Source organism: Salipiger bermudensis, from assembly GCF_020171625.1.
Taxonomy (GTDB): domain Bacteria; phylum Pseudomonadota; class Alphaproteobacteria; order Rhodobacterales; family Rhodobacteraceae; genus Salipiger; species Salipiger bermudensis_B.
This window is the reverse complement of record NZ_JAIUZY010000005.1, coordinates 221,184-448,234: the sequence shown is the minus strand read 5'-3', so window position 1 is coordinate 448,234 and position 227,051 is coordinate 221,184. Positions and strand designations below refer to the sequence as shown.

Genomic DNA, 227,051 nt, shown 5'->3' with positions numbered 1-227,051 from the left:
TTGCGGGTCACGACCGCCCGGATCGGATGCCCCGTCGCCAGAAGCTTCTCGCTGCACTGCACGAGAAGGGATTCATTGCCGATCACCACGCTGGAAAACTGCGCCATACTGCCTACTCCGACTGTGCCCCGAGCACCGCCCCCGGCGCCGGGCCGGGTTTGGTTTCACGTGTGACCGGCAAAGGCCGGGCCATCGCACCGAGGTCATGAAACACGAGATCGCGCAGGAAGTGGTCGGGATCGGCCTGCGGCTTGCGCTGCAGCACCCGCCGCAGCCGCCAGAGCAGCCCGCCCGCCAGATGCGCGAGCGTTGCCACGGCCGCATAGGCGCGCCCGTGGCTCTTGGTGAAATAGTGCCAGCGGCTGTCGAGCCAGAAGCCCGGCACCCGCGCCCACGTCTTCATCCCCGTCGACACCGAGCCGATATGGGTCACCTCGCTGTCGCGGACGTAGTGGGTCTCGTACCCGGCCCGCGCAGCGCGCAGGCAGAGGTCGGTTTCCTCGAAATAAAGGAAGAAGGTCTCGTCGAAGAGGCCGATCTCGTCCAGAACGCTCTGCCGCATCATCAGCGAGGCCCCGGCCAGCCAGTCGACCCGCTGCGTCTGCCATGGCAACTCGAGCGGTACGCGCCGGCGATGCAGCAGGCGCGAGATCGGGCCGAACCGCGCCGCGCCCTCGAGCTCCGAGGCGATCGAGGGAAAGCGGAAGGCGGTGATATGTGGCTCGCCCTCCTCCCCGTGGATGTAGCTGCCGGCGAAGCCCGCCTCCGGGTGCGTCTCGAGATGGTCGAGCAGCGCCCGCAGGCTGCCGGGGTCCGGGAAGGCATCGGAGTTCAGCGCGTAGACGTAATCCGGCGCGCTGCCGTCGGACCAGCCGGCGCGGATGCCGACGTTGTTGCCCGCGCCGAAGCCGCCGTTATGGCCCGACTGGATCAGCCGGATCGGCGCGCCCTGCGCCCAGTCCTCGGACCCGAGCGCCGCCTGCATCGTCTCGAACGAGCCGTCGCCGCTGTCATTGTCGACGATCACCAGCTCGGCGTTGAGCCCCGCCATCTCGCGCAGGGCCGCCCGCACCGAGCGCAGCGTCATCTCCGGCGTGCGGTAGTTCAGCGAGACGATCAGAAGCTTCGGACCCATGCGCCTACTCCGCCGCCCGATAGCCGGAGCGGGCCGGGAACTCGACCACCTCCGAGCCGCCGCCGATCTCCGCCTCGGCGCTGGTGATGGCCTCGCGCATCAGGGCCGCCAGCACCCGCACATTGGGCTCGAGCACCATGCTGTCGTGATCGCCCGGCACCTCGTGGACCTCGACATGCGGCACGTACTGGCGCCAGTCGTTGTCCGGCATCACGTAGGCGCGCTCGGAGTTCACCATGCGCCCCTGCGAGACCTGCCACTTGCCCACCAGCGGCGGGCGGTAGAGCACCAGCCGGCCCTGCCACGGCGTGACCTCGTAGCGGGCCACGGCCTCGAGGAAGGCGGCCTCGATCTCGGCGTTGTGGAAGCTGTGCTGTTCGGCGGTGTCCTCTTTCGCCTGACGCTTGGCAATCTCCCAGCGGACGCGGTTGCGCGCCCAGATCACCGGGTAGAACGGCCCCTTGGCCTTCAGCTCCTGCATCTGGATCAGCATCCGGTCCTTCGGCTCGAGCGGCCGGCGCGTGGGCAGCGGCGTGTCGAGCAGCACGCAGAGCGCCACCTCCTCGCCCGCCGCCTCGAGCTGGCGGGCGATCTCGAAGGCGGTGATGCCACCGCCGGAGAAGCCGCCGACCATGTATGGCCCCTCGGGCTGCACCTGCCGCATCTCGGCGATGTAGTCGCGCGCCGCCTCCTCGATGCTGCCATGCGGCGCCTCGCCGCCGTAAAGCCCGCGCGCCTGCAGGCCATAGAACGGCCGGTCGGCGCCCAGAAGGTTGGCGAGGTGGCGCAGGTTCAGTACGTTGCCGAACATGCCCGCCACGAGGAAGAACGGCCGGCGCGGCCCGCCCTCGCCGTCATGCATCGGCACGAGATGCGTGAAGCGGCGCTCGGGCGCTTTCGGCGCGGGCTCGGAGCCGTCCTCGCTGGCGGTGATCCCGGCCTGTTCGGCGATCATCGCGGCGCATTTGCGGATCGTCGGCGCCTCGAACAGCACCGAGATCGGGAACTCGACGCGGTAGGTCTTCTTGACCATCGAGAACAGCCGCACCGCGATGAGGCTGTGCCCCCCGAGGTCGAAGAAGCTGTCCTCGACGCCGACATTCTGGACCCCGAGCAACTCTTCCCAGAAGCCCGCCAGCGTGCGCTCGATATCGGTCTCGGGCGCGACGTAGTCGCCGTCGAGCTGCGGGCGGTCGAACTTCTGCACTTCGCCGGCCTCGGCGGTGGAAGCGGCGGTCTGGCGGGTGAGCTGGTCGAGATCCATCGACGAGATCACCACCTGCGGCAGCCCCAGCGCCAGCGCGCGGGAGAAGGCGCTGACGCCCTCGTCGGGCAGGATGCCCTGACTCAGGTTGTGGGCCAGCCGCTCCTCGGCAGCCGAAAGCGGCTGCGCCGTGCCCTGCGCGCCCTCGACCTCGAGCTCGGCGGCGGTGAGGCGCGGCGCGGCGTGCAGGATGTCGGGCTGGGCGAGCTTGTGGATGGTGAAGCCCGAGATCTCGACCAGCACGGTGCCGTCGGGGGCTGCGAGCGTGATGTCGAAGCTCGCCGTCTCGGCATCGGCGCGGTTCTCGGCGGCGTTGCGCACCCAGCTGACGATGCACTCGGTCAGCGGCGCGTGCACGCGCGCCCGGGCATAACTCACCGGCACCCAGAGATGGGTCGGCTGGTAGCCTTCGATCAGCTCCATCGCCCAGCCGGTGGCGATGTCCAAGAGCGCCGGATGCAGCAGGCAGCCGTCGCCCCGCGCGGCCTCGGCCAGCGACAGCTCGGCGATGCCCTCGCCTTGGCCAAGCGCGCGCCGGTCGAGCACGCGCCAGCGCGGGCCGAAGGCGAGCTGCACCTCCTGCGCGGTGGCGAGCTTGCCACCATCGGCCGCCACCATCGGCTTGCCGCAGCGGGCGCGGATCGCGTCGAGGTCGAGCGGGTCGGGGCGGCGCATCGGCATCAGCGCCAGCGTGCCCTGCGCGGTCAGCGCGTGGCCGCGCTTGCCGGCCAGTGTGGCATCGGCCAGCACCTCGAAACCGTAGCCTTCGTCACGGCGCGAGAGCCGCAGGCGCACATCGCGCGCGCCGCCCTCGGTCACCCGCAGCGGGCGCAGGAAGGTCAGGTCGCGGATCTCGAACGCGCCGGGTTCGTGCTGCGCGCGCAGCGCCTCGGCGGCAAGCGCGAGATAACCGGTGCCCGGCAGCAGCGCATCGCCCGCGCGGGTGCGGTGCTCGTCGATGAACCAGTCGTCGGTCGAGTAGCGCGCGGTGAACAGCCGGTTGCCCTGCGCGTCGAAGGTCTTGTCGTCGAGCATCGCAACGCCCGCCGGCTCGACCGGAGCGGGCGGCACCTCGCCGCGGCGCGCGGCGACCGCCTCGGCGGCCATGCCGACCTCGTTCCAGATGCCCCAGTTGATCGCAAGGACCTTGGTGCGACCGCCCGCGCGGGCCTGCGCGAAGGCGTTGAGAAACTCGTTGGCGGCGACATAATCGACCTGCCCCGCCGGCGCGGTCACGGTCGAGGAGGACGAGAACAGCACCATCCAGTCGACGCTGCCGTCGGGGAACACCTCGCCCAGCACCTGCGTGCCGTGGATCTTGGGCGTGAACACGTCCTCGACGCTGGCAGGCGACTTGGCAAGCAGCGGCGCGTCATCGATGACACCGGCGCCGTGGATCACGCCGGTGATCCGCCCGAAGCGGGCCTCGGCCTCTTCGCGGACCTGACGCATCTGGCCCGGGTTGCAGACATCGGCGGCGGCGATCATCACCTGCGCCCCGGCCTCCTCCAGAGCCTGCACGGCCCGGATGCGTCGAGCCAGCCCGTCCTGCGGCGCGTGGCGGGCGAGGTAGTCGGGCCATGTCTCTCGCTCGGGCAGCGCCCGGCGGGCGATCAGCACGAGGTTGGCGCCGCGCGCGGCGAAGTCCTGCGCCAGGGTCAGGCCGATGCCGCCAAACCCGCCCGTGAGCAGGTAGGTGCCGCCGTCGCGGGCCACCGGGGCGGGTGCGGGCAGATCGACCGGCTTCATGGCGCATTCGAAGCGCTTGGCCCCGCGCAGCGCGGCGATGGCGTTGGCGGGCTCTGAAAGCAGCTCCTCGAGCACCTGAAGGCCCAGCGACTCAAGCGCCTGATCCCGCTGCGCCTCGGCCTTGGCGCGCCCGAAGAGCCCGGCCTCGGGCTGCGGCGGCAGGGCGAGGTCGAGGGTCGAGACCGTCACGCCCGGCAACTCGCGCGGGATCACCCGGGCAGGGCCGGCGATGGTGGTCTTGGCGGGATAAGGCAGCGCCTCGTCTCGGACCCGCGCGGCACCGCTGGTCACCACGGTCAGGTGCAGCGGGCGCGGGAGGTTTTCCTCGGCGATCGCCTGCGCGAGGAAGAGCAGCGCGTAGAAGCCCTGCTCCTGCAGGCGGTGAAAGAAGCTCGAGCCGGGACGATGGCTCTCGCCCTCGGTCACCAACCAAAAAAACGCGATCCGGGTGGGCACGTGGCCGCGCAGGGCGAGATCCTGCAACAGCAGGTCATAGCCTTCGCGGCCCCGCTCGGGCGGCAGGAGATAGGCACTGTCGGAGACGCGGGTGAAGCTGTCGCCGGGGCGGATCTCGATCACCGTGTGACCGGCGGCACGCAGCTTTGCCACCGCGCGGGCGGCGAGCCCGGCCTCGTCCATGAAGACCAGCCAGCTCTGCGGCTCGGCCTCCGCGAGGCCGGCCTCGACATCGACCTCGACGGCGGCAGCGCGCGGGCGCCAGACTGGTTTCCAGCCCCAGCTCGCGACGTCGTCGCTGCGCATCAGGAACTGCGGCGCGGTGTCGGACTGCGCCTTGCCCGGCGCGATGAAATAGGGCGCGCGCTGGAAGGCGTAAGAGGGCAGCACCACGCGGTTGCGCCGCGCCGCGCCCCAGACCTGCGCCCAGTCGAACGCGGCACCCAGCGCCCAGAACCGGCCCAGCACCTCGAACATGTGCTTGTCATCGGCGATGGCATCGTCGCGGTGGCGCAGCGACGACAGCACCGCCTGCCCCTGCACGTCGGGGTGCTGGCGCGCCAGCGTCGAGAGCGCCTTGCCCGGCCCGACCTCGAGATAGATGCGCTCGGGCCGCGCCAGCGTGCCGATGCAATCGGCGAAATGCACGGTGCCGCGCAGATGCGCGACCCAGTAGTCGGGCGAGGTCGCCTGTTCGTCGGTCATCAGCGCGCCGCTGCGGTTCGAGGTCAGCGGGATCTGCGGCGCGAAGAGATCGATGGAGCGCAGGTAGGCGCCGAAATCCGCAAGGATCGGCTCGAGCATGTGGCTGTGCGCGGCGATGTCGATGGGAATGCGCTGGCAGTCGATGTCCTCGGCGCGCAGCCGCGCCTCGAGCGCGTCGAGCGCCGCCTGCGGGCCGGAGGCGACGGTCAGCTCGGGGGCGTTGACCGCGCCGAGGTCGAGATCCTCGCCCAGCAGCGGCTGCAGCGCCTCGGCGGAGAGATTGACCGACAGCATACCCCCCGCCGGCACGGTGTCGAACAGGCGCCCGCGCAGGTGCACGAGACCAATGCAATCCTCGAAGCTCATCACGCCGGCCAGGCAGGCGGCGGTATTCTCACCCATCGAGTGGCCGGCCAGCGCCACCGGCTGAATGCCCCAGCTCATCCAGAGCTGCGCCAGCGCGTACTCGGTAATCATGATCAGCGGCAGTTGCAGCGAGGGCCGGGTCAGCGCCTCGTCGGCCCGCTGCCGGTCGGCCTCGTCGGGCAGCCAGAGCGCCCGGATGTCGGCATCGGTGATCTCGGCCAGCGCGTCGAGGCCGCGATCCATCCATTCCGCAAAGACCGGCTCGGTCTCGTAGAGATCGCGGGCCATGCCGGCATATTGTGCCCCGCCGCCGGGGAACATGAACACGGTCTCGGGCCGGTCGAGCGCGCTGTGCGAATGCACCCGGCGCGGCGCCTCCTCCTCGAGCAGGCGCGCGGCCTCCTCGTGGCTCTCGGCCACCACGATGCGGCGCTTGTCGAAGGCGCGGCGGCCCTGCTGCAGCGTCCAAGCGACATCGGCGAGCGACTGCTCGGGATGGGTGCGCAGATGCGCCGCGAGGCGCTTTGCGCCCTCGTCGAGCGCGGCCTTGCTGCGGGCCGACAGCGTCAGGATCTGGAACGGCCAGTCGCTCTCGTCCGACGCGGCCCGCGCGGGCGCCTCTTCGAGCACCGCGTGGGCGTTGGTGCCGCCCACGCCCAGCGAGTTGACCCCGGCGCGGCGCGGATGGCCGGTCTGCGGCCACGGCGTCAGCGTATCGTTGACCACGAAGGGCGAACTGTCGAAATCGATCGCCGGGTTCGGGGCTTCGAAGCCCAGCGAGGGCGGCATCTCGCCCTCGTGCAGCGCCAGTGAGGCCTTGATCAGGCTCGCCACCCCGGCGGCGGTGTCGAGATGGCCGATATTGGTCTTCACCGAGCCGATGCGGCAATGCCCGACCGCGTCCGAGCTCTCGCGGAAGGCCTGCGTCATGGCGGCGACTTCGATTGGGTCGCCCAGATAGGTGCCGGTGCCGTGGCACTCGACATAATCGACCGTGTCCGAGGTGATGCCCGCCATGGCCTGCGCCTCGGCCACTGCCTGCGCCTGCCCGTCGACGGAGGGCGCAAGATAGCCGGCCTTCTGCGCGCCGTCATTGTTGACGGCGGTGCCCTTGATCACGGCCCAGATGTGGTCGCCATCGGCGATGGCGTCAGACAGCCGGCGCAGCACCACCACGCCCGCGCCCGAGCCAAAGACCGTGCCCTGCGCGCGGTGGTCGAAGGCATGGCAGGCGCCGTCGGGCGAGAGGATCTCGTTTTCCTTGTAGAGATAGCCGCGGTTCTGCGGCAGCTCGATGGTCACGCCGCCGGCCAGCGCCATGTCGCATTCGCCGTTCAGCAGCGCCTGCGCGGCGTAATGCGTGGCGACGAGCGAGGTGGAGCACGCGGTCTGGAGGTTGATCGACGGCCCGTGCAGGTCAAGCACGTGGCTCAGACGGGTGGTCATGAAGTCCTTGTCGTTGCCGGTATGGCGCAACAGGAACATGCCGGTATTCTCGACGAGGTCCGGGTTCGAGCAGACGTTGAAATAGAAATACGAGCCCATGCCGCAGCCGGCAAAGACCCCGACCTGCCCGTCGAAGCTGTCGGGCACGTGCCCGGCATTCTCGAGCGCCTCCCACGCGGTCTCGAGGAACTGGCGGTGCTGCGGGTCCATGATCGCCGCCTCCTTCGGGGAGAACCCGAAGAACTCGGCATCGAACATCTCGAAATCATCGAGCGGCGCGGCGAAGGGAACGTAATCCTTGTGCCGCATCAGGCCGGGATCCTCTCCGGCGGCGCGCAGCTCGTCCTCGGTCAGGCGGCGGATCGAGGAGCGTCCGGCGCGCAGGTTGTCCCAGTAGGCGAGGATGCTGTCGGCCCCGGGCAGGTGGGCTGCCATCCCGACGATGGCAATGTCGTTCTCACGCCCGTTCAGCGGCAATGCTGTGCTCATAAACCAGTACCTCGCAACCCACGACGGGCCGCCGTCGTAAACCAAGAGTTAAGAGAAAATGGGGCGAGTCGCCGATATGCGCAACGATAACCCCGGTTTCCCGTGAAATTGGCCATTATTGTCGCCATATCGCGGACAATGATCGCCCTTGTAATATTTGTCTCGAAGTCAGCAGGGTCAGGATATCAACCCAGCCGCGCGAGCGCCACGATTGCCTCCCAGTTGAGTGCCGCCGCCATCGCCGCAAGCGCCAGCGCCACCAGCGTGAACAGCGCGTCGTGCAGCGGATCCCACGCCCCCATGCGCCGCGCGAGCCAGACCACCACCGGATAAGCCAGCACATAGGCCGCCCCGATTCCAAGCAGCGCCCCCAGCAGCCCGGCAAGCTCGAGCCCGACGAGGATGCAGGTCACCATCAGCACCGCCCGCGCCAGCGCGAGCACGAAGAAGGTGCGGCTGTCGCCTGCGGCCAGCGCCGCCTGATCATAGGTCTGTACGATGATCTGGGGCATCTGCACGCACGCGACGATCACCGTCACCGCCCCGGCGGCGAGGTAGCGCTCGTCATAGAGCAGGTCGACCATCCAGTCGCCAAAAGCTGCGAAGACGCCGACCATCGCGATCAGCGCCGCGGTCACCACGAAGCGCATCTTACGAAGATGCAGGAAGTTCTCGCGGCTCTCGGTCGGCGGACTCTCGCGGTAGATCGGGATCAGGATGCGCCGCGTCACCATGCCGCCCAGCAGCATCGGGAACGCGGCGAGGAAATAGCCGATATTGTAGATCCCGAGCAGATCGAGGCTCAGGTACTTGCCCATCAGGATCTTGTCGCTCTGGCTGAAGAAGAAGCCGCAGACCGTCGACAGGAAGATCCACTTGCCGAAATTGATCAGCTCGTTGGCGGCGGGCGCCTCCCAGCGGAAGCGGTTGCCGGCGCCGGGCAGGAAGATCCAGTTGATGACGACTTCCACGGCCACCGCGATCAGCCCGCTGAACACCAGCGCCCAGACCGAGCCGGTGAGCCATGCCAGAAGGATTGCGGCCACCACGCCGGTGGTCTGCGTGACGAAGTCGAGCGCCGTCACCAGACCAAGACTCAGGTGCCGGTTTGCGCTGTCCATGCGGGTCGGCTTGAAGCCCGCGATCAGCAGCGCGAAGCTCGCCGCCGGCAGGATCGTGAGCAACTGCGGCTCGTCGTAGAAATACGCCGCCGGCCACGCAAGGCCGCACCCCACGAGGAACAGCCCCGCGCCGCGCAGCACCTGAATGGTCCACGCGGTGTCGAGGAAATCGCGTTCGTCGCCGCGCTTGCTCTGCAGGATCGCCGGGCTGACTCCGACATCGGAGAATTGCTGCAGCCCCATCATGAACACCGAGACCAGCGCCATCAGGCCAAAGGCCTCGGGAAAGAGCAGCCGCGTCAGGATCAGGTTCGAGGCCAGCCGCAGGCCCTGGCTGAACGCGAAGCCGCCGACGGTCAGCGCCGAGGAGCGCATCACCCGGGCGGTCAGCGAGGCGCCGCGGAAGCGCGAGAGCAGCGCGACGCTCATCGGCCGCGGCTCCAGTCGGCCGAGGCCGGGCGCAGGCGCACGCTCAGCGCGACGCCGGTATAGACGGCAAAGCCCAGCGGATCGCGCAGCGCCATCGCCAGCTTGTCCGAGGCCGGAAAGGCGGGCTTGTCGTCATTGGCGACAAGGGCGGGATAGCGCGTCTCGATCTCGGCCACGCCGGCATCCTGCCGCCGGCGCACCCGCACCAGCCGGTCGAACCCCTCGGCAATCGGCCAATCGTAGCGCGCCGCCACGCCGACACGCTCCTCGGGGGTGAAGTTCAGCCGCACGAATGTGTCGTCCGAGATGATGTCGGGAAAGCGCCCCCAGCGCCCGCGCCCGGCGGCGTTGACCGCGAAGACGCCGCAGCCCGGCACGCAGCGCGCCATGAACGGCACCTGCCGCCAGATCCGTGCATAGGCGCGCGACACGGCGCTGCGGGCGGTGATGTTGACGGTGCCGCTGGCGTAACGCGGCTCGGGGCAGGACAGCGCCTCGTGCAGCTCTCCAAGCAGCTCCGGCGCCACGGTCACGTCGGCATCGAGATAGACCCGCGTGGCGCCGCGCGCAGCGGCATCCCCGGCATCGAGCGCCGCGAGCTTGCCGCCGTCCTGCCGCTCGATCACGCGCAGCGACCAGCCGCGCTGCGCGAAGGCGGGAATCTTGGCACGGGCACGCTCTGCGGTGTCGTCGCAGCATCCGTTCGCGATGACGATGCCCTCGACAGGCGCCCCGGACTGCCAATGTGAGGCGCACAACGCCTCAAGGCAGCCGCCGATCAGCGCTGCCTCGTTGCTTGCCGGCACGATCACCGAAACGGCTGGCGTCCCGGGAGCCTCAAATGATCCCGTCATAAAAAATTACCAAACAGATACCCACACGTGTAACACGCGCCTTTCGGCGCCCACATGCCACTAAATTGTGTTTAATGTAAGAAGCGCCGAGACGCTATAATCAATTTGATAACGGCTGCCTGATGCGCCGCGAACACGGTGCTGCGGCTTCTTCCGAAATCGGCAGGGCATGATGGAAACCGCAGCCGATCCCGGTCACATTGGTATGGACGAGCTGACAGCGGGGGATGCGTGTCGCAGAGATTGCGGATCGGATACCTGGTACCCCAGTTTCCGGGCCAGACCCACATATTCTTCTGGCGCGAAGTCCAGGCGCTGGAGGAAATGGGCCACGTGGTGGACCTTCTTTCGACGCGGATGCCGCCGTCGGGACTGATCGCGCATGACTGGTCGGACGACGCCATCGCGCGCACCACCTATCTCGGTCAGATCAAACCGCTGAGCGCGCTGCGCGCCCTGAGCGGGCTGCTGCCGCGCGGGATGATGCGCACGATGCTCAAGGAGGGGCCCGACTTCGCCCGCGACGTGGCGGTCACGCTGTCGGCGGCGCAGGAGCTGAAGTCCCACGCGGCGAAGGCCGGTCTCGATCATGTCCACGTGCATTCCTGCGCGCGCGCGGCGCTGATCGCGGCGCTGTCGCGTCAGCTCGGCGGGCCGAGCTACTCGCTGACCCTGCATGGCCCGCTGTCGGATTACGGCTCGGGCCAGCGCTTCAAGTGGCGCAATGCGGCGTTCGCCACCATCATCACCCACAAGCTGCTGCACGAGATGCAGGCGGCGCTGCCCGAGGATCTTCCCGAGCGCCTGACCGTGCGTGCGATGGGGGTGGATACCGAGGTGCTGAAGCGCCAGACCCCCTACCAGCCGCCCGAAAAGGGCCGACCGATCCGGCTGTTTTCCTGCGGCCGGCTCAACGTGGTGAAGGGGCATCAGGACCTGATGTCGGCCATGCGCCAGCTGCTCGATCAGGGCGTCGACGTGCGGCTCGAGATCGCCGGCGAGGATGATGCCGGCGGCGAGGGGTTCCGCAAGGATCTCGAGGCGCATCTGCGCAAGCTGCGGCTGCAGGATCACGTCAAGCTGCTGGGCGCGATCGATGCCGACGCGGTGAAGGCGAAGCTGCTCGAGGCGCACGCCTTCGTGCTGGCCTCGTGGCACGAGCCGCTGGGCGTGGCCTACATGGAGGCGATGGCCTGCGGGGTGCCGGCGATCGGCACCGATGCGGGCGGCGTGCGCGAGTTGATCGACGATGGCAGCACCGGCAAGCTGGTGCCGCCGAAAGACCCCACCGCACTGGCCCGCGCGATCCGCGAACTGGCCCAGAACCCCGACAGCGCGCTGCATTTCAGTGCCGCAGGCCGGGCCCATGTGGAAACCCATTTCCGCGCCAGCCTCGGTGCGGAGACGCTGGTCTCGGAAATCCTCGCGACCCGGCAGGAGCCGTAGACAGAGCCCGCCCGACGCGCCTCAGAGGCCCGCGGTCGGGACCTCGGTGTCGGGCGCCTGCGCGAACCGCAGCGCCTCGACCTGCACCATCCGCACGGTGCCCTGCGGCCCATCGGCCACGAGCCGGCCCTCCTCGCGCGAGAAGCTGTAATCCGCCTGCGCGCCGGGCAGCACCGCGACGTCGCGCCCCTCGCCGCCGTGCAGGATGTCGTCGCCGCCCACGCCGATCAGCGTGTCGTCGCCGCCCGCGCCCAGAAGGATGTCGGGCTTGGGGCTGCCCTCGAGCGTCTCGCCACCGCCATCCCCCTCGAGCAGCAGCCCGTCGTCGAAGCTGCCGGGCGCGCGCGCCTCCCAGTCCGAGGGCGCGGTGGCGTTGTAGTTCATCAGCATGGACCAACGCGGATTGTCATCGCCCAGATGCCGCAGCGCCCCCCAGCTGCCCCATTGCGAGGCCGGGGCCACGTCGACGAAGGCGTTGAACAGCGTGCCGCCGCTCGCCACCCAGCCGGTCAGCAGCTCTTCGTAGAGCTTCGCCATCTCGGGAGTGTAGTTGAAATACTGGAAGAACTCGGCCAGCGCCTCGTCCTGGACCCGCACCATCTGGGCCGAGACATGGGTGCCGCCCTCGTACATCACCATCTCGAGCCCGGCGGCCTCGGCGACGCTGGCGTGATAGGGAAAGATCTCTTCGATCAGCTCCTTGAGCGAGCCCTCGAGCAGCGCCAGCGCCACCGGCGCCACCGCCGCGTCAAAGCGGTGCTCGCGGACGTATTCGCGCAGCGCCACGCGGCGCAGCCCCTCGGCCTCGCCCGCGGCCACCGCCGCCGCCTCAGAGCGCGCCAGCCAGTCGTCGACCTGCGGCGCCATCTCCTCGCCGCCCATCTCGTAGCCGAAATACCCCGCCACCGCGTAGGCATCGAACAGGTCCTGCGGCGGGTGGCCAAGCTGCAGATACGCCAGCGGCGCCATCAGCACGCTCTCCTCCAGCCCCGGCCAGCCGGTATGGGTCGAGACCACCCGCACCAGCCGGTCCTCAACCTCGTCGCCGTAGACATCGGTCCAGATCTGCATGACCTGCGCCGCGCGCAGGCCGTAATACTGCATCCAGCCGGCCTCGGACCGGCCCCAGAGCGCATCGGCCTGCGCCTCGGCCCAGCGCGCCTGTTCGAAGATGTGGTTCCACACCTCGTTGGAGTATTCCACATAGGCCTTGAGGTTCGGGTCGAGCCGGGCCTTCACCAGTTCGGCGAACCGGCGCACGTACTCGTCGTCGGCCATGTGGGGGATGTTGAACCACGGGTCGGCGCCCACCCGGTTGGCCAGACGCAGCATCACTTCCGCCGGCACGCCCCGTGCGGTCCAGCTGTAATCGCTCATCCGCGGGCGGTCGTCCCAACTCTGCACCGGGGAGCCGTTGGTGTTCATCCAGTCCATGAACCGCAGGCTGCGCAGGTCGCGGATGCGCTCGATCCAGAGCGGGTTGAACAGGGCGCCGGCCTCGAAGAGCGCAAGCTGGTCCTCACGCACGATGCGGATGTTGCGGATCGGATCGTCGGGATCGGTGGCGCTGATCGCGACCCCGACCGCGCCCTCGCCCGGGGTGTACCAGAACTGGCCCTCCCCCTCGACAAGCCGCACCCGGCTCGCGCGACCGGTGATGTCGAGTTTGCCCTTGCCCTCCCAGAACACGTGGTAGGTGCCGATCAGGTAGGCCGCTTCTGACGAGATATCGGTGAGCAGCAGCGCCTCCAGCCGCTCCACCCGCTCGGGGATACGGACCGGCCAGCCGGCCTCGTCGAGCACGCCTTCGGCGCGCAGCTCCTCGGCCTCGACGCCGCCCCATTGACCGGGCAGGTGGCCGACCCATTGCCGGGCGGTCTTCATATGGTCGAGGAAGGGCGTCTGCGTCGACCAGTCGGCGATGCCGTTCAGCCCCATCGCCAGCGCCGGCGCGCCCTCGGGGCGCGCGCCCGGCTCGGGCAACACCACCTCCCCGCGCGCCGGCATCGGCTCGGTCGCGGGCGCGGCCTCCGGCTCGGGCGTGGCTTCGGCGCTGCGCGTGATGGCGGGGGTCTGCCGGGGAAGCCCGGCGCTTTCGAACACGCCCGAGGCCGAGACCTCGTCCCAGACCAGCGCGGCAAGCTCGGGATAGTTGGCGACGATCTCGGGATGCAGCGTCTCGGGCGGGGTGAAGTCGGCGGGCGGCGGCGCCTCGAAGGTCGCGGCATAGGTGATCATCGCGGCGAGGAAATAGAGGCTCGGCGTGCCGTGCGGATCGAGGTCCACGTAAAGCGCCTCGGCGGGGACGTCCTCGAGCGGGCCACCCTCGCCCAGCAGCACCGACAGGATCCGCGCCACCGGGATCAGCCGGATATCGGCTTCGGGCCGCTCGGAGCGCAGATCGTCGCGCAGGGTCTCATACCAGTCGTGGTAATCGCCCTGGTTCATCTCGTGGTAGCGCCGCGAGGCGCGGGCCGAGGGCGGGTAGCTGCGCGAGACCGAGTTCATCTCGGACCAGCCCTCGTAGAGATAGATCGGGGTGTCGGGCATCCGGCTGTGCATCCAGTCGACGACCCTCAGGATCGCGCCCATCGGGCTCTCGTTCGCGGCGTTGTCGTAATCATAGGGCGCGTCGGGCGCCTGATACTGGATGAAGTTCGCCGGGGTGATCCAGAGCGCGTCGAACCCGGCATCGCCGAACGCGCCGCGCCCGGCATCCCAGTTCCCGGTCACCTCGGGGATCGACCAGTTCGGCCGCGGCGGCAGACTGGCGGCGAAATCGCGCAGGAAGCCCCACTGGCCATCCAGCGCGAGCGACCGCCCGTCGGCGCGGGCCAGCACGCCCATCCAGTAGGGCACGTTGGCAGTGCCCTCCTCGTTCAAATGGTGCACGAGGCTGTTGCCGAAGACATAGACCTTGGCGGCGTCCCGCTCCTGCGCCAGCGCGGCGAGCGGCGCGAGCAACACGAGGCAGGCGGCGTGGATGATACGTCGGATCACATGATCTCTCCCGGATGGTCGGCCCTGACCTCCAGTATGGCGGGCGCGACGCCACGCTCAAGGCCTGTCTCGCCCCCTGCTCCACTGTCTCCCACGGACCCGGCACTCACGTCAATTTTGCGGGTTTTCATTCGGTCGATTGCGCGTATAGTCCGGCGCATGATGACCACCGGCCATATCGCTGCAACCTCCCGTGCCCTCGGCGCGTCGCTTGCGCTTGGCCTGCGTCTTCTCCTAATCCGCCTCTGAGCGCGCAGTCCCCCGGCGCGACCGCTCAGAGGAGGCATCGTTTCGCGCCGGCGAGACACCAGGACGAAGACCAACAAGAGATTCAGTGACATGACCGACCAGACCAAAGACCGCGTGTACATTTTCGACACGACGCTCCGCGACGGCGAGCAATCGCCCGGCGCCACCATGACCCATGCCGAAAAGCTCGAGATCGCCGAGCTGCTCGAGGATATGGGCGTCGACATCATCGAGGCCGGCTTCCCGATCGCCTCGGAGGGCGACTTCAAGGCCGTCGCCGAGATCGCCGAGCGCAGCAAGGAAACGGTGATCTGTGGCCTCGCCCGCGCCCAGCTTCCGGATATCGACCGCTGCTGGGAGGCCGTGAAGCGCGCGCCGCGCCCGCGCATCCACACCTTCATCGGCACCTCGCCGCTGCACCGCGCCATCCCCAACCTCAGCATGGACGAGATGGCGGACCGCATCCACGACACCGTGACCCACGCCCGCAATCTCTGCGACAACGTGCAGTGGTCGCCGATGGACGCGACGCGGACGGAATGGGATTATCTCTGCCGCACCATCGAGATCGCCATCAAGGCTGGTGCCACCACGATCAACATCCCCGACACCGTGGGCTACACCGCGCCGCGCGAATCGGCGGACCTCATCCGCCGCCTGATCGAGACCGTGCCCGGCGCCGACGAGGTGATCTTCGCGACCCACTGCCACAACGACCTCGGCATGGCGACGGCGAACTCGCTGGCCGCGGTCGAGGCGGGCGCGCGTCAGGTCGAGTGCACCATCAACGGCCTCGGCGAGCGCGCCGGCAACACCGCGCTCGAAGAGGTGGTGATGGCGCTGCGCACCCGCGGCGACATCATGCCCTTCGACACCGAGATCGACACCCGCAAGATCATGCACATCTCGCGCCGCGTCGCGACGGTGTCGGGCTTCCCGGTGCAGTTCAACAAGGCCATCGTCGGCAAGAACGCCTTCGCGCACGAGAGCGGCATCCACCAGGACGGGATGCTCAAGAACGCCGAAACCTTCGAGATCATGCGCCCCGAGGACGTGGGCCTCGCCGGCACCTCGCTGCCGCTTGGCAAGCACTCGGGCCGCGCCGCGCTCCGCGCCAAGCTCAAGGAGCTCGGGGCCGAGGTCGGTGACAACCAACTCAAGGACATCTTCGTGCGGTTCAAGGATCTCGCCGACCGCAAGAAAGAGGTCTACGACGAGGACATCCTCGCGCTCGTGACCGCGGCCATGACCGACGGCGCCGATCACCTCGAGATCGTCTCGCTCAAGGTGACCTGCGGCACCGGCGGCCCGGCGGAAGCGACGCTCGAGATGGAGGTCGGCGGCGAAGAGGCGTCGGCGACCGAGCAAGGCGACGGCCCGGTCGACGCCACCTTCAAGGCAGTGCGTGCGCTCTACCCGAACAAGGCCCGGCTGCAGCTTTACCAGGTGCACGCGGTGACCGAGGGCACCGACGCACAGGCCACGGTGTCTGTCCGGCTCGAGGAAGACGGCAAGATCGCCACCGGTCAGTCGGCCGATACCGACACGGTCTATGCCTCGGCCAAGGCCTATGTGAACGCGCTCAACCGCCTTCACGTGCGCCGCAACAAGACCGGCACCGACCAGAAGGAAATCAGCTACAAGGACATCGGCTGATCCTCGCAACACAGCAGCGCCCGTCCCCGTAAGGGCGGGCGCTTTTCCTTTCTGGGCGGGATCGCGTTCTAGGCGAGGTCGGTGGGCTCCTGGGAATGAGCCAGCGCAGGCTCAACCAGCGCGGTACCGAAGCCGCCCCCTTCGACAAGCTCGAACCCTTCGTGCTCGTCGTGGATCTCGCGCATCACCTCTTGCATCAGGATTTCCACCATCGCCTCGTCTTGCGGCGGATCGACGTCGGCGGGCGCAGTGTGGGACAGCTCCTGCGGCGCGTAGAAATCGAAGCTCTCGGGATCGCCACGCGTGAAAAACAGCGCGATCTCGGCCAGTTCCGGTGCCGCGGTCGGGCCGACGACCAGATTGCTGGCCGCGACCGTGGTGAAGAACAGGGGCGTGGGAGAGGCCGCCTCGGTGATCGAAAACACCGCCTCAGGCAGATCGCCCGCGGCGTGCTCCGCATCCAGAGTCGATGCCGGTGCGCCGGACTTGCGCAGCGCCGGCTCCGTCGCGGCCTGTCGCCGGGCCTCGGCACCGCCATTGCGCAGACCCGAGGCGGCCCAGGACAGGATCGGCGCCGCGGGGTCCGCCTCATCGCCCTCGAGCGTCGTGGTCAACGCATCGCAGGCCAGACCGCGCTTCTCGCTGTCCATGTCCACCTGCCCCATCCAGCCCGGGACCTGCGGCGCCATCTCGTCGGAGGTCGCGACCTCTTCGAGCGGCACCACGAAGCCGAGGCTCACGGTGGCATTGCGCAGACCGCGCACGCTGCCGTCGCCCTCGAATTTCAGTGTCGAAAGACCGGCCATGCGGCGCCCGTGGAAAAGCTCCTCGCCATAGGATGCGTTGGCCTCGGCCTCGAGGCTCTCGTCGCGCTCTCCGGAAGGTGGCCCCTCGACCTCTTCCGAAGGTTCGGCCCCGTCCTCCGATGCGACGGCCGCGCCGCCCACCGAGAGCGGTTTGATAAGACGTTCGAAGATATACCCTAGCACTGTTCTCACTCACTGTTCAGCCCTTGATACGCTCACAAGGGGCACAGTTATCCGGGGCAAGGGCGCCGACCGGCGTGAAAAAACGGCAATAGCGGGGCGCTTGCCCACAAGGCTTTTCGAAAGCTTAAGCCATTGTAAACGATGAGCCGAAAGGGCCGGCGCAGGGACCGGCCCGCACGCTCAGTGCATGGAGGGGACCACCTGATCCGGTGGCCGGTGGCCATCGGCGAAGGTCTTGACGTTGAGCAACACCTTCTCGCCCATCTCGATCCGGCCCTCGATGGTGGCCGAGCCCATGTGCGGCAGCATCACCACGTTGGGCATGTTGACGAGCTCGGGATTGCCCTTGATGCCGTGCTGGTAGACGTCGAGCCCGGCGCCCGCCAGATCGCCTGCCTTGAGCATCCGGGTCAGCGCACTGTCGTCGATGACCTCGCCGCGCGAGGTGTTCACCAGCACCGCCGAGGGCTTCATCAGCTTCAGCCGGCGCGCGTTGAGCAGGTGGAAGGTCGAGGGCGTGTGCGGGCAGTTGACCGAGATCACGTCCATCCGCGCCACCATCTGGTCGAGGCTTTCCCAGTAGGTCGCCTCGAAGGCCTCCTCGGTCTCGGCCCGCAGGCGGCGCCGGTTGTGATAGTGGATCTGCATCCCGAAGGCCTGCGCGCGCTTGGCCACCGCCTGCCCGATCCGACCCATGCCGAGGATGCCCAGCCGCTTGCCGCCCAGCCGCGTCCCGAGGAACGCGTTGGGCGCCCAGCCGTCCCAGCTGCCGGCCTGCATCACCGCAAGCCCTTCCTGCACGCGGCGGGTCACCGCGAGCATCAGGCCCATGACCATGTCGGCGGTGTCGTCGGTCATCACGCCGGGCGTGTTCGAGACGAGGATGCCGCGGCGGCGGGCGGTCTCGACGTCGATATGATCGACCCCGGCGCCGTAATTCGCGATCAGCTTGAGCCGCTCGCCAGCCTGACCGATCAGCCCGGCATCGATCTGGTCGGTGATGGTCGGCACCAGCACGTCGCAATCGGCCATGGCCTCGGCCAGCTCGGCACGCGACATCGGCGCGTCGCTGTCACGCAGGGTCACGTTGAACAGCTCGCTCAGACGGGTCTCGACCGCTTCGGGCAAGCGTCGCGTCACGACAACACTCAGGCGTTTCTGAGGCATGGCGCGCCTCCCCTCCCTTTCCACTGCTCGTCTCCGATGGCACAGTGTCCCATGAGCGTGCGGGGCACAAGAACCCCGCCTGAAAAACTCGGGCAGGACAGTGAAATGCGCATGGCCGCTTTGATCTTGGGGCTGATGGCCGCCCTGTTGACCGGTACCGTCTCCGCCGCCACCGACGAGCGTGGCCCGGTCACCAATCTGCCCTTGCCGCGCTATGTCTCGATGAAGGCGGCCGAGGGCAACGTGCGCCGCGGCCCGTCGCTCACCCACCGCATCGACTGGATCTATACACGGCGCGACATGCCGCTCGAGATCACCGCCGAGTACGGCCACTGGCGCCGCGTGCGCGATTCCGACGGCGCGGGCGGCTGGGTGCATTACTCGCTGCTGTCGGGCGTTCGCACGGTGCTGGTGCAGCAGGACATGCTCGAACTGCACGGCCGCCCGGACGAAGACGCCCCGGTCACCGCCAAGCTGGCGCTCGGCGTGGTGGCGCGGCTCGGCAAATGCGACACCGCGTGGTGCGAGCTTTCGGCCGGCGGCTACGACGGCTGGGCGCCGAAAACGGCGCTCTGGGGCGTCGCCCCGGACGAGATCCGCGACTGATCCGGACCTGACGCCACGTGGCACCGCCCGCTCGGGCGACCGCCCGTCTCGCCATGGCGCCCTCCCGCTCCGGCAGGCGACGCCTGCGCAACGCCGCCGTGGCTCTGCGGGACAGGACCGATCCCCGACCTCCGCGCCGGAAGCCACAATTGGACAGCGCCCGCTTTGCAGGGTAACAGGCGACAAGACTCATTGACGGTAGATCCATGTCCCAGACCTCTTCCGAAATCGCCCGCACGGTGCTTGCGACCGAGGCTCAGGCGCTGACACGTCTGGCAGAGGAGTTGCCCGCTGCCTTCGACGACATCATCGCGCTGCTGCTGCATATCAACGGGCGCATCATCGTGTCGGGCATGGGTAAGTCCGGCCATGTCGCCGGCAAGATCGCAGCCACGCTCGCCTCGACCGGCGCCCCCGCGCAGGTGGTGCATCCCGGCGAGGCCAGCCACGGCGATCTCGGCATGATCACGCCCGATGACGTGGTGATCCTGATCTCCAACTCCGGCGAGACCCGCGAGCTTGCGGACATGATCGCCCATTGCAGCCGCTTCTCGATCCCAATGATCGCCATGACCCGCCGCGCCGACAGCACGCTGGCGCGTTCGGCCACGCATGTGCTGCTGATGCCCGACGCGCCCGAGGCCTGCGCCATCGGCATGGCGCCCACCACGTCGACGACCATGGCCATGGCGCTCGGCGATGCGCTGGCGGTGGCGCTGATGCAGTTGCGCGGCTTCGACCGCGAGAACTTCCTCGCCTTCCACCCGGGCGGCTCGCTGGGCGCGCAGCTGCTGCGGGTCTCGGCGGTGATGCATCGCGGCGACGAGCTGCCGGTGGTCGAGGCCGACACCCCGATGGGCGAGGCGCTGGTGATCATGTCGCAGAAGGGCTTCGGCGTGGCCGCGCTGGTCGAGGACGGCAAGCTCGAAGGCGTCATCACCGATGGCGACCTTCGCCGCAATCTCGAGGGATTGATGGAGCGCAAAGCCGGCGATGTCGCCACCCGCAACCCGCGCGCCATCGCTCCCGACGCGCTGCTGACAGAGGCTCTTGGCATGATGAACGCCCGCAAGATCTCGGCGTTGTTCGCCGTCGAGGAGGACCGCACGCTGGTCGGCCTCGTGCATATTCACGACGCGCTCCGCGCAGGTGTCGCATGAGCGCCGTCATCTTCATCCCCGCCCGCTACGCCTCGACCCGCTACCCGGGCAAGCCGTTGGTCGAACTGACCGGCGCCACCGGCGAGAAGAAATCCCTGATCCGCCGCGCTTGGGACTGCGCGCAAAGCGTGACGGGGGCCGACGCGGTCTATGTGCTCACCGATGACGAGCGCATCGCCGAGGCGGCGCGCGGCTTTGGCGCCGATGTGCTGATGACCTCATCCGAGGCGCGCAACGGCACCGAGCGCTGCGCCGAGGCGGTGGCGCAGCTGCCCTCCGAGCCCGACGCGGTGATCAACCTGCAGGGCGACGCGCCGCTGACCCCGCCTTGGTTCGTTGAGGCGCTGATCGAGCGGATGCAGGACCCGGCGGTCGAGATGGCCACCCCGGTGCTGAAGACCGATCACGAAACGCTGGTGCATTTCGTCACCGACCGCCAGAACGGTCGCGTCGGCGGCACCACCGCGGTGATGCGGCCCGACGGCGCGGCGCTCTACTTCTCCAAGGAAGTGCTGCCCTACGTGGGCAATCTCGAAACCCCGCCCGAGGTCTGGCACCATGTCGGCGTGTACGGCTACCGCCCCGCCGCGCTGCGCCGCTACGCGGGCTGGGCCGAGGGGCCGCTCGAAAAGGCCGAAGGGCTTGAACAGCTGCGCTTTCTCGAGAACGGCGTGCCGGTGACCTGCGTCGAGGTCGACGCGCGCGGCCGGGTGTTCTGGGAGCTCAACAACCCCGTCGACGTGGCCCGCATCGAGGGCGTTCTGAAGAAGGAAGGGATCGCATGAAGACCGTCACCATCGGCGAGATGTCCGTCTCGAACACCGCGCCCTTCGCGCTGATCGCCGGCCCCTGCCAGCTCGAAAGCCTTGATCATGCGCGGATGCTGGCCGAGCAGATCGCCGCCGCGGCCGAGGCCGCGCGCACGCCGTGGATCTTCAAGGGCAGCTACGACAAGGCCAACCGCTCGTCGCTCTCGGGCAAGCGCGGCATCGGGATGGAGGCGGGGCTGTCGATCCTGTCGACCATCGGCCGCGAGTTCGGCGTGCCGGTGCTGACCGACGTGCACGGCCCCGAGCAATGCGCCACCGTGGCCGAGGCGGTCGACGTGCTGCAGATCCCGGCCTTCCTGTCGCGCCAGACCGACCTGCTGCTCGCAGCGGGCGAAACCGGCGCCGCGATCAACGTCAAGAAGGGCCAGTTCCTCGCACCGTGGGACATGGCTAACGTCGCCGACAAGATCGCCAGCACCGGCAACGAGCGCATCATGCTCTGCGAGCGCGGCGCGAGTTTCGGCTACAACATGCTGGTGTCGGACATGCGGTCGCTGCCGATCATGGCCGAGACCGGCTACCCGGTGGTGTTCGACGCCACCCATTCGGTGCAGCTTCCCGGCGGTCAGGGCGCAAGCTCGGGCGGCCAGCGCCAGTTCGTCGAGCCACTGGCCCGCGCGGCGCTGGCGGTTGGGGCCGGCGCGGTCTTCATCGAGACCCACGAAGATCCCGACAACGCGCCGTCGGACGGCCCCAACATGGTGCCGATCTCGGATCTCGGACGGCTGCTCAAGGGCCTCCGGGCGATCGACGACCTGACCAAGGCGGGCTAGGTCAGGCCGCGACGGGCTCGGCCTCCGGCGCTTGCCGTGCCTCGGCCCGCGCATCCGCGACCTCGCGGGCGTGCAGGCCGAGCACCACGAGCGCCGGCCAGAGCAGGTAGGCCTCGATCTCGATGTTCTCACCGAACGAGAGCAGCACCAGCACCATGCAGATGCCGAGCGGCAGCCGCCCGCGCGGCCCCAGCGCGGCATCCTTGAGCGCGATCCAGATCTGCCAGACCAGCGGCACGGCAAAGGCCAGAAGCCCCGTCAGGCCCTTCACGAACAGCAGCCCGAACCACGTGTGATGGCTGCCGATGGGCATGTATTCGACGATATGCGGCCCCGGATGCACGGTGCCGTGGCCGAACCACACCGCCTCTTCCTGCCAGCGCTCATGCGCGATGCGCTGCAGCGTCTCGCGCACCCGCGTGCTGTCGGCGCGCGCGCCCTTGAAGGCCGACACGCCGCTGTCGATGGCGCGGAGCAGCCCCGGACCGACGATGGCCATCGAGGCGGTCAGCCCGGCAAAGGCGCCCCAGGCCCAGCCCTTGAGGATCAGCGGCATCATCCGCGGCCCGATGGTGCAGGCCACCAGCCCCACCAGCCCCATGCGCGACTTCGAGGCAAGGATCATCAGCACGCCCGCCGCCACGCCCGCGGCGCGCCACTTGTTTTCTTTCTCCTCCAGCGCGAAGAGCACGGTGGTCACGCCGAGAAGCGCCGCAAAGGGCGACCACGGCGCGAAGAACTGCCAGCGCGGCGTCCACGAGGCCGGATCGAAGGTGAAGAGGTAGACCGAGAAATACTCCGGCCCCGGCCCGCCGATGGCCTTGAGCGGCGAGGTGAAGATGCGCTCGGGCAGGCCCAGCGTCGGGGCGATCAGCAGGACCGGCGCGATGCAGAGCGTGTAGAACCCGAGCTTGCACTGCGCCCGGACGAGAATCTCGCGCCGGATCGGCAGCACCGCGCCGGCGAGCGGGAACAGCGCCAGCAGCGCCCAGCCCTTGGCCCAGCCGATCGAGGACTTGATGGTCTGCTTCAGCCCCAGCCCCCAGTCGAGATGACCGGCCCAGAGCGCCACAAGCATCACCGCCATGCCGATGATCCAGCCCCAGACCACCGGCGGCACCGGCCCGGTGGCGCGCAGGTCGCTGCGGATCACCGGGCCGAGATAGAGCGCCAGCACCGCCAGCATCGCGAGCAGCCAGGCCAGCACCGGCCCGACCACGTAGAGCGCGCCGATGCCGTAGAGCGGCCAGGTCCAGACGATGGTCTTCCAGACCATGCCCTCGGCGGGGTTCTGCGGCGCGATCATGTGCGTTCGGCCTTGGTGAAGAGCAGCCGCCGGATCAGCGCCAGCCGGAGCCATGCGAGGCTCAGCGAGAACAGCAGCAGGACCGTGGCCCCCGCCCCGGCCACGACGGCCAGCTTGCGCTTGGGCGAGGACGGCCCATCGGGCAGCGACGGATCCTCGAGCACCTGCACCAGAGGGTACGAGGCGTAGATGTCGGTCTTGCTCGACTGGGTGCGGGCGATGGCCGAGGCAAAGACCGCCTCGGCGACGCTGAAATCGCGCTGCAGATCCTCGAGCCGCGCGGCGAGCGGGGCCAGAGCCGCCAGTCGCGCGCTCTCGGCTTCGATATGCGCGGTCAGCCCCGCGACCTGCGCCGCGACGCCGGTGCGCTCGGCCTCCTGCCGCACCAGTTCGGTAAGCAGCGTGGCGCGGCCGCCGTCGATGGCGCGCTCGAGCTGGCCGGTCCCGCCGGTCAGCGCCCGCGCGCGGGCCTGCGCCTCCGAGCTTGCGGCCTCGTAGGCGGTGGCGGCCTTCACCACCTCCGGGTGCTGCCGTCCATAGCGGGCGCTGGCGCTGGCCAGCTCGGTCGAGGCTTCTGACATGGTCTCGAGCAGGGCGAGGTAATCGGAATCGCCGTTCAGACGCAGGATGATCGCCGCCTGCGCCGCATCGGTGCCAAGCTGGGCCTCGAGCTGCGCCACGGCGGCAAGCTTGTTGCGGTGCTCGGCGCTCAGGGTTTCAAGCTGCATCCGCAGGTTGTCGAGCTCGTCGAGCTGGCGGCGGTATTGCTCGGACGAGTGCAGCCCGCTCTCCGCCTGCAGGCGGGCAATGTCGTTGCGGGTGGCGGCGACCGAGCCCTGGTATTCCTCGATCGCGGCCAGACCGCCGGTCTGGCGGCTGTCCTGCTCGTCGCCCCGCAGGCGGTCGATCTCGTCGAAGAAGGCGGCCAGCAGCGCGCCGTTGCGGGCGCGTGCTGCCTCGGCGCTGGGGCCCACCATCTCGACATGGATGAACGCGGTCTGGTCCACCAGCCGCACCCGCGGTTCTCCGAACCCGGCCTTGTCGGTGCCCAGCCGGTCGGCGGCATCGCGCAGCACGCGGTCGGCGGCAAGCAGGCGCTTGTATGTCTCCGTCGGGCTGACCGAGTTGCTCGAGAAGGCCGAGTTGGAATAGCTCGACGCCTGCCCGATATCGGCGAGGTTGACCGAGGCCGACGCCCCGGAGCCCGGCAGGATCAGCGACATGTGGCTGGCGTATTTCAGCGGCGCGGTCTTGAGATAGCCGGTGATCGGCGCCCAGATCGCCGCCGCGCCCAGCGCGAAGATCCACAGGTAGCGCGGCAGGCGGCTGAGATCGAGCGTCGAGCCCCCCATCAGCAGCCGGCGCAGGCTGATCTTGCGCGGCCACAGCCGGAACCGGCGGCGGGCGGGAGCTGCACCGGACGGGTCGGTCACGGTCTGGTCGGCGAGGGTCTGGTCGGCAAGGGTCATGGGCAATCCTCCGTTGCCCGTGACATTAACCTTAAGCGTGTATGAATACCGCTGCGCGGGCGGAGGGCCGAGGGTCTCGGATGCGCCCGCCCCCTATCCCTTCGGAGAGGCCCTGGCCTGTCCGGATCAGAAGATCCCCGCGTCGCGCGCCACGATGGCGGCCTGCGTGCGGTTGTTCACGTCGAGCTTGCGATACAGCGTCTTCACGTGAAGCTTGATCGTCGGCTCGGTGATCTCGAGATCGCGGGCGATCTCCTTGTTGGACTTGCCCTCGGTCAGCCCCTTGAGCACTTCCATCTCGCGCTTGGTGAGGCTCTTGGCCAGCGGGTGCTCCTCGACCTCCTCGGCGGCGGTCATGAAGGCGATGGGGGCGTACTGCTCGCCCATCGCCATGAAGCGCACTGCGTTGACAAGGGACTTGGCCGGCAGCGTCTTGGGCACGAAGCCCGCGGCGCCAAGCTCGAGCGCCTCTTCGGCGATCTCGCGCGTGGCCTCGCCCGAGATCAGCGCCACGTGGCGGGCGCCCTCGGTGGCCAGCGCCTGCTTCAGCCCCTGAAGCCCGTTCATGCCCGGCATCTTGTAGTCGAGCAGAACAAGATCATAGACCGCATCGGTCTTCATGCGCTGCAGCGCCTCGTCGAAGCTCGACGCGCTGCCGGTCTCGATTCCGTCTTCGTCATCGAGGAAGGCGATCAGCGTGTCGCGAAGCAGGTCGTGGTCGTCTGCGATGAGTACGCGCATATCGGGGCACCGTAAGATCTTACTTTCAGATCTACACGCTACACGAGTGCCCGTACCCCGTTAAGGCAATTCTGCGCGCCCTTACGTCAAAGCGGAATAGGCCGACTATCCACAGGTATAGGCGGCTTTCGCAAACGCCCGAGTAGGGCGCCTATCCCGCCGGATAGGCGGCTGGGATGAACGCGCCGGTGACGCTGCGTCCGGCGAGGAGGCGCGCCGTCCGCGCCACCCACCTCACCGGCTGGGAAATTGAGGTTAACGCTGTCTTCAAGCGATGCAGGAGGGGCCACTCACCCAGGAGGAGACCTACCATGAAGATGACGCCCGCCGCCGCTTTCGACCGTTCGCTTTCCGCCACCCCCGCCCTGCCCACCAAGCGCGTGCTTGGCCTGCCGGTGGTCGATGCCACGACCTCCGACTGCGTCGACGCCCTGCTCGGCGGCGCCGCGCGTACGGTCTTCTTCCTGAATGCCCATTGCGCCAACATCCGCGCCCGTGATCCGCACTATGCCGCGGCGCTGGCCCGCGCCGGGGCGGTGCTGCCCGACGGCATCGGCGTCGAGCTCGCCGCCCGCATGACCGGCACCGAACTGACCGAGAACCTCAACGGCACCGATTTCACCCCGGCGCTGCTGCACGCCGCCGCCCGGCGCGGTCTCTCGGTCTTCCTGTTCGGCGCCACCCCCGGCACCGCCGAGACCGCGGCCCGCAAGCTGGCCATCAAGATCCCCGGCCTGCGCATCGCCGGCACCCGCGACGGCTATGCCGGCGCCGCCGACAGCGCCGATGCGATCCGCGAGATCAACGCCTCGGGCGCCGACATCCTGCTCGTCGCCATGGGCGTGCCGCAGCAGGAGCTGTGGATCGACCGCCACCTCGCAGCCCTCGCGCCCGGTCTGGTGCTTGGCGTCGGGGCGCTGTTCGACTTCCTTGCCGAGAACGTGCAACGCGCGCCGGCACCGGTGCGCAAGGCGCGGATGGAGTGGGCCTGGCGGCTGGCGATGGAGCCGCGCCGCATGGCTGGACGCTACCTTCTCGGCAACGCGACCTTCATGGCCCGCGCCGCGCGCCACGCGCTTCGCCTCGCCGGCGCGCAGGGCATCGCCAAGCGGGTTGTGGATTTCGCGGGCAGCCTCGCGCTCACCCTCATGCTGGCGCCGCTGCTTCTGCTGGTGGCCGCGCTGATCCGCGCCGACAGCCGCGGGCCGGTGCTGTTCCGCCAGACCCGCGTCGGGCGCAACGGCAAGCCGTTCACCATCTTCAAGTTCCGCACCATGCATACCGACGCGGCCGAACGCCTGGCCGAACTGCGCGCCAGTTCCGACCGCGAGGGCATCTGCTTCAAGTCGCGCAGCGATCCCCGGGTGACCCGCGTCGGCCGCGTTCTGCGCCGCTACTCGATCGACGAGCTGCCGCAGATCTTCAACGTGCTCTTCGGGCACATGTCACTGGTCGGCCCGCGCCCGGCCCTGCCCTCCGAGGTCGCCGCCTACCCGGCGCACGCGCTGGAGCGGCTCGAGGCGCGCCCCGGCATCACCGGTCTCTGGCAGGTCTCGGGCCGCGCCGATATCGGCTTCGACAAGATGGTCGACATGGACATCGCCTATGTCCGCTCGCGCAGCCTTCTGCTCGACCTCGTCCTGCTCGGCCTGACGGCACAGGCGGTGTTCTCGGGACGGGGTGCATACTGAGCGAAATGTCATTGGGATCGGGAACATACATGCCGGCCCTATCCTTTCGGATAGGGCCACTGTCCCGATCCCCGCATGAAAAAAAACCTGTATACTGGCAGTATTTACAGGATTCGAATTGAAAGCTGGTCGCATGTATAAACTCATAGAACGATTTGCCGGCGCGGCAGGTCTGCTTCTCATCTTCGGTGCCACCTCCGTCGCCGCAGGCACGCTCGAGGAGCCCACCGGGCCCGTCCTCCTGACCATCAGTGGCGAGATCGAGAACACCAATGGCGAGGGCACCGCAGCGTTCGACCTCGAGATGCTGCGCGCGCTCGGTGCCACCGAAGTCACCACCGATACGATCTGGACCCCGGGCACCATCACCTTCACCGGCGTGGAGCTGAAGACCCTGCTCGAACATGTCGGCGCCACCGGGACAGAGATCGATGCGACCGCGATCAACAACTACACCGTGGTGGTTCCGGTCGAGGATGCCGTCGAAGACGGCCCCATCCTCGCTTATGAAATGGACGGGCGGCTGATGTCGCGCCGCGACAAGGGTCCGCTTTGGCTGATCTACCCCTACGCGTCGAATGCCGCGTACCGGACCGAGGTGATCTACTCACGGAGTATCTGGCAACTCGACCGTATGGCGATAGACTAGCAGCGCACTCAACCATTGCCCGTGGAGGCAGAATGACGCTAGCAAACGGTTTCCGGCGCGCCGGGCGGGACGTCCTCTTGGCTCTCGCCTTCCTTTGTTTGGTGGCCATCGCCGTGCTGGTGAAAGATGTCGTCAAGGAGCTGAGGTTTCTCAGCTCGGCCGACTCCGACAACGTTCACTGGACGCTGTCGCAAGCCGAGGTCGAATTCCTCGAATTCCGCAACGCGGTGAACTGGGCCCGCACCGTGCCCGAGACCCCGCTGAGCACCGTCATCGTCGAGTTCGACGTGTTCTACAGCCGGACCTCGACGCTGGCCAACGGCTCTCAGTATTCGCCGTTGCGCGAAGACCCGGCCTTCGATGCCCCCCTGGTCGAGGTGCGCGACCGGCTCAACGGGATGATCCCGCTGATCGACGGCCCGCGCGAGGACCTGCGCGCGGGGCTCGACGATCTCGCGGCGCAGATCGAGGATATGCGCGCCCTCGTGCGCAGCATCGCCACCACCGGCCTGCAGCATTTCGCGCTCGAATCCGACGAACTGCGCACCTCGCTCGCGACGACGCTGCTTCGGCTTGCGGTGTTCACGGGGCTGTTGCTGCTCGCATTGGCGGCGTTGCTGATGCACGCGTACCGCACCGCCCAGCAGACCGACAAGCGTGGCAAGGAACTTGCTATCGCCTATGCCCGCCTGAACACCATCCTCAACACCTCGCTCGACGCCGTCGTGGTGACCGACACCGAGGGCCGGGTGCAGAACTTTAACCCGGCGGCGGAGCGGATCTTCGGCCGCCGCCTGAAGGATGTGCGCAACAAGCACATCGGCGACATCATCGTGCCCGAGCATTTGCGCGAGGCTCACGATCGGGGCATGGCCCGCTTTGCCGCCGATGGCGAACGCCGGGTGATCGGGCAGGGCCGCGTGAAGCTCGAGGGGATGCGCGCCAACGGCGAGGTGTTCCCGGTCGAGCTTGCGATCGAGACCGCCCATGCCGGCGAGGAGCAGCTTCTGGTGGCCTTCCTGCGCGACATCTCGCATCGCGTGGCGTCCGAGAACGAGCTGGTCCAAGCCCGTGACAAGGCGCTCGCCGGGGAGCAGGCGAAGGCCGAGTTCCTGGCCATGATGACGCACGAGATCCGCACCCCGCTCAACGGCATCCTCGGCAACCTGTCGCTGATGGAGGACACCAAGCTCAGCAGCGATCAGGCGCGCTACATGCGCAACATGAAGATCTCGGGCGAGCTCTTGATGCGGCACGTGGATGCGGTGCTCGACGTGGCGCGCTTCGAATCCGGGGCCGACACGGCGCAGGAGGATGTCACCCATCTGGGCCATCTGATGCAGGACCTCGTCGATTCTCAGACCAGCGCCGCCCACGCCCATGGCAATGCCCTGCAATGGGGCTGGGTCGGCACGCCCGAGGAATGGGTCGAGGTCGACAGCTCGCGCCTGCAGCAGATCCTTCTCAACCTCGTGGGCAACGCCATCAAGTTCACCCGCGAAGGGCGCATCAGCATCGAGGCCGAGATGATCGAACCGGGCGAGCCCGCCCAGATCGAGATCCGTGTCAGCGACACGGGCAGCGGCATCGCCGAGGGCGATCTGGCGCGCATCTTCGAGGATTTCCAGACCGTCTCGCATCAGGTCAGCGACAGCGTCGGCGGCACCGGCCTCGGCCTCGGCATCGTGCGCCGCTTCGTGCAGGCCATGGGCGGCGAGATCGGCGTCGAGAGCACGCTGGGCGAGGGCAGCACCTTCTGGCTGCGCATCCCGGTGATGCCCGCCGAGGAGCCGTCCGAAGACAAAGGCGCCCTCCCCGAGAGCGAAGCGCCCAGCGATCTCGAGATCCTGCTGGTCGAGGACAACGACATCAACATGCAGCTCGCCTACGAGGTGCTTGTCGGCATGGGGCACCACGTCACCGAGGCCCGCGACGGGCAGGAGGCGGTGGACGTCGCGAACAAGCGCCCGTTCGACCTTGTTCTCATGGACATCCGGATGCCGGTGATGGACGGCCTCACCGCGACCAAGATGATCCGCGAGGGCGACGGGCCGAACTGGGATGCGCCGATCGTGGCCTTCTCGGCCAACGTCCTGCCCGAGGCGCGGGATCGCTTCGCCGCCGCCGGCATGTCGGATTTCCTCGGCAAGCCGCTGCAACGCAGCGAGCTTGCCCAGATCATCGTCCGTTTCTGCGCCGGCCGCGAACGCCGGGTGACGCTGGACGGCACCACCCCGCTGCTTGTGAAGAAGAAGGAGAGCCCGATGGAAAAGCTGCGCGCGCGCTACATCTCCGAGACCAGTGCGCTCTTCGAATGGCTGGCCGGCCTGCCCGAGGACACCCAGGCCATCGCCAACCGTGCCCACCAGATCGCAGGCAGCGCCGCCGCCTTCGGGCAGCCCGGCGTGCGCGAGGCACTGTTGCTGGTCGAGCAGGTGGCCGAGTCCGGCGACCGCGAGGATCTCGTGATCGCCATCAACGAGGCGCAGGCGGCGTGGAAGGCCGCCCCCGAGCCCAGCCTCATCAGCTAGGCGCGGGGCTGCGCGCGCCTCAGGGCAGCACCGTCTTGGCGACACCCACCGCCAGCAGCGCCTGCGTCAGGTTGGTGACGCTGCTGTCGTAGCAGGCGATGCCATCGCCCGGCAGCAGGAACGGGTCGTAATCGTCGCGATCCGGGCGGCGCAGCTGGTTCTCGATGCTGCGCTCGATCACCGTCGAGACCTGCGTGACCGGGTCGCGGGTGACGAGAATCGCCGAGCGGTGCGCGCTGGTGGTGCGGGTGCCGCCCACGCAGTTGGTATCGATCACCGCCTGCATCATACGCGTGCCATAGGGCACCTCGCGCACTTCCCGGCCAATCGCCGAGGGCGCGTTGCCGGTGGCGGGCACAGTGAGGTTCGACAGGAACATCGACACGCCCGGCGGCGAGATCGGGCTGGGGCGCATCAGGTCTTCCTGGAAGCACTGGCGCGACGGCACCACGACCTCGTCGCCGGTGATGAGCATCACGTCCACCGCGTTGCGCCCCTCGAACACGCCGCGCATGTCGAGCACATAGCGCTGACCGCCACGGTACAGCTCGACGGCCGAAATATCCGCGTCGGGACGGACGCCGCCGGCGGCGCGGATCGCGGCCGACAGGTTCCGGCCCTCGGTCGAGGCGCCAAGCGCGGTCTGCCGCGCGATGTCCAGATCGTCGCCCGAGACACGACCGATCTCGGTCGCGCGTGGCTCGAACACCGCGCCCGAGACCGCCACCGACACGCCGGCGAAATCCGCCACCCGCACCGAGACGCGCGGCGCCTCGTCGTAGAACTCGTCCTTGAGCAAGGCGGAGATCAGGTCGGCCTCGATCTGCCCGGTGGTGCGCCCCTCGGCGCGGATCGGCGGCAGGAAGGGCAGCTTCAGCGTGCCATCGCGCGAGACCACGTAATTGCCGACGAAGGTGACGTCGTCGGCGACCCGGATGTCGACCAGATCGTTGCGCGACAGTCGCTCGCCGCGCAGCGCGTGATGCGCCAGCCCGCCGGCCTTGCCATCGCCGCCCCCGGCGCCGCCCGCGAAGGGCTTGCAGCGCGCGGCGTTCAGCCGCTCGGACTGCAGCATCGGGGTCTCGGCGAAATTCAGCGGCGGATCGCGATACTGCGCCTGGTATCCGCCGCCGGCATCGATCGGCCCGAGGTTCCTGGGCGACGGTGCCGGGCCGCAGCCAGCCACCACGACCAGCCCCAGACATAGGCTCAAGGTTTTGCGGCTTGCGCTCGACATGCAACCCTCACGTGCTTCGCTTTTCTTGTTATCTGTCGTCAGCATGACAGAAAATTCGCAGATGTGCAGTGCCAACCTATCCTGAAGGATAGGAATACTCTCTCATGAGTTGCTTGGCTCCCCCCTCGGGCACGCGACAGTCCCGACCCCGCGATTTATGGTTACTCCAACCTGAAGGAGAACCTGATCGTGCCTCGCCCCGCAACCCCACTGATGAGCCACCTGCTCGCTTACGGCGCCTCCGAAGTCGCCACCAAGCTGTCGCGGCTGGGTGTCGTCATTGCGGTTGCCCGCACCCTCGACGCCACCGAGATCGGTGTCGCGGCGGCGGCGCTGGCCACCGGGGACCTGCTGAAATCACTCACGGAGAACGGTGTCGGGCAACGTATTATCGCAGCGTCCGACACCGACCTTTCCGCGACCTGCAACCGCGCCCACGGCCTCAACTGGGCGTGGTGCCTCGGTCTCTTCACCGTTCAGAGCGCCATCGCCGCTTGCGTCTGGGCCCTGACCGGCAACGTGCCGCTGGCGCTGATGATCCTCGTGCTCGCCGGCGAATACCTCTTCATGCCGGGCGGTCTGGTGCAGACCGGCCTCGCGCTGCGCGCCGGCAAGCTCAAGCAGACCGCGGCGATTGCCGGTGGTCAGGCGGTGATGGCGAACCTGCTCTCGGTGCTGCTGGCACTGGTCTGGCCGAGCCCGCTGGCGCTGGTGCTGCCGCGCCTGCTGACCGCGCCGTTCTGGCTCGTCGCCATGCGCGCCCTGCACCCGTGGAAAGCCGACAAGGCCGCCGGGAAGGCGCCGATCCGTCCCTTCCTGTCCTTCGGCTGGGCGGTGCTCGGGGTCGAGATCGTCAAGGCCGCGCGGATGCAGGCCGACAAGCTGATCGTCGGTGCCCTGCTCGGCCCGGCCGCGCTCGGCATGTACTTCATGGCCTTCAACGCCGGCCTCAGCCTCGCCACCTCGTTCTCGACCGCCTTCGCCGCCGTGCTCTTCCCGCACCTGTGCAGCAGCAGCGACCGCAAAGCGGCGCTGCGCCAGGGGCTCGGCGTCTCGCTCGGCCTCGTGGGCCCCGCGGTGGTGCTTCAGGCGCTGCTGGCGCCCTGGTACGTGCCGCTGCTGCTGGGGGATGACTGGGCCGATCTCAGCGGCGTGGTCTCGATCCTCTGCCTCGCCGCGATCCCCACGATGCTCTGGACCGCCGCCGCCGGCTGGATGCGCGCCGAGGGCCGGCCGCAGCAGGAACTGCTCGCCACCGTGCTCCTCACCGCTGCGCTGATGGCCAACATCGCCCTCACCGCCCCCCACGGCCTCGAGACCATCGCCTGGGGTTACCTCGCCACCGCCACCCTCACCATGGTCGCGGTCTCCCTGCCCGCCCTTCGTTTCGCCTTCGGTCCGGTCTTCGCCAAGACCCTCGTGAAAGTGTAAGCCCATGTCCCTGATCACCATCGTCATCCCGGCCTACAACGCAGCCAAGACCCTCCCCGCAACGGTTCAGAGCCTGACCCGTCAGAGCTGGGTCGACTGGCAGGCCATCATCGTCGAGGACGGCTCGCAGGACGACACCTTCGACATGGCCCAGAGACTCGCCGCCGATGAGCCGCGCCTGATCGTGGTGCGCAACCCGGGCAAGGGCCCCAGCGATGCCCGCAATCACGGCGCCCTCGACCTCGCACGGGGCTCGGTCATCGCCTTCTGCGATGCCGACGACATCTGGCTGCCGGGCAAACTCTCCTCGGTCGCAAGCGCGCTGCTGCTTGGCGAGGCCGACGCGGTGTTCGGCCGCATCGGCTTCTTCGAAAGCGACCCGGCGCAGGTCGGCGCCCGCTCGACCGTGCCCGAGGGCCAGGTCACCGTGCCGATGCTGATGGGCGAGAACCCGGTCTGCACCATGTCGAACCTCAGCGTCCGCGCCGACGTGTTCCGCAAACTCGGCGGCTTCCGCGCAGACATGGTCCACAACGAGGATCTCGAATGGCTGATCCGCCTCGTGGGCAGCGGCTACGAGCTCTGCGGCCAGCACGAGGACCAGATCCGCTACCGCACTAGCGCCGGCGGCCTGTCTTCCGACCTGACTGCCATGCTCCGGGGCCGCGAGCAGGCGATGGAAACCGCCCGCCGCTTCGGCTTTGCCCCGGACGGACGCGCCGAGGCCATCCACCTGCGCTACCTCGCCCGCCGCGCGCTGCGCGTCGGCTGCGAGCCGCGCCTCGCCCTGCGCCTCGCGCTCTCGGGTCTGCGCCGCGACGCGCGTGCCTTCCTGTTCCCGCTGCACCGCGGCGCCGCGACCGCGCTGGCCGCGATGCTCGCCCCGGTGCTTCCCGCGCCGCTGCGCCACAGCCTGTTCTCGAAGTAAGGAACCTCAAGATGTCTTACGCCTCCATCGTCGTTCCCGCGTTCAACGCCGCCGCCACCCTGCCCGAGACGCTGGACTCGCTCTCGGCTCAGACCTTCGGCGACTTCGAGATCATCGTCGTCGACGACGGCTCCACCGACGCCACCGCCGCGATTGCCGAAGCCCATGCCAAGACCGACCGCCGCGTCCGCCTTGTGCAGCAGAACAACCGCGGCCTCGCCGGCGCGCGCAACACCGGCATCGCCCGCGCCCGCGGCGCGCTGATCGGGTTCTGCGACTCCGACGACCGCTGGATGCCCGAGAAGCTCGACACCCACGTGCTGCACCTCGCCACCGCGCCGCATGTCGGCCTGAGCTATGCCGGCTCGGCCTTCATCGACGAAACCGGTCGCCGCACCGGCCACGCGATGCGTCCGCGCCTGAGCAATGTCAGCACCGCGCATGTGTTCAAGCGCAACCCGGTGGGCAACGGCTCGACGCCGGTGTTCCGGCGCGAGGCGCTCGAAGCGATCTCGTGGCGCCCCGAGAGCGAGACCAAGCGCGACTGGGTGTTCGACGAGACCTTCCGCCAGTCCGAGGACATCGAGTGCTGGATGCGCTTTGCGCTCACCACCGATTGGAGCATGGAGGGCGTGCCCGGCCTGCTCACCGAGTACCGCATCAACGCCACCGGTCTCTCGGCCCGCACCGATGCGCAACTCGCCGCGTGGGAGCGCATGGTGACCAAGCTGCGCCCCACCGACCCGGCCTTCTTCGCGCGCCATGAGCCCGCCGCGCGCGCCTACCAGCTGCGCTACCTCGCCCGCCGCGCGGTGAGCAGCAACGATGGCGACACCGCCTGCGACCTGGTCGCGCGCGCCTTCGCCGAATCCCGCGCGCCGCTCTACGAAGAGCCGGTTCGCAGCCTCACCACCCTCGCCGCCGCCCGGCTCTGCGCCCGCTACGGCGACGCCCCGATGCGGCTTGCCCGCAATGTGCTGACCGCCGGCCGGTCCTGAGTGTTCGATTGCCGAAGGAGAGTTTCGTGATGACCAAGCTTCCCCACATCGTTCACCTTGTCGACGACACCACGCCCGGCGGAGTCATGCGCGTGCTGGATCACATCTACGCCTCGCCGCTGATGGCTCAGGCCGGCCGTCACGAAATCCGCGCCGTGCCACGCAACAAGGGCATCCCCGCGGTTCAGGCCGACATGATCGTCTCGCATCTCTCGGTGAGCTGGCGGCGGCTGCCGGCGCTGGTCTCCCTGCGCGCCCGCCATGCCCACCTGCCGCTGGTGCATGTGGAGCACAGCTACACCGAGGCCTTCACGGCGCTGAACGTGCCATTCAAGATGCGGTTCTTCACCCTGCTGCGCAACGCCTACGCGCTGTTCGACACCGTGGTGGCGGTCAGCCACGCACAGGGTGACTGGCTCACCGCGCGCCGGCTGGTGCAGCCGCAGGCGCTGCGGGTGATCCCCTCGGCGGTCGATCTGAGCAGCTTCCGCGCCCTGCCCGCGCCGCGCCCGGAGGGGTGCACCATCGGCGCCATCGGGCGGCTCGATCGGCAAAAGGGCTTCGACGTGCTGATCCGCGCCGTCCGCGAGATCCGCGACCCCGCGCTGCGGCTCGAGATTTTCGGCACCGGCGCCGAGGAAATGTCGCTGCGCGCCCTCGCCGAGGGAGATTCCCGCATCACCTTCCACGGCCACGCGCGATCGCCCGAGGCGGCGATGCGGGCCGTCGATCTGGTGGCCATGCCCTCGCGCTGGGAGGCCTTCGGGCTGGTGGCGCTCGAGGCGCGGGCCGCGGGCCGCAAGCTGGTGGTGGCCGATGTCGACGGGCTGCGCGACAGCGCCGGACCCGATGCCCGCTTCGTGCCCGGACACGGCATCGCAAGCTGGAGCAACGCGCTCTCGCTCGCCCTGCGCTCCGGCGCCGAGGCGACCGACAAGAGCCGGGCCACGGGCGCCGCAACGGAATTCGCTGCGGCGTGGAACAACCTGATCGCAGAGCGGTTGGGCGGGTCGGTGGAAAACCGGCGCGCGGCGGGCTGAGGCCCGCTCAACGAGATGTGCGGCGCCCCAATGTGTGTTCGGGGCCCGCCAAGGAGGTTCGGTACGAGTGTTTCGGGATGTTTGTTAACGAGTGTTCTTTTCCGTGCGGTCACGAGTGTGTCGGGGAGTGCGGTAGCGAGTGACCTGGACAGGACAGGTTGGCCCTGTGTGTTTGGGGCAAGGTTCTGTCCGGGAAGGGTGTACGAGTGTCTGTTCGCGTAACGAGTGGGTAAATGGTCACGGCCATGTTGGCCGTCGGGTGCCAGTTTTGACGGTACGAGTGTTGTCGATGTGACGAGTTTCGGTCTGTACGACCGGTCCGTCTTTCTGCTTGAGCCGGACGTGGCGGGGGTCTTCCGTGGGCCCCCGCCGCCGGCTCGCAGGACGTGCGGTCACGAGGGAAACCTCCATGTGCCGGAAAGGCCATGCAAAAATTTCAATGCTGCCTTGCAGAAAGAGGTCTTGTTCCGCATCGCGGCAGACCCTAAATGCTCCTCAACGACGCCGACACGGTGTCTAGAAGTTTCCTGGGGTTCTCTCCTCCTCCCTGAACCCCGGAAATCAGCGGCGGCCCTCTCTCCTCCTCCCTGAGGGTCGCCGCGCTCCTCCCCCCCTTAGACTGCCATACCCACACCGCGACACGTCAAGTCGCGCATCGCCCTGTCATGGCGTTGCGTCGGTCCGTGCTGCGAATGTGGAGTGAAGGTGTCTGGCCGTAGCCCTAGACGGGACCGTGGGCGACCCATCGCCGCCCGCGGTCGGTGTTTGCGTGTGTACGGGTCAGAGCGCGCTGGAACGCTCGCGGCGTTCGCGCTGGGTCGAGACTGCCTCGAGCAGCAGTTCGGGGTCTTCGTTGTCGGCGCAGACGCTGCGCGCGATGTCGAAGTCGGACATGCCGCGCTTGAGCAGCGTATCGACGGCGGCGGATTGTTCGCGATTGAAAAATGTCATGTGATCCTCTCCCTAAGGATTGCTGAACAGGCAGGAAGACGTGGACAGACGCGCTGTCCAGTGAGTGGGCCTTCCTGTGTGGCAACCCGTCCGAGCAGTGACGGGTCTTCTTTTTAGCACGAAACGGTAGCGCAACCAAGACTTCGATACCCCTGGACGGGTTTCGAAGAGGTTTACACGACTAGGACGTGATCTCGTTCGCTGTGCGCGCGGCGCGCTTTTGGCGGGATCTGCGCTGAAAAGATGTGCAGCAGATATGCCAATTGGTCGCAGGTGGCGGGTTTGCGGCAACGACAGAGTTGCGATTCAGGACAGAGCGATTAGGTCGGTAGAAGACGCCCGGCCGCCCCAAAACCTCCCCAGGGGCGACCGGTACTCGACAGGATGGCCCTCTCCCTTTTCAGCGCCATCCGTCTGACGGTCGGCCCGCCTCCTCCCGGCGGGTCGACCTTGTATCCTGTGAAGCGCACGACACATCACGACGCGCTCAAAGTCCAGAAAATTTTCCGCTGCGCTGCGGCATACGGGCGTATACCGCGAAATCCGGTATTTAGCTACCGTTAGGAAATACCTGAGATTGCAGCTTCGCCGCGTCGCAGACGGCAAAACGCGGCCCCCGCGCTCAAAGCGGCGAATCACTGTGACATTTTGCGGGGGTGGACCGTGGTGCCGGTGATAGGACTCGAACCTACGACCCCATCATTACGAATGACGTGCTCTACCAGCTGAGCTACACCGGCACTGGTGGGCGGCCTCTTAGCACCGGGGCCGCCCGGGGGGAAGGGCTATTTTGCGCCTTCCTTTTCAGGGGCGTCGGAGACTTCCTCGGCATCCTCGACCGCCTCGTCGGATGCGACCTTGCCATCCTCGGTCGGAGGGTTGGGCGTAAGGATCTCGGGCGCCTCTTCGGCCTCCGCCCTGGTGCTGTCGCGCGGCTCCGCGGCATCCACACCGCCCACGATCAGGGGCAGCATCGCGGCCCCCGGCACGGCGGCATCGGAATGCGGCGGCGTGGTCCAGCTCAGCGTGTCGAAGCCCCCGCAATTCTCGCAGACGGGCTCCCATTCGGAATGCACGTGACCGCAGGCGTCGCAGACCCATTGCGGCCCGCGCGGTGCGACCAGCGCCTTGGCCAGCCAGCCACGCACCTCGGATTCGGGCGCGCCCTCGCCGCGGGCAATCGCTGCCATCACCGTGAGGGTGCGGGCATCCGGTTCCTTGTCGACCAGATCCCCCATGGCGCGACGCGCCTCGGGGAAGTCCTCGGCGGCGAGCGCAAGCTCGGCGCGCAGCAGACGGGTCTCGCGGTGATCGGGGCGCACCGAGGTGAGCGTGCGGAAGCGCTTCATGCGCTCTGCCGGGGTCTCGTCGGGTGCGATCTCGGCGAAGGCGGCGGCGAGATCGGGATGCGGCTGCACGCTCCAGGTCTTCTTGAGGATGCGCACGGCCTTCTTCTGCTCGCCGCGCGCGATGTAGGCGCGGGCGGCCATGCAGGCCCCGGGGATCAGGTCGGGCGAGCCCTTGGCCGAGGCAATCGCCGCCTCGCGCGCCTCGATCGGCTTGTCCTCGGCAAAGATGTCCTTGGCCTCGGACAGCGCCAGCACAGCGTCGCGGCGGCGATAGACGTCGCGCGGCATGGAGCCGTGCTTGAGCTTGGCCGAGAGGGTCTGGCGCGCCCCGCGCCAGTCGTGCTGCTGGGCCTGAAGCTGCAGCAGCGTGTCCTGGATCTCGGGGTGCTTGGGCTTGAGCGCAAAGGCGCGCTCGGCCAGCTTCAGCGCCGTTTCCGTGTCCCCCTTGGCGAGCTTCAGCTTCATCATACCACGGATGCCGACAAAGCGGGTCTCGTCATGGGTGATGAGCTTCTTGTAGACCTCTTCCGCCTTGCGCGTGTCGCCGGTCATCTCGGCGGCCTGCGCGGTCAGCAGGTTGGTCAGGCCCGGGCGATGCAGGTAGCGGTCGGCCTTCTGGGCCTTGGCCATCGCGAGCTTGCCCTCGCCGGAGCTCAGCGCCAGCATCCCTTCCGAGAGCGCCTGGTAACCCTTGCGCTCGCGGTTGCGGTCGAAATAGCGCGACAGCGCCGTGTCGTCGCCGTTGATGAACCTGAGCAGTGCGATGAGCAGCGAGACCAGCTTGAACACCACGTAGAGCGCGATAACCAGCAGGATGACGGCGATCACCGACTGCAGCGGCCCGAGGTTGAACTCGTACCCGCCGGCGGTGATCTGGAGGCCGCCTTGGCTTTCCATCACGTAGCCCGCGCCAAGGGTCAGGGCCGCCACGACGGCGACGAAGAGAATGATCTTCAGAAGTGACCAAATCATTGTGCGACCCTTATTCCTTGTTCAGTTCCTGAGCCAGACCGTCGGCGGCAGACACCGCCGCGACCCGGGTGCGCGCCCGGTCCATCCAGTCCGACAGCGGTGCCTTGGCCTCGTCCGGCAGGGCCTCGAGCTCGGTCAGCGCCTGTTGCAGATCGCCGTCCCGCAGCGCCGCCTCGGCCCGCGACAGGATCGCATCCGGGGCATCGCCCGCGCGGGGCGTCACCGACCGGGCGCCGACCTGGTCGGCGAGGAAGGTGGCAAAGCGCCGGGTGCCGCTGGCCTCGTCGTTCTCGAGCCTGCGTGCCTGCGACAGCGCCTCGCGCGCCGCCGGGGGGTAATCCTCGGTGAGCGCGGAGAGCGTCGGAACGCCGTCGCCGGCCGGTCCGGACAGCTCGGCGGGCACCGAGACGCCATTGGCTTCGATGGTGTTGACCTCTTCGGCATAGGGCGCGCCGGCGCTCAGCGCGGCGTAGACCTCGGAGAGGGCGGCGCGGGCCTTCGACAGCGCCGCCTGCTGCTCGGCGTTTGATTCGGCATCGAGCGCCTGCTGGGTCATTTCCTCGACCTCCTGACGCTGCTGGGCGATGGCGTCGCGCAGCAGGTTCAGCTCGTTCTCGTAGGCGGCCATCGCTTCGGGAGAGACCGATTCCTCGATCGGGCGCCGCTCGATGGCGTCGATGCGCCCTGCGAGTGCGTCATACGACCCGGACGCGGCATCAAGATCGGCGCGCAGCCCCTCGACCGCGCTCTCGAGTTCCGAAAGGTCGATGCCGTTGGCGGTGTCCGTCGCGCTCTGCACGTCGGCGGCCAGCACGTCGAGGCGCGCGCCCTGCTCGTCCAGCGCGGCGGTGGTGTCTTCGCGGAAGCTGTCGGGCTCGGACGCGGTCTCGAAGGGCCACGTGCCGGACTGGTAGGACGACGCGCCGAACCCCAGCGCGGCCGCGATCACGCCACCCAGCAGCATCGGGACGAACCCGCCTCTGCGCTCGACCACGGTCTCATGCGACGTGCGCTCCGCGGTTGTCGCGCCAGTGGTGGCGGAGGCCGCCGATGCTGCGCGGGAACTGGCGAGCCGTTCGTGCACCGAGGCCGGGTCTGAGGCGCGCGCTTCGCTCTCCGAGCTGTGCGTGTCGGCGGCGAGCATCTCGGCCTCGCCGGCGGAATGGATCTGCGCGTCGTCGGAAAGCGTGTCCCGGCCCTCGGCGTCCAGGCCGTCGCTGTCGGACAGGTCGCTGTCGGACACGGTGTCGTGGCCGGTGTCGGCCACGCTGTCCTCGCCATCTGCGAAGACCGTCTCGGTCAGCTCTGCGTCGTCGCGCACCTTGGCATCGCCGGGAGCGGCGTCGTCAGCGGCGTCGAGGGTGTCTTCGTCGGAGCGGGCCGCGTCCGGGGTGGCCGGCGTCTCGCGGTCCTCTGCGTCAGAGACGATCGCGGCGTCGTCCTCTTCGGTCACAACCGCGTCCGAGGTTGTCTCCGGGGTCAGTTCCGTTTCGGGCGACTTCGCCTCGTCCGCCTGTTCCTCGGTGCCGTCCACTGGCTTTTTTTCGTCGGCCACGCTCCACCCTTTCAAAATCTTGCTTCGGCACGGTAATCGCGCCTGTCTAACCTTTCACAGACCCGCGAGGTTTCACAAGCGCCCCGAGGTCCCTCAGAAAATCAATCACCACCCGCCGCATCTCCTTGGCATCGGGCCGTGCCAGAATCTCCAGTCGAGTCACATATAGCGCCTCAAGCGCCGCGGCCACATCTCTGCTCATCGCAACGACGAGCAAAGGCGCGTCCCCATGGGCGCCCCCGGCAAACTGGGCCGCGCTGCGCGGAGAGAAAAGCGGAACGATCACAGGGGCATCGCCCTGAAGCGCCGCTTTCGCCGCGGCGCTCAATTCCTGTGCAGGCTGATCGTAGATCACCGCCTCTCCGGCGCGGAGCCCTCCGGCCCTCAGACGCTCGGCCACCGCCCCCCGGGCGTGCGTCCCCCTCAGATGCAGGAGCGGCACCTCTGGCGCCTCCGCGAGGATCAATGCCACCAGCGACGCGGCGTCCCCGGCCGCGATCTTTGGCGCGAATCCCGCGTTCCGGGCGGCGTCTGCGGTGGCGTCCCCCACCGTGTAGCACAGCGGCAGCACCGGCCCGCCAAGCGCTTCATAGGCGCGCACGCCGTTGGCGGAAGTGAAAATCACCCCGCCGACGCCCTGCAGATCGGGCAGCGGGCCGGTCACCTCGATGCCGATCAGCGGGCTGATGATGCTGCGAAATCCGCTCCCCCCGCCCGCCTCCACCGCCGTCAGGAACTGCCGCGAGGCCGCCTCGGGGCGGGTCAGCAGCAGGATGGGCTCGGGCGGGGGCATGGGCGCTCCGGCATTGTGGGGCGGATGAGCAGGTGGTAGCTGCAAGGGGACGACAATGCAACGGACCCGCCGATGCCCGATCCGATCATCCTTGGACTGGAAAGCAGTTGCGATGACACCGCCGCCGCCGTGCTGCGCGGACGCGAGATCCTGTCCTCGGTGGTGATGGGCCAGACCGAGCTGCACGCGGCCTTTGGCGGCGTGGTGCCCGAGATCGCCGCCCGCGCCCATGCGGAAAAGCTCGATCTTGCCGTCGAGCAGGCGCTGGCCGAGGCCGATCTGCCGCTGTCCGGCATCGACGCCATCGCGGTGACCGCCGGGCCGGGGCTGATCGGCGGCGTGCTGTCGGGCGTGATGCTGGCCAAGGGGCTGGCGGCGGGGCTCGGCAAGCCGCTCGTCGGCGTGAACCACCTTGCCGGGCACGCGCTGACGCCGAGGCTGACCGACGGGCTGGCCTATCCCTACCTGATGCTGCTGGTCTCCGGCGGGCACTGCCAGTTCCTGATCGTGCGCGGCGCGCAGGACTTCACCCGCCTCGGCGGCACCATCGACGACGCCCCGGGCGAGGCGTTCGACAAGACCGCCCGCCTGCTCGGGCTGCCGCAACCCGGCGGCCCTTCGGTCGAGAGCGCCGCAAAAGGAGCCGACGAAAGCCGCTTCCGCTTCCCCCGCCCGCTGCTCGACCGCGAGGGCTGTGACCTGAGCTTCTCCGGCCTCAAGACCGCGCTGCTGCGGATGCGCGACAAGCTGGTCGCGGCGCAGGGCGGCCTGCACGAGGCCGACCGCGCCGATCTCTGCGCCGGGTTCCAGGCCGCGGTGCGCGACGTTCTGGCGGAAAAGACCCGCCGGGCGCTGGCGCTCTATCTGGACGAGGCCCCCGCCGTCCCGGCCTTCGCCATCGCCGGGGGCGTCGCCGCCAACGGAGCCATTCGCGGCGCGCTCGAGACGCTCTGCGCCGAGCGCGGCGTGACCTTCACCGCCCCGCCGCTCAGGCTCTGCACCGACAACGCCGCGATGATCGCCTATGCCGGGGGCGAGCTTCTGGCCGAGGGCGAGACCTCCGACATGGCGCTCTCGGCACGCCCTCGCTGGCCGCTCGACCGGGCCGCCGCGCCGCTTCTGGGCTCCGGCAAGAAGGGGGCCAAGGCATGAGCATCGCGGTCCTCGGCGCCGGCGCCTTCGGCACCGCCCTCGCCCTCAGCCTCGCGCGGGAGGGCCACGAGATCACCATCTGGGCCCGCGACCCCGCCACCGTCGACGCGATCAACACCGAGCGCCGCGCGCCTCGCCTGCCCGCCATCCCGCTGCCCGAGGCGATCTCTGCCAGCACCGAGATCGAGACCGTCGCCCAAGCCGGGACACTGCTGCTCGCCGTCCCGATGCAGTCGCTCCATGCGGTGCTGACCCGCATCGAAAGCCCGCTTGCCGGACAGCGTCTGGTGGCCTGCTGCAAGGGCCTCGACCTGCGCGAGCTGACCGGCCCCACAGGTGTCATCGCCCATGCCAAGCCGCAGGCGATCCCGGCGATCCTCACCGGACCGAGCTTCGCCGACGACATCGCCCGCAACCTGCCCACCGCGCTGACGCTGGCCTGCCGCGACGAGGCGACCGGGGCCGCGCTGCAGCAGCAGCTCTCCACCGGCGCGCTGCGGCTCTATCGCACCACCGATACCAGCGGTGCCGAGCTTGGCGGGGCGCTGAAGAACGTCATCGCCATCGCCTGCGGCGCCTGCATCGGCGCGGGGCTGGGCGACAGCGCCCGCGCCGCGCTGATGACCCGTGGCTTCTCCGAGATGACCCGCCTTGCCGCCAAGCTGGGCGCAAAGCCCGAAACCCTTGCCGGCCTGTCCGGTCTTGGCGATCTGGCGCTGACCTGCACCTCCGAGCTGTCGCGCAATTACCGGTTCGGCCTCTCCCTCGGAAAGCGCGAGCGCTTCGACCCAAGCCTCACCGTCGAGGGTGTGAAGACCGCCGAGGCGGTGACGCGGCTGGCCGAGAGCCTCGGGATCGAGCTGCCGATCTGCGCCATGGTGCAAGAGGTTGGCGCCGGCGGCACCAGCGTGTCCGAGGCCATCACCTACCTGCTCAACCGACCACTGAAGGAAGAATGACATGCTGATCGCCCTCATCGCCAAGGACAAGACGAACGCGCTGCAGACCCGCAAGGACAACCGCGATGCCCATCTCGCCTATATCGACTCGACCGGTGTCGTGGCGCAGGCCGGGCCGCTGCTCGACGAGGCGGGCGAGATGGCGGGCAGCCTGGTGATCCTCGACGTGACCGACATGACCGCGGCGCAGGACTGGGCGGCCAACGACCCCTACGCCAAGGCGGGCCTCTTCGAGCGCGTCGAGCTGGTGGCGTGGAACAAGGTGATCGGATGAACTACTGGCTGTTCAAGTCCGAGCCGTCGACCTGGTCCTGGCAGGATCAGGTCGCCAAGGGCGATGCGGGCGAGGAATGGGACGGCGTGCGCAACTACCAGGCCCGCAACTTCATGCGCCAGATGGCGGTGGGCGACCGGGGCTTCTTCTACCACTCCCAGAAAGAAAAGGCCGTGGTGGGCACCGTCGAGGTGATCTCCGAGGCCCACCCCGACAGCAGCACCGATGATCCCCGCTGGGAGTGCGTCGACATCAAGGCGGTGCAGGCTGCCAAGACGCCGGTCACGCTGGACCGGATCAAGCAGGAGCCAGCGCTCTCGGAGATGGCGCTGGTGAAAAGCGCCCGCCTGTCGGTGCAGCCGGTGACCGAGGCCGAATGGCGGCTGGTCTGCGAGATGGCCGGGCTCGCGCCGTAGGCGGACCGCCCGGCTTCGGCTTCTGCCTTGGTGGCGAGGCCATTTCGCGGAAGAAGCGCGCTTCGACGTGTCTAACTGATGCGGTTCGGCCGTGGCGATGCGGCAGTCGGTTGCGAGAGGTTCGGTGCAGGCTGGTGCTGTTCCGAGGCGATCGCGCAGGTCGCTGGACAGAGGTAGTTCCGCTCAGGCCAGCCGAACGCGGCGCAGGACGACCCAGCGCATTCTGTTCCGGCCTCACGATACGAGTAGGGTCTCGCGACAAAGGCACGGTCTCGCGACACGGCTAAAGCCTCGCCGTCACAAGCACCGCCTCGCGCCACAGACACCGTCTCATGACACGGGGCCCGGGCTGGCCGGGCCCCGCTCTCACCCCTTGGCTGCTCCCACGCAGCGCACGGTTCGGTGCGGATCCGGCCATTCTGGCCCTGTCCCTTTGTACCTGACCGCGGCCGCTGCGACAAAGCCGATCTTCGTAAAATGCCAGACATCGGGGCTGGTGCCCTAGCCTCCGTCTGCACCAGCACAGCGCAAGACGGGCCAACCGTCTGGGACACCCGGCCCCGCCCCGCGCGTCGGTCAGGCGTAGACCGCTTCCTTGCCGAAATGCTTGGTCAGCATGTAGTAGACCACGGCGCGGTACTTGTTGCGCTCCGAGCGGCCATAGGTCTCGACCACCGCGTTGATCGCGTCCATCAGCTCCGGGCCGTCCGACAGGCCAAGCTTCTTGACGAGGAAGTTGTCCTTCACGGTCTCGAGCTCGCCCGGCTGGCTCGATGCCACGGTCGAGGAATCGTCGTTGTAGATCGCCGGACCGCAGCCGATGGTCACCTTGGTCAGCAGCGCCATGTCAGGCTCCATGCCGCACTTGCTGCGCAGATCCTCGGCGTATTTCTCGATCAGCTCGTCTCTCTTGCCCATGGTCGGTCTCCAAGTTTGCGCGGTCAGTGCCGCCTCCATTTCCCGCAGCGCTCAACGCTGCGACCCCGGTCAGCTTAGCCCTATCGCTCCTGATAAAAAGGTGTTTTTCGCGCTCCGGTCTTGGATGTCCCCGCATCCGATGCGCGACAGAATGACAATTCTAGGTTGATCAGAAAAAAATTCTTGGCTTTTTGGAGGATTGTCGTCGAGCATTAACTCCTGCACGGCGCCACCAAGCGCGCCGCGCCAAACACAACAACAACACGACAACAACGGGGATGGTTGAAATGAGTTCAGAGACGTTCGTCGTCGCCTTCGAGGGCGATCCCGACGATCCGGCGGTGCTCGATTACGCGATGATCCGGGCCAAGGCCGAGGGCGCGAAGCTGCTGCTGGTGCATGTTCTGGAATGGTCCGCCTATTCCTTCCTGACGCCGCAGGAGGTCGAGGAGCGGCATGGTCGCCGCAAGCAGGAGCTGTCGCGCGCCAACGAGGTGGTGATGGCCCCGGCATTGCAGAAATGCGAGGCGGCGGGCGTCGTCGCCGATGGCGTGATCCGCTACGGGCAGGTCGTCGAGCTGATCCTCGAGGAAACCCGCAAGGCCAGCGCCACGGTGATCTATGTCGGGCGCTCCGGCTCCCAGTCGATGGCCGCGCGGGTCTTCGGCTCGGTGACGCTGGGGCTTGCCCAGCTTGCACCGGTTCCCACCGTCATCGTTCCCTGAGCCCGAGGAGACAGTCCCTTGTTCAATCGTATTGCTTCGCTCGTCGCGCTCGTTGCCGTGCTCCTGCCCGTTCAGGCCGCGGCGCAGGGCATCGACGAAACCATCAACACGATCTTCGCCGACTATACCGGCTGGTACGTGGCGCTCATCTTCGCGGATCTGCCCGGCACCAACTTCTCGTGGATTGCGCTCTGGCTCGTGGTCGCCGCGCTGGTCTTCACGATCTATTTCGGCGCCATCCAGCTGCGCGGCTTCGCGCATTCGATCTCGCTGGTGAAAGGCGACTACTCCGACCCGGATGACGCCGGCGAGGTCAGCCATTTCCAAGCGCTCGCCACGGCGCTTTCGGGCACCGTCGGTCTCGGCAATATCGCCGGGGTCGCGGTCGCGGTCGGCATCGGCGGACCGGGCGCCACCTTCTGGATGGTCATGGCGGGCCTGTTCGGGATGGCGACCAAGTTCACCGAATGCACCCTCGGCGTGAAATACCGCAACGAGTATCCCGACGGGCGCGTCTCGGGCGGCCCGATGTACTACATGGTCAAGGGCTTCAAGGAACGCGGCCTGCCGGGCGGCAAGGTCTTCGCGATCCTGTTCTGCATCTTCACCATTCTCGGCGCCCTCGGCGGCGGCAACATGTTCCAGGCCAATCAGGCGCACGCGCAGCTCTCGGGCGTGCTGGGCGACTATCCGGGCTGGATCACCGGCCTGATCCTCGCCGTGGTGACCTTCCTCGTCATCGTGGGCGGCATCAAGTCGATCGCCCAGGTGACCGAGAAGGTGGTGCCGTTCATGGGCATCTTCTATGTCGGCGTCTCTCTGATCATTCTGTTGATGAATTTCGACCAGATCGGCTGGGCCTTCGGACGCATCTTCGAGGGTGCCTTCACCGGCCTCGGCGTGCTGGGCGGCTTCACCGGGGCGCTGATCCAGGGCTTCCGTCGCGCCGCCTTTTCCAACGAGGCGGGCATCGGCTCGGCCGCCATCGCCCACTCGGCGGTGCGCACCAAGGAGCCGGTGACGGAAGGCTATGTCGCCCTGCTCGAGCCGTTCATCGACACGGTGGTGATCTGCACCATGACCGCGCTGGTGATCGTCATCACCGGGGTGCTCAACGTCGATCCCGAGACCGGGCTCTATGTCTGGAATGCCGAAGCCGGGCGGATCTCGACCGCCGGAGAGGTCGCGGGCGTCGAGCTGACCTCGGCGGCCTATGCGCAGGCCTTCTCGTGGTTCCCGGCGCTGCTGGCCATCGCGGTGGTGCTCTTCGCCTTCTCGACGATGATCTCGTGGAGCTATTACGGGCTGAAGGCGTGGACCTACATGTTCGGCGAGGGTGCGGCCAAGGAGACCATCTTCAAGCTGATCTTCTGCCTGTTCATCGTGATCGGCGCCTCGGCCAATCTTGGCCCGGTGATCGACTTCTCCGACGCCATGCTGTTCTCGATGGCGGTGGTCAACGTGATCGCGCTCTACCTGCTGATGCCGATCGTGAAGCGCGAGCTGGCGAGCTATGTCGGCCGGCTCAAATCCGGTGAGATCAAGCGCTTCAAGGGCTGACCCGCCCACCCGTGCAACGACAAGAGGGGCGCCTTGCGGCGCCCCTCTTCGGTTTCGTGCCTGTTGCCTGCAAGCCCGCACCGGCCCCGAGGGAAAAGGGGGGTGAGAGGCTGCCTCGGTGCGCTCCCGCCGTGCCGTGCGGGAGGCGCTTCCGTCTTCTCTTGGAAAGATCAGAAGGTCAGTTCGAGCCCCACGTAGTAGGTCCGGCCTGGGCCGTTCCCCGTCGACGCCCAAGGCTCGTATTCCTCGTCGGTCAGGTTCGCGACCTTGGCCGAGACGAAGAGGTTGTCCATCGCCTGATAGCTCGCGAACACGTCCCAGAGCCCGTAGTCGTCGCTCTCCGACTGGCTGTCGAGCGAGTCCGCCGAAGCGGTGTAGCTGTAGGTCGCCCCGGTCGTCAGATCGCCGTTCAGGAAGTGCCGCGCCAGCGTGGCCGAGAAGGTCTCGGGCGGTTGCAGCTCGTAGTCATCATAGCCCGAGGGCGGGGTCGAGTCGGAGTTCGTGTAGGACAGCGCCGCCGCCCACAGTTCGCTGTCATAGGCGGCCTCGATCTCGAGGCCCTGCGTGACCGTGGTGCCGGGGATATTGTCGTAATAGGACAGAATGGTCGGCCCGACCGAGGTGAAGCCCCCCTCCTGCACATAGGCCACGTAGTTGTCGACGTTCATCTTGTAGTAGGCGACGCGCGCAGTGAGGCTGTCGCCGGCGGTGAACAGGTCCTGCCTGGCGATGTTCACACCGATCTCGCCGCCTTCCGAGGTCTCGGTCTCGAGATCCGGATTCGGCCCGAGATAGAGGTTGACGGTTCCGTAACCGTGGAAGCTTTCCTGCAGAGTTTCCTGCAGCGACGGCGCCCGGGTGCTGCGCGAGAACGCGACATAGGGCTGCAGCCAGTCATTGACCTGATAGGCGACGCTGATCTTGGGGTCGATCGAGCTGTCGTCGATATCCACGTCGCCCGACTGCAGCTCGTTGTCGAGCCGGCCGTGCAGCCTGTAATCGCTGTAGCGCAGCCCGGCCATGATCTCCCACGGGCCGTTGCTGAACACGTTCTCGGTGAAGACGCCGAGCCTTTTCGCATCGCCATAAGTCGGGTTGGCCCCGCCCTCGGCGCCGCCGAGCACGTCCTCGATATACTCGACCCCGTTGGTCGAGGTCACGCTCCAGCCGCCGAGCATGAAGTCGCTGACATTGGTGACGTCGATGCCGGTGGTGATGGTCTCCATCTGGCGCCCGACATAGGAGCCGGTGCCGGTGATCGAGCCGGTGTACTCGTTATCGGTCACCGAGCGGTAGAGATTGGCGCTCAGATTGATCGCCGGGCTGTGGTCGAGATGGTAGCTCAGCTTGTAGATGTCCGAGGTCATCTCCTGGAAATAGGAGTTCGACGCGTAATCGGCGTTCATCCGCGTCGCCAGGAACTCGAGGCTCTGGGTCTCGGTCAACTGGTAGCCGCCGCGCAGCAGGTAGCTGTCGAGATCGCGGCCGGTGTTGTCGACAGTGTGGCCGGCGCCGTCCTCGAACGCATCGGCGGTGGTGCGGGCATAGGCGCCAAGCAGCGAGACGCGCTCATCGACGTAGCCCGCCGCCGCCATGCGGCCGAAATTGTCGCCGTTGTCGCCATAGCTGAGCCTGACCCGGCCGCCCGCGCCATAGCCGTCGACGACGTCCTCGGCGTCGATCAGCCGGAAATCCACCGCGCCCGCCGAGCCGCTGCCGCCGGCGGTCAGCACCGCGCCACGGGTGATGTCGATGCCCTGCAGGAAGAGCGGGTCGAAATTGGCGTAGCCTTCCGAGGCGTGGCCGTTGAAGCGGAAGTTCTGCGGCACGCCCTCGACGGTCATCGCCACGCGGCCCTGCCCCTGCAGACCGCGGATCGAGACCGCGACGCCGGGCTGGCCGGGGTTGAGGCGGGTCTGCGCGCCAGGCACCTGGCGCACCACGTCGTCGATGGTGGCGGTGCCGCCCTGCGCCGTGACCGCGGTGCCTTCGAGCCGCGAGACGTTCTCACCGGCGTAGACCGGGGTGCCGTCCCGAGACGTGTCCAGCACGATGCGGCCAAGATAGAGGGTGTCGTCTGCGGCGGTATCCTGTGCCGCCGCGCCTGTCGTCATCGCCGCGAGCGCCAGCGCGATGGCGGTGGCATTCCGGTAGACTGCTCGAGGGTTCATTGCGTCCGTCCTTGTCCCTGCCCCGGACCGGCGCAGCTGCCTGTGCAGTCGAACCGGCCGGACGGCCCCACGCCAAACACCCGCCTGAAGCGGTTGGCAGCGCGGCTGACCGAAGTGATTTTCAATGTAGAAAAACTGGCTGGCGAAACGGCGGACAGAGGGAGGTCCGTTTGGTTTCAGCTGGCGCCTGCGCTTGGCCTAGCCGCACGGCGGGGGAATTGTCAAGTGTTTTACTTGGGTATTAGGCTCTACCGGTCTTTCGGGGAGGCGCGTGTCAGGATCCCGGGCAGAGCCGGGCGCCTGACGGTCGGAAGGAGGTGAGGATGTCAGCAGGCCGACCGACCGTTACGGCCGGCCGCCAAAGCGCCTCCCGATCAGACGCCCCGCCCGGTGCTCAGCCCGAAAACACCTGCTCCATCTCGTCTTCCGACATCTCGCCCGCGCCCTTGCCGGCGGCGATCATGCGCGCGGCGAGCGCGGTCATCCGGGCGTTCAGCGGCGCATCCTGCCCGTGCAGGCGTGCGATCAGCGCGACCTCGCCGTTGAGGTAGTCGGTCTCGACGCTGCCAGCCCCGCGCGCGATGCTCTGACGGGTCGAGTTGCCGGTGCGGGGCGTGCCCTCGATCTCGGTGATCTGCATGAATTCCTTGCGGCGCGGATCGTCGAGGCCGGTGTCGCGCCACGCGATCCCCGCCGCCTCGAACACCGCCCTCGCCTCGTCCTTCAGCCGGTCGGTGAAGCGCGGCTTGTCGGCCTCGAGCGGCAGCATGGCGTCGACGATGTTGCCGAGGTTCAGCAGCAGCTTGCCGTATTTCGCCTCCATCACCGCCTCGGAGACGAAGGTCTTGATGTTGGCCGTGTCGAGCACCTCCTTCAGCGCTTCATCGTCCGCGTCGGAGCCCTGCGGGCAGCGGCCGATCTCGAACAGGCCGTAGCAGGGCGCGCCGTGGGTGATGACCTCGCCGGGCTCGAGATAGGTCGCCGGCATCATCACCGTGACGCCGTGCACGTTGGGGAAATAGCGCAGCGCCGTGCGTTCGTTCGCGGTGCCGTTCTGCAGGCAGAACAGCGGCTGGTCGGTCATGCCGGCGGCGCGCAGATCGAGGAGCGCCGCCTCGCTGTCCTGCCCCTTCACGCAGAGCAGGACGACATCGTCGGGGCGGAACGTGATCTCCGAGGGGGATGTGACGCAGGGCAGATCCACCGTCACCCGGCCCTTGGGCGAGATCATCGTCAGTCCGCGCGCGCGGATCGCCTCGAGCATCCGCCCCCGCGCGATGCCCAGCACCTCGTAGCCTGCTTCGACCAGCGCCGCGCCGACGACGCCCCCGATGGCGCCCACGCCGTGAATGATGATCCGCATGATGCCCGTCCTTTCCGTCTCTGCGCCTGCCGCGATGCGGCACGCCCCTGATCTATCACGCAAAGACGGAGGGGCCAGAACAGAAGACGCCCCGCACGGGGGCGGGGCGTCTGTGTCTTACGGGCCGGGCAAACCTGCCCGCGAGATCATCAGTACCGGTAGTGTTCCGGCTTGAACGGACCTTCCGGCGTGACGCCGATATAGGCGGCCTGCTCGTTCGAGAGGGTGGTCAGCTTCACGCCGATGCGGTCGAGATGCAGACGCGCGACCTTCTCGTCGAGGTGCTTGGGCAGGATGTAGACCTTGTTCTCGTACTGGTCGCCGTTCTTGAACAGCTCGATCTGCGCCAGCACCTGGTTGGTGAACGAGGCCGACATCACGAAGCTCGGGTGGCCGGTGGCGTTGCCGAGGTTCAGCAGACGGCCTTCGGAGAGCAGGATGATCCGGGCGCCCGAAGGCATCTCGATCATGTCCACTTGGTCCTTGATGTTGGTCCACTTGTGGTTCTTGAGCGAGGCGACCTGGATCTCGTTGTCGAAGTGGCCGATGTTGCCGACGATGGCCATGTCCTTCATCTCGCGCATGTGCTCGATGCGGATCACGTCCTTGTTGCCGGTGGTGGTGATGAAGATGTCGGCGCTCGAGACCACGTCTTCCAGTAGCACCACCTCGAACCCGTCCATCGCCGCCTGAAGCGCGCAGATCGGGTCGGCCTCGGTCACCTTGACGCGCGCGCCTGCGCCGCGCAGCGACGCCGCCGAGCCCTTGCCCACGTCGCCATAGCCGCAGACCACGGCGACCTTGCCGGCCATCATGGTGTCGGTGGCGCGGCGGATGCCGTCGACGAGCGATTCCTTGCAGCCGTACTTGTTGTCGAACTTGGACTTGGTGACGCTGTCGTTCACGTTGATCGCGGGGAACGGCAGCAGGCCCTTCTTCTGCAGGTCGTAAAGACGGTGCACGCCGGTGGTGGTCTCTTCCGAGACGCCCATGATCGCCTCGCGGGTCTTGGTGAACCAGCCGGGGCTCTGCTCCATGCGCGTCTTGATCTGCGCGTGGATCACCTCTTCCTCTTCCGAGGTCGGCACGCCCAGATCCTCGCCCGCCTCGGCGCGCGCGCCCAGCAGGATGTAGAGCGTGGCGTCGCCGCCATCGTCGAGGATCATGTTGGCGCCCTCGGGGAACTGGAACGACCGGTCGAGGTAATCCCAGTGCTCCGTCAGGGTCTGGCCCTTGATGGCGAAGACCGGCGTGCCGCCCGCGGCGATCGCGGCGGCGGCGTGGTCCTGCGTCGAGAAGATGTTGCACGATGCCCAGCGCACATCGGCGCCCAGCGCCACGAGGGTCTCGATCAGCACCGCGGTCTGAATCGTCATGTGCAGCGAGCCGACGATGCGGGCGCCCTTGAGCGGCTGCGCTTCGCCGAATTCGGCGCGGCAGGCCATCAGGCCCGGCATCTCGGTCTCGGCGATATCAAGTTCCTTGCGGCCGAACTCGGCCAGCGCGATGTCCTTGACGATATAGTCTTCAGCCATGTTCCGGCGCTCCAATCCTGCAAAACGGGTTTGATGGGGAGGTAGCATCCCTTGAAATGCCCGGCAACGTGGATCAGAAATCGGCACCAACAGAACGATAACGATGCCGCGACGAAAACGGCAGCAGGCGGAGCGCAGCACATGGACGAGGCCGGCGCGGTCTATCCCGCGAACGAGGACGGACGCTTTTGCGTGCCGCACGGGGTCGAGGCCCGGCCTACCGCCCCCGCGATGGTCGCCGGGCGCGCCGATGCGCCCGACACGCTCCGCGTTCTGCGCCGGCACGCAGGTGAGTGCGACATCCTCCGCGCCGGACCCTTGTCCGGGGATGTCCTTCCCGCGCTGTCGCCGGATCAAACCGAAGGCCCAGAGCCGCACGCGCTGCGCGGGGCCTGCCACGTCGTGCATCAATCGATGCCGATCCTCGTGCCGGCCCATGCCCGTCGCGGCAGGCTGCCCGGCACTCACGTCTATAGCTGCGACCCTCTGGAGGTCTGATTGATGGCAAAACAGAGCCGCGCATGGCAACGGATGCTCTCGGGCCGCAGGCTCGACCTGCTCGACCCGACGCCGGTGGATATCGAGATCGAGGACATCGCCCACGGGCTCGCCTTCGTGGCGCGCTGGAACGGCCAGACCGAGGGCGACTTTCCCTATTCCGTGGCCGAGCACTCGCTGCTGGTCGAGGCGCTGTTCTCGCGCATGTATCCCAATGCCACGCCCGCCCAGCAGCTCACCGCGCTGCTGCACGACGCGCCGGAATACGTCATCGGCGACATGATCTCGCCGGTGAAGGCGGCGGTGGGGCCGGAATACAAGGAGCTCGACAAGCGGCTCGAGGCGGCCATCCACATCCGCTTCGGCCTGCCGGCGCTCTGCCCGGTGACGCTCAAGAAGCGCATCAAGAAGGCCGACATGGTCTCGGCCTTCATGGAAGCGACGCAGATCGCGGGCTTCACCGAGGCCGAGGCGAAGAAGTTCTTCGGACGGCCCGATGATGCGCTGATGCAGGGGCTCGACATTCACCTGCGTCCGCCGGTCGAGGCCCGCCACGCCTTCACCGCCCGCCACGCCGAACTGCTGGAGCAAATGCCATGACCATCACCACCCGCCGCGCCGCCCCGCTGGATGCCCGCCAGATGGCCGAGATGCTCAACGAGATCATCGAGGCCGGCGGCACCACTGCGATCACCGACCCGGTGAGCCGCGAGGACCTGCTGCGCCGGATGGAGGCCGCTCCGCGCTCGATCTGGCACGTGGCCGAGGATGCGGCGGGCGCCTTGATGGGGTTTCAGTGGATCGAGCCGCATCCCGAGCATGGCGAGACCGTCGGCCAGATCGCCACCTTCGCGCGCATCGGCAAGACCGGGCTCGGCATCGGCTCTAAACTGTTCGAGGCCACCACGCGGGCGGCACGGGCGGCAGGCTATACGTGGATCAACGCCGAGATCCGCGCCGACAACGAGGGCGGGCTGATCTACTACCAGAGCCGCGGTTTCGAGGAGTACGGCGCCATTCGCGGCTACGTCATGGCCAACGGTCAGGTCGTGGACAAGGTGCTCAAGCGCTACGACCTCTGAGCGCGGCACCGGCCGCGCCCCGATTGCAGCGCAGGCCGCTCGCTCAGCGCGGCGAGCGCTTGGCGAGGATGCGCTGCAGGGTGCGGCGGTGCATGTTGAGACGTCGCGCGGTTTCCGAGACGTTGCGGTCGCAAAGCTCGTAGACCCGCTGGATGTGCTCCCAGCGCACCCGGTCGGCGCTCATCGGGTTTTCCGGCGGCGGCGGCAGGTCTTCGCCCTTGGAGAGCAGCGCATTGGTGATGTCGGTGGCGTCGGCGGGCTTGGACAGGTAGTCGGTGGCGCCGATCTTGACCGCGGCGACCGCGGTGGCGATGGCGCCGTAGCCGGTCAGCACGACGATGCGGCTGTCGGGGCGGCGTTCTCGCAGCACCTCGACCACGTCGAGCCCGTTGCCATCCCCGAGACGCAGGTCGACCACCGCGTAGGCCGGCGGGCGGGCGGTGGCGATGGCGCGGCCACCGGCGACGGACTCGGAGGTCTCGACCTCGAAGCCGCGTTTTTCCATCGCCTTGGCGAGGCGTTTCAGGAACGGCTCGTCGTCATCGACAAGTAGAAGCGAGCGATCGTCGCCGAGGTCTTCGATCCTGTGTTCCGACACGTCCGTACCCTCACCCCATCTTATCCCGTTGATTCAAATAGCCCGCGGGGCGCCGAGGGTAAACCGCGATATCGAACTTGTTACATCCGGTCGATGAAGCAGGCCGCGGCGGTGGCCACCTCTTCCGGCGACTTGTCGCGGCGGAAGTACTCGACGAAGCCGTGTTCGGGCAGCACGAGATAGGTGAAGGTCGAGTGATCCACGAGGTAGAACTCGTCCTCGGCATCCTGCTTCTTGTAGTAGGTCCGGTAGGCCTTGCTCGCGGCCTGGATCTGCTCGGGCGAGCCGGTCAGGCCGATCATACGCTCGTGCATGTTGAAGGCAAAGTCGCCCACCGCCTCGGGGGTGTCGCGCTCCGGGTCGATGGTGATGAAGACCGGCGTCACCATCTTGCCCTGCGCCTCGAGCAGGTCCACCGCCTCGGCGTTGCGCGCGGTGTCGAGCGGGCAGACATCGGGGCAGAAGGTATAGCCGAAATAGAGCAGCGACGGCTCGGTGATCACGTCCTTGTCGGTCACCGTCTCGCCCTGCGCGTTGACCAGCTCGAACGGCCCGCCGATCTCGCCCGCTCCCCCGGCGATGGCCCCGGTACGGCAGGGCTCGAAGGGGTCGGCCGCGGCGCTCTGGCGCGTGTAGAGCCACGTTCCCCCGATCAGCAGGACGAGGACGAGGGCGGCGGCAACGGCGGCGATCCAGCGCATGAGACGATTCCGGAGTTGTTTGCGTATCTGCGGGGGCAGATCTAACAATTGCCGCGACGGGATCAAAGAGACGAAAGCGCGCAGATGAGCGAAGAGGATCTGGGACTTCTGGACGAGGACCAGCGCGGCAACTTCATTCGCCTGCGCACCATGATCGTCCTGCGCTGGGTCGCCATCGGCGGCCAGCTCATCGCCATCTCGGTGGCGCGGCAGCTCTATGGGCTGCAGCTCGAGCTGGGCTTGTGCTATCTCGCCGTGGGCGTGTCGGTGGCCGGCAACCTCGTGGCGATGTTCGTCTTTCCCGAGAACAAGCGCCTGTCCGAGGCCGAGAACACGCTGATGGTCATGTTCGACCTGTTGCAGCTCTCGTTCCTGCTGTTCCTCACCGGCGGGCTGAACAACCCGTTCTCGATGCTGGTGCTGGCCCCGGTGACGGTCTCGGCCACGGTGCTGTCGCTGCGCTCGACCATCCTGCTCAATGCCACCGCCTTCGTGCTGGTGACGATCATGACCTTCTGGCACATCCCGCTGCGCCCGGTCGATGGGCCGGTGCTGGAGCTGCCGCAGGTCTTCATCTTCGGCGAGTGGGTGGCGATCACCATCGCGCTGGTGTTCATCTCGGTCTATGCCCGCCGCGTCACCACCGAGATGAACGCCATGTCGGACGCCCTCATCGCCACCCAGATGGCGCTCGGGCGAGCACAGAAGCTCAACGATCTGGGCGGCGTGGTGGCGGCCGCAGCGCATGAGCTTGGCACGCCCTTGGCCACCATCAAGCTCACCTCCGCCGAGCTGATCGAGGATCTCGACGACCGCCCCGACAGCCAGGAGGACGCGCGCCTGATCCGCGATCAGGCCGACCGCTGCCGCGACATCCTGCGCAGCATGGGCCGCGCCGGGAAGGACGACCTGCACATGCGGCAGGCCCCGCTAACCGAGGTGATCCGGGAGGCGGCGGAGCCGCACGAGGATCGCGGCAAGACCATCGGCATCGAGACCCGGCCCGACCCCGACGACCCCGCGGTGCCGCAGATCCTGCGCCGGCCCGAGATCATCCACGGGCTACGCAACCTGATCCAGAACGCGGTGGACTTCGCCAGCCGCGAGGTCTGGGTCGAGGCGCACTGGAGCGGCGACACCGTCACCGTGCGCATCCTGGACGACGGGGCGGGCTATCCCTCGCACCTGATCGGACGGCTGGGCGATCCGCTGATGCGCCGCCGCCGCAGCGAGGCCGACCGCCGTGCCCGACCGGAATACGAGGGCATGGGGCTGGGCCTGTTCATCGCCAAGACGCTGCTCGAGCGCAGCGGCGCGGAGGTCAGTTTCGCCAACGGGGCCGCCTCCGTGACCGAGGGCCGCGGCAGCGCGCGCACCGGCGCCATCGTCGAGGTCGTCTGGCCCCGCGACAGCATCGTGCCGCCCGCCGCTCCGATCGGGACCGGCATCGGCGAGAACCGCCGCTTCGACGCCTGACACAACCTTCGATAGCGCCGTTTAACCCCGGATTAACCCTTCCTGCCGTACCCAATGGGAGGGACATATTTCGGGATCTGCGCCTTGGTCGAACCAACGCTCGCTCTTTTCACCGGCCTGATCGCCGGCGGCGCCGCCTTCCTCGCGGGATGGCTGGTCAACCGCTCCACCCGGCGGATCCCCAAGGCAGAGCTTGCCAAGGCGCCGGAGCCGCCGATCACGCTGCTGCTGCGCGACGGCGTGGTGATCGACAGCTCCTCGCAGGCCGACCGGCTGTTTGGCCACACCACCGTGGCCCCGCTCGGCTGGGCCGAGATCGTCGCGACCCTGCAGCCGCTCTTCGGCCCCCTGCCCGACGCGCCGCCGCAATCACCGGGCCACTACACCGCGGTGCAGGATACGCAGACCCGGCTGACCCTCACGCCGGAGGGCGACAGCCTCCGCCTCGAGATCGCGGCCCCGCCCCTGCCCAGCGGAGAGGCGCTGAGACTGCGCCTCAACGAACCAGAGGCGATGCGCCTCCACCGTGTCGTGGGCCGCGCGCCGCTGGCCATCTGGATGACGGACAGCGCCCACGCCGTGACCTGGAGCAACACGTTCTTCGACGATCTGCACGCGCAGGCGGGCGCGGCGCCCGGCAGCGCGCCGTTCTCCTTGCCGCCCGATCCGGCGCAGCCGCGGCGGGTCACCCGCACGAGACTTGGCGGAGAGGGCGACGGCCCCGCCGCGTGGTACGAGGTCCAGTCGTGCCGCGTGTCGGACGGCTGGCTGCACTATGCCCAGAACATCGACGCGGTGATCGCCGCCGAGACCACCCAGCGCAACTTCATGCAAACGCTGAGCCGGATCTTCGCGCATCTGCCGATCGCGCTCGCGGTGTTCGACAGGGAGCGTCGGCTGGCGCTGTTCAACCCGGCCCTGCTCGACCTGACCCGCCTGCCGGCGGATTTCCTGACCGGCCGCCCCAACCTGCTCAGCTTCTTTGACATGCTGCGCGACCGGCAGGTCCTGCCCGAGCCGCGCGACTACCGCAGCTGGCGCGACAAGCTGGGGAGGTCATCGCCGCCGCCAGCAGCGACCACTATGTCGAGACGTGGTCGCTGCCGTCGGGGGCAACCTACCGGATGACCGGCCGGCCCAATCCCGATGGCGGCATCGCCTTCCTGTTCGAGGATATCAGCGCCGAGGTCTCTCTCACCCGGCATTTCCGGCAGGAGCTCGAAACCTCTCAATCGGTGATCGACAGCCTCGACGAGGCCATCGCCGTGTTCTCCCGCACCGGAAAGCTCGCCTTCTGCAACGCCCCCTACCGCGAGATGTGGGGGGCCGACCCAGAAGAAAGCGTCGCCGACCACTGCATCGGAGAGGCCACGCAGCACTGGCGCGCCGCGTTTCGGCCCAGCCCGATCTGGGGCGACCTGCGCGAGTTCGTGACGCTAGAGCGTGATCGCGCCCCGTGGGATGCCGAGCTGCACGACCACGATGGCCGCCCCCTGTGCTGCCACGCCGCCCCCCTGCCCGGCGGCGCCACGATGGTGCGCTTCAGCCGGCTGCCCATGCGGCAGCCGGAACCGCTCGCCCAGCTCTGAGCGGCTGTCTCGGGAACCCGCTTGCGCCGGCGCGGCGGGCGGGTATCTTCGCGGCCATGACCTCGCCGCGCGCCGCTCTCACCCTGACCTCGCCCGAGGCGACCTGTGCCCTCGCCCGCCGACTGGCGACGCGGCTCTCGCCCGGCGACGTGCTGCTGCTCTCGGGCGGTATCGGGGCCGGAAAGACCCATTTCGCCCGCTGCCTGATCCACGCCCTGCAGGACCCGCCCGAGGATGTGCCCTCGCCGACCTTCACGCTGGTGCAGGTCTACGACACCGTGGCCGGCGAGCTCTGGCACGCCGATCTCTACCGCCTCTCCGACCCGGACCAATGCGAGGAGCTTGGCCTCGCCGACGCCTTCGAGACCGCGATCTGCCTCGTCGAATGGCCCGACCGGCTCGAGGATCTGGCCCCCGCCGACGCGCTCTCGCTGAGTTTCGACGCAGGCGCAGCCGAGGACAGCCGCGCGCTGACGATCGACTGGAGCGATGCGCGCTGGGACACCATCGTGCCGGAGCTGACGACATGACCGACCGCTTCCTCGCCGAGGCCGGCTGGGCCGAGGCCACCGCCACGCCGATCGCCGGCGATGCCTCGGCCCGGCGCTACACGCGGTTGGCCAAGGGGGCCGCGCGGGCGATCCTGATGGACGACCCCGAGGGCGACACCGCGCTCTTCGCCCGGCTCTCGCGGCATCTGCTGTCGCTTGGCCTGAGCGCGCCGCAGATCCTTGCCGAAGCCCCGGGCAAGCTGCTGCTCGAGGATCTGGGCGACGGGCTCATCGCCCGGCTCGCCACCGATCCCGAGACCGAAAAGCGGCTCTATCTCGCAGCGACCGACGCCCTCATCGCGCTGCATCGCCACGCACCGCCGCCCGATCTGCCAAGGGCCGATCCGCAGAATCTCGCGACGATGACCGATCTCGCCTTCACCTGCTACGCCACCAACGCGGGCCTTGCCCCGCCGCCCGGCACCCTAGAGGCCTGCGCGCAGGCCTTCGAGCGTGCGCTCGCAGCCCACACCCCCGAGACCGACGTGATGATCCTGCGCGACTATCACGCCGAGAACATCCTCTGGCTGCCGGAGCGCGAAGGCCCCGCCCGCGCCGGGCTGCTCGATTTCCAGGACGCGCTGCAGGGCCACCGCGCCTATGATCTCGTCTCGCTGATCGAGGATGCCCGCCGCGACGTGGCGCCCGAGACCGCCGAGGCCGCGATCCGTCACTATCTCGCGCAGACCCGCCTGCCCGAGACGCCCTTCCGCACCGCCCTGGCGGTGCTGGGCGCCCAGCGCAACCTGCGCATCCTCGGGGTCTTTGCCCGGCTCTCGGCGACCCGGGGCAAGCCCGGCTATATCGACCTGATCCCGCGGGTCTGGGGCCACCTGCAGGCCGACCTGCGCCACCCGGCCCTTGCAGAGATCGCCGCGATCCTGCATCCGGCGCTTCCCGCGCCATCGCCCGAGATCCTGCAAAGGCTGAAATCCCCATGCCCGACGCCCTGATGCTCTTTGCCGCCGGTTTCGGCACCCGCATGGGCGCCCTCACCGCCGACCGCCCCAAGCCGCTGATCGAGGTCGCAGGCCGGCCACTGATCGACCACGCGCTGGCGCTGGCCGAGGGCTTCGGCCCGCTGCGCCGGGTTGCCAATGCGCATTATCGCGCGGACCAGCTCGAGGCGCATCTCGCCCCCCGCGACGTCACCGTCTCGCGCGAGGAACCCGAGATCCTCGACACCGGCGGCGGGCTGCGACACGCGCTGCCGCTGCTGGGCGCGGACCCGGTCTTCACGCTCAACACCGACGCGGTCTGGTCCGGCCCCAACCCTCTGCGCCTGCTGGCCGAGGCGTGGGACCCGGCGCGCATGGACGCGCTGCTGCTTTGCGTGCCGCTTGCAAACGCCGTGGGCCGCAAGGGCGGCGGCGATTTCGACATCTTGGGCGATGGCCGGCTCAGCCGTGGCGGAGATCTCGTCTATAGCGGTGCGCAGATCGTCAAAACCGAGGCGCTTCGCGCCGTGACAGAGCCGGTTTTCTCGCTGAACGTGGTCTGGAACCAGATGGCCGAGCAAGGCCGGCTCTGCGGGCTGCCCTATCCGGGCCATTGGTGCGACGTGGGCCACCCCGACGGCATCCGTCTCGCAGAAGACATGCTGGCCGCCGATGTTTGAGCCCTCCGCCGCCCCGCGCGTCTTTGCCGTGGCCCCCGGCATCGACTTCCCCGAGGCGCTGGTCGCGGGGCTGCGTGCGCGCATGGACGGCCAGCCGCCCGAGGCCATGGCGCGGGTCGAGCTGATCGTGAACACCACCCGCATGGCGCGGCGAATCCGGCAGATCTTTGACCGCGGGCCGGCGACCTTGCTGCCGCGCATCCGCCTCCTGAGCAATGTCGCCGACCCGATCGCGCTGAGCCATCTGCCGGCGCCGGTCTCGCCCCTGCGGCGGCGGCTGGAGCTGACCGGGCTGGTCTCGGGCCTGCTCGACTCGCAACCCGACCTTGCCCCGCGCACCGCGCTTTTCGACCTCGCCGACAGCCTCGCCACGCTGATGGACCAGATGCAGGACGAGGGCGTCTCGCCCGAGGATATCGCGGCGCTCGATGTCAGCGACGAGTCCGGCCACTGGCAGCGCGCGCTGAGCTTTCTCAACATCGTGCAGCGCTATTTCGACAGCGCCGAGGATGCGCCCGACACTACCGCGTTCCGCCGGCTGGCGCTGCAACAGAGGCTGTCCGACTGGGAGGTCAACCCGCCGGCCCATCCGGTGATCCTTGCCGGTTCGACCGGCTCTCGCGGGGGCACGAACGAACTGATGCGCGCGGTGGCGCGGCTGCCGCAGGGCGCTTTGGTGCTGCCGGGCTTCGATTTCGATACGCCCGAAAGCGTCTGGCACGGGCTGACCGATGCGCTGGCCAGCGAGGACCACCCGCAGTTCCGCTTTGCCAAGCTGGTCAACGACCTCGGGATGCAGGCCGGCGAGGTGCTGCGCTGGTCCGAGGCCGAGCCGCCGAGCGCGGCGCGCAACCGGCTGATTTCGCTGGCGCTGCGCCCTGCCCCCGTCACCGACCAGTGGCGCGACGAGGGGCCGAGGCTGCCCGACCTGATTGCCGCCACCGACGATCTGACGCTGGTCGAGGCCGCCTCGCAGCGCGACGAGGCCACCGCCATCGCGCTGCGACTGCGGCAGGCCACCGAGGAGGGCGTCACGGCGGCGCTGATCACCCCCGACCGGATGCTGACGCGGCAGGTCACGGCGGCGCTCGACCGCTGGAACATCCTGCCCGACGATTCCGCCGGCACGCCGCTGCAGCTGTCACCACCGGGGCGCTTCCTGCGCCACGTGGCGACCCTGTTCCAGCACGATCTGACCGCCGAAGCCCTGCTGACCCTGCTCAAGCACCCGCTTTGCCATTCCGGCCATGACCGCGGCGAGCACCTGCGCGCCACCCGCGAGCTCGAGCTGCATATCCGCAACAAGTCCTGGCCCTACCCGCGCCCCGAGCTGATCCGCGCCTGGGGCGTGGCGGAGGAGATGGAGAGCTGGGCGAACTGGGTTGCCGACAGCTTCTGCCAACCGCCCCGGCGCGGCAAACGCGCGCTGTCGGACTGGCTGGAGGATCATGTCGCCCGCGCCGAGGCCATCGCCGCCGGGCCGCAGGGTGAAGATTCCGAGCTCTGGAAAGAGGCCGCCGGGCGCAAAGCGCGGGCGGTGGTCGAGGGTCTGCGCGACGAGGCGGGCTTTGGCACCGATCTCGACGCGCGCGATTACGGCGATCTCTTCGCGGCGATCCTGCAGCAGCACGAGCTGCGCGACCGCGACGCGCCGCACCCGCGCATCCTGATCTGGGGCACGCTCGAGGCCCGCGTGATGGGGGCCGACCTGCTGATCCTCGGCGGGCTCAACGAAGGCTCGTGGCCGGAACTCCCCGGCGCCGATCCGTGGCTGAACCGCCGGATGCGCCACAAGGCGGGCCTTCTGGTGCCCGAGCGGCGCATCGGCCTCGCCGCGCATGACTTCCAGCAGGCGGTGGCCGCGCCGCAGGTCTGGCTGACCCGTGCGCTCAAGTCCGACGATGCCGAGACGGTGCCCTCGCGCTGGCTCAACCGCCTGATGAACCTGATGAACGGCCTGCCCGACCGCAGCGGGCCGCAGGCGCTTAGCGCAATGAAAGCGCGGGGCCGTCACTGGCTGGCGCTGGCCCGCGCGCTGGAAAAGCCGCAACCAAGCCCGCCGGCGACCCGGCCCTCGCCGGCGCCGCCGGTCGAAGCGCGCCCCCGCAGCCTGTCGGTCACCGAGATCAAGCACCTGATCCGCGACCCGTTCCACATCTACGCCAAGCGGGTGCTGCGGCTCGCGCCGCTCAATCCGCTGCAACGCGCCCCCGATGCGCTGCTGCGCGGCATCCTGATCCACGAGGTGCTCGAGGAGTTCGTGAAGGAGAGCCTCGCGGATCCGTCGCAGCTCAGCACCGAGGCGCTGCTGCGCCGCACCTCCGCGCTGATCGGTGACCCGGAGCGCGTGCCCTACCCCACGACCCGGCATCTCTGGCAGGCGCGGCTCGGGCGCGTGGCGGAGTGGTTCGCAGAGACCGAGCGCGACCGGCAGGCCATCGCCCGCCCGGCGCATTTCGAGATCATGGGCCATGCCGAGATCCCGGCGCTGGGGTTCACCCTGCGGGGCAAGGCCGACCGGATCGACATCGACGATCGCGGCGGCGCGCATCTCTACGACTACAAGACCGGCGCCGCCCCGACCGAGAGCCAGCAGCGCCATTTCGACAAGCAGCTTCTTCTCGAGGCGGCGATGGTCGAGCGCGGCGCGTTCAAGGACCTGCAGCCACGGCACACGGAACAGGCCGTGTTCGTCTCGGTCGCGAACACGCCGCGCGAGGTGCCGGCGCCCCTCGAAGAGATGCCGGCGCAGCAGGTCTGGGCCGAGTTCGAGACCCTGATGACCCGCTGGTTCGAGCCCGATCGCGGCTATACCGCCCGCGCCGCGCTGGTACGGGAGAAGGACCTGTCCGAGTATGACCACCTGTCGCGCTTCGGCGAATGGGACGTGGTCGACGAAGCCGACCGCGAGGTGCTGGAATGAAGCGCGACGAGGCAACCGAGGCGCAGGTCCGCGCCGCGCGACCGGACCTGTCGACATGGCTCTCGGCCAATGCCGGATCGGGCAAGACCCGCGTGCTCACCGACCGGGTGGCGCGGCTGCTGCTCGACGGGGTGCTGCCCGAGCACATCCTGTGCCTGACCTACACCAAGGCCGCCGCCACCGAGATGCAGAACCGCCTGTTCCGCCGTCTCGGCGCCTGGGCGATGCTGGATGACGAGGCGCTCCGGGCCGAGCTGCGCCAGCTTGGCCTCGACGGACCGCTGCCGCCCGACCGACTGGCCGGCGCGCGTACGCTCTTTGCCCGCGCCATCGAGACACCGGGCGGTCTGCGCATCCAGACCATCCACTCGTTCTGCGCCTCGCTCCTGCGGCGCTTCCCGCTCGAGGCCGGTGTCTCTCCGCAGTTCCACGAGATGGAGGACCGCGCGGCGCAGCTTTTGCGCGCCGAGGTACTCGACCGGCTCTCGGAAGGCCCGCAACAGGCTCTGGTGGCCGAGCTTGCGCGTTACCTGACCGACGATCCCGACAAGCTGCTGGCCGAGATCTGCCGCACCAAGGAGGCGTTCCTGCCGGCCCGCGCGCGGGAAGACATCCTTGCCATGTACGGCCTTTCGCCCGACGACAGCGACGAGACGCTGCTGGCGTCGGTCTTCCTCGGCGGCGAGATCGAGCTGCTGCGCGAGTTGGCGGCGGCGCTGGCCGGATCGGGCAAGAACGACCAGAAGGCGGGCCTGCAACTGTCCCGCATCACCGCCCCCGATCTCGACGCGCTGCAGATTCTCGAGGGCGTGCTGCTCACCGGCAAGGCCGCGAAGGAGCCGTTCACCGCCAAGATCGGCAGCTTCCCCACCAAGGGGCTGCGCACCGGCGCGCTCGAGCCGCTGATGACCCGGCTCGAAGACCTCATGCGAAGGGTCGAACAGGCGCGCGAGACCCGGCTGGCGCTTGGTGCCGTGGGGCGCGAGCTGGCGCTGCACCGCTTCGCGCAGGCGTTCCTGCCCGCCTACGAGACCGAGAAGCAGCGCCGCGGCTGGCTCGATTTCGACGATCTGGTGACCCGCGCGCGCGATCTGCTCTCGCACGAGCGGGTGGCGGAATGGGTGCTCTACCGGCTCGATGGCGGCATCGACCACATCCTCGTGGACGAGGCCCAGGACACCTCGCCGGTGCAGTGGCAGGTCATCGAGCGGCTGGCGCACGAGTTCACCTCCGGCGAGGGCGCGCGCGCCGACGTGCGGCGCACGATCTTCGTGGTGGGTGACAAGAAACAATCGATCTACTCGTTCCAGGGCGCCGACCCGCGCGAGTTCGACCGCATGTGCGACGAATTTGCCGAACGCCTGCAGCGCACCGAGGCCCCGCTCAGCCGGATGATGCTGGAATACAGCTTCCGCTCGGCCGAGCCGATCCTGCGGCTGGTGGACAACACCTTCGACGGGCGAGAGGCGGCGGGGTTCTCGCAGGATCAGACCCACCGCGCCTTCAAGTCCGAGATGCCCGGCCGGGTCGATCTCTGGCCGCACGTGGAATCCACCAAGGACGACGAGGAAGAGGCCGACTGGTACGAGCCGGTCGACCGCATCGGCCAGCGCCATCATGCGGTGATCCTCGCCAACCGCATCGCGGGCTTCATCGACCGCACCATCGGCACGCCGCTGCCTGAAGAGATCGGCCATAGCGGCAGCTACAAGACGCGCCCAGCCCATGCCGGCGATTTCCTGATCCTCGTGCGCGGGCGCGGCACGCTGTTCTCCGAGATCATCCGCGCCTGCAAGCAGCACAACCTGCCGATTGCCGGGGCCGACCGGCTCAAGGTGATGTCGGAGCTGGCGGTGAAGGACATCGGCGCGCTGCTGGCGTTCCTCGCCACGCCCGAGGATGACCTCTCGCTCGCCACCGCGCTGCGCTCGCCACTCTTTGGCCTGTCGCAGCAACAGCTCTTCACGCTGGCGCAGGGTCGCAAGGGCTATCTCTGGGCAGAGTTGCGCAGGAACCGAGAAGCCTTGCCGCGCGTGATGGCGGTGCTCGACGACCTGCGCAGCGAGACCGACTTCCTGCGCCCCTACGACCTGATCGAACGCATCCTGACGCGCCATGACGGGCGCAAGCGGCTGCTCGGGCGGCTGGGCGAAGAGGCCGAGGACGGCATCAACGCGCTGCTCGCGCAGGCGCTGGCCTACGAGCAGACCGAGGTGCCCTCGCTGACCGGCTTCCTCGAATGGATGCAGACCGACGATCTCGAGATCAAGCGCGCCCCCGACAGCGCCGGCAGCCGCATCCGGGTGATGACGGTGCACGGGGCGAAGGGCCTCGAGGCGCCGATCGTGATCCTGCCCGACTGCGCCGAGCCCAACAGCCAGATCCGCGACAGCCTGCTCGAGGGCGAGACCGGCACGGTCTGGAAGGCCAGCGCCGACGGCCAGCCGCAGGTGCAGGCGCAGGCCCTGGCCGAGGCCAAGGAGGCCGACCAGCGCGAGCGGGACCGGCTGCTCTACGTGGCTCTGACCCGGGCCGAGAAGTGGCTGGTGGTCGCCGCCGCCGGCAAGCTCGGCAGTCAGGGCAACGCCTGGTACGATCAGGTGCGGATCGGCATGGAGCGCTCGGGCGCGGAGCCTGTCGAGTTCGGCTTCGGCAGCTGGGGCAGCGGCGAGGGGCTGACGCTGGGCCGCGTCGACTGGAGCGACCTGCCGCACGAGACAGTCGAGGAGACGCCCCGCATCGAGGTGGATCTGCCGGAGGTGTTCCGCCATCCGGCAGCGGCGCCCGACCCGGCGGCGGAGGCGGTTTCCCCATCCGGGCTTGGTGGCGCCAAGGTCATCGGCTCTGAGCCGCGTGACGGCGAGCTCGCGGACGACGAGGAGGAGGCCAAGCGCCGCGGCACGGCGCTGCACTTCCTGCTCGAGCATCTCTCCGAGCTGCCCGAAGACCAGCGGCTCGCAAAATCCGAGCATGTGCTGGCCATTCTCGAGGATTGCCCGGAAGAGACAAACAGCCTCGTCAGGGATGCCATGCGGGTCCTGTCGGCCAGCAACCTCGCGCCGTTCTTCGCGCCCGGCAGCCTTGCCGAGGTGCCGATTTCCGCCAGCATCGCGCCGGTCGGACGGATCCACGGCGTCATCGACCGGCTTCTGGTCACCCCCGACAAGGTCATCGCGGTGGACTTCAAGTCGAACCGCACCGTGCCCGCGACGCCGGCAGAGGTGCCCGAGGGCCTGCTGCGCCAGATGGGGGCCTATGCGGCGGCACTGGCGCAGATCTGGCCCGGGCGCGAGGTGGAAACGGGGCTGATCTGGACGGCGACGCAAAGCTACATGGCGCTGCCGCACGATCTTGTGTCTGCCGCGCTGGCCCGGGCCACGACGGCTTGACCTCTCAGCGGGCGATACCTACCTTCACGCCTCAAGTCACCGGCTGCCTCACCCGTTCCACACCCGTTAAGGAGAAAACCATGGCCACCGTTCCCGTCACCGACGCGACCTTCGACGAGGAAGTGAAGAACTCCGACATCCCCGTCGTGGTCGATTTCTGGGCCGAATGGTGCGGCCCGTGCAAACAGATCGGCCCGGCGCTCGAAGAGCTGTCCGAGCAGTACGAAGGCAAGGTCAAGGTCGCCAAGATCAACGTCGACCACGATCAGGCCGTTGCCGCCCAGCTCGGCGTGCGCGGCATCCCCGCCCTGTTCCTGTTCAAGGATGGCGAGGTCGTCTCGAACCGCACCGGCGCGGCGCCCAAGGCCTCGATCGAGAGCTGGATCAAGGAAGCGATGTAAGCGCGACCCGATCGTCAGACACGGAAAAATGCGCCTCCCCGCGGGGCGCATTTTTCGTTTCCGGCCTGTGTCGCAACGCGCACGGCGTCAGCCGAACACCCTCTCTGCCAGCGCCGTCAGCCGTGCGAAGCGGCGCACCTGCGCCCGGCTGCGCTCGGCCTCTCGCGACGGCAGGCCCCACCACTCCGCCAGCACCCGGTTGCGCAGCAAAAGCTGCACCGACGGATCGTCGGGGCCGACCAGCCCGTAGCCCTCGATAAAGCCGGCAAGCGCCTCGGGCGGCAGGACATGCCCCGCCGGGATCGCCTCTTTCGGCGCGTGGAGGATGGCGTAGTCGGTCAGCAGCCGCGCGATGTCATGCCCGACCGGCACCACCCGGCCGCCGGCGAAATCCACGCCCCAGCAGCGCGTCTCGTCGAGCACGAGGTTGCGCTGGTGCAGATCGCCGTGGGTCTGCGCGGTCACCGTCTCCTGCCCCTCGAAACGCGGCTGCATGGCGCACAAAGCCTCGGCGCAGGCGAGGAAGCGCTCCGGCTCCGCCACCTGCCGGTCCCCGGCGCGCAGTTCGCCCATCACCGAGCGCAGGAAGCGGATGGTGAATTTCGGCTGGAACACCCGCGCCTCGCCCGGCAGCGCCCGGTGAAACCCCGCCATCCACGCCCCTGCGCGCCGCAGCAGCGCCGCCTGATCCGCAAGCGGCGCCCCGTCGAGAAGCACCGAGAGCGGTCGCGCGGGAAGATAGTCCATCACGCAGGCCTGTCGCGCGAGATCGACCGACCGCATCAGCGGCAGCCCCTCCGGCCAGACCTCCTGCACCGCCATATGCGCGGCGATGCCGTCCGCGAATTTGTCGGGGGCGAGGGGGAGCGCCTGATGCTTCAGCACCAGCCGCCGCCCCTCCGGCCCGTCGAGCCGGAGCAGCACCCGCGCCACCCGTGCATCCTCGCGCCGGGCCAGCGGCGCGGCCCGCCAGAGCCCGGCCTTCTCGCCCATCTCGCGCGCCAGATCCGGCCAGAGCGCCAGCGCCGCCGCCTCGAGATCCCCGCCCCGCATTTCCATCCGCGTGCCCCTGCTCTATGTCCGATCCGAGGGCATCGCCTTGTCGCGGCAATGTCCAGCCCCCATATGGCGCCCAGCACGAGAAGGAGACGAAACATGGCCGATCAGGAATTCCCCGGCTGGCATGGCACCACGATCATCGGCGTCCGCAAGGGCGGACAGGTGGTGGTCGCGGGCGACGGGCAGGTGAGCCTTGGCCAGACCGTGATCAAGGGCTCGGCCCGCAAGGTGCGGCGCCTGTCGCCGGGCGGCTCGGACGTGGTCTGCGGCTTTGCCGGCTCCACCGCGGATGCCTTCGCCCTGCTCGAGCGGCTCGAAGCCAAGCTCGAGAAGACCCCCGGCCAGCTGCAGCGTGCCTGCGTCGAGCTTGCCAAGGACTGGCGCACCGACAAGTACCTGCAGAAGCTCGAGGCGATGCTGATCGTCACCGACGGGCGCGAGCTCTACGTGATCACCGGCGCCGGCGATGTGCTCGAACCCGAGCATGACATCGCGGCGATCGGCTCGGGCGGCAACTTCGCCCTCGCCGCGGCGCGCGGCATGATGGACAGCGAGCGTTCGGCGGAAGAGATCGCCCGCCGCGCCATGAGCATCGCCGCCGATATCTGCGTCTACACCAACGGCAACCTCACCGTAGAGACCATTTCGGCCTGAGACGCCGCGAAAGGACCAACATGACCGACCTGACCCCCCGCGAGATCGTCTCGGAACTCGACCGTTTCATCATCGGCCAGCAGGATGCCAAGCGCGCCGTCTCGGTGGCGCTGCGCAACCGCTGGCGGCGCAAGCAGCTCAGCGAGGACCTGCGAGACGAGGTCTATCCGAAGAACATCCTTATGATCGGCCCCACCGGCGTCGGCAAGACCGAGATCTCGCGGCGGCTGGCGAAGCTCGCCAAGGCGCCGTTCATCAAGGTCGAGGCGACCAAGTTCACCGAGGTGGGCTATGTCGGGCGCGACGTCGAGCAGATCATCCGCGATCTGGCCGACAGCTCGATCGCGCTGACCCGCGAGCACATGCGCGAAGAGGTGAAGGCCGCCGCCCACAAGGCCGCCGAGGACCGGGTGATCGAGGCCATCGCCGGCACCGACGCGCGCGAGTCCACCCGCGAGATGTTCCGCAAGAAGCTGCGCAACGGTGAGCTCGACGGCACCGAGATCGAGCTCGACGTGGCCGAGACCGCCTCGCCCTTCCCGATGATGGAGATCCCCGGCCAGCCGGGTCAGGGCGGCATGGGCATGATGAACCTCTCCGAGATGTTCGGAAAGGCGTTCGGCGGCCGCACCACGCGCAAGAAGCTGACGGTGGCGGAAAGCTACGAGATCCTGATCCAGGAAGAGGCCGACAAGCTGCTCGACGACGAGGTGGTCAAGAAGGCTGCGCTCGAGGCGGTGGAGCAGAACGGCATCGTCTTCCTCGACGAGATCGACAAGGTGGCGGCGCGGCAGGAGACCCGCGGCGGCGATGTCTCCCGAGAGGGGGTGCAGCGCGACCTGCTGCCGCTGATCGAGGGCACCACGGTCTCGACCAAGCACGGCCCGGTCAAGACCGACCACATCCTGTTCATCGCCTCGGGTGCGTTCCACATCGCCAAGCCGTCGGACCTGCTGCCCGAGCTTCAGGGCCGCCTGCCGATCCGGGTGAACCTGCGGGCGCTGACCGAGGACGATTTCGTCCGCATCCTGACCGAGACCGACAACGCGCTGACGCGCCAGTACACCGCGCTGATGGCCACCGAGGAGGTCACGGTCGAGTTCACCGAAGACGGCATCCACGCGCTCGCCCGCATCGCCGCGCAGGTCAACGAGAGCGTCGAGAACATCGGCGCCCGCCGGCTCTACACGGTGATGGAGCGGGTCTTCGAGGAGCTGTCCTTCACCGCCCCCGACCGCGCCGGCGACAAGATCACGGTGGATGACGCCTTCGTCGAGACCTATCTCGGCGAGCTCACCCGCTCCGCCGACCTGAGCCGCTACGTGCTCTGACCCCCCTCCGAGAAGAGCGGCACCCCCGCTCTTCTCCCTTGCCCCGCGAAGCCGCCGCACCCCCGACGGGCTCCCGCCGAACCACGGCCCGCCCAACCGCTCCCCTCTTCTCTTCGTCAAAATACTCCCGCCGGAGGCGTCCCTCCCCTCGCCAAGACCGGCACAGCCGGGCGCCCGCCGAACCGCCGCCCGCCAAACCGCCCCCCTCTTCTCTTCGTCAAAAATACTCCCGCCGGAGGCGTCCCCCCCTCGCCAAGCCCGAGCCACCGCCGGGCTCCCACCGAACCGCCGCCCGCCACACCGCCCCCCTCTTCTCTTCGTCAAAAATACTCCCGCCGGAGGCGTCCCGCCCCTACCGCCGGCGCGGCGCTCTGGCTATCGTCGCCACGACATCCAAGGGAGGAGCCGCATGAAACGCTCGCGCATCAACGAGATCATCCGCGAAGGCGACGCCTTCATCCGCAGCCACGACTTCTGCCTGCCGCCCTTCGCCTATCTCTCGCCCGACGAGCTGCGCGCCGCCGAGCATGGCGAGATCAAGCGCCGCAACATGGGCTGGGACATCACCGATTACGGCGCCGGCGATTTCGACCGGATGGGGCTGTTTCTCTTCACCACCCGCAACGGCCTCAACGCCGATCTCGGCAAGCACAGCGCCATGCTCTACGCCGAGAAGATCATGATCTCGCGGCGCGACCAGCTCAGCCCCAATCACCGCCACGACATCAAAGTCGAGGACATCATCAACCGCGGTGGCGGCACGCTGGTGCTCGAGCTGTTCGCGGCGACGCCGGAGGGCGAAATCGACCGCCACGCGCCGGTGACGGTGCTCTGCGACGGCATGGAGCGTACGCTGCCTGCGGGCGGCCATCTGAAGCTCGATCCCGGCGAGTCGCTGACGCTCTTCCCGACCACGTGGCACGCCTTCTGGGGCGAGGGCAGCGATGTGCTGATCGGCGAGGTCTCGACGGTCAACGACGATCTCACCGACAACATCTTCGAGATGGAGATCGGCCGCTTCTCGGAGATCGAGGAAGACGAGCCGCCGCTGCACCTGCTGGTGTCGGACTACGCCGACAGGCTCTGAGCCTGCGGCGCGCGGCTCAGGCGCGCCACCAGCGTTCCGCGAAGCGGGCGTTGTCCATGGCCCAGAGCGCGCCGATGCGGCCCGGGGTGGCGATGCGGTCGCTATGGGCCTGCAGGTGGTTGGCAAAGACCGGCACCAGAAGCCCGCCCTCGTCGCGCAGGATCTGCTGCATCTCGCCATAGAGCGCCCGGCGCCGGGCGCTGTCGAGCGCGGCGCGCGCCTCGAGCAGCAGGGACTGGAAGCGCGGGCTTTGCGCCATGCCCCACTGGGTGTCGTTCCACGGTGCGCCCTCGCGCATCTGGGTCGAGAGCATCCAGTCCTCGGTGACCCGGCCCGACCACGCGCAGGCGCTGAAGGGCCGGTTGCGCCAGACCTCCGACCAGTAGCCGGCGCCCGGCTCGACCACCGGGGCGATGTCGATCCCGGCGGCGCCGGCGCTCTCGGCAAAGAGCTCCGCGGCCTCGTGGGCACCATCAAACGCCGCGTCCGAGACCGAAAGCGGCAGGGTCAGGCGCGACAGCCCGGCCTGCCTGAGGTGATGCCGGGCGCGGTCGGGATCATAGGCCGGCACCGCGAGATCGGCGGTGTACTGGTTGGCGGGCCCGAGCGGGCTGTCTGCGCCGATGCGGCCGTGCCCCAGCAGCACCCGGTCGAGGATCGCCTGCCGGTCGATGGCGTGTTTCAGCGCCTGCCGGATGTGCAGCGCGTCGAAGGGCGCGGCGCCGGTCTGCATGGCAAAGCCGTAATACTGGTTGCCGGGGATGTCCTGCAGCCGCAGGCTCGGCTCGGCTCGAAGCCGTGCGGCGCGCTGCGGCGCCACGCGGCTGATGGTGTCGACCTGCCCGCTGCGCAGCGCCGCCACCCGCGCGGCGCCGTCATTCATCGCGTAGAGCTCGATCTGATCGAACCAGCCCGCCTGCCCGTCCTTGTAATGGCCCGCGACCCGCCGCCCGATGAAGCGCCGGCCCGGCTCGAAGTGCTCGACCCGGTAGAGCCCGGTGCCGATGCCCTGCGCGATGGCCGCGTCGGTCTGGTCGGCCGGGTAGATCAGCAGGTGATAATCGGCGAGCAGGTAGGGGAAATCGGCATTGCCCTCGGCCAGGGTGAACCGCAGGCGGTGATCCGAGAGCCGCTCCATCCGGGCGATGGTCTCGACCAGCGGGCGTGCGCCCGAGGCGGTGCCGGGCGCGAGGTGCAGGTTGAGCGAGGCGATCACGTCGCGCGCGGTGAAGGGCGTGCCGTTGTGAAAGCGCACGCCTTCGCGCAGCGTCACGGTCCAGATGCGGGCATCGGCGCTGGCCTCCCAGCCGGTGGCCAGCTCGCCGCGCAGCGAGCCGTCGGCGGCCACCTCGGTCAGCGTGTCGAAGACCGCGCCCTGCGCTGCCGCGATCATGAAGAGGTCGGAATGGGACCTCGCATCCCAGCTGTCGCCCGGATGCGCCCCGCCGAGCCCGGCGCGTAGCGTGCCACCCGAGCGGGCCGGCGCGGCGGCCACGCCGGACGCGCCCAGCACCGCGGCGGCGAGGGCTGTCTGGATCAGGCGACGGCGTTTGAAGCCACTCATGGGACGGTCGGTCTTTCCTGCGTTGCAACGGCGAGTCCCTGCAGTCTCGCCTGCGGCTGGCCGAGATTAAACCCCGGCGCTGTCCTGTAAACCCTCTTGCTCGGCAATCTGGTCCATCACGCGCACAAGTTCGGCACTGATCCCCGGCTCGGACAGCGCATGGCCGGCGTTGCGGATCATCCGCAGATCGGCGTCGGGCCAGGCCTGCGCCAGCTCCCAGGCACGTCTGGGCGGGCAGATCATGTCATAGCGGCCCTGCACGATGACGCCGGGGATGCCGTGCAGCCGGTCGACATTGTTGAGGATCCAGCCATCTTCCTCGAGGAAGCCCTCGTTGACGAAATAGTGGTTCTCGAGCCGCGCGAAGGCGCGGGCGTAATCGCCGGGCGCATCGCCACCCGAGCCGTTGGAATAGACCGAGGCCAGCGCGTTCTCCCAGCTCGACCAGGCCCTGGCAAAGCGGGTCTCTTCGCGGATGTCGCCCGAGAACAGCCGCCGGTGATAGGCGCCGATCAGGTCGCCGCGCTCGTCTTCCGGGATCAGCTCGGAGAAGCGCGCCCACGGCTCGGGCCAGAACTGGCCGGCGCCACCGCCATAGAACCAGTCAAGCTCGGTGCGGGTCATCATGAACACGCCGCGCAGCACGAGATTGCGCACCCGCTCGGGGTGGCTGATGCCGTAGATCAGCGCCAGCGTCGCGCCCCAGCTGCCGCCGAACACGATGAACCGCTCGATCCCGAGGGTCTCGCGGATGCGCTCGATATCGGAGACGAGGTGCCACGTGGTGTTGTCGGTGACGCTGGCGTGGGGCCGCGAGCGACCGCAGCCGCGCTGGTCGAACAGCACGACCCGGAACACGCGCGGATCGAAGTAGCGTCGCATCCCCGGCGAGCAGCCCCCGCCCGGGCCGCCATGCAGCACGATCACCGGAATGCCGCGTGGATTTCCGCATTGTTCGACATAGATCTTGTGTCCGTCCCCCATGTCGATCATGCGTTGATCGAAGGGGTCGATGGACGGGTAGAGATACTGCACTGCGCGCTTTGGGCCCGGGTATTTGTCCATGTTCCATCTATATTAACAGCGACACCCAAAAGACCATGGGGAAAAACGACCGATGACCGAAACCGTCGACCCGAGCGAAATCGCGAAATTCGAGGCCATGGCCGCCGAGTGGTGGGACCCGAACGGCAAGTTCAAACCGCTGCACATGATGAACCCGGTGCGGCTCGACTACATCACCCGGCAGATCGCGGGCGAGTATGACCGCGACCTCTCTGCGGCGAAGCCGTTCGAGGGGCTGCGCATCGTCGATATCGGCTGCGGCGGAGGGCTGCTCTGCGAGCCGATGGCGCGGCTCGGGGCCGAGGTCGTGGGCGTCGACGCCGCCGAGCGCAACATTCCCGTCGCACGTCTTCATGCCGAGCAGTCGGAGCTCGAGATCGACTACCGTCACACCACCGCCGAGGCGCTGGCCGCGGAGAACGAGCTTTTCGACGTGGTGATCAACATGGAAGTGGTCGAGCACGTGGCCAGCCCGCTGGCCTACCTCAAGGCCTGTCAGGCGCTGCTGAAGCCCAGCGGGCTGCATCTTTGCTCGACCATCAACCGCAATCCCAAGAGCTTCGCGATGGCCATTGTCGGCGCGGAATGGGTGATGCGCTGGCTGCCCAAGGGCACGCATGAATGGTCGAAGTTCATCACGCCCGACGAGCTGTTCGATCTGCTGCGGCAGGCGGGACTCGAACCGGTGGACCGCAAGGGCTACGTGTTCAACCCGGTCAGCTGGACCTGGAAGATCTCGGACCGCGACCTGTCGGTGAACTACGTGACGGCGGCGATCAAGCCGGAGGCGGCGGCATGGGCGTGATCCCCGAGGGGCACACGCTCTTCGTGGTCGATATCGACTATATCGTGCCCTTCGAGCAGATCGAGCCGGTGCTCGAGCCGCACATGGCCTTCGTCAAGCAGGGCTATGCGGACGGGCATTTCCTGTGCTCGGGGCCGAAAAACCCGCGCACCGGCGGCATCGTCATCGCCATCGGCAGGTCGCTTGCCGCCGTCGAGGCGCTGATGGCCGAGGATCCGTTCGTGACCGAAGGTGTCGTGAAGGTGCAGATCACCGAATTCGCCGCCTCGAACCGGCATCCGGCCCTCGCCTGAGCCGGCGCCGGCCTAGTCCGCCTCAAGCTTGAGGCGCAGCTCGCGCAGGACCGGCAGCGCGGCGCGCACCTTCTCGGCCCCAAGCTCTCCCACCATCTCGGCAATCACCGGCGCCATCGCCGCCAGCGCCGCCTCGCGGGCGCGCTGGCCCGCCGGGCTGATCGCGACCATCTTGCGCCGGGCATCGTCCCAGTCGGGACGGATGTGCACGTAGCCGGCAATCTCGAGCTTGGTCAGCGTGTTGGTCATCGCCCCACGGGTGACGTGAAAGCTGCGCGCCAGCTGCGCCGGCGTGCGCTCTTCCTGCACCCGCGCGAGGTGGTTCAGCACCGAGAAGTGCGAGATCTCCATCTTGTTCGGAAGCACCCGCGTCAGCCGGTTGCGAAGCAGCTGATCGGCCATCAGAAGCTCGCTGAACAGCGAGATGGCAAGCGCGTTCTGGGACTCGGTCATTCCGGTACGATGAGATCTGAACAGTGGGTCATGGGCGGGGTCCGGTACTTCTGACCCCCGGGCCACCGGAGGTCAATAGAGAGTGTCGCCGCCGCGACACAGGCTCAGCCCGCCAGAAGCGCGTCGAGCTTGCCCGCGCGCTCGAGTGCGTAGAGCTCATCGCAGCCGCCCACATGGGTCTCGCCGATGAAGATCTGCGGCACCGTGCGGCCGCCATTGGCGCGCTGTGTCATCTCGGCGCGACGCTTGGGTTCCTGCATCACGTCGATCTCGGTGAACGCGGCGTTCTTCTGGGTCAGCAGACGCTTCGCGGCGTGACAGAAGCCGCAGATGGGGGTGGTGTAGATCTCGATCGCTGGCATGTCTGGTCCTTCCGGTTGCACTGGAATTTAGGTCTGATCTAGGTGTCCTTGACCACCCGCGCCAGTGTGCAGACGCAAACATCGGCTGCGCCGGCCTCCAGACAGGCCTCGGTCGCCGCCGAGAGCGTCGCCCCGGAGGTCATCACGTCGTCGACCAGAAGCACCGGGCGATCGCGCAACAGCCCGCCGCGCTTCGGGTCGGCGGCGATCGCGTCCGAAAGCGTGCGGAACCGCTCCTCCCGCCCACGACCGTCGAGCACCGGGGTGTGTCGGTGGCGGCGCAGGGCGTCGGGGCACCACTCGAGGTCCAGCGCCTCTGCCACGCCCTGCGCCAGCAGCGCCGACTGGTTGAAACGCCGCCGCAGGTGGCGGCGCAGGTGCAGCGGTATCGGCACCACGAGCGTGCCTGCCCCCGTCAATGGCCGCGCGCGGGTCGCCATCCAGACAGCCGCCGCGGCGGCGATGTCGTGGCGGTCTCCGTGTTTCAGCATCAGAACCAGCGTGCGGCCCCTGTCGCGATAGGCCAGCGCCGCCGCGCCCTCCCGCCAGGGGGGCGGCGAGGCGAGGCAGGCGTCGCAATGCTCTGCCCGGTCCGACACACCGGGCAGCGGCACGCCGCAGCTGGCGCAGACAAGGCCGGACAGGAACGGCGTGTCGCGCCAGCACGCCGCGCAGAGGCCGAAATCGCTCTCCACCAGCCCGCCGCAGATCAGGCAGCGTGGCGGATAGAACATCCGCAGCAGCGTTTGCATGGTGTCTCGCATCGGTCTACCTACTCTGCATGCCCAGCCCAGCCCCCCTCACCGACCGCACCGCCCTTGCCCGTCACCGCGCCCGCGCGGCCGGCGATCCGGCCCTGTTCCTGCACGAGGCCGCCCGCGAGGAGGTGCAGGATCGTCTGCTCGTGGTTAACAGGAGCTTTACGTCGCCCGCCGTGGTGACGCCCGTCCCGCAGGTCTGGGAGGGGATGCTGCCGGGGCTGAAGCTGCTGCCGGACGACGAGGTGCTCGATCTCGAGGAAGGCGCGCATGATCTCGTGGTGCACGCAATGGCGTTGCACTGGGCCAACGATCCGGTGGGGCAGCTGGTGCAGGCGCGCCGGGCGCTGAAGCCCGACGGGCTGCTTCTGGCGCTGTGCTTCGGCGGCCAGACCCTGCACGAACTGCGCGCAGCCCTCGGGCAGGCCGAGATCGAGGTCACCGGCGGGCTGTCGCCCCGGGTCGCGCCGATGGGAGAGATCCGCGACCTCGGCGGGCTGCTGCAACGCGCCGGGCTGGCGCTGCCGGTGGCGGACAGCTTCACCCTCAGCGCCAGCTACGCCTCGGCGCTGCACCTGATGCGCGACCTGCGCGCCATGGGAGAGACCAACGCGCTCACGGGCCGGCTGCGGCGCCCCACGCGCCGCGCGGTGATGCTGCGCGCCGCGGCGCTCTATACCGAGAGCTTCGGCGATGCCGAGGGCCGCGTGCCAGCCAGTTTCGAGATCGTCGCCCTCACCGGCTGGGCCCCGGACGCGAGCCAGCAAAAGCCGCTGCGGCCGGGCTCTGCGGCGCATCGTCTCTCCGACGCATTGAATACAAGGGAAACGCCTCTGGAAGATTGAATCATTCCAGACGTGCGATACCTAAGCGAAGTTATCAGGGACAGACTCAGGACAGGACCATGCTCGACGCCACCGATACAGCCCAGCGCCCGGCGCACGCCCCGGCAGACCATCCCAAGGTCGCTGCCCCAAAGGTAGGCATACTGCTCGCGAATCTCGGCACGCCGGACCACTACTCCTACTGGCCGATGCGGCGCTACCTGAACGAATTCCTCTCGGACAAGCGGGTGATCGACTACCCGTCGTGGAAATGGCAGCCGCTGCTGCAGACCGTGATCCTCGGCAAGCGGCCGTTCAGCTCGGGCGCCAACTACAAGTCGATCTGGAACGAGGAGCTCAACGAGAGCCCCCTGATGACGATCACCAAGAAGCAGACCGCCGCCATCGCCGCGAAGATGCAGGCGCGCTACGGCGATCAGGTGATGGTCGATTTCTGCATGCGCTACGGCAACCCCTCGACCAAATCCAAGGTCGAGGCGATGGCCGCGGCGGGCTGCCGCAAGATCCTGTTCTTCCCGCTTTATCCGCAATATGCCGGGGCGACGTCGGCCACCGCGAACGACCAGTTCTTCCGCGCCCTGATGGAGGAAACCTGGCAGCCCACCGCGCGGGTGGTCGACCCCTATTTCGAGCATCCGCAGTATATCGAGGCGCTGGCCCAGTCGGTCGAGCGCGGCTATGCCGCGGTCGAGGACAAGCCCGACATCCTCGTGGTGAGCTATCACGGGATGCCCAAGCGCTACCTGATGCAGGGCGACCCCTATCACTGCCAGTGCCAGAAGACGACGCGCCTGCTGCGCGAGCGGCTGGGCTGGGACGACACCCGGATCACCACCACTTTCCAGTCGGTCTTTGGCCCAGAGGAATGGCTGCAGCCCTACACCGTCGACCACGTGGCCGAGCTTGCCCGGCAGGGCAAGAAGAAGATCGCGGTGATTGCGCCGGCCTTCTCGGCCGATTGCATCGAGACGCTGGAAGAGATCAACGAAGAGATCAAGGAATCCTTCGAGCACGCCGGCGGCGAGCAATTCACCTATATTCCCTGCCTCAACGATAACCCGGCGCATGTGGATGCGCTGTCGGCGGTGATCGAGGAAAACCTCGGCGGCTGGCTCTCCTGAGCCGCCGCACCTGTCGCGGCAGATCTTTCAGGCAAAAGAAAAAGGCGGCGCCATTGGCACCGCCTTTTCCTTGTTCGTTCGCTGGAAGCGATCAGTCAGCCGAAACGGCCGCTGCCACCACTGCGATCAGGATCAGCGGGATCAGGATGCCAGCGGAGGACGAGCTTTGCTGAGCTTCTTCCACGACAACAACGGGTTCCATGACCACGTCGTCCTTGGCGTAGGAGCCGGCCATTGCGGTCGATGCGGTGGCTGCGAGCACTGCTGCGAGAGCGATCTTTTTCATGTTTTTCTCCAGTTATTCGCCTGCCGCGCGAATAATTGCACGACAAGCACCCAAGTCTTACCTCGTCTTTCCGTCTAAGCAGCGATTTCAAAAAATTGCAATATTAAGCTCTTGACAGACTCGCCTGCTGCATTTTCAGGCGTCAAATAAGCAACACTTGGGTGCCGACCGTCGCCATCTGGTAAAGCGCTTCGACATGCTCGTTATACAGTCCGATGCAGCCATTCGACGACCGCCGACCGATCTTGCGCGTGTCATGGGTGCCGTGGATGCGGTAGTAGGTCCAGCTCAGGTGCATGGCGCGGGTGCCAAGCGGGTTGTCCGGGCCGGGTCCGACATAGTCAGGCCATTCCGGGTTGCGCTTCTTCATCGACGGGGTCGGGCGCCAGTCGGGCTGGGGGTCCTTCAGCGTGATCCGGGTGCGGCCACGACGGGTCAGGTCCTCGGTCAGCGGCACCGAGCAGGGATAGAGATGGTAGGTTCCGTTCGCTTCCCAGAAGTGCAGCGCCCGCGAGGTGATATCGACCAGGATCGCGCCATTGTTCAGGTTCGAGAAATACGGCTGCCAGTCCAGCGTCCGAAAGCTCGAGATATTGCGGCGCGTCGCGGTCGAGATATTGCGCTCGATCTCGGTGGTGCCGGTGTTCACATCCTGGGCCAGGGCCGGGGACGCGATCATTGCTGCGCTGCCGGCCAGAAACGCCCGGCGGCCAAAACCATTCTGTGGCATTTTCCCAATGTCCTCGTCTTGCAAAACGAAAAGCCCCATACGGGGCATTAACGACTATGATACCGTGTCCCCGCTAGTGCCGTAAAGCCTCACTCGCCCCGCCAAGAGGGCCAGAACGGCGTTATCACGGCGTTGTGCGTTTGATTAGGGACGCACCGAAAGGTATTGCGGTCGGGATCACGAACAACAATTTCAGGCAGAAAACATGCACAGACGCGCGTTTCTAAGTGTTGCCACAGCGTTGTTGGTCGCGTCCTGCGGCCCGACCATCACTCAACCCACCATCGGCCCGGACGGAAAGCCGCTGCCGCGCATGTATCAGATCCCGGCGGGATCCGAGGGAAAGATCGAGTACAGCATGCTCGATTCGGTCAATGCCCTGCGCCAGGCGGCCGGCGCTCCGCCGCTGCAGCTCGACCCGAAGCTCAACGCCGCCGCCGCGACCCACTCGCGCGACATGGCGGTGCAGAACCGGCCGTGGCATTTCGGCTCCGACGGCTCCTCGCCGATCGACCGGGTGCAGCGCGTGGGCTATTCCGGCCGGCTCGTGGGCGAGAACATCTCGGAAACCTACGAGACCGAGCTCGAGACCCTCGCCGCCTGGATGGAAGAGCCGGCGACGCGCAACGTGATCCTCGATGCCAGCGCGCGCGACATGGGCTTTGCCTGGCACCAGGAGAACAACGGCAAGATCTGGTGGACCATGGTCACCGGCGCGCCGGGCATGTCTTCGACCCCGGGCGGGGTCGAAGTGGCCAGCAACGGCTTCTGATCGCCTGACGATCCCTGCCGATCACCTGGTAATGGTGATCGGCGTCCCGGTCTTCACCATCGCATAGATATGTTCGATCTGCTCGTCGCTCACGGCGATGCAGCCCCATGTCCAGTCGACGGAGTTGCCCTTGGTCATCCAGTCGCCACCGCCAAGCCGCTTGCGATCCTTAGGCGGCCCGCCATGGATGAAGATGTCCCCGCCCGGGCTCTTGCCCACCGCGTGCGCGAAGGCACGGTCGTTGGGGTTGGGATAGGAAATCCCGAGACTCAGGTGGAAGTTCGAGTCCGGGTTGCGCCGGTCGATGAAATACAGCCCCTCCGGCGTCTTGCCATCGCCTTCGAACTGCTTGTGACCCTCGGGCTGGAAGCCCAGCCCGATGTCGTAGCTTTTCAGCACCCGGTCATGGTGAAGGAGGTACATCCTGCGCTGGCTCTTCTTGACCACCACATGAGTCACCTCGGGACCGTTGTAGGTCCGGAATTTACTGCTGCTGCACGCAGCGAGCCCGATCGCCATAACGATCAGGAAAACTAGCCTGAATACCCGCATTTATCCGCTCGCTCATTTGCCTTTGGCATTATTCTTGCGGCCACAGCTATAGCGCAAAAATCGCCTTCGGCATAGCTGCGAGATGCGTGCGCTCACATGTCAGGCCTCAGCGTGGCGAAAACTCGCAACCAGTTCGACGTGGGTGGACCAGCGGAACTGGTCGACCACCTGAAGCCAGTCCATAACGTAGCCCGCCGCATCCAGCGTGGCGGCGTCGCGGGCGAAGGTCACCGGGTTGCACGACACGAAGGCGATGCGCGGAATGCCGGTGCGGGCCAGCTCGGCGACCTGCGCCTCGGCGCCGGCGCGCGGCGGATCGATCACCGCGGCATCGAATCGCTCGAGGTCTTCGGGCAGGAGCGGGTTGCGGAACAGGTCGCGCACTTCGTGGGTCACGTGCTTGAGGCCCTCGGCCATGCGCCAGCCCTTGTCGAGCGCCGCGGTCATGCCCTTGTCGCCCTCAACCGCGTGCACGCGCATGTCCTCCGCCAGAGGCAGCGCGAAGGTGCCGCACCCGGCGAACAGGTCGACCACGTGGCGCGCGCCCTTCACCGCCTCGCACACACCGGCGAGCAGCGCCGCCTCGCCCTCGGGCGTGGCCTGCAGGAAGGCGCCGGGCGGCGGCACCACGTCGGCGCGGCCCATGCGCTGGGTCGGCGGGCGGCGCGTCAGCGCCACCTCGTCGCCCCACGCGACGCGGGCAACGTCGTGCTCACGCGCCAGATCGGCAAGGTCGGACTGCAGCTGCGCATCGAGCGGCTTGCCGCCGCTCACCGCCACGTCGAGCCCATCGAGGCTTTTCGTCACCAACACCGACAGCTCGCCCTTGCGGCTCGAGCCCAGCACCGCCAGCGACTCGACCAGCGGCAGCGCCGCGGCCAGCTTGGGATCGACCAGCAGGCAATCGGGCACCGACACGATCACGTCCGAGCCCTTCATGTGGAACCCGGCCAGAGCGCCCTTCTTGGTGCGCCGGGCCGAAAACGCGGCGCGGCGACGGCTCTGCGGCGACGAGGTCGCGATGGGGCGGAACGGCGCCTCGAGCGCATGGGCCGAGAGCGCGTGGCGCACCACGCCGACCTTCCAGTCGGCGACGAACGCGTCATGCGCGTGTTGCAACTGGCAGCCGCCGCAGCTTTTCGCATGGCGGCACGGCGCCTTCACCCGCTGATCCGAGGGCGTGAGGATTCGCGGCGCCGCCATGACGCCCTTTTCTATCTCGCCCTCGACAACCTCGCCGGGGAGCGTGCCGGGCACGAAAACGGGGCCCGGCGCAATGCCGTCCCCCTGATGCCCGAGCCGTTCGATCGTAACCTGTTCCATGCCGAGCCTCATGCCCCGATCCGGGGGGCCGAGGCAAGCCTCACTCGGCGGCCTCGCCGGCATCGTCCTCGGCATTCACGAAACCGCCGGACTGGCGATCCCAGTAGCGCGCGTAAAGTCCGCGCTTCGCCAGCAGCGCCTCGTGGGTGCCCGCTTCGGCAATATGCCCGCGGTCGAGCACGATGATGCGGTCCATCTCGGACAGGGTCGAAAGGCGGTGCGCGATGGCGAGCACGGTCTTGCCCTCCATCACCCGCTCGAGCGCCTCCTGGATACTGGCCTCGACCTCGCTGTCGAGCGCCGAGGTCGCCTCGTCAAGCACGAGGATCGGCGCGTCCTTCAGGATCGCGCGGGCCAGCGCGATGCGCTGGCGCTGCCCGCCCGAAAGCTTGACGCCGCGCTCGCCCAGATGCGCCTCATAGCCCTCGCGCCCCATGTGATCGCGCAGGGAGAGGATGAACTCGTGCGCCTCGGCCTTCTGGGCGGCGGCGATGACCTCGTCCATGCTGGCATCGGGCCGGCCATAGCGGATGTTGTCCACCGCCGAGCGGTTGAACATCGCGGTCTCCTGCGTGACCATGCCGATCTGCCGGCGCAGGCTGTCCTGCGTGACCTCCGAGATGTTCTGCCCGTCGATATAGATGCCGCCCTGCTCGGCATCGTAGAGCCGCAGAAGCAGCGCCACCATGGTCGACTTGCCCGCGCCCGAGGCCCCGACCACGCCGACCTTTTCGCCGGGACGGATATCCAGCGCGATATGCTCGATGCCGCCGCCGCCCTCGCGACCATAGGCAAAGCCCACCTCGCGGAACTCGATCCGGCCCTCGTTAACCGCAAGCGGCTTGGCGCCGGGCACGTCGAGCAGCGTGTGCGCGGGCGTGATCGTACGGATGCCGTCCTCGATCTCGCCGATATTGGCGAAGATCCCCATCAGGGTGAAGCTCACCCAGCCGGTCATCTGGCTGAGACGGATCGCCACCGCGCCGGTCGCGGCGATGTCGCCCGCGGTGACAAAGCCCTGCGACCAGAACAGCAGCGCGCCGCCGATCAGCAGCACCGGCAGCGTGCCCGCCAGCGCCATCAGGCAGAGTCGGAACGCCGAGGAGACGTGGCCGAAGGCGATGAAACGGTCGCGATAGGTCGACATCGCATCCAGCGCGGCGCGGTCCTCGAACTCGTCATGGGCAAAGAGCTTCACGGTCTTGATGTTGGTCACCGTGTCGACGAGTTGTCCGGTCACCATCGCCCGCGCCGCGGCCCGCGCCTTGGAGCGGGTGCGGATGCGCGGCATGAAGAAGCGCAGCAGGAAGCCGTAGGCCACGACCCAGCCGACCAGCGCGATTCCGATGCGCCAGTCGATCGAGCCGACCAGCAGGATCGAGCCCGCCACCGAGGCCAGCGCGAAGAGGATCGCCTGCACCACTTCCGAGATCACGTCGTTCAGCGCCCGCGCGGTCTGCATCTCCTTCTGCGAGATGCGCCCGGCGAAATCGTTGTCGAAGAAGGTGACGGAATGGCCCAGCGTATAGCGGTGCACCCGGCTCAGGATGAGGTTGAACACGTTGGGCTGCATCACCACCGACTGCACGAAGGCCGACAGCCCCGCGATCACGGGTCGGATAACGATGAAGAACACCGCGCAGAACAGCAGGAAGGGCCAGTGGTCGGCAAAGACCGTGCTGGCCGAACTGTCTAGCGTGCGGTCGATCACGTCGCCCAGCAGCTTCGCGGTCAGCACCTCGAAAGCACCACCGGTGGCCGAGAGCAGCGCCGCCGGGATCAGCACCGGCCACGCGCCACGCAGCGCCCAGCCGATGAAACGCCCCAGGGTCTGGGGCGGCGGCGTCTCGGCGCGGGAAAACGGGTCGATGATGTCGGACAGGCTCATTCAGCCGCCTCCGTGTCTGGATCGATAAAGCCACCGGATTGGCGGGCCCAGAACTGCGCATATAGCCCCTGACGCTGCAAAAGCGCGTCGTGGCTGCCTTCCTCCACGATCCGCCCGCCATCGAGCACGAGGATGCGATCCATCTGCGCGATGGTCGACAGCCGGTGCGCGATGGCGATCACCGTCTTGCCCTCCATCATGCCGTAGAGCGTGTCCTGAATCGCCGCCTCGACCTCGCTGTCGAGCGCCGAGGTGGCTTCGTCGAGCAGCAGGATCGGCGCATCCTTGAGGATCACCCGCGCCAGCGCCACCCGCTGCCGCTGCCCGCCGGACAGCTTCACGCCGCGCTCGCCCACATGGGCGTCATAGCCGGTGCGGCCCTGCGGGTCCTGCAGGGTCAGGATGAACTCGTGCGCCTGCGCCTGCTTGGCCGCGGCGATGATCTGGTCCTCGGTGGCGTCGGGGCGGCCATAGAGCAGGTTGTCGCGCACCGAGCGGTGCAGCAGCGCGCTGTCCTGCTGCACCATGCCGATGGCGCGGCGCAGGCTGTCCTGCTGCACCTCCGAGACGTTCTGACCGTCGATCAGGATGGCGCCCTTCTCGGCGTCGTAGAAGCGCAGAAGCAGCTTCACGAGGGTCGATTTGCCGGCCCCCGAGCGTCCCACCAGCCCGATCTTCTCACCCGGCGCGATGGTCAGCGAGATGTCCTCGAGCCCGCCACTGCCGCGCCCGTAATGGTGGGTCAGGTGATCGAGCCGGATCTCGCCCTTGCTGAGGGTCAGCGGCCGGGCCTCCGGCCCGTCGACGAGGCTGATCGGCTGGGCGATGGTCTCCATCCCCTCGGCCACCACGCCGAGCTGGCGGAAGAAGGTGGTCAGCGCCCACATGATCCAGCCGGTCATGGCGTTGAGCCGAAGCGTCAGCGCCGTCGCCGCCGCCACGATCCCGACACTCGCCGCGCCCTGCATCCAGAGCAGGAAGCCCCAGCCCACGACACCGACGATCAGCAGGCCGTTGAGCATCACGAGCGCCAGATCCATGATGGTGTAGAGCCGCATCTCCTTCTGGAACGTCTCGCGCGCGACGTCGATCGCCTCCTTGGCGTAGTCGAGCTCCTGCCGGTCCTGCGCGAACATCTTGACGGAGTGGATGTTGGTATAGGCATCCACCACGCGCCCGTTGACGAGGCTGCGCGCATCCGAGGCGGCCTTGGAGGCCGGCCCGACCCTGCGGATCGTCCAGCGCATCAGCACCGCGTAACCGGCAAACCACAGCACCAGCGGCAGCAGAAGGCGCGGGTCGGCATCGGCCAGCAGCACCGCCGCGCCGAGCACGTAGGCCAGCGAGAAGGTGATCGCGTCGAAGACCTGGAACACCGCCTCGCCGGCGGCGGGCGGGGTCTGCATGATGCGGTTCGCGATACGCCCGGCGAAGTCGTTCTCGAACCAGCCGATCGACTGGCGCAGCACCTGCGCATGGGCCCGCCAGCGGATCAGGATGCCGAAGCTCGGCATGATGGCGTTGTTGAGCACCAGCACGTCGAGCGCCTGGATCAGCGGGCGCAGCAACAGGATGAACAGGCCGATCAGGATCAGCGTCGTGCCATGCGCCTCCCAGACCTGCGCCGGATCGCCGGAGAGGATGTCCACCACCCAGCCCATTGCCCAGATCAGCCCGATCTCGACCGAGGCCACCGCGACCGAGAGGATCGTGGCCCAGATGAACAGCTTTCGGAACGGCTTGGCGTAGTCCATCAGGAACGGCAGCAGCTTGGTCGGCGGCCGGTCCGTCGGGGTATAAGCCACGTAGGGATCTACGAGATTTTCGAAGAAACGGAACATGTTGGGAATCCTGTCGCGTGCGGGCGCAGTCTCCCCGATTCCCTACAGGAAGACCATGACGGAAAACCCGGCCAGCGCGACCGCCATGACGCGGGTGAAGATCCGCCACGCGGCGGGCGTTGTGAGCAGGTAGGTGAGCAGCGCACCGGCGCTGGTCCAGAACAGGCAGCAGACCAGATTGAGACCCGAGAACGCGGTGCCGAGCCGCACCGCCTCCCACCACGGCCCCGCGGTGCCGGGATAGGCCGAGGCCGCGGCCAGCGCCACCGCCCAGACCTTGGGGTTCACCCACTGGAACAGCACCGCCTCGATCAGGGTCATCGGGCGGTCCCGCTCGGCCTTGCCCTTGCGCCGGTCCGAGTGCCACAGCCCCCACGCCATGTAGAGCATCCAGCAACTGGCGGCGATCTTCAGCACCAGTTCCAGCACCGGCGCGCGTTGCAGCAGCGCCGCGATGCCCAGCCCGGTCAGCCCGGCGGTGATCCCCACGCCGAGCACCACGCCGAAGAGATGCGGCAGCGTGCGGCGGACGCCGAAGCGCGCGCCCGAGGCGGTGAGCAGGATCACGTTGGGGCCGGGCGAGAACAGGCCGAAGAAGACGAAGCCGTAGAGCGGGTCGATGGTCATGGTCAGGGGATCACTTCAGAAGGTCGGCCTTGGTCAGGGTGAAGCCCGACTCGATCCAGCGCCGCTCTCGCGCGCGCAGCTCATCGCCCAGCGCCGGTCCCTCGAAGGCAGGCATCAGGTCTTGCGCCCGGATCGGCAGCTTGGCCCCTGCCCCGGCGGCGATCTGCGTCCCGAGATCGTGGGGCAACGGCTGGCCGAGGCTCGCAGAGCGCAAGGCCGCCACGCCGCGCGCCATCGCCGCGCCGTGGCGATAGGCGATCTCGGCATAGCCTGCGCTGTCGGAGATCAGGCTCTGATACGCGTCGAGATGCTTCTGCCGCGCCTTCGAGAGCCGCAGGCTGCGGGCGTCAAAAAAGCCCATCACCGCGAGCCTGCGCATCGGCTCGGGCGGCAGCGCCGCGCGTTCCTCGAGCGCCACCAGCGGCACCAGCATCCGCGACGTGGCACCGGGCAGCACCCGTGCCAGAACACCGACCTGCTCCATCACCGCCACCGACGGTGCGGGATCCGGGGCCGAGAGCAGGCGCGTGATCTCGTGCCCGATCCGCTCGGCAGAGAGCGCGGCAAGCCCGTCGAGGTTGGCGGCGATGCCCGCCAGCGCGTCTTCATCGACACCGGCCTCCGGGTCGCCGTACCACGCGTGAAATCGGAAGAAGCGCAGGATGCGGAGGTAATCCTCGCGGATGCGATCCCCGGCGTCGCGGATGAAGCGCACCCGGCGGGCCTGAAGATCCGGCAGGCCGTTGAGCGGGTCGCGCATCGCGCCGCGCGCATCGGCATAAAGCGCGTTCATGGTGAAGTCGCGCCGCGCCGCATCCTCGTCGATGGTGTCGGAAAAGCGGACCACGGCGCGCCGGCCATCGGTCTCGACATCGGCGCGGAAGGTGGTGACCTCGTAGCCGATGCCGTCAGCGACAACGGTCACCGTGCCATGGTCGATCCCCGTCGGCACCGGCTTCAGCCCGGCGGCCTTGGCGAGCGCGACAACCGTGTCGGGGCGGGCATCGGTGGCGATGTCCACATCGGCCACCGGCGCGCCCAGAAGCGCGTTGCGCACGCAGCCGCCCACCGCGAAGGCCGCGTTGCCGGCCTGCTCGAGCATCGCCAGAACCGCCTGCGTCGACGCGCGGCTGAGCCACTCCCCCCCGACCTGAGTCACGACGAGATCCGTCCGGCCAGAACGCGCAGCATCCGCGCGGTGGCCCCCCAGATGTAATAGGGCCCGAACGGTGCGGTGTAGTAGTAGCGCCGCTGCCCACGCCAGCGCCGCCACTGGATGCTGTAGCGCGCCGGATCGGTGACGTGATCAAAGGGCACGCGGAAGATCTCGGCGACCTCGCCGGGCTCGGCTACGGGAACGAACGCGTCCCGGACAAGGCCCACCACGGGCGTGGCGAGGAACCCGGTCACCGTCTCGTGCGGGGCCATGGTGCCCACGAGCTCGACCATCTGGCGCGGCAGGCCGACCTCTTCATGCGCCTCGCGCAGGGCGGCGTCGACCGGACCGTCATCGACGGGATCGACCTTGCCACCGGGAAAGGCGATCTGCCCGGGATGATGCTTGAGCCGCGACGACCGCTTGGTCAGCAGCAGCTCGAGCCCGTCCCTGCCGGGCAGGAACGCGGCCAGCACACCGGCTGGCCGCAGCTTGCGATCGGGGGGCAGCACGGTCTCGGGGTTCAGATCGAAATCCGATGACGGGGTGTGCTCCCCCGTCACCGCCCGGCGCAGGGCCGCGATCTGATCCTCCGTCCGGCTCACTTCTTCGCCTCGAACCCCACGCTTTCGGGATCGAGTTCGTAATGCGCGCCGCAGAACTGGCAATCGGCGGTGACGATGCCGTCATCGGTGGTCATCTTCTCGATGTCGTTGGCCGAGTAGATCGACAGCGACTGGCGCACCCGGTCTTCCGAACAGGTGCAGCCGAAGCGCACCGGCTGCGCGTCGAACACCCGCGGTTGCTCCTCGTGGAACAGGCGCACAAGCAGGTCGGTCGGCGGCAGGTCCGGGCCGATCAGCTCCAGCTCGTCGACGGTGTCGACGTGGAAGTTCACCCGGCGCCAGTTCTCTTCCTCGTCACCATCGACCAGGTCCTCGGCGCGCAGCAGGCCGTTCTCGCCCGAGCCGCCCTCGCCGCTCTGGGCAAAGGGCGAGGCCTTGGGCATGGTCTGGATCATCATGCCACCGGCGCGCCACTCGCCCGTCCCATCGGCCCGCAGGGCGCGACCGTAATTCAGCGCAAACCGTGTCGGAAGCTGCTCGGACTGGGCGAAATAGGCCTCGGCGCAGGCCGCCAGAGATCCCCCGGCGAGCGGCGTGATGCCCTGGTAGGGTGTGGTGCCCTTGCCCTGGTCGATCAGGATCGCGAAATAGCCGTCCTCGAGCTGCTCGAACGCGGGCGCGTCGGAGACCTTCTCGGGGTCGTAGCTGGCATAGGCCCGAATACGGGCGGGCTCGCCCTCCTTGGCGGGGGCGAAGTAATCGGTGGCGATCATCCGGAGCGCGCCGCGGGTCTGGACCTGAAGCGAGAGCTTCCAGCGCAGCTTCACCGTCTGTCCGATCAGGGCCGTGAGCAGCGCCATCTCTGCCACCAGCGCCTCGACCGGCGCCGGGTAGTCGTGCTGGCTCAGGATGCCGTTGAGCACGCCGTCAAGCCGCGCGACACGGCCCCGGATGTCGGAGAGGTCAAGCTGAAACGGAAGGACGGTGTCGTCCCAGGCAAGTTTGCTGCCGATGGTCATGGGGTTTCCTTATTTGCCGGGCGTTGGCATACCGGCACCATATAGGCAGGACAAGGCAGGAACCAAGGGGGCCTCCAATGATCGCACGCTATGGCCAGCCGCCCGAATCCGGGCGGCAATATACACTGCGTCCGGGGGCTTATGCGATCCTGCCCCGCGACGGAGCGCTGCTGCTCACTCACCAGACCGACCCCTGGCCCGAATTCCAGCTTCCCGGCGGCGGCATCGATCCCGGCGAATCGCCGACCGAGGCGCTGCATCGCGAGGTGATGGAAGAGACCGGCTGGCGCATCGCCTGGCCGCGCCGCCTCGGCGCCTTCCGGCGCTTCACCTACATGCCGGACTACGATCTCTGGGCCGAGAAGCTGTGCATCATATACATGGCGCATCCGGTGCGCCCGCTCGGCCCCCCGAGCGAGCCGGGCCACAGCGCGCATTTCGTGGCGCCCGATCTGGCGGCAGACCTCCTCGGCAATCCCGGGGATTGCGATTTCGTGCGGCGCTTCGCGCTTTAGGCCCCTTTCAAGGCCCGTCGTATTCCACCAGCGCCGCCGAGACATCATCCTCGAGCGGGTGTCCCGGCGGCGTGAGCCGGCTCAACCGCCAATAGAGATCGTCGAGAAACTCGGTCCCCCGCGCTGCGAGGCAGGCGCGTACCAGTTCGATCAGACCGTGATCGGTGAGCATTCCACCACCGCTCAGCCGCGCCTCGGTCATGCCGTCGGAATAAAGCAGGATGCGGTCCCCGGGCGCCAGAGACAGGCGCGTTTCCTCGTAGCAGGCATCGGGCAGCAGCCCGACCGGCAGACTGCCCACGCCGACATACTCCATGCTGCCATCGGCACGGATCAGCAGCGGCGGCGGGTGGCCGGCACGCACCAGCGTGACCAGCCCCGAGCCCTGCTCGAGCGTCAAATAGGCCATCGTGAGGTATTCGAGCACCCCGGGATCCGCCGAGAGCCGCTGGTTCAGACGCATCGCCACCACCCTGGGCGGGCAGAAGCTCATCTGTCTGTCGCGCCGCCGTTCGAGTGCGATGTTCTGATCCGGGAAATCCCCGCCGAGATAGCCCGCCACCCGCGCCGTCATCATCGCCGAGGTGATGCCGTGGCCCGACACATCGATGCAGTACACCCCGACGCCCGTGGAATCGGGGCTGAACATCCCCACAAGATCGCCCCCCACATGGCCGCAGGGTTTCAGAAGCAGGCTGACGCTGGCGGTGCGGAAGCGCTGGAACCGGCGCGGCACCAGCGCCTCCTGGATGGTGCGCGCCTGTCGCAGGTCGCGGTCGATGGCATCATAGGCCCGGCGCAGCTTGGTCAGCGTCTCGGCCAGCTGGCGCTGGGTCGCCAGCAGCCGCGCGCCGGCATTGATCCGGGCGCGCAGCTCGTCCGAGCTGACCGGTTTGGTCAGGAAGTCGTCCGCCCCGGCATCGAGTCCGCGCACGATGGCGCCGCGCTCGTTCTTCGAGGTCAGCAGGATGAAATAGCCGTAATCGTCGCGCGGCAGCTTGCGGAACCGGCGGCAGAGCTCGAGCCCGTCCATCCCCGGCATCATCCAGTCCGACAGAACCGCGTCGAAGGCTGTCTTCTCGCAGAGCGCCAGCGCCTCGGCGCCGCTTTCCGCCTGCCACACCTCGAAGCCCCAGTGCCGCATCATCGCGGCGAGGATCTTGAGCTGCACGACGCTGTCGTCGACCAGCAGGATGCGCCGCAGCGTGGCACCCGAGGAGCTCGGGTCGGGAATGTCGGTGCGATCCGGATGCAAGCGCGGTCCTCGCTCGGGCAGGTTGCCGCTGTCTAGCGGATCGACCCTAACGCTTCGTTTCAAATGGTCCGATGTCCGGACCCGCGCTGCGAAAGGGTTTCTTCACTCCCTGCCGTTATCCCGGGTTCAGGAGGTGACGTATGATCGACTGGACGCGCGTCGCGGAACTCCGCGATGAAATCGGAGTGACGGATTTCGACGAGGTGATCCCGCTCTTCCTGCAGGAGGTCGAGGCCACCCTTGCCGGCCTGCCTGTATGTCTGCACAGCCCGCCAGAGGCCGAAGCGGCGCTGCATTCGTTGCGCGGCTCTGCGCTCAATCTGGGATTCTCGGCCTTCGCGGCGCTCTGTGACACGTACGAAGACGCCGCGCGCGCGGGCCAGACCGCCGGGATCGACGTGGCCCGCATCGCCGGGGTGTACGAGCAGAGCCGCGAAGCCTTCCTGCGCGAGCTGCCGAACCAGATCGCCGCCTGAGCGCCGCCGCGCGTCTGCGGAGGGTACGGCAGGTGGCCTTGCAACCGGGCCGAAATGGCCCGGAGGCCGCTTAGATCAGGAACTGCGCCAGCACCTCGTCATCGGTGATGTCGCGATAGGTGTAGCCATGCGAGTCGAGCTTGCGGAACAGCTCGTCGAAATGCACCGGGTCGGACGTCTCGATCCCGATCAGCACCGAGCCGAAATTGCGCGCCGATTTCTTCAGGTACTCGAACCGCGCGATATCGTCCTCGGGCCCGAGGAAGCCAAGGAAGTCCTTCAGCGCCCCCGGCCGCTGCGGCAGCCTCAGGATGAAGTACTTCTTCACCCCCGAATAGCGCTGCGCCCGCTCCTTGACCTCCGGCAGACGCTCGAAATCGAAATTGCCGCCAGAGGTCACGCAGACCACGGTACGGCCGCGGATCGACTGGCCCAGATCCTTGAGCGCATCCACCGCCAGCGCGCCCGCAGGCTCGAGCACCACGCCCTCGACATTGAGCATCTCGAGCATGGTGGTGCAGAGCCGGTCCTCGCTGATGGTCAGCGTGTTGGCCAGCCCCACGCCCTGGAGCCGCGCAAAGGTCTTCTCACCGATCTTGGCCACGGCGGCGCCATCGGCGAAGTTGTCGACCCGCTCAAGCGGCACCGGGTGGCCCGCCCGCAGCGCCGCCTGCAGGCAGGCGCCGCCCCGCGGCTCGACGAAGGTGTACTGGCAGTCATTACCGAAATAGCTCAGCACCCCCGAGCCAAGGCCGCCGCCGCCCACCGGGATCACCACGTGATCCGGCACCCGGCCAAGCTGGCCCTCGGTCTCGACCGCGACGCTGGCCTGTCCCTCGATCACGTCCTCGTCGTCGAAGGGCGACAGGAAATGCCCGCCCTTCTCGGCGCAGAAGGCCTGCGCGGCGGCGAGCGTGTCGTCGAAGTAATCGCCGGTCATCACCAGCTCGACCGCGTCTCCGCCGAACATCCGGGTCTTCTGGATCTTCTGGTCCGGGGTCGTCACCGGCATGAAGATCACGCCCTTCTTGCCGAACTGGCGGCACATGAAGGCCACGCCCTGCGCGTGGTTGCCGGCGCTGGCCGCAACGAAGAGCTCGGCCTCGGGCCGCTTGCGCATGGCGTTGAAGGCGCCGCGCAGCTTGTAGCTGCGCACCGGGCTCAGATCCTCGCGCTTGAGCCAGACATCGGCGCCGAAACGCTCGCTGAGATGGGCGTTGCGCAGAAGCGGTGTCTCGGGGAAGACCTCGCGCATCGCCAGTGCGGCGGCGCGAGCCTTGTCTTGAAAGCTGTCCATGGCCGAGAGTTGGCGCATCGTTCCCGACAAGGCAAGCCTAGTCGAGCGACCGCCCCTCGACAAAATACCCGTAAAGCGAGGTGAGCACCGAAATGCCGATCATCGTCGCGAACCAGTTGACGACGATGGAGTAGATCAGGCTGATCACCGAGCTGCTGTTGCCGTCGATCATCGCCGGCACGCTGATAAGGAACTGTCCCGCCATGACGAGCAGCGCCAGCACGAGGATCGCCTTGTCGTCCTTGCCGGTGGCCTGCCACGATTCGCCAAGGCTCATCTTTTCGCCAAGTGCTGCCGCCGGCAGGATCAGCCCGATGCGGAAGAAGACGTAGCTGGCCAGCCCCACCAGCCCGAAGGCCACGAGCCCGACCAGCCCGGGGGCCGACATCGCCACGCCCATCGCCAGCCCGCCGATCACCGCGATGCCAAGCCCGATGAGCAGGCCGATGACGATGGACCGGCCGAGATAGCTCAGAATCTCGGAGCCGTGCCACGCCGGCAGCCAGCCGCGCGGTGTTTCCCCGGTCAGCACGAAGCGGTGCCAGCCGACGGCGATCCACAGGCTCGCCACCAGTGCAAGGATCATCAGGAAGAGCAATTCTCCGACCGCCGCCGGCGCCGCGGTGGGATCGGCGCCCATGGGATCGGCCTGCGGCATCATGAAGGTCACGATCTGCGACACCGCCTGCAGCAGGTAGAGCACCGCCGAGATGCGCACCGCCGGACCGAGGTTGTCCAGCACCATCCGCACCGAATGCATGAAGATCTTCCAGCCCATCACCCTGCCCATCTTTTCGCCGCCTCCCGGCAGGGCTAGCACAGCCCGGGGGGGCGTCAACGCCCGATCCTTGCCCCTGCGTCGAAAAGGCGGTAACTCGCGCTGCAGTTTGCACGTGAGGAAAACCCAGATGTCCGCGCCCAAGAAAGTCGTCCTGGCCTATTCCGGTGGCCTCGACACCTCGATCATCCTGAAATGGCTCCAGACGGAGTATGGCTGTGAGGTCGTCACCTTCACCGCCGATCTCGGCCAGGGAGAAGAGCTCGAACCGGCCCGCAAGAAAGCCGAGATGCTGGGCGTGTCCGAGGTCTATATCGAGGATCTCCGAGAGGAGTTCGTGCGCGACTTCGTGTTCCCGATGTTCCGGGCTAACGCGCTGTACGAGGGTCTCTACCTGCTGGGCACCTCGATCGCGCGGCCGCTGATCTCCAAGCGGCTGGTCGAGATCGCCGCCGCCGAGGGCGCCGACGCGGTGGCCCACGGTGCCACCGGCAAGGGCAACGACCAGGTGCGCTTCGAGCTGGCCTGCTACGCCCTGAACCCCGACATCAAGGTGATCGCGCCGTGGCGTCTGTGGGATCTCACCTCGCGCACCCGGCTGATCGACTTCGCCGAGAAGAACCAAATCCCGATCGCCAAGGACAAGCGCGGCGAGGCGCCTTTCTCGGTCGATGCCAACCTGCTGCACACCTCCTCCGAGGGCAAGGTACTCGAAAACCCGGCCGACGAGGCGCCCGATTACGTGCTGCAGCGCACCGTGCCGGTCGAGCAGGCGCCCGATGAGCCCGAGTTCATCGAAATCGGCTTCGAGAAGGGCGACGCGGTGTCGATCAACGGCGAGGCGATGTCGCCGGCCACGATCCTGACCCGGCTCAACGAGCTTGGCGGCAAGCACGGCATCGGCGTTCTCGATCTCGTCGAGAACCGCTTCGTCGGCATGAAGTCGCGCGGCATCTACGAGACCCCGGGCGGCACCGTGCTTCTCGAGGCGCATCGCGGCATCGAGCAGATCACCCTCGATTCCGGCTCCGGCCACCTCAAGGACTCGATCATGCCGCGCTATGCCGAGCTGATCTACAACGGCTTCTGGTTCTCGCCCGAGCGCGAGATGCTGCAGGCGCTGATCGACAAGAGCCAGGAGCACGTGACCGGCACCGTGCGTCTCAAGCTCTACAAGGGCGTGGCCCGCACCGTGGCGCGCTGGTCCGAGCACTCGCTCTATTCGGAGGCCCACGTGACCTTCGAGGACGACGCCGGCGCCTACAACCAGGAAGACGCCAAGGGCTTCATCCAGCTCAACGCGCTGCGCCTGAAACTGCTGGCGGCGCGCGACCGCCGCTTCAAAGGCTGAGCCAGGCCTCAGACGCCTGAAAAGATTGCCCCGCCGGACATGCCTCCGGCGGGGATATTTTTTGCCAGAAGAAGACAGGGGCGCCGCGCCCGCTCTTCTCTGGTTTCGAAATACCTCGGGGGAGTCCGCGCGCCAGCGCGGGCGGGGGCAGCGCCCCCCATCTGCCGAGGCCGGGGGACCTGTCCGGCGCTCAGGCCGTGCCGCCCTCGGCCGAGAGCAGATGCGCCGAGACCCCCATGGAGTTCAGCGCGGCCTCCCATTTCGAGGCGTCGGCGGTCTCGAAGATCAGGTCGGGCGTGGCATCGCAGACCAGCCAGCCATTCGCCGCCAGCTCCTCCTCGAGCTGCCCCGGCCCCCAGCCGGCATAGCCCAGCATCGCCATCCACTGCGCCGGCCCGTCGCCGCGCGCGATGGTCTCGAGCACGTCCAGCGTGCCGGTCATCGAGAAGCCGTCATTGACCTGCAGCGTGGTCAGCCCGGACATGTAGTCGGGCGAGTGCAGCACGAAGCCGCGCCCCATTTCCACCGGGCCGCCGAAATGCACCTGCCGCGGCCCGAGCCCCGGCGCGGGAGTGATCGAGAGCTGCTCGAGCAGCGCCCCCATGCTCACATCCGCCGAGGGCTTGTTCACGATCAGCCCCATCGCCCCCTCTTCGGAGTGGGCGCAGAGATAGATCACCGAATGCTCGAAGCGCGGATCGCCCATGCCGGGCATGGCGATGAGGATCTTACCGGTGAGATCGGTCGGCTCGGGGGCGCTGTCCATAAGAGGGCTTTCCGTACAAGGTCTTCCTTCAACATGGCGCCCGCCCCCGCGCGAGACAAGGGAGGAGGTGCAACAGATCGAACCGGACACGACAGGCTCGACTCAATGTGACTTGGCATTTCAGCCCCGACTCGCCATGTGATTTCCCATGTTGCGCCGTCTGACCTCAGCCCTCGCCACCTGTCTGGCCCTCTTTCTGCCCGCCGCCCCTGCGCTCGCACAGGAGCCGGTGGAGGCGCAGCTTTTGCCCGGATGGCGGCTGCCCAACGGCGATCACGTGGCCGCGCTGCACCTGTCGCTCGCGCCCGGCTGGAAGACCTACTGGCGCGCACCCGGCGATGCCGGCATCCCGCCGTCCTTCGACTGGGCCGGCTCCGAGAATGCCGGCGGGATCGATGTGCTGTGGCCGACACCGCACGTGTTCTGGCAATCGGGAATGCGCTCGGTCGGCTACAAGGACGAGCTCGTGCTGCCGCTGCGCATCACGCCGCGCGGCGATGGCCCGATCGCGCTCAGGACCGAGATGCAGCTCGGGCTGTGCAAGGACATCTGTCTGCCGCACACGCTCCGGATCAACGCCACGCTGCCCGAAGGCGGCGCTCCCGACCCACGCATCGCCGCCGCCATGGCCTCGGCGCCGTTCTCCGAGGCCGAGGCCTCGGTCCGCGCGGTTCGCTGCACCGTCAGCCCCGCCAAGCGCGGCCTCAAGCTCCGCGCCGAGATCGACATGCCGGCGGCCGGCGGCGAGGAAGAGGCGGTGGTCGAGAGCGGTCAGCCGACGGTCTGGGCCGCAGAGCCCGAGACCCATCGCGAAGGCGGCACCCTGGTGACCGAAACCAAGCTCGTGCACATGGACGGCAAGCCGTTCATGCTCGACCGCTCGCGTCTGCGCATCACCGTGCTCGGCAAGAGCCACGCGGTCGATATCCAGGGCTGCGATAGCTGATACGTCCGGGCGCAGGCCCGCTGCCAGAGCCCTGCGCGCCCGGCCTCAGGCCGACCCGGAGCGCCGGCTGAGCGCGAAGGCCAGCGCGGAGATGGCCCAAAGCACCAGCACCGCAGCGCTGACCCCGCCCGCGAAGAGCAGGAAGCCCGCCATCATCGGCGACAGCATCGCGAGCCCCGGCAGCGCCAGCGGCGGCCAGAGCGCCCCGGTCACCGCGGCATAGCCCATGGTCGCGGCAAGCCAGCACAGCACGCCCGCGAACGCCGCCAGCATCAGCGCGCGCACGCCGGCGTGGCGAAAGCGCAACCCGCGGCGGAATGCAGCCACGTGGCGCGCGATGTCGTGCTGAACGGCGATCAGCGCCGGCACCACCAGCAGCACCAGCACCATGCCGAACCCCAGCCCGTAGCACAGGGTGATCACCGTGGGCTTGAGGAACTGCGCGTCCGCCGAGCGCTCGTAGAGCAGCGGCGCGAGGCCGAGCACGGTGGTGGCGGTGGTCAGGAACACCGGACGCAGGCGGTCAGCGGCACCATCGACGATGGCCTGAAGGATGCCACGGTCTGGCGCGTACTCGTCGATCTGCGTCACCAGCACGATGGAGTCGTTGATGATGATGCCAGTCATGCCCAGCAACCCGACCACCGTGAACATCGACAGCGGCACCTCCCACGCCGCGTGGCCGTAAATCGTGCCGACCAGCCCGAAGGGGATGATCGACATCACCACCAGCGGGCGGGTCCAGCTGGCAAACACCCACGCCAGCACGAGGTAGATCCCGAGCAAGACCAAAATGAGCCCGGTCAGCGCGTCGGCGAGAAACGCGTCCTCCTGCTCGGAGAGCCCGGAAAGGCGCCACTCGACCTGCCGCGTGGCGGCGATCTCGGGCAGAATCTCCTGCTCGAGCGCCTGCATCACCTCGGTGGCGCGGGCCGGGTCGTCCTCGGAGATGTCGCCGATGACCGAGATCACCCGCAGCCCGTTCTCGCGCCGCACGGTCGAAAAGCCGGTGCTCCGCGAGACGCTGACGATGTCGGCCAGCGGCACGTAGGCGCCGTCGGGGGTGCGCATCTGCATCCGTTCGAGGAAATCCGCGGTCTGCTCGTCCTCGGGCAGCTCGACCCGAATCTCGGCGCTGCGCGGACCGTCGGGATAGGTGGCGGCCTCGATCCCGGCCACACGGTTGCGCAGCACCCGGCCCAGCGCGTCGATGGTGAAGCCCAGCGCCGTGCCCTGCGGCGTCAGCTCGAGCACCAGCTCGTCCATGTCGTAGGACAGGTTGTCCTCGACGCCCGAGACCTCGGGAAAGCGCAGGACGGCCTCCTGCAGGTCGAGCGAGGCGGCCTTGAGCGTGTCGGAGTCGGCCCCGTAGAACTGCACGTCGAGCGCGTCGCCCCCGGGGCCCGAACGCCAGCCGCGGAAGCTGACGATTTCGAGCAGCGGATGCCGCTCGACCGTCTCCTGCAGTTCCGCCACGAAGGCGAAGCTCGAATAGGGCCGCAGGTCGGCATCGATCAGCTCGATCGAGATCGCCCCGAGCTGGTCTTCGTCCTTGTTTTCCGCCCCCGCCAGCGACGGCCCGGAATTGCCGCCGATCTCGGCGATCATGTAATCTATGGGATTGCGCCCGTAGCGCTCTTCATACGCCTGCCCCAGCGCGTCGACGCTTTGCTGCAGCAGGCGCATCTGGGCCAGCGTGTCCTCGCGCGTGGCGCCCGGCGCCATGGCGTAGTTCCCGCTGATCGAGGGCTGCTCTGGCGAGTTGAAGAAGCGCCATTGCACATCGCCGCGGATGAACAGCGCCACCTGCGAGGCGAAGGCCAGCACCGCCAGCGCCAGCACCACGTAGCGCGCCCGGATTACCCCCACCATGAGCGGCCGGAACAGCCGTTCGCGCACCCAGCGGAAGCCGCGGTTCACCAGCCGCGAGGGCAGATCGTACCAGTGCTCTTTCTTGGCCGAGGCGATGGCGTGCGCCATGTGGTTGGGCAGAATCAGGAAGCACTCCACCAGCGAGGCGATCAGCACCATGATGACCGTGAACGGAATGTCCTGGATCATGTCGCCAAAGCGCCCGCCGATGGCGGTCAGGCCGAGGAAGGCGATGATCGTGGTCAGCGTCGAGGAGAACACCGGCAGCGCCATGCGCTGTGCCGCGGTCTCGGCTGCCTGCACCGGGCCAAGCCCGTGCCGAGACATGTGGTCGGCGTGCTCGCCCACCACGATGGCGTCATCGACCAAGATCCCCAGCGTGATGATCAGCGCGAAGAGCGAGATCATGTTGATCGTCAGCCCCGAGGCATACATCAGCGCCAGCGCCGCGAGCATGGCGGTGGGGATGCCCGCCGCCACCCAGATCGCGATGCGCGCGTTGAGGAACAGGAACAGCAGCACGACCACCAGCACCAGCCCCATGGCGCCATTTTCGAGCAGGATGTTGAGCCGCCCCGAGATCGCCTCGGCGCGGGTGCGGATCAGGTCGATCCGCGTGCCCTCGGGCAGCGAGGCCTGAAAGCTGCGCGCGACCTCTTCGACCTGCCGCTGGATCTCGATGGCATCGCCCTGCGCCGAGCGGTCGACCCGCACCGAAATTGCCGGGTTCTCGCCGACGAAATAGGTGCGCGCCCGGTCGATCCCCTCGCGCCGCACGCGTGCCACGTCGCCAATGGTGAGCTTGGTGCCGTCCGCCTCCGAGCGCAGCACGATCGCCGCGATGGCCTCGGCGCTGCGCTTTTCGACCCCGGTGCGCACGCGGGCATTGGCCCCGCTCACGTCGCCGGCCGGGTTGGCGTTGACCTCGCCGGCGATGGCGTCCGAGATCTGCTGCATGGTCACGTCGTGACCGATGAGGTTGCGGGAGGGCACCTCGACCACCACCTGCGGCGCCGCGACACCCCGGATCGTGGTGCGGGTCACGCCTTCGGCAAAGAGCCGGACGACGAACTCGTCGGCAAAGCGGCCAAGCTGGTCCACGGCCACCGGGCCGGTGATCACCACGTCGGTCACCCGGTCGCGCCAGCCCCCGCTGCGAATGGTCGGATCGTCGGCATCCTCGGGCAGGTCGGTGACCGTGTCGATGGCGGTCTCGACATCGTCGACCGCCTTCATCATGTCGTAGCCCGGCTCGAACTCGAGCTCGATCTCGGCGCTGCCCTCGCGCGACATGCTGGAGGTGTCGACCACCCCCTCGACCGCCAGCAGCGTCGGTTCAAGCAGCTGCACGATGCCGGAATCCACATCCTCGGCCCCGGCGCCGTCCCAGCGCACGTTCACCGAGACATCGTCGTCGATCACGTCGGGAAAGAACTGCGCCCGCATGTTCGGACCGGCGAGCAGACCGGCGACCACGAGGATGACCAGAAGCAGGTTCGCCACCGTGGGGTGGCGGGTGAAGTAGCTCAGGATGCCGCTGGCCTGCCCCGGGATCTGGCGCATCGCTCAGCCTCCCATCCGGGCTTCGATGCGCTGCACCACCTGCGCCGGAACCCGGTCCTGCGAGAGCTGCGCGAGGATGCGCGCCTTGTCGCCGTCGGGCAGTTCGTTCGCACCCTCGACAAACGCCATGAGCCGGGCCCGCCGATCGTCGGTCAGTTCGAGCATCTCTGCCTGCGACGGCGGCGCCTCGGGCGTGGCGGCGCCCTTCAGCGGACGCACCTTGATGCCGGCGCCCAGAAGCGGCGTGCGCTGCATCACCACGTCGCGCCCCTCAAGCGCCTCGCCGCGCAGCAGCACGTCGTCGCCCTGACGCCGGACCAGCGTGACCGGCACGTCCTCGAGCCGCTCGTCTTGCCCGACCACCAGCACTGTGCCCGCCGGGTCGAGCGCCGTGGCGGGCAGCCGCGCCACCCGATCGAGCGCCGGCTCGGTCACCTCGACGGTGACGAAATCCCCGGGCTTGAACCCAGCCGCCTGATCGAGCGTGGCATAGAGCACCCGCCCGGTCTGGCCCTCGCCCACCGCCGCCCCCTCGCGCGAGAGCGTGCCCTCGGCCACGAGGTTGCCGCCGTAGAGCTCCAGCCGCGCCGTCACCGGCACCCGCCGCAGCCGCCCGCTGTCGTCAAGCAGGCGTGCGTATTGCAGGGTCGAGACCCGGAAGGCGACCTCGAGCGCATCGGGATCGACCAGCACCGCGAGCTGCTCGTTGGCCGAGACGCGCCGCCCGGCGACCACGGCCACGTCGCTGAGCTGGGCCGCGAAGCCGGCGCGGATTTCGGTCTCGTCAACCCGCCGCTGGGCATCGTCCCGGGCGATCCTTGCGCGGGTCAGGCTGGTCTGCGCCTGATCCACCCGCGCCTCGGCCAGCGCCAGCGACTGCCGCGCCGTGACCACCGCCTGCCGCGCCGACGAGGCGGTGAGCTCCGCCTCCTCGACCGCCGCGGCGGTGCCGACGTCGCGCGCCGCCAGATCGGTCTGGCGCTCGAAGGCGCGTTGCCGCAGCGCCGCCTGCTCCCGTGCCGCCGTCACCGCATCCTGCTCGAGCGTCACCGCCCGGCGCGCCTCGCGCAGCTCGGCCTCGGCATCCACCACGGCGCTTTCGGTGCGGGCCAGCTCGGCTTCCATGTCGGCGGGATCGATGCGCGCCAGCAGCTCGCCCGCCTCGACCCGGCCGCCGTCGACGAAATCCGGGGCCAGATCGACCAGCGTGCCCTCGATGGCGCTGCGCAGCTCAAGGGTGCGGCGGCTCTGCACCTCGCCAAAGGCGGTCAGGACCGGCGTCACCGTTTCGAGGCGCGCCGGTGTGACGTTCACCGCGAACACCCGCTCGCGCGCCTCCGGCACGCGCGGCTCGTCGTTCAGCCGCGCCTCGACCGCATCGCGCACCAACGCCCCGGCAAACACCAGGATGCCGAGGGTGAGAGAGAGCAGAAAGAGCCCCACGAGGCTCTGTCGAAGGAAACGCATCCGGTAACTTCCCGTTGTGTCGGGTTCTTGAGACCCTTTCAGCTTATCATATCGGTGCGGTCGCAACCGCGCGCCACCCTGCTCCTACGCGCGACGGCCTCACTTACGTCGCTGGTGCTCGTCGAGACGCGGAAAAATCTCGACGAAATTGCAGGGCCGGTGCCGGTAGTCGAGCTGGAAGGCGAGGATCTCGTCCCACGCATCCTTGCACGCCCCGGTGCTGCCGGGCAGCGCGAACAGATAGGTGCCGCCCGCCACGCCTCCGGTGGCGCGGCTCTGCACCGCGCTGGTGCCGATCTTCTGCATCGAGACGATGGTGAAGACCGTGCCGAAGGCCTCGATCTCCTTCTCGTAGACATCGCGATGCGCCTCGACGGTGACGTCGCGCCCGGTCAGCCCGGTGCCGCCGGTCGACAGGATCACGTCGATGTCGCTGTCGGCGACCCATTCGCGCAGCTGCGCGGCGATCTTGTCGCGGTCGTCGGTGCAGATCGCCCGCGCCGCCAGCGTGTGCCCTGCCGCGGTCAGCCGCTGCACCAGCGTGTCGCCCGAGCGGTCCTCGGCCAGCGAGCGCGTGTCGCTGACGGTGAGCACGGCGATGCGGACGGGAATGAATGGCTTGGTTTCGTCGATGCGGGACATTCCGGGCTTCCGAAGGGGGTCAGTGGCAAGGGGCGGTCACGGGCAGGCGCGGCGTCTCGAAGATCCTGCCGAAGCGCCGCAGGGAGGGATCTTCGGCGATATGCGCGGCAAATGCCAGCGGCGCGGCGTCGCGGCTGGCACACGACAGCGCGAGCGTGGCCCGTTCGCGCGCCAGCGCCGCCCGCATCGCGCGGTGCGCCTGCGCCTCGTCCATCGCCGGAACGGTGTTGGCGGCGAAGAACGCCACCCCGCGCAGAAGCTGCCCGGCCACGCGGTCGCGCTGCGCTTCGGAAAACAGGTCCGGGCAACTCAGCACCGCTGCCGCCGCGGTCACCAGCCGGTCGAGGGCGCAGCCCGCCGGGCCCCAGCCGCTCTGGTCGGTGGCGCGCACCCGCCCGCCACGGCGCTCGACGATCACCGGCCCCGGCAGTTCGAGATGCTCCACCCCCGGCGACGGGTGCTGCACCGCGCCCGCCTCGCGCTCGAAGAGCAGGTCATAATCGATGGCAAAACCCGGCGCCTCGGCACGCGCGCTGCCCGCCACGAGCACCACCGCAAGAGAGGCGGCGCAGAGCCGGCTCACGCCTTGGCCCGGAGCTTTGCCTTGAGTTCCAGCAGGTCGGCCCAGGCCTCGCGCTTCATCTGCGGCTGGCGCAGGAGGTAGGCCGGGTGGAACATCGGCAGCGCCGGCAGGCCCTGCGCCTCGGTCCATTTGCCCCGGAGCCGGGTGATGCCGCGCTTGCCCAGAAGCGCATCGCAGGAGATGTTGCCCATCACCACCAGCACCTCGGGCGCGACCAGCGCGATGTGCCGCTCGAGGAACGGCGTCAGCATGGCGATCTCGTCGGGCCTTGGGTCGCGGTTCTGCGGCGGGCGCCAGGGCAGCACGTTGGTGATATAGACACCCTCCGCCCGCGACAGGCCGATCGCCCCGAGCATCCGGTCCAGAAGCTGTCCGGCCCGGCCGACGAAGGGCTTGCCCTGCAGGTCCTCGTCGCGCCCGGGCGCTTCGCCCACGATCATCACCCGCGCCGGCGCCACACCGTCGCTGAACACGAGGTTGCGCGCGCCGCGCCGGAGCTCGCAATGCTCGAACGCCGCCATCGCCTCGCGCAGGTCGTCGAGCGTGGCCGCCCCCGCGGCGGCCATCTGCGCCACCGCCACCGGGTCCGGCCCCTCTTCGATCCTCGGCGGCGGCATCGCCCCGCCCCCGGCCGGGGCCTGCGTCACCGCGGCGGCGGCCCGGGCGGCCTGCAGCTCGACCTCCACGGCAAAGCGGTCGACCGCCGTCTCGCCGATCGCCTCGTCGGCGCCCAGCTCAAGCTGCCACTCCAGCGCCGCGCGGGCGTAATGCCAGTCCAGTCCCGAATCCATGCAGGCGATCTTAGACCCAGCGCGCGACGGCGGAAATCCCTGCCGTCTTCTCCATGTTTCAAATACTCACGATCCGGCCTCCGCCACGACGCGCACCGCCTCCCGGGCGCACGGGGTGGGTGGGCGGGAGTGTGCCCGGGATGCGGGGCTGCCACTTGTCGCGCCCCCTCCCCCTTCTTATACACGCAGGCAGTCTTTCACGGAGCTCCGCCATGCGTTTCGACCAGCGTCACCTTCTGGGCATCGAGCCCCTGCGCCCCGACGAGATCACCACGCTGCTCGATCTCGCCGACCAGTACGTGACCCTGTCGCGGCGGCGCGAGAAGCACTCCAACGTGCTTTCCGGCCTGACCCAGATCAACATGTTCTTCGAGAACTCCACCCGCACGCAGGCCAGCTTCGAGATCGCCGGCCAGCGCCTCGGGGCGGACGTGATGAACATGGCGATGCAGGCCAGTTCGATCAAGAAGGGCGAGACCCTGATCGACACCGCGCTGACGCTGAACGCCATGCACCCGGATCTGCTGGTGGTGCGCCACCCGCATTCCGGCGCCGTCGACCTGCTGGCCCAGAAGGTCCACTGCGCCGTGCTCAACGCCGGCGACGGCCGTCACGAACACCCCACCCAGGCGCTGCTCGACGCGCTCACCATCCGCCGCGCCAAGGGCCGCCTGCACCGGCTCAACATCGCGATCTGCGGCGACATCGCCCATTCCCGCGTGGCGCGCTCCAACATTCTGCTGCTGCAGAAGATGGAGAACCGCGTCCGCCTCGTCGGCCCGTCGACCCTGATCCCCGCCGGCATGTCCGAGTTCGGCGTCGAGATCTACGACGACATGCGCAAGGGACTCGAGGATGTCGACGTGGTGATGATGCTGCGGCTGCAGAAGGAACGCATGGACGGCGGGTTCATCCCGTCCGAGCGCGAATACTACCACCGCTGGGGACTCGACGCCGACAAGCTCTCCCATGCCAAGCCCGACGCCATCGTCATGCACCCCGGTCCGATGAACCGCGGCGTCGAGATCGACGGCACCATCGCCGACGACATCAACCGCTCGGTGATCCAGGAGCAGGTCGAGATGGGCGTGGCGGTGCGCATGGCGGCGATGGACCTTCTGGCGCGCAACCTGCGGGCCCGACCGACGGAGCTTTCCGCATGACGACGATGCAGATCAACGGCTCCGAGACCGGCACCGTTCGGCTGTTCCACCTCGACCTGCCGCCCGAGGCGGTCGAGCGCTACACCACGCAGGCCGGCACCGGCGAATACCCCCTGCAATACGGCCTCGGCGCCAAGCGCCTGCGCCCCGCCTTCGTCGACGTGGTGGCGATCCGCGATCTCGGCGACATGAGCCTCTCGGCCTATCTCGCCGAGGCCTACCAGCTCACGGGCGCCGATTTCCGCGACATGCGCCCGCGCATCGACGCGCTGCAGGGCCACGTGGTGGTGCTGCCGAGTCAGGCCTTCGACCATGTCGCGCAGGAGCTGACCGTCGCCAGCCCGCTGCGCTGGATCGGCACCTTCCACGAAGAGTCCGCCCGCGGCCGCGGCCCCACGCCGCGCAGCAAGGCCGCGCGCAGCCGCCCCGCCGGCGACGCCGCCGATGCCTCCCCGGACGGGCGTCGGATGCCGCCCCTCGCGATGATCGCGCTCGGGGTGCTGGCGGTGCTGGTGATCGGCTGGCTTGTTCTGGGGCTGACATGACCCCCGGCGGCGCCCCCGTGGCCCGCTTTGCCCCCGACCGCGCCACCTATGTGCAAAGCCACGTGACGCTGGCGGTGCTCGCCATGCCCGCCGCGATGATCCTGCTCTGGCTCACCGGCACGCCGCATGTCTGGACCGGCGCCGTCGGCGCCCTGGCCGCGGTGGCGGCGCGCGGCTGGTACCTGATGTCGGAAGAGCTGGGCCACGTCTGGGAGATGTCTGGCGACACCCTGCACGGCCCGGCGGAGCGCCACGTGGCGCTCGCCGATCTCGCCAAGGTGCGCCGGATCGGCTCCGCCGTGCAGCTGGTCACCCGCGCGGGCGACAAGCACCTGATCAAGTTCCAGCCCGAGCCGGCGGCGGTGGTGGCGCGGATCGAGGCCGCGCGGCCCGCTTCCGGGGCCGGTTGACCCTTTTCCTTTCGCCGCTCTTGCACTACTCCACCCCTGCGCGGGCAGACGCCGCCAACCGCAGAGACTGACCGGGAACCGCACCGCATGACCGCAACGCTCCTCACCAATGCCCGCCTGATCGACCCGGACGCCGATACCGTCACCGAAGGCGCCGTGCTGCTGCGCGACGGTCTCATCGCCGAGATCTTCGACCAGCCCGAGCCGCAGGTCGCCGATGCCGACCGCATCGACGCGGGCCGCGCCTTCCTCGCGCCGGGCATCGTCGATATCGGCGTCAAGGTCGGCGAACCGGGCGACCGGCACAAGGAAAGCTACAAGACCGCGGGCCTCGCCGCAGCGGCTGGCGGCGTGACAACCATCGTCACCCGCCCCGACACCGACCCGGCGATCGACACGCCCGAGGTGCTCGAGTTCATCCGCGACCGCGCCGAGGATGACGCGCCGGTCAACGTGCTGCCGATGGCCGCGCTGACCAAGGGCCGCGCCGGGCGCGAGATGACCGAGCTCGGCTTCCTGCTCGATGCCGGCGCCGTGGCCTTCACCGATTGCGACCACGTGGTCACCGACACCAAGGTGCTGTCGCGCGCCCTGACCTATGCCCGCTCGCTCGGCGCGCTGGTGATCTGTCACCCGCAGGATCCCGGCCTGTCGAAGGGGGCCGCCGCCACCTCCGGCAAATTCGCCTCGCTGCGCGGCCTGCCCGCGGTCTCGGCCATGGCCGAGCGCATGGGGCTCAACCGCGACCTCGCGCTCGTCGAGATGACCGGGGTGCGCTACCACGCCGACCAGATCACCACCGCCCGCGCCCTGCCGGCGCTGGAGCGGGCCAAGAAGAACGGCTTCGACGTCACAGCCGGGACCTCGATGCACCACCTGACGCTCAACGAACTCGACGTCTCGGACTACCGCACCTTCTTCAAGGTCAAGCCGCCGCTGCGCTCGGAGGAAGACCGGCAAGCCACGGTCGAGGCCGTGCGCTCGGGGCTGATCGACATCATCGGTAGCTTCCACACGCCGCAGGACGAAGAGTCCAAGCGCCTGCCCTTTGAGGAGGCCGCCTCGGGCGCTGTGGGGCTCGAGACCATGCTGCCGGTGCTGTTGCGGCTCTACCATTCCGGCGAGCTCGAGCTGCCGACGCTGTTCCGCGCGCTGTCGCGCAACCCCGCCAAGCGGCTGGGTCTCGCCTCGGGTCGCATGGCCAAGGGCGCACCCGCCGATCTGGTGCTGTTCGACGCCGACAAGCCCTTCGTGCTCGACCGCTTCAAGCTGCAGTCGAAGTCCAAGAATACACCGTTTGATGGCGCCCGGCTTCAGGGTAAGGTCCTTGCGACCTTCGTCGCCGGAACCGCTGTCTACCGGAGCGCCTGATGCTGCCCGACCTCACCACCGCCCCGATCCTGCTGCTGCTCTGGGCCGTCATCGGCTACCTGCTGGGCTCGATCCCGTTCGGGATGCTGCTCACCCGCGCCATGAAGCTCGGCGATCTGCGCAGTATCGGCTCGGGCAATATCGGCGCCACCAACGTGCTGCGCACCGGCAACAAGGCCGCCGCCGCGGGCACGCTGTTGCTCGATGGCGGCAAGGGCGCCGTGGCGGTGCTGCTGGCGCGCTGGCTGGCCGGAGAGGACGCGGCGCAGCTTGCCGGTCTGGCCGCCTTCCTTGGCCATTGCTACCCGGTCTGGCTGCGCTTCAGGGGCGGCAAGGGGGTGGCCACCTTCCTCGGCCTGATGCTGGCTCTGAGCTGGCCCGTCGGCCTGATGTGCTGCGCCACGTGGCTCGCGGCGGCGGCGCTGTCGAGCATTTCCAGCGTCGGCGCGCTGGTCGCGGCGCTGATGTCGACCGCGTGGATGATCCTTCTGCGCGAATACGAGCTGACCGCCCTGACCGTGGCGCTGACCATCGTGATCTTCTGGCGCCACCGCAGCAACATCGCGCGCCTACGCGCCGGAACCGAGCCGCGCATCGGCAAGAAGAAGACCGGCTGATCCGCACTCGCCGTTTCCGGACCTCATTGCCGGCGCAGGCTCGCCCCGGGCGGGCGGCCGCGCTATGCTCGACCCATGCTGGATTTCGACACATGCAACGCCGCCAGGATGCGCCGCGACCCCGCCTATGACGGGGTGTTCTTCACCGCCGTGCGCACCACCGGCATCTACTGCCGCCCGGTCTGCCCGGTGCGGCCTCCGCTGACCAAGAACGTGTCCTTCTTCCCCAGCGCCGCCAGCGCCGAGCGGGCCGGCTACCGCCCCTGTCTGCGCTGCCGCCCCGAGACCGCGCCGTTCTCGCCGGCGTGGAACGGCACCCGCACCACCGTCGCGCGCGCCCTTCGGCTGATCGAGGACGGCGCGCTCGACACCGGCACCGTGACGGACCTCGCGGCACGGCTGGGCATCGGGCCGCGCCACCTCGCCCGGCTCTTCGCCGAGCAGGTCGGCGCCTCGCCCCTGCAGGTGGCCCAGACCAGGCGGGTGCAGCGCGCCAAGCGGCTGCTGAACGACAGCGACCTGCCGATGACCGAGATCGCCTCGCGCGCGGGCTTCGGCAGCCTGCGCCGCTTCAATGCCGCGATCTCAGCGCTCTACGGTCGCCCGCCCTCGACGCTGCGAAAGCCCGCCCCATGAGCCTGCGCTACTGCCACCACGACAGCCCCGTCGGCCCCCTGCTACTGGCCGGAGACGGCACCGCGTTGCGGCTGCTGAGCTTCCCCACGGGCAACAAGGCTGTCGCGCCGAAGGCCGACTGGCAGCCCGATCCCGCGCCGTTCGACGCCGTCCGACACCAGCTTGACGCGTATTTCTCGGGCGAGCTTCGCGCTTTCGATGTGCCGCTCGAGATCCGTGGCACGGCTTTTCAGAAAAAGATCTGGGCCGCGCTCGCCACCATTCCCTATGCCGAGACCCGCAGCTACGGCGCCATCGCCAACGCCCTCGGCACCCCCGGCGCAAGCCGCGCGGTGGGGGCCGCCAACGGCGCCAACCCGCTGCCGATTATCCTTCCCTGTCATCGGGTTATCGGAAAGAGCGGCGCGCTCACCGGGTTCGGCGGCGGGCTTGATACGAAGACCTGGCTGCTGCAGCACGAGGCCACCACCGCCGGTGTGGCCGGGCGGCAACTTTCGCTGTTCTGATCTGCGGCCCGCGCACCGCAGGCTAGAGCAGGCAGGGAACTTTCTCTACGACACGGGATTGGCTTACAAAGGAAAAGGAGCCACCCCCGATGAGCGCGATCGTCACCATTCTTCTCATGGCAGCTTGTGTTGCAGGGTTGTTTGCCCTGAACGCGGTGGCGATCTGGTGGTTCGGGCGTCTGCCCGTGGTCGAGAAGACGGTCACCCCGTCGGTCGGCCTCAACAAGCAGGCCTGACCGCTGGCGCTCCGGCGTGCGGAGTTGCCCGGATTTCGCCGCTCAGAGTTTGCCCGACAGATGCAGATCGAGGTCCTCCAGCCGGTCCTGCCCCCAGAACATCGCCCCGTCGTCGAGCACGTAGAACGGCGCGCCGAAGACCCCGGCATTGACCGCGTCCTCGAGGTTGGCGGCATAGATCTCCGCCCCGGCCAGCATTCCGCTGAAGGTGAGCGACGGATCGAACCCGGCCGCGGTCAGGCACTCCTGCACCACGGCATCCTCGGCGATGTCCTTGTCCTCGACCCAGACCGCGCGCAGGATCGACTGCACCAGCCCGCCCAGATCGCCGCCGCCCGCCTTCTGCGCCGCGATGATCGCGTAGGACGCCGGCGCCTGATTGGTCGGCCAGTGCGCCGGTCGGAAGTTCAGCTCCATCCCGGCCTTCTTCGCCTGACGCGGCAGCTCCTGCGCCCGGTAGGCCAGGCGCGACGGGTGCCGGTCCTTCGGGGCGGCGCCGCCGGTGCGCGGGAACAGCGCCATGATGTCGAGTGGCTTGTAGGTCACGCTCACCCCGTGGCGGGCCACAATCTCCTCCATGCGCCCCCCGGCCAGATAGGCGTAGGGGGAGAGAACGGTAAAATAGTAATCCAGATGCGCCATGTCGTCCCTCGTTACGGAGTGCGTCTTTGCGACACGCTACCTCCATGCTAAGCGACCGGCAACGTCACGAATCTGTCATTCTGCTGCCGGAGCCGCCTCCCATGCCCACCGTCATCGAGCCCAAGCTTATCGCGGGCAATGCCAACAAGCCGCTGGCCACTGCCATTGCCCGCCGGATGTCCCTATATCGCGGCATGTCCGTGGGACTCGTCGACGCGCGCGTCGAGCGCTTCAACGATCAGGAGATCTTCGTCGAGGTCTACGAGAACGTCCGCGGCGAGGACATGTTCATCCTCCAGTCCACCTCGCGCCCGGCGAACGACAACCTGATGGAGCTGCTGATCATGGCCGACGCGCTGCGCCGCTCCTCGGCCTCGCGCATCACCGCCGTGATCCCCTATTTCGGCTATGCCCGTCAGGACCGCCGCACCAAGGCCCGGACCCCGATCACCGCCAAGCTGGTGGCCAACATGATCGCCGAAGCCGGCATCGAGCGGGTGCTGACCATGGACCTGCACGCGACCCAGATCCAGGGCTTCTTCGACATCCCCGTCGACAACCTCTACGCCTCGCCGGTCTTCGCGCTCGACATCCTGAAGCAGTTCGAGGGCGAGCTCGAGGACGTGATGGTGGTGTCTCCGGATGTCGGCGGCGTGGCCCGGGCCCGCGAGCTGGCCAAGCGCATCAACGCGCCGCTCTCGATCGTCGACAAGCGCCGCGAGAAGCCCGGCGAGATCGCCGAGATGACCGTGATCGGTGACGTCACCGGCAAGAAGTGCATCATCGTCGACGACATCTGCGACACTGCCGGCACGCTGTGCAAGGCCGCCGAGATCCTGATGAACCACGGCGCCACCGAGGTGCACGCCTATATCACCCACGGCGTGCTCTCCGGCCCCGCGGTCGAGCGCGTCACCAAATCGGTGATGAAGTCGCTGGTGATCACCGACTCGATCGCCGCCACCGACGCCGTCGCCGCGGCCCCCAATATCCGCGTGGTGCCCACCGCCCCGATGTTCGCCCAGGCGATCCTCAACATCTGGAACGGCACCTCGGTGTCCTCGCTGTTCGAGACCGACACGCTCGGCCCGATCTACGAAGGCATTCTCTGATCCAGGGCTGGAGGAGGGCGCCCCCTGCCCTTCTCTGGTTCCAAAATACCTCGGGGGTGAATTGGCCGCAGGCCAAGAGGGGGCAGAGCCCCCTCTTTTCTTTTTAGGCGCACCTCCGGTGCGACAGGGGGCAGAGCCCCCTCTTTTCTTTTAAGGGCGCACCTGCGGTGCGACAGGGGGCAGACCCTCCCCGCAGGGGCAACCGGCGAGGCGCCGGGCCGCACGGAGGCTGCAAGACCTCCGTCGCGCGGCAGCTCAGTAAAGCTGCCAGTCATCCTCGCTGGGGAGCTCGCCGATCGCCAGCCACGACATCCGCACCCGCGCGACCCGCGTATCGGACCAGGTGCGGAACACCAGATCGAACCCTGTCTCGGTGATGTTGTCGGCCAGCAGATCGGCGCGGGCATTGGCGCTCTGGTCCATGTCCCACATGGACAGCGACACCTGCACCGTCGGAGGCGTGCGGAACGGCTCGGAGAAGCGGACCGCCTTGCGGCGCTCCCGCGCGCCCCGACCGGTCCACATGTCGCCGCCGTCGGCGAACTCGGAAAACACTTCCACATTGCCCTGATCGATGCCGATCAGGCTGACATTCAGATGGCGCATTCTGCCCCCAATTGGTCCCCGCAAGGATCATCCGCCAAAGACGGCGGCTTTGAAAGGGGCGAAACCGGCCCGAGACCGGCAGCGTTGCCCCCCGGCGTCAGAAAATGCGCCCCTCCTAAACGCAAGAAACCCCGCCTTGGGCGGGGTTTCCGATCTGGCTTGCGCTGTAGTCTGCGTCAGAAGTTCGGCTGTTTCGGGTCGAGGCCGATATGACCGCCGACCGCCACCATGTCCTGCAGCAGCTTGGCCGCGTCGTCGACCGGGCCCGGCTCGTTCTCGGTCTCTTCGACGACCTTCTTGTAGTAGGCCTGCGCCTCGCGCACGAGATCCTCGTAGGTCTCCTGCGTCATGTCCGCGTGGGGCACGGCGCGCTCGGCGAGCACGCTCACGGTGGTGCCGATCTCGGCGAAACCACCGGTGACCACGAATTCCTCGGTGCCCGTCTCGGTTTCGACCTTGAGGATGCCGGGGCGCAGCGTGGTGATCATCGCGGCGTGGCCGGGACCCGCCGTCATGTCACCGTCGGTGCCCGGGATCGACACGCTCTTGGCCTGGGTCGACAGAAGGCTCCGCTCGGGACTCACCAGATCGAATTGCATCGTATCAGCCATTAGGGCCTCCGGTTGGTAATGGGGGGCACAAAGGCCCCCCGGCAGTCATCAGGCAGCTTCCGCGGCCAGCTTCTCGGCCTTGGCCTTCACTTCCTCGATGCCGCCGACCATGTAGAAGGCCGCCTCGGGGAAGTGGTCGTACTCGCCGTTCACCACTGCCTTGAAGGAGGAGATGGTGTCCTCGAGCGGGACCTGCACACCGTCGGAGCCGGTGAAGACCTTCGCCACGTCGAACGGCTGCGACAGGAAGCGCTGGATCTTCCGGGCGCGCTGAACGGTCAGCTTGTCCTCTTCCGACAGTTCGTCCATCCCGAGGATGGCGATGATGTCCTGGAGCGACTTGTAGCGCTGCAGGATGCCCTGCACTTCGCGCGCCACGTCGTAATGCTCCTGGCCCACAACCTGCGGGTCGAGGATCCGACTGTTGGAGTCCAGCGGGTCCACTGCCGGGTAGATGCCGAGCTCCGAGATCGCACGGTTGAGAACCGTGGTCGCATCGAGGTGGGCAAAGGTCGTGGCGGGTGCCGGGTCGGTGAGGTCGTCCGCGGGAACGTAGACGGCCTGGATCGAGGTGATCGAGCCGTTCTTGGTCGAGGTGATGCGCTCCTGCATCGCGCCCATGTCGGTGGCCAGCGTCGGCTGGTAACCCACGGCGGACGGGATACGGCCGAGAAGTGCGGACACTTCGGAGCCGGCCTGCGTGAAGCGGAAGATGTTGTCGACGAAGAACAGAACGTCGGTGCCGGACTGGTCACGGAACTGCTCGGCCAGGGTCAGGCCGGTCAGGGCGACGCGGGCACGGGCTCCCGGCGGCTCGTTCATCTGGCCGTAGACCAGCGCCACCTGCGAGTCCGACAGGTTGTCGGGCTTGATGACGTTGGATTCGATCATCTCGTGGTAGAGGTCGTTGCCCTCACGGGTCCGCTCGCCAACACCGGCGAACACGGAGAAGCCCGAGTGCACCTTTGCGATGTTGTTGATCAGTTCCATGATGAGAACGGTCTTGCCCACGCCGGCGCCGCCGAACAGGCCGATCTTGCCGCCCTTGGAGTAGGGCGCGAGAAGGTCGATGACCTTGATGCCGGTCACGAGGATCTCGGTGTCGGTCGCCTGCTCGTCGAACTCGGGAGCGGGCTGGTGGATCGCGCGGTACTCGTCCGCCTCGACCGGGCCCTGCTCGTCGACGGGCTCGCCCACGACGTTGAGGATGCGGCCCAGGGTGGCGTTGCCCACCGGAACCGAGATCGGCTTGTCGGTGTCGACCACTTCCTGGCCGCGGACGAGACCTTCGGTCGAGTCCATCGCGATGGTGCGGACGGTGCTCTCACCGAGGTGCTGTGCAACTTCAAGAACCAGGGTCTTGCCGTCGTTGGTGGTGGTCAGCGCGTTCAGGATCTCGGGCAGGTGGTCGTCGAACTGCACGTCGACCACGGCGCCGATGACCTGGGTCACTTTGCCTTTTGCGTTTGCCATTTATCGTCTCCGGTTCTTAGAGCGCCTCGGCGCCCGAGATGATTTCGATCAGTTCGTTGGTGATGACCGCCTGACGCGAGCGGTTGTACTCGATGGTCAGCTTGTCGATCATCTCGCCAGCGTTGCGCGTGGCGTTGTCCATGGCGCTCATCCGAGCCCCCTGTTCCGAGGCGGCGTTCTCCAGCAGAGCCGAGAAGATCTGGGTAGAGACACCCCGGGGAAGGAGATCGGCAAGGATGGCTTCCTCGCCGGGCTCGTACTCATAGAGCGTGGACGCACCGGCGTCGTCATCTTCGGCCGCGTCGAACTGGGCCGGGATGATCTGCTGGGCGGTCGGGACCTGCGAAATCACGGTCTCGAACTTCGCATAGAAGATGGTCGCCACGTCGAACTCGCCCTCGTCGAAACGGGTGAGCAGGTCCTTTGCGATCGACTGCGCATCCGCGTAGCCGAGCTTCTTGACCTCGCTGAGGTCCACGTGACCCACGAACAGCTTCCCGTGTTCACGGGAGAGCTGTTCACGGCCCTTCTTCCCGACGGTGAGGATCTTCACCGTCTTTCCCTCGGCCTTCAGCTTGGCGATCGCGGTCCGCGCGCGCTTCACGATGGAGCTGTTGAAGCCCCCGCAAAGGCCGCGCTCGGCGGTCATCACGACGAGCATGTGCACGTCGTCCTTGCCGGTGCCGGACAGCAGCTTGGGCGCGGTCGGGCTGCCGCCCACCGACGCCGCCAGAGATCCGAGCACCGCATTGAAGCGCTCGGAATACGGGCGTGCCATCTCGGCCGCGTCCTGTGCCCGCCGCAGTTTCGCGGCGGCCACCATCTGCATGGCCTTGGTGATCTTCCGGGTCGACTTGACCGAGGAGATCCTGGTCTTGAGGTCCTTGAGGCTAGGCATAATCCTGTCCTTTCAGGGCGCTCAGGCGTAGGTCGCGGCGAATTCGTCGAGCGCAGCCTTCAGCTTGTCAGCGGGTTCACCCTTGATCTTCGGGTCTTCGCTCTCGATCCACTCGAGGATGTCCTTGCGCTGGCCGCGCAGGAAGGACAGCAGAGCGGCCTCATACTTGCCCACTTCACGGACCGGGACGTTGTCCAGGTAGCCGTTGGTGCCGGCGAAGATGATGCACACGATCTCGGCGTTGGTGAGCGGCGAATACTGCGGCTGCTTCATCAGCTCGGTCAGGCGCGCACCGCGGTTCAGCAGCTTCTGCGTCGCGGCGTCGAGGTCCGAGCCGAACTGGGCGAAGGCCGCCATTTCACGATACTGGGCCAGCGACAGCTTCACCGGGCCGGCAACCGAGGACATCGCCTTGGTCTGGGCCGAGGAGCCGACGCGCGACACCGACAGACCGGTGTTCACGGCAGGACGGATGCCCTGGAAGAACAGTTCGGTCTCGAGGAAGATCTGGCCGTCGGTGATCGAGATCACGTTGGTCGGGATGAAGGCCGACACGTCGCCGCCCTGCGTTTCGATGATCGGCAGTGCGGTCAGCGAACCGGCACCGTGATCCTCGTTCAGCTTGGCCGAACGCTCGAGCAGGCGCGAGTGGAGGTAGAACACGTCGCCCGGGTAGGCTTCGCGGCCCGGCGGACGGCGCAGAAGCAGCGACATCTGGCGGTAGGACACGGCCTGCTTGGACAGGTCATCGTAGATGATGAGGGCGTGCTTGCCGTTGTCGCGGAAGTACTCGGCCATCGCGGTCGCGGCGTAGGGCGCGAGGAACTGCATCGGCGCCGGGTCGGACGCGGTCGCGGCCACGACGATCGAGTAGTCGATGGCGCCGGTGGCTTCGAGGCGCTTCACCAGCTGCGCCACGGTCGAGCGCTTCTGGCCGACGGCCACGTAGACGCAGTACAGCTTCTTGCTGTCGTCGTCGCCGGCGGCGTCGTTGTAGGATTTCTGGTTCAGGATCGCGTCGAGGGCGATCGCGGTCTTGCCGGTCTGGCGGTCGCCGATGATCAGCTCACGCTGGCCACGGCCGATCGGGATCATCGCGTCGACCGACTTGAGGCCGGTTGCCATCGGCTCGTGCACCGATTTACGCGGGATGATGCCGGGCGCCTTCACGTCCGCAACGCGGCGCTCGGTCGCCTCGATCGGGCCCTTGCCGTCGATCGGGTTGCCGAGCGCGTCGACCACGCGGCCGAGCAGGCCGGGGCCCGCGGGCACGTCCACGATCGAGTTGGTGCGCTTGACGACGTCACCTTCCTTGATGTCGCGGTCGGAGCCGAAGATCACGATACCGACGTTGTCGCGCTCGAGGTTCAGCGCCATCCCCATGATGCCGCCCGGAAACTCGACCATCTCGCCGGCCTTGACGGAGTCGAGGCCGTGCACGCGGGCAATACCGTCGCCGACGGAGAGCACGCGACCCACTTCGGCGACTTCGGCCTCCTGACCGAAGTTCTTGATCTGGTCCTTTAGGATCGCAGAAATCTCGGCTGCTTGGATACCCATTTATCCGACCTCTTTCATTGCATTCTGGAGGGAGTTGAGCTTGGCACGGACCGACGTGTCGATCATCTTCGAGCCCACCTTGACGACGAGACCACCGATGAGGGATTCATCGACGGTCGATTTGATTTTCACGTCCTTGCCGACGCTGCTTTTCAGTGTCTCGGCCAGCTTGCTGGCCTGCGCGTCGCTGAGGGCGGTCGCCGAGGTCACCTCGGCCGTCACTTCGCCCTTCTCGACAGCGATCATCTCGCGCAGCTGCGTCACCAGATAGGGCAGCACGAACAGGCGGCGCTTTTCGGCCATCAGACCGAGCGCGTTGTGCATTGCCTTGTCGAGGCCCATCTTCTCGGAGACGGCAAGAATGCCGTCCTTCTGCGCCTGACGCGGATAGACCGGCGAGGAGATCATGTCGCGCAGGTCGGGGCTGTCAGCCAGCGCTTGAGCGAGGTCATCGGTATCGCTCTCGAGCTTCCCGACGGAGTTGTTCTCTTTGGCGATGTCGAAGATCGCCGTGGCATAGCGTGCCGCGATGCCGCTGGAGATCGAAGCTGGTTCTGACACGTCCACCCTTCCGATATGAGGCCCCCGCGACACACGGGTGTCTCCCGGTGTCCGGAGGCGTTGTCCCTGCCCCGGGAGGTCCCGTGGCGTCGAAATCAGCGCGGATGTAGCAGAGCCTCCCCGCCCTCGCAACATGCTTAGGCGGCTTTAGGACGGACTGGAACCCGCCTTTTTCCAAGCACTTGCGCATTTCCCCTAGGGCAGGGCGCGGCAGGCGTCTGGAAACAGTGGATTTTTCATTAATCCGGACGGACCGGTTCAGCCTTTCGTCAAACTTCGGAGCAACACAGAGCGATAGCGCAAACGCGGAAATTCGTGCCGCGACGCAGCGCAACCGCCTGTACTGGCCGACCATAATCGGCGCTCCGGCGTATCTCAGGGCGTTGGTGGTATCGCAAACGGCAGCACGGTCAAGACCGGGCGAGTCACGTCCCGGTGACCGATTCTTGGGGCCTGCGCTGTCGGTGCCGTCGCGACACCGGCAGAGCCTCAGATTGCCTTTGGTTCTTTCTTGGGCGAGGGCGAGAGCACGTCGAGCGGGTTCGGCACCCGCACCTTGTCGCCGAGCCCCGTGCGCTTTGGCGGATAGCGCTTCGAGGCGCGCACGATCAGCACCCCACCGGCCACCAGCGCCGGAATCGCCCGTCCAATGCGCTCCCATGCGGGGCCGGTGCGCATCCAGAAGCGCCGGCTCGATGGCGGCTGGTACAGCACCGAGACATGGCTCTGACGGATGAAATCGTGCCGCTTGAGCTGGCTGTCGAGCTGGCTCAGCGAATAGGGGCGGCCGTAGCCGAATGGCGTCGCATCCGAGCGCGCCCAGAGTCCGGAGCGGTTCGGCACGATGAACAGTGCCTCGCCGCCCGGCCCCAGCACCCGGTAGCATTCGTCGAGCACCTCGGAGGGGTTCTCGGAGGTTTCGAGCCCGTGCATCATCACCAGCCGGTCAACATGCCCGGTCTCGAGCGGCCAGAGCGTCTCCTCGCAGAGCACGGTGACGTTTGGCTGCCCCAGCGGCCACGGCAGCACGCCCTGAGGGCCGGGCATGAGCCCGATCACCCGGCGCGCATCGGGTAGGTAGGGGCGCAGCAGCGGCACGGCAAAGCCGTAGCCCACCATGGTGTGCCCCTTGCCCGTGGGCCAGTAGCGCCGCACCTGATCGCGCACGGCCCGTTGCGCCGCACGCCCGAGCGCGCTGCGATAATAGAAATCCCTCAGATTATGCACATCAAGGTGCATTGCGGCGCTTTCGTTGATCCTTCAAGCTGGGGGCCACTCTGGCAAAGCCGATAAGGAAAGACCATGGAGATCGTCACCGTTCCCTGTCTCAGCGACAATTACGCCTATCTGGTGAAGGCGCCGGAGGGCGTCTGCCTGATCGATGCCCCCGAGGCAGGTCCGATCATCGAGGCGCTCGAGAGCCGCGGCTGGGGGCTCGACGCGCTGCTCATCACCCATCACCACCACGACCATGTCGGCGGCGTCGCCGAGCTGCGCGAGAGATACGGCTGCACCGTCTATGGCCCCAAGGCCGAGGAGGCGAAGCTGCCGCCGCTCGACACCGCGCTCGAGGGCGGAGACACGCTGCAGATCGCCGGCACCACGGTCGAGGTGATCTTCGTGCCCGGCCACACGCTGGGCCATGTCGCCTTCCACTTCCCTCAGGGGCAGGCGGTGTTCACCGCCGACAGCCTGATGGCCCTTGGCTGCGGGCGGATCTTCGAGGGCACCCCCGACATGATGTGGGAGAGCCTGTCGAAACTGGCCGCGCTGCCGCCCGAAACGCTGGTTTGCTCGGGACACGAGTATACAAGCGCGAACGCTCGCTTCGCCTTGACTATTGAACCCGGCAACGAGGCGCTTAAATTGAGATCTGACGCCATTGCCAAAGCCCGGACAGAGGGGCGCGCCACTGCCACCTGCAAGCTGTCCGAGGAACTGGCCACGAACCCTTTCCTGCGTCCCGCATCCCCCGAGATCCGCGATCGACTGGGCATGAAAGACGCACCCGACGCGGCAGTGTTTGCCGAGGTCCGGGCCCGAAAGGACAGTTTCTGACCCGCCGCATTTCACGCCAGATTGCAGGGATCACTTTATTTGTGAGCGCTGCGGGTCGAGAATTCTCTTGAAGCGTGGTCGGTATCGACCAAACTTTAAACTGTAGAAGGCAAAGTCGGGTCCAGAGCCCGACGCAGACAAAGAGGAGCGCCGCCGTGCCGTCTTTCTCGAATACCCTGGAACAGGCCATTCACGCAGCTCTGGCGCTCGCGAACTCGCGCAGCCATGAATTCGCCACGCTGGAACACCTTCTGCTTGCCCTGATCGACGAACCCGATGCTGCCCGCGTGATGAAGGCCTGCTCCGTGGACACCGAGGAGCTGCGCACCACCCTGGTGGAGTTCATCGACGAGGACCTCTCGAATCTCGTGACCGATATCGAGGGCTCCGAGGCGGTGCCGACCGCAGCATTCCAGCGCGTGATCCAGCGCGCCGCGATCCACGTGCAGTCCTCCGGCCGCACCGAGGTGACCGGCGCCAACGTGCTCGTGGCGATCTTTGCCGAGCGCGAGTCGAACGCCGCCTATTTCCTGCAGGAGCAGGACATGACCCGCTACGACGCGGTCAATTTCATCGCGCATGGCGTGGCCAAGAACCCCGCCTACGGCGAATCGCGCCCCGTTCACGGCGCCACCGAAGCCGAGGAAGAGACCAAGGCGCAGACCCAGGAGCCCGCCGGCGACAACAAGGAATCGGCGCTCGGAAAGTATTGCGTCGACCTCAACTCCAAGTCCCGCAAGGGCGACATCGATCCGCTGATCGGCCGCGAGCACGAGGTTGAGCGCGCCATTCAGGTGCTGTGCCGCCGGCGCAAGAATAACCCGCTGCTCGTCGGCGATCCCGGCGTGGGCAAGACCGCCATCGCCGAGGGTCTGGCGCGCAAGATCGTCAACGGCGACACCCCCGAGGTGCTGTCGAAGACCACGATCTACTCGCTCGACATGGGCGCGCTGCTGGCCGGCACCCGCTACCGCGGCGATTTCGAAGAGCGGCTCAAGGCCGTGGTGACCGAGCTCGAGGAACACCCCGACGCGGTGCTGTTCATCGACGAGATCCACACCGTGATTGGCGCCGGCGCCACCTCGGGCGGTGCCATGGATGCGTCGAACCTGCTGAAGCCCGCGCTTCAGGGCGGCAAGCTGCGCACCATGGGCTCGACCACTTACAAGGAGTTCCGCCAGCACTTCGAAAAGGATCGCGCGCTCAGCCGCCGGTTCCAGAAGATCGACGTGAACGAGCCTTCGGTCGACGACACGGTGAAGATCCTCAAGGGCCTCAAGCCCTATTTCGAGGAGCATCACTCGATCAAGTACACGGCCGACGCCATCAAGTCGGCGGTCGAGCTCTCGGCGCGCTACATCAATGACCGCAAACTTCCCGACAAGGCGATCGACGTGATCGACGAGGCCGGCGCGGCGCAGCATCTCGTGGCCGAATCGAAGCGTCGCAAGACCATCGGTGCCAAGGAGATCGAGGCGGTGGTGGCCAAGATCGCCCGCATCCCGCCCAAGAACGTCTCCAAGGACGATGCCGAGGTGCTCAAGGATCTTGAGAAGTCGCTCAAGCGCGTCGTCTTCGGTCAGGACACCGCGATCGAGGCGCTCAGCTCGGCGATCAAGCTGGCCCGTGCCGGCCTGCGCGAACCGGAAAAGCCGATCGGCAACTACCTGTTCGCCGGCCCCACCGGCGTCGGCAAGACCGAGGTGGCCAAGCAGCTCGCCAGCACGCTGGGTGTGGAACTGCTGCGCTTCGACATGTCCGAGTACATGGAGAAGCACGCGGTCAGCCGCCTCATCGGCGCGCCTCCGGGCTATGTCGGCTTCGACCAGGGTGGCCAGCTCACCGACGGCGTGGATCAGCACCCGCACTGCGTGCTCCTGCTCGACGAGATCGAGAAGGCGCACCCGGATGTCTACAACATCCTGCTGCAGGTGATGGACCACGGCTCTCTGACCGACCATAACGGTCGCACGGTGGATTTCCGCAACGTGATCCTGATCATGACCTCGAACGCCGGCGCCGCCGAGCAGGCAAAGGCCGCCATCGGTTTCGGTCGCGACCGCCGCGAGGGCGAGGACACCGCCGCCATCGAGCGCACCTTCACGCCGGAGTTCCGCAACCGTCTCGACGCGGTCATCAGCTTCCAGCCGCTGCCCAAGGAGGTCATCCTGTCGGTGGTCGAGAAGTTCGTGCTGCAGCTCGAAGCCCAGCTCATGGACCGCAACGTCACCATCGAGCTCACCAAGCCGGCGGCCGAATGGCTGGCCGACAAGGGCTACGACGACCGCATGGGCGCGCGCCCGCTGGGCCGCGTGATCCAGGAGAACCTCAAGAAGCCGCTGGCCGAGGAACTGCTCTTCGGCAAGCTCACCAAGGGCGGCGTGGTCAAGGTCGGCGTCAAGGACGACAAGCTCTCGCTGTCGATCGAAGGGCCGGACAAGCTGCGCCTCTCGTCGAAGAAGCCGCCGCTTCTCACCGCTGACTGAGCCTGAGGGCGGCACCATCGCCACGACACTCCGCCGCGTCCCGCGCGGCGGGGTTTTTTCTGCCCTGCCCCGCGACGACCCGCGCTCCGGCGCCGGCCCTTGGCGACCTGCCCGCGCCGCGAAGCACCGATCCGCCTGCCCCGCACGCCCGGCCTTTGTTTTTTTCGCCGAATCCTGTATAGGGGCGCCTTCTTCAGACAGAGGATGACCGAGATGGCCGCAGATGCGCCGATCACGCAGGACGTGATGACGATCCCCCGCAAGCTGCCCGAAAGCGGCAAGCTGAACCTCGTGGGCCTCACCCGCGAGGCGCTTCGTGCTGCCCTGATCGAGATGGGCACGCCGGAAAAGCAGGCCAAGATGCGCGTCAACCAGATCTGGCAATGGCTCTATCACTGGGGCGTGCGCGACTTTGCCGAGATGACCAATCTCGCCAAGGACTACCGCGCCAAGCTCGACGCCCATTTCGAGATCGTCCTGCCCGAAATCGTCTCGAAGAACGTCTCGGTCGATGGCACCCGCAAGTACCTCGTCCGCATCGCCGGCGGCCACGAGGTCGAGGTGGTCTATATCCCCGAGGAAGGCCGCGGCACGCTCTGCATCTCGTCTCAGGTCGGCTGCACGCTGACCTGCTCGTTCTGCCACACCGGCACCCAGAAGCTGGTGCGCAACCTGACCGCCGGCGAGATCGTCGGCCAGATCATGCTCGCCCGCGACGACCTCGACGAATGGCCAGAGCCGGGCACCGGCACCGGCGAGGGCGGTCCGCGCCTGCTGTCGAACATCGTGCTGATGGGCATGGGCGAGCCGCTCTACAACTTCGACAACGTGCGCGACGCGATGAAGATCGCCATGGATGGCGAGGGCATCGCCCTGTCGCGCCGCCGCATCACGCTGTCGACCTCGGGCGTGGTGCCCGAGATCGCCAAATGCGCCGAGGAAATCGGCTGCCTGATGGCGGTGAGCTTCCACGCCACCACCGACGAGGTGCGCAACAAGCTGGTGCCGATCAACAAGCGCTGGAACATCGAGACGCTGCTGAACGCGCTGCGCGAATACCCGCGCCTGTCGAACTCCGAGCGCATCACCTTCGAGTACGTGATGCTCAAGGACGTGAACGACAGCGACGCCGACGCCCGCCGTCTGGTCAACCTGATCAAGGGCATCCCGGCCAAGATCAACCTGATCCCATTCAACGAATGGCCCGGCGCCCCCTACGAGCGCTCGGACTGGGAGCGGATCGAGCGCTTTGCCGATATCGTCTACAAGGCCGGCTACGCCTCGCCGATCCGCACCCCGCGCGGCGAGGACATCATGGCCGCCTGCGGTCAGCTCAAGTCGGCCACCGAGCGCGCCCGCAAGTCCCGCGCCCAGATCGCTGCCGAAACCGGGGCGAGCGGCGCCGCTTGACTTAACTGACTTAAACGGTCAGGATTAAATCACCCAGCCAGCCCGCCTCCGGGCAGCCCGGTCGCGCGACGCCACTGGCTGGGAGAGTTTCCATGCGACATGAACGGTTCGACCGGGTCGATCTGCGGCCCGCCGAGCGCTGGCTCATCGAGCTTCTGCGCCTGTGGCGCGACGATGACGAGGCCGCGGCGCAGCTTCTGCTGCGCGACGCGCTCGGGTTCACCCGCGCCCGCGCCTGCCTGCGCGCGTTTGGCGAACTGGCCGCGCTTCTCACACGGCACGGCTGGCACTTCCCGCTGATCCTGCAGCAGGGCGCCGCCAGCAGCAGCGAGGACGAGCGCGCCATCGCGCGCTTCGTGCTCACCGCCACCGAACAGAATCGCGAACAGGCGCTTCTCGAGGCGACCATGCTGGTCACCCCGGTGCACGTGCTGACTTTGGTCAACACCGCCGAACGCGTCGGGCTGCCGTTGCTATGCGGAGAATGCCGGTTGCGGCAGCGCTGCGTGCTGAATTGACGCAAGCCGCGGCGCGGGCCTTGACCTTCCAGTGACTGGAAGCACTATATCCCGGTCCAGACCAGACGAAAGGAGTCTGTCATGGCCGCGGAAACCCTCCGTTTCGAAGTCACCAAGCTGAACTGCGGCGGCTGTGCCGGACGGGCGCAGAAGGCGCTCTCGGGCGTGCCCGGCGTCGGGGACGCCAGCGTCAACCTCGCCAACCGTATGGCGACGGTCGAGGGCGCGGCGGGCGTGCAGGCGCTGCGCGAGGCGCTCGCCTCCGCCGGATACCCGGCCCGCGAGGCACAGGTGAAGCTTGCCATCGAGGGCATGAGCTGCGCGTCGTGCGTGTCGCGCGTCGAGACGGCGCTGCGGGCGGTGCCCGGCGTGCTCTCGGCCAGCGTCAACCTCGCGAGCGAGACCGCCGACGTGATCCTGCTTGCCGGCAGCGCCGACAGCGCCGATCTCGCCCGTGTGGTCTCGGAGGCGGGCTATGCCGCGCGCCCCGCCGGCGACGACAGCGCCGCGCATGAGGCGCGCAAGGCGGCGGAGCATCGCGCCCTCAAACGCGACCTGATCGTCGCCGCGGCGCTCACCCTGCCGGTCTTCATCATCGAGATGGGCGGGCACCTGATCCCCGGCTTTCACGCGCTGGTGATGCACAGCATCGGGATGCAGGCCTCGTGGTTACTGCAATTCGTGCTGATCACCGCCGTGCTGGTCTTTCCCGGCCGCCGTTTCTATCGCACGGGCCTGCCGCTGCTGGCCAAGGGCGCGCCCGACATGAATTCGCTGGTCGCGCTCGGCACGCTGGCGGCCTGGGGCTATTCCACCGTGGCGCTGTTTCTGCCGGGGCTGCTGCCCGAGGGCAGCCGCGCGGTCTATTACGAGGCCGCCGGTGTCATCGTCACGCTGATCCTGCTGGGCCGTTTCCTCGAGGCGCGCGCCAAGGGCCGCACCGGCGCCGCGATCAAGCGGCTGGTCGGACTGCGCCCCGCCACCGCGCGGGTCGAGCGCGACGGCCAGATCACCGAGATCGCCATCGACGAAGTGCAGCTCGGCGACGTGGTGCACGTGCGCCCCGGCGAGCGCCTCGCGGTGGACGGGACGCTGCTCACCGGCAGCAGCTATATCGACGAGAGCATGATCACCGGTGAGCCAGTGCCGGTCGGCAAGGGCCCCGGCGACACGGTCGTGGGCGGCACGGTAAACGGCGCGAGCGCGCTCAGCTTCCGTGCCACCGCTGTGGGGCGCGACACCATGCTGGCGCGCATCATCGCCATGGTCGAGGACGCGCAGGGCGCCAAGCTGCCGATCCAGGCGCTGGCCGACACGGTGGTGATCTGGTTCGTGCCCGCGGTGATCGCTGCCGCCGCGCTGACCTTCCTCGCGTGGATGATCTTCGGCCCCTCGCCCGCGCTGACCCATGCGCTGGTGGCCGGGGTCTCGGTGCTGATCATCGCCTGCCCCTGCGCCATGGGGCTTGCCACGCCGACCTCGATCATGGTCGGCACCGGCCGCGCCGCCGAGCTTGGGGTGCTGTTCCGCAAGGGCGACGCACTGCAGACGGTGGAGGGCAGCCGCGTCGTGGCCTTCGACAAGACCGGCACCCTGACCGAGGGCAAGCCCGCGCTGGTGCGCTCGGTGGTCGCCTCGGGGGTCGCGCGCGCCGAGGTGCTGCGCCTCGCCGCAAGCGCCGAACAGGGCTCGGAGCACCCGATCGCGCGGGCGCTGGAAGCGGCGAGCGCGGGGGCGCTGAGCCGGCCCGAGTCCAGCGAGGCGATCCCCGGCCACGGCCTGTCGGCCACCGTCGAGGGGCGCGCGATTCTGGTGGGTGCCAAGCGCCTGATGACGCGAGAAGGCATCGCGCTCGGGGCGCTCGAGGCGACGCATGACGAGATCGCCGCCGCAGGGCAAACGCCGGTTCTGGTCGCGATCGACGGCGTGCTCTCAGGGGTCTTCGCAGTGGCCGACCGGGTCAAGCCCGGCGCCAAGGCGGCGGTCGAGGCGCTGCACGCGCGGCGCATCAAGGTGGCGATGATCACCGGCGACACCCGCGCCACGGCGCGGTCCATCGCCGATGCGCTCGGCATCGATCATGTCGAGGCCGAGGTCCTGCCCGAGGGCAAGCTCGCCGCGGTCAAAGCGCTGCGCGACCGCTTCGGCCCTGTGGCCTTCGTCGGCGACGGCATCAACGACGCCCCGGCGCTGGCCGAGTCCGACGTGGGCATCGCCATCGGCACCGGCACCGACGTCGCCATCGAGAGCGCCGACATCGTGCTGGTCTCGGGCGAGCTTGCGGGCGTGGTCGAGGCGTTCCACGTCAGCGGTGCGGTGCTGCGCAACATCCGGCAGAACCTGTTCTGGGCCTTCGGCTACAACGTGGCGCTGATCCCGGTGGCGGCGGGCGTGCTCTACCCGGCCTTCGGTCTGATGCTCTCGCCGATGCTGGCGGCGGGCGCCATGGCGCTGTCCTCGGTCTTCGTGCTGAGCAACGCACTGCGGCTGCGGCGGCTGGCGCCGGTGATGGCGCCGACGCGGCAGCGGTCGCAATCGCAGGACATCACACAGGAGGCGGCGGCATGAACATCGGACAGGTGGCAGAGCGGGCGGGCCTGCCCGCCAAGACCATCCGCTACTACGAGGATATCGGGCTGGTGCGGCCTCAGCGCTCTGGGAACGGCTACCGCGCCTTCTCCGAGCAGGACCTGCACAAGCTTGCCTTCCTCGCCCGGGCCCGGGCGCTGGGGTTCACCATCGAGGATTGCCGCACCCTGCTGGGGCTGTACGAGGACGAGGCGCGCGAGAGCGCCGACGTCAAGGCGCTCGCCACCGAGCATCTCGGCCAGATCGAGGAAAAGATCGCCCAGCTTCGGGAGATGCACGCCACCTTGGCCAAGCTGGTCGAGGCCTGCCACGGCGACCACCGGCCCGATTGCCCGATCCTGCAGGGGCTGGCGAAAGACGGCTGAGGGAAGGAGAGCTCAGCCGTCGCGGCGGCCGAGCCAGATCTTGTATTGCAGCCGCGCCCCGTCGCCCTGAGCCATCCGCAGCTTGGCGCGGAACAGGCGGAACGCGCGCTCGGGATCGCGGTGATCCTCCCAGTTCTCGCCCGGACTGTCGGCGCCGATGATCTCCCACGCCACGTCGCGGGGCGGCTCGTGCAGCGTCCGCGAGGCCGCCTCCATCATCCGCAGGCCTTCGCCGTGATACAGCCCGTAGCGCACCAGCGCCTCGGCAAGGTCGACGGGCAGCCACGGGCTGCCGGCGCCGGTATGGGCCGCCGTGCGCCAGTCTTCGAGATCTGCCGGTGTAGGGAGTTGGTGCGGCGCGGGGAGAGGCCCCCCGCGCCGACGGTCTGTCGTCATACGCTGAGGCAGACGTACTTCATCTCGAGGTAGTCCTCGATGCCGTGATGCGAGCCTTCGCGGCCAAGGCCGGACTGCTTCACGCCACCGAACGGCGCCACCTCGGTCGAGATGATGCCGGTGTTGACGCCGACGATGCCGTATTCCAGCGCCTCGGCGACCTTGTAGACGCGGCTCAGGTCCTTGGCATAGAAATAGGAGGCGAGGCCGAAGATGGTGTCGTTGGCCATCTCGATCACGTCGTCCTCGTTCTCGAACTTGAACAGCGGCGCCAGCGGGCCGAAGGTCTCGTCGGTCGAGAACTTCATCTCGCGGGTCGCGCCGGTGACGATGGTGGGCTCGATGAAGTGGCCCGGCCCCTGCAGCGTGTCGCCGCCGCCGAGGATGACCTCGGCGCCCTTCGACTTGGCGTCGGCGATGTGCTCCTGCACCTTCTCGATGGCCTTCGCGGTGATCAGCGGGCCAAGATCCGTGCCGTCCTCGAGGCCGTCGCCGACCTTCATGTTGGAGACCGCTTCCTTCAGCTTGGCAGCGAAGGCGTCATAGACGCCGGCCTGCACGTAGATGCGGTTGGCGCAGACGCAGGTCTGGCCGTTGTTGCGGAACTTGCACATGATCGCGCCCTGCACCGCGGCGTCGAGATCGGCGTCGTCGAACACGATGAACGGAGCGTTGCCGCCCAGCTCCATCGAACACTTCATCACCTGATCGGCGGCCTGGCCAAGAAGGATGCGGCCCACCTGCGTGGAGCCGGTGAAGGTCAGCTTGCGCACCTTGGGGTTCTCGCAGAACTCCTTGCCGACCTCGGAGGCGCTGTCCGAGGGCAGGACGTTCAGAACGCCCGCGGGGATGCCGGCACGCTCGGCCAGCACCGCCAGCGCCAGCGCCGAGAGCGGAGTCTCGGAGGCCGGGCGGGCGACGAAGCTGCAGCCGGCGGCCAGCGCCGGGGCGACCTTGCGGGTGATCATCGCGTTGGGGAAGTTCCACGGCGTGATCGACGCGGCAACGCCGATCGGCTGCTTCATCACCATGATGCGCTTGTCGCGCTGGTGGCCGGGGATGGTCTCGCCGTAGATGCGCTTGGCCTCTTCGGCGTAGAACTCGATGAAGCTGGCGCCGTAGGCGATCTCGCCCGCGGCCTCGGTGACCGGCTTGCCCATTTCGGCGGTGAGGATGGTGGCGAGGTCTTTCTGGTTCGCCATGATCAGGTCGAACCACTTGCGCATCACGTTGGAGCGCTCCTTGGCGGTCCAGGCGGCCCACTCCTTCTGCGCGGCGTAGGCGCCGTCGATGGCGCCCGCGACCTGCGCGCGGCTGAGATTGGCGACCTTGGCGATGACGTCGCCGCGGGCGGGGTTGGTGACCTCGAACTCACCATCGCCACCGGTGATCCACTCGCCGTTGACGTAGGCCTTGGTCTGCAGGAGGCTCGGATCGTCGAGAAGAGAGGGGAGATTGGTTGCGGTCTGATCCAGCATGGTATCCTCCTTGGGAATGATCTTACGTTGGGGCATGGCAGAGCATCTGCTTGCCCGAGAGTCTAGTCTAAGCCGGGAGAAAAACCATGGACCTGAGCGACGCCTATGCCAACGGGCCATATATTGCGCAGGCCGAGGACTACCCGCCGCGCTGGACCGCCGCGGCGTCGGACTTTCGCGCAGAACTGGCCGCCGGGGGCCGGCTGAGGGCGGGTCTGGCGTATGGAGACGGCCCGCGCGAGGCGCTCGACCTGTTCCTGCCCGAGGGTGCGCCGCAGGGGCTGATGGTCTTCGTGCATGGCGGCTACTGGATGGCCTTCGGGCGTGAAACCTGGTCGCATCTGGCAGCGGGCGCACTGGCGCGGGGCTGGGCGGTGGCGCTGCCGTCCTACGATCTCTGCCCCGGTGTAAGGATCTCAAGCATCACCCGGCAGATCGGCGCCGCCGTGACCTGCGCCGCGGGCGAGGTCGACGGCCCGATCCGGCTGGCCGGGCATTCGGCGGGCGGGCATCTGGTGGCGCGGATGCTGGCCCCGGCGATGCTGCCCGAAGACGTGGCCGCCCGTCTCGCGCATGTCATGCCGATCTCGCCGCTTTCGGACCTGCGCCCGCTGATGCAGACCGGCATGAACGAGACGCTGCAGCTCGACGCCGACGAGGCCTGGGCCGAGAGCCCGCTCGCCATGGCGGCCCCGGAGGTGCCGGTGACGGTCTGGGTCGGCGCGGCGGAGCGGCCGGCCTTCCTCGATCAGGCGCGCTGGCTGGGAGACGCATGGTCCTGCCCGGTGGTGGTGGAGGACGGAAAGCACCATTTCGACGTCATCGACGGGCTGGCCGAGCCTCACAGCGAGATCACCGCGCGTCTGCTCGGCTAGCGCCTCGGCGGCCCCTGTGGACCGCCCGGCTTTCACAAATCTGACTCCTGCCTGTCACAGGGACGTTACCGCTCGGGCGCTAGGGCTCGCTGCGGAACAAGACAGGGGACCTTCCATGCATTTCCGCACGCTCTGCCTCACCTCGGCGATCGCGCTGACGGCATCCGCCGCCGCCGCCGAGATGAGCTTCAACCGCATCGCCTCGTTCGCGACGCCGGACAACATGGCCGAGGGCGAAGACCGCGACCGTGTGACCTCGGCCGAGATCATCTACGCCACCGAGGACGGCAACACGCTGGTCTATACCGACAGCCCGCTGGGCGTGATCGGCCGCATCGACATCACCGACCCGGCCAATCCCAAGCCGCTCGGCAACGTGTCGGTCGATGGCGAGCCGACCTCGGTCTACGTGCACGGCACCACCATCTTCGCCGGCGTCAACACCTCCGAAAGTTACACCGACCCGTCGGGCAAGCTGGTGATGATCGACGCGACCTCGGGCGAGCTTCTGGGCGAATGCGACCTCGGCGGCCAGCCGGATTCCACCGCCATGGCCAAGGACGGCAGCTTCGTCACCGTCGCCATCGAGAACGAGCGTGACGAAGATCTGGGCGACGGCCGCGTGCCGCAGATGCCCGCGGGCTACGTGGCGATCCTCGACGTGGTCGATGGCGTGGCCGACTGCGACAGCCTCGTGAAGGCCGACGTGACCGGCCTTGCCGAGATCGCGCCGGAAGACCCCGAACCCGAGTTCGTCGACGTGAACGGCGCCGGCGAGATCGTCGTGACGCTGCAGGAAAACAACCACATCGTGGTGCTCGACAAGTCAGGCGAGGTGCTGTCGCACTTCTCCGCCGGTTCGGTCGACCTGACCGGCATCGACGCCACCGACGAGCGTGGCGCGCTGCTCTTTACCGAGAACCAGGAGGGCCGCGTGCGCGAGCCCGATGGCGTGCAGTGGATCGACGACGAGCACTTCGCCATCGCCAACGAGGGCGACATGGATGGCGGCTCGCGCGGCTTCACCGTGTTCCACAAGGACGGCACCGAGGTCTTCGAGAGCGGCACCGACTTCGAGCAGGCGGTGATCCGGGCCGGACACTACCCGGACAAGCGGTCGGACGCCAAGGGCGTAGAGCCCGAGGGCATGGAGTTCGCCAGCTTCGGCGACACGCCGTTCCTCTTCCTGCTGGCCGAGCGCGCCTCGATGGTCGGCGTCTATGATATGACCGATCCCGCCGCGCCGGTGCTGACGCAACTGCTGCCCTCGGGCATCGCCCCCGAGGGCGCCGTGGCGATCCCGCAGCGCAACCTCTTCGTCACCGCCAACGAGGAAGACCTCGTCGAGGACGGCGGCGTGCGCGCGCATGTGATGATCTACGAATATGCCGAAGGCGAAGCGCAGTACCCGACGCTGACCTCAGAGGGCGCCGACGAGCTGATCGGCTGGGGTGCGATCTCGGGCATGGTCGCCGGCGATGACGGCATGATCTACGCCGTCAACGACAGCTTCTACGGCTACCAGCCGCGCATCTTCACCATCGACCCGTCGCAGAGCCCGGCCCGCATCGTCGCGGCGACCGACGTCACCCGCGCCGGTCGCAACGCGCAGAAGCTCGACCTCGAGGGCATCACCACCGATGGCGAGGGCGGTTTCTGGCTGGCCTCCGAGGGCCGCACCGACCGGCTGGTGCCGCACGCGCTCTACCACGTGACGGCCGAGGGCGAGATCGAGGAAGAGGTCTCCCTGCCCGCCGAGCTGCTGGCGGTCGAGACGCGTTTCGGCTTCGAGGGCGTCACCATGATCGACGGCACGCTGTGGATGGCGGTGCAGCGCGAGTGGGGCGACGATCCGGAGGATCACGTCAAGCTGGTGTCCTACACGCCCGAAACCGGGGAATGGGGCGCCGTGCTCTATCCCAAGGCCACGCCCGAGACCGGCTGGGTCGGCCTGTCCGAGATCACCGCGCATGGCGATCACGTCTATGTCGTGGAGCGTGACAACCAGATCGGCGCCAATGCCGTGACCAAGAAGATCTACCGCATTGCCCTCTCCGAGATGCAGCCTGCGGCACTTGGCGGCGAGCTGCCTGTGGTCGGCAAGGAAGAGGTGCGCGACCTGATCCCCGACCTGAAGGGCTGGGGCGGCTACGTGGTCGACAAGGTCGAGGGCCTCGCGATCACCGAGGACGGCACCGTCTATGTCTCGACCGACAATGACGGCGTCGACGACAGCTCGGGCGAGACCTTCTTCTGGTCCTTCGACCTCGAGTGAGCGCCGACTGAACCATCGCGACGCGTTCAGGGGCGGGCCATCTGGTCCGCCCTTCTCCGTTTCTCAGGGGGACTGTGCGCTGACCCACGGGTCATTCCCTGAGATCTGCACGCACGCTTGCAGGGCGAGGGCACGAAGCCAGCCAACCGGCCGACCGATCCGCCGGACAGAAACAGGGGGCCGCGGTTTCCGGGAGAGCGGAGCCGGGGTGGTCCCCGAGGGGTTGGATCGCCGGGCACGCGACCCTCGCATTCCGCTCGCGCGGGACGAGCGCCTTGCGCTGTCGTGAGTTCGGGTGTGGACGCCGGATCATGAGGCGAGCACCGCTCCCAGCAAGCAAAGGATAAGTCCCGAAGCGCCTGCCCTCAGGTCACCACCCGCAGCGTCAGGTTGATGCGCCCGCCCTGCGGCAGCAGCGTCGACGAGCCGAAGCGGATGCGGTCGACGCCGTGGTGGCGCAGCCGGGCCTCGCCGCCCATCACCACCACCGCGCCCGAGCCCAGCCAGACCGACTCGGTCTTGCCGCCGCGCTCGGTGTTCCCCATGCGGAACAGCCCGTCATCGCCAAGCGAGACCGACACCACCGGGCAGGCGAAATCCGCCTCGTCCTTGTCCTGATGCAGCCCCATGCGGGCGCCCTCGCCGTACCAGTTGATCAGGCAGCATTCGGGCGCGCGGGCGCAGCCCGACACGTCGCGCCAGATCGCCAGCACCTCCTCGGGGATCGGCGGCCAGTCCATGCCCTCGGGGTGGCGCGGCTCGTAGCGGTAGCCGCGCCGGTCGGTGACCCAGCCGAATTGTCCCGCCGCCGACATCCGCACCGACATCTTCTGCCCGCGCGGGGTCACCGGCTGGTAAAGCGGCGCGACGCGCAGACAGGCGCGCAAACGCTCTATCAGTGCCTCCTGCGCCGGGCGGTCAAGATAGTCGGGGTAGATCCGGAAGCCGCGCTGTTCGATATGATGTGCCATGGCCACTTTCTTTCGCAAAGCACGGCGCGTCGCAAAGAAAATCCCCGGATTCGGCGGATTCAGCGGTGGCAGGGCGCTTGCAGCGCTGAAACCCCCTCCTTATATACCGTCCGAAGCCGCGAGGCCCCGGCCAAACGGCATCGCTAACCAGCGGGGCTGGATGCCGTAATCGGGTCCGACGCCTCGTGTCATCGCCTTGAATTGGAAAGGGATCGAAGTATGGGTAAAGTTATCGGTATCGACCTCGGCACCACGAACTCCTGCGTCGCCATCATGGATGGCAGCCAGGCGCGCGTGATCGAAAACGCCGAAGGCACCCGCACCACCCCCTCCATCGTCGCATTTGCCGACGATGAACGCCTCGTCGGCCAGCCCGCAAAGCGCCAGGCCGTCACCAACCCCGAAGCCACCATCTTTGCCGTCAAGCGTCTGATCGGCCGTCGCACCACCGACGCCGAGGTGACCAAGGATCAGGGCATCGTGCCCTACAAGATCGTCGACGGCGGCAATGGCGACGCATGGGTTGAAGCCAAGGGCGAAAAGTATTCGCCTTCGCAGATTTCCGCCTTCATCCTCGGCAAGATGAAGGAAACCGCCGAGAGCTATCTCGGCGAAGAGGTGACCCAGGCGGTCATCACCGTGCCGGCCTATTTCAACGACGCCCAGCGTCAGGCCACCAAGGACGCCGGCAAGATCGCCGGTCTCGAAGTCCTGCGCATCATCAACGAGCCGACCGCGGCCGCGCTGGCCTATGGTCTCGACAAGAAAGAGACCAAGACCATCGCCGTGTATGACCTTGGCGGCGGCACCTTTGACGTCACCATCCTCGAGATTGACGATGGCCTGTTCGAGGTGAAGTCCACCAACGGCGACACGTTCCTCGGCGGTGAAGACTTCGACATGCGGATCGTCAACTACCTGGCGGACGAGTTCAAGAAAGAGCACCAGGTCGACCTGACCAAGGACAAGATGGCCCTGCAGCGTCTCAAGGAAGCCGCTGAAAAGGCCAAGATCGAGCTGTCGAGCGCGACCCAGACCGAGATCAACCAGCCGTTCATCTCGATGGGTTCGGGCGGCCAGCCGCTGCACATGGTCATGAAACTGACCCGCGCCAAGCTGGAAAGCCTCGTGGGCGACCTGATCAAGAACTCGATCAAGCCCTGTCAGGCGGCCCTCAAGGACGCAGGCTTGTCGAAGGACGAGATCGACGAGATCGTTCTGGTCGGTGGTCAGACCCGCATGCCGAAGGTCATCGAAGAGGTGACCAAGTTCTTCGGCAAGGAGCCGCACAAGGGTGTGAACCCGGACGAGGTTGTCGCCATGGGCGCCGCCATTCAGGCCGGTGTTCTGCAGGGTGACGTGAAGGACGTGGTCCTGCTCGACGTGACCCCGCTGTCGCTGGGCATCGAGACGCTGGGTGGCGTGTTCACCCGCCTGATCGACCGCAACACCACGATCCCGACCAAGAAGTCGCAGATCTTCTCCACCGCCGAAGACAACCAGTCGGCCGTGACGATCCGCGTCTTCCAGGGTGAGCGCGAGATGGCTGCCGACAACAAGATGCTCGGCCAGTTCAATCTCGAGCAGATCCCGCCGGCACCGCGCGGCCTGCCGCAGATCGAGGTGACCTTCGACATCGACGCCAACGGCATCGTCTCCGTGTCCGCCAAGGACAAGGGCACGAACAAAGAGCAGAAGATCACCATCCAGGCCTCGGGCGGTCTCTCGGACGAGGACATCGAAAAGATGGTCCAGGAAGCCGAAGAGAACTCCGAGAAGGACAAGGAGCGTCGCGAGCTCGTCGAGGCGCGCAACCAGGCCGAGAGCCTCATCCACTCGACCGAGAAGTCGATGGAAGAGCACAGCGACAAGGTCGATCCGACGACCATCGAAGCGATCGAGCTGGCCGTGTCCGCGCTGAAGGAAGACCTCGAGAAGGACGACGTGAAGGCCGACAAGATCAAGGCCGGCATCCAGAACGTCACCGAGTCCGCCATGAAGCTGGGCGAGGCGATCTACAAGGCTCAGGCCGATGCCGGTGACGGCGCGGAAGAGCCCCAGTCCGCCGACGACAGCAACTCGAACGCCGGTGACGACGATATCGTCGATGCCGATTTCGAGGACCTTGGCAACGACAAGCGCAGCTGAGGCCGCGCATAGGAACAGAGCGGGGGCCGGTCCGGATGCCGGGCCGGCCCCTCTCCGTTCCGGGATACAGGAGGGCATGAATGTCCAAGCGTGACTATTACGACGTGCTCGGTGTCAGCAAAGGTGCCTCCGCGGACGAGATCAAGAAGGGCTATCGCAAGAAGGCCAAGGAGCTCCATCCCGACCGGAACGCCGACAACCCCGATGCCGAGAACCTCTTCAAGGAGGCCAACGAGGCCTACGACGTCCTGAAGGACCCGGAGAAGAAAGCAGCCTATGACCGCTTCGGCCACGCGGCCTTCGAAGGTGGCATGGGCGGTGGCGGCGGTGGCCGTCCCGGCGGCGGCTTCCAGGGCCAGGGCGATTTCGCCAGCGCGTTCTCCGACGTGTTCGACGATCTCTTCGGCGATTTCATGGGCGGACGCCAAGGCGGCGGCGGACGGCAGCGCGCCGCACGCGGGGCCGACCTGCGCTACAATCTGCGCGTGACGCTCGAGGAGGCCTATAACGGCCTGCAAAAGACCATCAACGTGCCCAGCTCGGTGCAGTGCGACGAGTGCAACGGCTCGGGCGCAGAAGGCGGCGCCGAACCGGTGACCTGTCCGACCTGTTCTGGCATGGGCAAGGTGCGCGCGACCCAGGGCTTCTTCACCGTGGAGCGCACTTGTCCGACCTGCTCGGGCCTTGGCCAGATCATCAAGAACCCCTGCTCCAAGTGCGGCGGTCAGGGCCGTGTGCAGCGTGAACGCGCGCTGTCGGTCAACATCCCCGCCGGGGTCGAGACCGGCACCCGCATCCGGCTTGCCGGTGAGGGCGAGGCCGGGATGCGCGGCGGACCTCCGGGCGACCTCTACATCTTCATCGATGTGAGGAAGCACGAGATCTTTGAACGCGAGGGCAACGAGCTGCATTGCCGGGTTCCGGTGTCGATGGCGACGGCGGCGCTGGGTGGTGACATCGAGGTGCCGACGATCGACGGCGGCCGCAGCCGGGTGAAGATCCCCGCCGGCAGCCAGTCGGGCCGGCAGATGCGCCTGCGCGGCAAGGGGATGCCCGCCCTGCGTGGCGGCACCGCCGGCGACATGTTCATCGAGCTCGCGGTCGAGACGCCGGTGAACCTGACATCGCGCCAGAAAGAGCTTCTGCGCGAGTTCGAGGAGCTGAGCGAGGACAACAATCCCGAGTCGCACAGCTTCTTCTCGTCGGTGCGCAACTTCTGGGATTCGATGAAGGGCTGATCGCCGGTCGGAGCCGGCCACCGCTTCGATGCGGAGAGCCGGCGCGCATCGGCGCTCGCAGTTCGCGCCACGCGAGTACAACAGAGCGGAACAATCCTCACAGGGCCCGGGTTCACTCCCCGGGCCCTGTTCATTTTTGCGAGCCGAAACCGATGTTTGACTGGATCACCAACCTCATCGACAGCATGGGCGCCTTCGGCGTCGCGCTGCTGATGTTTCTCGAGAACGTCTTTCCCCCGATCCCGTCAGAGCTCATCATGCCGCTGGCCGGGTTCAACGCCGCGCGCAACACCATGTCGCTTCCGGTGGTGATCCTCGCCGGCAGCGCCGGATCGCTGGCAGGCGCCTATCTCTGGTACTGGATCGGGCGCCGCATCGGGCTGAAACGGCTGCGCCATCTGTCGCAGCGCCATGGCCGCTGGCTCGCGGTGTCGCCCGAAGAGTTCGACCGCGCCAACGGCTGGTTCGACCGTCACGGCGGCAGCGCGGTGCTGTTCGGGCGCGTCATTCCGACCGTGCGCACCTTCATCTCAGTTCCGGCAGGTGTCCGGCGGATGCCGCGCGGCTGGTTCCTCGGCCTGAGCGCGCTCGGCACCGTGATCTGGACGTCGCTTCTCACGCTCGCCGGGTACTTGCTCGAGGGCAGCTACGAGGCGGTCAGCGAATGGCTCAACCCGCTGTCGACCCTCGTGGTGGTGGCGCTGGTCGGCACCTACCTCTGGCGCGTAGCGACCTATGGCCGCCGGGTGCGCCGCGAGGGCCACGAGGACAGCGAAGGCAGCGAGAGCCGCGAATAAGCGTGTCCCTCCCCCTGTCCGGCGGAACCGCTCCAGCTTTAACCTTTCTGTAACCTGAAATCCGTCACCCTGACGGCCATGGCAAAGGGTTCGCAATTCGCCGATGGTCAGGCCTCGCTGTTCGGCGGGGACGAAACGCTGGTGCCGCCCGACGCACCCGCGCCCTCCTACCTGAGCGACCACCGCGCGCGCCTGCGTCAAAGGTTCCGAGAGGGCGGCGCCGATGCCCTGCCGGATTACGAGATGCTCGAACTGCTGCTATTCCGCGCCATTCCGCGGCGCGATGTGAAGCCGTTGGTGCGCGTCCTGCTCGAGACCTTCGGCGATTTCAACGCCGTGGTTTCCGCCCCGGAACACCGTCTGGGAGCTGTCGCGGGTGTGGGGGAGTCCGTGATCACCGAGCTTAAGCTCGTCGAGGCGGCGGCGCACAGGCTGGCGCGCTCACGGGTGTTGCAACGCCCGGTGGTCAGCTCTTGGAATGCCTTGCTCACTTACTGTCAGACCACGATGGCGCACCGCGAGACGGAGCAGTTCCGCATCCTGTTTCTCGACCGCAAGAACGTGCTGATCGCCGACGAGGCGCAGGCACGGGGCACGGTGGATCACGTGCCGGTCTATCCCCGCGAGGTGGTGAAACGCGCGCTCGAACTCAACGCCTCGGCGCTGATCCTCGTGCACAACCATCCCTCCGGCAACCCGACCCCGAGCGGTGCCGATATCGAGATGACCGAGCAGATCCGCATCGCCGCCGAGGCGCTCGGGATCACCCTGTACGATCACCTCGTGATCGGCCGGTCGCGTGAGCTCAGCTTTCGCGCCGAGGGGCTGCTTTGATGTCTCGAGACACACGCTCGAGGGCCAGGCAACGCCACCGCCCCGCGCCCGAGGTCAGCGCAGCCAGACCTCGACGCGCCGGTTCACCTGCCGGCCCCAGACCGTGTCGTCGCAGGCCATGGGCATGGCCTCGCCAAAGGCCTCCACCCCAAGCTCGAGGCGCCGGAGATCCGCCGCCTCGGCCGCGTTCAGCACCGCCGCGCGCACCGCCTCGGCCCGATCATAGGCGATCTCGAGATTGGCCTCGGCCTCCCCCTGCGCGTCGGAAAAGCCCACGAAGACCAGTTCGCGCCCGTCATACTCGCCCGCCTCGAGCGCCCGCGCCAGTTGCTGCACGTTCGAGCGCGACTGCGCATCGAGCGCGGTTTCGCCCTCCTCGAACCGGAACGAGGTGGTCAGCCGCCGCATCGGCGCGAGCGTCGCGACCAGACGCTGCAGCCCCGCCAGACCCTGATCGCCCTCGGCTACGACGATGGCGTTGGCAAGCCGGTCGCCCTGTTGCGCCAGCGCGATCTCCTCGGGCATCTGGTCCACGAACCCGGCGCGGCGGATCACGATCTGCGCCGCGGCGCTGCGGGTGTAGGCGAGGAACTCCCGCGCCAGCGCGGGCAGACGCCGCGCGGGCAGGTAGAGAAACATCGGCGCCGTGAGCGGGTAGTCCTCGGTCTTGATCGCCGCGCGTTGTCCGCGCAGCTCGAACCCGCAACTGCCGGTGAGGCGCAGCGGCTTGGTGTTGCCGATCTCGGAATAGCTTGCCAGTCCGATGCCCAGCGGATCGCGGGAAACCGCCTCGGACAGCGCGGCATTGCCGCCGTGGCGCTTGATCTCGCCCCCGAGCACCAGCCCCGAGGGCCGCAGCAGCCGGTCCTCGATGCCCTGCGACAGCCCCGAGCTGGCATTGCGCAGGTGCAGGACCACTGGCGCATCCGGACCGCCGAGCGCGCGCCAGTTGTCGGCCTGGCCCGAGAGCACCTCGGCCAGCACCGCCAGCGAAATCGCGTCGACCGGGTTGGTCTGCGCCACCACCGGGATCATCGCGTCGAGCGCCAGCACCCGGCTGCGATTGACCTCCGACAGGTCGCCCAGCCCGGCCTCCTGCGCGGCGCTGCGCTCTTCGGGCCGGATCTCGCGCAGCGCCATGACCATATCGGCCTCGTCGGCGAGCAGGTCGGCGAACCCGCCATCGGTGCTGGTCAGGTGGAATTGGAACCGTCCGACCACGCGCGCCTCGTCCGGATCGCTGAGGAGGTAGCGGAACCGCCCCTCTCCGAGCGGCTCGCGCTCGGCGGTCAGGCCGTTGCGCAGGGCAAAGCCCTCGATCAGGGCGGGCATCAGCACGTCGCCGATGGTGGCCGAGCCCGAGACCCGCATCTCGGCGACGAAATCGGTAAGAGACGGGCAGCCCGGGCCGTCGCAGAGCACACCCGAGGCGTCGACGGTCAGCTCGCCGTAGCGGGTCTCGATGCGGTAGAACTCTCCGTCGAACCCAAGCAGCGTGCCGCTCAGCTCGATCCCGCCATCGCGCGAGCGCAGCGCGATGTCCTGGGCCCAGAGGGGCGCGCCGGCAATGAAAAGTGCGGCGAAGATCGCCGCACGAAGCAGTCTCATGAGATGTTCCCGATCGCCCTTCAGTTGCCGGCGATCTTCAGGTTTTCGATGAGGTTTTTCAACACCAGAAAGTCGCCGACACTGTCGCAGGCTGGCAGATCGAGGTCGAGGTCATGCACCCGCAGCCCGTCCTCGCCGCGCAGCTCGAGGGTCTGGGCCTCGACGGGTTTGCCGCAGTTGCCATCGCTCAGCTCGGCCTCGACGGTGATGGCGACCTCTCCGGTCTTTCGGGCGGCGCCGGCGGGGAAGCTGTAGATCTCGGCGATCCGCGGGGTCGGCGTATCGGGGTTTCCGAGCCGCGTCAGGAAGCCGCCCACCCCTTTGGCGGTACGGCCCATGTCCCCGGTTGCGCCGGCCCAGACGTGGCCTTCCGAGAAATAGTCGGCGCCGAACTCGCGGGCGTGCAGTTGCAGGCCGCTGTCGCCGCGCCATTGCAGGGCGACCCGGTCGTAGAACGGCAGGGCCGGCACCTCGGCCACGGCGGTGGCGCCGTCGTCATTGTCGAAGGCCGCGATGAAGATCGCCTTCTGCGCCAGCGCCGGCACGTCGACCGACAACTGCCCCTCCGGGCCGGTGATCTCGGTGAACATGAGGCCCTGATGATGGATGGTGACCTGCTCGGAGCCGTAGCACGGTGCCTTCAGCGACAGCGCCACCATGGCCCCGGCGCGGGGCTCGGCGCTGAACTGCACATGGCAGTCCGGCGCGGCAGCGCGCCGCTCCGGCTGCGCCTCGGACCGCGCGGTCACGATGTTCGCCGCGAAGTCCGCACCGGGTGCGGTGGCGGCGGTGTTGATCGGGTCGATCCCGCCGACGCGGTTGAGGGCGTCAGGCGGCACTCGCAGCGGCACGGCGGAGGAGGTGTCGGTGATGTCGCTGACCACGACCCGGCGCTCGGGCGCACGTTCCGCCGACACGGTGATCTCCTCGCCCTGCGTGAAGAAGACGATCGCCAGCGCGGCGCCGGCGGTCGCTGCCGCAAGGAGATATGTGCTGTTGAGCCGTGCCATTGCACCCTCCGCTCGTGTTCCACCGTTTACCAACGGTAAACCAATCGCGCTGAAATAAGGCGCCGGTTGGGCGTAAGGAAGGAGTCAATTCGTCAGGTCCGGCACGGGTTTGCCGGACCTGACGGAGATGGTGTGGTCAGGCCAGCCGACCGTGGCAGTGCTTGAACTTCTTGCCCGATCCGCAGGGGCAGAGGTCGTTGCGCGACGGGTTGCCCCAGGTGGTCGGATCGGTTTCGTCGAAACCCTCGACCAGCGGCGCATCCGGCGCCTCGGGGGCACCGGCCTCGCCCGGGGGCGGCGCCGCGGCGGCGGGCTCGTGACCGGCAGTGGCGGCCTCGGCCTGACGGCGCAGCTCGGCCTGCTGCTGGGCGAGCTGCTGCATCATCTTGCGCTGCTCTTCCTCGTTCATCGGGCGCACGCGGCTGAGCTGCTCGGTGACCTGCTCGCGCAGCGACTCGAGCATCGTCTCGAAGAGCTGGAACGCCTCGGTCTTGTACTCGTTGAGCGGATCGCGCTGTGCATAGCCCCGGAAGCCCACCACCGAGCGCAGGTGCTCGAGCGTCAGAAGATGCTCGCGCCACTTGGTGTCGATGGTCTGAAGCAGCACCTGCTTTTCGATTTGGCGCATGGTCTCAGGGCCGAAGGCCTCGGCCTTCTCGGCCATGTACGTGTCGGAGGCCGCTTCGAGACGCTCGCGGATGGTGTCGGCGTCGACCCCTTCCTCCTCGCCCCAGGCCATCACCGGCACGTCGATGCCAAGCTTCTCGAGCGCGGCGGCGTAGAGGCCCTTGGTGTCCCACTGATCGGCGTAGGTTCTGGGCGGCACGTAGGTGTCGACCAGCTCGTCGATGACCTCGTGGCGCATGTCCTCGGTGACCTCGGAGACGTCCGCCGCCTCCATGATCTCGAGACGCTGGGCGAAGATCACCTTGCGCTGGTCGTTCATCACGTCGTCGAACTTGAGCAGCTGCTTGCGGATGTCGAAGTTGCGGCCCTCAACCTTGGCCTGGGCGCGCTCGAGCGACTTGTTCACCCACGGGTGGATGATCGCCTCGCCTTCCTTCATGCCCAGCTTGGAGAGCATCTTGTCGAGCCGCTCGGACCCGAAGATGCGCATCAGGTCATCCTCGAGCGAGAGGTAGAACGAGCTGCGGCCCGGGTCGCCCTGACGGCCCGACCGGCCGCGCAGCTGGTTGTCGATGCGCCGGCTTTCGTGGCGCTCGGTGGCGAGCACGTAGAGCCCGCCGGCCTGCTTCACCGCCTCTTCGTCGGCGGCGTGCGTATCCTCGATCCGCTGCCGGATCTCCTCGGGATCTCCCTCGGGATCGGCCTCGAGCGCCTCCATCACCTTGAAATCGACGTTGCCGCCAAGTTTGATGTCGGTGCCGCGGCCAGCCATGTTGGTGGCGATGGTGATGGCGCCGAGCTTGCCGGCATCGGCGACGATCTGCGCCTCCTGCTCGTGCTGGCGCGCGTTCAGCACGTTGTGCGTCAGCCCGGCCCCGGTCAGAAGCTGCGACAGCATCTCGGACTTCTCGATCGAGGTGGTGCCCACGAGGACCGGCTGGCCCTTCTCGTGCGCCGCCTTGATCTCCTCGGCGATGGCCGCGTACTTCTCGGTCCCGGTGCGGTAGACCTTGTCGTCCTCGTCGATCCGGGCGATCGGGCGGTTGGTCGGGACCTCGACCACGCCAAGCCCGTAGATCTCCATGAATTCCTCGGCCTCGGTGGCGGCGGTGCCGGTCATGCCCGAGAGCCGTTCGTAGAGGCGGAAATAGTTCTGGAAGGTCACCTGCGCGAGGGTCACGTTCTCGGGCTGAATGTCGCAGCCTTCCTTCGCCTCGATGGCCTGATGCAGGCCGTCGGACAGGCGCCGCCCGGTCATCATGCGGCCGGTGAACTCGTCGATCAGCACCACCTGCCCGTCGCGGACGATGTAATCCTTGTCGCGGGTGTAGAGCTTGTGCGCCCGCAGGCCCTGGTTGACGTGGTGCACCACGGTGGTGCTTTCCGGGTCGTAGAGCGTCTGCCCCTCGGGCAGCACGCCGCGCTGGTGCAGGATCTCTTCCAGCGCCTCGTTGCCCTCTTCGGTGAAGCTGACGTTGCGGGTCTTCTCGTCGATCTTGAAGGCGTCGTCCGAAAGCTGCGGGATCAGCCGGTCGATCGCCATGTAGAGATCCGAGCGGTCCTGGCTCGGGCCCGAGATGATCAACGGCGTGCGCGCCTCGTCGATCAGGATGCTGTCGACCTCGTCGACCACGGCGAAGTAATGCCCGCGCTGCATCATCTGGCCCAGCTCGGACTTCATGTTGTCGCGCAGGTAGTCGAAGCCCAGCTCGTTGTTCGTGGCATAGGTCACGTCGGCGGCGTAGGCGGTCTTCTTCTCGCCCTCGGGCTGCTGCGGGTAGACCACGCCGGTGGTCAGGCCGAGCGCGCCGTAGACCTTGCTCATCCACTCGGCATCGCGGCGGGCGAGGTAATCGTTGACCGTGACGATGTGCACGCCCTTGCCGGTCAGCGCGTTGAGATAGGCCGGGAAGGTGGCGACCAGCGTCTTGCCCTCACCGGTCTTCATCTCCGAGATGTTGCCCTGGTGCAGGAAGATGCCGCCCATCAGCTGCGTGTCGAAGGCGCGCAGGCCGAGCGCCCGCTTGGCGCCCTCGCGGCAGTTGGCGAAGGCCTCCGGCAGCAACGCGTCGAGCGCCTCGCCATCGGCGATGCGCTTCTTGAATTCCTCGGTCTTGGCGATCAGGCCGGCGTCGTCGAGCGCTTCGAACTCCGGCTCCAGCGCGTTGATCTTTGCGACCAGCGGGCGTGTCGCCTTGATCTTGCGGTCATTCGGCGTTCCAAACACCTTCCGCGCGAGAGTTCCGATACCCAGCATACCTGCCCGTTCCTGTCTGACAAAGTCGTGTTTTCGTCGTGGCATCCGCTTGCCCGCCTCGAACACAGCCCATATGACACAGGGGAACGGTCGGCCTTGCAGAGCCTTATGGGCATGTAAGGCGCGCCCCAGAAAGTGTCAACGTTGCCCTCGCGGGCAGACCACGAAGGACCCGAAAGGACCTTATTCGATGCGCAAAACACTCACCACGCTCTCCGCCGCCGCCCTGGCCTTCACCATGGCGATGCCGGCGCAGGCCCAGGATCAGGCCCAAGACCAGTCTCAGGACCAGACCGCGGATCAGGCCCAGGGTCAGACCCAGTCCATGGATCTCGACACCGTCGTGGCCACGGTCAACGGCGAAGACATCACCCTCGGCCACATGCTGATGGTCCGGGCCACGCTGCCCGAGCAATATCAACAGCTTGGCGATGAGGCGCTCTGGGATGGCATCCTCGACCAGCTGGTGCGTCAGGCCGCCCTCGCACAGGACGAGAACGCCGTCGAGACCAAGCGCGTGACGCTGTCGATCGACAACGAGCGCCGCGCCCTGCTGGCCGGAGAGGTCGTCAAGGCGGTGGCCGAGGACGCCGTCACCGACGAGGCGGTCCAGGAGGCCTACGAGGCCGACTACACCGGCGAAGACATGGGCAAGGAGTTCAACGCCTCGCACATTCTCGTGGAGACCGAGGAAGAAGCGCAGGCGCTGGTCGAAGAGCTGAACGGCGGCGCCGATTTCGCTGAGCTCGCGCGCGAGAAGTCCACCGGCCCCTCCGGCCCCAACGGTGGCGAGCTTGGCTGGTTCTCGGCCGGCATGATGGTCGAGCCGTTCCAGGAGGCCGTCGAGGCGCTCGAGGACGGCGCGGTCTCCGAGCCGGTGCAGACCCAGTTCGGCTGGCACGTGATCAAGCTCAACGAGACCCGCGCCAAGGAAGCCCCGACGCTGGACGAAGTGCGCGGCGAGATCGAGATGTCGCTGCAGCAGCAGGCGGTCGAGAAATATATTGACGAAACCCTCGCATCGGCGGAAGTCACCCGCATGGACAAGTCCGAGGCCGACGTCTCGGCGCTTTCGAACATGCAGCTCCTGGAGGACTAATTGGCCAAGATCACGTCCGTTTCGCCCCTCGCCCCTGCCGCCTTCCCGGAGCTTCCGGTGATCGACGGGGTCCGCTTCGCTTCGGTCTCCGCGGGGGTCCGATATGCCGGGCGAACCGACGTGATGCTGACCCTGCTCGATCCCGGCAGCACCGTTGCCGGGGTCTTCACCCGCTCCGCCACCCGCTCGGCCAACGTGCTCGACTGCCAGTCGAAGATCGGCGGCGACAGCGACGAGGGCGCGGCGATCATCGTCAACTCGGGCAACTCCAACGCGTTTACCGGCAAGGCCGGCGACGAGTCGGTGGCGGCGATCTGCGCCGCCGTGGCCAAGGCCACCGGCCTGCCCGAGGCGAGGGTCTTCACCAGCTCCACCGGCGTGATCGGCGAGCGCCTGCCGCATGACCGCATCACCGCCAAGGTCGATGAGCTGGTCACGGCGCTGGCGCCCGGCAAGGGCGCCGAGGCGGCGCGCGCCATCATGACCACCGACACCTTCCCCAAGGGCGCCTGCGCCACCGTGGCGCTGCCCGACGGCGAGGTGAAGATCGCCGGCTTCGCCAAGGGCTCGGGGATGATCGCCCCCGACATGGCGACGATGCTGGTCTACATCTTTACCGACGCCAAGGTGTCGCGCGGCGACCTGCAGAGCATGGTCTCCGAGATCAACGACCGCAGCTTCAACTGCATCACCGTCGACAGCGACACCTCGACCTCGGACACGCTGCTGATGGGCGCCACCGGCGCCTCCAACGTCGAGGTCACGCAGGCTGACAGCGATTTCGCCCAGGCGCTCGAGGGCGTGTTCTTCGATCTCGCGCACCAGGTGGTCCGCGATGGCGAGGGGGCGACCAAGTTCGTCACCGTGAACGTCACCGGCGCGAAGACCGACGCCGACGCCCGAACCCATGCGCTCGCCATCGCCAACTCGCCGCTGGTCAAGACCGCCATCGCCGGCGAGGATCCGAACTGGGGCCGCATCGTCATGGCGGTGGGCAAGTCCGGCGCCGCCGCCGACCGCGACAGGCTCACCATCCGCTTCGGCGACGTTCTGGTTGCCGAGAACGGCTGGGTCGCCCCGTCCTACAAGGAAGAAGACGGCGCGGCACTGATGAAACAGCCAGAGATCGCGGTGAACGTCGACCTCGGCCTCGGGGCCGGCAAGGCCACCGTCTGGACCTGCGACCTGACCCACGGCTATATCTCGATCAACGCCGATTACCGGTCCTGACACCACCTTTTCTCTGGTTCTGAAATACCTCGGGGAGCGCGAGGGGCAGCGCCCCTCGCCGGCCTGACCCCGGGGCCGGGAGGCCCCTTATGTCGAAGATCATCCTCGTTTCCGCCGTCGCGCTCATCGACACCGACGGCCGCATCCTTCTGGCGCAGCGCCCCGAGGGCAAATCGATGGCGGGGCTCTGGGAGTTTCCCGGCGGTAAGGTTGAGCCCGGCGAAAGCCCCGAGGTGGCGCTGATCCGCGAATTGCAGGAAGAGCTTGGCATCGACACGTGGGAAAGCTGCCTCGCGCCGCTGACCTTCGCCTCCCATGCCTACGAGAGCTTTCACCTGCTGATGCCGCTCTTCGCCTGCCGCAAATGGCAGGGCACGCCGCAGTCGAAGGAGGGACAGGCGCTGAAGTGGGTGCACGCCCGCGACCTGAAATCCTACCCGATGCCCCCGGCCGACGTGCCCCTGATCCCGATCCTGCGCGACTGGCTCTGAGGCACGAAAAGTCCAGAAATTTCTGCACTGCGGCGACGAAAAAGCGTCTCAAAAGCCTCTGACGCTAGGTCATTAGGCGCAAATGTCAAAATTTCTTCTGGTTCGATTAAGGATTCGCCGGTATTCATATTTCTGTAATATCCGTATCGGGGAACCTAGAAATGCTGCGTACCATCATCCTTGGCAGCTGCGTCTCGGTTCAGGGCATTCTCGAAAAGAGTCTCCCTGACGGTCGCATTGCCGTTCGCGTCGGAAATCAGGTCTTTACCGGCAACCCGGTTGCCGCCTGAACCGAACGACAAGTTCTGATTTCTCGCGAAAAGCCCGGAGCGCCTGCTCCGGGCTTTTCCATTTCTGGTGGAATGCCGAGCGTCAATTCAACGCCCGCAGGAACGACAGTTTCACGAAAATGAAAACACCCGGAGGTTTCCCTCCGGGTGTTCCTGTTTTTCGTCGATGCGGCAGCGATCAGAGCGAGCGCTCGATCTCCTCGCGCTCGAAGATCTCGATGACATCCTTCGGGCGAACGTCGTCGTAGTTTTCGAAGGCCATACCGCATTCCTGGCCCGACTGGACCTCGGAGACCTCGTCCTTGAAGCGCTTGAGCGTCTTCAGCGTGCCTTCGTGGATCACCACGTTGTCGCGCAGCAGGCGGACACCTGCGGAGCGGCGGGCAACGCCCTCGGTGACGAGACAGCCGGCGACCTTGCCGACGTTGGAGACCTTGAAGACCTCCCGGATCTCGGCGTAGCCTATGAAGTTCTCGCGGATCTCGTTCGACAGCAGGCCGGAGGCCGCCGCCTTCACGTCGTCCACGAGGTCGTAGATCACCGAGTAGTAGCGGATCTCCACGCCCTTCTGGTTGGCGCTGTTGCGGGCCGGTGCGTTGGCACGGACGTTGAAGCCGATGACCGGGCAACCCGACGCTTCGGCAAGGCCGATGTCGGTCTCGGTGATGGCACCCACACCGTAGTGGATGACCCGCACGCGGACCTCGTCGTTGCCGACCTTCTCGAGCGCCTGAACGATGGCCTCGGCAGACCCCTGCACGTCGGCCTTCACCACGATGGGTAGCTCAGAGACGTTCTCGTCGTCCTTCGCCTTCATCATCAGCTGCTCAAGGGTGGTCGCGGCACCGGCGGCGGCGCGCTTCTCCTTGGCGGCGTGTTCGCGGTACTCGGCGATCTCGCGGGCCTGTGCCTCGGTGGCGGTCACGTTGAGAACGTCACCGGCCTCGGGCGTGCCGTTGAGACCAAGCACCTCGACGGGCACCGACGGACCGGCTTCGCTGACGCGCTCGCCCTTGTCGTTGATCAGCGCACGGACCTTGCCGTACTGCTCGCCCACGACGAAGATGTCGCCCTGCTTCAGGGTGCCGTTCTGCACCAGAACCGTCGCGACCGGGCCACGGCCCACGTCGAGCTGGGCTTCGATCACGGCGCCTTCGGCGGCCCGGTTCGGGTTGGCGTTCAGTTCGAGAACCTCGGCCTGCAGCGCGATGGCTTCGAGCAGTTCGTCGAGCCCCTGCCCGGTATAGGCCGACACTTCGACATCCTGCACGTCGCCGGACATCTGCTCCACGATCACCTCGTGCTGCAGCAGGTCGGTGCGCACCTTGGTCGGGTTCGCCTCGGGCTTATCGACCTTGTTGATCGCGACGATCATCGGAACGCCGGCCGCCTTCGCGTGGCTGATGGCTTCGACGGTCTGCGGCATCACCGCGTCATCCGCCGCCACCACGAGCACCACGATGTCGGTCACCTGAGCACCACGCGAGCGCATCGAGGTGAACGCCGCGTGGCCGGGCGTGTCGAGGAAGGTCAGCACGTCGCCACCCTTGGTCGTCACCTGGTAGGCGCCGATATGCTGGGTGATGCCGCCGGCCTCGCCGGAAGTGACGTTGGCTTCGCGGATCTTGTCGAGCAGCGAGGTCTTGCCGTGGTCGACGTGACCCATGATCGTGATGACCGGCGGACGCGGCAGGAGATCTTCCGGCTTGTCCTCGACGGTCTTGATCACGTCCTCGACGTCGGCTGCGGACACGCGGGTCACGCGGTGGCCGAATTCCTCGATGATCAGTTCGGCGGTGTCGGCGTCGATCGACTGGTTCTGGGTCGCCATGATGCCACTCTGCATCAGCGACTTGACCACGTCTGCCACACGCTCAGCCATCCGGTTGGCCAGCTCGGCCACAGTGATCGCCTCGGGAAGCTGCACGTCGCGCACGACCTTCTCGCGCTGCTGGCTGCCACCCATCGCCTTCTGACGCGCACGCTCTTGCTTGCGCTTCATCGCGGCCATGGATTTCTGCCGGCCGCCTTCGCCGCCAAGCGCCTGGTTCAGGGTCAGCTTGCCGGACCGACGGTTGCCGGCATCGCCACCGCGACCACGACCGCCACGACCGCGCTCTTCACGCTCGCGGTCGGCCTTGCGCTGCTGCGCCTGGCCTGCGGGGCCACCTGCCGGGGCGCCTGCCGCCGGCTTGGCGCCGCCACGGGCCGCACCACCGGCCGGATCGGCCGCCGGGGCCGACGCTGCGGCTTCGGCCTTCTTGGCCGCTTCCGCGGCTTCGCGGGCCTTGCGCTCTTCTTCCTCGGCTTTCGCCTTGGCGCGCTCTTCGGCCTCGCGCTGCTCGCGCTCTTTCTGTTCCTTCTCGGCGCGCATACGCTCGCGCTCTTCGGCGCGGGCCTTTTCCACGGCCTCGCGTTCCGCCTGTTCGTCGGCTTCGCGGGCCTTGGCGGCCTTCAGCGCCTTCAGGCGACGTTCCATCTCCGCGTCGGAGATCCCGGCCGGGCGCTTGCCACCCGACCCGCCCGGCACGCCGCCGGAGCCCTTGGCGCCACCGGCGCCGGGCTTGGGCACAACCACGCGCTTGCGCTTGGTCTCCACCACGACGTTCTTGGTCCGTCCGTGGCTGAAGCTCTGCTTCACGGATCCCGAACGGGGACCCCCGCCACGAACACCCAAAGTCTTCTTGCCGTCGTTATCGCTCATTCAGCTCTTATCCTTTCCGGCGGCCCCTGCCGCCCCCGGCAGCCCCTGCTGCCGTCGCCGCGTCGGCCCTTCCGACGCGCAGCCCCTTCAGTCGTTGGGCTTCCTCTACAACACGTTTCGTGAGTCCACCAGCGCCAAGCGCCGCGTGTATCACCTTTTCCCGTCCGAAGGCCAGCCCCAGCTCGTCCGCCGTGAGCCAGCCGATATAGGATCCCCATTGCGGGGTGGACAGCTTGGTCTTGCCCCTGGCCGATCCGTCCTCGGCCTGAAGCAGCACATCGGCTTCTTCCTTGCCAAGCATACCCTTGACCTTTTCGTAGCCCGACACCGCGCGCCCGGACTTGCGGGCGAGGCTCAGCAGCTCGACCACCCGGCGGGCGAGCATCTGCTCGACCAGGGTGGGCAGGTCGTCGGGCACCGTCACCGGTGCCCGTGCGGCGCGGGCGAAAAGGCCCTTGCTCGCGGCTTTCTCGAGGGCCGCCTTGTCAGACGTCACCCAGATGCCGCGCCCGGGCAGCTTGCCTGCGAGATCGGGCACGACCTGATTGTCCGGCCCGATCACGAAGCGGATCAGACCGCTGGCGGGCTGCGTCTCGCCTGTGGCGATGCAGCGCCGCTCCGGGCCATCGGCCCGGTCCTTGTCCTGGCCGCCCCTGCTCATCGGATCAGACCTCTTCCTCGGTCTCGGACTCGTCGCCTTCGCCCTCGACCTCGTCTTCGGCCTCGCCCACCAGCTCTTCGGGATCGACCCAGCCAAGCAGCACGCGTGCGGTCATGATGAGGTTCTGCGCCTCGGCGAGATCGACATCGAACTTCTCGAGCAGACCGTCATCCTTGACGCGCTCGCCATTCACCGTGGTCCAGCCGCCGGCCAGTTCCCAGTCGGCGCAGGTGGCGAAGTCTTCCAGCGTCTTCACGCCGTCTTCCGCCAGTGCCTCTACCATTTGGGGTGTCAGGCCGTCGAATTCAATAAGGCTGTCCTCGGCACCCAGCTCACGCGCGTGCTCGAGCGCCTTGCGGGCCTGCTCTTCGAGGAATTCGCGGGCACGGGTCTGCAGCTCCTGCGCGGTGTCGTCGTCGACACCGTCGATCACCAGCAGCTCGTCGAGCTCGACATAGGCGACCTCTTCGAGGTTGGTGAAGCCTTCGGCCACCAGAAGCTGGGCGAAGAACTCGTCGAGATCCAGCGTGTCCATGAACAGCTTGGTGCGCTCTTCGAATTCCTTCTGACGGCGCGCCGACTCTTCTTCCTCGGTCATGATGTCGATATCGAGACCGGTGAGCTGCGAGGCCAGACGCACGTTCTGGCCGCGGCGGCCGATGGCCAGCGAGAGCTGCTCGTCGGGCACCACGACCTCGATGCGCTCGGCATCTTCGTCAAGCACCACCTTCGACACTTCGGCCGGCTGCAGCGCGTTGACGAGGAAGGTCGGCATGTCCTCGTTCCACGGGATGATGTCGATCTTCTCGCCCTGAAGCTCGTTCACCACGGCCTGAACGCGGCTGCCGCGCATACCGACGCAGGCGCCCACGGGGTCGATGGAGCCGTCATAGGAGATCACGCCAATCTTGGCGCGCGAGCCCGGATCCCGGGCCACGGCCTTGATCTCGATGATGCCGTCGTAGATTTCCGGCACTTCCATCTTGAACAGCTCGGCCATGAATTCCGGCGCTGTGCGGCTGAGGAAGATCTGCGGGCCGCGGGCCTCGCGGCGCACGTCCTTGATGTAGCAGCGGATGCGGTCGCCCGGGCGATAGGCTTCACGGCCGATCTTCTCGTTGCGGCGCAGGATGCCCTCGCCACGGCCGATGTCGACGATGACGTTGCCGTATTCCTCGCGCTTGACTGTGCCGTTGATGATGGTGCCGTTGCGGTCTTTGAACTCGTCGTACTGGCGATCACGCTCGGCTTCGCGGACCTTCTGCAGGATCACCTGCTTGGCCGACTGCGCCGCGATCCGGCCCATGTCAACCGGGGGCACTTCCTCGACATACTGGTCGCCCACCTGCGGGTCGGCCATGTACTGCTTGGCCTGCTTGACGGTGAGTTCCGCCTGGTAGTTCTCGAGCTCTTCGTCCTCGACGACGGTGCGCACGCGGGTGAAGGTGGCACGACCGGTCTTGCGGTCGATCTTCACGCGGATGTCCATCTCGGAGCCGTAGCGCGACTTGGCGGCGCGCGCGAGGCTCTCTTCCATCGCCTCGATCACGAGGGCGGGGTCGATCATCTTCTCGCGGGCGACGGCCTCGGCCGTTTGCAGAAGCTCAAGCTGGTTGGCAGAGGTGATTGCCATTTTCTTCTTACTCCTCCTGAGCGGCCGCGTCGTCGGCCTGGATTTCGTCGAATTGGTCTTCGTCCACTTCCTGCGCCTTGCGGGCACGCAGCATGTCGCGGATCAGGTCGTCGGTGAGGATCAGCTTGGCGTCGCTGAGCCAGTCGAATTGCAGGCCGATGGTCTGCTCTTCGCCGCCCTCGCCCTCGATGTTGAAGAGAACTTCGCTGCCCTCGACCCCGGCGAGAATACCGCGCCAGCGCTTGCGGCCGTCGATCATCTCCTGAGTCTCGATCTTGGCCTCGTAGCCCTCGTAGGTGTCGAAATCCTTGAGCCGGGTCAGCGGGCGGTCGATGCCGGGGCTCGAGACCTCGAGCGCATAGGCATCGATAATCGGGTCCTCGACGTCGAGCACTGCCGAAACGGCGGTCGAGATGTCGGCGCATTCATCGACCTCGATGCCGCCCTCGGGGCGTTCGGCCATGATCTGCAGCGTTGCGGTCTTGCCGCTCATCAGGCGCAGGCGCACGAGTTCGAACCCGAGGTCTTCGATGACCGGGGTGACGATCTCGGCGAGGCGCCGGTCGATGGCGGATTTGGCGATCAGGTCGGTCATGAGTCCGGGTCCGATTGAGCATAAAAAAACGGGCGCGCGGCCCGTCGATCTTTCCCGGTGGAACCTCGGGAGAGACCCGACGCGCCGCTGTTAAAAGGGCATATACGCTCCACGATTCGATTCCGCAAGAGGCGACGGTGTTCGAGGCCGAAACAAGCCGGCGCACCCGGCGCCCGCGACAACGGTTGCCCACCGCCGCAGGGCGCCCTGCCCGCAGGCCCGCCCCGCGCATCCCGGCACTGCCGGGAGGCACGGACGGGCCGGCTTCAGCTCTTGGTGTTGCGCCGCCGCGTGACCTTGCGCTTGACCTTGGCGTCCTTGCGCTTGGCCTTCGCCTCCTTGCGGCGCGGCGGCCCGCCCGGGCGTCCGCCGCCACCGGGGCCACGCCCGCGGCCCCGTCCGGGCCGGCCGGCGCCACGGCCCCGCGGCATCTCGGCATTCTCGAGCTCAAGGAGATCCAGCGCGATGCCGCCGGTGACCGGCGCCGCCTCGACGAGCTTCACCCGGACCCGCTGGCCGAGCGTGATGATGGTGCCGGTGTCGGCCCCCATCAGTGTCCCGGTCTCGCGGTCGAAGTGGAAATACTCGTTGCCGATATTGCGCATCGGCACCAGCCCGTCGGCGCCGGTCTCGTCGAGCTTCACGAAGATGCCGAACTTGGCGATGCCGCTGATCCGACCACCGAACTCCGCCCCGATCCGGTCCGAGAGGAACGCCGCGAGGTAGCGGTCGTTGGTGTCGCGCTCGGCCATCATCGAGCGCCGCTCGGTATCCGAGATGTGCTGCGCGGTGGTCTCGAGCGTCTCGATCTCGTGTTCGCTCAGCCCGTCATCGCCCCAGCCATGCGCCTTGATCAGGCCGCGATGCACGATCAGGTCGGAATAGCGCCGGATCGGCGAGGTGAAATGCGCGTAGTTCTGCAGCGCGAGGCCGAAATGGCCGAAATTCTTCGGGCTGTAATAGGCCTGCGTCATGCTGCGCAGGGTGGCGATGTTGATCAGCTCGGCCTCTTCCTTGCCGGCGGCGTCGTGCAGCAGCTTGTTGAGATGCGCGGTCTTCAGCACCTGCCCCTTGGCCAGCGTCAGCCCCGCCGCGTCAGCGGTCTCGCGCAGGCTCTCGAGCTTGTCCGCAGGCGGCTCCTCGTGGACGCGGAACAGCAGCGGCGTGCGCTTGGCGATCAGGGTCTCGGCGGCGCAGACGTTGGCGAGGATCATGAACTCCTCGATCAGCTTGTGCGCATCGAGCCGCTCGACGAAGTTCACCGAGGTGACCTTGCCCTCGTCGCTCAGCACCACCTTGCGCTCGGGCAGGTCGAGATCCAGCGGCTCGCGCCGGGCGCGGGCCTCGCGCAGCGCCGCATATGCGGCGTAGAGCGGCTGGAGCACCGGCTCGAGCAGCGGGCCGGTCTTGTCGTTGGGCGCGCCGTCGATCGCCGCCTGCACCTCCTGGTAGTTCAACGAGGCGGGCGAGCGCATCAGGCCGCGCACGAACTTGTGCGATGTCTTGTTGCCCTCGGCATCGATCACCATCCGCACCGCGAGGCAGGCGCGCGGCACGCCCTCGTGCAGCGAGCACAGATCGCCCGACAGCCGGTCGGGCAGCATCGGCACGACGCGGTCGGGGAAATAGCTCGAATTGCCGCGCTTCTTGGCCTCGCGATCCAGCTCCGAGCCGGGGCGCACGTAATGCGCCACGTCGGCGATGGCGACCCAGATCACGTGGCCGCCTTCGTTCTTGGGATTGTCGTCGGGTTCGGCGAAGCAGGCATCGTCGTGGTCGCGCGCGTCATGCGGGTCGATGGTGACCAGCGGCAGCTCGCGCAGATCCGTGCGGCCCTTGAGCCCGGCGGGCTTCATCGCGTCGGCCTCGGCCAGTACCTTCTCGGGGAAATCGTCGGGGATGCCGTGCTGGTGGATGGCGATAAGCGACACCGCCCTCGGCGCCGTGGGATCCCCGAGGCGCATCACGATGCGCGCCCGCGGCAGGCCCATGCGGGTGGCGCGCGGCCCGGCCTGCTCGGCCTCGACCAGCTCGCCGTCCTGCGCCCCGTGGGTGGCGTCGGGCGCCACCGTCCATTCCTTGTCCGAACCCTTGTCGATCGGCAGGATGCGCCCGCCCTCGGCGCCCTTGCGGAAGATGCCCACAACCTTGAGCGGGCTGGCCCCGATGCGACGGATCAGCCGCGCCTCGTAATTGTGATCGGCCTCCTGCACGACCTGAAGCCGCGCGAGGATGCGCTCCCCCTCCCCTAGCGCCGGATCGGTCGCGCGCGGCACGAAGAGCACGGTCGGCTCGACCCCTTCGCCATGCCATTCGAGGGGCTGCGCGAACTGGTCGCCATTCTCGTCGGCGGCCTTCATCTGCAGCACCGTGACGGGCGGTAGGCGGTCCGGGTCGCGATAGGTCTTCTTGCGCTTTTCCAGATGGCCCTCTTGCTCGAGCTCCTTAAGCAGGCGCTTGAGGTCGATCCGCGCCGCGCCCTTGATGCCGAAAGCCTTGGCAATGTCGCGCTTGGAGGTGAGGGTCGGGTTCGCGGCAATCCAGTCGAGGATATCCGCTTTGGTCGGCAGTTTGCTCATGGGCCCTGAGCTAGCACGGCGCGGGGGGCTCGTCATGGCGATTCTGGCGGATTTCTCCGCCCGCTGCCGCACCCCACCGCGATTGCGCACTCTAGACGCCCGGCGGATTGCCGGTGTCGTGATCGCCCGGCACCTTCAGCGGCACGGCATGGCAGATCTCGCGCAGCGCGCCCTTGAGCCCTTCCTCGAGCGTCGGGTGGTAGAACGGCATGTCGAGCAGGTCCCCGGCGGTCATCTTCTGGCCGATGGCCAGCACCAGCAGGTGGCCCATGTGATCGGCGCCCGGGCAGAACAGATCCGCCCCGATCAGTCGACCCTCGGGCGCAGCGGCATAGAGCCGGGCAAGGCCGGTGTTCTGGGCATCGACCTTCGCGCGGCCCTGATCGGTGTAATCGGCGCTGCCGATCTTGGCGCTGTCATCGGGACTGTCGCCGATCGCCACGAGCGGCGGCTCGGTGAAGGTGATGGCAAAGTTGACCTTGCGCTCGGAGCGCACCAGCGCCGGGTAGGCCACGGCATTGCGCCCGGCAATCGCGCCTTCGTCCGAGGCTTCGTGCAGCACCGGGCGCCCGGCATTCGAGTCGCCCACCATGAAGATCGGCGCCTCGCCGCATTGCAGGGTCTCGGGGTCGATCTCGGGCATTCCCTTGTCGTCGAGCGCGAGGCCGGTGGTCTCGAGTCCGAGACCCTTGACGTTGGGCGGGCGCCCGGTGGCGACAAGCACCTTGTCGAAGGTGTCGCTCTCGCCGTCCCAGTCGATGCGCACGCGTCCGTCCTGCTCGGAGGGCTGCGGGTCGGTGCCGAGATGAAGCGCCATCTCGCGCCCCATCGCCTCTTCCAGCGCCGCGTGGACCTTCTTGCAGCGGACCTGTCCCAGCATCTCCTCCCGGTCGAAGAGCGCCACGCGGACGCCGAGCCGCGCCATGGCCTGCGCCAACTCGAGGCCGATCACGCCGCCGCCGATCACCGCGAGGCTCTCGGGCAGGTCGGCCTCCTCGAACACCGTTTCGTTGGTCAGCGCCAGATCGCCAAGATCAGCGTAAGGCCCCGGCACCATCGGGCTCGAGCCCGTGGCGATGATCACCGCCTTCGCGGCCACCGTCCGCCCGTCATCGAGCTCGAGCGTCGTGGCGGAAGTGAAGCGGGCGCGGGCCTGCACCCGGATTTCTTCGGGCAGGTCCATGATCCCGTCGCGGGTGGCCTGCGCAAAGCGGTCGCGATGCTCGCAGACCCGGCGCAGCACGGCGGGGCCATCAATCCTGACCTCGCCGGTCTCGACGCCGAAGACCCCCGCCTGCCGCGCGCCGTGCGCGCTCCGGGCGGCGGCGATCAGCAGCTTGGAGGGCATACAGCCCACCGTGGCGCAGGTCGTGCCAGCGAATTCCGGGTCGATCAGCAGCGTGCTGGCCCCGTGCTTGCGGGCGTTCCGCTCCGCCGCAAGACCGGCGGTGCCGGCCCCGATGATGGCCACGTCGCATGTCAGATCCGCCATTGTCCTGCCCTTCGGTCGTTCCTTGGTCGCAGGACCAACCGGGCGGGGAGAAGAGAGGTTCCCCGCCCGGCGTCACGAAACAGCCATCAGTCGGCGAAATAGTCGCGGAGGATGCGGGTGTAGATCTCCTTGAGGCGCACAATCTGGTCCACCGGCACGTTCTCGTCGACCTGATGCATTGTCTTGCCCACCAGCCCGAATTCGACCACCGGGCAGTGATCCTTGACGAAGCGCGCGTCCGAGGTGCCGCCCGAGGTCGAAAGCTCCGGCTTGCGCCCGGTCTCGGCCTCGACCGCCGCGGCGACCAGATCCGAAAGCGGCCCCGGCGGGGTCAGGAAGCTCTCGCCCGAGATCTGGATCCGGACCTCTGTGGTGGTGCCGAACGCGGCATCGACCGCTGCGGCCTCCTCGCGCAGCCAGTCCGACAGCGCGGCGCCGGTGTGGGTGTCGTTGAAGCGGATGTTGACGGTGCCGCGGCTCTGCGCCGGGATCACGTTGGTCGCCGGGTTGCCGGTATCGATGGACACCACGGCGAGCGTCGAGGCGTCGAAATGATCGGTGCCGGTGTCGAGCTCGTGCGCGGAGAGCCGGTCCATCAGCCGTGCCATCGCCGGCATCGGGTTCAGCGCCCGGTGCGGATAGGCGGCATGGCCCTGCGTGCCGGTCACCGTGAACCACGCCGAGAGCGAGCCGCGACGGCCGATCTTCATCATGTCGCCCATCTCCGACGGGCAGGTCGGCTCGCCCACGAGGCAGACCGACATGCGCTCGTCCTGCTCCGCCATCCAGTCGAGCAGCGCCACGGTGCCGTCGGTGGCGTCGCCCTCCTCGTCACCGGTGATCGCGAGTACGATGGCGCCCTCCGGCGGGGTCTCCCTGACGAAATCCACCGCGGCGGCGGCGAAGGCCGCAACGCCGGATTTCATGTCGGTCGCGCCGCGTCCGTACATCACGCCGTCGCGGATCTCGGCCCCGAAGGGATCGCAGCTCCAGGCCGCTTCATCGCCCACCGGCACCACGTCGGTATGGCCGTTGAATCCGAAGCTGCGCGCGTGCCCCTTGTCACCCCAGCGGGCAAAAAGGTTCGCGGTGCCGTTCCGGTCCACCCGGGTGCAGGTAAACCCCGCCTCCTCGAACAGTCGCTGCAGCAGCACCAGCGCCCCGCCCTCCTCGGGCGTGACAGAGGGGCAGCGGATGAGATCGGCGGTGAGGGCGACGGGATCGGTCGTCATGGCACGGTTCCTTGCTGTGTCTGCGCTTTGGCTACCGCGACGCGCGCGCAAGGGCAAACCCCGCATGTTGGCAGAGCGGACCGATCCAGTCGCGGGGATCCAGCCGGACCGGGTGCAGGGAAAAGATTTTTCGTACGAAAAATCTTGGGGCCAAGAAAATTAGCTAATTTTCTTGGCCGGGTCCGCCCGCCTCAGTTCTTGTCGAAGAACGGCGTGACCTGCGCGACGATGACGGAGTTTTCCTCGAGCGCACGGGCCATGAGCTCCTGCTCGTCGGCCTCGATCTCGTGGCCCTGGGCGCGGCGCTCGTCCTCGGTGCCGTAGCCGGTCACGTCGAGCGGCGCCAGCTCGGCCTGCTTGAGGATCGCCACGGTCTCGCGCACCGCTTCGGCCTCGTCGACTCCGCTGGCATAGCACATCAGCGCCGCCCCGGTGGAATTCTCCGGCAAGCCGTCGCCCGCCTTGCGGCCGACCTCGACCAAAAGGGTGTAGACCTGCTGCCGTGATGGTTTCTTGCTGGCCATGCCTGCCGTCTCCCGCGTTTCGGGCGGGATGCGTCAGCCATGGCCGCGAGTCAAGCCCTGCTCCGCCCAGCCCTCAGGGCGCGAAGAGTTCGACCGCCACGGCACAGCAGTAGATCACGATGAGAAGCACCGACTCGATGCCGATCCGCGCCGGCCCCTCGCGCTGACGCAGGATTAGCCCGCCAAGCAGGATGGCGGTCATCAGCATGCCCGTCGCCAGCCAGTAGAGATCGGTCTCGCCAACCGCCTGAAAGATCGAGCCTTCGCGATAGGCCACATCCGAGAACACCAGAAACAGCGTGTCGAAGGTGTTGCCGCCGATGATCCCGCCCACCGCAAGCTGCAAGGCGCCACGGCGCACCGCGACGAGGGTGGTGACCAGCTCGGGCAAAGAGGTGATGATCGCGGTGATCAGCGCCCCCACGAGGCTCGAGGACAGCTCGTAACGGGTGATGAAGACCCCCGCGACCTGGCTGATGACCCAGCCCGACAGGCCCATGATCGCGACCAGACCGACAAAGATCAGTGCCGGACGCAGGACCGGGGCATGGGGATCGTTGTCTTCGTCCGGTTCGTCGCGACGGGTGTCCGAGGTCTCGACCGGGCGCCACATCGGGCGCTCGCCGACGATCGAGGACAGGCGCACGCCCCAGAGATAGCCGAGGAACATCACCACCGAGACCGGCGAGACGCCGAAATAGGCGATGTCCGGCCCGGCCATGGCGGCGATCGGCATCGACAGCAAGATGAGCAGCATGACCGCCTGGAACAGGTTCGCGGGCTCTGCCGCGGCATGTTCGAGGTTCACGCGTTTGTAGAAGAGGTCCGCCAGCCCGAGGAACAGCGTCTGGGCCGCGATGCCGCCGACGGCGTTCGACACCGCGAAACTGGCGTCGCCGCCATAGGCCGCGGTGACAGACACCACCACGCCCGAGAGCGAGGTCGCGCCGCCAAGCAGGATGCCCCCGACCATGGCCTCACCGAGCTTGGTGCGGTCGGCGATCAGGTCGGCCAGCGCCGTGGCGCGGATGGAGGCGGCAACGACAATGGCTCCTGCCAAGGCGAAAATCCCCAGCAGGAGCGGAAGCGATAGGTCCTGCATCAGCAGGTCAGCTTCGGACTTTGCGCACGATCCAGATCAGCGCGCTGGCGCCGATGATGCCCACGATCAGCTGCGGCACCCAGGTGTTGGCAGCGTAGATGCCGAGCAGCGAGAGAACGAAGTTCAGCGCGACCGCGCCGATGATGCCGAGAATGATGTTCATCAGAATGCCGGTATCGGCCTTCATGATCATGCTGGCGATCCAGCCGGCCAGCCCGCCGACGATGATGGATGCAATCAGGCCAAGACCCATGAGAAATATCCCTGTCAGTTCCAGTTAACAGAAATGGAACATCCGGCAGGCCGGAAGGTTCCGCAGCGACGCGCCAAGGGCCGCTGTGCGGCTGAAAGCTCTGCAAAAATGCAACACGGCGGCCCCGAAGGACCGCCGTGTCAGGGCTCTGGAGCTTCGAGCGACGCGTTCAGTCGCGCAGCAGTTCGTTGATGCCGGTCTTGGAGCGGGTCTTTTCGTCGACGCGCTTGACGATCACCGCGCAATAGAGGTTCACGCCGTTCTTCGACGGCATGGTGCCGGCGACGACCACCGAGTAGGGCGGCACTTCGCCGTAGAACACTTCGCCGGTCTCGCGGTCGACGATCTTGGTCGACTGGCCGAGGAAGACGCCCATGCCGAGCACCGAGCCCTCGCGCACGATCACGCCCTCGACGACCTCGGAGCGCGCGCCGATGAAGCAGTTGTCCTCGATGATGGTCGGCCCGGCCTGCATGGGCTCGAGCACGCCACCGATGCCGACGCCGCCGGACAGGTGCACGCCCTTGCCGATCTGCGCGCAGGAGCCGACGGTGGCCCAGGTGTCGACCATGGTGCCCTCGTCGACATAGGCGCCGAGGTTCACGAAGGACGGCATCAGCACCACGCCCGGCGCGATATAGGCCGACTTGCGCACAACGCAGTTCGGCACCGCGCGGAAGCCCGCGGCCTTCCATTCACTGTCGCCCCAGCCCTTGAACTTGCTGTCGACCTTGTCCCACCAGCCGGCGCCCTGCGGGCCGCCGTCATGCATCTCCATGTCCTTGATGCGGAAGCCGAGCAGCACCGCCTTCTTGGCCCACTGGTTGACCTGCCAGTTGCCGTCCGCCTGCTTCTCGGCGACGCGCAGCCTGCCCGAATCGAGCGCGTCGAGCGTGTCCTCGATGGCCTCGCGGGTTTCGCCCCCGGTCGACGGGGTGATGGTGTCGCGCGCCTCCCAGGCGGCTTCGATGGCGGCTTCGAGCTGTGCGTTGGACATCTGCGTCTCCTCGTGCAATCCGGTTCCAAGCCCTATACCGGGCGGCCCGCCTTACGGCAACGCATCCCGAGGTCGCCCCCTGCAGGAAAGGACGAGACGCATGGCCAAGGCAATCCACAGCATGATCCGGGTGCTCGACGAAGCGCGCTCGCTGGCCTTCTACGAGACCGCCTTCGGCCTCACCGTGGCCGACCGGCTCGATTTCCCCGAATTCACGCTGGTTTATCTCTCGAACGCCGAAACCGGGTTCGAGCTTGAGCTCACGGTGAACAAGGACCGCACCGAGCCCTACGATCTCGGCGACGGCTACGGCCACCTCGCGATGTCGGTCGACGATCTCGAAGCCGAGCACGCGCGTTTCACCGCCGAGGGTCTCAATCCGCGCAAGCTGGTCGAGTTCGCCCCGGCGGGCGAGGTGGTGGCGAAGTTCTTCTTCGTGGCCGATCCCGACGGCTACCAAATCGAGGTGCTGGCCCGCGAAGGGCGCTTCGCCTGAGGCGGCCCGCAGAGCTGGGGCCTCGGTCGAGGCCCTTGAAAAAGAAAGACCCCGCGAGATCGCTCGCGGGGTCTTTGTGGTTAGAGACGCTCGGTGGCACGCCGCAAGCTCGGCCCGTTAGGTGACAGGGCCGGAGGTGGCCCGCGTCAGAGGTGCGCGCGGAACGCGGTCAGCACCTTCTCGTAGACCTCGCGCTTGAACGGCACGATCTGGCCCACGACCTCGTCCGCCGCCAGCCAGCGCCAGGTCGAGAACTCGGGATGCTCGGTGGCGATGTTCACCTGATCGTCGCTGCCGTGGAAGCGCAGCAGGAACCATTTCTGCTCCTGCCCGCGATAGCGCCCCTTCCAGATCCGCGGCACGATGTCATGCGGCAGATCGTAGGGCAGCCATGCCTCGGTTTCCGCCTCGACGCTCACCAGCTCGGGCGAGACGCCGGTCTCTTCCCAGAGCTCGCGCAGGGCCGCGTCGCGCGGCGCCTCGCCCTTGTCGACACCGCCCTGCGGCATCTGCCAGGCCGGGATCTCGCTGTCGATGCGCTGGCCGACGAAGACCTCGTTGTCGGCATTCACGAGCATGACGCCGACGCAGGGGCGGTAGGGCAGCTTGGCGATGTCTTCGGGAGTCATTTGGCGGCCTTGTGCAGAAAGAAGAAGGGCGGGGAAGTCCCCGCCCTTGTCCGTATCACTCGAGGTTCTCGGTTTCGAGCACCGTCAGCCCCTTGAGGATGTCGATCGCGTAGGCGAGCTGGTAATCCTCTTCGCGCAGGGCGGCGGCCTGCTCGGCCTGCTCGCGCTCTTCCTCGATCTGACGGATTTCCTCTTCGCTGAGGCTGTCGTTGTCGAGACGGCCCCGCAGGTCGGCCTCGGAGCGGCTGAACGGATTCACCGCCTCCTCCTCGTCCTCCTCGGGGCGCGGGCGCGGCTGCTCGACGACGATGTCGGGCGACACGCCAAGCGCCTGGATCGAGCGGCCCGACGGCGTGTAGTAGCGCGCTGTGGTCAGGCGCATGGCGCCATCGCCGCGCACCGGCATCACGGTCTGGACCGAGCCCTTGCCGAAGCTCTTGGTGCCCACCACCACCGCGCGGCGGTGATCCTGCAGCGCGCCGGCGACGATCTCGGAGGCCGAGGCGGACCCTCCGTTGATCAGCACGACCATCGGCTTGCCGCTGGCCAGATCGCCCTCGCTGGCGTTGTAGCGCTCTCCGTCCTGCGGGTCGCGGCCGCGGGTCGACACGATCTCGCCCTTGTGGAGGAAGGCGTCCGAGACCTTGATCGCCTGGGTCAGCAGGCCGCCGGGGTTGTTGCGCAGGTCGAGCACCACGCCGTTGACCTCGTCGAGGCCGCCGGCCTCTTCGATGCGCTCGGCAAGCCCCTCCTCGAGGTTCGGGAAGGTCTGGTCGTTGAAGGTGGTGACGCGCAGCACCACGGTGTCGCCCTCGAGACGGGTGCGCACGGCGGTGAGCGTGATGGTGTCGCGGGTGATGGTCACGTCGAAGGGCTCTTCCTCGCCCTCGCGCGCGACGGTGATCACGATGTCGGAGCCCACCGGGCCGCGCATCAGGTCGACCGCCTCGTCGAGGGTCATGCCCAGAACGCTTTCGCCATCGACATGGGTGATGAAGTCACCGGCCTCGATGCCGGCCTCGAAGGCGGGCGTGTCGTCGATCGGCGAGACCACCTTCACGAAGCCGTCTTCCTGCGTCACCTCGATGCCGAGACCGCCGAACTCGCCGCGGGTCTGCACCCGCATGTCCTCGGCATCGTCGGGGGGGAGGTAGCTCGAATGCGGGTCGAGCGAGGTCAGCATCCCGTTGATCGCAGCCTCGATCAGCTCGCCCTCGTCGACCTCTTCGACATACTGTGCGCGGATGCGCTCGAAGATGTCGCCGAACAGGTCGAGCTGTTCGTAGACGCTGCCGGACTTCTCGCTCTCCTGCGCCAGGAGCGGCCCGACAAACTGCGTTGTCGCGACGACGCCGGCGACCGTGCCACCGAGCGCGGCCATCAGAAACTTGTTCATGCCCATATCATCCCTTGTCGCTTGCGAACCACGTGAGCGGGTCCACGGGCCTGTCGCCCTGTCTGACCTCTATATAGAGCGTTTCCGTGCGTCCAGCGCCAGCCCCTTCAACAGATGGTGACGGATCGTCCGACTCCGCGGACCCGCCCATCAGGCCCACCGGGCTGCCGGCGGGCAGCACCTCGCCGGTCTGGCCGAAGACCACGTCGAGCCCGGCCAGAACGAAGAGCAGGTCGGGCTGCGGCTCGAGGATCGTCACCAGTCCATAGTCGAGCAGCGGACCGCTGTAGCGCACGGTGGCGGCGGTGGGCGTGGTGACGAGCGCCTCGGACAGGGTCGCGACCACGATGCCGGGGCGGGTTACGCCGGCGGCATCCGCCTCTCCGGCACGGCGCAGGATCTCGCCCTGCACCGGCATCTCGAGCGCGCCCTTGCGGTCGTCGATCGGCGGCAGCTGGCTCGCGCTTTCGTCCTCGGTGATCTGCGACAGCCCGCTGGCAAAGCCCTGCAGCGTCTCGGTCGAGGAGATCAGGATCGCGGTGCGGATCGGGTCCTCGGTGAAGCGCTTGGGCAGGTCGGTGCGGTCAGCCACCGCTTGGCTGAGCTCGGTGCGGGCCTCCTGCGCGCCGGTGAGGCCGCGCTGGAGCGTCTCGGAGGCGCGCTGCTGGAGCGAGCGCAGCGCGGTGACCTCCTCGAGATCGCCGCGCAGCGCCTCGGCCTGCGCGGTCAGCCCCGGCGTCACCGCTGCCAGCATCATGCCCGCGCGCGCCGCGCCCACGGGGCCGTCGGGGTGCAGCATGGCGCCCGGGGCGGCGCGTCCGCCCATGCTCGACAGCACGCCCAGAAGCTGGGCAATCTCGGCCTCCTGCCCCTGCAGGCGGCGGCTCAGCTCGGTCTCGCGGATCGCCGCCTCGCGCAGGCCGTCGCGCATCGCGGTGAGCCCGTCCTCGTAGGCCTTAACCGTGGCGGTGAGCGCCCGCACCCGGTCGCGCGCGCTTTCGGCCCGGTCGAGCTGCAGCGAGGCCTCTTCCAGCGCTCGCGCCGCCTCGCGCGCGGCGTCCCCCGGATCCTGCGCCAGGACCGGGGCGGCGAGCAGCGACAGGATCAGGGTGAGCCGCAGCATCAGTCGATCAGGCTCGACCCGGTCATCTCTTCGGGCTGGTCGAGCCCCATGAGCTGCAGCAGCGTCGGCGCCACGTCTGCCAGCCGGCCGTCATGCAGCGTTGCGCCCTCGGGGCCGCCGAACAGGATCACCGGCACCAGATTGGTGGTGTGGGCAGTGTGCGGGCCGTCGGTGGCCGCGTCCCACATGGTCTCGCAATTGCCGTGATCGGCGATCACGACCATCGCACCGCCCGCCTTTTCAAGCGCCGCGACGACCTTCCCGAGGCCGTCATCGACCGCCTCGCAGGCCTTGATCGCGGCCTCGAGATCGCCGGTATGACCGACCATGTCGGGATTGGCGAAGTTGGTGACAATCAAGTCGTAGCCGGCCTCGATGGCCTCGACGAACTTCTCGGCCACCTCGGGCTCGGACATCTCGGGCTGCAGGTCGTAGGTCGCCACCTTGGGCGATTTCGGCATGAACCGGTCCTCACCCTCCTCCGGGGTCTCCTTGCCGCCGTTGAGGAAGAAGGTGACATGCGGGTATTTCTCGGTTTCGGCGAGGCGGAACTGCCGCCGTCCGTGCTTGGCCACCCACTCGCCCAGCGTGTTGACGATCTCGCGCTTGGGATAGGCGGTGGCCATGTAGGCGTTGTGATCGTCGGAATACTCGACCATGCCCAGCAGCGCCGAGAGCTCGGGCTTCTCGCGCTCGAACCCGTCGAATCCCGGCTCGCCGATGGCGCGCAGGATCTCGCGGGCGCGGTCGGCGCGGAAGTTCATGCAGAAAAAGCCATCGCCCGCGGCCAGCCCCGCGTAGCCGTCGATCACCGTGGCGGGGATGAACTCGTCGGTCTTGCCGTTGGCGTAGCTCTGGCTGACCGCCGTGACCGGGTCCGGCGCGGTCTCGCCCTTGGCGAGGATCATCGCGTCATAGGCCTGTGCGACCCGCTCCCAGCGATTGTCGCGGTCCATGGCGTAGTAGCGCCCGATGACGGTGCCGATCGAGGCGCCGTCCGGCAGGCTGTCGGACAGGTCCTTCACGAAGGCCTCGCCGGATTTCGGTGCCACGTCGCGACCGTCGGTGATGGCGTGGACGATGACGTTGCAGCCAAGATCAGTGAGCATCTCCACGCCGGCCTTGAGGTGCTCGATATGGCCATGCACGCCGCCATCCGAGACCACGCCCATGACATGGGCCGTGCCGCCCGCGTCGAGGACCTTGGCGGCGAAGCTCTTGATCGCGTCGTTGTCGAAGAAGGAGCCGTCCTCGATGGCGAGGTCGATCTGGCCGAGATCCATCGCCACGACCCGGCCCGCGCCGATATTGGTGTGGCCCACTTCCGAGTTGCCCATCTGCCCCGACGGCAGCCCCACATCCGGCCCGAAGGTCACCAGCGTGGCGTGCGGGCAGCTGGCATAGAGCTTGTCCATGGTGGGCGTGCGGGCGAGCTTCGGCGCGTTGAACGCCTCCTCCTCGCGCAGGCCCCAGCCGTCGAGAATGGTCAGGACAACGGGTTTCGGCGTGGTCATGTGGGAGGCCCTCCTGATGCGGTCAGGGCAGGCTTAGCAGGGTTGAGGAGGGATGTGGAGAGCGCGCGGAATCGCGCGGTCGGGATGGTCTTTCCGGCGCTGACGTTTATCCAAGGGCGGGTCGGCAGAGCAAGCCGGGCAAGCGCCGGACCGTGGGCTGGCGCTCGTCCCGCCGAACCTCTCGATTTATCCCGGCCAGATCCGAAGGACCTCGACATGCGGCGCTGACGTCACCAAAGCGCCAGACCGCCGGGACGGTCCGGCGCTGGCGCGGCGCCCTTCGGGCTTGATTCCGCGCTGGGGCGTGGTTGGGCGCTCGTCCCGTAAAACCTCTCGATGTATCCCGGCCAGATCCGAAGGACCTCGACACGCCGCGCTGACGTCACCAAAGCGTCAGCCAGCGCAGTCATGGGTTCGCACCTCGCGCTCACGCACTGACCTTGAGGCCCGCTCAACAGAGCAAGCCGCGCAAGCGCCGGACCGTGGGCTGGCGCTCATCCCGTCGAACCTCTCGATTTATCCCGGCCAAGTCCAAAAGACCTCGACACGCGGCGCTGACGTCACCAAAACGCCAAACCGCAGGGACGGTCCGGCGCTTGCGCGGCGCCCTTCGGGCTTGATTCCGCGCCGGGGCGTTGTTCAGACGCAGATAAGGCGGGACGTTTCCGCCCCGCCTTATCTGAATGTCTTTTGTAGATGCCCTCGAGCGCCTTGCTCGAAGCCTTCTGGACCAGAAAGCGCGCCGTCTTGGTGTCGCGCTTCATCCAGTTTGCATTCAGAGCCTCACCCCTGCAGCGACTTCACCACGATCTCCCCCTCCTCGCGGGCCTTCATCGCCATCACCGCGGCGTGGGCGCCGGCGGCGGTGGTGAAGTAGGGGATCTTGTCGTAGAGCGCGACCGAGCGGATCTCGCGGCTGTCCTCGACCGCGGCGGTGCCCTCGGTGGTGTTCAACACCAGCTGGATGCCACCGTCCTTCATCAGGTCGACCACGTTCGGACGGCCCTCGTAGACCTTCTTGACGCGCTCGCAGGTGATGCCCGCCGCCTCGAGGAAGGTCGCCGTGCCACCGGTGGCGATCAGGGTGAAGCCCATCTCGACCAGAACGCGGGCGGCCTCGAGCATCTGCTCGGTCTTGTCCGCGTCCTTGATCGACACGAACACCGCGCCCTCGGTCGGGAGATGGATGCCGGCGCCCATCTGCGCCTTGAGGAAGGCGCGCGGGAAGGAGCGGTCCCAGCCCATGACCTCGCCGGTCGAGCGCATCTCGGGTCCGAGGATGGTGTCGACGCCGGGGAAGCGGGCGAAGGGCAGCACCGCCTCCTTCACCGAGAACCACGGCATGTTCGGGTCTGCCAGGGTCATCTGGTCGGCGATCGGCACGTCGCTGTTATAGTCGGTGTCGGCGGCGTAGCCCTCGCGCATCGGGAAGGCCGAGAGCTTCTCGCCGGCCATGATGCGTGCGGCGATCGAGGCGATGGCAGAGTCGGTGGCCTTGGCGACGAAGGGCACGGTGCGCGAGGCGCGCGGGTTGACCTCGATGAGGTAGATCTCGTCATCCTTGACAGCGAACTGCACGTTCATCAGGCCGACCACGTTGAGCGCCTTGGCCAGCGCCTCGGTCTGCACCTTGACCCGGGCGATCACGTCGTCCGAGAGCGAATAGGGCGGCAGCGAGCAGGCGCTGTCGCCCGAGTGCACGCCGGCTTCCTCGATGTGCTGCATGATGCCCGCCACGTGCACCGCCTCGCCGTCGCAGAGCGCGTCCACGTCAAGCTCGACCGCACCGTCGAGATAGCTGTCGAGCAGCACCGGGCTGTCGCCCGAGACCACCACCGCCTCTTTGATGTAGCGCTCGAGATGGGCCATGTCGCGGACGATCTCCATCGCCCGGCCGCCCAGCACGTAGGACGGGCGGATCACCAGCGGGAAGCCGATGCTGTCGGCGATGGCCAGCGCCTGCGCGTCGGTCGAGGCGATGCCGTTCCGCGGCTGCTTGAGCTCGAGCTGGTTCACCAGCGCCTGGAAGCGCTCGCGGTCCTCGGCGAGGTCGATGGCGTCCGGCGTGGTGCCGAGGATCGGGATGCCCTCGGCCTCGAGCGCGTTGGCCAGTTTCAGCGGCGTCTGCCCGCCGAATTGCACGATCACGCCGTGCAGGGTGCCGTTCGAGCGCTCGACCCGCAGGATCTCCATCACGTGCTCGAAGGTGAGCGGTTCGAAATACAGCCGGTCCGAGGTGTCGTAGTCGGTCGACACGGTCTCGGGGTTGCAGTTGATCATGATGGTCTCGTAGCCCGCGGCGGTGAGCGCGAAGCAGGCGTGGCAGCAGCAGTAATCGAACTCGATGCCCTGGCCGATCCGGTTCGGACCACCGCCGAGGATGACGACCTTCTTCTTGTCGGAGGGCCGCGCCTCGCATTCCACCTCGCCCATCATCGGCTCTTCGTAGGTAGAGTACATGTAGGGCGTCTGGGCCTCGAACTCGGCGGCGCAGGTGTCGATGCGCTTGAACACGGCGGTGACGCCAAGCGCGGTGCGGCGGCCGCGCACGTCCTTCTCGGAGAAGCCGGTGAGCTTGGCGAGCCGGGCATCGGTGAAGCCCATCATCTTGAGCTGGCGCATCCCCTCTTCGGTCTGCGGCAGACCGTTGGCGCGCACCTCTTCCTCGGCCTCGACGATCTCGCGGATGCGGTCGAGGAACCACGGGTCGAACATGGTGACGCCGTGGATCTCGTCGTTCGAGAGCCCGTGACGCATGGCCTGCGCGATGGTGCGGAGCCGGTCCGGGGTCTGCTGGCTGATCGCCTTGATGACGGCGGACTTCTCCGGCGCGCCCTCGATCTCGATCTCGTCAAAGCCGGTGAGGCCGGATTCCATCGACGCCAGCGCCTTCTGCATCGACTCGTGGATCGTGCGGCCGATCGACATCGCCTCGCCCACCGACTTCATCGCGGTGGTGAGGTAGGGCTCCGAGCCCGCGAACTTCTCGAAGGCGAATTTCGGGATCTTGGTGACGACGTAGTCGATGGTCGGCTCGAAGCTCGCCGGGGTGACCTTGGTGATGTCGTTGTCGAGCTCGTCGAGCGTGTAGCCCACGGCGAGCTTGGCGGCGATCTTGGCGATCGGGAAGCCGGTGGCCTTGGAGGCCAGCGCCGAAGAGCGCGACACCCGCGGGTTCATCTCGATCACCACCATGCGGCCGTTCTCGGGGTTCACCGCCCACTGCACGTTCGAGCCGCCGGTCTCGACGCCGATCTCGCGCAGCACGGCGATCGAGCCGTTGCGCATGATCTGGTATTCCTTGTCGGTCAGGGTCAGCGCCGGGGCCACGGTGATCGAGTCACCGGTATGCACGCCCATCGGGTCGACGTTCTCGATGGCGCAGACGATGATCGCGTTGTCCGCCTTGTCGCGGACCACCTCCATCTCGAATTCCTTCCAGCCGAGCAGCGACTCGTCGACGAGGATCTGGTTGACCGGCGAGGCATCCATGCCCGAGCGGCAGTAGTGGATATAGTCCTCGCGGTTGTAGGCCACGCCGCCGCCGGTGCCGCCGAGGGTGAAGGCGGGGCGGATGATCGCCGGCAGGCCGACGGTCTCGAGCGCCTCGAGCGCGATCGCGACGCCGGCATCGAGATCGGCCTTGCCGTTGGGCTTGGTGGGGGCGGTGACGATGGTGGCGGCCGGGTTCTCGAGGCCGATGCGATCCATCGCCTCGCGGAACAGCGCCCGGTCCTCGGCCATCTCGATGGCCTCGCGCTTGGCGCCGATCATCTCCACGCCGAACTTCTCGAGCACGCCCATTTCCTCGAGCTTGAGCGAGGTGTTGAGACCGGTCTGCCCGCCCATCGTCGGCAGCAGCGCGTCGGGGCGCTCCTTCTCGATGATCTTGGCGACGATCTCGGGGGTGATCGGCTCGATATAGGTGGCGTCGGCGAGCTCGGGGTCGGTCATGATCGTGGCCGGGTTCGAGTTCACCAGAATGACCCGGTAGCCTTCCTCGCGCAGGGCTTTGCAGGCCTGTGCGCCGGAATAGTCGAACTCGCAGGCCTGGCCGATGATGATGGGCCCTGCGCCGATGATCATGATGGATTTGATATCGGTTCTCTTGGGCATGTCTCGACCTCTGACTTGGGGCGTGTTCCGGGCATTTCATGCAGGCGTGCGACGACGTGCGGAGGAGTCGCAGCTGCCCGCAAATTGTCGTGCGTTATAGACATCGGAAGGCGCGCTGCAACCCCATACCGACCGCGCCGAGACGGCTTCGGGCGAAGAATTCTCGGACGAAAATTCCTGCTGCCTGACGTCGGGGCCGGCACGCCCGGTGTTATTGGGCGGCGTGCATCATCCGGTCCCTGCCTTCGTGCTGATAGAGGTAGTCCCGGGTCACCGGCACCGCGTATTGCCGATGCGCGAGCTGGAAGTGGAAGACGCCCTGATACATCTCCTCGAAAGTCGCTTCACAAGCAACGAGATAGAAGCGCCACATGCGCACGAAGGTCTCGTCGTACATCTCGCGCACCTTGGGCAGCGCCGCCTCGAACCGCTCTCGCCAATGGTGCAGCGTCGGGCCGTAATGGCCGCGCAGCACCTCGACATCGGTGGCCCAGAGCGCGGTCTTCTCGACCGAGGCCGAGACCTCGGAGAGCGAGGGGACATAGCCGCCCGGGAAGATGTACTTGTCGAGCCACTTCGAGGTGGGCTGCGGCTCCGACAGATGGCCGATGGTGTGAATCAGCGCGATTCCATCCTCGGCGAGCAAGGTGTCGACCTTCTCGAAATAGGCATCGAGATGCGGGAAGCCGACATGCTCGAGCATCCCCACGCTGACGATCCGGTCGAAGGTTTCATCAACCTTTCGATAATCGAGCAGCCGGAACTCGACCCGGTCCGAAAGCCCCGCCTCCTCGGCCCTGGCCCGCGCCGTGGCAAGCTGGTTCTCCGACAGCGTCACCCCGACCACCCGGGCGCCGTAATCGCGCGCCAGCGTCAGCGCCATGCCGCCCCAGCCGCAGCCGATATCGAGCACCCGCATCCCCGGCGAGATCCGCAGTTTGCGCGCGATGAGGTCCTTCTTCGCCACCTGCGCCTGCTCGAGCGTCATGTCCGGGCGGGCGAAATAGGCGCAGCTGTACTGCATGTCCTCGTCTAGGAAGAGGCGGTAAAGCTCGTCGGAGATATCGTAGTGATGCTGCACGTTCTTCTGCGACCGCAGCGGATTGTTGCGCTGTTCGATGCCGCGGGTCCAGCCACGCAGCGCCTGCACCATGTCGAACCACTTTGGCATCTTGCCCGATTGCTGGTTGCGGATCAGCAGCGCCATGAAGGGATAAATCTGTTCCGGTGCCACCTCGATGCGGCCATCCATGTAGCCCTCCCCGAGCGCCAGCACCGGGCGCTGGCTCAGCTCACGCACGATGCTTTCATCGGTGAGCCGCACCTCGGCCTCGAGATCGCCGCCCGGCCCGTAGCCGGTCCTGCTTCCATCGGGCCACGTGACGCCGAGACGGCCTGTCACAACGAGTTTCGCCAACATCTTGTCGAGGACGGTTTTCCACATGCCGGACCCCCTGTTTTCGCAATGAATTCAGCCAAGACCCCCGCGCGCATATGCGGCGCGGGGATTAACTAAGGTTAACGCATGCAGCCTTTTCGGCAAGATACCGGCCCCAGTCGCTTGACTTCCGGCCCTTCGCGCGGTGTATCGGCGCCTAACTTTCCAGCAGCTTCCAAAGGGCTCCCGATATGCACGCCTACCGCACGCACACCTGCGCCGCGCTGACCAAGGAGAACGTCGGCGAGACCGTCCGTCTCTCGGGATGGGTCCACCGCATCCGCGATCACGGCGGCATCCTGTTCATCGACCTGCGCGACCATTACGGCATGACGCAGGTTCTCTGCGATCCCGACAGCCCGGCCTTCGCCGAGGTCGAGAAGGTGCGCGCGGAGTGGTGCATCCGCATCGACGGCGTGGTGAAGGCGCGCGACGCCGATCTGGTCAACCCGAAGCTGCCCACCGGCGAAATCGAGGTCTTCGTGCGCGACATCGAGGTGCTCGGCACCGCGAAGGAACTGCCGCTGATGGTCTTCGGCGAGCAGGAATACCCCGAGGAAACCCGCCTGCGCTATCGCTACCTCGACCTGCGCCGCGAAGAGATGCAGCGCGCCATGACGCTGCGCTCGGACGTGGTCTCGTCGATGCGCCGCCGCATGTGGGACAAGGGCTTCCGCGAGTACCAGACCCCGATCATCACCGCCTCCTCGCCCGAGGGCGCACGCGACTTCCTCGTGCCCTCGCGTCTGCACCCGGGCAAGTTCTACGCGCTGCCGCAGGCGCCGCAGCTGTTCAAGCAGCTCATCATGGTGTCGGGCTTCGACAAGTATTTCCAGATCGCGCCCTGCTTCCGCGACGAGGACCCGCGCGCCGACCGCTCGCCCACCGACTTCTACCAGCTCGACATGGAGATGAGCTTCGTGTCGCAGCAGGACGTGTTCGACACGATCTCGCCGGTGATCGCGGGCATCTTCGAGGAGTTCGGCGAAGGCGCGACGGTCGACGACCCGGCAAGCTGGCCGCAGATCCCCTATAACGAGGCGGCGCTGAAATACGGCACCGACAAGCCGGACCTGCGCAACCCGATCGAGATGCAGGACGTCTCCGAGCATTTCCGCGGCTCGGGCTTCGCGATCTTCGCCAAGCTGCTCGAGCAGGACGGCACCGAGATCCGCGCCATCCCCGCCCCCACCGGCGGCTCGCGCAAGTTCTGCGACCGGATGAACGCCTTCGCCCAGAAAGAGGGTCTGCCCGGCATGGGCTACATCTTCTGGCGCGATCAGGGCGACGGCATCGAGGCCGCCGGCCCGCTGGCCAAGAACATCGGCCCCGAGCGCACCGAGGCGATCCGCCAGCAGCTGGGCCTTGGCGTCGGCGACGCGGCGTTCTTCCTCGGCGGCAAGCCCTCGGGCTTCCAGCGCGTGGCCGGCAAGGCCCGCGACGTGATCGGCGAAGAGCTGAACCTCACCGACAAGAACCGCTTCGCCTTCGCGTGGATCGTCGACTTCCCGATCTACGAGAAGGACGAGGAAACCGGCGCGATAGATTTCGAGCACAACCCGTTCTCGATGCCGCAGGGTGGGGCCGAGGCGCTCGAGGGCGATCCGCTGGCGGTCAAGGGCTTCCAGTACGACCTCGCCTGCAACGGCTACGAGCTGGTCTCGGGCGCGATCCGGAACCACAAGCCCGAGGTCATGCTGAAGGCCTTCGAAATCGCCGGCTACGGCGAGGACGAGGTCAAGAAGCGCTTCGCCGGCCTCTACACGGCGTTCCAGTACGGCGCTCCGCCGCACGGTGGCTGCGCGGCCGGCATCGACCGTATCGTGATGCTGCTGGCCGGGACCTCGAACATCCGCGAGGTCATCATGTTCCCGATGAACCAGCGCGCCGAGGACCTGATGATGCAGGCCCCTTCCAAGCCCAGCTCGGATCAGCTCATGGAGCTGTCGCTGCGGGTGATCCCGCAGGAGTGAGGCCGCACGCTTCGACCTGACGAAAGGGCGCCTTCGGGCGCCCTTTTTCGTGCCCGCGCCAGAGCCCCCCGGAGCTCGCAGAATTCTGCTTGCCAAACGCCGGGCCGGGCACCATCTTGCCCCACGGGCAGGCGATGGCGTCGCCGGTGCCGCCGAGGCACGCCCTTATCCTCACCCGTCCTGCACGCCGGGACCTTGCTTTGCCACCGCGGCAGGGTCGGGTCCGACCCTCCGCGACTTCAAAGGAGGGCCTCACATGGACCGCCCCGCATTCTACCGTTTCCATCAGGGCGACCGCGTCCTGCCATTCGCGTCCGAGGAGTATGACGCGCGCCTCAGGGGGCTGCGCGCCAGCATGGTGGCCGCCGGCGTCACCGCCTGCGTCTTCACCTCGATGCACAACATCGCCTACTACTCGGGCTTTCTCTATTGCAGCTTCGGCCGCCCCTACGCGCTGGTGGTGACCGGGACCGAGAGCGTCACGATCAGCGCCGGCATCGACGCCGCGCAGCCGTGGCGGCGCTGCCATGGCGACAACATCACCTACACCGACTGGGCGCGGGACAACTACTGGCGCGCGATCCGCTCGGTGACCGGGGAAGGCGCCGCCATCGGCTACGAGGGCGATCATCTGACGCTGGTGCAGCGCGACCTGCTGGACGCGTTTCTCAAGCCCTCCGCGTTGCACGATATCGCGCCCGCGACGATGCGCCAGCGGTTGCACAAATCCCCCGCCGAGATCGCCCTGATCCGGCAGGGCGCGCAGGTGGCCGATGTCGGCGGCTACGCCATCCGCGACGCGATCCGCGAGGGCGCGCGCGAGATCGACGTGGCGATGGCCGGGCGCGACGCGATGGAGCTCGAAATCGCCAGCCGCTTCCCCGACGCCGAGTACCGCGACACCTGGGTCTGGTTCCAGTCGGGCATCAACACCGACGGCGCGCACAACCCGGTGACCTCGCGGGTGCTGAGGCGCGGCGATATCCTGTCGCTCAACACCTTCCCGATGATCTCGGGCTACTACACGGCGCTGGAGCGGACGATGTTTCTGGGCGAGGTGGACGACGCCTCGCGCGAGATCTGGGAGGCCAACGTGGCGGCGCACGAATACGGCATGTCGCTGCTGAAGCCGGGGGCAAACTGCGCCGAGATCACCGAGGCGATCAACGCCTTCTTCGCGGAGCGCGACCTGCTGCAATACCGCAGCTTCGGCTATGGCCACTCGTTCGGGCTGCTGTCGCATTACTACGGCCGCGAGGCTGGCCTCGAGCTGCGCGAGGACATCGACACGGTGCTCGAGCCGGGCATGGTGATCTCGATGGAGCCGATGCTGACCATTCCCGAAGGCCGCCCCGGCGCCGGCGGCTACCGCGAGCACGATATCCTCGTGATCACCGAGGACGGCAACGACAACATCACCGGCTACCCCTACGGGCCGGCGTTCAACGTGGTCGGCTGAGGCCGCATCGGGGGCGCTGCCCCCCGCCGCGCGGGCGCGCGGCGTCCCCCGGGATATTTTCGGCCAGAAGAAACCCCGGGGGACTGCGCCCCTGGCTTCTCTTCGTCAAAAATACTCCCGCCGGAGGCAGGCCGGCCCCTGCGACCGGGCACGCCGCCCGGGTATCGCGAACGCCGGGGGCCGGGCGCCTTCGGACACCGCCGATCCGATGCGGCGGCGCTTGATCTTCGCGCGCCCGACGGGTCAGGTGGGGCGGGCCGCGCCCCACCTGATGGAGGATCCTGCCATGCTGGCACTGCTGAGACTGCTGGCGATCGGCGCCGTCGTGCTGACGCCGATCTATGCCGCGCTGTCGATCTGGTCGCGCCGGGTGCGGCGGCGGAGGCTCGAGGCCGCATGGGACGCGGCGCAGGGTCCGGGCGGGCGCGACGCCTACGTGGCGGAGGGACTGGCGGAGTACGACCGTTCCCTGCGACGCAAGCTGATCCTGGGGGTGTATGTCCTCCCGCTTTGCCTTATTGGACTGATCGTCTATCTGACCAATTTCCACTAGGAGGTCGTCATGCGCTACGTGAAATGGTCCATCATCGTGCTGTTCTGGGCGCTGGTTGCGGCCTTCCTGCACTACACCCTGCCGCAGCACGACATCGCGCGGATCAGCGACACCTACGAAAAGCGCATCGATCCGGGCGAGAACAGTCTGTTCTGGGCGAACGCGGCCACCGGCGAGAGCCTCAACGTCACCGGGCGCGACGTGTTCTTCATCCAGACCCGGCTGAACGATGATGACGTGATGGTCTATCGCAACGAGGATACCGGCTGGGGCTGGCCGCCCTATTTCAAGTTCGACACCGCGAACCTGCAGGCCGAGGCCGCCGATCTGCGCTCGACCTCCGCCGCGCCGCAATGGGTGGTGATCCGCCACTACGGCTGGCGCAACGAGTTCCTCTCGATCTACCCCAACGTCGTGAGCCTGCGCCCGGTGGACGGCCCGGACGTGCGCATCATCCCGTGGCTCAATATCGTCCTCCTGACCGTGCTCGCCGCCGTGGTCTGGGCCATCTACGTGCGCTGGCGGCGTTTCCGGCAGGCGCGCATCGACCCGATGTTCGATGACATGGGTGACAATCTCGACCAGGCGGGTGGTCGTGTCAGGGGCTGGTTCCGCCGCAAGCGCTGAGCCCGGCCACGCGCCACGTCTTCGCACCGAGGTGCTCGCCCCACCGGTGGGATCGCGCGACTGCGCTGTCCGATGCCGCACGCAGCGCCGGTGTCACCCCCGGCGCGCGCCGTGCGCCCTGCGGTCACCGGCACCGCTTGCGATGTCGCCCTCCGCATCGCGCTCCGCGCCCTTTCCGTGCAGCCGCGCGACGCCGGCGCGCAGATGGGCAGCCACGGTCCGGCCCCACGCGTCCCAGTTGAGATGGTCCTCGAATTCCTGCCGCGCGCTTCGCGCCAGCGCCAAGTACTCGTCCGGCGCCTCCAGATAGCGCTCGATCATCGCGGCGAAGTCCGGCGGGCCGCTCTCGGGCGGCAGCGCGTGGCCGTTGACCCCGTCGCGCACCGGCACGCCGCCGACGTTGAGACACAGCGACGGCAGCTTGTAGGCCGAGGCCTCGCAGAAGGCGAAGCCGTAGCTCTCGTAGGACGGCTGGACGAGAAAATGCGCCTCGGCAAAGACCCGTTCGAACACCGCCATCTCGTCCGGCATCCCTTTGTCGAGCTGCGGATGCACCGTCACCCACTCGTTGCGATGGCACTCCGGCGGCTGGCAGCCGATCACCGTCAGGCGCGCGTCGACCCCGCGCGCGCGAAGGAGCGTCATCGTGTCGAAGGCGGTCGGCCCGCCCTTGGCGAACCAGTCGCGACCGATCAGCAGCAACCGGACCGGCAGGCCGCGGCCGAACGGCGCCGGGCTGACCTCCGGCGCGGTCCTGATCCCCGCCCCCCACGGCACCATGAGCGATCGCTCGGGGTCGAGCCCGTAGCGCGCGTCGGCGCCGCTCTTGAGCCACTCAGACGGCCAGAACATCAGATCGGTGCTGTTGAACACCTCGGCCTCGCAGCGCTCGACCCAGGCGTCGAAGGCGCGCCCGCCCGGGTACTTTGACCCGAATTGCGACCCGATCTCGGAGTTGCGGTAGATCGTCTGCGTCGCGTCCGAGGAAAACGCCGTGACCAGAGGATAGGGCGGTGTCACCCGGTGCAACGCGTGGAAGGCATAGGTGCCGAACAGCACGTCGTAACGCGCGTGCGACAGCTCGGCGCGGACCTTGCGGGCGATCACCGGGGCCAGCGCCAGATGCGCGCGCCAGCGCAGCCGCATCTGCATCGGGTCGGAGAGGCGGGCGATCCCGCGCCGCACCGGCTCGGCCAGTCCCCAGCTTCTGGAGAGGATCGTCACCTCGCCCGCATGGCGCTGCAGCGCCCGGTACATGTGGGCGTTGCCGCCCGAGTACATGAACCGGTCGAGCGGGGAAAAGTCGCAAAGGTAGGCGATTTTCAAACGCTGTTCACTCACCACTCACCTCCCGGACATCCGGTATACAACCCGGCGGGCGTCGGCGCAATCTTGCCGATGCGTGTCGTGCGGAGGGAGAGCGCAACGCCCGGGCCCGCCTGTGCCATATCTGCCAGCCCGCTGTCCCGGCGACATCCCGAAGGGCGACAAGCCCCGGCCCCGCTGCTATGGTCGTCCTGCTATCCGGGGCGTGTGGGGGTCTCGGAGCGCCGCGTAACGATCTGCGAAGCACGAGTATGCCGAATCCTCTCGCCTACCTCATGCTGGCCCTCTGGCCGGTGGTGACGATCGTCCTGTTCCGACGCCAGCCGGCAGATCGGGCGCTGATCCTGTCGCTGATGGTGGGCTACCTGTTCCTGCCGGAATTTCCTGCGGCCTTCGACCTGCCGCTGCTGCCGCCGATCTCCAAGCACACCATTCCCGCGCTGGCCGCCTTCGCGGTCTGCCTGGTCAAGTTCGGACCGCAGGGCCTGCTGGTGCCCCAGTCGCCGCTGGCGCGGGTCCTGCTGGCCGTGTTCATCTTCGTTCCCCTCGTGACCACCGTGACCAACACCGAGCCGGTGTATTACGGCCAGGTCGGCCTGCCGGGGCTTGGCATCAAGGACGCCATCGCGCTGATGCTGCAACAGGTCATGCTGGTGATGCCCTTCCTGCTGGCGCGTCAGTACCTCGCCGATCCGGGCTCGCAACGCTATTTCCTGCAGGCGCTGATGGTCTTCGGGCTGATCTATTCGCTGCCCATGCTGGTCGAGCTCAGGCTGTCGCCGCAGCTCAACAACTGGATCTACGGCTACTACCAGCACTCCTTCGCGCAATCGGTCCGCGGCGGCGGCTACCGCCCGGTGGTGTTCCTCTACCACGGGCTCTGGGTCTCGTTCTTCATCATGACCGCGGCGGTCGCGGCCTTCGCCCTCTGGCGGCAGGACAGCCGCCTGAACACCCCCAAGACCCTGCTCTGCGCGCTCTACCTGCTGCTCGTGCTGGTGGCCTCGAAATCGCTGGGCGCGCTGATCCTCGCGGCGGTCGCCCTACCCTGCCTGCTGTTCCTGAGCCGGATGATGCAGATCCGCATCGCGCTGCTGATCGGCCTTCTGGCCATCGCCTATCCGATGATGAAAGGCGCCAACATCATCCCCGAGGACCGCATCCTCGCCGCCGCCGCCAGCATCGAGGACGAACGCTCGCGCTCGCTCGATTTCCGCTTCCAGCAGGAGCGTATCCTGCTCGACCGCGCCAACCGGAAACCGGTCTTCGGTTGGGGCAGCTGGGGGCGCAACCACATCCTCGATCCGGTCTCGGGCGCCATCCTCACGGTCACCGACGGGCGCTGGATCATCGCCATCGGGGTCTATGGCTGGATCGGCTTCCTGGCTGAGTTCGGGCTACTCGTGACACCGTTCTTTCTGCTGTGGCGCGGCAGCCGCGAGCTCGGCGCCGACCGTCTCTCTCCCTACATCGCGCCGATGTCGCTGATCCTCGCGGTGAACGTGGCCGACCTGATCCCCAATGCCACCCTGACCCCGCTGACATGGCTGCTGGCCGGGGCGCTGACTGGCTATGCCGAGCGCATGAAGGTCGCCCCGAGCCTGTCGCAGGTCGCGCCGGGCACGCCCAGCACAGCGAAGCGCGAGGTCGAATGGCAATCCATCATGTGAGGCCCCCGCATGGCTGAGCCCCTCCGCCGCCGCGTCCTCGCCATCGCCGAGGCGGCCAATCCCGAATGGGTCAGCGTTCCGCTGGTCGGCTGGTCTCTTGCCTCGGCGCTGCGCGCGGTGGCCGATGTGCATATCGTCACCCAGATCCGCAACCGCGACGCCTTTCTGCGCGCCGGGCTGACCGAGGGCAGCGACTTCACCGCCATCGATTCCGAGGCTTTCGCCCGCCCGATGTGGCAGCTCGCCGAAAGGCTCCGCATGGGCGAGGGCAAGGGCTGGACCATGGTGCAGGCGATCAACGCGATCAGTTATCCGCATTTCGAGCGCCTCGTCTGGCAGCGCTTCGGCCCCGGGATCCGCGCCGGCGACTGGGACATCGTGCACCGCATCACGCCGCTGTCGCCGACGATCTCGTCCTCGCTCGCGCGACGCTGCGCGCGCGCCGATGTACCGTTCGTGCTCGGTCCGCTGAACGGCGGCGTGCCGTGGCCCCGGGGCTTCGAGGCCGAGCGCCGGCGCGAGAAGGAATGGCTGAGCTACCTGCGCTCGGCCTACAAGCTGATGCCGGGCCGCGGGGCGACGCTCGAGCACGCCGCCGCCATTCTTGTGGGCTCGCGCCACACCGAGAGCGAAATCCCGGCGAAGCACCGCGCCAAGACGCTCTATCTTCCCGAGAACGGCATCGACCCGGCGCGCTTCAACCGGACCGCCACGCCCGCGCCCGGCCCCCTGCGGGCCTGCTTTGTCGGGCGGCTGGTGCCCTACAAGGGGCCGGACATGCTGCTCGAGGCCGCGGCACCGCTGCTTCGCGACGGTCGGATGACGCTCGAGATCATCGGCGACGGCCCGATGATGCCCGACCTCGTGGCGCAGGCCGAGGCGCTCGGGGCCGCTGGCGCCGTCACCTTCCACGGCTGGAAGCCGCACGAGGCGGTGCAGGACATCATGGCCGGCTGCCATCTGCTCTCCTTCCCGTCGATCCGCGAGTTCGGCGGCGGCGTCGTGCTCGAGGCGATGGCGCTGGGGGTGGTGCCGCTGATCGTCGACTATGCCGGGCCGGCAGAGCTGGTGGTGCCGGGCACCGGCCTCAAGGTCGCCTGCGGCACCCGTGACGAGATCGTCGCGGGCTTTGCCGCCGCCATGACAGGACTGGCAGAGGATCCCTCCGGCCTGCCGGCGATGGCCGCGGCGGCGCAGGCGCGCGTCGCGAGCCACTTCACATGGGCACAAAAGGCCGCGCAGGTGGCCCGGGTCTATGACTGGGTGCGCCACGGGCGCCCCGCCCCGGCGCCGCAGGTTTTCTAGCGCCAGCGCACGTTGACCTAAGCGCAACCTTTGCGTTCTAGCGTCCCTCCCGCTGCAGCCCGGCCTTGATTTCGCCCGAGTTGCCCTTGATAGACAGGCAAGGGCGCGACCCGATCGTTTTGTTGTGCCAGTGTGTTCCCGGAGAATCCGGATTTCGAGTGATGAAACAGCCCGCACCCATGCAAGACGCCTCGGACCGCGCTGTCCGCAGCCACGGCGTGCTGCCCTATCGCAGCGACATCGACGGGCTGCGCGCCATCGCCGTGCTGGCCGTGGTGCTCTACCACTTCGGCGTTCCGGGCCTCGAGGGCGGCTTCGTCGGCGTCGACATCTTCTTCGTGATCTCCGGCTTCCTGATCGGCGGCATCCTCTGGCGCGAGTACGACGCCACCGGGCGGATCCGGCTGGGCCATTTCTACCTCCGCCGCTTCCGCCGCCTCGCCCCGGCCTTCTTCGCCATAGTGCTGGTCACCACCGCGCTGAGCTGGGCGCTGCTGCTGCCGTTCGAATTCCGCGAGCTCGGCAAGCAGATCATCGCAGCGACGGTCTACCTCTCGAACGTGCTGTTCTTCGGGCAGGCCGGCTATTTCGACACCGCCTCGGACGAAAAGGTGCTGCTGCACACATGGTCGCTCGCGGTCGAGGAACAGTTCTACATCTTCCTGCCGCTGTTCATCCTGCTGCTGTCGCGCAACCGCCGCGCCCTTCTGGCGGCGCTGGCGGGCTGCTGGCTGGCCTCGCTGATCGCCTGCGTCTGGCTCACCGCGCCCTACCAGTCGGCCACCTTCTACCTTTTCCCGTTCCGCGCATGGGAGCTGCTGAGCGGCGTGCTGCTGGCGATCTGGGGGCATGAGACCGGCCGTCTCTGGCGCGGCCACGCGGCGCTGAGCGTGGCCGGGCTGGCGCTGGTCGCGGGGTCGATCCTGCTGATCCCCGCCGGGCCGCTGTTTCCCGGCCTTATGGCGCTGTGCCCGGTGCTGGGCGCAGTGCTGCTGCTGGCCAATGGCCGCGGGCAGAACCCGGTCAACCGGATGCTCTCGGCGCGCGGGGCGGTGTGGTTCGGCAAGATTTCGTATTCGCTCTACCTCTGGCACTGGCCGGTTCTGGTGCTGTCGCTCTACCTGCGCGGCGCGTATGCCGGTCTGTGGGAGGCGGCGCTGTGGATGGCGCTCACGGTCGCGCTGGCGTGGCTGTCGTGGCGCTATGTCGAAACGCCGGTGCGCCGCGCGCGGGTACCTGGCGCCGTGATCTTCGCCGGCACCGTGAGTGCCTCCGCCGCCACGCTGGCGCTTGGGGCGTGGCTCTACGTCAACGACGGCCTACCCGCCCGCTTCGGCCCCGAGGCGCGGATCCACATCGCGGCCTCGGGCGATTTCCTGCAGGACTGGAGCCGCTGCCGCACCCCCTCCGAAGGCCCGCTCATGGGGATCGAGATCTGCCCCATCGGCCCCGAGGGCGAGCCGGAAGTGCTGGTCTGGGGCGACAGCCATGTGCGGGCGATGAAGGAGGGGCTCGACTTAGCCGCCCACGAGGCGGGGCGCCCCGGACTGATCATCTGGCGCGCCGGCTGTCCGCCGCTCTTCGGCGTCCGCAAGGTCGAGAGCACGGCGACGCTCGCGCAGGACACCGCCTGCACCGACGCCAACCTGCAGATCGCTGAGAGCGTCCAGCACCTGCCGAGCCTCGAGACCGTGCTGCTGATCGGCCGCTGGAGCTACTACGCCAGTGGCACCGGCGTCGGGCTCGACGCCGAAAACACCATCGCCGTGCACCCGCTCGATGCGCCCACCCGGCGCGACATGCGGCAATCGGACGTCATCGCCGAGGCGGCCCGCGCCACCGTGGCCCGCCTGCGCGATACGGTCGGTGAGGTGGTGGTGCTGCGCCAGCCGCCCGAGATCGCGCAGTATGACAGCCGCATCGCCGCGCGCGAGGCGGCGCATGAGGGCTGGCCTCTGGCGCGCCAGCCGGTGACCGAGCCCAGCATTGCGCGCAGCGCCCTCGCCCAGCGCACAGACCCCGCCGAGGCGCCGTGGCGCGCCATGGCCGATGAAGGCGCGCTGCGCTGGATTGATCCGTGGCCGCGTATTTGCGATGCAGAGGCCTGCCACGCGCTGCACGGTGACACCGGGTATTATTTCGACAACAACCACCTTACCAACTCCGCCGCACTGACCCTGCGCGACCTCTTCGCGCCGGTATTTGCCGGCGACGGCGGCACCGGCTCATGAGTGCGCTGGACCAAGAGTGGGACGTCATCGTTATCGGCACCGGCATCGGTGGCGGAACGGTGGGGCGGGCGCTGGCCGAGGCCGGGCAGAAGGTGCTGTTCCTCGAGCAGGGCGCCGCCGGCCACCGGGCCGAGCGCAACGGCCTGTCGGAGGTGTTCGTGCCCGAGGCGCGGCGCGCGCGCGGCCTCTGGCCCGAGCCGCTGCACGCCACGCTCGACGGGCGAGAAAGCCGGTTCTACGCCCCGCTCGGCGCCGGGCTGGGCGGCTCGTCGGTGTTCTATGCCGCCACGCTGGAACGCCCCGAGCGCCACGACCTCGAGCCCACCGAGGGCTGCCCGCACCCCACCGGCGGTTGGCCCGTCGACTATGACACCATGCGCCCGTGGTACGACCGCGCGGCCCGGCTCTACCACCTGCACGGCACACCCGACCCGCTCTCACCCGAGCCGCCGCTGCCGCTCTCCCCGCCCCCGCCGCTCACCGGGACCGAGACCGCGCTGATGCGGGCGCTCGAGCGGGGCGGGCTGCACCCCTATCACGCCCATACCGCCATCCGGCGAGTCGAGGGCTGCCTCAACTGCCTTGGCAGCAAGTGTCCCAACCCCTGCAAGATGGATGGCCGCTCGGCGGGTGTCGAGCCGGCGCTGGCGACCGGCAACGCCACCCTGCTCGACCGCGCCGAGGTCACGCGGCTTCTGGGCGCGGGCGACCGGGTCATCGGCGTGGAAACCCGCATCGACGGCGAGACGCGCATCCTCACCGCCCCGCGCATCGTGCTGACGGGCGGCGCGCTCGGCTCGCCGCGGCTGCTGCTGGCCTCGGCCTGCGAGGCCTGGCCCCGCGGGGCGGCCAACGGCTCGGACCTCGTCGGGCGCAACCTGATGTTCCATCTCAACGAGATGTTCGCGCTCTGGCCGCCCCGGGGCACCCCCGACGAGGGCGCCACCAAGGCCATCGCGCTTCGCGACCTCTACCTGCGCGACGGCGCGCGGTTGGGGATGATCCAGGCCATGGGCATCCGCGCCTCCTATGGCGAGATCGTGCATTACCTGAACCTGATGCTGGCCCGCTCCTCCCTCGCCCGCGTGCCGGGGCTGTCGCAGCTCACCCGCATTCCCGCCGCCATCGCGGCAAAGCTCTTCGGCCACGCGCAGATCTTCGTCGGGCTGATGGAGGACCTGCCCTATGCCGAGAACCGCGTGACCTATGACCCCGCCCATCCCGAACGCCTGTCGGTCGCCTACACCTGCCACCCCGAGCTTCTGGACCGGCGCCGCGCCTTCCGCCGCGCCATCGCGCGCGCCTTCAAAGGGCAGCGCCGGGTGTTCCTCGGCGTCGGCCCCGAGCTGAACTTCGGCCATCCGAGCGGCACGCTGCGCTTCGGCGACGATGCCGCCCGTTCGGTGCTGAACCGCGACTGCCGGGCACATGAGCTGCGCAACCTCTGGGTCGCGGACGCGTCCTTCATGCCGACCTCCATGGGGGTGAATCCGAGCCTGACCATCGCCGCCAACGCGCTGCGCGTCGCCGATGCCATCCTGAAGGAGACGCCATGACCCGCCTCACCCCGCAGGACGGTCCCGCCGTCGTCACCGGCGCAGGCTCGGGCCTTGGCCGGGCGCTGTCGGTCGAGCTGGCGCGACAGGGCTTCACCGTGATCGGCACCGGCCGCCGCCCCGAGGCGCTGGCAGAGACCGCCGCGCAGGCCGGCCCGACCTGTCATCCGCTAACGCTGGATGTGTCCGATCCGAAAGCGGTGCGCGCCGCTTTCGCACGGATCAAGACCACGCACGGGCCTGTCGCGCTGCTGATCAACAACGCCGCCGACTATCCGCGCCGCGACGTCCTCGAGGAAAGCGCCGAGAGCTTCCTCGACACCATCGCGATCAATCTCGGCGGCGTGGTGGCCTGCACGCACGCGGCTTTGGGCCAGATGTGCGAGACCGGGCGCGGGCGGATCCTCAACGTGGCGACCTTTGCCGACCTGAATCCGCTCCCGGCGTCCTCGGCCTATTCGGTGTCGAAGGGGGCGGCGCGGATCTTTACCCGGGCGCTGATCGCCGACATCGCCGACCGCTTTCCCGGCATCGTCATCGGCGACTGGATGCCCGGCATGTTGCAGACCCCGATGGGCGCGCCCGACGGTCTCGCGCCCGAGGCGTCTGCGAACTGGGGGGTCGAACTGGCGCTGCGCTGCGACCCCGCGCTGACCGGAGCGGTGTTCGAGCAGGACACCGAGGTGCTGCCGCCGCGCGGGCTCAGGGGCAAACTGAAGGATCTGCTCTTGCTGCGGCGGCGCAGGCCGCGCCGCCTGAGCTGAGGCGCGTCAGTGCTGCGGCGTGCGAAAGCGCTGCAGCATCGCCGCGAGCATCTGTCCCGGCAGGATCGCGAGGCACCGCACGTAGCGCGGCAGCAGCCGTTTCGGGCTGCCAAGCGCGCGCCACACCCACTCCACCGCGTAGCGCCGCGCCCAGTCCGGCGCCCGCGTCTGGGTGCCGGCAAGGAAGTCGAGCCCCGCGCCCACCGAGGCGAAGCCCATATGCGGCAGCTTGCGGCGTCCGGCAGCGGCAAAGATCTCCTGCTTTGGGGCGCCCAGCGCGATGAAGCACAGCCCCGCCCCGGAGGCACCGATCTCCTCGAAGATCGCGTCGGCCTGCGGGCCGGTCGGATCGAAGCCCATCGGCGGCGCCACGGTCACCGAGACCACGAGGTCGCGCACCTCGCGCTCGAGATAGCTCTTTGCGGCGGAGAGCGCCGGCCGCGTGCTGCCCACCAACGCCAGGGTCACCCCCTGAGTCGCGGCGATGCGGGCGATCGGCAGCACCGCATCCGAGCCGGGGATCAGATCGACCGGGCGCTTGGCCAGCCACGACATCCAGACGATCGGATTGCCGTCGGCGGTGACGAAATCCTGCGCCGCGTAGGCCCGCCGGAACTGCGGAGAGTGCCGCAGCTTCACGAGATGGTCGAGATTGATCGTCGCAAGGGCAAACCCCTGACGCTGGGCCAGCCGTTCGGTCACGCGCGCCTGTAAAACGGCCCAGGTCGGAACATTGACCGAAATCCGCTGGCCGGACACTTTGAAATCCATAAAACGTCGCATCCAATACACATCACACGCCCCCTATATATCTCATATTCGAGCCGAGCGGAGGCCTGAATCGTGGCGACCTGCCAGAACCGTGTCTCATGGGACGCACGCGGCGAGGTTTTGCCGAGGACTCGCGCTTTGCCTGCATATCCGCGGGACATGCCGAATTATCATCAAATCCGTCTGTTCGACGGAAACACCCGGCCTGTTCAGGAGTCGTGAGTATTATTTTGATGTCTCTTTCTTTTCCGCCCTTACCCGGCACCCCCGCCCGGAGTGCGCCCGATTGCGGGCGCGCGTCATGAGTCGCCGGATCTCGATCCTCGGCTGCGGCTTCGTGGCCGACCTCTACCTCCGCTCCCTGCAGGCGATGGACGGGATCGAGGTCGCCGGGGTCTATGACCGCGATGCCGGCCGGCTGGATCATTTCTGCGCCCATTGGGGCCTGCCGAAGAAGACAACCCTGTCCGAGTTTCTTGCCGATGCGCCAGACGGCGGGGTGATTCTCAACCTCACCAATCCGGCAGCGCATTACGAACTGAACCGGGCCTGTCTAGAGGCCGGGCATCACGTGTACTCGGAAAAGCCGCTGGCGACGGACCTGGAGGACGCCAAGGCGCTCTGTGCGCTGGCCCAGGAGCGCGGCCTGCTGCTGGCCTCGGCGCCCTGCTCGGTTCTGGGCGAGACGGCGCAGACCCTCGGCCACGCGCTGCGCACGGGCATCGCCGGCACGCCGCGCGCGATCTATGCCGAGCTCGACGACGGCTTCGTGCCGCAGGCCGCCTACCGCAAGTGGCTCTCCGAGACCGGGGCGCCTTGGCCCTATGAAGACGAGTTCCGCACCGGCTGCACGCTCGAACACGCGGGCTACTACCTGAGCTGGCTGATCTCGTGGTTCGGCTCCGTGCGCACGGTGGTCGCGGCCAGCGCCGAGACCATTCCCGACAAAACCGGCTCCGGCCCGATGGCGCCCGACCTGAGCATCGCCACGCTGTTCTTCGAAAACGGCCCCGTCACGCGGCTGACCTGCTCGATCGTCGCGCCGCACGACCACTCGATCCGCGTGGTCGGCGACAGCGGCGTGCTGCGCTGCGATGCCGCGTGGGACAACAGCGCCAAGGTGACCTATGCCAAGCGCACGAACCTGCGCCGCAAACTGGTCGAAAGCCCCTTCCCCCGCCGGGTGAAACTGGGGCGGACGACCCATCCCAAGGTGAAACTCTGGGGCGCGGCGGCGATGAACTTCATGCTGGGCCCGGCCGAGATGCTCGAGGCGCTGGAGCAGGACCGCCCCTGCCGGCTGTCGACCGCGTTCGCCCTGCACATGACCGAGGTCACGCTGGCGATGCAGAACGCCGGCGAGACGAGCGGCGCCCAGCGCATGACCACGCGCTGCGATCCGATGGAGCCGATGCCATGGGCGAAATGAGTGGCGATATGAGTCCCGAGGCGGGCCGCATCCTGATCACCGGCGCCGGCGGCTTCATCGGGCGCGCCACCGTGGCCGAGGCCCGCGCCCGCGGCCTCGATGTGATGGCACTGGTGCGCAAGAGCGTCGCCCCCGAATGGGCCGACGATGACGGCGTGACCGTGGTGCAGGCGGATCTGTCGGAGCCGTCGTCGCTGCTCCCGCTGCGCCGCGCGCTCAGGGGCTGCGGCGCGGTGATTCACGCGGCGGCGCATCTGGGCGGCGACGGCGCGGCGATCGAGGCCGACACGCTGGCCGCCACGCGCCATCTGCTCGCAGCACTTCCCAAGGAGATCCGGCTGGTGCTGGTCAGCTCCATCGCGGTCTATGACCTGAGCAAGCTTGCCCCGGGCGACGCGGTGACCGAGCGCAGCCCGCTCAACCGACCCGGCCACGCCCAGGACGCCTATGCCGAGTCGAAGCTGGCGCAGGAGGTGCTCTGTCAGGGCGCCCTGCAGCCGCTCTGGCTGATGCGCCCCGGCGCGGTCTGGGGGCCGGGGCGGACGTGGCACGCGCTCAACGGCTTCTGGGCCGGGCCGCTGCAGATCACGCTCGCCTCCGATGGCGCGCTGCCCATGGTTCACGTGAAACACCTGGCCCGCGCGCTGGTCTCGGCCAGCCTCACCGAGCCGCAGGGCATGACCGCGCTCAACGTGATCGACGACGACCTGCCGACGCGGACGCGCTACGTCGCCGCGCACCGCAAGGCGGCGGGCTGGCCAAAGGCCGCCCTCACCGTGCCGTGGACGCGCTGGCTGGCGCTCACGCGGGCGCTCGGACGCTTCGAAAGCCGCCTGCCCGGCCTGCTGCGCGAGCCGGTGCTGCGCGCCCGGATCATGCCACTGCGCTGGCCCAACACCGCGCTACGTGCGAGCCTTGGCGGCAGCGACGATGCCGCCTTCGAACCGCTGCTGGAGCGGACGCTGGAGACCGAGACATGAGCCTGCCCAAGCTCGCCTACCTGACCGGAGAATATCCCCGCGCGTCGGATACCTTCATCCAGCGCGAGGTGGCGGCGCTGCGCGATCTTGGCCACGAGGTGCTGACCTGCTCGATCCGCACCACTGGAGCCGAGCATCTGGTCGGCCCCGAGCAGCGCGCCGAACATGCCCGCACCTTCAAGGTCCTTGCCGCCGCGAAGAACCCGCTGCGCCTGCTCAAGGCGCATCTGGGCTTTGCCCGCCGCCCCGGGCGCTACCTCGGCGCGCTGCGGCTGGCGTGGCGGACCGCGCCCAAGGGCTTCCGGGGCCGGCTCTACAACCTGCTCTACTTCCTCGAGGCGGCGGTGCTGGCCGACCATCTCAGGCGCGAAGGTGTCGCACATCTGCACAACCACATCGCAAAGGCCTCCTGCACCGTGGCGATGCTGGCCAGCGAGCTCTCGGGAATTCCCTACAGCTTCACCATCCACGGCCCCGACATCTTCTTCGAGCCGCATCACTGGCGCATCGACGAAAAGACCGCGCGGGCGCGTTTCGTCGCCTGCATCTCGGAATACTGCCGCTCGCAGCTCATGTGCTTTGCCGACGCGGCGCATTGGGACAAGCTGCACATCGTGCATTGCGGCATCGACCCGGTGCGCTACGACACCGCGCCGCACACGGGCCAGAGGCTGCTCTTCGTGGGCCGGCTGGCGGGCGTAAAGGGCGTGCCGATCCTGCTCGACGCGGTGGCGGCGCTCAAGGCCCGCCACCCGCAGCTTCGGCTGGCGCTGATCGGGGACGGGCCGGAGCGCGCGGCGCTGGAAGAACGGGCCAGGCCGCTGGGCGAGACGGCGGAATTCCTCGGCTACCAAGGCCAGTCCGAGGTGGCCGAGGCGCTGGCGCAGAGCGATGTCTTCGTGCTGCCGAGCTTTGCCGAAGGCGTGCCCGTGGTGCTGATGGAGGCGATGGCGGCGGGCGTGCCGGTGGTCGCCACGCAGATCGCCGGCATCCCCGAGCTGGTCTCGCAATGGGAGAACGGCGTGCTTGTGCCCCCGGGCGATGCGGCCGCCCTGACACAGGCCATCGAGCAGCTCCTTGCCAGCCCCGACCAGCGCCGGGAGATGGGCGCGGCGGGCCGGGCCACCGTCGAGGCCGAGTTCAACATCCATATCGAGGCGGCGCGGCTGTCGCATCTCTTCACCGCCTATGCCGAGGGCGACAGCCCGGCCAAGCGCGAGGCGCTGCCATGACCCCGGACGCCCCGCCCGTCGATGTGGTGCTGATCGGGCGCAACGAGGGCGCGCGTCTGGTGGCGGCGCTGGCCTCCGTGACCGGGCAGGCGCGGCAGGTGGTCTATGTCGACAGCGGCTCCACCGATGACAGCGTTGCCGAGGCGCGCAGGTCCGGCGCCACGGTGGTCGAACTCGACCTAACCACGCCCTTCACCGCCGCCCGCGCCCGCAATGCCGGGTTCGCGGCGTTGGAAGACCCGCAATTCGTGCAGTTCATCGATGGCGACTGCACGCTGGTGGCGGGCTATCTCGACCGCGCCTGCGCACGTCTCGCCTCCGATCCCCGGCTCGGCATGGTCACTGGCTGGCGCTCCGAGATCCACCGCGACGCCTCGCTCTACAACCAGCTGGCCGATTTCGAATGGCGCCGCCCGGCAGGCGAGATCCTCGCCTGTGGCGGCGACATGCTGGTCCGGGCCGAGGCCTTCCGCGCCGTGGGCGGCTTCGACCCGACCGTGATCGCCGCCGAGGATGACGAGTTCTGCACCCGGCTGCGCAAGGCCGGCTGGCGGCTCGAGCGCATCGCCGCGGAGATGACCCGCCACGACGCCGACACCCACCGCTTCGGCCAATGGTGGACCCGCGCCGTGCGCACCGGCCACGGCTTTGCGCAGGTGGGCCACCTCCATCCCGAGTATTTCCGGCGCGAGCGTCAGCGGGCGCTGGTCTATGGGCTTGCGCTGCCGCTCTTCATCTTGCTGGGCGGGCTGGTCTGGTGGGGCTTTGCGGTGGCCGGGCTCTGCGTCTACGCTCTGAACTATCATCGCACCGCGCAGGGCCTGATCCGCGAGAGACTGCCACGGCGTGAGGCCTACCGGCACAGCCTCCTGCTGACGCTGTCGAAGATTCCGAACGTGATCGGCATGGCGACCTACCACTGGCGCCGCCGCCGCAACGCGCAGATGCGCATCATCGAGTACAAGTGAGGCACGTTTCCATGTCCGAACTTCTCCGCGTCGGCCTGATCGGGGCCGGATACATCGCCACTTGGCACGCCGATGCGCTTGCCGCGACGCCCGCCGCGACCGTCGCAGCGGTCTGCGACCTCTCAGAGGCCGCCGCCCGCGGCATGGCCGAGGCCTACGGCGCCCAGCCCTTCACCAGCGTCGAGGCGCTGATCGAGAGCGGGCTGTGCGACGCGGTGCACATTCTCACCCCGCCGCAGCTTCACAAGCCGCTGGCGATCCAGTGCCTCGAGGCCGGCCTGCACGTGCTGGTCGAGAAGCCGGTGGCGGAAAGCGCCGCCGACACGCGCGAGATCCTCGCCGCCGCGCAGGCGGCGGGCAAGCGCTTCCATGCCGGGCACAACTTCCTCGGGCTGCCGTCCTACGTGCGGCTCAAGGAGATGATGCTGCACGGCGATCTGGGCCGGGTGTCGGCCTGCGAAATCAGCTACGCGCTGCCGCTCTCGCCGCTGCGCTCGGGGCCGTTCAACCTGTGGCTCCTGCGCGAGCCGAAGAACCTTCTGCTCGAGGTCGGGCCGCACCTGATGGCGTTTGCCGTCGACCTCTTCGGCACGCCCGAGATCACCTTCGCCGAGGCCAGCAAGCCGGTCGATCTGCCCGGCGGCGATCCGCGTCCGCAGGCCTTCCGCATCCTCGCCCGCGCCGGAGAGGTCGAGATCACCTTCACCATCTCTCTGGTAGAAACCCAGGACGACCGCTCGGTGACGGTGCGGGGCTCGTCGGGTCGGGCGCGGCTCGATTTCGCCTCGGACGTGCTGATCCTCGAGCGGGAGAACAGCTCGGACCTGATCGTGAACCCGCTGCGTAAGCAGCTTGGGCTGGGCTGGCAGCACCTGCGCGAGGGCAGCGTCAACGCGTGGCGGCAGGCGGTCTCGCTGAACCGGAAAGGCCCCTACGCGCTGAGCTTCCGCGGCATGGACGCGGCGCTCTATCAGGACATGAGCAAGGCGCAGGACGCCCGGTTCAGCGGCGAGAGCGCGGTGACGGTGATGCAGGCGCTCGACGACGCGCTGGCGCTGCTGCCCCCCGACACGCTGGCGGTGAAGGCGCCGGCGGTGCAGACGCGGAGCCCCAAGCCCACCGCCATGGTGATCGGCGGCACCGGCTTCATCGGGCGGGCGCTGACCCGGCGGCTGGTGGCCGACGGGCACGACGTGCGGGTGCTCTCCCGAGGCCGCTCCGGCCCCTTCCCCGACCTGCCCGATCAGGTCGAGACGGTGGGCGTATCGCTGCACGACCTCGACGGACTGACACAGGCGATGCAGGGCATCGACGTGGTCTTCAACCTCGCCAAGTCGATGGACAAGACGTGGTCCGACGCGCTGATCAACGACGTGGGCGTCGCCACGCGCATTGGCATGGCCTGCGAGAAGGCCGGTGTGAAACGGCTGGTCTATACCGGCACTATCGCCAGCTACGACATGGCGGATCGCAGCCGGACCATCACCGAGGACACACCCTTCCCCGGCGACATGAGCGACCGCAACCTCTATGCCCGCTCCAAGGCCGAGTGCGAGCGCCAGCTGATGAAGCTGCATCGCGAGCGCGGCCTGCCGCTGACCATCGCGCGGCCCGGCATCGTCGTGGGCCATGGCGGCCCGCTGCAGCACTGGGGGATCGGGCGCTGGCACGGCGCCGGCGCGGTGCGGATCTGGGGGCCGGGCGACAACATCCTGCCCTTCGTGCTGATCGACGACGTGGCCGACGGGCTGGTGCGCATGGCGGCGCGCCCCTCGGCGGTGGGCGAAAGCTTCAACCTGATCGGCGAACCGATGTTCTCGGCCCGCGGCTATTTCAACGCGATCCACGAGGCGCTCGGCGCGCGCATCCGGGTCAGCAGCGGCAACCTCACCGCCTTCTACCTGTCGGACGCGGTGAAGTACGGGCTGAAGAAATACGCCCTGCGCAAGCGCGGCGTGGTGCGCCCCTCGCTGGCCGACTGGAAGAGCCGGGCGCATTTCTCGCCTTTCGAGAATGCCAAGCCCAAGGCCAAACTCGACTGGGCGCCCGAGACCGACCGCGCCACCTTTGTCCGCAAGGCGATCACCGAGGCGAACCTGTTCGGATTCTAGGCCTCGGTCCGGCTGCGACGCCCCGTGGCCGGTCACGCCGGGCGTGTCGCGGGCCTATCGGAAGGCCGGGCCATGCGCCCAGATCGTCATCGAATGGCGCTCTCCTTCCTCGACCGGGGTGACCCGGTGCAGCAGGTAGGAGGGAAACAGCGTGGCGCTGCCGCGCGCGCGCTCGGCCTCGACCGTATGCGCCGAGGGCATGACCTCGAGCGCGCCGCCGCGATAGGCCCCGGGCTCGGAGAGCTGTACCACCATGGTCAGCTTGCGGCGCGCCGCGAGCCGGCCGTCGCCGACATCGGAATGCCAGCTGAAATGGCCCTGCCGCTCGGCCCCGTAGCGCGCCACCTGCGCGCTCTCGTCGAAGGCATCGAGGTCGAAGCCATAGACCGCGCGGTTGGCCTGCCGCACCAGTTCGATGATCCTTTCCATCACCCACTCCGCCCCCGCGACATCGTCGAGCCAGACCAGATCGGCGCGGCGCAGGTTGTGATCCTGATTGCGGCCCACGAGCCGCGCGTCGGCGCTGTCCGCGGCGCGGGACAGGTCGATGATGCGATCGCAGTCGATCTCGGAAAAGGCGGCGGGGATCCGGTGAACGGTGAGCATGGGCGGGGCCTTTGGCTGAACAAGCGCCTGCTCTAGCGCGCCGTGCACCGCGATCTGCGCCATTCGCGACAGAACGGTCAAAATGCGACCTTTTCCTTCGCCCGGCGCGGGGCCATATCGAAGGGCATGAGCAGAACCGACCTTGCCGCCTTCGAAGAGATGGCCCGGCGCGCCATCGACAGCTTCCCCGACCCGTTCCGCAGGAGCGCGGCAGAGGTGCTCGTGGAGGTCGTCGACTGGCCGCCGCAGGACGTGCTGGCCGAGATGGAGATCGACGATCCGCTCGAACTCACGGGGCTTTACGAGGGCATCCCGCTGACCGAGCGCGCGATCAGCGCCCCCTCGCCCTGGCCGGACCGCATCTGGCTGTTCCGCGAGCCGATCCTCGCCGAATGGCGCGACCGCGGCGACATCGCGCTCGAGGATCTGGTGATCCACGTCACCGTGCACGAATTCGCGCATCATTTCGGCTGGTCCGACGACGACATCGCCACAATCGACAGGTGGTGGGAGTAGCGCGCCCGCGTCCCAGCGCGGGCGCGCCGTGCGCAGGGTTGGGTCGCGCAGCGATCCCGACCGCGTCACCCGGTGGCCATGCCCGGTGCATGACCCCAACCGCGGCACTCACTGCCCAGTCCGGACACGCACACCGCCAGCGCCCCACCCTTTAACCCTCGTGAAACTTTAACCTTGGCTTAACCGTCGCCAAGACCGGCCAGCTCAGCTCGGATCGCGCCAGCGGTTGACGATGGGGTAGCGCCTGTCGAGCCAGAACGCGCGTTTCGACAGGCGCGCGCCGGGGGCCGACTGGAAGCGCTTGTATTCCGAGATGTAGAGCAGGTGTTCGACCTTCTTGGCATCGGCCCGGTCATAGCCCGCCGCGACGCAATCGGCGATCGAGCCGTCATCGTCGACAAGGATCTGCAAGATGCCGTCGAGCACCGGGTAGTCGGGCAGCGAGTCGCTGTCCTTCTGATCGTCGCGCAGCTCGGCCGAGGGCGGCTTGGTGATGATCCGCTCGGGGATCGGCGCCGTCTCGGGGCCCCTCATCCACGGGCGCGCATTGGCGTTGCGCCAGCGGCAGATATCGAAGACGCGGGTCTTGTAGAGATCCTTGATCGGATTGTAGCCGCCCGCCATGTCGCCGTAGATCGTGGCATAGCCCACCGCGACCTCGGACTTGTTGCCGGTGGTCAGCAGCATCTCACCGAACTTGTTCGACATCGCCATCAGCAGCAGGCCGCGCAGGCGCGATTGAATGTTCTCCTCGGTGAGGTCCGGATCGCGGCCCTCGAAGAGCGGCGCCAGCGTCTCGGTGATGGCATCGCGGCCCGGGGTGATCGGCACGAAGTCGTAGTGACACCCAAGGTTTTGTGCACAGGCCTTGGCATCCTCGAGCGAATGCTCGGAGGTGTATTCCGAGGGCAGCATCACGCAGCGCACGTTCCCGGCGCCCAGCGCATCCACCGCGATGGTCGCGACCAGCGCCGAGTCGACCCCGCCCGACATGCCCAGCAGCACCTTACCGAAGCCAGTCTTGCGGCAATAGTCGCGCAGGGCCAGCACCATGGCGTGGTAATCCTGCTCCATCGCGTCGGGGTGTTTCGTGAAATCTCCCTGAAGCGCGCGCCAGCCCTCCTCGGTGCGCTCGAGATCGACATGCGCGATGGCCTCTTCGAAGACCGGAAGCTGCAGCGCCACCGCGCCGTGCGGATTGAGCACGAAGGAGCCGCCGTCGAAGATCTGGTCGTCCTGACCGCCCACCATGTTGAGGTAGATCAGCGGCAGGCCGGTCTCGACCACGCGGGCGACCATCTTGTTGAGCCGGGTCTCGTACTTGTTGCGGAAATAGGGCGAGCCGTTGGGGACCAGCAGGAACTCGGCCCCGGTCTCGGCCAGCGTCTCGGCCACGTCCTCGTACCACGCATCCTCGCAGATCGGCGATCCGATGCGGGTGTTGCCGACCGCGTAGGGCCCGCCGATCGGGCCGCTGTCGAAGATCCGCAGCTCGTCGAACACGTTGTAGTTCGGCAGGTGATGCTTGAAGACCTGCGTCACCATCTTGCCGCCCCGGCAGATGATATAGGCGTTGAAGAGCTCGGTGCCCTCGATCCACGGGCACCCGATGCCGAGGCTCGGGCCGTCGGCGCAGTCTTCCGCCAGCGCCTTGACCGCCGCCATGCAGTCCAGCGTGAAGGCGTGCTTCATCGGCAGGTCCTGCGCGTTGTAGCCGGCGATGAACATCTCGGGCAGCGCCACCATGTCGGCGCCCGCGGCCTTGCCCTGGTCCCAGGCGTCCTTGGCCTGTGCGGCATTGCCCGCGAGATCCCCCATGGTGGGGTTCAGCTGCGCGATGGTGAGGCGGAAGCGATCGGCCATGTGCCCTGTTCCTTTCAGTCACATCTTCGTGCCGACATAGCAGAACCACGCCGGAGGAAAAGCGGCCCGGGCAAAAGAGATTGTCACGTTGCGGGGGCTTGGATACGGTTCGGGAACATCAAGGGGGCCATCCGGCAGGGTACGACACATGACACGCGCAGGCAGAAAATTCGCTGCCGTCGCCGCCATTCTGGCGTTCGCCGGAACCGCGCTGGCGCAGGACGGCGACGAGATCATCACCAAGCAGTTCGACGATGGCGGGGTCTACGAGGGCACCTTCCGCGACGGGCTGCGCGACGGCACCGGCACCTACCGCCTGCCCAACGGGTTCGAGTATTCGGGCGACTGGGTCGACGGCGAGATCGTCGGCGAAGGCACCGCGCGCTATCCCAGCGGCGCGGTCTACGAGGGCCAGTTCGCCAAGGGCAAGCCCGAGGGCGTGGGGCGCATCGTGCTGGCCGACGGCAGCGTCTACGAGGGCTCGTGGGTCGACGGCAAGATCACCGGCAAGGGCGTGATCCGCTACGCCAACGGCGCCCGGTACGAGGGCGCGTTCCGCAACGCGCTGCACCACGGGCGCGGCGTGATGACCACGCCGGACGGCTATCGCTACGAGGGCGACTGGGTGAACGGGATCGAGGAAGGCAACGCCTCGATCACCTATCCCGACGGCTCGGTCTACGAGGGCCGGGTGGCCAACGGCAAGCGCTCCGGTGAGGGCACGCTGACCATGGCCGACGGGCTGGTCTACGAGGGCATGTGGCGCGACGGCCAGCAGGACGGTCGCGGCAAGCTCAGCCTGCCCAATGGCGATGTCTACGAGGGCGAGCTGGTCGATGGCCGCCGCGAGGGGCAGGGCAAGGAGACCTATGCCAACGGCGACGTCTACGAGGGCGAGTTCAACAACGACCAGCGGCAGGGCTATGGCAGCTTCACCGGGGCCGACGGCTACCGGCTCGAGGGCAACTGGGTGGCGGGCCAGATCGAGGGCGAGGGCCGCGTGACCTATCCCGACGGCTCGGTCTACGAGGGCGAGATCAGCGGCGACCTCGCCAACGGACGCGGCAAGACCACCTATCCCGACGGCTCGACCTACGAGGGCGACTGGGTAGACGGCGTGATCGAGGGCAGTGGTCGGGCCACCTATCCCAACGGCGTGGTCTACGAGGGGGGCTTCAGCAACGCGCGCTACAACGGCACGGGCAAGATCACCTATCCCGACGGCTACACCTACGAAGGCGACTGGCAGGACAACCAGCGCCACGGCGCGGGCAAAGCGTCCTATGCCGACGGCGCAGTCTATACCGGCGATTTCCGCGAGGATCAGCGCCACGGGCAGGGCACCATCGTGATGCCCGACGGCTTCCGCTACGAAGGCCAGTGGATGAATGGCAGCTTCGAGGGCAAGGGCATCGCGACCTATGCCAACGGCGATGTCTACGAGGGCATGTTCAAGGACGGCAAGCGACAGGGCGAAGGCACCCTGCGCTATGCCACCGGCGATCAGGCCGAGGGCAACTGGATCAACGGGGTGCTGACCACGGAGACCCCGGTGCAGACGGATTCACCTGAGGACGCCACCGAGACCGACCCCGGTGAGACCAACTCCGCTGACACCGGTGAGGCCGAGAGCGAAAGCGACGGGAGTGACGGCAGCGAGACGGACGCGAGCGAAACCGAGACGGCGCCCCCCGCCGAAGACTGATGCTCCGCCGCAGCCCGAGCGTCAGCAGCGCGGCACGCCCATCTCGATGAGGTCCGCCCCGCTGACGGTGACATAGCCTCTGGTGACGAAGCGTGCGCTGGTCAGGAACCAGCGGCGCAGCGGCGGCGGGTAATGCGCCGCCATCCGCCGCGACCAGTAATCGAAGCGCTCGGATCGGATCGGCCGGTCGAGATAGCTTGGGCCGTGGAACCCGAACGCCGTGTCCGACCGGACGCAGACATTCCCGGCGCCAAGGTAGAGCGTGCAGGACGACAGGCAGTAGGTGCCCCGGATTTCGACCCGCACGCCGCGGTCGCGCAGCTGTTGCACCTCGGCAAGGCGGGGCCGCAACCGGCCGCCGCCGTCATTGCCCACGATCTGCACCCGTGCAAAGACTGGTTCGTATTGCGGGGTGGCGGCACGTCCAGGCGTCGGCAGAACCAGACCAAGCACCAAGAGCAGGAGTGCGAACTGCAGCGGGCGGGATCGTCCTGTCATGGCAGCGGAACCTCTGGTTGGGAACGCCAGAGGTCTCGCGGATTCGCTTTAAGAACCGGTTGAGAGACGATTTTGCCGCGCTTTGTTAAGGAAAGCCCGGCTGCGCCCCCGCGCACGTTGACGATCCCCGTGCAACGCGCACAAGCTGCGCGCATGAGCGAGACACTGTCAGACACCGCTCCCGCGGCGCCTTCGCATCGGGAGAAACTCAGCCTGCAAGACTGGTTGCACGCGCTCTGGGGCACTTGGCTGCGCATGGACGAGCGCAATCTCGGCCTGATCGCGGCCGGCGTAGCCTTCTATGCCTTCCTGTCGCTGTTTCCCGCGATTTCGGCGGTGATCGCGATCTGGGGCTACTGGGCCGATCCGGTGGCGATTTCGGAGCAGATGGAACTGTTGCGCGAGATGATGCCCGAAGAGGCCTATGCCCTGCTCGAAACCCAGATCACCCAGCTCATCTCGGCCAACCGCTCGACCCTGCAATGGGCCTCTATCATCTCGATCGTGGTGGCGCTCTGGTCGACGCGGGCCTCGATCGCGGCGCTGATCCGCGGCCTGAACGCGGCCAGCGGAGCGCCCCATCGCGAGAACGCCATCCGCCGCCTCGCAGTGGCCTTCCTGCTGACCGTGCTGCTGATCTTCACCGCGCTGGTCGCCTTTGCCGCGGTGGTGATCCTGCCCGCCGCCATCGCCTTCATCGGGCTTCCGGTGCACGTGGAGATCGCGGTGAGCGTGGTGAAGTGGCTAATCCTGCTTGCGGTGGTGTTCTTCGCCATCGCCCTGCTCTACCGGTACGGCCCCAACCGGCGTCGCTCGCGGATGCGCTGGTTCACCCCCGGCGCGCTGCTGGCGCTGCTGTCCTGGGCGGCAGGGTCCGTCGCGCTGACGACCTACATCCGCAACGTCGACCGTCTGAACGAAGTCTACGGCTCGCTCGGCGCGGTGGTGGCGCTGCTGCTGTGGTTCTATGTCAGCGCGCTGGTCACATTGCTTGGGGCGCAGCTGAACGGTGAGCTCGACAAGCGCCGCAAGAAAATCGCGGAAAATTCTTAACTCGGGTGGAACAAGGCCCGCGGGTCGGCGTTCTGTTCCCAAGGACGCCTGTTTCGTCCTGTCCCTTCGCGGGCCGTGTCCCTGTCCCGACTATCCCAAGCGGCCCGCACCTGTCCCCAACCCCGCTCTCTGCCCGGAGAGCGGGGTTACTTTTTCCCGCATGTCAGACACGAAAACACCCGCCGGGCCTTCGCCCGACGGGTGTTTGTTTAACATGGAGCGATTGGGATCAGGCCTGCCCGAAGATCGGCTTGGCCGACGCCGCGGAGTCTCCGAGGATGTCGAACAGGCGCAGCAGGATCAGCGTGACCGGGATCGCCACGATGCCGCCCAGCGGCCCCCAGAACCAGAGCCAGAAGATCAGCGAGACGAAGATCAGGAACGGGTTGATCTGCACGTGCCGGCCGACGAGCGACGGGGTCACGAACTGAGCCTCCGTCATGTTGCAGCACAGGTAGATGGCCATCGGTGCGAAGGTCATCAGCCCGTCGTAATTGACCACGCCCGCCAGCAGCAGACCCGCCGCCAGCACCACCGGCCCGAGATAGAGCACGTAGTTCAGCAGCATCGCCGCGATGCCCCAGACCACGGCCCCAGGCAGGCCAAGCAGCATCAGCGCCGCGCCGACGGCGAAGCCGAGGCCCGCGTTGACCACCGAGATGGCCGCGAAGTACTTCGACACCATCTTCTCGGCATCGCAGAAGCGCTCGAGCAGCTTGGGCGTGTCCATGCCGGTGCCGATCTTGGACGAGATGTAGCGATAGATCCCGTTGCGGGTCAGCAGGAAGAAGAACAGCCCGCCGAGGAAGATCAGCAGCTGCGCGAGGATCTGCGGCGCTAGGAAGATCGCGTCCGTCAGACCCGGAATATCCGTGGCCTCCTTGTCGGCGCTGCCGCTGCCGAGCGCCGCCTCAACCTCCCGGTTCATCTCATCGAAGCCCCGGATCAGACTCTGATACTCGATGAACAGCTTCCGAACCTCGTACTTGATCGACGGCAACCGGTCGATCAGCGTGGTGATGTAGGGCTCGACCATGTAGGCGAGCGCACCTATGGCGAAGAACATGCCGATGATGAGCAACATCGCCACCACCCCGCGTGGCAACCCCAGACGCTCGAGCCGGTCTGCAAGCGGGGCAAAGATCACCCCGGTCACCACGGCCAGCGTCAGCGGCGCAAAGATGTCTTGGGCGACTTTGAGCCCAAATAGCAGCACACCTGCCGCGATAATCACCGACGAGGCGCGCAGCACGGTGTCGGAGACGATGGCTGGCTTTTTCATACAAGAGCAACCTTGGCTGAGAGCCCTTTGTTCCTTGCCCACAACTATATTTCGCTCGGCCCGTCGGCGAATGGCATTACCGCTGCCACGGGGGAGGACGGAACCGCCGGAATCTCAGAAAAATGCGGGTTAATCGCCGGCCACACGGAACCGCGGGCAGGTCCGAAGCGTTAAGGGCAGCAACAGGAAGGGCCAGACCGCATGACTGCGCAGAGTGGACACCAGCCGGTGGGCGATATCGTCGACCGGCTCGAAGACGTGGTGCAGCGGGACAATATCTCGTTGCGGGATCTGTTCGAGGAATTCGGCGAAAGCTCCTTCCTTCCCGCGCTGATGGTGCCCTCTTTGCTCGTGGTCTCTCCGCTTTCTGGGATCCCGCTTTTTTCCTCTGCCTGCGGCCTGACCATTGCCTTCATCTCGGCCCAGATGCTGTTTTCGCGCAAACACCTGTGGCTGCCCGACTTCCTGATGAAGATGAAGATCGACGGCCCGAAGGCCCGCAAGGCGGTGAAGAAGATGCGCGGCGTCGGCGCCTGGATCGACCGGCACAGCCGCAACCGCCTGTCGGTGTTCGTCGCCAGACCGGTGCGCAAATGGCTGCAGCTCCTGTGCCTGCTGTGCGGCCTTGCGATGCCGTTCCTCGAGATTGTGCCGTTCTCTTCGTCTCTGCTTGGCGGCGCGGTCACCCTGCTTGCGACGTCGATGCTGGCGCGCGACGGGCTGTTCGCGCTGCTCGGCAGCATCGCCATCGTCGCTGCTGGGGTGCTTGTCCCGATGGGCGTGATGGGGGTCATCTAGAGACCGGTTTGCGGCCCAGCCCGACATGCCCTTGGGCCCGTTCAGAGCAGGGCTACCATGTTCAGGACGAACACGATCACGAAGCCGATCCCCACCAGCCACAGAAGAAGGTTGGTTGCCTTGCGACCCTCGCGGCGATCGCGGGGAGTCTCTTCGCGGTGAACGGGGCGGTCACTGGCGCCGGCATCCCCCGGTCCGGCCCGGACGTCGCGCGCCTCGGGGTCGCTGTGTTTGTGCTCGCTGTCGGGCGTGTTCATGCGATGGCCTCCTCTGACAGTGCAAAGACAAAGCCTCTAGAGAGCCGTGCCGGTTCCAAGTGACCCTGCGTCGCTTCTCTCGCGCCAGCCATCTTCGCCGTAGCGGAAGCTGCGCGCGCCGTCAGAGACGAACCCTTCGTTGCGCGCCACCATGCGCGTGACCTTGGCCTCATCCCCGGAAAGGTCGAGCACGGCGAAATCATTCTCCTGCCCGCGCAGCCGTGTCGAAAGCCCGGTGCCGACATGGATCTGCAGCACCCGCGCCCCATGCTTGCGCGACAGGAACGGCTCGGCCCGCCAGCGGTGCAGATGGCCGGAGAGCACCAGATGCGCGCCGCATTCCGACAGCTGCTCGATCGCCTTCTCCGCCTTGGGCATCAGGCTTTTCTTCACGTCCTCGTCCTGCTCGAACGGGTGATGCGCCAGCACCACGCGGAAGGATTCGTCGCTGTCCGAGAAGATCTTGCAGGCGTGGCGCATCTGACGCCACCGGATCCGCCCACGCTGCCATCGGTACTGGTCGACGGTGTTGAGCCCGACGGCCACGAAATCCTCGCCGCGATGGATCGGGAAGAGATCCTTGCAGATATGATCCTTGTAGCGCCGGAAGGGCCGCACGAACCGCAGCCAGAGATTGTCGAGCGAGATGTCATGGTTGCCCGGAACCGCCAGCCACGGCGCCTCGAACCGATCGAGGAAGGCGCGCGCGTCGCGATACTGGCTGTTGCGCGCGCGCTGGGTAAAATCGCCGGTGACCGCCACGAGATCCGCTCCCGCGGCGTTCACCGCATCGACCAGCGGGTCGAGCAACTCGACATCGGTGCGACCGAAATGCAGGTCAGAGATATGGACGATACGGGTCATTGCTCGGGTTGGGTCCCGGGCACCATGACTTGCAGCGGCGCATCGCGAAGGCGAATGCGGATCGGGGTCTTCATCAGGGTCTTTTCACCGTCCCGCGCCACCAGCGTGTGCTTGCGGCCGGTGTGAATGGTGATGTCGCGCGCGATCTGGAGATCGAAATCAGAGCCGTTCTGCGCCGAGCCGCCGGCCAGCTTGAGGGCCGTGCGCACCAGATCGATGCTGCGCTCGCCCTTGGCCGTGAAGAGCGCGAAGTGACCATCGCGGATCGCGTCCGCGCCGTCGAGGTTGAACCGTTCGAGCTGGTAGGCGCTCTTGGCGACGAAGGCGAGCGGCGTGCGCAGCCGCTCTTCGCGCCCGTCGAGTGTCAGCCGAAGCTTGAGCGGGCGCCGAAAGCCGGTCAGCGCAAGGATCACCGACCAGTACGCTGCAAGGCGCGAGCGGCCCCAGCGCTCATAGATGCTCTCGCGCCGCTGCAGGATCAGCGGATAGACTCCGAGGCTGGTGTTGTTGAGGAAAACCTCGCCGTTCACCTCGCCCAGCGGCATGTCGTGCAGCCGCCCGGTGGCCAGCACCTCGATGGCGCCTTCCATGTCTTCGGGGATCTCGAGGCCGCGGGCGAAGTAGTTGAAGGTGCCCTGCGGGATCACCCCCATCGGCACCCCAGCGTCGTGGCTGGCGGCGGCCACCGCCGCGATGGTGCCGTCACCGCCCGCCGCGACGAGCATCTCGGCGCCGCTTTGCTCGAGCGACTTCCGGGCAAAGACAACAAGGTCTTCGTCGCCACTCGGAACGGCGATTTTCGACTCTATTCCGGCCTCGTCGAGCAAGGCCGAGATGCGGGCACGCCGATCGCCCTCGGAGTGATCCCCGGAGCGTTCGTTGAGTATGACACAGACATTGCGGACGGCAGGCACCGTGACCTCCAATTCAAACCTTTGGTCAACGTTCCGCGGCGGGGCCGGTTCCCCCCTGCCCGGAGAAAGGGCGGCGCGGCAAGGCTCGCGGAAATTTCAGTTTGCGGAGGGCGACGGAACGGATCGAATCGTCTAGCATCGACCCCTCACCGGCGGATCGGAGGAGGTCCTCCCGGACCTGCAGTACAGAGGAGACCGTCAGGACATGGCTCACAGCCCAGTTCACCGCAGCGCCGTGATCGTTGCGCATGGCAGCCCGTCAGACCCCGAGTCTCAGGAAACGGCGCTCCGCACCCTGGCCGGCAAGGTCGAGGCCCACATGGAGGGCTGGCGCATCGGCAGTGCGACGCTGGCCGCGAAAGGTCGGCTCGAAGCCGAGATCGGCGAGCTCGGCCACCCGCTGATCTATCCATTCTTCATGGCGCGGGGCTGGTTCACCGGTCAGGTGCTGGCCAAGAAGGCGCGCGCGCTCGGCTTGCGGATGCTGGAACCTTTCGGTGTCGAACCGGGGCTGGTGTGCTGCGCGCAGGCAGAGCTGCGCACGCAGCTGGCGCAGTACGGCTGGGAGGCGTCGGAGACCGCGCTGGTGGTCGCCGCGCATGGCAGCGCGATCTCGCGCACCAGCGCCGACAGCGCCTACGGCTTTGCCCGGGCGCTGCATTCGGGGATGGGCTTCACCGCCACCCGGACCGGCTTCATCGAGCAGCCGCCGTTCCTCAAGGACGTGGCGCAGGGGCTCGGTCAGGCGATCTGCCTGCCCTATTTCGCGCAGCAATCGGGTCACATGGAAGACGACGTGCCCGGCGCGCTTGCGGCCGCCGGCTTCGACGGGCCGATGCTGCCGCCCTTCATCGCCTGGACCGACACCCCGGCCCTGATCGCCGGCAGCATCGAGCGGCAGGGCGCTGCGCTGGAGAGCGCGGCCTCCTGACCTGTGCACGCACCGCGCCGCACGCGAAAAGGGCCGCCCCGAGAGGCGGCCCTTTGCATGTCCGGTTCTGAGCCGGCTCAGAAGTCGAGGTTCTCGACGCTGAGCGCGTTTTGCTGGATGAACTCGCGGCGCGGTTCGACCACGTCGCCCATCAGCTTGGTGAAGATGTCGTCCGCCTCGGTCATGTCGTCGACGCGCACCTGAAGCAGGGTGCGGGCATCGGGATCGAGCGTGGTCTCCCAGAGCTGGCCCGGGTTCATCTCGCCCAGACCCTTGTAGCGCTGCAGCGACAGACCCTTTTCGCCCTCTTCGAGCACCGCCTCGAGCAGTCCGAGCGGGCCGTAGATCGCCTGACGGCGATCCTTGCGCTCGAGCACGGCGGGCGTGGCATAGACATTCTGCAGCGCCTGCGTGAAGCTGCCGGTCTTGCGCGCCTCGCCGGACCGCAGCATCGGGCCGTCCAGCGTGCGGACCTCCTCGACGCCGCGCAGGATGCGCGCCAGCCGGATGCCGCGATCCTGGGTGATGCGGCCCTGCCAGCCCTTCTCGTATTCCACCGCGATCAGGTCGAGCCGCTCGGCCACCTTGTCGGCCACGCCCTGCAGGTCGCTCTCGACCGCGCCGGGTACGAAGGCCCCCGCGACGGCAGACTGCTCGAGGATGTGGCGCGGGTAATGCGTCGGGAAGGCGTCGAGCACGCGCTTGAGCTGGCGCGCGTCGTCGATCACCCGGACGAGATCCTGCCCGGTGATCACCTCGCCACTGCCCAGCTTCAGATGCGCCCCGTCGACGCCCTGCTGGATCAGGTAGTCATCGAGCGCGGCCTGGTCCTTGACGTAGACCTCTGAGCGGCCGCGCGCGACTTTGAACAGCGGCGGCTGGGCGATGTAGAGATAACCGCCCTCGATCAGCTCCGGCATCTGCCGGTAGAAGAAGGTCAGCAGCAGGGTCCGGATGTGGGCACCGTCGACGTCGGCGTCGGTCATCAGGATGATCTTGTGATAACGCAGCTTGTCGATATTGAACTCGTCGCGGCCGATGCCGGTGCCGAGCGCCATCACGAGGTTGCCGATCTCCTGGCTGCCGAGCATCCGGTCGAAGCGCGCGCGCTCGACGTTGAGGATCTTACCCTTCAGAGGCAGGATCGCCTGGGTGCCACGGTCACGCCCGGTCTGGGCCGAGCCGCCCGCGGAGTCACCCTCGACGATGAACAGCTCGGTCTTGGACGGATCCTTCTCGGAGCAGTCCTTGAGCTTGCCGGCGAGGAAGTTGACGTCCATCGGGTTCTTGCGGCGCGTGAGCTCGCGCGCCTTGCGCGCGGCCTCGCGGGCAAGCGCCGCCTCGACGATCTTGCCGACGACCATCTTGGCTTCGTTGGGGTGCTCCTCGAACCACTCGGTGAGCTTCTCGTTCACCAGGTTCTCGACCGCCGGGCGCACCTCGGAAGACACAAGCTTGTCCTTGGTCTGGCTCGAGAACTTGGGGTCGGGCACCTTGACCGAGAGTACGCAGGTCAGGCCCTCGCGGGCGTCGTCGCCGGTGAAGCTGACCTTCTCCTTCTTGGCGATGCCGCTGTCGGTAGCATAGCGCGTCAGAGTCCGGGTCAGCGCACCGCGGAAGCCCGCCATGTGGGTGCCGCCGTCGCGCTGCGGGATGTTGTTGGTGAAGGGCAGCACCATCTCGTTGTAGCTGTCGTTCCACCACATCGCGACCTCGACGCCGATGCCGTCCTTCTCGCCGGTCATGTAGATCGGCTCGGGCATCATCGGCTGCTTGGAGCGGTCGAGATATTTCACGAACTCCTTCACGCCGCCATCGTAGTGCAGCTCGGTGTGCAGCGGCTCGGCCGGGCGCTCGTCCTCGAGGATGATGCGCACGCCGGAGTTCAGGAAGGCGAGCTCGCGCAGGCGCTTTTCCAGCGTGGCAAATTCGAAGTCGAGGTTCGAGAAAGTCTCGGTCGAGGCCAGGAAGCGCACCTCGGTGCCCTGCTCGCCCTCGGCGTCGCCGACAACGCGCAGATGCTCGACCGTCTCCCCGTGCGAGAACTTGGCGTAATGCTCCTTGCCGTTGCGCCAGATGCGCAGCTCGAGCCACACCGACAGGGCGTTCACCACCGAAACGCCCACGCCGTGCAGACCGCCTGAGACCTTGTAGGAGTTCTGGTCGAACTTCCCACCCGCGTGCAGCTGGGTCATGATGACCTCGGCCGCCGAGACGCCCTCTTCGGCGTGCATGTCGACCGGAATACCTCGGCCGTTGTCCCGCACGGAGACCGAATTGTCGGCATGAATCTTCACGCGCACGAAGTCGGCGTGACCGGCGAGAGCCTCGTCGATGCCGTTATCCACGACCTCGTAGACCATGTGGTGGAGACCCGAGCCGTCATCGGTGTCACCGATATACATGCCGGGGCGCTTGCGCACCGCCTCCAAACCCTTGAGAACCTTGATGGAATCCGCGCCGTATTCCTGCGGAGCGCCTGCCGGTTCGGCCATGTAGCCACCCTCTGTCTTGTTTGAGGTTTTTATAGGTGAGAAGCGCTGCCTTGTCACGCGGATGACACAAGATTTGGTGTCAGACCGGCAGGTTTTCAACGAGCGATTGCCCGGCCTCGTCGGTGACCTGCAGCCGCTGCGCGCGATCGCCCAGCTCGGCGAACAGTTCCGGCCCGGTGCCGGTCATCCAGGCCTGCGCCCCAAGCGCGCAGATCTCGTCATAGAGCGCCGCGCGGCGGCCCGCGTCGAGATGCGCCGCGACCTCGTCGAGCAGCAGCAGCGGCGGGGCACCGATCTCGGCGGCGAGCGCCCGCGCATTGGCGAGGATCAGCGAGATCAGCAGCGCCTTCTGCTCGCCGGTGGAGCAGTCCGAGGCCGGCACGCCCTTCGCGGCGAAGACCCCGTAGAGATCCGAGCGGTGCGGGCCCGTGAGCGTGCGCCCCGCGGCCATGTCCCGGAAGCGGCCCTCGGCGAAGACGGCGCGCAGGTCCTCCTCGGCGTCGGGAATGTCGGCCTCGGTCGAGACCAGCGCGAGATCGGCGGCGGGAAAGCTGGTCTCCGCCCCGTCCTGCGCCCTGGCGAGCCGTGCCAGCGCCGCCTGCCGGTTCTGCTGGATCAGCGCGCCGCTCTGCGCCATCTGGCTTTCCAGCGCGGCGTACCAATGCGCATCGCGGATCTGCTCCTTGAGCAGGCGGTTGCGCTCGCGCATGGCCTTTTCGTAGGTCAAAGAGGCATCGGCGTGATCGGGAAAGAAGCTTAGCGTCATGCGGTCGAGAAAGCGCCGCCGGCCCTCGGGGGCCTCGATCCACAGCCGGTCCATCGACGGGATCAGCCACAGCACCCGGGCGACGCGCGCCAGCGCGGTCTGCGGCGCGGGCTTGCCGTCGATCTCGACCTGCCGCGCCCCCCCGCTTTCCGAGCGCACCGAGATCTCGTTCGTGCCCTCGGGCCCGTGCAGCAAGGCGCCGATCTTCCAGCCCAGGGCCTCCGGTCGGCGGGTCATCTCCTGCGCCGAGGCGCGCCGCATCCCCCGCCCGGGCGACAGCAGCGAGACCGCCTCGATCAAATTGGTCTTGCCCGCGCCATTGGGTCCGTAGATCGCAACGGGCCGGGCATCGACCTCCACCGCCGCGCGCTTGTGCGAACGGAAATGCGAGAGCGTCAGGCTTGAAAGGTGGAGAGCGGTCACGATCCGCTCTCCCTGTGCAGGGTTGGCCCGGTCAGGGTCACACGCGCATCGGCATCACGACATAGACCGCGCTGGTGTCGCTGCCTTCGCGCATCAGGGTCGGGTCGCCCGAGGAGTTGAACATGAACACCGCGTTCTCGCGATCCACCTGGCTGGCGATCTCGAGCAGGTACTTGGCGTTGAAGCCGATCTCGAGCGGCTCGTCGCCATAGGCCACGGCGAGCTCTTCCTCGGCGGCGCCACTGTCGGGCGCGTTAACCGAGAGCACCAGCCGGTCTTCGTCGAGCTGCAGCTTCACCGCGCGCGACCGCTCGGACGACACCGTCGCAACGCGGTCGACGGCCTTGGCGAACTCGGTCGCGTCGACCTCGAGCCGGCGGGTGTTGCCGGTCGGGATGACGCGGGAGTAATCCGGGAAGGTGCCGTCGATGACCTTGGAGGTCAGGGTGATGTCGGGCGTGGCGAAGCGCACCTTGGTCTCCGAGACCGACACGGCGATGTCCATGTCGTCATCGTCGAGCAGCTTGCGCAGCTCGCCCACGGTCTTGCGCGGCACGATCACGCCGGGCATCGCCTCGGCGCCCGAGGGCACCGGCGCATCGATCCGGGCAAGGCGGTGGCCATCGGTGGCGACGCAGCGCAGCACCCGGCCCTCTTCGCTTTCCGAGACGTGCATGTAGACGCCGTTGAGGTAGTAGCGGGTCTCTTCCGTCGAGATGGCGAATTTCGACTTGTCGAAGAGCTTGCGCAGGGTCTCGGCCTTGGCGCTGAAATTCGTCGCGTATTCCGACGAGGCCATGACCGGAAAGTCCTCTTTCGGCAGGGTCGCGAGGTTGAAGTTCGACCGGCCCGCGGCCACCGTGAGGCGCCCCGCGGCGCTGTCATCGGTGAGCTGGACAAGCGCGCCGTCGGGCAGCTTGCGGACGATTTCGTGCAGGGTCACGGCCGAAACCGTGGTGGCGCCTGCGCGCTCGACCTGTGCCGGGGCGCGGTCCAGAACCTCGATATCGAGATCGGTGGCGCGGAAGGTGACGGTGTCCCCCTCGGCCTCGATCAGCACGTTCGCGAGGATCGGAATGGTGTTGCGACGCTCGACAACCGATTGCGCCTGGCTGACTGCCTTGAGCAGCGTTGCCCGTTCGATACTGACTTTCATCCCTCACCCTCTCCGCCTGCCGGAGGCGCAGCCTAGCGCCAAGCGCAAGCTGCTCCAAGTCTTGTTTCAGCGATTGATCGGATTGTTTTACTTTGGCGTCAAGGCCGCGAGGCCGCCCGGTGGCGGCCCCGTCCGGTTGTGTTGTGCCTGAACCTCAGGCCCGCCTCTTCGGGCGGCGTCTCAGGCCTCGAGCGCGCGGCGCAGAAGCTCCACGTCGTCGGCGATCTGGCTGTCCTGCGTGCGCAGTTCCTCGATGCGCTTCACCCCGTGCATGACGGTGGTGTGGTCGCGCCCGCCGAAGCGGCGGCCGATCTCGGGCAGCGACCGGGCGGTGAGCTGCTTGCACAGGTACATCGCGACCTGACGCGGGCGGGCAAAGTTGCGCACACGCTTCGGCCCGATGAGGTCGCTGAGGCGGATGTGGTAGTGCTCGGCCACCTTGCGCTGGATCTCCTCGATCGAGATCTTGCGATCCGAGGCGCGCAGCACGTCGGCAAGGCAATCCTGCGTCAGCTCCATGGTGATCGGCTGGCCGACCAGCGAGGCGAAGGCGAACAGCCGGGTCAGCGCGCCTTCAAGCACGCGCACGTTGGTCGAGATGCGATGGGCGAGGAATTCAAGGATGCCGTCATCGAGTTGCAGCGCGGGGTACTGCTCGCGATAGTTCTGGACCTTGGACTGAAGGATGCCGAGACGCAGTTCGTAGTCGGTGGGATGCAGATCGACCACGAGACCGGACTGGAGCCGCGAGCGGATGCGGTTCTCGAGGTCCTTGATCTCGTCCGGGGCGCGGTCGGCCGAGATGATGATCTGCTTGTTCTGGTCCACCAGCGCGTTGAACGTGTGGAAGAACTCTTCCTGCGTCGAATCCTTGCCGGCGATGAACTGGACATCGTCCACCATCAGCACGTCGACCGAGCGGAACAGCTCCTTGAAATCCATCATCCGGCGCTCGCGCAGGGCCTGCACGAAACGGTACATGAACTGCTCGGCGGAGAGGTAGAGCACGTTCAGGTCGGGCCGGTTGTTGCGCAGGTCCCAGGCGATGGCGTGCATCAGGTGGGTCTTACCAAGGCCCACGCCACCATAGAGGAACAGCGGGTTGAAGGTCACCTGACCGCCTTCGGCAACGCGCTTGGCCGCGGCATGGGCCAGCTCGTTGGGCTTGCCGACGACGAAGCTGTCGAAGGTGAAGCGGCCGTCGAGCGGTGCGCCGGGCAGCAGGTCGCTGTTGGTCGGCGCCGCGGCGGCCGGGGCCGGCTGCGCCTGTGCCTGCGCCGCGGGGCGCGGCTGCTGCTGGGCCGCCGCCGGGCGGTTGTCCGCATTGGCGACCTGGAACTTCAGCCGGCGCACATCGGTGTCCATCCCCGAAAGCTTGGCAAGAAGGATGTCGCCGAAATTCTGCGACACGTAGGTGCCGATGAAGTTGGTGGGCACGTTGAACACGGCCACACCACCGGGTTCCACGCCGTGGAACTCCATGGGTTCGATCCAGGTCTTGTAGTTGTTCTCCCCAATCGTACTGCTCAGCTGGCTCTGCAATGCGCCCCACTGGTCTTTTGTCATTTGTCCCCGCTCCGAAAGCCTGACTGCCATTCATCCATCTCGTCATCTCGGGCGATCTGAGTGAGCCGCCCGGCGGACACATGTGATGCGGGAACAGGTCTCTGCCCCATGCCATGACGGCATGGGCTGGAATGATACGCATTCCGGACGGACAACACCTGCCTGCGCCCTTGGCATCCCAACCAAAGACCGACCTAGGTCAGCGCTGTCCGCGCATTTGTATACCTCGGACTGGCAGGGCAAACGCCCTGTTCTGGCGGCTGGTGCAGCAGACCGCCAAAGCGCAGTGCAAACGTCCCAGATAACGCGGGCGTTGCGCTGCTTGCCTGTCCCCCCAAAGCAATGTGACTCGCTCGGTGAAATTAGCAATTTGGCGGGAAGCCCGGCAACCGAACTTAAATGTTGACTCAGTGGATTCCGGAAAAAGAATCTCTGACTTCAACGGCTAGTGTCGGAAACGAAAAAAGGCACCACAGATTGTGGTGCCTTTTTATTCGTCTAAAAATCGTGTGTGGCTTTTCAGCCCAGCGATTTCACCCGCGATGCGAGGCGCGACATCTTCCGCGATGCGGTGTTCTTGTGGAACACGCCTTTGGTCACACCGCGCATCAGCTCGGGCTGAGCGGCAGCCAGTGCGGCCTTGGCGGCGTCCTGGTCGCCCGAGGCAATCGCCTCTTCGACCTTGCGAAGGTAGGTGCGGATGCGCGAACGGCGCGCTTTGTTGATCGCAAAACGCTTCTCGTTCTGACGGGCGCGCTTCTTCGCCTGGGGGGTATTAGCCATGATGATCAGTCCTCTGTCTTCTGCCCCCTCGCATGGGGGTCAACGGTATCCGGGTCGCGCAATGGCACTCTGACCCGGACGAATTACCGGACCGATTCTTGCCTGAGCGGGCATCACGCGCATGTAGCAGCGGCGCATATACCAAAACTTCAGCCTTGCAAACCCCGATGCGCGCCGAAACGGCCCCGGAGGTCGCAGAATCGTCTCCGAACCCCTATATTCGGAGTCCTGCCGATGCAGGACGGTTCATTCTGAAAGGAGGAATCAGAGATGAATGCGATGCAGATTTCCGAATACGCCCAGTCGCTCTACCGCGCCCATGGTGGCCGGGCCGAGGCCGAGGCCGCGCAGAAGGCGCGGGCCTGCGAAGAGGCCGGCAACACCGGCCAGGCCGAGGACTGGCGCGCCATCCAGGCCGCAATCCGCAGCCGCCGCGGCGCGCTTCAGGGCTAGGCCTGAAATGCGAACGGCCCGCCGGTCAGGGCGGGCCGTTCGATCAGTTGCGATCATGCGTGAGGCAGATCAGCGGTCGCGGAACTGCGCGGTGCGCTTTTCCTGGAAGGCCGCCATGCCCTCCTTCTGATCCTCGGTCGCGAAGAGCGAGTGGAACAGCCGGCGCTCGAAGAGCAGGCCTTCGGTGAGCGTGGTCTCGTAAGACCGGTTCACCGCCTGCTTGGCCGCGATGGTGGCGAGGATCGATTTTTCGGCGATCTTCTCGGCGGCCTGCTTGGTCTCGTCGATGAGTTGCTTGGCCGGCACGATGCGGCTCACCAGCCCGGCCCGCTCGGCCTCTTCGGCATCCATGAAGCGCCCGGTGAGGTGCATGTCCATCGACTTGGACTTGCCCACATAGCGCGTCAGGCGCTGCGTGCCGCCGATGCCGGCGATGACCCCGAGGTTGATCTCGGGCTGGCCGAACTTGGCGTTGTCGGCGGCGATGATGAAGTCGCACATCATTGCCAGTTCGCAACCGCCGCCCAGCGCGTAGCCCGCCACCGCGGCGATGATCGGCTTGCGCACCCGGGCCACGGCGTCGGTCGCCGGCTCGAAGAAATCTCCGAGATACATGTCGACAAAGCTCTTCTCGGACATCTCCTTGATGTCCGCACCGGCGGCAAAGGCCTTGGCCGAGCCGGTCACGATGATGCAGCGCACCTTGTCATTGCCGTCCAGCTCGCCCAGCGCCTGCGCCAGTTCCTGCAGCAGGTGGCTGTTGAGGGCGTTGAGGGCATCCGGGCGATTGAGTGTGATCGTTGCGACGTGGTCATCTATTTCGACGATGATCGTCTCATAGGCCATGACTTCGGGCTCCCGTCCGTTAGCGTCAGACGGCAGACTTACCAGCTTGGCCCTCGCAATCAAGTTATCTTTGGCACCGCGGACAATAGAACGAAGACCGCCCCGATTGAACCATCCGGTGCACGGTATCACCGCAATCGGGGGTCCGGCAGGGCTGCCCCTCGCGCCCGTAGACATCGAAGCTGTGCTGAAAATATCCAAGCTCGCCATCGGCTTGGCGGAAGTCCCGCAGGCTTGATCCGCCCGCCGCGATGGCCTCTTCCAGCACCTCGCGGATCACCGGCACCAGCGAGGCGATGCGCTTCTCCGAGATCCGTCTGACGCGACGTCCCGGATGGATTCCGCAGCGATAGAGCGCCTCGCAGACGTAGATATTGCCAAGCCCCGCGACGATCTTCTGATCGAGCAGCGCCGACTTGATCGGCATGTTGCGCCCCGCCAGCGCCGCCACGAGATGGGATTCGCTGAACCCGTTGCCAAGCGGTTCCGGCCCCAGCGCCGCGAGCAGCGGGTGAGACTCGGCCGTGGCGGTGGGCATCAGGTCCATCGCCCCGAAGCGGCGCGGGTCGTTGAACGTGACCCGGACGCCATCGGCCATGTCGAGCACCACGTGGTCGTGCTTTTCCGGCGCCGGGTGGTCGTGCACGAAGCGCCCGAGCGTGTCGCCCGAAACCAGCATCCGCCCCGTCATGCCAAGGTGGATCAGCAACGTCTCGCCGCTGTCGAGATCGGCGAGGACGTATTTCGACCGTCGCCGCAGCTGGAGGATCCCTGCCCCGGTCAGCCGCTCGGCCATGCGCTCGGGAAAGGGCCAGCGCAGGTCGGGCCGGTTGACCTGTGCCTGCGCGATGCGGTTGCCCTCCATCACGGGGGCGAGGCCACGGCGCACGGTTTCCACCTCGGGCAATTCGGGCATGTTCTCTCCGGGTCACAGCGTCTTGTCGAAGGGTCGCATTGCAGCGCGCCCCCCGCGCCCTATAAGGAGATGCAGCAGCAAAACGGCAAGACCCATGACCGATGACACCCAGAAAACCACGCATTTCGGCTTCACCGACATCCCCGAGACCGAGAAGGCCGGTCGCGTGCAGGGCGTCTTCAACTCGGTGGCGTCGAAATATGACGTGATGAACGATGCCATGTCGCTTGGCATCCACCGGGTCTGGAAGGACGCGATGATGGATTGGCTGGCCCCGCGCCCGGGGCAGCGTCTGCTCGACGTGGCCGGCGGCACCGGCGACATCTCGTTCCGGTTCCTCAAGCGCGCGGGCCGCGGCCATGCAACCGTGCTTGACCTGACCGAGCCGATGTTGGTCGAGGGTCGCAAGCGCGCCGATGCCGCGGCGATGGCCGAACAGCTCGACTGGGTGGTGGGCGACGCCATGGCCCTGCCCTTCCCCGACAACAGCTTCGACGTCTACACCATCTCCTTCGGCATTCGGAACGTCACCCGCCCGCAGGAGGCGCTGAACGAGGCGTTCCGCGTGCTCAAGCCCGGCGGCCGGCTGATGGTGCTCGAATTCAGCCAGATTCCCAACGACATGATGCAGAAGGCCTATGACCTCTATTCCTTCAACATCATCCCGCGCATGGGCCAGATGATCGCGGGCGACCGCGACAGCTATCAATATCTTGTGGAATCGATCCGCAAGTTCCCCGACCAGGAGACCTTTCTCGGGATGCTGCGCGCCGCCGGGTTCGGCAACGCCAAGTACCGCAACCTGAGCATGGGCATCGCCTGCCTGCATTCCGGCTGGAAACTCTAGGCCATGCGCGGACCGCACAATATCTGGCGCCTGATCCGCACTGGCGCCACCTTCGAGCGCACCGGCGCCATGGGCGTGGTGCTCGACGCGTTCGACGCGCCGCGCATGGTGCGCATCGCCTTCCGGACGCTCGTCTGGCCGTTCAAATGGACCGGCATCGAGGGGGACCCGTCGATGCCCCCCGCCCCCCGCGCGCTGACCGCGCTCGGGCCCGCCTACATCAAGTTCGGCCAGATCCTCTCGACCCGGCCAGACGTGGTCGGTCAGGATCTCGCCAATCAGCTTCGCGTGCTGCAGGACAAGCTTCCGCCCTTCGGCATCGAACAGGCCGAGCGCCAGATCGAGGCCGAGCTGGGCGCCCCGGTCTCGGAGATCTTCAGCGAGTTCAGCGCCCCCGTTGCCGCCGCCTCGATCGCGCAGGTCCACAAGGCGCGCCGCGCCGACACCGGTGACATCGTTGCCGTCAAGGTGCTGCGCCCAGGCATCGAACGCGCCTTCCGCACCGATATCGATGCGTTCTACTTCGCCGCGGACATGATCGAGACGCTGGCACCCTCCGCGCGTCGGCTGCGACCCCGGGATGTGATCTCGCACTTCGAGAGCGTCGTCATGGGCGAGCTCGACTTGCGGCTCGAATCCGCTGCCGCCTCCGAATACGCCGCCAACACCGCCGGCGATGCAGGCTTCGAGCTGCCTTCGATCGTCTGGGGGCTCTCGGGTCGCAGGGTGATGACCATGAGCTGGGCCGAGGGGGCGCCGCTGGGCGACAACGCCGCGCTCGACGCCGCCGGGCATGACCGCGAGCAGCTCAGCGAGCGAGTGTTGCAACTGTTCCTGAACCACGCCCTGCGCGACGGTTTCTTCCACGCCGACATGCATCAGGGCAACCTCAAGGTCGCGCCGAACGGCAACATCATCGCCTATGATTTCGGCATCATGGGCCATATCGACGAGTACACCCGCCGGGTCTATGCCGAGATCCTCTACGGCTTCATCCGGCGCGACTACAAGCGCGTCGCCGAGGTGCATTTCGAGGCCGGCTACGTGCCCGCCGATCGCGATGTCGACGAATTCGCCCGCGCGCTGCGCGCCGTCGGGGAGCCGATCTTCGGCATGGACGCCACGCGAATTTCGATGGCACGTCTGCTTTCCTACCTGTTCGAGGTCACCGAGCGGTTCGGAATGCAGACCCGGACCGAGCTGATTCTGCTGCAACGTACCATGGTGGTGGTCGAGGGCGTGGCGCGCTCGCTGAATCCGCGCATGAACATCTGGAACACCGCCAAGCCGGTGGTGGAAGATTACATCAAGACCTCGATCGGGCCGCGCGCGGTGTTGCGCGATCTCGTGCAGACCGCCCAGGTGCTTGGTCGTTTCGGGCCACGCCTGCCGGGTCTGGTCGAGGCGGCGCTGATCCGTCAGGCCGAAGACGACAGCCCTCCGAAACGCAGCCCATGGCGCGTTCGGCTCGGCTGGGGCGGCGTTGGTGCGGCGCTCGCGGCGGCGCTCATGCTTGTCTGGCAGGCGCTGGCCTGATACGTCAGCGGCCTGATCTCTTGGGGGAGGACGCGCATGTCCACCGCGAAAACCGCGCTCGTGACCGGGTCGGCCGGCTTTATCGGATTTCACCTGTCGCAGCGCCTTCTGCACGAAGGTTACCGCGTCATCGGTTTCGACGCGATGAGCGATTACTACGATGTCACCCTGAAGCAGCGCCGGCACGCGATCCTCGGCGACCACGCGGCGTTCGAGCCGATCATCGCCAATATCGAGGATGAGGGCCGGCTGACCGAGCTGTGCCTGTCCGAGCGCCCTGAGATCATCATCCACCTCGCGGCGCAGGCCGGGGTGCGCTACTCGCTCGAGGCGCCGCGGTCCTACGTTCAGTCCAACCTCGTCGGCGCGCTCGAACTGCTCGAGGCGGCCCGGGCGGCACCACCGAAGCACCTCCTTATGGCCTCGACCTCGTCGGTTTACGGCGCCAACACCGAGATGCCGTATCGCGAAACAGCGAAGGCCGACCATCAAATGTCGTTCTATGCAGCGACGAAGAAAGCCAACGAGGCGATGGCCCAGTCCTACGCGCATCTCTATGGGCTGCCGATCACCATGTTCCGCTTCTTCACGGTGTACGGGCCGTGGGGTCGCCCCGACATGGCGCTGTTCAAATTCGTGAAGGCGATCCTCGAGGGCCGCCCGATCGACATCTACAACCACGGCGACATGCGGCGCGATTTCACCTATATCGATGATCTGATCGAAGGTCTCGTCCGCCTGATCGGCCAGCCGCCGGTGCAGGGCGCGCCGGTCGAGGGTGACAGCCTGTCCCCCGTGGCGCCCTGGCGGGTGCTCAACGTCGGGCACGGCGCGCCGGAACGGCTCGAGGATTTCGTGACCGCCATCGAGCAGGCTCTCGGAACGCCGGCTCTGCGCAATTACATGGACATGCAGCCCGGCGACGTTCCCGCGACATGGGCAGACAATGCGCTGCTGACCCGCCTGACCGGCCCCTTGCCGCGAACCCCGCTTGCGGATGGCGTCGCGGCTTTTGTCGACTGGTACAAATCCTACTACGCCAACGCGAACTAGGCGCGGCGCCGGGTTGCGCGAGACGCGCATCAGCGCAGGGCTGTGACAGAGTTGGCATCGATTTCGCTGCCACCTGACAGGGTCAGCAGCGTGGCATCCCCCTCGCGGCGCACCTCGATCACCGGATTGTAGACCTTGGCGGGCTGCTGCGCGACGATGGTGCCGCCGGACAGGCTCTCGACCTCGAAACTGTAAATCCCGGATGCGATCGATGACTCGCCACCGTCGAGCCCTCGCCATGCGACGAGCGGCTCCGACGGATCAAGTGACAGCCGCTGAACGACGGCCCCCCCAGCATCGCGCACCACGAGCCGGGCCGCATCCGCGCCGGGCGCGACGTCCGGCCGAAGCACCAGCGGGGTTCCGTCAAAGCGCACTGCGTCCTCCGCCAGAACGTCCCGCCCGATCCATGACCCGAGCTGCTGCAACGTGCCTCCGGTCATGGCCTGCGCGAGATCCGCAAGAAGATCATTGGTCAGCACCTGCTGCTCCACCGAGGAAAAGGTCGCAAGCTGGGTGGCATAATCCGTGGAATCGACAGGATTGAGCGGATCTTGGTTCTTCATCTGCGCGGTCAGCATCTTCAAAAACGTCTCGAAATCGCTGCTCAGAACCGCCGCGTTCTTGGTTTGCTCTTCGCGCGCTGCCCCGTCTGGCCCGGCGCGTCCAGCCGGGATGGCGCCCGTTACCGCACTGCTTTCCATGACATTCTCCCTATAGTCTCAAATCCAAACCTTCGGAGACCGGCGAGTCCGGGACCGGGACCGCTGCCTCTGTCACCGCGCGCCCGCCGGCGTCCGATTCGGAAACACCGGCCTCTCCTGGTGGGCCCGACCGGTACCCGGGCCGTTCTTCACCAAAGCTGAAGCTCGCCGATTCATAGCCCAGATCCGAGAGGTGCCGGGCCAGTTGATCGATATTGCGGCGCAGAAGATCGAGCGTTTCCGGTCGATCTGCGCTCACGCTCAGGATGAGCCCGGTTTCACCCTGGCCAATGCGGAACCTCAGCTGACCGAGTTCTTCCGGCCTCAGCTTAAGCTCGATCACCTGCTCCTGCGCATCCACCGCGGCGGACATCGCCTCGGCAGCCTGGCGCAGCACCGACCCGGCCACCTCACGCGGCACAAGGCTGGCCCCGTGGCCAGTGGGCGAGACCGGGCCCTGCGCCGATCCGCCGCCCGGCAGCGGGGCCGTGGTCAGGTCTTCTGACAGCGGCTCCTCTAGATCGATCACGGGCGAAATGACCGAGATCGCGGGGCGCTCGCAGAGCGCATCTGTCACCGGCGGCGTCAGCAGCGCCCCCGGTACGCCGCCGCCACCCCTTACGGCACGACTGGCGAGGGCCTCCACGAGTCCCTGTCCATGATCCTGGACGCGACGCCGCGTCTCGTTGATTGGCCCAAACTTCCGAGGCTCGACCCGCCTCTCTTCCGCGAGTGCGGGTTTGAGAAACGTCTCGTTTGGGGCCGAGACCGGCGCGGCGTTGGGCTCTCGCGCGGGGGAGGACGTTGGGGCCTGTGGGACAGGCATACCCTGAGCGCGACCGGGCTGATGGAGGACGGACGGGCCGGCGATAGGCTCGGAAGCGGCGCCATGATGGCCGGGCAACGACGACGCAAACCCCACTCGGTTCGGTGTTCCGCTCTCCCCTTGAGGCGGATGCACCGCCCGGATGGCCGCCTTATCCGTATCACCCGCCATACCCACCTTAACTTCCGCCGCGACACGGGCGTCGTCTCCGGGGCCGAATTCCACGCTCGGGCAGACCGCGACCGGCGCGACCGGGTTCATGCCGTTTTTCTCAGGCTCGGCTCTGACGCCTTCTTTTCCCTGAAGCACCATTGCGGGGCTGGCTTCAGAGGCGCCCCATCCGGCGGGTCGCCCTGTCTGGACGAGACGCACGTCGGCGACCGAAACCTCGGGGGGTATCCTGACCGGAGGTGTCGCTCGGCCGGGCACGCGAAGAGCGCTGCGTTCGTTCCGCACCTCGTCGGGCGCCGTTGTTTCTGTGTCTCGCGGAATATGAGATGCGAGCCGTGTACCCTGCGTCGCCAGGCGATCTGCGTCAGCGACAGCGCCATCTACGTGGATCGGTTCGCTCGCGCTCGCCCAACCACCTTTTGCGCCCGGCCTCTGCGGTTCGGGGCGACCGGTCGGCAAGCCCAGCGCAGAGCGTTGTTCCGTCCGAGGGTGGGAGGCGGCCTCCCCCGTGGGCATGACATAACCGTGCTTCGGTGCCCTCGGGCGGCTGGTTTCGACTGAGCCCCGCTCTGTCATCGGCGCGGGGGCCACCCAATCCGGCTGCCCGTGGCGCGAAGGCCGCCCGTTGCCCGCCTCCGCGCGCGGCTTGGGCTCTGTATCGCTAGACGCGATGGGAACAGGGGACGCCGTCCAAGTGTACCTCTTGTCTGGTTGCGAGAGAGGAGGACTGCCGGAGGCACCTCTGAGAGCATCCTCGGAGGGAACAAACCTCTCTGCTTTGACACGGCTGGTGCCCTGGACAGAGGTGGCGGGCATCGAGACGCCCCGCCGCTCGACGACACCGGGAAGCATGGCTGGCTGTCGGGCATCCGCCTGCGTGCTCGTGGAAAGTGCCTGACTTGAAATGGAACCGGACATCTCCCTCGGTTCGGGCCGGATCTGTGGTTCCGCCCCAAACCGGTCTCGCCGTCGCGGCCTCTGCGACTCGGAAGAAGCGGGGTCAGTGCCGGTAGGTGGCACGGCGCCCCGCCTTGTTTGGCTGCGGGTCTTTTCGCCCTCAGAGATCGCTCGGAGAAAGGAGGCACCGGCCCGTTCCACGGGTGATGCTTTCACCGGCATGATCGGGTCGTTGCCAGATCGCTTCAAGGGCGGCTGCTCGGGCAAAGCAGGTCCGTTCGATACGGGCGGCCGCGTTTGATCCGCCGCCGATGCCCGCGGCTTGGCACGACTGCTCTCGCGCGGGCCGCGCATTTCAGTGGGACGATCCCGCGAAGCGCCGGTCGACACGGCCCTGTTCTCGGTTTTGAACGGCGCATGAGCTTCGCCTCGACCTGGATCACGGTGCAAATCCCGAAGGAAAGCCGCCTCGTCCCTGCCCTCTGCCAGTGCAGAATCGCTTGCGAGCGGATCGACATCCACCCCATCCGTCGTCTGCCCCTGATCATCGGGCGTTCTAGCCTCGGGCTCATCAGCTTTCGTCTCCGAAGCCTCTTCGCCCTCTTCCGCTTCTGCGGAATCCGAAGTGTCGTGGTCGAGCGCCGCGAACACGTCGGCGAACAGCCGTCCGTCCGCATCCGGCCCGGTTTCCCTCTCGCGGAGGGCCGTTGGCAGCGCGAGGTTCAGCAATCCTGACAGTGGCTTCAGCATGGTCGCTCCGGGAATTCTTCCGCTGAAGCCGGTCTAACGCGCTTTCCCTTACCACTTCTTTACCGGCGTCGGCACACTCTGCTTTCGTTCACTCGAATTGGAGAGACACATGGAAATCAACGGTCCACTCGCTCCTGACGGACGTGCCTCCCTGCGCAGCGCCGCGGTGGCGCTCGAAGCCAGTTTCCTGACCGAGATGCTGCGCGCTGCGGGTTTCAGCGAAAGCCGCGGAACCTTTGGAGGCGGCATTGGCGAGGACCAGTTCGCGTCGATGCTCGCGCGTGAACACGCCCATGCGCTGGCAGAAGCCGGCGGGATCGGGCTTGCCGAATCGATCTTTCAGTCACTCGTCAGGTCTTCCGATGACTGACCTGTCGGCCGATCCGTTCGACACGCTCGAAACGCTCCTGCGCCATGAGCGGGAGAGCCTTCTTGCCGGGGCGCTCGGTGACATTGCCCCCTTGATGGATGAAAAGATCGCTCTGATCTCGCAGCTGCGCGACGATCCGCCCGACGATGCAGAGCGGGTGCGACGCCTTCATGCGACCATGCTCCGTAATCAGACCCTTTTCGACCAGACCCTTGCGGGACTGCGCAACGCCGCGGAACGTGTCGGCACCATGCAGCAGCTGCGCCGCTCGATGGAGATCTACGATGCCACCGGGCGCCGGGCGACCATCGACACGCCCCCGTCGCAAAGGGTCGAGCGCCGGGCATGACGGATTTGCATTGAATTCAAGAAAGTTCAGCCAGCGGCCTTAGCGCTTCGTTAGCTTCCATGGCTCAAGGTCTGGCCTGCATCCGGCTCGGATGGCGCAGCGGGCAATCGGCTCGGTCTGCATTCGTCAGAAAGACGTTCAGAACGCCGGCCTCCGGCATATCGAAATACGGTGCAAAGCACCGCATGACCGCAAGGACGAACATCCATGTCTAGTATTCTGACGAACAACGGCGCCATGGTGGCGCTCCAGACCCTGAAGACCATCAACTCGAGCCTCGAAACCACGCAGGGCGAAATCTCCACGGGCAAACGCGTTGCCGATGCCAAGGACAATGCCGCTGTCTGGGCGATCTCAAAGGTGATGGAAGCCGACGTGAAGGGCTTCAAGGGCATCTCCGACAGTCTCAACCTCGGCGAATCCACCGTCGCGGTGGCGCGCTCCGCGTCGGAAACGGTTACTGAACTGCTCACCGACATCAAGGGCAAGATCGTTGCTGCGCAGGAAGAAAACGTCGACCGGGCCAAGATTCAGACGGATATCGACGCGCTGCGCGATCAAATCGATGCCGTGGTCGGGGCGGCCCAGTTCAACGGTCTGAACCTGCTGTCGAACACCGATTCGACCGCCGACTCGGGCAATATCAACGTCCTCGCGTCGCTCGACCGGTCGGGCACCGGGGTCGCCGCCTCCGACATCGCCGTGGCGAAGCAGGACCTCGGAACCGGCGCGGCCGCGACCGGCACCGTGAATCTAGACGTTTCTGTCAACACGACCGGTGTCGCCAGTGGCGCAACGGCCGAGTTTGTCACCTTTGACGGGGTCGGCGCGGACGACGAGCTTGTCGCCGGCGCAAACTTCAAAGTCACCGGCAGCGGCAACTTCGCAGGTGACGTCTCCGCCGAGGCGTACGATTTCTCTGCTGATGTCGAATACGTCGCCCGGGACGGCGACACTCTGGCCGACGTGACCTCCGCAATGGTTGAACGCTTGAACTTCCAGGCGGCATCCGATGGTCTGGATATCACATTCTCGGTCAACGGCACCAATGCAGGGCAGATCGACTTCACCAACAACTACGACGAAGCGATCTCTGACGACAACAGCGTCGTCGAACAATCCGACATCGCTGATATCGCAACGCTGGAAGCCGAAGCCGATGGCACCATCGGTGGCGGTCTGGAACTGCTGGCTGATTTCGACGTCACGACTGACGACGGAACCGACGCCGCTCTCGATGGGATCGAAGGTCTGCTTCAAACGGCCATCGACTCCGCCGCTGCTTTCGGTTCGGTGCAAGGTCGCATCGAGACCCAGACCGATTTCATCTCGAGCCTGATCGACTCGCTGAAATCCGGGATCGGCACTCTGGTCGACGCTGATATGGAAGAAGCCTCGGCCCGGCTTCAGGCGCTTCAGGTCCAGCAGCAGCTTGGTGTTCAGGCGCTTTCGATCGCCAACCAGGCCCCGCAGTCGCTGCTCTCGCTCTTCCAGTAAGGCCGAACCTCGGGGACCGGCCCGCCGGTCCCCGTATCGCTAGCACACCGCTTCATCCGAAACATAGTCGGAAGGTTCAGCCGTGAACGCGCAGATCATGGCGCAGCGCGCCTATACACAACCAACAACCAGTACGCGCACCGATCGGGCCATCGAGTATGACCTGCTCGCGCGCGTGACCCATCGCATCAAAGCCGAGGCAGAGGCTGGCCCCAAGGCCTATCCACGGCTTGTGCGAGCCCTCTACGACAACCGGCGCCTCTGGACTGCACTGGCTGTCGACGTGGCCAGCACCGAGAACGCTCTGCCGCAGGACCTGCGGGCTCAGATATTCTACCTCGCTGAATTCGTTCAGACGCATACCGGCAAGGTGCTCGCCCGCAAAGCGCGGCTCGCCCCCCTGCTTGAAGTCAATGCCGCCATCCTGCGCGGTCTTGGCGGCCAAGGGCCAGGCCGATGAGCGGCCTGGTTCTCAAACTCGGGCCGCGGGAACGGGTCCTGATCAACGGCGCCGTGATCGAGAATGGGGATCGCCGCAGCCGTCTTTCCATCGTCACGCCCAAGGCCAATATCCTGCGTTTGCGCGATGCGATCCACCCCGAAGAGGCGCGAACGCCGGTGCGCCGCCTCTGCTACATCACCCAATTGGTCCTGACCGGGGATATCGACCCGGACGACGCCCAGCGCCAGCTGATCCGCGGGATCGAAGAACTCAGTCGAATTCTCACCGACCCTGATAGTCGCGAGCTTCTGACCAAGGCGACAACAAGCTTGCTCGACGCGCAGTATTATCAATCTCTCAAGGCGCTCCGAAGCCTCATCCCGCGCGAGGACCGGCTGCTCGCCGCGCGGCAGCAATGACCTACACCCCCATGATAGGACGGCCGGGTCTGGTCGGATGGCAGATCCTGCAGAATACGATGGAGACGCAGCGGGCCGCCTTCAACAACACCCCCGGGATCACCCGCGAAGCAGCCTATTTCACCGACACCATCGGGAGCATTGGCTCGGCGGAGGACCTCGTCGGCAACCGGCGCTTGCTCAGCGTCGCGCTCACCGCCTTCGGCATGGAAGAGGAGATTGACAGCAAGTATCTTGTTCGCCGCCTCATCGAAGAAGGGACCGCGGGTGACGATGCGCTTGCGAACAAGCTGAATGACAGTCGATTCGTAGCACTCGCCGATGCGTTCGATTTCGAACCGGTGATTTCCCGGAAGACCCAGGAAGAGGGATTCGCAGAAGCGATCCTTGGCCGTTACGAAGATCGTGTTCGCGCCAATCTCGCGCAGACCCTAGCTGAACCGGACTACGTGGCAGACCCGGACTATGCTGCGCTTTTTGCCGCGCAGGTCGAGGAGAACCTCGAAATCTCGCGCGCCTACTTCACCGAGAAGATCGGCCTCATTTCCTCGGCGGAAGAGCTTTTGCTCGATCCGGAGCTACGGCAGATCGCGACGACCGCGTTCGAGCTTGGCGACCGCGCGAACAGCACGACGGTGCTCCGCCGCGCGCTCGAAGAGAACCCCGCTGAACCGAACGCCCTGTCGAACGTGCTGAAGGACGATAACCTCCGTGCCTTTGCGACGGCATTCGCGTTCTACGACACCAAAACCAGCACCGTGCTTCAGACCGACTCGTTTGCCTCGAACATCACCGAACAGTTCCGGTGGCAGCGCTTTGAGGACGCTGTCAGCGAAGTCGACCAGGCGATCGGCACGGCGCTGAAATTCCAGCGCTCCGTACCCGAGCTTGCGGCGAATGACCTCAGCGAAACTGCTAAATGGTACAATGTTCTCGGCAGCACCATGATGCGCGAGGTCTTCGAGACCGCGCTTTCCCTGCCGGACGGGTTCAGCCAGATCGATCTCGACAAACAGGTCGAGGTCATCTCGGACAAGGCGCGACAGCGCTTCGGGATCGAAACGTTCTCGGACCTGGAGGACCCGAAGACCCTGAACGGAATCGTCCAAAGCTATCTCCTGCAGGAGCAGATATCACAGACCGGCGCCTACGGCTCGCAACAGATCGCGCTCTCCCTGCTCGGCACCATTCGCTACGACCGAAACAGAGCCTAAGTCACTCAGCCGGTCGCTGACAGGCGCCTCTTTTGATGTGACGATCTGGCGCCGGAACGGCGCAGGATCAGCCGAAGCTGATTGAACGCGGCATGTGGCCCATGCGGCGCCTCTTCGGAGACAAAGGCATCGAGGTCGGGCCAGGCTCTGATGGCTTGATCCAGCAGCGGATCCTCACCCTCCCGGTAAAGCCCCGCGCGGATCATCGTCTCGGATCGAGCGTAGGCGCCAAGCAGATGGCGCGCTTGATGGAGTGCGTCGTTCTCCTCCTCGCTCGCCGCCTCGGGCAGGCTGCGCGACACGGAGCGCAAGACATCGATCGCCGGAAACCGGCCCCGTTCCGCGATCTCACGGCTCAGGACGACGTGGCCATCAAGCGCTCCGCGCAGAATATCGGCGATGGGCTCTTCCATGTCGGACCCGGCGACAAGAACGCTGAAAATCGCCGTGATGTCTCCGGCGCCGGCCAGCCCCGGCCCCGCCCGTTCGGCCAGTCGCATGATCTGATTTGCGGTCGAGGGCGGGAAGCCACGCAGCGCCGGCATTTCTCCGGCGGCAACCGCCACCTCGCGATGCGCCTCGGCGAACCGGGTGATCGAATCGGCAAGCAACAAAACCTGCTGGCCGGCGTCGCGAAAATGCTCCGCCACCGTCATCGCGGCAAGCGCGCAGCGCCGCCGTTCGAGCGGCGAACGATCCGAGCTCGCCGCGACCACAACGCTGCGCGCCATCCCCTCGGGGCCGAGAACATCGTGCACGAAATCATGCACCTCGCGCCCCCGCTCGCCGATCAGCGCCAGCACGACGACATCCGCCTCGACGCCGCGGGCGAGCGAGGCCAAAAGCCGGGATTTGCCCACGCCGGAGCCTGCAAACAGCCCCACACGCTGCCCCCGCACGATCGGCAGAAAGGTGTCGAACGCGGCGAGACCGCTGCCCAGCCGCCCCCCGAGACCACGGCGCTGCGCCGCGGGGGGCGGGCTTGCACGAAATGGCCGCCGACGCGGCCCGGGCGCAAGCGGGCGACCGTCGAGCGGCTGCCCGTACGGGTCGATCACCCGTCCCACCCACGCGTCCGCGGGCGCCAGAACCGGCGGGCCGAGAACAGCCACCCGATCCCCCTGGGCGACACCTTCGGGAGCCTCGTCGGGCAGCATCGCGACCAGATCTTCACGCAGGCGCAGCACCTCTCCGTCGAGCGCGCCGCGGGCATGATAGAGCCGCACGCGATCGCCGATGCAGGCCAGATGCGCGAGGCCGCGCACCCATACGACCGTGCCGTCCACCGCCCGCACGCGCCCCACCGCGCGTGCCGGACGGATCTGCGTGATCTGCGTCAGCACACCGTTGAGTTCAAGTTTCTCCATCAGGCGCCCCCTTCAGCGGTCTCAAACCATTTCTAAAGGAATCAGCCTTAAGCCTTGGTTGAAACCGATCGAGGGAGAAGCCCCGATGTTCCAAAACCTGAACGTTTTCCACACCGCCATGGCACTTGCGAAGCATTCCGGCTTGCGGCAGGCACTGAGCGCGCAAAACATCGCAAACGCCGACACGCCCGGCTATCGCGCGCTCGAGATCCCTGATTTCGAAGCCACGCTTCGCGGGTCCGACCATCACCAGCGCGCCACCCGTGACAGGCATTTGCACGGGGCGCTTCCGGATCATGTGCCCGAGCCGACGCTGCGCCGGGACAGTGTCGATCCAAACGGGAATTCAGTCTCTATCGAAGGGGAAATGATGACGGCGGTCGAGGCGTCGCGCGGTCATGGCCGCGCGCTGTCGATCTACCGATCAAGCCTGAACATCCTTCGCGTGAGCCTCGGGCGCTAGAGATGGAGGTGGAGTGAATGAGTGCCTTTTCCGATGCCCTGTCGGTCTCGTCCAGCGGGTTGCGTGCCCAGGCCGACCGTTTGCGGGTGGTGTCCGAGAACATCGCCAATGTCGACACGCCAGGCTATCGTCGCAAGACACTGCCCTTCGAGTCCGGGGAGGGGAATAGCAGCGTTCAGACCGTGCAGGCCGGGGAGACGCGACTCGACCGCAGCGATCTCGAACGGATCTGGGATCCTCAGCATCCCCTCGCCGATCCGTCCGGCTTCTACGAGGGCACCAATGTCGATCTGATAGTCGAGCTGGCCGACGCCCGCGAGGCGCAGCGCAGCTACGAAGCCAACCTGAAAATGTTCGAACAGACGCGCCAGATGTCCAGCAATCTGATGGATCTGCTGCGTCGCGGATAAGGCCCAATATCGCATGAAAGGAGACCAGAATGGACGTCCGATCGCTTTTGGCCGCGCAGACATACGCGGCGCAGCGCCCCGCAACCGAGCCTCAGCCCAAGACCCACAGCGCCGCGGCTAGGCTGAACGATGCCGCGCAGGATTTCGCGGCCACCCTGAACGAGGCCGAGACCACCGCGACCGCGGCCATGGCCGGAGATGCCGATCCACACGCGCTGGTTCAGGCGCTGGCCCAGTCCGAGCTTGCGGTCGAGACGGTCGTGGCGCTGCGCAACAAGGTCGTCGAAGCCTATCAGGAACTCCTGCGGATGCCGGTCTGAGCCATGCTGAGTGAAACCATCTTCTATGACACGCTGAGGCAGGGCCTCTGGATCGCGACCATCACCTCGGTGCCGATCCTCAGCGCGGCGCTTTTCGCGGGTGTCGGCGTCGGCCTGTTTCAGGCGCTGACCTCCGTGCAGGAGATGACGCTGACCTTCGTCCCGAAGCTGCTCGCCATCGTCGTGGTGTTCTGGATGTCGATGAGCTTCATGTCCGAAACGCTGGTCGGTTTCTTCCAGGGGCGGATCATCCCCGTCATCACCGGGGGCTGACATGGGCATCACCAACTACACCACCATGTCCCGGCAACAGGGCCTGATGCGTGAGATGCGGATGGTGGCGAACAACATCGCCAACATGGCGACGACCGGATACCGTCAGCAGGGCGTGGTGTTCTCGGAATACGTGCGCCAGACCGACCGGGACGGCAGCGTCGCCATGTCGGCGAGCCGGGTGCGAAACACCTCTCTCGCACAGGGCGCCCTGACCCGCACGGGGGGCCAGCTGGACCTTGCCATCGAGGGCGACGGCTTCTTCCTGGTGCAGACCCCGGCCGGCGAGCGCCTGACCCGCGCGGGCAATTTCGCCAGCAGCTCGGCCGGTGATCTCGTCACGCAGGATGGGCATCCGGTGCTCGATTCCGGCGGTGCACCAGTGTTCATCCCGCCGGACGCCACCGATCTCGCCATCGGTCAGGATGGCACGATCAGCAGCAACGGCGCGCCGATCGGCCAGATCGGCATCGTGCAACCGCTCGATCCGGGGGCGCTGATCCGCGAGGGCGGTGTGCTGTTCCGCGCCGAGGCCGGATATGACCCGGCCGAAGCCCCGCGCGTGCGGCAGGGCTTCGTCGAAAGCGCGAACGTCGACCCGATCCTGCAGATCGCCCGCATGATCGAGGTCCAGCGCGCCTACGAGATGGGCCAGAATTTCCTGCAGCGCGAAGATGAACGCGTCCGCGCGGCCATCAAGTCCATGATCACATGAGGAGAGCGTTATGCGTGCCCTGAAAATCGCCGCGACCGGGATGAGCGCCCAGCAGATGCGGGTCGAGGTCATCTCGAACAACCTCTCGAACATGAGCACGACCGGCTACAATGCCCGCCGGGCCGAGTTCGCCGATCTGCACTATCAACAGGTCGCCCGCGCCGGCACGGTCAATGCCGCCGACGGGACCATGCTGCCGACCGGGGTTCAGCTGGGCCTCGGAGCCCGGCCGTCGGCGGTCACGATGAAGCTGGCGCAGGGCGCATTGTCCCAGACCGGCGGCGATCTGGATCTGGCCATCGAAGGCCGGGGCTACTTCGAGGTGACGCTGCCCTCGGGCCTTGCGGGATACACCCGCGACGGCGCGCTGAAGCGCAATGGCGAGGGCCTGGTCGTCACCTCCGACGGCTTG

At 67.5% G+C, this 227,051-nt stretch carries 202 protein-coding genes and 1 tRNA gene (2 of these 203 cut by a window edge); 105 read left to right on the top strand and 98 right to left on the bottom strand.

Going from position 1 to position 227,051, the window contains the following annotated elements:
- The 5 genes from LCM15_RS11505 to LCM15_RS11485 form a co-directional block, all read right to left on the bottom strand.
- Positions 1-107, bottom strand: the beginning of a protein-coding gene (locus tag LCM15_RS11505) for a MupA/Atu3671 family FMN-dependent luciferase-like monooxygenase (protein ID WP_224856483.1). 4,600 nt of this gene lie to the left of the window's left edge; the window shows 107 of its 4,707 coding nt (coding positions 1-107); the start codon lies at positions 105-107; the stop codon falls past the left edge of the window.
- A gap of 5 nt (positions 108-112) precedes the next feature.
- Entirely contained in the window at positions 113-1,135 is a 1,023-nt protein-coding gene (locus LCM15_RS11500) for a glycosyltransferase family 2 protein (RefSeq protein ID WP_224856481.1), read from the bottom strand.
- Positions 1,136-1,139: 4 nt separating this feature from the next.
- On the bottom strand, positions 1,140-7,610 hold the full coding sequence (locus LCM15_RS11495) for a type I polyketide synthase (RefSeq protein ID WP_224856479.1): 6,471 nt from the start codon (positions 7,608-7,610) through the stop codon (positions 1,140-1,142).
- A 185-nt stretch (positions 7,611-7,795) separates the two neighbouring features.
- On the bottom strand, positions 7,796-9,160 hold the full coding sequence (locus LCM15_RS11490) for an oligosaccharide flippase family protein (RefSeq protein WP_224856477.1): 1,365 nt from the start codon (positions 9,158-9,160) through the stop codon (positions 7,796-7,798).
- Positions 9,157-10,014: a glycosyltransferase gene (locus LCM15_RS11485; RefSeq protein WP_224856476.1), complete on the bottom strand. Its 858-nt coding sequence runs from the start codon at positions 10,012-10,014 to the stop codon at positions 9,157-9,159. The genes LCM15_RS11490 and LCM15_RS11485 overlap by 4 nt, the downstream gene beginning before the upstream one ends.
- A gap of 243 nt (positions 10,015-10,257) precedes the next feature.
- On the opposite strand from LCM15_RS11485, the gene epsE reads away from it, so the two are divergent.
- Entirely contained in the window at positions 10,258-11,460 is a 1,203-nt protein-coding gene (gene epsE, locus LCM15_RS11480) for an exopolysaccharide biosynthesis GT4 family glycosyltransferase EpsE (protein WP_224856475.1), read from the top strand.
- Between the two features lie 21 nt (positions 11,461-11,481).
- Here epsE and LCM15_RS11475 read toward each other — a convergent pair whose 3' ends face one another.
- The gene (locus LCM15_RS11475) at positions 11,482-14,460 is read right to left on the bottom strand and encodes a calcium-binding protein (protein ID WP_224856473.1); all 2,979 of its coding nucleotides are present in this window, start codon (positions 14,458-14,460) and stop codon (positions 11,482-11,484) included.
- A 339-nt stretch (positions 14,461-14,799) separates the two neighbouring features.
- Here LCM15_RS11475 and LCM15_RS11470 point away from each other — a divergent pair, with 339 nt between their 5' ends.
- Positions 14,800-16,365 (top strand): 2-isopropylmalate synthase, encoded by a 1,566-nt coding sequence (locus LCM15_RS11470; RefSeq protein WP_224856465.1) that lies wholly within the window; start codon positions 14,800-14,802, stop codon positions 16,363-16,365.
- A gap of 68 nt (positions 16,366-16,433) precedes the next feature.
- Here LCM15_RS11470 and LCM15_RS11465 read toward each other — a convergent pair whose 3' ends face one another.
- Positions 16,434-17,354, bottom strand: a complete 921-nt coding sequence (locus LCM15_RS11465; protein WP_224856464.1) for a hypothetical protein — start codon at positions 17,352-17,354, stop codon at positions 16,434-16,436.
- A 180-nt stretch (positions 17,355-17,534) separates the two neighbouring features.
- On the bottom strand, positions 17,535-18,521 hold the full coding sequence (locus LCM15_RS11460; RefSeq protein ID WP_224856459.1) for a 2-hydroxyacid dehydrogenase: 987 nt from the start codon (positions 18,519-18,521) through the stop codon (positions 17,535-17,537).
- A gap of 105 nt (positions 18,522-18,626) precedes the next feature.
- Here LCM15_RS11460 and LCM15_RS11455 point away from each other — a divergent pair, with 105 nt between their 5' ends.
- The 4 genes from LCM15_RS11455 (at position 18,627) to kdsA (ending at position 21,890) form a co-directional block, all read left to right on the top strand.
- Positions 18,627-19,127, top strand: a complete 501-nt coding sequence (locus LCM15_RS11455) for an SH3 domain-containing protein (RefSeq protein ID WP_224856456.1) — start codon at positions 18,627-18,629, stop codon at positions 19,125-19,127.
- 206 nt (positions 19,128-19,333) lie between these two features.
- Complete coding sequence (locus tag LCM15_RS11450) at positions 19,334-20,287, top strand: KpsF/GutQ family sugar-phosphate isomerase (protein ID WP_224856452.1); 954 nt, start codon at positions 19,334-19,336, stop codon at positions 20,285-20,287.
- Complete coding sequence (locus LCM15_RS11445; protein ID WP_224856451.1) at positions 20,284-21,072, top strand: 3-deoxy-manno-octulosonate cytidylyltransferase; 789 nt, start codon at positions 20,284-20,286, stop codon at positions 21,070-21,072. Before LCM15_RS11450 ends, LCM15_RS11445 begins: the two co-directional genes overlap by 4 nt.
- Positions 21,069-21,890 (top strand): 3-deoxy-8-phosphooctulonate synthase, encoded by an 822-nt coding sequence (gene kdsA / locus LCM15_RS11440; protein ID WP_224856449.1) that lies wholly within the window; start codon positions 21,069-21,071, stop codon positions 21,888-21,890. The genes LCM15_RS11445 and kdsA overlap by 4 nt, the downstream gene beginning before the upstream one ends.
- Position 21,891: 1 nt before the next feature.
- On the opposite strand, the gene LCM15_RS11435 is transcribed toward kdsA, so the two are convergent.
- The 3 genes from LCM15_RS11435 to LCM15_RS11425 form a co-directional block, all read right to left on the bottom strand.
- On the bottom strand, positions 21,892-23,196 hold the full coding sequence (locus LCM15_RS11435) for an O-antigen ligase domain-containing protein (protein ID WP_224856447.1): 1,305 nt from the start codon (positions 23,194-23,196) through the stop codon (positions 21,892-21,894).
- A complete protein-coding gene (locus LCM15_RS11430; protein ID WP_224856442.1) occupies positions 23,193-24,665 on the bottom strand; it encodes a GumC family protein in 1,473 nt (490 codons plus the stop codon). Before LCM15_RS11430 ends, LCM15_RS11435 begins: the two co-directional genes overlap by 4 nt.
- Before the next feature lie 126 nt (positions 24,666-24,791).
- Positions 24,792-25,406: a response regulator transcription factor gene (locus LCM15_RS11425; RefSeq protein WP_224856440.1), complete on the bottom strand. Its 615-nt coding sequence runs from the start codon at positions 25,404-25,406 to the stop codon at positions 24,792-24,794.
- A 311-nt stretch (positions 25,407-25,717) separates the two neighbouring features.
- Here LCM15_RS11425 and LCM15_RS11420 point away from each other — a divergent pair, with 311 nt between their 5' ends.
- The 3 genes from LCM15_RS11420 (at position 25,718) to LCM15_RS11410 (ending at position 30,277) form a co-directional block, all read left to right on the top strand.
- On the top strand, positions 25,718-27,097 hold the full coding sequence (locus LCM15_RS11420) for a WecB/TagA/CpsF family glycosyltransferase (RefSeq protein WP_224856439.1): 1,380 nt from the start codon (positions 25,718-25,720) through the stop codon (positions 27,095-27,097).
- Between the two features lie 133 nt (positions 27,098-27,230).
- Positions 27,231-27,746, top strand: coding sequence for a molybdopterin-dependent oxidoreductase (locus LCM15_RS11415; protein WP_224856437.1), 516 nt, complete (start codon positions 27,231-27,233; stop codon positions 27,744-27,746).
- Between the two features lie 77 nt (positions 27,747-27,823).
- A complete protein-coding gene (locus tag LCM15_RS11410; RefSeq protein ID WP_224856435.1) occupies positions 27,824-30,277 on the top strand; it encodes an ATP-binding protein in 2,454 nt (817 codons plus the stop codon).
- Between the two features lie 19 nt (positions 30,278-30,296).
- On the opposite strand, the gene LCM15_RS11405 is transcribed toward LCM15_RS11410, so the two are convergent.
- Complete coding sequence (locus LCM15_RS11405) at positions 30,297-31,514, bottom strand: polysaccharide biosynthesis/export family protein (protein WP_224856433.1); 1,218 nt, start codon at positions 31,512-31,514, stop codon at positions 30,297-30,299.
- A 213-nt stretch (positions 31,515-31,727) separates the two neighbouring features.
- Between LCM15_RS11405 and LCM15_RS11400 the strand changes: the two genes are divergently transcribed.
- The 4 genes from LCM15_RS11400 to LCM15_RS11385 are packed head-to-tail and all read left to right on the top strand — an operon-like array spanning position 31,728 to position 35,911.
- A complete protein-coding gene (locus LCM15_RS11400; protein WP_224856676.1) occupies positions 31,728-32,945 on the top strand; it encodes an oligosaccharide flippase family protein in 1,218 nt (405 codons plus the stop codon).
- A 4-nt stretch (positions 32,946-32,949) separates the two neighbouring features.
- Entirely contained in the window at positions 32,950-33,873 is a 924-nt protein-coding gene (locus LCM15_RS11395; protein WP_224856431.1) for a glycosyltransferase family 2 protein, read from the top strand.
- An 11-nt stretch (positions 33,874-33,884) separates the two neighbouring features.
- A complete protein-coding gene (locus tag LCM15_RS11390; RefSeq protein ID WP_224856429.1) occupies positions 33,885-34,871 on the top strand; it encodes a glycosyltransferase family 2 protein in 987 nt (328 codons plus the stop codon).
- 29 nt (positions 34,872-34,900) lie between these two features.
- Positions 34,901-35,911 (top strand): glycosyltransferase, encoded by a 1,011-nt coding sequence (locus LCM15_RS11385; RefSeq protein WP_224856427.1) that lies wholly within the window; start codon positions 34,901-34,903, stop codon positions 35,909-35,911.
- A gap of 780 nt (positions 35,912-36,691) precedes the next feature.
- On the opposite strand, the gene LCM15_RS11380 is transcribed toward LCM15_RS11385, so the two are convergent.
- From LCM15_RS11380 to LCM15_RS11360, 5 genes are all read right to left on the bottom strand, one after another.
- A complete protein-coding gene (locus LCM15_RS11380; RefSeq protein WP_224856425.1) occupies positions 36,692-36,862 on the bottom strand; it encodes a hypothetical protein in 171 nt (56 codons plus the stop codon).
- A gap of 664 nt (positions 36,863-37,526) precedes the next feature.
- Positions 37,527-37,602: transfer RNA gene (locus LCM15_RS11375), tRNA-Thr, on the bottom strand.
- 45 nt (positions 37,603-37,647) lie between these two features.
- Positions 37,648-39,183 carry a heme biosynthesis protein HemY gene (locus LCM15_RS11370; protein WP_224856423.1) on the bottom strand — a complete coding sequence of 512 codons (1,536 nt, stop codon included), beginning with the start codon at positions 39,181-39,183 and terminating at the stop codon, positions 37,648-37,650.
- 10 nt (positions 39,184-39,193) lie between these two features.
- A complete protein-coding gene (locus LCM15_RS11365) occupies positions 39,194-40,738 on the bottom strand; it encodes a COG4223 family protein (protein ID WP_224856421.1) in 1,545 nt (514 codons plus the stop codon).
- A gap of 46 nt (positions 40,739-40,784) precedes the next feature.
- Positions 40,785-41,531: a uroporphyrinogen-III synthase gene (locus LCM15_RS11360; protein WP_224856419.1), complete on the bottom strand. Its 747-nt coding sequence runs from the start codon at positions 41,529-41,531 to the stop codon at positions 40,785-40,787.
- 72 nt (positions 41,532-41,603) lie between these two features.
- Here LCM15_RS11360 and tsaD point away from each other — a divergent pair, with 72 nt between their 5' ends.
- From tsaD to LCM15_RS11340, 4 genes are read left to right on the top strand one after another with little or no spacing between them, the layout of a single operon-like run.
- Positions 41,604-42,683 carry a tRNA (adenosine(37)-N6)-threonylcarbamoyltransferase complex transferase subunit TsaD gene (gene tsaD, locus LCM15_RS11355; RefSeq protein ID WP_224856417.1) on the top strand — a complete coding sequence of 360 codons (1,080 nt, stop codon included), beginning with the start codon at positions 41,604-41,606 and terminating at the stop codon, positions 42,681-42,683.
- Positions 42,680-43,642, top strand: coding sequence for an NAD(P)H-dependent glycerol-3-phosphate dehydrogenase (locus LCM15_RS11350; protein WP_224856415.1), 963 nt, complete (start codon positions 42,680-42,682; stop codon positions 43,640-43,642). The genes tsaD and LCM15_RS11350 overlap by 4 nt, the downstream gene beginning before the upstream one ends.
- A 1-nt stretch (position 43,643) precedes the next feature.
- Positions 43,644-43,916, top strand: a complete 273-nt coding sequence (locus tag LCM15_RS11345) for a YciI family protein (protein WP_224856413.1) — start codon at positions 43,644-43,646, stop codon at positions 43,914-43,916.
- On the top strand, positions 43,913-44,332 hold the full coding sequence (locus tag LCM15_RS11340) for an EVE domain-containing protein (RefSeq protein WP_224856411.1): 420 nt from the start codon (positions 43,913-43,915) through the stop codon (positions 44,330-44,332). Before LCM15_RS11345 ends, LCM15_RS11340 begins: the two co-directional genes overlap by 4 nt.
- Positions 44,333-44,908: 576 nt before the next feature.
- Here LCM15_RS11340 and LCM15_RS11335 read toward each other — a convergent pair.
- Positions 44,909-45,250: a DUF2853 family protein gene (locus tag LCM15_RS11335; protein WP_224856409.1), complete on the bottom strand. Its 342-nt coding sequence runs from the start codon at positions 45,248-45,250 to the stop codon at positions 44,909-44,911.
- 287 nt (positions 45,251-45,537) lie between these two features.
- Between LCM15_RS11335 and LCM15_RS11330 the strand changes: the two genes are divergently transcribed.
- Both LCM15_RS11330 and LCM15_RS11325 read left to right on the top strand, forming a co-directional pair.
- Positions 45,538-45,975, top strand: a complete 438-nt coding sequence (locus LCM15_RS11330; protein ID WP_224856407.1) for a universal stress protein — start codon at positions 45,538-45,540, stop codon at positions 45,973-45,975.
- Between the two features lie 18 nt (positions 45,976-45,993).
- On the top strand, positions 45,994-47,535 hold the full coding sequence (locus LCM15_RS11325) for an alanine/glycine:cation symporter family protein (RefSeq protein WP_224856405.1): 1,542 nt from the start codon (positions 45,994-45,996) through the stop codon (positions 47,533-47,535).
- A 170-nt stretch (positions 47,536-47,705) separates the two neighbouring features.
- Here the strand turns inward: LCM15_RS11325 and LCM15_RS11320 are convergent, their stop codons facing one another.
- The 3 genes from LCM15_RS11320 to ahcY all read right to left on the bottom strand — a co-directional run bounded on the left by LCM15_RS11320 (position 47,706) and on the right by ahcY (position 52,604).
- Entirely contained in the window at positions 47,706-49,706 is a 2,001-nt protein-coding gene (locus LCM15_RS11320; protein WP_224856403.1) for a TonB-dependent receptor domain-containing protein, read from the bottom strand.
- Between the two features lie 394 nt (positions 49,707-50,100).
- Entirely contained in the window at positions 50,101-51,069 is a 969-nt protein-coding gene (locus LCM15_RS11315; RefSeq protein ID WP_224856401.1) for a ketopantoate reductase family protein, read from the bottom strand.
- Between the two features lie 149 nt (positions 51,070-51,218).
- Positions 51,219-52,604: an adenosylhomocysteinase gene (ahcY, locus tag LCM15_RS11310; RefSeq protein ID WP_224856399.1), complete on the bottom strand. Its 1,386-nt coding sequence runs from the start codon at positions 52,602-52,604 to the stop codon at positions 51,219-51,221.
- Positions 52,605-52,745: 141 nt separating this feature from the next.
- Between ahcY and LCM15_RS11305 the strand changes: the two genes are divergently transcribed.
- The 3 genes from LCM15_RS11305 to LCM15_RS11295 are packed head-to-tail and all read left to right on the top strand — an operon-like array spanning position 52,746 to position 54,184.
- Positions 52,746-53,102 (top strand): hypothetical protein, encoded by a 357-nt coding sequence (locus LCM15_RS11305; RefSeq protein WP_224856397.1) that lies wholly within the window; start codon positions 52,746-52,748, stop codon positions 53,100-53,102.
- Positions 53,103-53,105: 3 nt separating this feature from the next.
- Positions 53,106-53,702 carry an HD family hydrolase gene (locus LCM15_RS11300; RefSeq protein WP_224856395.1) on the top strand — a complete coding sequence of 199 codons (597 nt, stop codon included), beginning with the start codon at positions 53,106-53,108 and terminating at the stop codon, positions 53,700-53,702.
- Entirely contained in the window at positions 53,699-54,184 is a 486-nt protein-coding gene (locus LCM15_RS11295; protein WP_224856393.1) for a GNAT family N-acetyltransferase, read from the top strand. Before LCM15_RS11300 ends, LCM15_RS11295 begins: the two co-directional genes overlap by 4 nt.
- Before the next feature lie 43 nt (positions 54,185-54,227).
- Here LCM15_RS11295 and LCM15_RS11290 read toward each other — a convergent pair whose 3' ends face one another.
- Positions 54,228-54,782, bottom strand: coding sequence for an ActR/PrrA/RegA family redox response regulator transcription factor (locus LCM15_RS11290; protein WP_224856392.1), 555 nt, complete (start codon positions 54,780-54,782; stop codon positions 54,228-54,230).
- 80 nt (positions 54,783-54,862) lie between these two features.
- A complete protein-coding gene (locus tag LCM15_RS11285) occupies positions 54,863-55,483 on the bottom strand; it encodes an SCO family protein (RefSeq protein WP_224856391.1) in 621 nt (206 codons plus the stop codon).
- A gap of 84 nt (positions 55,484-55,567) precedes the next feature.
- Here LCM15_RS11285 and regB point away from each other — a divergent pair, with 84 nt between their 5' ends.
- The 9 genes from regB to trxA all read left to right on the top strand — a co-directional run bounded on the left by regB (position 55,568) and on the right by trxA (position 67,430).
- Positions 55,568-56,959: a sensor histidine kinase RegB gene (regB, locus tag LCM15_RS11280; RefSeq protein ID WP_224856390.1), complete on the top strand. Its 1,392-nt coding sequence runs from the start codon at positions 55,568-55,570 to the stop codon at positions 56,957-56,959.
- An 84-nt stretch (positions 56,960-57,043) separates the two neighbouring features.
- Positions 57,044-58,087: a PAS domain-containing protein gene (locus LCM15_RS11275; protein WP_224856389.1), complete on the top strand. Its 1,044-nt coding sequence runs from the start codon at positions 57,044-57,046 to the stop codon at positions 58,085-58,087.
- Positions 58,084-58,548, top strand: coding sequence for a PAS-domain containing protein (locus tag LCM15_RS11270; protein WP_224856388.1), 465 nt, complete (start codon positions 58,084-58,086; stop codon positions 58,546-58,548). Before LCM15_RS11275 ends, LCM15_RS11270 begins: the two co-directional genes overlap by 4 nt.
- Positions 58,549-58,604: 56 nt before the next feature.
- Positions 58,605-59,078 (top strand): tRNA (adenosine(37)-N6)-threonylcarbamoyltransferase complex ATPase subunit type 1 TsaE, encoded by a 474-nt coding sequence (gene tsaE / locus LCM15_RS11265; protein WP_224856387.1) that lies wholly within the window; start codon positions 58,605-58,607, stop codon positions 59,076-59,078.
- A complete protein-coding gene (locus LCM15_RS11260; RefSeq protein WP_224856385.1) occupies positions 59,075-60,052 on the top strand; it encodes an aminoglycoside phosphotransferase family protein in 978 nt (325 codons plus the stop codon). Before tsaE ends, LCM15_RS11260 begins: the two co-directional genes overlap by 4 nt.
- Positions 60,037-60,717 (top strand): nucleotidyltransferase family protein, encoded by a 681-nt coding sequence (locus LCM15_RS11255; protein ID WP_224856383.1) that lies wholly within the window; start codon positions 60,037-60,039, stop codon positions 60,715-60,717. The genes LCM15_RS11260 and LCM15_RS11255 overlap by 16 nt, the downstream gene beginning before the upstream one ends.
- On the top strand, positions 60,710-63,640 hold the full coding sequence (addB, locus tag LCM15_RS11250) for a double-strand break repair protein AddB (RefSeq protein ID WP_224856381.1): 2,931 nt from the start codon (positions 60,710-60,712) through the stop codon (positions 63,638-63,640). The genes LCM15_RS11255 and addB overlap by 8 nt, the downstream gene beginning before the upstream one ends.
- Positions 63,637-67,029, top strand: a complete 3,393-nt coding sequence (gene addA, locus LCM15_RS11245) for a double-strand break repair helicase AddA (protein ID WP_224856379.1) — start codon at positions 63,637-63,639, stop codon at positions 67,027-67,029. The genes addB and addA overlap by 4 nt, the downstream gene beginning before the upstream one ends.
- Positions 67,030-67,109: 80 nt before the next feature.
- Positions 67,110-67,430, top strand: coding sequence for a thioredoxin (gene trxA / locus LCM15_RS11240; protein WP_224856377.1), 321 nt, complete (start codon positions 67,110-67,112; stop codon positions 67,428-67,430).
- 87 nt (positions 67,431-67,517) lie between these two features.
- On the opposite strand, the gene LCM15_RS11235 is transcribed toward trxA, so the two are convergent.
- The gene (locus tag LCM15_RS11235; RefSeq protein ID WP_224856375.1) at positions 67,518-68,489 is read right to left on the bottom strand and encodes a phosphotransferase; all 972 of its coding nucleotides are present in this window, start codon (positions 68,487-68,489) and stop codon (positions 67,518-67,520) included.
- Positions 68,490-68,585: 96 nt separating this feature from the next.
- Between LCM15_RS11235 and hslV the strand changes: the two genes are divergently transcribed.
- The 3 genes from hslV to LCM15_RS11220 all read left to right on the top strand — a co-directional run bounded on the left by hslV (position 68,586) and on the right by LCM15_RS11220 (position 71,561).
- Complete coding sequence (hslV, locus tag LCM15_RS11230; RefSeq protein ID WP_224856373.1) at positions 68,586-69,143, top strand: ATP-dependent protease subunit HslV; 558 nt, start codon at positions 68,586-68,588, stop codon at positions 69,141-69,143.
- Between the two features lie 20 nt (positions 69,144-69,163).
- Complete coding sequence (hslU, locus tag LCM15_RS11225) at positions 69,164-70,474, top strand: ATP-dependent protease ATPase subunit HslU (protein ID WP_224856371.1); 1,311 nt, start codon at positions 69,164-69,166, stop codon at positions 70,472-70,474.
- Positions 70,475-70,883: 409 nt separating this feature from the next.
- Positions 70,884-71,561, top strand: coding sequence for a D-lyxose/D-mannose family sugar isomerase (locus tag LCM15_RS11220; protein WP_224856369.1), 678 nt, complete (start codon positions 70,884-70,886; stop codon positions 71,559-71,561).
- Positions 71,562-71,577: 16 nt separating this feature from the next.
- On the opposite strand, the gene LCM15_RS11215 is transcribed toward LCM15_RS11220, so the two are convergent.
- Positions 71,578-73,125, bottom strand: coding sequence for an ABC transporter substrate-binding protein (locus tag LCM15_RS11215; protein ID WP_224856367.1), 1,548 nt, complete (start codon positions 73,123-73,125; stop codon positions 71,578-71,580).
- Positions 73,126-73,191: 66 nt separating this feature from the next.
- On the bottom strand, positions 73,192-74,190 hold the full coding sequence (pip, locus tag LCM15_RS11210; protein ID WP_224856365.1) for a prolyl aminopeptidase: 999 nt from the start codon (positions 74,188-74,190) through the stop codon (positions 73,192-73,194).
- 52 nt (positions 74,191-74,242) lie between these two features.
- Between pip and ubiG the strand changes: the two genes are divergently transcribed.
- The gene (ubiG, locus tag LCM15_RS11205; RefSeq protein WP_224856363.1) at positions 74,243-74,995 is read left to right on the top strand and encodes a bifunctional 2-polyprenyl-6-hydroxyphenol methylase/3-demethylubiquinol 3-O-methyltransferase UbiG; all 753 of its coding nucleotides are present in this window, start codon (positions 74,243-74,245) and stop codon (positions 74,993-74,995) included.
- A complete protein-coding gene (locus LCM15_RS11200; protein WP_224856361.1) occupies positions 74,986-75,288 on the top strand; it encodes a YciI family protein in 303 nt (100 codons plus the stop codon). Before ubiG ends, LCM15_RS11200 begins: the two co-directional genes overlap by 10 nt.
- Positions 75,289-75,300: 12 nt before the next feature.
- Here the strand turns inward: LCM15_RS11200 and LCM15_RS11195 are convergent, their stop codons facing one another.
- The 3 genes from LCM15_RS11195 to LCM15_RS11185 form a co-directional block, all read right to left on the bottom strand.
- Positions 75,301-75,741: a MarR family winged helix-turn-helix transcriptional regulator gene (locus tag LCM15_RS11195; protein WP_224856359.1), complete on the bottom strand. Its 441-nt coding sequence runs from the start codon at positions 75,739-75,741 to the stop codon at positions 75,301-75,303.
- Between the two features lie 104 nt (positions 75,742-75,845).
- On the bottom strand, positions 75,846-76,103 hold the full coding sequence (grxC, locus tag LCM15_RS11190; RefSeq protein ID WP_224856357.1) for a glutaredoxin 3: 258 nt from the start codon (positions 76,101-76,103) through the stop codon (positions 75,846-75,848).
- A gap of 38 nt (positions 76,104-76,141) precedes the next feature.
- A complete protein-coding gene (locus tag LCM15_RS11185) occupies positions 76,142-76,867 on the bottom strand; it encodes a ComF family protein (protein WP_224856355.1) in 726 nt (241 codons plus the stop codon).
- Positions 76,868-76,884: 17 nt separating this feature from the next.
- On the opposite strand from LCM15_RS11185, the gene LCM15_RS11180 reads away from it, so the two are divergent.
- Both LCM15_RS11180 and hemH read left to right on the top strand, forming a co-directional pair.
- The gene (locus LCM15_RS11180; protein ID WP_224856353.1) at positions 76,885-77,706 is read left to right on the top strand and encodes a methyltransferase domain-containing protein; all 822 of its coding nucleotides are present in this window, start codon (positions 76,885-76,887) and stop codon (positions 77,704-77,706) included.
- A 59-nt stretch (positions 77,707-77,765) separates the two neighbouring features.
- A complete protein-coding gene (gene hemH / locus LCM15_RS11175) occupies positions 77,766-78,827 on the top strand; it encodes a ferrochelatase (RefSeq protein WP_224856351.1) in 1,062 nt (353 codons plus the stop codon).
- Between the two features lie 91 nt (positions 78,828-78,918).
- Here the strand turns inward: hemH and LCM15_RS11170 are convergent, their stop codons facing one another.
- Both LCM15_RS11170 and LCM15_RS11165 read right to left on the bottom strand, forming a co-directional pair.
- On the bottom strand, positions 78,919-79,113 hold the full coding sequence (locus LCM15_RS11170; protein ID WP_224856349.1) for a ferrochelatase: 195 nt from the start codon (positions 79,111-79,113) through the stop codon (positions 78,919-78,921).
- Between the two features lie 142 nt (positions 79,114-79,255).
- Positions 79,256-79,843 carry a L,D-transpeptidase gene (locus LCM15_RS11165; RefSeq protein WP_224856347.1) on the bottom strand — a complete coding sequence of 196 codons (588 nt, stop codon included), beginning with the start codon at positions 79,841-79,843 and terminating at the stop codon, positions 79,256-79,258.
- A gap of 205 nt (positions 79,844-80,048) precedes the next feature.
- On the opposite strand from LCM15_RS11165, the gene LCM15_RS11160 reads away from it, so the two are divergent.
- On the top strand, positions 80,049-80,615 hold the full coding sequence (locus LCM15_RS11160; RefSeq protein WP_224856345.1) for a CAP domain-containing protein: 567 nt from the start codon (positions 80,049-80,051) through the stop codon (positions 80,613-80,615).
- Between the two features lie 21 nt (positions 80,616-80,636).
- On the opposite strand, the gene LCM15_RS11155 is transcribed toward LCM15_RS11160, so the two are convergent.
- The 8 genes from LCM15_RS11155 to LCM15_RS11120 form a co-directional block, all read right to left on the bottom strand.
- Positions 80,637-81,167: a L,D-transpeptidase family protein gene (locus LCM15_RS11155; RefSeq protein ID WP_224856343.1), complete on the bottom strand. Its 531-nt coding sequence runs from the start codon at positions 81,165-81,167 to the stop codon at positions 80,637-80,639.
- Positions 81,168-81,266: 99 nt separating this feature from the next.
- Positions 81,267-82,490, bottom strand: a complete 1,224-nt coding sequence (locus LCM15_RS11150) for a class I SAM-dependent RNA methyltransferase (RefSeq protein ID WP_224856342.1) — start codon at positions 82,488-82,490, stop codon at positions 81,267-81,269.
- 40 nt (positions 82,491-82,530) lie between these two features.
- A complete protein-coding gene (locus LCM15_RS11145; protein WP_224856340.1) occupies positions 82,531-84,378 on the bottom strand; it encodes an ABC transporter ATP-binding protein in 1,848 nt (615 codons plus the stop codon).
- Entirely contained in the window at positions 84,375-86,219 is a 1,845-nt protein-coding gene (locus tag LCM15_RS11140) for an ABC transporter ATP-binding protein (RefSeq protein WP_224856339.1), read from the bottom strand. Before LCM15_RS11140 ends, LCM15_RS11145 begins: the two co-directional genes overlap by 4 nt.
- 42 nt (positions 86,220-86,261) lie before the next feature.
- Complete coding sequence (locus tag LCM15_RS11135; RefSeq protein WP_224856338.1) at positions 86,262-86,846, bottom strand: LysE family translocator; 585 nt, start codon at positions 86,844-86,846, stop codon at positions 86,262-86,264.
- A gap of 10 nt (positions 86,847-86,856) precedes the next feature.
- The gene (locus LCM15_RS11130; RefSeq protein WP_224856337.1) at positions 86,857-88,005 is read right to left on the bottom strand and encodes a CCA tRNA nucleotidyltransferase; all 1,149 of its coding nucleotides are present in this window, start codon (positions 88,003-88,005) and stop codon (positions 86,857-86,859) included.
- Positions 88,002-88,607 (bottom strand): CoA pyrophosphatase, encoded by a 606-nt coding sequence (locus tag LCM15_RS11125; RefSeq protein ID WP_224856336.1) that lies wholly within the window; start codon positions 88,605-88,607, stop codon positions 88,002-88,004. The genes LCM15_RS11130 and LCM15_RS11125 overlap by 4 nt, the downstream gene beginning before the upstream one ends.
- Positions 88,604-89,587, bottom strand: a complete 984-nt coding sequence (locus LCM15_RS11120) for an Hsp33 family molecular chaperone HslO (protein WP_224856335.1) — start codon at positions 89,585-89,587, stop codon at positions 88,604-88,606. The genes LCM15_RS11125 and LCM15_RS11120 overlap by 4 nt, the downstream gene beginning before the upstream one ends.
- 77 nt (positions 89,588-89,664) lie before the next feature.
- Between LCM15_RS11120 and LCM15_RS11115 the strand changes: the two genes are divergently transcribed.
- On the top strand, positions 89,665-90,102 hold the full coding sequence (locus tag LCM15_RS11115; protein ID WP_224856334.1) for an NUDIX hydrolase: 438 nt from the start codon (positions 89,665-89,667) through the stop codon (positions 90,100-90,102).
- Between the two features lie 7 nt (positions 90,103-90,109).
- On the opposite strand, the gene LCM15_RS11110 is transcribed toward LCM15_RS11115, so the two are convergent.
- Positions 90,110-91,357 carry a PP2C family protein-serine/threonine phosphatase gene (locus LCM15_RS11110; RefSeq protein ID WP_224856333.1) on the bottom strand — a complete coding sequence of 416 codons (1,248 nt, stop codon included), beginning with the start codon at positions 91,355-91,357 and terminating at the stop codon, positions 90,110-90,112.
- A gap of 140 nt (positions 91,358-91,497) precedes the next feature.
- Here LCM15_RS11110 and LCM15_RS11105 point away from each other — a divergent pair, with 140 nt between their 5' ends.
- Positions 91,498-91,833, top strand: a complete 336-nt coding sequence (locus LCM15_RS11105; RefSeq protein WP_224856332.1) for an Hpt domain-containing protein — start codon at positions 91,498-91,500, stop codon at positions 91,831-91,833.
- 70 nt (positions 91,834-91,903) lie between these two features.
- On the opposite strand, the gene ilvA is transcribed toward LCM15_RS11105, so the two are convergent.
- Positions 91,904-93,130: a threonine ammonia-lyase IlvA gene (gene ilvA, locus LCM15_RS11100; protein WP_224856674.1), complete on the bottom strand. Its 1,227-nt coding sequence runs from the start codon at positions 93,128-93,130 to the stop codon at positions 91,904-91,906.
- Between the two features lie 37 nt (positions 93,131-93,167).
- Complete coding sequence (locus tag LCM15_RS11095; protein ID WP_224856331.1) at positions 93,168-93,908, bottom strand: hypothetical protein; 741 nt, start codon at positions 93,906-93,908, stop codon at positions 93,168-93,170.
- A gap of 130 nt (positions 93,909-94,038) precedes the next feature.
- On the opposite strand from LCM15_RS11095, the gene LCM15_RS11090 reads away from it, so the two are divergent.
- Positions 94,039-95,259, top strand: coding sequence for an argininosuccinate synthase (locus LCM15_RS11090; protein ID WP_007795677.1), 1,221 nt, complete (start codon positions 94,039-94,041; stop codon positions 95,257-95,259).
- Between the two features lie 190 nt (positions 95,260-95,449).
- Here LCM15_RS11090 and LCM15_RS11085 read toward each other — a convergent pair whose 3' ends face one another.
- The gene (locus LCM15_RS11085; protein ID WP_224856330.1) at positions 95,450-96,025 is read right to left on the bottom strand and encodes a YqgE/AlgH family protein; all 576 of its coding nucleotides are present in this window, start codon (positions 96,023-96,025) and stop codon (positions 95,450-95,452) included.
- A gap of 148 nt (positions 96,026-96,173) precedes the next feature.
- Here LCM15_RS11085 and LCM15_RS11080 point away from each other — a divergent pair, with 148 nt between their 5' ends.
- A complete protein-coding gene (locus LCM15_RS11080; RefSeq protein ID WP_224856329.1) occupies positions 96,174-96,971 on the top strand; it encodes a protein-disulfide reductase DsbD domain-containing protein in 798 nt (265 codons plus the stop codon).
- Positions 96,972-97,016: 45 nt separating this feature from the next.
- On the opposite strand, the gene LCM15_RS11075 is transcribed toward LCM15_RS11080, so the two are convergent.
- From LCM15_RS11075 to LCM15_RS11055, 5 genes are all read right to left on the bottom strand, one after another.
- Positions 97,017-100,406 carry an efflux RND transporter permease subunit gene (locus tag LCM15_RS11075; RefSeq protein ID WP_224856328.1) on the bottom strand — a complete coding sequence of 1,130 codons (3,390 nt, stop codon included), beginning with the start codon at positions 100,404-100,406 and terminating at the stop codon, positions 97,017-97,019.
- 3 nt (positions 100,407-100,409) lie between these two features.
- A complete protein-coding gene (locus LCM15_RS11070; RefSeq protein WP_224856327.1) occupies positions 100,410-101,873 on the bottom strand; it encodes an efflux RND transporter periplasmic adaptor subunit in 1,464 nt (487 codons plus the stop codon).
- 99 nt (positions 101,874-101,972) lie between these two features.
- Entirely contained in the window at positions 101,973-102,515 is a 543-nt protein-coding gene (moaB, locus tag LCM15_RS11065; protein ID WP_224856326.1) for a molybdenum cofactor biosynthesis protein B, read from the bottom strand.
- A 19-nt stretch (positions 102,516-102,534) separates the two neighbouring features.
- Positions 102,535-103,098 carry a hypothetical protein gene (locus LCM15_RS11060; protein WP_224856325.1) on the bottom strand — a complete coding sequence of 188 codons (564 nt, stop codon included), beginning with the start codon at positions 103,096-103,098 and terminating at the stop codon, positions 102,535-102,537.
- Positions 103,095-103,889, bottom strand: a complete 795-nt coding sequence (locus tag LCM15_RS11055) for a uracil-DNA glycosylase (RefSeq protein WP_224856324.1) — start codon at positions 103,887-103,889, stop codon at positions 103,095-103,097. The genes LCM15_RS11060 and LCM15_RS11055 overlap by 4 nt, the downstream gene beginning before the upstream one ends.
- Positions 103,890-104,101: 212 nt before the next feature.
- On the opposite strand from LCM15_RS11055, the gene LCM15_RS11050 reads away from it, so the two are divergent.
- The 8 genes from LCM15_RS11050 (at position 104,102) to LCM15_RS11015 (ending at position 109,373) form a co-directional block, all read left to right on the top strand.
- Positions 104,102-105,052: an aspartate carbamoyltransferase catalytic subunit gene (locus LCM15_RS11050; protein WP_224856323.1), complete on the top strand. Its 951-nt coding sequence runs from the start codon at positions 104,102-104,104 to the stop codon at positions 105,050-105,052.
- Complete coding sequence (locus LCM15_RS11045) at positions 105,049-105,597, top strand: aspartate carbamoyltransferase catalytic subunit (RefSeq protein ID WP_224856322.1); 549 nt, start codon at positions 105,049-105,051, stop codon at positions 105,595-105,597. Before LCM15_RS11050 ends, LCM15_RS11045 begins: the two co-directional genes overlap by 4 nt.
- Positions 105,594-106,007, top strand: a complete 414-nt coding sequence (locus LCM15_RS11040; protein ID WP_224856321.1) for a hypothetical protein — start codon at positions 105,594-105,596, stop codon at positions 106,005-106,007. Before LCM15_RS11045 ends, LCM15_RS11040 begins: the two co-directional genes overlap by 4 nt.
- Before the next feature lie 87 nt (positions 106,008-106,094).
- Positions 106,095-107,378, top strand: coding sequence for a dihydroorotase (gene pyrC / locus LCM15_RS11035; RefSeq protein WP_224856319.1), 1,284 nt, complete (start codon positions 106,095-106,097; stop codon positions 107,376-107,378).
- On the top strand, positions 107,378-107,995 hold the full coding sequence (plsY, locus tag LCM15_RS11030; RefSeq protein WP_224856317.1) for a glycerol-3-phosphate 1-O-acyltransferase PlsY: 618 nt from the start codon (positions 107,378-107,380) through the stop codon (positions 107,993-107,995). The genes pyrC and plsY overlap by 1 nt, the downstream gene beginning before the upstream one ends.
- 75 nt (positions 107,996-108,070) lie before the next feature.
- The gene (locus LCM15_RS11025; RefSeq protein WP_224856315.1) at positions 108,071-108,631 is read left to right on the top strand and encodes a bifunctional transcriptional activator/DNA repair enzyme AdaA; all 561 of its coding nucleotides are present in this window, start codon (positions 108,071-108,073) and stop codon (positions 108,629-108,631) included.
- On the top strand, positions 108,628-109,137 hold the full coding sequence (locus tag LCM15_RS11020; protein ID WP_224856313.1) for a methylated-DNA--[protein]-cysteine S-methyltransferase: 510 nt from the start codon (positions 108,628-108,630) through the stop codon (positions 109,135-109,137). Before LCM15_RS11025 ends, LCM15_RS11020 begins: the two co-directional genes overlap by 4 nt.
- 89 nt (positions 109,138-109,226) lie before the next feature.
- Complete coding sequence (locus tag LCM15_RS11015; RefSeq protein ID WP_224856311.1) at positions 109,227-109,373, top strand: hypothetical protein; 147 nt, start codon at positions 109,227-109,229, stop codon at positions 109,371-109,373.
- Positions 109,374-109,415: 42 nt separating this feature from the next.
- Here LCM15_RS11015 and LCM15_RS11010 read toward each other — a convergent pair whose 3' ends face one another.
- Positions 109,416-110,015 (bottom strand): 2-hydroxychromene-2-carboxylate isomerase, encoded by a 600-nt coding sequence (locus tag LCM15_RS11010; protein ID WP_224856309.1) that lies wholly within the window; start codon positions 110,013-110,015, stop codon positions 109,416-109,418.
- Positions 110,016-110,116: 101 nt separating this feature from the next.
- Here LCM15_RS11010 and LCM15_RS11005 point away from each other — a divergent pair, with 101 nt between their 5' ends.
- Complete coding sequence (locus LCM15_RS11005) at positions 110,117-111,127, top strand: ribose-phosphate pyrophosphokinase (protein ID WP_224856308.1); 1,011 nt, start codon at positions 110,117-110,119, stop codon at positions 111,125-111,127.
- A gap of 255 nt (positions 111,128-111,382) precedes the next feature.
- Here LCM15_RS11005 and LCM15_RS11000 read toward each other — a convergent pair whose 3' ends face one another.
- From LCM15_RS11000 to LCM15_RS10970, 7 genes are all read right to left on the bottom strand, one after another.
- Positions 111,383-111,733: an H-type lectin domain-containing protein gene (locus tag LCM15_RS11000; RefSeq protein ID WP_224856307.1), complete on the bottom strand. Its 351-nt coding sequence runs from the start codon at positions 111,731-111,733 to the stop codon at positions 111,383-111,385.
- Between the two features lie 176 nt (positions 111,734-111,909).
- Positions 111,910-112,344 (bottom strand): F0F1 ATP synthase subunit epsilon, encoded by a 435-nt coding sequence (locus LCM15_RS10995; RefSeq protein ID WP_224856306.1) that lies wholly within the window; start codon positions 112,342-112,344, stop codon positions 111,910-111,912.
- A gap of 48 nt (positions 112,345-112,392) precedes the next feature.
- On the bottom strand, positions 112,393-113,817 hold the full coding sequence (gene atpD, locus LCM15_RS10990) for a F0F1 ATP synthase subunit beta (RefSeq protein WP_224856305.1): 1,425 nt from the start codon (positions 113,815-113,817) through the stop codon (positions 112,393-112,395).
- 16 nt (positions 113,818-113,833) lie between these two features.
- Positions 113,834-114,715 (bottom strand): F0F1 ATP synthase subunit gamma, encoded by an 882-nt coding sequence (locus LCM15_RS10985; protein WP_224856304.1) that lies wholly within the window; start codon positions 114,713-114,715, stop codon positions 113,834-113,836.
- A gap of 21 nt (positions 114,716-114,736) precedes the next feature.
- A complete protein-coding gene (gene atpA / locus LCM15_RS10980; RefSeq protein WP_224856303.1) occupies positions 114,737-116,275 on the bottom strand; it encodes a F0F1 ATP synthase subunit alpha in 1,539 nt (512 codons plus the stop codon).
- Positions 116,276-116,836, bottom strand: coding sequence for a F0F1 ATP synthase subunit delta (locus LCM15_RS10975; RefSeq protein WP_412103287.1), 561 nt, complete (start codon positions 116,834-116,836; stop codon positions 116,276-116,278).
- Positions 116,837-117,325: 489 nt separating this feature from the next.
- Complete coding sequence (locus tag LCM15_RS10970) at positions 117,326-118,075, bottom strand: class I SAM-dependent methyltransferase (protein ID WP_224856299.1); 750 nt, start codon at positions 118,073-118,075, stop codon at positions 117,326-117,328.
- A 63-nt stretch (positions 118,076-118,138) separates the two neighbouring features.
- Here LCM15_RS10970 and gloB point away from each other — a divergent pair, with 63 nt between their 5' ends.
- From gloB to cueR, 6 genes are all read left to right on the top strand, one after another.
- A complete protein-coding gene (gene gloB / locus LCM15_RS10965) occupies positions 118,139-118,894 on the top strand; it encodes a hydroxyacylglutathione hydrolase (protein WP_224856297.1) in 756 nt (251 codons plus the stop codon).
- 155 nt (positions 118,895-119,049) lie between these two features.
- On the top strand, positions 119,050-121,380 hold the full coding sequence (gene clpA / locus LCM15_RS10960; protein WP_224856295.1) for an ATP-dependent Clp protease ATP-binding subunit ClpA: 2,331 nt from the start codon (positions 119,050-119,052) through the stop codon (positions 121,378-121,380).
- Positions 121,381-121,593: 213 nt separating this feature from the next.
- On the top strand, positions 121,594-122,790 hold the full coding sequence (gene rlmN, locus LCM15_RS10955; RefSeq protein ID WP_224856293.1) for a 23S rRNA (adenine(2503)-C(2))-methyltransferase RlmN: 1,197 nt from the start codon (positions 121,594-121,596) through the stop codon (positions 122,788-122,790).
- A 92-nt stretch (positions 122,791-122,882) separates the two neighbouring features.
- Positions 122,883-123,308, top strand: a complete 426-nt coding sequence (locus LCM15_RS10950; RefSeq protein WP_224856291.1) for a hypothetical protein — start codon at positions 122,883-122,885, stop codon at positions 123,306-123,308.
- Between the two features lie 81 nt (positions 123,309-123,389).
- Positions 123,390-125,876 carry a heavy metal translocating P-type ATPase gene (locus LCM15_RS10945; RefSeq protein ID WP_224856289.1) on the top strand — a complete coding sequence of 829 codons (2,487 nt, stop codon included), beginning with the start codon at positions 123,390-123,392 and terminating at the stop codon, positions 125,874-125,876.
- Positions 125,873-126,262, top strand: a complete 390-nt coding sequence (gene cueR / locus LCM15_RS10940; protein ID WP_224856287.1) for a Cu(I)-responsive transcriptional regulator — start codon at positions 125,873-125,875, stop codon at positions 126,260-126,262. The genes LCM15_RS10945 and cueR overlap by 4 nt, the downstream gene beginning before the upstream one ends.
- Before the next feature lie 12 nt (positions 126,263-126,274).
- Here cueR and LCM15_RS10935 read toward each other — a convergent pair whose 3' ends face one another.
- Both LCM15_RS10935 and LCM15_RS10930 read right to left on the bottom strand, forming a co-directional pair.
- The gene (locus LCM15_RS10935) at positions 126,275-126,658 is read right to left on the bottom strand and encodes a hypothetical protein (protein ID WP_224856285.1); all 384 of its coding nucleotides are present in this window, start codon (positions 126,656-126,658) and stop codon (positions 126,275-126,277) included.
- Positions 126,655-128,136, bottom strand: coding sequence for an NAD-dependent succinate-semialdehyde dehydrogenase (locus LCM15_RS10930; RefSeq protein ID WP_224856283.1), 1,482 nt, complete (start codon positions 128,134-128,136; stop codon positions 126,655-126,657). Before LCM15_RS10930 ends, LCM15_RS10935 begins: the two co-directional genes overlap by 4 nt.
- 86 nt (positions 128,137-128,222) lie before the next feature.
- Here LCM15_RS10930 and LCM15_RS10925 point away from each other — a divergent pair, with 86 nt between their 5' ends.
- Both LCM15_RS10925 and LCM15_RS10920 read left to right on the top strand, forming a co-directional pair.
- Complete coding sequence (locus LCM15_RS10925; RefSeq protein ID WP_224856281.1) at positions 128,223-129,011, top strand: alpha/beta hydrolase; 789 nt, start codon at positions 128,223-128,225, stop codon at positions 129,009-129,011.
- A gap of 115 nt (positions 129,012-129,126) precedes the next feature.
- Positions 129,127-131,286 carry an esterase-like activity of phytase family protein gene (locus LCM15_RS10920; protein WP_224856279.1) on the top strand — a complete coding sequence of 720 codons (2,160 nt, stop codon included), beginning with the start codon at positions 129,127-129,129 and terminating at the stop codon, positions 131,284-131,286.
- 365 nt (positions 131,287-131,651) lie between these two features.
- On the opposite strand, the gene LCM15_RS10915 is transcribed toward LCM15_RS10920, so the two are convergent.
- Entirely contained in the window at positions 131,652-132,257 is a 606-nt protein-coding gene (locus LCM15_RS10915; RefSeq protein WP_224856277.1) for an alpha-ketoglutarate-dependent dioxygenase AlkB family protein, read from the bottom strand.
- A gap of 219 nt (positions 132,258-132,476) precedes the next feature.
- Here LCM15_RS10915 and dnaK point away from each other — a divergent pair, with 219 nt between their 5' ends.
- From dnaK to radC, 4 genes are all read left to right on the top strand, one after another.
- The gene (dnaK, locus tag LCM15_RS10910; protein ID WP_224856276.1) at positions 132,477-134,405 is read left to right on the top strand and encodes a molecular chaperone DnaK; all 1,929 of its coding nucleotides are present in this window, start codon (positions 132,477-132,479) and stop codon (positions 134,403-134,405) included.
- Between the two features lie 80 nt (positions 134,406-134,485).
- The gene (gene dnaJ, locus LCM15_RS10905) at positions 134,486-135,643 is read left to right on the top strand and encodes a molecular chaperone DnaJ (RefSeq protein WP_224856275.1); all 1,158 of its coding nucleotides are present in this window, start codon (positions 134,486-134,488) and stop codon (positions 135,641-135,643) included.
- Positions 135,644-135,795: 152 nt separating this feature from the next.
- Positions 135,796-136,440: a DedA family protein gene (locus LCM15_RS10900; protein WP_224856274.1), complete on the top strand. Its 645-nt coding sequence runs from the start codon at positions 135,796-135,798 to the stop codon at positions 136,438-136,440.
- A 78-nt stretch (positions 136,441-136,518) separates the two neighbouring features.
- A complete protein-coding gene (gene radC / locus LCM15_RS10895; protein ID WP_224856273.1) occupies positions 136,519-137,274 on the top strand; it encodes a RadC family protein in 756 nt (251 codons plus the stop codon).
- Positions 137,275-137,328: 54 nt separating this feature from the next.
- Here radC and LCM15_RS10890 read toward each other — a convergent pair whose 3' ends face one another.
- The 3 genes from LCM15_RS10890 to secA form a co-directional block, all read right to left on the bottom strand.
- On the bottom strand, positions 137,329-138,882 hold the full coding sequence (locus LCM15_RS10890) for a substrate-binding domain-containing protein (protein ID WP_224856272.1): 1,554 nt from the start codon (positions 138,880-138,882) through the stop codon (positions 137,329-137,331).
- Between the two features lie 20 nt (positions 138,883-138,902).
- Complete coding sequence (locus LCM15_RS10885; protein WP_224856271.1) at positions 138,903-139,892, bottom strand: translocase; 990 nt, start codon at positions 139,890-139,892, stop codon at positions 138,903-138,905.
- A 136-nt stretch (positions 139,893-140,028) separates the two neighbouring features.
- On the bottom strand, positions 140,029-142,776 hold the full coding sequence (secA, locus tag LCM15_RS10880) for a preprotein translocase subunit SecA (RefSeq protein ID WP_224856270.1): 2,748 nt from the start codon (positions 142,774-142,776) through the stop codon (positions 140,029-140,031).
- Positions 142,777-142,966: 190 nt separating this feature from the next.
- On the opposite strand from secA, the gene LCM15_RS10875 reads away from it, so the two are divergent.
- The 4 genes from LCM15_RS10875 to LCM15_RS22760 all read left to right on the top strand — a co-directional run bounded on the left by LCM15_RS10875 (position 142,967) and on the right by LCM15_RS22760 (position 145,886).
- Entirely contained in the window at positions 142,967-143,875 is a 909-nt protein-coding gene (locus LCM15_RS10875) for a peptidylprolyl isomerase (protein WP_224856269.1), read from the top strand.
- On the top strand, positions 143,876-145,105 hold the full coding sequence (gene argJ, locus LCM15_RS10870; protein ID WP_224856267.1) for a bifunctional glutamate N-acetyltransferase/amino-acid acetyltransferase ArgJ: 1,230 nt from the start codon (positions 143,876-143,878) through the stop codon (positions 145,103-145,105).
- A gap of 89 nt (positions 145,106-145,194) precedes the next feature.
- Entirely contained in the window at positions 145,195-145,596 is a 402-nt protein-coding gene (mutT, locus tag LCM15_RS10865) for an 8-oxo-dGTP diphosphatase MutT (protein WP_224856264.1), read from the top strand.
- Between the two features lie 161 nt (positions 145,597-145,757).
- Entirely contained in the window at positions 145,758-145,886 is a 129-nt protein-coding gene (locus LCM15_RS22760) for a hypothetical protein (protein ID WP_007795323.1), read from the top strand.
- Positions 145,887-146,064: 178 nt separating this feature from the next.
- Here LCM15_RS22760 and infB read toward each other — a convergent pair whose 3' ends face one another.
- The 11 genes from infB to dapD form a co-directional block, all read right to left on the bottom strand.
- A complete protein-coding gene (gene infB, locus LCM15_RS10860; protein WP_224856262.1) occupies positions 146,065-148,590 on the bottom strand; it encodes a translation initiation factor IF-2 in 2,526 nt (841 codons plus the stop codon).
- A gap of 7 nt (positions 148,591-148,597) precedes the next feature.
- Complete coding sequence (locus tag LCM15_RS10855; protein WP_224856260.1) at positions 148,598-149,251, bottom strand: RNA-binding protein; 654 nt, start codon at positions 149,249-149,251, stop codon at positions 148,598-148,600.
- Positions 149,252-149,255: 4 nt separating this feature from the next.
- Positions 149,256-150,884, bottom strand: a complete 1,629-nt coding sequence (nusA, locus tag LCM15_RS10850; protein ID WP_224856258.1) for a transcription termination factor NusA — start codon at positions 150,882-150,884, stop codon at positions 149,256-149,258.
- Between the two features lie 7 nt (positions 150,885-150,891).
- Positions 150,892-151,479, bottom strand: a complete 588-nt coding sequence (gene rimP / locus LCM15_RS10845; RefSeq protein WP_224856256.1) for a ribosome maturation factor RimP — start codon at positions 151,477-151,479, stop codon at positions 150,892-150,894.
- 266 nt (positions 151,480-151,745) lie between these two features.
- The gene (gene rnr, locus LCM15_RS10840; RefSeq protein WP_224856254.1) at positions 151,746-154,058 is read right to left on the bottom strand and encodes a ribonuclease R; all 2,313 of its coding nucleotides are present in this window, start codon (positions 154,056-154,058) and stop codon (positions 151,746-151,748) included.
- A 91-nt stretch (positions 154,059-154,149) separates the two neighbouring features.
- Positions 154,150-155,550, bottom strand: a complete 1,401-nt coding sequence (locus LCM15_RS10835; protein WP_224856251.1) for a dihydrolipoyl dehydrogenase — start codon at positions 155,548-155,550, stop codon at positions 154,150-154,152.
- A gap of 86 nt (positions 155,551-155,636) precedes the next feature.
- A complete protein-coding gene (gene dapE, locus LCM15_RS10830) occupies positions 155,637-156,782 on the bottom strand; it encodes a succinyl-diaminopimelate desuccinylase (RefSeq protein WP_224856250.1) in 1,146 nt (381 codons plus the stop codon).
- 191 nt (positions 156,783-156,973) lie between these two features.
- A complete protein-coding gene (locus tag LCM15_RS10825; protein ID WP_224856248.1) occupies positions 156,974-157,306 on the bottom strand; it encodes a hypothetical protein in 333 nt (110 codons plus the stop codon).
- Between the two features lie 73 nt (positions 157,307-157,379).
- A complete protein-coding gene (locus LCM15_RS10820) occupies positions 157,380-158,411 on the bottom strand; it encodes a sodium:calcium antiporter (protein ID WP_224856672.1) in 1,032 nt (343 codons plus the stop codon).
- Positions 158,412-158,415: 4 nt separating this feature from the next.
- The gene (locus LCM15_RS10815) at positions 158,416-158,661 is read right to left on the bottom strand and encodes a GlsB/YeaQ/YmgE family stress response membrane protein (RefSeq protein ID WP_224856245.1); all 246 of its coding nucleotides are present in this window, start codon (positions 158,659-158,661) and stop codon (positions 158,416-158,418) included.
- 169 nt (positions 158,662-158,830) lie between these two features.
- Positions 158,831-159,658 carry a 2,3,4,5-tetrahydropyridine-2,6-dicarboxylate N-succinyltransferase gene (dapD, locus tag LCM15_RS10810; protein WP_224856243.1) on the bottom strand — a complete coding sequence of 276 codons (828 nt, stop codon included), beginning with the start codon at positions 159,656-159,658 and terminating at the stop codon, positions 158,831-158,833.
- Positions 159,659-159,758: 100 nt separating this feature from the next.
- Between dapD and LCM15_RS10805 the strand changes: the two genes are divergently transcribed.
- The gene (locus LCM15_RS10805) at positions 159,759-160,154 is read left to right on the top strand and encodes a VOC family protein (protein ID WP_224856242.1); all 396 of its coding nucleotides are present in this window, start codon (positions 159,759-159,761) and stop codon (positions 160,152-160,154) included.
- A 146-nt stretch (positions 160,155-160,300) separates the two neighbouring features.
- Here LCM15_RS10805 and LCM15_RS10800 read toward each other — a convergent pair whose 3' ends face one another.
- The 6 genes from LCM15_RS10800 to LCM15_RS10775 all read right to left on the bottom strand — a co-directional run bounded on the left by LCM15_RS10800 (position 160,301) and on the right by LCM15_RS10775 (position 170,376).
- Positions 160,301-160,783, bottom strand: a complete 483-nt coding sequence (locus LCM15_RS10800) for an RNA pyrophosphohydrolase (RefSeq protein WP_224856240.1) — start codon at positions 160,781-160,783, stop codon at positions 160,301-160,303.
- Between the two features lie 55 nt (positions 160,784-160,838).
- Positions 160,839-162,179 (bottom strand): S41 family peptidase, encoded by a 1,341-nt coding sequence (locus LCM15_RS10795; RefSeq protein WP_224856238.1) that lies wholly within the window; start codon positions 162,177-162,179, stop codon positions 160,839-160,841.
- Positions 162,180-162,186: 7 nt separating this feature from the next.
- A complete protein-coding gene (locus LCM15_RS10790; protein ID WP_224856236.1) occupies positions 162,187-163,302 on the bottom strand; it encodes a murein hydrolase activator EnvC family protein in 1,116 nt (371 codons plus the stop codon).
- The gene (gene gpmI / locus LCM15_RS10785; RefSeq protein WP_224856233.1) at positions 163,302-164,816 is read right to left on the bottom strand and encodes a 2,3-bisphosphoglycerate-independent phosphoglycerate mutase; all 1,515 of its coding nucleotides are present in this window, start codon (positions 164,814-164,816) and stop codon (positions 163,302-163,304) included. Before gpmI ends, LCM15_RS10790 begins: the two co-directional genes overlap by 1 nt.
- 783 nt (positions 164,817-165,599) lie before the next feature.
- Positions 165,600-168,932, bottom strand: coding sequence for a carbamoyl-phosphate synthase large subunit (carB, locus tag LCM15_RS10780; protein WP_224856231.1), 3,333 nt, complete (start codon positions 168,930-168,932; stop codon positions 165,600-165,602).
- A 211-nt stretch (positions 168,933-169,143) separates the two neighbouring features.
- Positions 169,144-170,376, bottom strand: coding sequence for an SAM-dependent methyltransferase (locus LCM15_RS10775; protein ID WP_224856229.1), 1,233 nt, complete (start codon positions 170,374-170,376; stop codon positions 169,144-169,146).
- A gap of 185 nt (positions 170,377-170,561) precedes the next feature.
- Here LCM15_RS10775 and aspS point away from each other — a divergent pair, with 185 nt between their 5' ends.
- The 4 genes from aspS (at position 170,562) to LCM15_RS10755 (ending at position 174,982) form a co-directional block, all read left to right on the top strand.
- A complete protein-coding gene (aspS, locus tag LCM15_RS10770; RefSeq protein ID WP_224856227.1) occupies positions 170,562-172,343 on the top strand; it encodes an aspartate--tRNA ligase in 1,782 nt (593 codons plus the stop codon).
- A 256-nt stretch (positions 172,344-172,599) separates the two neighbouring features.
- Positions 172,600-173,802 (top strand): M24 family metallopeptidase, encoded by a 1,203-nt coding sequence (locus LCM15_RS10765; protein ID WP_224856225.1) that lies wholly within the window; start codon positions 172,600-172,602, stop codon positions 173,800-173,802.
- A gap of 286 nt (positions 173,803-174,088) precedes the next feature.
- A complete protein-coding gene (locus tag LCM15_RS10760; RefSeq protein WP_224856223.1) occupies positions 174,089-174,355 on the top strand; it encodes a hypothetical protein in 267 nt (88 codons plus the stop codon).
- A 9-nt stretch (positions 174,356-174,364) separates the two neighbouring features.
- Entirely contained in the window at positions 174,365-174,982 is a 618-nt protein-coding gene (locus LCM15_RS10755) for a DUF1523 family protein (RefSeq protein ID WP_224856221.1), read from the top strand.
- A gap of 93 nt (positions 174,983-175,075) precedes the next feature.
- Here LCM15_RS10755 and LCM15_RS10750 read toward each other — a convergent pair whose 3' ends face one another.
- Positions 175,076-176,323 carry a glycosyltransferase family 4 protein gene (locus tag LCM15_RS10750; protein WP_224856219.1) on the bottom strand — a complete coding sequence of 416 codons (1,248 nt, stop codon included), beginning with the start codon at positions 176,321-176,323 and terminating at the stop codon, positions 175,076-175,078.
- A gap of 236 nt (positions 176,324-176,559) precedes the next feature.
- Here LCM15_RS10750 and LCM15_RS10745 point away from each other — a divergent pair, with 236 nt between their 5' ends.
- The 5 genes from LCM15_RS10745 to LCM15_RS10725 all read left to right on the top strand — a co-directional run bounded on the left by LCM15_RS10745 (position 176,560) and on the right by LCM15_RS10725 (position 183,834).
- Positions 176,560-177,978, top strand: a complete 1,419-nt coding sequence (locus LCM15_RS10745) for a hypothetical protein (RefSeq protein ID WP_224856217.1) — start codon at positions 176,560-176,562, stop codon at positions 177,976-177,978.
- A 9-nt stretch (positions 177,979-177,987) separates the two neighbouring features.
- Positions 177,988-179,283, top strand: coding sequence for a glycosyltransferase family 4 protein (locus tag LCM15_RS10740; protein ID WP_224856215.1), 1,296 nt, complete (start codon positions 177,988-177,990; stop codon positions 179,281-179,283).
- A 179-nt stretch (positions 179,284-179,462) separates the two neighbouring features.
- Positions 179,463-181,514, top strand: a complete 2,052-nt coding sequence (locus LCM15_RS10735; protein ID WP_224856670.1) for an acyltransferase family protein — start codon at positions 179,463-179,465, stop codon at positions 181,512-181,514.
- The gene (locus tag LCM15_RS10730; protein ID WP_224856213.1) at positions 181,511-183,070 is read left to right on the top strand and encodes a GMC oxidoreductase; all 1,560 of its coding nucleotides are present in this window, start codon (positions 181,511-181,513) and stop codon (positions 183,068-183,070) included. Before LCM15_RS10735 ends, LCM15_RS10730 begins: the two co-directional genes overlap by 4 nt.
- A complete protein-coding gene (locus tag LCM15_RS10725; RefSeq protein WP_224856211.1) occupies positions 183,067-183,834 on the top strand; it encodes an SDR family oxidoreductase in 768 nt (255 codons plus the stop codon). Before LCM15_RS10730 ends, LCM15_RS10725 begins: the two co-directional genes overlap by 4 nt.
- Before the next feature lie 6 nt (positions 183,835-183,840).
- On the opposite strand, the gene LCM15_RS10720 is transcribed toward LCM15_RS10725, so the two are convergent.
- Complete coding sequence (locus LCM15_RS10720) at positions 183,841-184,605, bottom strand: WecB/TagA/CpsF family glycosyltransferase (RefSeq protein ID WP_224856209.1); 765 nt, start codon at positions 184,603-184,605, stop codon at positions 183,841-183,843.
- A 301-nt stretch (positions 184,606-184,906) separates the two neighbouring features.
- Between LCM15_RS10720 and LCM15_RS10715 the strand changes: the two genes are divergently transcribed.
- From LCM15_RS10715 to LCM15_RS10695, 5 genes are read left to right on the top strand one after another with little or no spacing between them, the layout of a single operon-like run.
- Positions 184,907-186,034 carry a Gfo/Idh/MocA family protein gene (locus LCM15_RS10715; RefSeq protein ID WP_224856207.1) on the top strand — a complete coding sequence of 376 codons (1,128 nt, stop codon included), beginning with the start codon at positions 184,907-184,909 and terminating at the stop codon, positions 186,032-186,034.
- Complete coding sequence (locus LCM15_RS10710; protein WP_224856205.1) at positions 186,022-187,014, top strand: NAD-dependent epimerase/dehydratase family protein; 993 nt, start codon at positions 186,022-186,024, stop codon at positions 187,012-187,014. Before LCM15_RS10715 ends, LCM15_RS10710 begins: the two co-directional genes overlap by 13 nt.
- Positions 187,011-188,246 (top strand): glycosyltransferase family 4 protein, encoded by a 1,236-nt coding sequence (locus LCM15_RS10705; protein ID WP_224856203.1) that lies wholly within the window; start codon positions 187,011-187,013, stop codon positions 188,244-188,246. The genes LCM15_RS10710 and LCM15_RS10705 overlap by 4 nt, the downstream gene beginning before the upstream one ends.
- Positions 188,243-189,214 (top strand): glycosyltransferase, encoded by a 972-nt coding sequence (locus LCM15_RS10700; RefSeq protein ID WP_224856201.1) that lies wholly within the window; start codon positions 188,243-188,245, stop codon positions 189,212-189,214. The genes LCM15_RS10705 and LCM15_RS10700 overlap by 4 nt, the downstream gene beginning before the upstream one ends.
- Before the next feature lie 11 nt (positions 189,215-189,225).
- Positions 189,226-191,325: an NAD-dependent epimerase/dehydratase family protein gene (locus LCM15_RS10695; protein ID WP_224856199.1), complete on the top strand. Its 2,100-nt coding sequence runs from the start codon at positions 189,226-189,228 to the stop codon at positions 191,323-191,325.
- 54 nt (positions 191,326-191,379) lie between these two features.
- Here LCM15_RS10695 and LCM15_RS10690 read toward each other — a convergent pair whose 3' ends face one another.
- On the bottom strand, positions 191,380-191,931 hold the full coding sequence (locus tag LCM15_RS10690; protein WP_224856668.1) for a 2OG-Fe(II) oxygenase: 552 nt from the start codon (positions 191,929-191,931) through the stop codon (positions 191,380-191,382).
- Positions 191,932-192,057: 126 nt separating this feature from the next.
- Here LCM15_RS10690 and LCM15_RS10685 point away from each other — a divergent pair, with 126 nt between their 5' ends.
- Positions 192,058-192,447, top strand: coding sequence for a metallopeptidase family protein (locus LCM15_RS10685; RefSeq protein WP_224856198.1), 390 nt, complete (start codon positions 192,058-192,060; stop codon positions 192,445-192,447).
- 204 nt (positions 192,448-192,651) lie between these two features.
- On the opposite strand, the gene LCM15_RS10680 is transcribed toward LCM15_RS10685, so the two are convergent.
- Complete coding sequence (locus LCM15_RS10680; protein ID WP_224856196.1) at positions 192,652-194,310, bottom strand: NAD+ synthase; 1,659 nt, start codon at positions 194,308-194,310, stop codon at positions 192,652-192,654.
- Between the two features lie 148 nt (positions 194,311-194,458).
- Between LCM15_RS10680 and LCM15_RS10675 the strand changes: the two genes are divergently transcribed.
- A complete protein-coding gene (locus tag LCM15_RS10675; protein ID WP_224856194.1) occupies positions 194,459-196,015 on the top strand; it encodes an MORN repeat-containing protein in 1,557 nt (518 codons plus the stop codon).
- A gap of 21 nt (positions 196,016-196,036) precedes the next feature.
- Here the strand turns inward: LCM15_RS10675 and LCM15_RS10670 are convergent, their stop codons facing one another.
- A complete protein-coding gene (locus LCM15_RS10670) occupies positions 196,037-196,513 on the bottom strand; it encodes a hypothetical protein (protein WP_224856192.1) in 477 nt (158 codons plus the stop codon).
- 153 nt (positions 196,514-196,666) lie between these two features.
- Between LCM15_RS10670 and LCM15_RS10665 the strand changes: the two genes are divergently transcribed.
- Positions 196,667-197,566, top strand: coding sequence for a YihY/virulence factor BrkB family protein (locus LCM15_RS10665; protein WP_224856190.1), 900 nt, complete (start codon positions 196,667-196,669; stop codon positions 197,564-197,566).
- 229 nt (positions 197,567-197,795) lie between these two features.
- Here LCM15_RS10665 and LCM15_RS10660 read toward each other — a convergent pair whose 3' ends face one another.
- Positions 197,796-198,848 carry an AI-2E family transporter gene (locus LCM15_RS10660; protein WP_224856188.1) on the bottom strand — a complete coding sequence of 351 codons (1,053 nt, stop codon included), beginning with the start codon at positions 198,846-198,848 and terminating at the stop codon, positions 197,796-197,798.
- Positions 198,849-199,049: 201 nt separating this feature from the next.
- Here LCM15_RS10660 and LCM15_RS10655 point away from each other — a divergent pair, with 201 nt between their 5' ends.
- A complete protein-coding gene (locus LCM15_RS10655; protein WP_224856186.1) occupies positions 199,050-199,646 on the top strand; it encodes an exopolysaccharide biosynthesis protein in 597 nt (198 codons plus the stop codon).
- Positions 199,647-199,687: 41 nt separating this feature from the next.
- Here the strand turns inward: LCM15_RS10655 and LCM15_RS10650 are convergent, their stop codons facing one another.
- From LCM15_RS10650 to LCM15_RS10640, 3 genes are read right to left on the bottom strand one after another with little or no spacing between them, the layout of a single operon-like run.
- Positions 199,688-199,903, bottom strand: a complete 216-nt coding sequence (locus LCM15_RS10650; protein ID WP_224856185.1) for a hypothetical protein — start codon at positions 199,901-199,903, stop codon at positions 199,688-199,690.
- A gap of 36 nt (positions 199,904-199,939) precedes the next feature.
- On the bottom strand, positions 199,940-200,767 hold the full coding sequence (locus LCM15_RS10645) for a metallophosphoesterase family protein (protein WP_224856184.1): 828 nt from the start codon (positions 200,765-200,767) through the stop codon (positions 199,940-199,942).
- Positions 200,764-201,681: a diacylglycerol/lipid kinase family protein gene (locus LCM15_RS10640; protein WP_224856183.1), complete on the bottom strand. Its 918-nt coding sequence runs from the start codon at positions 201,679-201,681 to the stop codon at positions 200,764-200,766. The genes LCM15_RS10645 and LCM15_RS10640 overlap by 4 nt, the downstream gene beginning before the upstream one ends.
- 205 nt (positions 201,682-201,886) lie before the next feature.
- On the opposite strand from LCM15_RS10640, the gene LCM15_RS10635 reads away from it, so the two are divergent.
- On the top strand, positions 201,887-202,612 hold the full coding sequence (locus LCM15_RS10635) for a CbiX/SirB N-terminal domain-containing protein (RefSeq protein WP_224856182.1): 726 nt from the start codon (positions 201,887-201,889) through the stop codon (positions 202,610-202,612).
- Between the two features lie 77 nt (positions 202,613-202,689).
- Here LCM15_RS10635 and gyrB read toward each other — a convergent pair whose 3' ends face one another.
- The 5 genes from gyrB to rpsT all read right to left on the bottom strand — a co-directional run bounded on the left by gyrB (position 202,690) and on the right by rpsT (position 209,801).
- Positions 202,690-205,107, bottom strand: coding sequence for a DNA topoisomerase (ATP-hydrolyzing) subunit B (gene gyrB / locus LCM15_RS10630; protein WP_224856181.1), 2,418 nt, complete (start codon positions 205,105-205,107; stop codon positions 202,690-202,692).
- A gap of 79 nt (positions 205,108-205,186) precedes the next feature.
- On the bottom strand, positions 205,187-206,296 hold the full coding sequence (recF, locus tag LCM15_RS10625) for a DNA replication/repair protein RecF (protein ID WP_224856180.1): 1,110 nt from the start codon (positions 206,294-206,296) through the stop codon (positions 205,187-205,189).
- A 37-nt stretch (positions 206,297-206,333) separates the two neighbouring features.
- Positions 206,334-207,452: a DNA polymerase III subunit beta gene (dnaN, locus tag LCM15_RS10620; protein WP_224856178.1), complete on the bottom strand. Its 1,119-nt coding sequence runs from the start codon at positions 207,450-207,452 to the stop codon at positions 206,334-206,336.
- Between the two features lie 180 nt (positions 207,453-207,632).
- A complete protein-coding gene (dnaA, locus tag LCM15_RS10615) occupies positions 207,633-209,018 on the bottom strand; it encodes a chromosomal replication initiator protein DnaA (protein ID WP_224856176.1) in 1,386 nt (461 codons plus the stop codon).
- Between the two features lie 519 nt (positions 209,019-209,537).
- On the bottom strand, positions 209,538-209,801 hold the full coding sequence (gene rpsT / locus LCM15_RS10610) for a 30S ribosomal protein S20 (protein WP_224856174.1): 264 nt from the start codon (positions 209,799-209,801) through the stop codon (positions 209,538-209,540).
- Positions 209,802-210,071: 270 nt separating this feature from the next.
- On the opposite strand from rpsT, the gene LCM15_RS10605 reads away from it, so the two are divergent.
- The gene (locus tag LCM15_RS10605) at positions 210,072-210,254 is read left to right on the top strand and encodes a hypothetical protein (protein ID WP_224856172.1); all 183 of its coding nucleotides are present in this window, start codon (positions 210,072-210,074) and stop codon (positions 210,252-210,254) included.
- A 69-nt stretch (positions 210,255-210,323) separates the two neighbouring features.
- Here the strand turns inward: LCM15_RS10605 and LCM15_RS10600 are convergent, their stop codons facing one another.
- Positions 210,324-211,100, bottom strand: a complete 777-nt coding sequence (locus LCM15_RS10600) for an enoyl-CoA hydratase (protein ID WP_224856169.1) — start codon at positions 211,098-211,100, stop codon at positions 210,324-210,326.
- Between the two features lie 64 nt (positions 211,101-211,164).
- Complete coding sequence (mutM, locus tag LCM15_RS10595; protein ID WP_224856167.1) at positions 211,165-212,016, bottom strand: bifunctional DNA-formamidopyrimidine glycosylase/DNA-(apurinic or apyrimidinic site) lyase; 852 nt, start codon at positions 212,014-212,016, stop codon at positions 211,165-211,167.
- Between the two features lie 94 nt (positions 212,017-212,110).
- Between mutM and ubiE the strand changes: the two genes are divergently transcribed.
- Genes ubiE through LCM15_RS10580 form a run of 3 tightly spaced genes read left to right on the top strand, consistent with a single transcriptional unit; the run spans position 212,111 to position 215,452 of the window.
- On the top strand, positions 212,111-212,863 hold the full coding sequence (gene ubiE, locus LCM15_RS10590; RefSeq protein WP_224856165.1) for a bifunctional demethylmenaquinone methyltransferase/2-methoxy-6-polyprenyl-1,4-benzoquinol methylase UbiE: 753 nt from the start codon (positions 212,111-212,113) through the stop codon (positions 212,861-212,863).
- 3 nt (positions 212,864-212,866) lie between these two features.
- The gene (ubiB, locus tag LCM15_RS10585; RefSeq protein WP_224856163.1) at positions 212,867-214,399 is read left to right on the top strand and encodes a 2-polyprenylphenol 6-hydroxylase; all 1,533 of its coding nucleotides are present in this window, start codon (positions 212,867-212,869) and stop codon (positions 214,397-214,399) included.
- A 36-nt stretch (positions 214,400-214,435) separates the two neighbouring features.
- Complete coding sequence (locus tag LCM15_RS10580; protein WP_224856161.1) at positions 214,436-215,452, top strand: NAD-dependent epimerase/dehydratase family protein; 1,017 nt, start codon at positions 214,436-214,438, stop codon at positions 215,450-215,452.
- Between the two features lie 29 nt (positions 215,453-215,481).
- Here the strand turns inward: LCM15_RS10580 and LCM15_RS10575 are convergent, their stop codons facing one another.
- On the bottom strand, positions 215,482-216,156 hold the full coding sequence (locus LCM15_RS10575; protein WP_224856159.1) for a flagellar hook capping FlgD N-terminal domain-containing protein: 675 nt from the start codon (positions 216,154-216,156) through the stop codon (positions 215,482-215,484).
- A 10-nt stretch (positions 216,157-216,166) separates the two neighbouring features.
- The gene (locus tag LCM15_RS22840; RefSeq protein WP_224856157.1) at positions 216,167-216,802 is read right to left on the bottom strand and encodes a flagellar hook-length control protein FliK; all 636 of its coding nucleotides are present in this window, start codon (positions 216,800-216,802) and stop codon (positions 216,167-216,169) included.
- A 1,665-nt stretch (positions 216,803-218,467) separates the two neighbouring features.
- Here LCM15_RS22840 and LCM15_RS10565 point away from each other — a divergent pair.
- From LCM15_RS10565 to LCM15_RS10535, 7 genes are all read left to right on the top strand, one after another.
- On the top strand, positions 218,468-218,785 hold the full coding sequence (locus LCM15_RS10565; RefSeq protein WP_224856155.1) for a hypothetical protein: 318 nt from the start codon (positions 218,468-218,470) through the stop codon (positions 218,783-218,785).
- Positions 218,786-218,909: 124 nt separating this feature from the next.
- Positions 218,910-219,170 carry a rod-binding protein gene (locus tag LCM15_RS10560; RefSeq protein ID WP_224856153.1) on the top strand — a complete coding sequence of 87 codons (261 nt, stop codon included), beginning with the start codon at positions 218,910-218,912 and terminating at the stop codon, positions 219,168-219,170.
- Positions 219,163-219,519, top strand: coding sequence for a flagellar protein FlgN (locus LCM15_RS10555; RefSeq protein ID WP_224856151.1), 357 nt, complete (start codon positions 219,163-219,165; stop codon positions 219,517-219,519). The genes LCM15_RS10560 and LCM15_RS10555 overlap by 8 nt, the downstream gene beginning before the upstream one ends.
- A 207-nt stretch (positions 219,520-219,726) precedes the next feature.
- Positions 219,727-221,016: a flagellin gene (locus tag LCM15_RS10550; RefSeq protein ID WP_224856149.1), complete on the top strand. Its 1,290-nt coding sequence runs from the start codon at positions 219,727-219,729 to the stop codon at positions 221,014-221,016.
- A gap of 82 nt (positions 221,017-221,098) precedes the next feature.
- Positions 221,099-221,476, top strand: coding sequence for a flagellar biosynthesis regulator FlaF (gene flaF / locus LCM15_RS10545; protein WP_224856147.1), 378 nt, complete (start codon positions 221,099-221,101; stop codon positions 221,474-221,476).
- Positions 221,473-221,877, top strand: a complete 405-nt coding sequence (gene flbT / locus LCM15_RS10540) for a flagellar biosynthesis repressor FlbT (RefSeq protein ID WP_224856145.1) — start codon at positions 221,473-221,475, stop codon at positions 221,875-221,877. Before flaF ends, flbT begins: the two co-directional genes overlap by 4 nt.
- A complete protein-coding gene (locus LCM15_RS10535; RefSeq protein WP_224856143.1) occupies positions 221,874-223,091 on the top strand; it encodes a DUF1217 domain-containing protein in 1,218 nt (405 codons plus the stop codon). Before flbT ends, LCM15_RS10535 begins: the two co-directional genes overlap by 4 nt.
- Before the next feature lie 5 nt (positions 223,092-223,096).
- Here the strand turns inward: LCM15_RS10535 and LCM15_RS10530 are convergent, their stop codons facing one another.
- On the bottom strand, positions 223,097-224,458 hold the full coding sequence (locus LCM15_RS10530) for a FliI/YscN family ATPase (RefSeq protein WP_224856142.1): 1,362 nt from the start codon (positions 224,456-224,458) through the stop codon (positions 223,097-223,099).
- 85 nt (positions 224,459-224,543) lie between these two features.
- On the opposite strand from LCM15_RS10530, the gene LCM15_RS10525 reads away from it, so the two are divergent.
- The 6 genes in view from LCM15_RS10525 to flgG are tightly spaced (at most 29 nt apart) and all read left to right on the top strand, a layout consistent with a single transcriptional unit that may run on beyond the window.
- Positions 224,544-224,921: a FlgB family protein gene (locus LCM15_RS10525; protein ID WP_224856140.1), complete on the top strand. Its 378-nt coding sequence runs from the start codon at positions 224,544-224,546 to the stop codon at positions 224,919-224,921.
- A gap of 17 nt (positions 224,922-224,938) precedes the next feature.
- The gene (gene flgC / locus LCM15_RS10520; RefSeq protein WP_224856138.1) at positions 224,939-225,331 is read left to right on the top strand and encodes a flagellar basal body rod protein FlgC; all 393 of its coding nucleotides are present in this window, start codon (positions 224,939-224,941) and stop codon (positions 225,329-225,331) included.
- A 29-nt stretch (positions 225,332-225,360) separates the two neighbouring features.
- The gene (gene fliE / locus LCM15_RS10515; RefSeq protein WP_224856135.1) at positions 225,361-225,651 is read left to right on the top strand and encodes a flagellar hook-basal body complex protein FliE; all 291 of its coding nucleotides are present in this window, start codon (positions 225,361-225,363) and stop codon (positions 225,649-225,651) included.
- Positions 225,652-225,654: 3 nt separating this feature from the next.
- Positions 225,655-225,924 (top strand): flagellar biosynthetic protein FliQ, encoded by a 270-nt coding sequence (locus LCM15_RS10510; RefSeq protein WP_224856133.1) that lies wholly within the window; start codon positions 225,655-225,657, stop codon positions 225,922-225,924.
- Between the two features lies 1 nt (position 225,925).
- A complete protein-coding gene (locus LCM15_RS10505) occupies positions 225,926-226,639 on the top strand; it encodes a flagellar hook-basal body complex protein (protein ID WP_224856131.1) in 714 nt (237 codons plus the stop codon).
- Positions 226,640-226,649: 10 nt separating this feature from the next.
- Positions 226,650-227,051, top strand: the 5' portion of a protein-coding gene (flgG, locus tag LCM15_RS10500) for a flagellar basal-body rod protein FlgG (protein WP_224856129.1). The gene runs 384 nt beyond the window's last position; the window shows 402 of its 786 coding nt (coding positions 1-402); its start codon is at positions 226,650-226,652; its stop codon lies off the right edge, out of view.

What these genes read in the sequence shown, in the direction of transcription:
- LCM15_RS11500 (WP_224856481.1), bottom strand. Translation starts at nt 1,135, where the DNA reads ATGGGTCCGAAGCTTCTGATCGTCTCGCTGAACTACCGCACGCCGGAG.
- LCM15_RS11495 (WP_224856479.1), bottom strand. Translation starts at nt 7,610, where the DNA reads ATGAGCACAGCATTGCCGCTGAACGGGCGTGAGAACGACATTGCCATC.
- LCM15_RS11490 (WP_224856477.1), bottom strand. Translation starts at nt 9,160, where the DNA reads ATGAGCGTCGCGCTGCTCTCGCGCTTCCGCGGCGCCTCGCTGACCGCC.
- LCM15_RS11485 (WP_224856476.1), bottom strand. Translation starts at nt 10,014, where the DNA reads ATGACGGGATCATTTGAGGCTCCCGGGACGCCAGCCGTTTCGGTGATC.
- LCM15_RS11470 (WP_224856465.1), top strand. Translation starts at nt 14,800, where the DNA reads ATGACCGACCAGACCAAAGACCGCGTGTACATTTTCGACACGACGCTC.
- LCM15_RS11460 (WP_224856459.1), bottom strand. Translation starts at nt 18,521, where the DNA reads ATGCCTCAGAAACGCCTGAGTGTTGTCGTGACGCGACGCTTGCCCGAA.
- LCM15_RS11455 (WP_224856456.1), top strand. Translation starts at nt 18,627, where the DNA reads ATGCGCATGGCCGCTTTGATCTTGGGGCTGATGGCCGCCCTGTTGACC.
- LCM15_RS11450 (WP_224856452.1), top strand. Translation starts at nt 19,334, where the DNA reads ATGTCCCAGACCTCTTCCGAAATCGCCCGCACGGTGCTTGCGACCGAG.
- LCM15_RS11445 (WP_224856451.1), top strand. Translation starts at nt 20,284, where the DNA reads ATGAGCGCCGTCATCTTCATCCCCGCCCGCTACGCCTCGACCCGCTAC.
- kdsA (WP_224856449.1), top strand. Translation starts at nt 21,069, where the DNA reads ATGAAGACCGTCACCATCGGCGAGATGTCCGTCTCGAACACCGCGCCC.
- LCM15_RS11435 (WP_224856447.1), bottom strand. Translation starts at nt 23,196, where the DNA reads ATGATCGCGCCGCAGAACCCCGCCGAGGGCATGGTCTGGAAGACCATC.
- LCM15_RS11430 (WP_224856442.1), bottom strand. Translation starts at nt 24,665, where the DNA reads ATGACCCTTGCCGACCAGACCCTCGCCGACCAGACCGTGACCGACCCG.
- LCM15_RS11425 (WP_224856440.1), bottom strand. Translation starts at nt 25,406, where the DNA reads ATGCGCGTACTCATCGCAGACGACCACGACCTGCTTCGCGACACGCTG.
- LCM15_RS11420 (WP_224856439.1), top strand. Translation starts at nt 25,718, where the DNA reads ATGAAGATGACGCCCGCCGCCGCTTTCGACCGTTCGCTTTCCGCCACC.
- LCM15_RS11415 (WP_224856437.1), top strand. Translation starts at nt 27,231, where the DNA reads ATGTATAAACTCATAGAACGATTTGCCGGCGCGGCAGGTCTGCTTCTC.
- LCM15_RS11405 (WP_224856433.1), bottom strand. Translation starts at nt 31,514, where the DNA reads ATGTCGAGCGCAAGCCGCAAAACCTTGAGCCTATGTCTGGGGCTGGTC.
- LCM15_RS11400 (WP_224856676.1), top strand. Translation starts at nt 31,728, where the DNA reads ATGAGCCACCTGCTCGCTTACGGCGCCTCCGAAGTCGCCACCAAGCTG.
- LCM15_RS11395 (WP_224856431.1), top strand. Translation starts at nt 32,950, where the DNA reads ATGTCCCTGATCACCATCGTCATCCCGGCCTACAACGCAGCCAAGACC.
- LCM15_RS11390 (WP_224856429.1), top strand. Translation starts at nt 33,885, where the DNA reads ATGTCTTACGCCTCCATCGTCGTTCCCGCGTTCAACGCCGCCGCCACC.
- LCM15_RS11385 (WP_224856427.1), top strand. Translation starts at nt 34,901, where the DNA reads ATGACCAAGCTTCCCCACATCGTTCACCTTGTCGACGACACCACGCCC.
- LCM15_RS11380 (WP_224856425.1), bottom strand. Translation starts at nt 36,862, where the DNA reads ATGACATTTTTCAATCGCGAACAATCCGCCGCCGTCGATACGCTGCTC.
- LCM15_RS11370 (WP_224856423.1), bottom strand. Translation starts at nt 39,183, where the DNA reads ATGATTTGGTCACTTCTGAAGATCATTCTCTTCGTCGCCGTCGTGGCG.
- LCM15_RS11360 (WP_224856419.1), bottom strand. Translation starts at nt 41,531, where the DNA reads ATGCCCCCGCCCGAGCCCATCCTGCTGCTGACCCGCCCCGAGGCGGCC.
- tsaD (WP_224856417.1), top strand. Translation starts at nt 41,604, where the DNA reads ATGCCCGATCCGATCATCCTTGGACTGGAAAGCAGTTGCGATGACACC.
- LCM15_RS11350 (WP_224856415.1), top strand. Translation starts at nt 42,680, where the DNA reads ATGAGCATCGCGGTCCTCGGCGCCGGCGCCTTCGGCACCGCCCTCGCC.
- LCM15_RS11345 (WP_224856413.1), top strand. Translation starts at nt 43,644, where the DNA reads ATGCTGATCGCCCTCATCGCCAAGGACAAGACGAACGCGCTGCAGACC.
- LCM15_RS11340 (WP_224856411.1), top strand. Translation starts at nt 43,913, where the DNA reads ATGAACTACTGGCTGTTCAAGTCCGAGCCGTCGACCTGGTCCTGGCAG.
- LCM15_RS11335 (WP_224856409.1), bottom strand. Translation starts at nt 45,250, where the DNA reads ATGGGCAAGAGAGACGAGCTGATCGAGAAATACGCCGAGGATCTGCGC.
- LCM15_RS11330 (WP_224856407.1), top strand. Translation starts at nt 45,538, where the DNA reads ATGAGTTCAGAGACGTTCGTCGTCGCCTTCGAGGGCGATCCCGACGAT.
- LCM15_RS11320 (WP_224856403.1), bottom strand. Translation starts at nt 49,706, where the DNA reads ATGAACCCTCGAGCAGTCTACCGGAATGCCACCGCCATCGCGCTGGCG.
- LCM15_RS11315 (WP_224856401.1), bottom strand. Translation starts at nt 51,069, where the DNA reads ATGCGGATCATCATTCACGGCGTGGGCGCCATCGGGGGCGTCGTCGGC.
- ahcY (WP_224856399.1), bottom strand. Translation starts at nt 52,604, where the DNA reads ATGGCTGAAGACTATATCGTCAAGGACATCGCGCTGGCCGAGTTCGGC.
- LCM15_RS11305 (WP_224856397.1), top strand. Translation starts at nt 52,746, where the DNA reads ATGGACGAGGCCGGCGCGGTCTATCCCGCGAACGAGGACGGACGCTTT.
- LCM15_RS11300 (WP_224856395.1), top strand. Translation starts at nt 53,106, where the DNA reads ATGGCAAAACAGAGCCGCGCATGGCAACGGATGCTCTCGGGCCGCAGG.
- LCM15_RS11295 (WP_224856393.1), top strand. Translation starts at nt 53,699, where the DNA reads ATGACCATCACCACCCGCCGCGCCGCCCCGCTGGATGCCCGCCAGATG.
- LCM15_RS11285 (WP_224856391.1), bottom strand. Translation starts at nt 55,483, where the DNA reads ATGCGCTGGATCGCCGCCGTTGCCGCCGCCCTCGTCCTCGTCCTGCTG.
- regB (WP_224856390.1), top strand. Translation starts at nt 55,568, where the DNA reads ATGAGCGAAGAGGATCTGGGACTTCTGGACGAGGACCAGCGCGGCAAC.
- LCM15_RS11270 (WP_224856388.1), top strand. Translation starts at nt 58,084, where the DNA reads ATGACCGGCCGGCCCAATCCCGATGGCGGCATCGCCTTCCTGTTCGAG.
- tsaE (WP_224856387.1), top strand. Translation starts at nt 58,605, where the DNA reads ATGACCTCGCCGCGCGCCGCTCTCACCCTGACCTCGCCCGAGGCGACC.
- LCM15_RS11260 (WP_224856385.1), top strand. Translation starts at nt 59,075, where the DNA reads ATGACCGACCGCTTCCTCGCCGAGGCCGGCTGGGCCGAGGCCACCGCC.
- LCM15_RS11255 (WP_224856383.1), top strand. Translation starts at nt 60,037, where the DNA reads ATGCCCGACGCCCTGATGCTCTTTGCCGCCGGTTTCGGCACCCGCATG.
- addB (WP_224856381.1), top strand. Translation starts at nt 60,710, where the DNA reads ATGTTTGAGCCCTCCGCCGCCCCGCGCGTCTTTGCCGTGGCCCCCGGC.
- addA (WP_224856379.1), top strand. Translation starts at nt 63,637, where the DNA reads ATGAAGCGCGACGAGGCAACCGAGGCGCAGGTCCGCGCCGCGCGACCG.
- trxA (WP_224856377.1), top strand. Translation starts at nt 67,110, where the DNA reads ATGGCCACCGTTCCCGTCACCGACGCGACCTTCGACGAGGAAGTGAAG.
- LCM15_RS11235 (WP_224856375.1), bottom strand. Translation starts at nt 68,489, where the DNA reads ATGGAAATGCGGGGCGGGGATCTCGAGGCGGCGGCGCTGGCGCTCTGG.
- hslV (WP_224856373.1), top strand. Translation starts at nt 68,586, where the DNA reads ATGGCCGATCAGGAATTCCCCGGCTGGCATGGCACCACGATCATCGGC.
- hslU (WP_224856371.1), top strand. Translation starts at nt 69,164, where the DNA reads ATGACCGACCTGACCCCCCGCGAGATCGTCTCGGAACTCGACCGTTTC.
- LCM15_RS11220 (WP_224856369.1), top strand. Translation starts at nt 70,884, where the DNA reads ATGAAACGCTCGCGCATCAACGAGATCATCCGCGAAGGCGACGCCTTC.
- LCM15_RS11215 (WP_224856367.1), bottom strand. Translation starts at nt 73,125, where the DNA reads ATGAGTGGCTTCAAACGCCGTCGCCTGATCCAGACAGCCCTCGCCGCC.
- pip (WP_224856365.1), bottom strand. Translation starts at nt 74,190, where the DNA reads ATGGACAAATACCCGGGCCCAAAGCGCGCAGTGCAGTATCTCTACCCG.
- ubiG (WP_224856363.1), top strand. Translation starts at nt 74,243, where the DNA reads ATGACCGAAACCGTCGACCCGAGCGAAATCGCGAAATTCGAGGCCATG.
- LCM15_RS11200 (WP_224856361.1), top strand. Translation starts at nt 74,986, where the DNA reads ATGGGCGTGATCCCCGAGGGGCACACGCTCTTCGTGGTCGATATCGAC.
- LCM15_RS11195 (WP_224856359.1), bottom strand. Translation starts at nt 75,741, where the DNA reads ATGACCGAGTCCCAGAACGCGCTTGCCATCTCGCTGTTCAGCGAGCTT.
- grxC (WP_224856357.1), bottom strand. Translation starts at nt 76,103, where the DNA reads ATGCCAGCGATCGAGATCTACACCACCCCCATCTGCGGCTTCTGTCAC.
- LCM15_RS11185 (WP_224856355.1), bottom strand. Translation starts at nt 76,867, where the DNA reads ATGCGAGACACCATGCAAACGCTGCTGCGGATGTTCTATCCGCCACGC.
- LCM15_RS11180 (WP_224856353.1), top strand. Translation starts at nt 76,885, where the DNA reads ATGCCCAGCCCAGCCCCCCTCACCGACCGCACCGCCCTTGCCCGTCAC.
- hemH (WP_224856351.1), top strand. Translation starts at nt 77,766, where the DNA reads ATGCTCGACGCCACCGATACAGCCCAGCGCCCGGCGCACGCCCCGGCA.
- LCM15_RS11170 (WP_224856349.1), bottom strand. Translation starts at nt 79,113, where the DNA reads ATGAAAAAGATCGCTCTCGCAGCAGTGCTCGCAGCCACCGCATCGACC.
- LCM15_RS11165 (WP_224856347.1), bottom strand. Translation starts at nt 79,843, where the DNA reads ATGCCACAGAATGGTTTTGGCCGCCGGGCGTTTCTGGCCGGCAGCGCA.
- LCM15_RS11160 (WP_224856345.1), top strand. Translation starts at nt 80,049, where the DNA reads ATGCACAGACGCGCGTTTCTAAGTGTTGCCACAGCGTTGTTGGTCGCG.
- LCM15_RS11155 (WP_224856343.1), bottom strand. Translation starts at nt 81,167, where the DNA reads ATGCGGGTATTCAGGCTAGTTTTCCTGATCGTTATGGCGATCGGGCTC.
- LCM15_RS11150 (WP_224856342.1), bottom strand. Translation starts at nt 82,490, where the DNA reads ATGGAACAGGTTACGATCGAACGGCTCGGGCATCAGGGGGACGGCATT.
- LCM15_RS11145 (WP_224856340.1), bottom strand. Translation starts at nt 84,378, where the DNA reads ATGAGCCTGTCCGACATCATCGACCCGTTTTCCCGCGCCGAGACGCCG.
- LCM15_RS11140 (WP_224856339.1), bottom strand. Translation starts at nt 86,219, where the DNA reads ATGTTCCGTTTCTTCGAAAATCTCGTAGATCCCTACGTGGCTTATACC.
- LCM15_RS11135 (WP_224856338.1), bottom strand. Translation starts at nt 86,846, where the DNA reads ATGACCATCGACCCGCTCTACGGCTTCGTCTTCTTCGGCCTGTTCTCG.
- LCM15_RS11120 (WP_224856335.1), bottom strand. Translation starts at nt 89,587, where the DNA reads ATGACCATCGGCAGCAAACTTGCCTGGGACGACACCGTCCTTCCGTTT.
- LCM15_RS11115 (WP_224856334.1), top strand. Translation starts at nt 89,665, where the DNA reads ATGATCGCACGCTATGGCCAGCCGCCCGAATCCGGGCGGCAATATACA.
- LCM15_RS11105 (WP_224856332.1), top strand. Translation starts at nt 91,498, where the DNA reads ATGATCGACTGGACGCGCGTCGCGGAACTCCGCGATGAAATCGGAGTG.
- ilvA (WP_224856674.1), bottom strand. Translation starts at nt 93,130, where the DNA reads ATGGACAGCTTTCAAGACAAGGCTCGCGCCGCCGCACTGGCGATGCGC.
- LCM15_RS11095 (WP_224856331.1), bottom strand. Translation starts at nt 93,908, where the DNA reads ATGGGCTGGAAGATCTTCATGCATTCGGTGCGGATGGTGCTGGACAAC.
- LCM15_RS11090 (WP_007795677.1), top strand. Translation starts at nt 94,039, where the DNA reads ATGTCCGCGCCCAAGAAAGTCGTCCTGGCCTATTCCGGTGGCCTCGAC.
- LCM15_RS11085 (WP_224856330.1), bottom strand. Translation starts at nt 96,025, where the DNA reads ATGGACAGCGCCCCCGAGCCGACCGATCTCACCGGTAAGATCCTCATC.
- LCM15_RS11080 (WP_224856329.1), top strand. Translation starts at nt 96,174, where the DNA reads ATGTTGCGCCGTCTGACCTCAGCCCTCGCCACCTGTCTGGCCCTCTTT.
- LCM15_RS11075 (WP_224856328.1), bottom strand. Translation starts at nt 100,406, where the DNA reads ATGCGCCAGATCCCGGGGCAGGCCAGCGGCATCCTGAGCTACTTCACC.
- LCM15_RS11070 (WP_224856327.1), bottom strand. Translation starts at nt 101,873, where the DNA reads ATGCGTTTCCTTCGACAGAGCCTCGTGGGGCTCTTTCTGCTCTCTCTC.
- moaB (WP_224856326.1), bottom strand. Translation starts at nt 102,515, where the DNA reads ATGTCCCGCATCGACGAAACCAAGCCATTCATTCCCGTCCGCATCGCC.
- LCM15_RS11055 (WP_224856324.1), bottom strand. Translation starts at nt 103,889, where the DNA reads ATGGATTCGGGACTGGACTGGCATTACGCCCGCGCGGCGCTGGAGTGG.
- LCM15_RS11050 (WP_224856323.1), top strand. Translation starts at nt 104,102, where the DNA reads ATGCGTTTCGACCAGCGTCACCTTCTGGGCATCGAGCCCCTGCGCCCC.
- LCM15_RS11045 (WP_224856322.1), top strand. Translation starts at nt 105,049, where the DNA reads ATGACGACGATGCAGATCAACGGCTCCGAGACCGGCACCGTTCGGCTG.
- LCM15_RS11040 (WP_224856321.1), top strand. Translation starts at nt 105,594, where the DNA reads ATGACCCCCGGCGGCGCCCCCGTGGCCCGCTTTGCCCCCGACCGCGCC.
- pyrC (WP_224856319.1), top strand. Translation starts at nt 106,095, where the DNA reads ATGACCGCAACGCTCCTCACCAATGCCCGCCTGATCGACCCGGACGCC.
- plsY (WP_224856317.1), top strand. Translation starts at nt 107,378, where the DNA reads ATGCTGCCCGACCTCACCACCGCCCCGATCCTGCTGCTGCTCTGGGCC.
- LCM15_RS11025 (WP_224856315.1), top strand. Translation starts at nt 108,071, where the DNA reads ATGCTGGATTTCGACACATGCAACGCCGCCAGGATGCGCCGCGACCCC.
- LCM15_RS11020 (WP_224856313.1), top strand. Translation starts at nt 108,628, where the DNA reads ATGAGCCTGCGCTACTGCCACCACGACAGCCCCGTCGGCCCCCTGCTA.
- LCM15_RS11015 (WP_224856311.1), top strand. Translation starts at nt 109,227, where the DNA reads ATGAGCGCGATCGTCACCATTCTTCTCATGGCAGCTTGTGTTGCAGGG.
- LCM15_RS11010 (WP_224856309.1), bottom strand. Translation starts at nt 110,015, where the DNA reads ATGGCGCATCTGGATTACTATTTTACCGTTCTCTCCCCCTACGCCTAT.
- LCM15_RS11005 (WP_224856308.1), top strand. Translation starts at nt 110,117, where the DNA reads ATGCCCACCGTCATCGAGCCCAAGCTTATCGCGGGCAATGCCAACAAG.
- LCM15_RS11000 (WP_224856307.1), bottom strand. Translation starts at nt 111,733, where the DNA reads ATGCGCCATCTGAATGTCAGCCTGATCGGCATCGATCAGGGCAATGTG.
- LCM15_RS10995 (WP_224856306.1), bottom strand. Translation starts at nt 112,344, where the DNA reads ATGGCTGATACGATGCAATTCGATCTGGTGAGTCCCGAGCGGAGCCTT.
- atpD (WP_224856305.1), bottom strand. Translation starts at nt 113,817, where the DNA reads ATGGCAAACGCAAAAGGCAAAGTGACCCAGGTCATCGGCGCCGTGGTC.
- LCM15_RS10985 (WP_224856304.1), bottom strand. Translation starts at nt 114,715, where the DNA reads ATGCCTAGCCTCAAGGACCTCAAGACCAGGATCTCCTCGGTCAAGTCG.
- atpA (WP_224856303.1), bottom strand. Translation starts at nt 116,275, where the DNA reads ATGGGTATCCAAGCAGCCGAGATTTCTGCGATCCTAAAGGACCAGATC.
- LCM15_RS10970 (WP_224856299.1), bottom strand. Translation starts at nt 118,075, where the DNA reads ATGCACCTTGATGTGCATAATCTGAGGGATTTCTATTATCGCAGCGCG.
- gloB (WP_224856297.1), top strand. Translation starts at nt 118,139, where the DNA reads ATGGAGATCGTCACCGTTCCCTGTCTCAGCGACAATTACGCCTATCTG.
- rlmN (WP_224856293.1), top strand. Translation starts at nt 121,594, where the DNA reads ATGGCCGCAGATGCGCCGATCACGCAGGACGTGATGACGATCCCCCGC.
- LCM15_RS10950 (WP_224856291.1), top strand. Translation starts at nt 122,883, where the DNA reads ATGCGACATGAACGGTTCGACCGGGTCGATCTGCGGCCCGCCGAGCGC.
- LCM15_RS10945 (WP_224856289.1), top strand. Translation starts at nt 123,390, where the DNA reads ATGGCCGCGGAAACCCTCCGTTTCGAAGTCACCAAGCTGAACTGCGGC.
- cueR (WP_224856287.1), top strand. Translation starts at nt 125,873, where the DNA reads ATGAACATCGGACAGGTGGCAGAGCGGGCGGGCCTGCCCGCCAAGACC.
- LCM15_RS10935 (WP_224856285.1), bottom strand. Translation starts at nt 126,658, where the DNA reads ATGACGACAGACCGTCGGCGCGGGGGGCCTCTCCCCGCGCCGCACCAA.
- LCM15_RS10930 (WP_224856283.1), bottom strand. Translation starts at nt 128,136, where the DNA reads ATGCTGGATCAGACCGCAACCAATCTCCCCTCTCTTCTCGACGATCCG.
- LCM15_RS10925 (WP_224856281.1), top strand. Translation starts at nt 128,223, where the DNA reads ATGGACCTGAGCGACGCCTATGCCAACGGGCCATATATTGCGCAGGCC.
- LCM15_RS10920 (WP_224856279.1), top strand. Translation starts at nt 129,127, where the DNA reads ATGCATTTCCGCACGCTCTGCCTCACCTCGGCGATCGCGCTGACGGCA.
- LCM15_RS10915 (WP_224856277.1), bottom strand. Translation starts at nt 132,257, where the DNA reads ATGGCACATCATATCGAACAGCGCGGCTTCCGGATCTACCCCGACTAT.
- dnaK (WP_224856276.1), top strand. Translation starts at nt 132,477, where the DNA reads ATGGGTAAAGTTATCGGTATCGACCTCGGCACCACGAACTCCTGCGTC.
- dnaJ (WP_224856275.1), top strand. Translation starts at nt 134,486, where the DNA reads ATGTCCAAGCGTGACTATTACGACGTGCTCGGTGTCAGCAAAGGTGCC.
- LCM15_RS10900 (WP_224856274.1), top strand. Translation starts at nt 135,796, where the DNA reads ATGTTTGACTGGATCACCAACCTCATCGACAGCATGGGCGCCTTCGGC.
- radC (WP_224856273.1), top strand. Translation starts at nt 136,519, where the DNA reads ATGGCAAAGGGTTCGCAATTCGCCGATGGTCAGGCCTCGCTGTTCGGC.
- LCM15_RS10890 (WP_224856272.1), bottom strand. Translation starts at nt 138,882, where the DNA reads ATGAGACTGCTTCGTGCGGCGATCTTCGCCGCACTTTTCATTGCCGGC.
- LCM15_RS10885 (WP_224856271.1), bottom strand. Translation starts at nt 139,892, where the DNA reads ATGGCACGGCTCAACAGCACATATCTCCTTGCGGCAGCGACCGCCGGC.
- secA (WP_224856270.1), bottom strand. Translation starts at nt 142,776, where the DNA reads ATGCTGGGTATCGGAACTCTCGCGCGGAAGGTGTTTGGAACGCCGAAT.
- LCM15_RS10875 (WP_224856269.1), top strand. Translation starts at nt 142,967, where the DNA reads ATGCGCAAAACACTCACCACGCTCTCCGCCGCCGCCCTGGCCTTCACC.
- mutT (WP_224856264.1), top strand. Translation starts at nt 145,195, where the DNA reads ATGTCGAAGATCATCCTCGTTTCCGCCGTCGCGCTCATCGACACCGAC.
- LCM15_RS22760 (WP_007795323.1), top strand. Translation starts at nt 145,758, where the DNA reads ATGCTGCGTACCATCATCCTTGGCAGCTGCGTCTCGGTTCAGGGCATT.
- infB (WP_224856262.1), bottom strand. Translation starts at nt 148,590, where the DNA reads ATGAGCGATAACGACGGCAAGAAGACTTTGGGTGTTCGTGGCGGGGGT.
- LCM15_RS10855 (WP_224856260.1), bottom strand. Translation starts at nt 149,251, where the DNA reads ATGAGCAGGGGCGGCCAGGACAAGGACCGGGCCGATGGCCCGGAGCGG.
- nusA (WP_224856258.1), bottom strand. Translation starts at nt 150,884, where the DNA reads ATGGCAATCACCTCTGCCAACCAGCTTGAGCTTCTGCAAACGGCCGAG.
- rimP (WP_224856256.1), bottom strand. Translation starts at nt 151,479, where the DNA reads ATGACCGACCTGATCGCCAAATCCGCCATCGACCGGCGCCTCGCCGAG.
- rnr (WP_224856254.1), bottom strand. Translation starts at nt 154,058, where the DNA reads ATGAGCAAACTGCCGACCAAAGCGGATATCCTCGACTGGATTGCCGCG.
- LCM15_RS10835 (WP_224856251.1), bottom strand. Translation starts at nt 155,550, where the DNA reads ATGGCGGATCTGACATGCGACGTGGCCATCATCGGGGCCGGCACCGCC.
- dapE (WP_224856250.1), bottom strand. Translation starts at nt 156,782, where the DNA reads ATGACGACCGATCCCGTCGCCCTCACCGCCGATCTCATCCGCTGCCCC.
- LCM15_RS10825 (WP_224856248.1), bottom strand. Translation starts at nt 157,306, where the DNA reads ATGGCCAGCAAGAAACCATCACGGCAGCAGGTCTACACCCTTTTGGTC.
- LCM15_RS10815 (WP_224856245.1), bottom strand. Translation starts at nt 158,661, where the DNA reads ATGGGTCTTGGCCTGATTGCATCCATCATCGTCGGCGGGCTGGCCGGC.
- dapD (WP_224856243.1), bottom strand. Translation starts at nt 159,658, where the DNA reads ATGTCCAACGCACAGCTCGAAGCCGCCATCGAAGCCGCCTGGGAGGCG.
- LCM15_RS10805 (WP_224856242.1), top strand. Translation starts at nt 159,759, where the DNA reads ATGGCCAAGGCAATCCACAGCATGATCCGGGTGCTCGACGAAGCGCGC.
- LCM15_RS10800 (WP_224856240.1), bottom strand. Translation starts at nt 160,783, where the DNA reads ATGACTCCCGAAGACATCGCCAAGCTGCCCTACCGCCCCTGCGTCGGC.
- LCM15_RS10795 (WP_224856238.1), bottom strand. Translation starts at nt 162,179, where the DNA reads ATGAACAAGTTTCTGATGGCCGCGCTCGGTGGCACGGTCGCCGGCGTC.
- LCM15_RS10790 (WP_224856236.1), bottom strand. Translation starts at nt 163,302, where the DNA reads ATGCTGCGGCTCACCCTGATCCTGTCGCTGCTCGCCGCCCCGGTCCTG.
- gpmI (WP_224856233.1), bottom strand. Translation starts at nt 164,816, where the DNA reads ATGACCACGCCGAAACCCGTTGTCCTGACCATTCTCGACGGCTGGGGC.
- carB (WP_224856231.1), bottom strand. Translation starts at nt 168,932, where the DNA reads ATGCCCAAGAGAACCGATATCAAATCCATCATGATCATCGGCGCAGGG.
- LCM15_RS10775 (WP_224856229.1), bottom strand. Translation starts at nt 170,376, where the DNA reads ATGTGGAAAACCGTCCTCGACAAGATGTTGGCGAAACTCGTTGTGACA.
- aspS (WP_224856227.1), top strand. Translation starts at nt 170,562, where the DNA reads ATGCACGCCTACCGCACGCACACCTGCGCCGCGCTGACCAAGGAGAAC.
- LCM15_RS10765 (WP_224856225.1), top strand. Translation starts at nt 172,600, where the DNA reads ATGGACCGCCCCGCATTCTACCGTTTCCATCAGGGCGACCGCGTCCTG.
- LCM15_RS10760 (WP_224856223.1), top strand. Translation starts at nt 174,089, where the DNA reads ATGCTGGCACTGCTGAGACTGCTGGCGATCGGCGCCGTCGTGCTGACG.
- LCM15_RS10755 (WP_224856221.1), top strand. Translation starts at nt 174,365, where the DNA reads ATGCGCTACGTGAAATGGTCCATCATCGTGCTGTTCTGGGCGCTGGTT.
- LCM15_RS10745 (WP_224856217.1), top strand. Translation starts at nt 176,560, where the DNA reads ATGCCGAATCCTCTCGCCTACCTCATGCTGGCCCTCTGGCCGGTGGTG.
- LCM15_RS10740 (WP_224856215.1), top strand. Translation starts at nt 177,988, where the DNA reads ATGGCTGAGCCCCTCCGCCGCCGCGTCCTCGCCATCGCCGAGGCGGCC.
- LCM15_RS10735 (WP_224856670.1), top strand. Translation starts at nt 179,463, where the DNA reads ATGCAAGACGCCTCGGACCGCGCTGTCCGCAGCCACGGCGTGCTGCCC.
- LCM15_RS10730 (WP_224856213.1), top strand. Translation starts at nt 181,511, where the DNA reads ATGAGTGCGCTGGACCAAGAGTGGGACGTCATCGTTATCGGCACCGGC.
- LCM15_RS10725 (WP_224856211.1), top strand. Translation starts at nt 183,067, where the DNA reads ATGACCCGCCTCACCCCGCAGGACGGTCCCGCCGTCGTCACCGGCGCA.
- LCM15_RS10720 (WP_224856209.1), bottom strand. Translation starts at nt 184,605, where the DNA reads ATGGATTTCAAAGTGTCCGGCCAGCGGATTTCGGTCAATGTTCCGACC.
- LCM15_RS10715 (WP_224856207.1), top strand. Translation starts at nt 184,907, where the DNA reads ATGAGTCGCCGGATCTCGATCCTCGGCTGCGGCTTCGTGGCCGACCTC.
- LCM15_RS10710 (WP_224856205.1), top strand. Translation starts at nt 186,022, where the DNA reads ATGGGCGAAATGAGTGGCGATATGAGTCCCGAGGCGGGCCGCATCCTG.
- LCM15_RS10705 (WP_224856203.1), top strand. Translation starts at nt 187,011, where the DNA reads ATGAGCCTGCCCAAGCTCGCCTACCTGACCGGAGAATATCCCCGCGCG.
- LCM15_RS10700 (WP_224856201.1), top strand. Translation starts at nt 188,243, where the DNA reads ATGACCCCGGACGCCCCGCCCGTCGATGTGGTGCTGATCGGGCGCAAC.
- LCM15_RS10695 (WP_224856199.1), top strand. Translation starts at nt 189,226, where the DNA reads ATGTCCGAACTTCTCCGCGTCGGCCTGATCGGGGCCGGATACATCGCC.
- LCM15_RS10690 (WP_224856668.1), bottom strand. Translation starts at nt 191,931, where the DNA reads ATGCTCACCGTTCACCGGATCCCCGCCGCCTTTTCCGAGATCGACTGC.
- LCM15_RS10685 (WP_224856198.1), top strand. Translation starts at nt 192,058, where the DNA reads ATGAGCAGAACCGACCTTGCCGCCTTCGAAGAGATGGCCCGGCGCGCC.
- LCM15_RS10680 (WP_224856196.1), bottom strand. Translation starts at nt 194,310, where the DNA reads ATGGCCGATCGCTTCCGCCTCACCATCGCGCAGCTGAACCCCACCATG.
- LCM15_RS10675 (WP_224856194.1), top strand. Translation starts at nt 194,459, where the DNA reads ATGACACGCGCAGGCAGAAAATTCGCTGCCGTCGCCGCCATTCTGGCG.
- LCM15_RS10670 (WP_224856192.1), bottom strand. Translation starts at nt 196,513, where the DNA reads ATGACAGGACGATCCCGCCCGCTGCAGTTCGCACTCCTGCTCTTGGTG.
- LCM15_RS10665 (WP_224856190.1), top strand. Translation starts at nt 196,667, where the DNA reads ATGAGCGAGACACTGTCAGACACCGCTCCCGCGGCGCCTTCGCATCGG.
- LCM15_RS10660 (WP_224856188.1), bottom strand. Translation starts at nt 198,848, where the DNA reads ATGAAAAAGCCAGCCATCGTCTCCGACACCGTGCTGCGCGCCTCGTCG.
- LCM15_RS10655 (WP_224856186.1), top strand. Translation starts at nt 199,050, where the DNA reads ATGACTGCGCAGAGTGGACACCAGCCGGTGGGCGATATCGTCGACCGG.
- LCM15_RS10650 (WP_224856185.1), bottom strand. Translation starts at nt 199,903, where the DNA reads ATGAACACGCCCGACAGCGAGCACAAACACAGCGACCCCGAGGCGCGC.
- LCM15_RS10645 (WP_224856184.1), bottom strand. Translation starts at nt 200,767, where the DNA reads ATGACCCGTATCGTCCATATCTCTGACCTGCATTTCGGTCGCACCGAT.
- LCM15_RS10635 (WP_224856182.1), top strand. Translation starts at nt 201,887, where the DNA reads ATGGCTCACAGCCCAGTTCACCGCAGCGCCGTGATCGTTGCGCATGGC.
- gyrB (WP_224856181.1), bottom strand. Translation starts at nt 205,107, where the DNA reads ATGGCCGAACCGGCAGGCGCTCCGCAGGAATACGGCGCGGATTCCATC.
- dnaN (WP_224856178.1), bottom strand. Translation starts at nt 207,452, where the DNA reads ATGAAAGTCAGTATCGAACGGGCAACGCTGCTCAAGGCAGTCAGCCAG.
- dnaA (WP_224856176.1), bottom strand. Translation starts at nt 209,018, where the DNA reads ATGACAAAAGACCAGTGGGGCGCATTGCAGAGCCAGCTGAGCAGTACG.
- rpsT (WP_224856174.1), bottom strand. Translation starts at nt 209,801, where the DNA reads ATGGCTAATACCCCCCAGGCGAAGAAGCGCGCCCGTCAGAACGAGAAG.
- LCM15_RS10605 (WP_224856172.1), top strand. Translation starts at nt 210,072, where the DNA reads ATGAATGCGATGCAGATTTCCGAATACGCCCAGTCGCTCTACCGCGCC.
- LCM15_RS10600 (WP_224856169.1), bottom strand. Translation starts at nt 211,100, where the DNA reads ATGGCCTATGAGACGATCATCGTCGAAATAGATGACCACGTCGCAACG.
- mutM (WP_224856167.1), bottom strand. Translation starts at nt 212,016, where the DNA reads ATGCCCGAATTGCCCGAGGTGGAAACCGTGCGCCGTGGCCTCGCCCCC.
- ubiE (WP_224856165.1), top strand. Translation starts at nt 212,111, where the DNA reads ATGACCGATGACACCCAGAAAACCACGCATTTCGGCTTCACCGACATC.
- ubiB (WP_224856163.1), top strand. Translation starts at nt 212,867, where the DNA reads ATGCGCGGACCGCACAATATCTGGCGCCTGATCCGCACTGGCGCCACC.
- LCM15_RS10580 (WP_224856161.1), top strand. Translation starts at nt 214,436, where the DNA reads ATGTCCACCGCGAAAACCGCGCTCGTGACCGGGTCGGCCGGCTTTATC.
- LCM15_RS10575 (WP_224856159.1), bottom strand. Translation starts at nt 216,156, where the DNA reads ATGGAAAGCAGTGCGGTAACGGGCGCCATCCCGGCTGGACGCGCCGGG.
- LCM15_RS10565 (WP_224856155.1), top strand. Translation starts at nt 218,468, where the DNA reads ATGAGCTTCGCCTCGACCTGGATCACGGTGCAAATCCCGAAGGAAAGC.
- LCM15_RS10560 (WP_224856153.1), top strand. Translation starts at nt 218,910, where the DNA reads ATGGAAATCAACGGTCCACTCGCTCCTGACGGACGTGCCTCCCTGCGC.
- LCM15_RS10555 (WP_224856151.1), top strand. Translation starts at nt 219,163, where the DNA reads ATGACTGACCTGTCGGCCGATCCGTTCGACACGCTCGAAACGCTCCTG.
- LCM15_RS10550 (WP_224856149.1), top strand. Translation starts at nt 219,727, where the DNA reads ATGTCTAGTATTCTGACGAACAACGGCGCCATGGTGGCGCTCCAGACC.
- flbT (WP_224856145.1), top strand. Translation starts at nt 221,473, where the DNA reads ATGAGCGGCCTGGTTCTCAAACTCGGGCCGCGGGAACGGGTCCTGATC.
- LCM15_RS10535 (WP_224856143.1), top strand. Translation starts at nt 221,874, where the DNA reads ATGACCTACACCCCCATGATAGGACGGCCGGGTCTGGTCGGATGGCAG.
- LCM15_RS10530 (WP_224856142.1), bottom strand. Translation starts at nt 224,458, where the DNA reads ATGGAGAAACTTGAACTCAACGGTGTGCTGACGCAGATCACGCAGATC.
- LCM15_RS10525 (WP_224856140.1), top strand. Translation starts at nt 224,544, where the DNA reads ATGTTCCAAAACCTGAACGTTTTCCACACCGCCATGGCACTTGCGAAG.
- flgC (WP_224856138.1), top strand. Translation starts at nt 224,939, where the DNA reads ATGAGTGCCTTTTCCGATGCCCTGTCGGTCTCGTCCAGCGGGTTGCGT.
- fliE (WP_224856135.1), top strand. Translation starts at nt 225,361, where the DNA reads ATGGACGTCCGATCGCTTTTGGCCGCGCAGACATACGCGGCGCAGCGC.
- LCM15_RS10510 (WP_224856133.1), top strand. Translation starts at nt 225,655, where the DNA reads ATGCTGAGTGAAACCATCTTCTATGACACGCTGAGGCAGGGCCTCTGG.
- LCM15_RS10505 (WP_224856131.1), top strand. Translation starts at nt 225,926, where the DNA reads ATGGGCATCACCAACTACACCACCATGTCCCGGCAACAGGGCCTGATG.